The following is a 230,686-nucleotide window of genomic DNA, read 5'->3' as shown; positions in this document are numbered from 1 at the left end:
GAATATGGAAGCTCCTGTTCAAGCCGTCGGGAATGACGCCGTCGCAGAGGCCCATCGTGGCAATATTGCGCTCGACGGCACTAAGCACATCGACCGTCGTCGCGATCGTCACCGACAGTGTCACTTTCGGATGCATTCGGAAGAACGTGTCGAGCTTGTCATCCCAGGCGGGATTGTGGGCGTGGCTGACCGAATGGATGTTGAGATGGCCGGTCACCTCCTCGCCCGCGGTCTCCAGCACATTGGGCAGACGGACCACCGCCGCGAAGATGTCCCGGCACTGGCCGTGCAACTTCTCGCCCGCTTCGGTGAGATTGAACCGACCCGGCCTCCGGTCGATCAATTTCTGACCGACGGTCTGCTCCAGCCGCTTCAATGCCATGCTGACGGCCGGCTGCTGCAGAAGCAGCCGGTTGGCCGCCGCCGTAATGCTGCCCTCCTCGACAACGACGACGAAGGTGCGCAGCAGATTCCAGTCCAGATTGTGGGCAAAACGTTCGAGGCGATTGTTGGTCATGGCGGCGGTTGTGTCGATCTCTGTATCGCGTTTGCGAATAATCAGCAGAACGGCCTCGGGCGCAAGGTCCATTCCCCGGACGCATGAGGCAGTGCCTCAATTTCGTTTGAAACCGTTGAGCCCGCTTGCCATAACCACAGGCGGAAAAATACGACGGGAGAGAGACATGGCCGAAAAGATCCAGTTCCAATGGGACGATCCATTTCTGCTCGAGGATCAACTGAGCGAAGACGAGCGGATGATCCGCGATACGGCGCGCGCCTACGCCCAGGAGAGGCTGCGGCCGCGCGTGATCGAGGCCTATCGCGAGGAAAAGACCGATCCGTCGATCTTCCGCGAGATGGGCGATCTCGGCTTGCTCGGCGTCACCGTGCCGGACACCTACGGCGGTGTCGGTGCGTCCTATGTCGCCTACGGCCTTGTCGCCCGTGAAGTCGAACGCGTCGATTCCGGGTATCGCTCGATGATGAGCGTGCAGTCGTCGCTCGTCATCTATCCAATCTTCGCCTACGGCTCGGAGGATCAGAAGCGGAAGTATCTTCCGAAGCTCATCAGCGGCGAATGGATCGGCTGCTTCGGCCTGACCGAGCCGGACGCCGGTTCCGATCCCGCAGGCATGAAGACGCGGGCGATCAAGACCGACGGCGGCTACCGGCTGATCGGTTCGAAGATGTGGATTTCCAACGCGCCGCTTGCGGACGTCTTCGTCGTCTGGGCGAAGTCGGAGGCCCATGGAAACGCGATCCGTGGCTTCGTGCTGGAAAAGGGCATGGCAGGGCTTTCGGCGCCGAAGATCGCCGGCAAGCTGTCGCTGCGCGCATCGATCACCGGCGAGATCGTTCTCGACAATGTCGAGGTTGGCGAGGACGCGTTGCTGCCGAATGTCGAAGGGCTCAAGGGTCCTTTCGGCTGCCTTAACCGCGCCCGCTACGGCATTTCCTGGGGCGCGCTCGGTGCGGCCGAGTTCTGCTGGCACGCGGCGCGCCAATACGGCCTCGACCGCAAGCAGTTCAACCGTCCGCTCGCCCAGACACAGCTTTTCCAGAAGAAGCTCGCGGACATGCAGACGGAGATCACGCTCGGACTGCAGGGTTCGCTCCGCGTCGGCCGGCTGATGGACGAGGGTCGGATGGCCCCGGAAATGATCTCGATCGTCAAGCGCAACAATTGCGGCAAGGCGCTCGACATCGCCCGCATGGCCCGCGACATGCACGGCGGCAATGGCATTTCTGAGGAGTATCAGGTGATGCGCCACATGCTCAATCTGGAAACGGTCAATACCTATGAGGGTACGCACGACATACATGCCCTGATCCTCGGCCGCGCCCAGACCGGGCTCCAGGCCTTCTTCTGAGTATTGCCGTCATGGAAGCGCCGCTAAAGGGTATTCGCGTTCTCGAACTCGCCCGCATTCTGGCCGGCCCCTGGATCGGCCAGACACTCGCCGATCTCGGCGCCGACGTCATCAAGGTGGAAAGCCCAGCCGGCGACGATACCCGAACCTGGGGACCACCCTTTGTCGCAGGCGAGGGCGGCGAGAAGCTCGACGCCGCCTATTTCCATGCCTGCAACCGCGGCAAGCGTTCGGTCGTGCTCGATTTCACGACGGAGGAGGGGCAGGAGGCGGTACGGCGGCTGGCGGCACAATCCGACGTGCTCCTCGAAAACTTCAAGGTCGGTGGCCTCGCCAAATACGGGCTCGACTATCAGAGCCTGAGGAAGATCAACCCGCGACTCATCTATTGTTCGGTGACCGGCTTCGGCCAGGACGGCCCCTATGCCCACCGCGCCGGCTACGACTACATCGTCCAGGGCATGAGCGGGATCATGGATCTGACCGGCGAGCCGGATCGCGAGCCGCAGAAGATCGGCGTCGCCTTCGCCGACATCTTTACCGGGCTCTACGGCGTGATCGCCGTGCAGGCGGCGCTTGCGCAGCGCGAACGCACGGGCGAGGGGCAGCAGATCGACATGGCGCTGCTCGATTGCATGACCGGCGTGCTCGCCAACCAGGCGCTGAATTTTCTCGTCTCGGGCAAGGCGCCGCGGCGTCTCGGCAATGCGCATCCCAACATCGCGCCTTACCAGGTCTTTCCGACCGCTGACGGCCATCTGATCGTCGCTGTCGGCAACGACCGGCAGTTCGTCAAGTTCTGCGACGTGCTCGGCCGCGCGGACCTGGCGTCAGACGGGCGCTATCTGACCAATGCCGGCCGTGTTCAGCATCGCGATAGCCTGACACCGGAGCTCGCCTCGGAAACCGTAAAATTCGCGCGGGATGGGCTTTTGGCGAAGCTCGAAGCCGCGGGTGTACCGGGCGGCCCGATCAACACGGTCGCCGATGTCTTCGCGGATCCCCAGATCCTCCATCGGCAGATGCGCGTGGAGACGCCACACACCGGCGCCGCGACGGGAACGTCACCCGGTATCCGGACGCCGATCCGCTTCTCCAGTGCCTCGCTCGCGCTTGAGCGCGGAGTGCCCCGGTTGGGCGAGCATACGGAAGAGGTGCTGGCGGAGATTGGGATGGCTATCCCGAAAGAATAAAGGTGAGATCCGACCAGCTCACGGTCGCGAGCTGTTGTGCCCCTCACCCTAGCCCTCTCCCCGCAAGCGGGGCGAGGGGACAAGCGGCAGGTGGATGAGGGGCCGCTATCGTAGGAGCTACCCCTTCAAAGCCCGGCTGAAGACGCGTGACAGCCGCTCCGCGAAGGCGCGCGGATCTTCCGGCTTGTCGCCATCGAGGACGCGCGCCTGGTCGAGCAAGAGCCTCACCGCGTCCTCGCGGAATGCCTCGTCCTCGGCGGGGCAGGCAGCGATGGCGGTGATCAGGCTGTGGCCGGGATTGATCTCCAGGATCGGCTTTGCTGCGCCATCGATACGACCAGCGCCCTGCAACATCTTTTCGAGCTGGCGATCCGGTCCATGCTCGGGTGCCACGAGGCAGACTGCGCTTTCCGTCAACCGCTCCGAGGTCCTGACATCGGCAACCGCGTCACCGAGCGTCGCCTTGGCGAAGGTAACGAACTCGGCCACGGCCTGGCTCGTCTCCGTGGAGGTCGCATCGTCGGGCGCCTGCTTCGCAATGCCGGCGAGATCCGCCGCCCCTTGCGTGATCGACTTGAACGGCTTGCCTTCGAATTCCGGCGCCGAGGTCACCCAGAAGCTGTCGACCGGATCGGTGAGCAGCAACACTTCGATGCCACGGGCGCGAAACCCTTCAAGCTGTGGCGAAGCCTTCAACTGAGCAAGGTTGTCGCCGGTCAGATAGTAGATCGCCGTCTGGCCATCCTTCATGTCCTTGACGTAGTCGCTCAACGCACGCGGATTGTCGTCAGTCGCCGTGGTGCGGAAGCGCGAAAGCGCAATGAGCTGTGCCCGTCGCTCGAAATCTTCGTAGATGCCTTCCTTGATGACGCTCCCGAAGTTTTCCCAGACCTTGGCGAAGGTCTCGGGCTCGCTTTCCGCCAACTTCTCGATGCTGGTCAGGACTCGGCTCGTGAGCCCCTTGCGGATGCTGGCGAGCAGCGGGCTTTCCTGAATCATTTCGCGCGAGACATTGAGCGGCAGATCGGCCGTGTCGATAAGCCCGCGTACGAAACGCAGGTAACGCGGCAGCAATTCGGCCTCATCGGTGATGAAGACACGCTTGACATAGAGTTTCATCCGCCCCTTGCGATCCGGATCGAAAAGATCGAAGGGCTTGGAGCCCGGTACGAAGGCGAGCGCCGTATATTCGTGGCGACCTTCAGCCCGGAAGTGAACGGTGGCGGCCGGTTCGTCATACTGCCCGGCGACGCTGCGGTAGAAATCCGCGTAGTCTTCCTTGGAAATCTCGCTCTTCTGTTTGGTCCAGAGAGCCGTGCCATCCGCGACCTGGGCGGGCTCTTCGCCGGGCTTTTCGACGATCGAGATCGGGACGGGCACGTGGCCGGATTGGTCTTTGACGATCCGCTCGACCGTCCAGCGCGACGTGTAGCTTTTGGCGTCGTCCATAAGATGGAGCGTGATCCGCGTGCCGCGCGCCGGAGCATCGGCGAGTTCAACCGCGGAAACGGTGTAGCTGCCCTTGCCGTCCGACGCCCAGTGCCAGGCCTTGTCGGAGCCTGCACGGCGGGAAACGACGTCGACATTGTCGGCAACCATGAAGGCCGAATAGAAGCCGACGCCGAACTGGCCGATGAGCTGTGCGCCCTCCTTGCCCTGGGCCGCCTCGATCCGCTCCATGAAGGCCCGTGTGCCAGAACGGGCAATCGTGCCGAGGGATTCGACCAGTTCGTCGCGGCTCATGCCGATGCCGTTGTCCTCGACGACGAGACGCGCCCCTTCCTCGTCCAACGTCAGCGTGATGCGCGGCTGAGGATCGCTGCCGAGCAGTTCCGGCGCGACGATCGCCTCGTAGCGCAGCTTCTCGCAGGCATCCGCCGCATTCGAAATCAGTTCGCGAAGGAAGATGTTCTTGTCCGAATAGACCGAGTGCACCATCAAATGGAGCAGCCGCGCCACATCGGCTTCGAAGACATGTTTCTCGACGGACATTTCGACTTCACTCATCGCGTTGCAAACCTCCTTGGCTTTTGCCCCAATTGGCAGCCCGCGCGTCGAATTTCAAGGGTAGTCTTGCGACCGGTGCCGTTCAGTGCCATCCTGCCTGCGCGGCCGCCGAGGGCCGAAGGTGATCGGCGCATCTTTTTTGTGCGAATTGTCAAATCGCCGTAACACGGCGTTGCTACGGTCGTCCGACCCCGCAAAATAAAAGAGCGTAAAATCAAAGACATCAACGGGTTTTCAACGATGGATAGTGTTGCGGCCTCGTCGCGTGCCTTCTTTGACGCAGATCAACGCTCGACAAAGACGGTTGCTCGTATTTGACAATAGGAAATGGGACCGACCTTCGGTCGCAGCGTGGAGTGGACGTCATGCCTGAGCAATCCACCATCCCGACAATACCAACCTTTGCCGATGCCTACGCTTATGCGCTTGATGCCTGGCAGCGCTCCATCCTGTTTCTGGACGTGATGCGGCAGCGCGGCATCCAGTACGAAGAGCATACGGCACGCGCGGCGCCCCACGTGCTCGACTACGAAGCGGAACTCGTCTGCGATGGCCGCAAGCTCGATCGCCCCGTCAACTATGCACTCGTCCGGATAGTGCCGCCCGCCGACGCGGTGATCGATCCGTTGAAAAGGCCGTTCATCGTCGTCGATCCGCGCGCGGGCCACGGGCCCGGCATTGGGGGCTTCAAGGCGGACAGCGAGATCGGCGTCGCGATGAAGGCAGGGCACGCCTGTTATTTTATCGGTTTCCTTCCCGAGCCCGTCCCGGGCCAGACGATCGAGGACATCGCCCGCGCCGAAGCGATCTTCCTCGAAACCGTGATTGCAAGGCATCCCGAAGCGGACGGCAAGCCCTGTGTCATCGGCAATTGCCAGGCCGGCTGGGCGGTGATGATCGTTGCCTCTTTGCGCCCGGAACTGTTCGGTCCGATCATCATCGCGGGCGCGCCACTTTCCTATTGGGCGGGTGTCAGAGGCCAATATCCCATGCGCTATTCGGGAGGCCTGCTCGGCGGCAGCTGGCTGACTGCGCTCACAGGCGATCTTGGCGCCGGGATATTCGATGGCGCCTGGCTCGTGCAGAATTTCGAGAACCAGAACCCCGCCAACACGCTCTGGACCAAGCAATATAACCTCTACTCGAAGATCGATACCGAGGCTGGCCGCTATCTGGGCTTCGAGCGCTGGTGGGGCGGCCATGTGAAGCTGAACGCAGAGGAGATGCAGTTCATCGTCGATGAGCTCTTCGTCGGCAACAAGCTTGCCGCGGGCGAGATCCAGACCTCCGACGGCACGACCATCGATATGCGCAACATCCACTCGCCGATCGTCGTTTTCTGCTCGAAGGGCGATAACATCACCCCGCCGGCGCAGGCGCTCGACTGGATCCTGGATCTTTACGACAGCGTCGACGAGATCCGTGCACACGGGCAGACCATTGTCTATACGGTGCACGAAAAGATCGGGCATCTCGGCATCTTCGTTTCCGCCGGCGTCGCCCGCAAGGAGCACGACGAGTTCGCGTCCAATATCGACCTCATCGACGTGCTGCCGCCCGGCCTTTACGAGGCCGTGCTGGAGCCGGTAGGACCGGCTGTAGAAAACAGTGATCTGGTCACCGGGGAATGGGTCATGCGCTGCGAGGCGCGCACGCTCGACGATATCCGCGCCTTCGGTGGCAACGACGTCGAGGATGACCGTCGCTTCGCCACGGCCGCCAGGGTTTCCGAGATCAATCTGGCGCTTTACCGAACCTATCTGCAGCCCTGGATCAAGGCGATGGTGACGCCACCGATGGCGGAGGCGATGCGGAACATGCACCCGCTGCGCCTCCAATATGAAGTGTTCGGTCCACGCAATCCCGTCATGGCCTGGATCGAGGCGACCGCCAGGAATGTGCGCGACAAGCGCCAATCGGCGGCGCCTGACAACCCGCTGTTGGCGCTGCAGGAGAACATGTCCCGGCAGGTGGTCGACGGGTTGGAAGCCTGGCGCCAGATGGTCGAGCACCTTTCGGAGCAGACTTTTCACGCGATCTATGGCACGCCAGCCTTGCAAGCCGCGCTTGGCATCGACACGAGGTCCGACCGCGCTCCGCGCAAGGCGGCAAAGAACCTGCTGCACCATGCGCTCCTGGAGAACAGGATCGCGGCGCTGAAAGCTGACATGGCCAAGGGCGGCCTTCAGGAGGCTCTCGCCCGGGCGCTGCTTTTTGTCGGCATGGCGCGCGGCAAGGTCGACGAGCGCGGATTCGAAGCGGTCCGCCGGCTTCGGCGCGCTCATCCCTCCGCCAAGCAATTGACGCTTGCCGAGTTCAAGGCGCTGATGCGCACACAGTATTTCATGTTGCTGGTAGACGAGAAGGCGGCGCTCGCGGCCATTCCAAAATTGCTGCCGGAGAAAATCGAGCAACGCCGTGCTGCCTTTGCCGCCCTTCGAGAGGTCTTGGAGGCTCCGGGACCGCTGACTGGCATTGCCGTCGAGCGGCTGCAAGCCGTCACAGCGCTCTTTGGCCTGAGCGGTGAAGCACCAGAAGCACCAGTGCCTCTCGTGGTGCGCAAGGCCGCACGTGATCGCAACGCATCCTGACTGGGGAGGAGTTTCGAGTGTCCGAGGTGACCACGCTGGCGACCCAGCCATCCAAATATGACCGATTGATCGCGGCCGCACGAGCCGAGGCGCCCGCCGTCACCATCGTGGCGCATCCTTGCGATGAAACTTCGCTGAGCGGCGCCCTTGAAGCCGCCGGGATGGGGCTCATCACACCCGTGCTGGTCGGGCCGGAAGCCAGGATTCGCAATGTCGCGGCGGAACATGGGCTCGATCTCGGGCGGTGGGAAATCGTCGATGTGCCGCACAGTCATGCCGCGGCCGCCAAGGCAGTCGCATTGATCCGCGAAGGCAAGGGCGAGCTCCTGATGAAGGGCAGCCTGCATACCGACGAGCTGATGCACGAGGTCGCCGCCTCCGCCACCGGTCTTCGCACTGACCGGCGGATCAGCCACGTCTTCGTGATGGATGTGCCCGGCCACGCCGAGACGCTGTTCATCACGGACGCGGCGATCAATATCTTCCCGGACCTCGAAGCCAAGCGCGATATCGTGCAGAACGCGATCGATCTGTGGGTCACGATCGGTCTCGGCGAGCCGCGCGTGGCCATCCTTTCGGCGGTGGAGACGGTGACGACGAAGATTCCGTCGACGATCGAGGCGGCCGCACTTTGCAAGATGGCCGAGCGCGGCCAGATCACGGGCGGCTTGCTCGAAGGGCCACTCGCCTTCGACAACGCGATCGATCCGGAAGCCGCGCGCATCAAGGGCATCAATTCACCGGTCGCCGGCCACGCCGAGATCCTCGTCGTGCCGGACCTCGAGGCCGGGAACATGCTCGCCAAGAACCTGACATTCCTTTCCCATGCGGACGCGGCGGGAATCGTTCTTGGTGCCCGGGTGCCGATCGTGCTGACCTCGCGCGCGGATTCGGTGCGCACCCGCCTTGCATCATGCGCCGTCGCTGCGCTCTATGCCGCGCGGCGACGAGCCGCGCAATTAGCAGCGGTGTAATGCCATGGACGCTCTTCTTGTCGTCAACGCTGGTTCATCGAGCCTGAAGTTCCAAGTCTTCGGCATCGCCGGAACGGACCTGACACGTCAGATTCGCGGGAAAATCGACGGCATCGGCACCCGGCCGCGCCTGCAGGCGGCGGCGGCCGACGGCGTCCCGCTCATCGACCAGACCTATGACGCGAAAGCGGTTCGAGATCTTCCGACCGCCATTGCCGAAGCCAGACGTTGGCTCCTGACGCTGGAGGGCTTCAAGTTGCGAGCGGTCGGTCACCGGGTCGTGCACGGCGGTCCGGACTACGTGCGGCCCGCCCTTATCGATGCGGGGGTGCTCGACCGCCTTGCAAGCTACCAGGATCTCGCGCCTTTGCATCAGCCGAACAACCTGGCGCCGATTCGTCTCGCCATGGAGATCAATCCGGATGTGCCGCAGGTTGCCTGCTTCGACACCGCCTTTCATCGTGGCCACGCGGAGCACACCGATTGCTATGCTCTGCCGCGAGCCTTCTATGATGAGGGTGTCCGGCGCTACGGCTTTCACGGACTTTCGTACGAATATATCGCCGAGCGGCTCCGAAAGGTGGCGCCGCAGGCAGCCCAAGGGCGCGTCATCGTCGCTCACCTCGGCAGCGGTGCCTCGATGTGCGCGCTGCGGGACGGGCGCAGCATCGAGAGCACGATGGGTTTCACGGCGCTCGACGGGCTGCCGATGGGGACGCGGCCGGGTCAGCTCGATCCGGGTGTCGTCCTCTACCTCATCCTCCAGAAGGGCATGAAGGCGCAGGCGGTCTCGGATCTTCTCTATCATGATGCCGGGCTCAAAGGGCTCTCCGGCCTCTCGAACGACATGCGTGATCTTCTCGCGAGCGACGATCCCCATGCCGCGCTTGCCATCGCTCATTTTGTTTACCGGTGCGTGCTCAATGCGGGGATGCTCGCGGCGGCATTGGGAGGGATCGACGCCTTCGTTTTCACCGCAGGCGTCGGCGAAAACTCGGCCGCGATCCGCGCCCGCATCGTTGAAGGCCTCGCCTGGCTCGGGGCAGAGCTCGACCCGGCAGCGAACGAGGCTGGCGCGGCGTTGATCTCTCCGGCCGGGAGCCGGGTTGCTGTTCATGTCATCCCAACCGATGAGGAGCTGATGATCGCGCGCCATACCTTGGCGCTCATCAGCGCGCCCAACGCCTGACCCGGAGACCCCGCATGTCCATCCCCACCGTGAAGGCCAAGCTTTTAGAAGGCCGCAAGGGCCTGATTGTCGGCATTGCCAACGACCGCTCTATTGCTTGGGGTTGTGCCCGCGCGTTTCGCGCCTTGGGCGCAGACCTCGCAGTGACCTATCTCAACGACAAGGCAAAACCGCATGTCGAGCCGCTGGCGCACGAGCTCGATACCCCGATCTTCCTGCCGCTGGACATGGCGGTGCCCGGCCAGATCGAGACGGTCTTCGAGCGCATCGGCGAGACCTGGGGAGAACTCGACTTCCTCGTCCACTCGATCGCCTTCTCCCCGAGGGATACGCTCGGCGGGCGCGTGACCGACGCGCCGCGCGAGGGGTTCCTGACGACAATGGAGATATCCTGCTGGTCCTTCATCCGCATGGCCCAGCTCGCGGAGCCGCTGATGAAGAACGGCGGCACGCTTTTCACCATGACCTATTACGGGTCACAGGTGGTGGTGGAGAACTACAACATCATGGGCGTCGCCAAGGCGGCACTTGAAAGCGCCGTGCGCTACATGGCCGCCGAGCTTGGCCCCAAGGGCATTCGCGTCCACGCGATTTCGCCCGGCGCCCTTGCCACCCGCGCCGCATCCGGCATCCCTGAATTCGACGCGCTCCTCGAAAAGACGAAGCTGAAGGCACCAGCCCACGAACTCGTCGACATCGATGACGTCGGCATGGCGACGGCGTTTCTCGCCCACGACGCAGCGCGGCTCATAACCGGCCAGGTGCTGTACGTCGACGGTGGCTACCACATCGTCGACTGACGACGCCGTTGTCTCTCAGATGTTGCCCATGCAGAGATACTTCATCTCCAGATAGTCCTCGAGCCCGTGGCGGGAGCCTTCCCGGCCGATGCCCGATTGCTTGATGCCGCCGAAGGGAGCGGCCTCGGATGACATCCGCCCGGTATTGATGCCGACCATGCCGTATTCCAGCGCCTCGGCGACGTGCCAGACCCGCTTCAGGTTCTCGGCATAGAAATAGGCGGCGAGGCCATAGATCGTATCGTTCGCCTCGGCCACCACCTGCTCGGCGGTTTCGAAACGGATGATCGGGGCGATCGGGCCGAAGGTCTCTTCCTGCGCAACGCGCATCTGGTGTGAAATGCCGGTCAGAACCGTTGGCTCGAAGAAAGTGCCCTTGGTGCCGATCCGCCTGCCGCCGCATCGTACTTTTCCGCCCTTGGCCAAGGCATCGGCGACATGCGCCTCGATCTTCTCGAGCGCATGGCTGTCGATCATCGGACCTATCGCGACCCCGGCAGAAAACCCGTCGCCGACTGTGAGCTCGCGCACGCGGGCGACGAATTTTTCCGCGAACACGTCGTGCACGGCGGCTTGCACATAGATGCGGTTAGCCGAAACGCAGGTCTGGCCGGCATTGCGGAACTTGGCCTGAACGGCGCCGTCCACCGCCTCGTCGATATCGGCGTCATCGAAAACGATGAAGGGAGCATTGCCGCCCAGCTCCAGACTGACCTTCTTGATCTGGTCGGAACATTGCCGCATCAGGAGCCGGCCGACCTCGGTGGAGCCGGTGAAGCTGATCTTGCGGACTTTGGGGTTGCTGCAGAGTTCGCGGCCGATCGGGGCGCCTTCAGCGGCGTAAAGCAGATTGACAACGCCCTTCGGAAAGCCTGCCTTTTCCGCGAGCACGAACATCGCGCCGGCGACGAGCGGCGTCTGTTCTGCCGGTTTCAGCACGACCGCGCAGCCGGCGGCGAGTGCCGGCGAGATCTTGCGCGCCACCATGGAAGCCGGGAAATTCCACGGCGTGATGGTGCCGACAACGCCGACGGGCTGCTTGATGACGATCATGCGGCGGTCGTTGGCCGGCGCCGGGAAGGTCTCGCCATAGACGCGCTTGGCTTCCTCCGCATACCACTCGACATAGGATGCCGCGTGAAGAACCTCGCCCTTCGCTTCCACCAGCGGCTTGCCCATTTCGGCGGTGAGAATGGCGGCAAGATCGTCGGCATGCTCTACGATCAGGTCATGCCAGCGGCGCAGGATCGTGCTTCGGTCTTTCGCCGGCTTTGCAGCCCAGAGGCCTTGCGCCGCGGCCGCCGCGTCGATCGCGGCATGCGCCTCATCGATGCCCATGTCCGGAAGTGTTGCAAGCAATTCACCGGTCGAGGGATTGACGACGTCGAATGTCGCGCCGGTCCACTTGGCGGCAGGGCGGGTTACATTTTCGAGCGCCGCAAACAGGTCGGCTGCTCGAAGGTGCTTGGTCAATGCGGATGTCAATCCCATGGCACGTCCTCGGGCGGGGCCAGTTGTGGTAGGGCCAAGCCTCGCTACATTTTCTTGCGGAGCGGCGGTTGCGCGCCGAGCTGGCGTCGTTGGCCGGACGCCCGCGATAGCGGGCGCCCGAGTTGCCGTCAACCACGCGCCTCGAGGATCGATGCTTCGAGAATATCGAGCGCTTCCGCGAAGACTTCGTCCTGGATCGTGATCGGCGCCAGGAAGCGGATGACGTTGCCGTGGACGCCGCAGGTCAGCAGGATCAGGCCTTTTTCCAGCGCAGTAAGGCGGACCTTGTTGGCGAACTCGGCGCTCGGCAGATTCGTCTTCACGTCGTTGAATTCAACCGCATTCATGAAGCCCGGACCGCGGATATCGACGATCTCCGGCACCTTTTCGCGGATTGCGGCGAGGCGCTGCTTCAGGCGGTTGCCAAGCTGGTCCGCGCGCTCGCACAGCTTCTCCTCTTCGATGACATCGAGGACAGCGTGGGCCGCCGCGATGCCAAGCGGATTGCCGCCATAGGTGCCGCCGAGGCCGCCCGGTCCGGGCGCGTCCATGATTTCGGCGCGACCTGTGACCGCGGCGAGCGGAAAGCCGCCGGCGAGGCTCTTCGCCATCGTCACTAGGTCCGGCGCTACGTCATGGTGCTCCATCGCGAACAGCTTGCCGGTGCGGGCAAAGCCGGTCTGGACCTCATCCGCGATCAGCAGGATGCCGTGCTGGTCGCAGATTTCGCGCAGCGCCTTCATGAAAGCGGTCGGCGCGGGATAGAAGCCGCCTTCGCCCTGAACGGGCTCGAGGATGATCGCGGCAACACGGGCCGGATCGACGTCGGCCGCGAAGAGTTTCTTCAGCGCCGCCAGCGACTGCTCGACGCTGACGCCGTGAAGCTCGACCGGGAAGGGGGCGTGGAAGACGTCTCCCGGCATCGCGCCGAAGCCGACCTTGTAGGGCACGACCTTGCCGGTCAGCGCCATGCCCATGAAGGTGCGGCCGTGGAAGCCGCCGCCAAAGGCGATGATTGCCTGGCGCCCAGTCGCGGCGCGGGCGATCTTGACCGCGTTCTCGACGGCCTCGGCGCCGGTCGTGACGAAGATCGTCTTCTTAGCGAACTTGCCGGGGGTTAGCGCGTTCAGGCGCTCGGCGAGATGGACGTAATTCTCATAGGGCACGACCTGGTGGCAGGTGTGGGTGAAGCGGTCGAGCTGGGCCTTGACCGCCGCAATCACCTTGGGGTGGCGATGACCCGTGTTGACGACCGCAATGCCCGAGGCGAAGTCGATGTAGCGGTTGCCGTCCTTGTCCCAGATCTCGGCATTTTCGGCGCGGTCGGCATAGATTTGCGTGGTCATCCCGACACCGCGGGAGATGGCTGCGTTCTTGCGATCGGTGAGGCTGGTCATCGTCGTCGTCCTGTTTACGAGCAGAGGAATATATTGCATTTTTTCTGCAATTTTTCTTCGGAAGTGGTACATCTTTTCAGATGGATTGCAAATCAAATTTGGTGATCGAGACAACACCGCCCCTGATGGGCGCTTCTTGTAAATCGACGGGTGCGCCGGCTAGATTGCGGCAATACCGATAGCCTGGAGTCGCCTGGAGCCGCGATGCCAGCAAGAGGAAGCGGATCGATGAACGGAGCCGGCAATGTACGCTACAAGGTCGCCGAGGCAGCAAGGCTGGCCGGCGTGTCGGCGTCTACGCTCAGGCTGTGGGAAACGCAGGGGCTCGTGGTGCCGGAGCGTTCGGCGACGGGTCATCGGCAATATACCGAGGCGGATCTTGCGCGGCTGAAGCGCATATCCTGGTTTCGTGCCGAGCGCGGTCTGAACCCGGCCGCCATTCGCGAGGCTTTGGAGGCAGAGGGCGCAAACGAAGACAACGGTCCGGCGGCGTACGCGGAGAGCAATACCGACCTCCAGGTCGGCCGAAAGCTGCGGAGCCTGAGGCATGGCGCGGGCAAGACGCTCGAGCAGGTGGCAAGCGATGTCGGCATTGCCGCATCCGTGCTTTCGACGCTGGAGCGTACCTCCCAGGGCGTCTCCGTCGCAGTCCTCCATAATCTCGCGGAATATTTCGGCACGACGGTTTCCAGTCTTTCCGGCGAGGAGGAGCCTGAAGTGCGGGCGCTCGTCAGGGCCGGCGAGTGGCGCAATTGGCCGCGCACGACGCCAGGGGTGACAGTGCAATTGCTCGCCGAGGGTAGAAACCAGATGGACTGCCATCGTTTCGTGCTGGCGCCGGGCGCCTCGAGCGAGGGTGCATATCGGCATGATGGCGAGGAGTTCGTCTATGTGCTGTCCGGTCGTGTCGAATTCATATTGGACTCCGATCAGTTCTACGATCTTCATCCGGGCGACTCGCTCTATTTCGAGAGCCGCCGCCGACATGCCTGGTCCAATCGCCACGACGGCGAGACCGTTCTGCTGTGGATCAACACGCCGCCGACATTCTAGTCGCCTCAGGAAACGCTCGCGCGGGATGGTTGAATTAGTATATTCTTATCATCGCGCGGACCGTCGGCTGTATCGTCAGGACTTCTACAACTAATGTCGCCGAAACTGCGATAGACCTGGCGTCTAATCAGACTTTAGTCTGGTATTGCCGTAAAGACACACTTCAGACTTCTCGGCTGGTGATGCATTATTCTTGGCCGTTCCGTGCCAAAGTTTAGCCCTATTCGCTCCTACAGTCGCCTATACCGCCCCTTAGCCATTCATTTACCTTCATAAATTCAGGATCCTCGCCACAGGCGACCACCGAAACCGGCGGCAAAAATCACAACTGCTTAGGGAACGGGTGCGCCAGGAGAGTATCCCGCGAAGGTTTGAACTCGGAGAGGGATGTTCGATGCGGATTGCGCGCGACCGGCAACTGGACGGGCTCAGAGCCATCGCCGTCACGATGGTGCTCTACGGACATTTTTTCGCGGCCGATGGGTCCTATTGGGGCCATATCGGCGTGCGGCTGTTCTTCGTCCTGAGCGGCTTCCTGATTACCCGTCTGCTGCTCGAAGCGCGCGAGGATGCGCGTTTCGAGCCCGCGGCGGCGTTGAAATCGTTTTATGCGCGTCGGGCACTGCGCATCTTTCCCCCTTACTTCGCGGTCCTGGGCATCGTCTGGCTTTTCGACCTGGAGAGTTCCAAGACGGTGCTGGCGTGGCACGCGCTTTACCTTTCGAATTTCTGGTATGCTCTCCAAGACGCGTGGACGCCGTGGATGCTCTGTCATACTTGGAGCCTCAGCATTGAGGAGCAATTCTACGTCGTCTGGCCGCTGATCGTCCTCATCGCACCGAGACGCTCGATCGCGGCAATTTGCGTCGGCGTCATCGCCTGCTCCATCGCCTACCGCTTTTACTGGCCGTTCACGGGTCAGCCGTCGCTGGCTCGCGACCTGCTTCCCCCCGCCTCGATGGACGCGCTCGCCTCCGGCGCCCTGCTCGCCGCGTACCGGACGAAGAATGCGGCCTGGCCGCAATGGGCCAGGATGAGCTGGATGCCGCTCCTTAGCGCATCCGTCGTCCTGTTTTGGCTGAGGCCCGCGACGTTGACGCCGATGTTGGAGTGGCTGGGCTGGATCGGGCTGGAAATTTTCCCCCTCTTGCCGCTGACGATGCTGGTTGGCAATTGCTCAAGGGGGATTGGCGGCTACCTCGGTCGCGTGACCGAACTTCCGCCCCTGACTGCGCTCGGGCGCATCAGTTATGGCGTCTATCTCTATCATGCGATCGTGCTCGCGCTGGCGGTCAACGCTCAGCCCTGGCTTCCCGTCAACGTCTCCGAGCAGGGAGTTGGACGGTTTCTGGTTGCGGGCGCCGCCACATTGCTGATCGCGGCAATTTCCTGGCTGGTCTTCGAGAAGCCGCTCAATGCACTGAAACGGCATTTTCCATATGTCCGGCCCAGAGCGCCGGGAATTGAGCCGACATTCACGAATGCGGGCGATCGGATTGGACGCAGGGAGGCCGAGTCCCCCGCCTATTTCCCCGAACCGATCGGCTCCCGCAAATCCCTTCAAGCTTCAGATTTTCAATAACCACACGAGCTGAACAATGCCCACGCCATTGGTCTCCGTCCTGCTGCCCGTCTACAACGCGGAACCCTATCTTCCCGCAGCGCTCGAAAGCATCCTGCGCCAGGACTACGCGCGTGTCGAAGTCATTGCCATCGACGACGGGTCGACGGATCGCTCGCTGGACATCCTCGAGCGATATCGGAAAGATGACGGCCGCGTCCACATCGTCTCGCGCGAAAACCGCGGCCTTATCGCCACCTTGAACGAGGGCCTGGCCCTTGCCAGGGGCGAACTCGTTGCCAGAATGGACGCCGACGACATTTCCTATTCGTCCCGCTTTTCGCGTCAGGTCGCGGTGTTCAGCCAACGGCCAGGGCTGGCGCTTTGTGGCACGGGGATCGACACGTTGATCGGCAATCGCATCATTCGCGGTACACCCAACCCGATCTTTCGGTCCGGCAGCCTGCGTACATTGTCGATGTTCTTCACGATCTTCATGCACTCGACCGTGGTCTACAATCGGAAGGTAATACCGGCGCCGATGCTCGCCTACGATCCGGGCTACGTGCATGCGGAGGATTTCGACCTTTTCAGGCGCATTGCCGATCGCTTTCCGGTAACGATTATCGATGAAGCCCTGGTCGCCTACCGTATCCATCGCGACAGCGTCACAAACAAGCACAAGCGCCGGATGCGCCAGACGCATCTGAAGATCGTGGCCGAAAACCTTGCGCGGGAATGTCTTGTCGACGACTCGAGCGCGCTCGGCGAGATCGGCGTCGCGGTCACGATGGAGACGATCCGAAATCTCGCCGAGTTCGTCCTGGCGCTCGAGCGGAAAATTTCGTCTCTCCCGGTGGAAGTGCGGCAGGCCCATACGGACGGAGCCCTCTGTTTCTTCTATTTTCTTTATCAGCTCATCGCTGATGAAGAGCGGCCGGAACTGACCCATGCTTTCCTGACCCGGACGGGAAAATGGAGCCTAATCCGGCGCCGCGAGCGATACGGTTTGCTCGCCGGCGCGCGGGCGCCGTGGTGCAGCCGCATTTCGCTTGCCGCCACCAAGCGGGTGGACGGGCTGGCGCGGTACCTGCAATCGGTGCCTGCTGCGACGGTTCTTCCCCAGAATGGCATGGCCTAAGATGGCGTCGGAACGTTCTGCCGCCGCACAAGAGCATCCCAACGCAGTCGTCACGCGGCCGACCTGCGGCGCTTCGCTTTCCGGCGGGTCGCGGCCCTTCGCGAGCTTCATCGTCTGCACGCGGAACCGCGTTCAGGCACTTGCCGCCTGCATCCGGTCGATCGAGACCGCATGTCTTGCCTATGCCGCCATCACCAGCGAGCTCGTGATCGTCGATAACGGCTCGACGGACAGGACGCCGGACGAGCTGATCCGAATAGCGGCGGCGTCACCTGTCGCGATGGCGCTCGTCGCCGAGCCGCGCCCGGGCCTGGCGGCGGCGCGCAACGCAGGAATGGCGCGCGCACGCGGCCGGATTCTCGTTTTCGTCGACGACGACTGCGAAGTGCACCGCCGCTATCTCGCCGATCTCGCGCGGCATTACGCCGATGGCGAACGGCGCATCATCCGCGGCGGCCGCGTCGAGCTCCGTGATCCGTCCGATCTGCCATTCACGATCAAACGATCGCGCGTTCCTGCGCGATTGACCCGCGACGTCCATCCGGGCGGGTTCGTGCTCGGCTGCAACATGACGATGCACCGCGACGTCGCGGCGCTCGTCGGGCCTTTCGACGAGCGCTTCGGGGCCGGCGCGCTGCTGCAATCGGCGGAGGATACCGACTATCTCGTACGCGCCTTTCAGCTTGATATCCCGGTCGAATACGTACCCGATATGACTGTCTATCATCACCACGGGCGGAAGGCTCGCGAGGCGATCGAGAAGCTCCACCGCAACTATAGCCTCGGCAACGGCGCTCTTTGCTTGAAGCATTTCTTCAGGGCGCCGTGGCTGCTCAAGCACTTCTGCTGGACTGTCAGATCCGCTTGCGGCGAGGCCTTCGGCGGTGAGAGGTTCGACCCTGAGCTCCAGCTATCCCATTGGCCGATCGTGTCGATGAACCTGCTCGGCGCCGCAAGGTTCGCGCGCCTTGCCGTGACCGGCCCGGCGCCGCGGGCAGAGCTGCATCAGATCGACCAGACCGCGGCAAAGTTAAGGTGAGGGCCATCATGTTGCGTTTCCTATTGCCGGGTTTTCACGTTCTCTATAACGCGCTGGGGCGGCAGTTGCGTCTGCTGCCCATCGTCGTGGTTCTAGGCCTCGCCAGCGCCGCGCTCGAAGGCGCCGGCATCGGCCTTATCATCCCGATGCTCGGCATTATTGCCGGAAATCAGGATGCCGGCGGATTGCACGGAATCTCTGCCTTCTTCCAGCAGGTGGGCGCGGGGCTCGATGACGGCCAAAGACTGCTGGCGATCGCCGCGGCCGTTCTTGCGCTGATCGCCCTGAAGAATGTTCTCGCCTTCGCGAACACTCTGCTGACGACCTTTATCTATGGAAAGGCAAGTCACGCGATCCGCAGTGCTCTCTCGGACCAGCTCTTGAGGATCGGCTATCCGTTCTTCCTGCAGCAAAATCCCGGTCGCCTGCTCAACATAATCTCCAACGAGTCGTGGCGGGCATCCGACGCAATACAGACCGTGCTTGCGGCCCTGGTGAACGGTTCCGCTGCCGTCATCCTTCTGGCGTTTCTGCTCTTGCTTTCCTGGCAGATGACGCTGTTCGTCGCGCTCGGACTCGTACTCGTCCAACTCGCGCATGCCGTCTTGTCGGCCACTCTTAGAGGCCCGAGCCGCGACGTGACGTCCTTCAACAGCGAGCTCGCCGCGAGGATGCTTCATCTTGTCCATGCCGGGCGGCTGATCCGCGTGTTCGGCCAGGAGGAGCGCGAGAAGGCGGTATTTGACTCCGCTTCGGACGCCGTCCGCCGGGCCGGATTCGTCCTGCAGAGCCGCCAGGGCGCGTTGCCGCCGCTTACCGAAGTGCTGCATTCCGGCCTGTTCCTGGCGGCGGTTGTCAGTGCGTGGTCTGTCGGCGTGAGCTTTCCCGTCATCGTCGCTTTCGTCGTGCTGCTCTATCGTTTGCAGCCGCACGTGCGCGCCCTTCAAATGTCCTGGGGGCAGATCCAGGGTTGGAGCGGATCGCTCGAAGAGGTGCGCTGGCTCCTCGATCCGTCGGACAAGCCGAAGCCTCCGGCCGGTCACGAGCCCGTCGCCGGTTTGCGCGAGGGCATGAAATTCGATCACGTGACGTTCCGATATCCGGGCTCCGAGGCGCGTCCAATCGTGCTCAGTTCGGCGACCTTCGCAATTCGCAGCGGCCGGTCGACGGCGATCATCGGACGGTCGGGCGCCGGCAAGACCACGATCGTCAATCTCCTGTGCCGCTTTGTGGAGCCTGACGAAGGACACATCCTCATCGATGGCATGCCGCTTGATCAAATCGATGCCGCTCAGTGGCGGCGCCAGATTGCCGTCGCCAGCCAGGATCTCGAACTGGTGGACGGCAGCATCTTCGAAAACATCACCTACGGCCAAAACGCTACGATCGCCGAAGTGGAGCGAGCAGCCAAGCTGGCCGAGGCCCACAGCTTCGTGGAAAAACTGCCTCAAGGATACGCGACCATCGTAGGCTATCGCGGCGCGAGCCTGTCGGCGGGGCAGCGGCAGCGCATTGCGCTTGCCAGGGCGCTGGTGCGCGACCCCGAAATCCTGATCCTCGACGAAGCCACGAATGCCGTTGACGGCCTGTCGGAGGCTGCGATCGTCGAAACGCTGAGATTAAGGGCAGGTCGCCGCACGACCATCGTCATCAGCCATCACCGCAGCACGATTTCGTTCTGCGACGACGTGGTGGTTCTCGGCAGGGGCCGGGTGAAAAGCCAGACGCCGCTGGCCGACGTCGCCTCGTTGAGCATGGATCAGCTCTACGAGCACGAGACACGCGCGGAGCGCCATGGTTGAGTTCAGCCGAAAGCAACGCGGCGAGCCCTTTCAGGCTCACAGCGTCGTAATTGTTGCTTGCCTATCAGCGTTGGCTCTGACGGAAACCGCGCCTGCCCACCGGTCAGGCAGCCTTGGCGTACTGCCTCGCCATTTCCGGCAGGCGAAGCACCCTGATCTTCGAGGCTTGGCCGGCAGCGCGGAAGGCCTCGAAGCGTTCCTTGCAGACCTCGGTCATGCGCGCGATCGCTGGCTTCAGGTAGTTGCGCGGGTCGAAATTGTCTGGATGCTCCAGGTGATGCTTGCGGATCTCACCGGTGAAGGCGAGCCGGAGATCCGTGTCGATGTTGACCTTGCGGACCCCGAGCGGAATAGCCTTCTGGATCTCCGCGACCGGCACGCCCCAGGTCTTCTTCATCTTGCCGCCATAGCTATTGAAAAGCTCCTGCAGATCGGCGGGAACGGACGATGAGCCATGCATGACGAGGTGGGTGTTCGGCAGCCGCCTGTTGATCTTGGCGATCGTGTCGATCGAAAGGATCTCGCCGTCCGGCTCTCGGGTGAACTTGTAGGCGCCGTGGCTGGTGCCGATCGCGACCGCCAGTGCATCGACACCGGTCTTGGAAACGAAATCGAAGGCCTGATCCGGATCCGTCAGCAGTTCCTCGCGGGAAAGCCTTCCTTCGAAACCGTGGCCGTCCTCCTTGTCGCCGGCACCGGTCTCAAGATTGCCGAGGCAACCGAGTTCACCTTCGACGGAAACGCCCGCCGCATGGGCGATCTTCACGACCTCGGCGGTCACCGCGACATTATATTCATAGCTCGCAACGGTCTTGCCGTCCTTTTCGAGCGAGCCGTCCATCATCACGGAGGTGAAGCCGTTGGTGATGGCGGAAATGCAGGTCGACGGCTGGTCGCCGTGGTCGAGATGGAGACAGACCGGGATGTGCGGGTACTCCTCGGCTGCGCCGAGGATCAGATGGCGGAGGAAGGCGTCCCCGGCATAGGCGCGCGCGCCGCGGCTCGCCTGCAGGATCACCGGAGAATCCGTCGCATCGGCGGCCCGCATGACGGCCTGAATATATTCGAGATTGTTCACATTGAAGGCTGGCAGCGCATAATTGTTCTCCGCCGCATGGTCGAGCAGTTGCCGCAATGTGATCAATGCCATTCGAAATCTCCCTGATACTGGACGCCCCACTCCAGGCGCCGTGGATAGGCGGACACGGGTTCAACAGTACCCGATGGGTCTCGTTCGCGAGGGCGCTGAAGACGGTTTTGACCGCGCTTCGGCGGACCTGGAACCGACCCCTGCCGGACCAAGTCAAAGGCACAATAATTCATGCGGGTCTTTTGGCAACGGGGGCAGCGGCACGGCCGAACACTTGATTGACGTGCGTCAGCGGATTTTGCTGTGGATGAGAAATCGTACCGCCAGAATTCGCGGCTTTCGCTTTCTGGTGGTGCTGGCAGGGTGGCGCATGGAGGAGGGCAAAGGCGTGCATGCCGGCAGTCCACCAGACGCGAAATCACACCTTGCCGATGCATCGGTCGGGTCGATGCGAACTCACGAATTGCAAAAAAATTGCGACAGGAGCCGCAAAATTTTTTGCATATTACGTAAAGTGCCATCTCAATTCACAAACTTTGCATATCGGCCCTTCTGGGTCGGTTTTCGGGGCCGAATGGGCGATCTTTGAATCCGATCTAAAACGTTACAGTTTGCCGTCCGGCTTGCTGCGGTCCGGCCTGACCAAAGTCGCAAAGGAGACGAAAACCACCGCAAACGCCATACAACCTATGCGTCTATGAAAATGACGGCCTATAGAGAAGGATGCAATTTTCCGCACAAAGCGCCTTGCCTTTGTTGAGAATTTGCCCTTCTCTCCTGCGATCACAAACCCAAAACGAGGGGAAGGAGAAAAAAACAATGACCTCACTGAAACTTAAACTCGGCGCCGCAGCGTTGCTTGGCTCGCTGCTGATCGGCGCAAGCCCGGCGCTTGCGGAAGCGGTGCTTCACCGCGGCAACGCCGGCGAGCCGCAGACGCTCGACCAGGCCCACACCTCGATCAACATCGAAGAGTTCATCCTGAAGGATCTCTATGAAGGTCTGACGATCTACGACGCCGCGGGCAAGATCATCCCGGGTGCAGCCGAAACCTGGGAGCTTTCGGATGACGGCACCGTCTATACCTTCAAGCTGCGCGCCGATGCCAAGTGGTCGGACGGCTCGCCGGTAACGGCCGAAGATTTCGCCTTCTCTTTCCGTCGTGTGGAAGACCCGAAGACGGCGGCCGAATACGCCAACATTCTCTTCCCGATCAAGAATGCCGAGAAGGTCAACAAGGGTGAAGCGCCGGTCGACCAGCTCGGCGTGAAGGCTGTCGACGAGAAGACGCTCGAAATCACGCTTGAACGCCCAACCCCGTTCTTCCTGGAATTGCTCGCGCACCAGACCGCGCTTCCGGTCAGCAAGGCAAGCGTCGAGAAGAACGCTGCCGATTTCGTGAAGCCGGGCGTGATGGTCTCGAACGGCGCGTTCAAGCTGACCGCCCACGTGCCGAACGACAGCCTGACGGTCGAGAAAAACCCGAACTACTGGGACGCCGCCAACGTCAAGCTCGACAAGGTGATCTTCTATCCGATCGACGACCAGGCGGCCTCGGTCCGTCGCTTCGAAGCGAAGGAAATGGACCTCGCCTACAACTTCTCGGCCGACCAGATCGAGCGGCTGCGCACGTCCTATGGCGATCAGGTGCACGTCTCGCCGACGCTGGCGACCTATTACTACGCCTTCGACACGCGGCAGGAGCCCTATAACGACGTCCGCGTTCGTCGCGCACTGTCGATGGCGGTCGACCGCGACTTCCTCGCCAAGGAAATCTACAGCGGTTCGCAGCTTCCGTCCTATTCGATGGTGCCGCCCGGCCTCGAGAGCTACGGCGACCCGGCGAAGGCCGACTTTGCAAACCTGTCTCAGCTCGACCGCGAAGATCAGGCGGTCGCGCTGATGAAGGAAGCCGGCTACGGTGAGGGCGGCAAGCCGCTCAACATTGAAATCCGTTACAACACCAACCCGAACCACGAGCGTGTTGCAACGGCTGTCGCCGACATGTGGAAGAACACCTTCGGCGCCAAGGTCTCGCTGGTGAACCTCGACGTGTCGTCGCACTACGCCTACCTGCAGGAAGGCGGCAAGTTCAACGTCGCGCGTGCCGGCTGGGTTGCCGACTACGCCGACGCCGAAAACTTCCTGGCGCTGAGCCTCAGCAGCAACAAGACCTTCAACTATGGCCACTTCGAAAACGCCGAATTCGACGGCTTGATGAAGAAGTCCTATGAAGAACAGGATCCGGCAGCGCGCTCGAAGCTCCTCCATGAAGCCGAGACCCTGCTGATGAAGGAGCAGCCGATCGCGCCGTTCCTCACCCAGGCGGACCTGTGGCTCGTCTCGAGCCGCGTCAAAGGCTGGCAGGACAACGGACCGAACGCGCATCTGAGCAAGTTCCTGAGCGTCGCCGAATAACGAAATGAGGCGACGCGCGGCCTGTTGCCGCGCGTCGCCTCCGGAGTACCTCCATGATCCCCTTCATCCTCCGCCGACTGGCGAGTGCGGTGCCGACCCTCTTCATCGTCGTCACCATATCCTTCTTTCTGATGCGGTTTGCCCCAGGCGGCCCCTTCAATCTCGAGCGTCCTCTCCCTCCCTCCACGATGGAGAACCTGATGAGGACCTATCACCTCGATCAGCCGCTCTGGCGCCAATACGCTACCTATCTCAGCAACGCGGTAACTGGCGACTTCGGCCCGAGTTATATCTACCATGACAACAACGTCGCGCAGCTGATCGGCAAGGGCCTGCCCTATTCGATGGAGCTCGGTTTCTACGCTTTGCTGCTCGCCGTGGTCGGTGGCGTGATCGCCGGCACGATTGCGGCGCTGCGGCAGAACAGCATCCTCGATTTCGGGATCATGGCGGTCTCGACGATCGGCGTCACCGTTCCGAACTTCGTCGTCGGTCCGGTGCTGACGCTCGTCTTCGCAATCGTTCTGTCGTGGCTGCCGGCGGGCGGCTGGGGGGACGGATCGTTTCGCTTCCTGGTCCTGCCGATGATCGCTCTCGCATTGCCGCAGCTCGCCGTCTTCGCCCGGCTTACCCGTGGCTCGATGATCGAGGCGCTCCACACCGACCACATCCGTACCGCCAAGGCCTATGGCCTGCCGCCCCGCGCGGTCGTGGTCACCCACGCTATGCGCGGCGCGATGCTTCCGGTCGTTTCCTATCTGGCACCCTGTGCGGCCGCACTTCTTACCGGCTCGGCGGTCGTCGAGACGATCTTCACCATTCCCGGCGTCGGTCGCTACTTCGTTCTTGGCGCGATCAACCGCGACTATACGCTGGTCATGGGCACCGTGATCCTCGTCGCCATTTTCGTCATCGTCTTCAATCTGCTGGTCGATATTCTCTACGGCCTACTCGATCCGAGGGTCCGCCATGACTGATATCGTCCAAGCACCGGCGTCCACGCCGGAGACCAAGGGGCGCAGCCTCTTCCAGCTTGCTGCGCTCCGTTTCCGCCGCAATCGCGCCGCGATGGCCGGCTGCATCATGCTGGCGCTCATTGCGCTGTTTTCGTTCGTCGGGCCGCTGTTCTCGCCGCACACCTACGACCAGGTCTTCCCGTCCTATGTCTCGATCGGTCCGAGCCTGGAGCCAAGGCCGGATGCGTCGACGCTTCAGGACGTCATGGAAGGTGTTGCCACCCGCGCCCGCGTGACGCTCAAGGAATTCGCCGTTGAAGGCGAGGGGTTCACCGCCACCATTACCTCGGATCAGCCGATCGACCCGCGCGCAACGCGCTACTTCGACAGGGCCAACGAGTTCGAGGGCACGAAGGTCGTCGCGACCGAGGACGATGGCCGCACCTTGAAGGTCGAGGGCCAGGTGGACCGCGAATATTTCCCCTTCGGTACCGACTCGAACGGCCGCGACCTGCTCGTTCGCGTGATGCTCGGCGGACAGATTTCGATCGCCGTCGGGCTGCTCGCGAGCCTCGTATCGCTCGGCATTGGCGTCGTCTACGGTGCGACCTCGGGTTATATCGGTGGGCGCGTCGACAATGTCATGATGCGCCTGGTCGAGATCCTCTATTCGCTGCCATTCGTCTTCCTCGTCGTCGTGCTCGTCGTCTTCTTCGGTCGGAGCTTCATCCTGATCTTCCTGGTGATCGGCGCGGTCGAATGGCTCGACATGGCGCGTATCGTGCGGGGGCAGACGCTTGCGCTCAAACGGCGAGAGTTCGTCAGCGCGGCGCAGGCGCTCGGCCTTACTGATTGGCAGATCATCCGCCGTCACATCATTCCGAACACGATCGGCCCGGTAATCGTCTTCGTCACCGTGGTCGTGCCAAAGGTCATCCTGCTCGAGAGCTTCCTCTCCTTCCTCGGCCTCGGCGTGCAGGCGCCGCTGACGAGCTGGGGAGCGCTGATCTCCGAAGGAGCAAACAACATCCAGTCGGCGCCGTGGCTGCTCATCTTCCCGGCCATCTTCTTCGTCGTCACGCTGTTCTCGCTGAATTTCGTCGGCGACGGCCTGCGCGATGCGCTCGACCCGAAGGACCGCTGACATGGCAGAAATGAAAGAATCCATTCTCACCGTCCGCGGTCTCAAGGTGGACTTTTCGACCCCGGACGGCACCGTCGAGGCCGTCAAAGGCATAGACCTCGACATCCGCGCCGGCGAAACGCTGGCCGTCGTTGGCGAGTCCGGCTCGGGCAAGAGCCAGACCATGATGGGCATCATGGGACTGCTGGCGAAGAACGGCACCGTGACCGGCTCGGCCCGCTATCGCGGCCGGGAGCTTATCGGCCTTGCGCCTAAGGCACTGAACGACGTCAGGGGCTCGAAGATCACGATGATCTTTCAGGAGCCGATGACGTCGCTCGACCCGCTCTACACGATCGGGCGACAGATCGCCGAGCCGATCGTCCACCACCGCGGCGGCACGTTCAAGCAGGCGCGCAAGCGGGTGCTTGAACTGTTGGAGCTCGTGGGCATTCCGGAACCGGCCCGTCGTGTCGACAGCTATCCGCACGAACTCTCGGGCGGTCAGCGGCAGCGCGTGATGATCGCCATGGCGCTTGCCAACGAGCCGGACATCCTGATCGCGGACGAACCGACGACCGCGTTGGACGTCACCATCCAGGCGCAGATTCTCGATCTCTTGAAGTCGCTGCAGAAGCGTTTCGGCATGGCAATCGTGCTGATCACCCACGACCTCGGCATTGTGAAACATTTTGCCGAGCGCGTCGCGGTGATGCGCCGGGGCGAGGTCGTCGAGCATGGCACGACGGCTAACATCTTCGAACGGCCGAAGGCCGACTACACGAAGATGCTGCTTGCGGCCGAACCGAGCGGACGCAAGGCATCGCCGCCGGAAAGCGCGCCGATCGTTCTGGAGGGCCGTGACGTTTCGGTCGATTATTCGATCGGCGGCGGGCTGTTCCGTGGCGGCTCTTCGGTGTTCCGGGCCGTCGATGGCGTCAACCTGCGCCTGAGGCAGGGCCAGACGATCGGCATCGTCGGGGAATCCGGGTCGGGCAAATCGACATTGGGCCGCGCGCTGCTGAGGCTCTTGCCGAGCAAGGGACATTATCGCTTCGGCATGACCGATATTTCCGGCTTCGACCGCGGCGCGATGCGGCCCCTGCGTCGCGAGCTTCAGCTCGTCTTCCAGGATCCCTATGGCTCGCTGTCGCCGCGCCGGACGGTCGGCGAGATCATCACCGAAGGCCTTTACGTGCACGAGCCCGAGCTTAACCGGGCAGAGCGGGACCGTCGCGCGATCGCCGCACTGAAGGAAGTCGGTCTCGACCCCGCGTCGCGCAATCGCTATCCGCACGAGTTCTCGGGCGGGCAGCGCCAGCGCATCGCGATCGCCCGCGCCGTGATCCTGAAGCCGAAGGTCGTGATCCTCGACGAACCGACCTCGGCGCTCGACCGTTCGGTGCAGGGGCAGGTCATCGAGCTTCTGCGCGACCTGCAGCGTTCGCATGGGCTCTCCTACATCTTCATCAGCCACGATCTTTCCGTCGTGAAGGCGATGTCGGACTATGTGATCGTAATGAAGAACGGCCGCATCGTCGAGGAGGGCGAAACCGATGCGATCTTCGAGGCGCCGAAGGAGCCCTATACCAAGACGCTGATCGGCGCCGCCTTCAACGTCTGAGATCCGCAGCGTAAATTGTAGAGACGCGACACTCGCGTCTCTACTTCTATCGCGCCACTTCGACGGGTGGTCGCGAAGCCATTATCATCAAGTGCGACGGCCAAACAGACCGCCGTGAAGGCAGCCAAGAGCCGATCCGGATATTTCCGCCCGACGGTCGACGGTCCTCCGGTTCCCATCGCTTGCCCAGGTCAGGAACCATCCTTGCCTCGTCCGAGTTTTCCATAATATCCGAGCATTCGGTTTCAAGAGAACTCGATGCCGCGGGGTTGCCCCAGCGGATTCGACGAGAAAGGCGATGGATTTCCTAGAAGCGGTCAACGCTGCCGGATCGTGGCTGCAGACTGCCCTTCTGAACGAGTGGACGGTCTATCAGTCTGTCGTGATCGTAACCGGGTACCTGTTTTGCGGTTTCCTGGCAAAACGGATAGAGCCGGTATTGGAGACCCGCGCGCGCACCATCAAAGGAAATCCCGACCTTCTCCGCGTCATCATCGCCTTCATGCGGCGCTTGCGGTGGCTGTTCTTAATCGTTTGGCTCTGGATCGCTGATGTGGTCCTGTCGAGATTTGGATGGCCGTCCTACCGGTGGCTGGTGGCCACGGCCCTTACGCTTGTGGCGGCGTGGTTTGTGATCGCGGTGCTCACACGCATAATCAGAAACCAAATGCTCGCACGGGTCGTTGCGGTCGCCGGTTGGCTCTATTTTGCACTTTACGCGCTTGGACTGGATGGCACGATCCTGACAGCCCTTGATAACATTGCCGTCAACCTCGGCGCTGCCCGTCTTTCGATGTTGCTGGTCTTGAAGGCTATTGTTCTCTCCGCCGCGCTGATCTGGCTGGCCGTCCTGATCGGCAACATGTCGTCCCATTGGCTACAGAAGTCCTCAGATCTCACGCCATCGCTCAAGGTCCTCATCAGCAAACTCATCAAGATCAGCTTGATCGCGTTAGCCGGCGCGATCGCCTTGTCTGCAACAGGCATCGACCTGACGGCCCTCACGGTCTTTTCGGGTGCCGTCGGCGTCGGCATTGGTTTCGGCCTGCAGAAGGTGGTCTCCAATTTCATATCCGGAGTCATCATCCTTCTCGACAAGTCGATCAAACCGGGCGACACGATCACGCTTGGAGAAACCTTCGGCGCGATCCGCGACCTGCGCTCCCGCTTCGTCTCCGTCATCACGAGAGATGGAAAGGAATATCTCATCCCAAACGAGGATTTTATTTCCCAGCAGGTCGTGAACTGGTCGTTCTCCAGTGAATATGTCCGCATCGAGGTCAGCTTTGGAACCTCATATGACAGCGATCCGCACGAGGTTGTTCGCATAGCGATCGAAGCCGCGAAAACCATTCCGCGGGTTTCCAGTGTCTACGCCCAGCCGGTCTGCTGGATGACCGCATTCGGGTCATCGTCGCTCGATTTCAAACTGAGGTTCTGGATTTCCGATCCGAGCAACGGGCTGACCAACGTCCGTGGCGAAGTCCTCATGGCATTGTGGGATGCCTTCAAGGAGGCCGGTATTTCAATCCCGTTCCCGCATCGCGAAATCATCATGAAGACACCGGTCGAAGTCGTGGATTCACTTGAACGCGGCGAAGAAATGCGAAGCGGTCCCGCGCCCACATCCCGTTCGAACGTGTGAGCCCGATCACGTGCCGTCGCCGTGTGGTGCGTCTGCCGCCAAAAGCCTCTTGTCGAGACCGAATTTCTGCATCTTTTCATAGAGCGTCTTGCGCGAGATCCCGAGAGATTCGTAGACGGGCTTCAGCGCACCGCCATGGGCCGCAAGTGCGCTTGCGATAAGGCTCTTTTCGAACGCGGCGACCTTGTCGGCGAGACGCGCGCCGTTCGGCCGCGTGGACGTGACGTCGTCCTGTTCGGCTTCCAGCCCGAGCACGAACCGTTCGGCCGCGTTGCGCAATTCGCGAACGTTTCCGGGCCAGTCGCGCTCGGCGATTTCCGAGGCCAGAGCAGGGGAGATCTCGACGTCGTCGCGGCCGTAGCGCGCGGCGGATTCGCGCACAAGCTGCATGAAAAGCAGCGGAATGTCGGAACGGCGCTGGGCAAGCGGCGGCACACGCAGCGTCGCGACGTTCAAGCGATAGAGCAGATCGGCGCGGAAACGGCCGGCGGCGACCTCCGACTCCAGATCGACCTTGCTGGTGGCGACGAAGCGTACGTCAAGCGACACGATTTCATTCGAGCCGAGCCGGGTTATGACCCGTTCCTGCAGCACGCGCAGGAACTTCGCCTGGAGATCGAAAGGCATTGAGCCGATCTCGTCGAGCAGGATCGTGCCGCCGCGCCCATGCTCGAATTTGCCGTAGCGCGGTCGCAACGCGCCCGGAAAGGCGCCCGCCTCATGGCCAAAAAGTTCGCTCTCGATCAGCGTTTCCGGAAGGGCGGCACAATTGATGGCAATGAAGGGGCTGTTGGCGCGGCTGCTCAAGTCATGGAGTGCGCGTGCCACGACTTCCTTGCCGACACCGGTTTCTCCGATGATCAGCGTATCGGCATCGGATGCGCCGATGGCGCGGATCTTGTACCGCAGGTCGACCATCGCCTGGCTTCGCCCTGGCAGCCGTTGCTCGATGTCGTCGCGCTTTCCCGCAACCGCTCTCAGGCGGCGGTTTTCAAGCACGAGGCCGCGCCACTCGAGCGCGCGACGAATGGTGCCGGCAAGCGCTTGGGCCGTGAAGGGTTTTTCGACGAAATCGTAAGCGCCTTCGCGCATCGCTCGAACGGCGAGCTGGACGTCGCCGTGACCGGTCACGAGGATCACCGGGACCTCGGCGTCGATTTCACGTATACGCTGAAGGAAGGTCATGCCATCCATACCCGGCATGCGAATGTCGCTGATCACCACGCCTGAAAAGCTGAAGCCGATGAACTCGAGCGCGTGTTCGGCACTGGCGAATGTGTCGACGCGAAAACCTGCAAGCTCGAGCGCCTGGGCGCTCGAATGGCGAAGTTCCTCTTCATCATCAACGAGCAGGACACGGCTCTCGGTCATTCGGCGGCCTCACGCTCGGTCCGGTTGACGGCCGCAAGTTCGATGCGAAACACGGCACCTCCTTCAGGGTGGTTCGAAACGGTCAGGTTGCCGCCAAAATCCTTGATGATGTTGTAGGAGATGGAAAGCCCAAGGCCCAGTCCCTTGCCGACACCCTTTGTGCTGAAGAACGGATCGAAGATGCGTTCCGCGATCGCGGATGCCACACCGGGTCCGCGGTCGCGGATCGCGAGCACCACCTCGTCGCCTTCGCGCCATGCGTTGACGGTGATCGCGCGATCATCAAGGCCCTCGACCGCGTCGACGGCGTTGGAGATGACGTTGACGAGAACCTGCTGAAGCCGGACCGAACCCGCCCGGACAACAAGGGGCGCCTCGCCGAGATCGATGTTCACAGTGGCGTTGGCTGCCTTGATGCGGGCGGCAACGATTTCCATCGTGTCGCGCATGACCTCGTCGAGAGGCACCGGACCAAGTTTCTCATTGGGCTTGCGTGCAAAATTGCGCAGATGCCGGCTGATGGACGCCATACGGTCGATCAGGCCAGAAATGCGCCTGACATTGTCGCTCGCCTCGGCCGTTCGCCCCCGCTCGATCAAGAGGGCAGCACTGTCGGCATAGGTCTTGGCGGCGGCAAGCGGCTGGTTGAATTCATGCGAGAGTGCTGCCGACATCTGGCCGAGGCCGGCGAGCTTGCCGGCTTGGATGAGATCCGCCTGGGTCTGGCGCAATTGCTGCTCCGTGAGCCGGCGTTCGGCAATCTCCTCCTCGATCTGGGCATTGACGCGGGCGAGATCGGCGGTGCGCTCTTCGACCCGGTGCTCAAGCTCGCTTTGCGCCTGCGCCTGCATCAGAAGGCGCTCCCTGAGGCGCGCCCGGCGCTGCCAGAGAACGGCGACCGCGAGGCCGGCAAGGCCGCAGAGCAGCATTGCGGCGGCAACCGCAGTCAGGGCCTGTGTCTTGACCGATGCCGTGTCGATCAGGACGTTCACTGTCCAATCGGCTTCCGGCATATATTGCGAAAGAACGAGATATTCACGGCTCGCATCGCCGGTCGCAATCCGCATCAGTTGGTGATCGAAAAGCGTGCTGCGCGACACCGGCAGGGGACGGAGAACGGCATTTGCATAGCGGCGCGAGGCCTCGGTGCGCGAGAGACGGTCAGGCGTGAGCGGCAAGATGCTCGCATAGAGCCACTCTGGACTGCCGCTCATGAAAATGATGCCTTCGGGATCGGAGACGAACAGCTTGTACTCGCCACCTTGCCAGGAGGCCTCGATCGTCTCGATATCGACCTTGAAGACAATGACGCCGCGGATTTCATCGCCGACGCGGATAGGCGAGCCGAAATAGTAGCCGCGTTTGAGCGACGTCGTGCCCAGCGCATAGAAGCGGGACTGCATGCCCTTCAAGGCATCCTGAAAATAGGGACGATAGCTGAAGTTCTCACCGACGAAGCTTGCCGGGCCGTCGTAGTTGCTTGCCGCGATCGTGTCGCCGTCCGGCGTGATGACATAGATGTCCGAGGAGCTGAGGAGGGTGTTGATCTCCTTCAGGTAGGTGTTGACGGTCTCGCGGAGCCGACGGTCCTGCGGCCGTGTGGCGATTTCCTTGACGTCATCGTGATCGGCAATCAGGGCCGGAAGCGCCTGGTAGCGATTGAGGTGCCCGCTCAAGGCGGAGACGGCAAGCCTCAGTGTCGTGGTCGCCTGGGCGGAAGCCTCCTGCATATAACGGCGCGTGGCGACAGCATTGCCCTGCCAGGCAACGGGCACGGCGATGAGCGGGAGCAGGCAGAGCACAAGCACAAGACGATATTTCACGGAATGCCCGGCTCCTCCTCCCATGCCTTCCTCTCGGCTGACCGACTTAATCGATGGTAGGGATCCGTTCAACCGGTGGCAAGTCGCTCATATCAGTCGATTTTTCTCAACGAGAAGTGCATCGCGTCAACGCTGTGTTGACAATGCGTTTGTCCGCGTCAGCCTTTCGCAAGGGAAGGGAAGAGCGCATCTATGCGTCAGCAACGAGCCCGGCTGGAGACGGGCAGAAAGGAACCGGACAATGCTCGACCAGATCAAAGGCCTGCATCACGTCACCTCGATGGCGGACGACGCCCGCACCAACAACCAGTTTTTCACCAACACCCTCGGCTTGCGCCGCGTCAAGAAGACCGTGAACTTCGATTCACCGGACGTCTATCACCTCTATTATGGTGACGAGACCGGCACGCCCGGCACCGTGATGACCTATTTCCCGTTTCCGCATACGCCGCGCGGCCGCGCCGGCACGGGAGAGGTTGGAACGACTGTCTTCGCCGTCCCCGTCGGTTCGCTCGGCTTCTGGCAGGATCGCCTGAGCAACCTTGGCGTCACGGGCATCAAGGACGAGGAAACCTTCGGAGAGAAGCGCTTGAACTTTGCCGGCCCGGATGGTGATGGTTTCGCGCTGGTCGAAGTGAAGGACGATCCGCGTGCCCCGTGGACCGAAGGCGGCATTTCCGCAGACCACGCGATCCGTGGCTTTCATTCGGTCGCCATGCGGCTGCGCGATGAAGGCGCCACCGCCGAACTGCTCAAGTTCATGGGCTATCAGGAGCTGGACCGCAAGGATGGCGTTGCCCGGCTCATCGTGCCGGGTGGCAACGGCGCAGGCCTCGTCGATCTCGAAACGCTGCCGAACGTCAATCGCGCGGCCCAGGGCGCGGGCTCAGTGCACCATGTCGCCTTCGCCGTCGACAATCGCGAAAAGCAGCTGGAAGTGCGCAAGGCCCTGATGGACACGGGCTATCACGTCACTCCGGTCATCGATCGTGACTACTTCTGGGCGATCTATTTCCGGACACCGGGTGGGGTGCTGTTCGAGATCGCCACGAACGAGCCGGGCTTTGCCCGCGACGAGGAGGTTGCCCATCTCGGCGAGGCGCTGAAACTGCCGCAGCAGCACAAGCACCTGCGCCCGATCCTTGAAAGCCACCTGCAGCAGCTGGAAGCGTAGATTTCCGATACCTCTGCAGTCGAGATTTCCTCCTCCGCTTCACGCGGAGGAGGGGCTGCGCTTTGATGTGACGAATAGTGATGGCACCGCCTGCACGCGCAGGCTGCCTGCCAAGGAGAGTTCCAATGGTCGACCACGGCTATGTGCATAAACTGAAAGCCGGCAAACCCGGCAGTCCGATCCTTTTCGTTCTTCACGGCACCGGAGGCGACGAGAACCAGTTTTTCACCTTTGGTTCGCAACTGTTGCCGGACGCGACGATCGTGTCGCCGCGCGGCGACGTTTCGGAGTATGGCGCGGCCCGCTTCTTCAGGCGTACCGGCGAGGGCGTCTACGATATGGCGGACCTTGCGCGCGCCACGGCGAAGTTGGCAAACTTCGCCAAGACGCTTGCAGCCGAGCATGAGGCGACGGAAATCATCGCGCTCGGCTATTCCAACGGTGCGAATATCATTGCGAACGTGCTGATCGAAGACGGCGTATTTGACAAGGCTGTCCTCATGCACCCGCTGATCCCGTTCAAGCCGAAAGGCAATCCGAAGCTTGAGGGCAGAGGCATACTGATCACTGCCGGAGAGCGCGATCCGATCTGCCCGGCACCGCTGACGCAGTCGCTCGCAGATTATTTCAAGGCTCAGAAGGCAGCGGTGATGGTGGAATGGCATCCCGGCGGCCATGACATCCGGCAGAACGAGATTGCCGCGGTTGAGCGGTTCGTAAAAGCTTGAATATCACGCTGGATTGAACTAAGTCTAGTAAACTAAGTTCAGTCCAGCGGAGGCAGCCGTGGAAACCGTCAATATTCACGAGGCCAAGACCCATCTGTCGCGGCTGGTCGAAAAGGCGGCGAGGGGAGAGCCGTTCATCATCGCCAAAGCGGGAAAGCCCCTTGTGAAGGTGGTAGCCCTCGATCAGCCTTCCGAGACCGAAAAGCGGCGGATCGGCTTCATGACCGGCGAGATCACCGTGCCGGACGATTTCGACCGTATGGGTAGCGATGAGATTGAAAGTCTCTTCGGCACGAACGCATGAATATACTGCTCGATACGCACATCCTTCTCTGGGTAGCCGGAACTCCCGACCGGCTGCCGCAGGAAGCTCGGGCGCTCATCGAAAATCGAGAGAACGCCCTCTTTTTCAGCGCGGCGAGCCTTTGGGAAATCGCCATCAAGCGTGGCCTCGGACACGCCGATTTCGAGGCCGATCCTCGGTTGCTGCGCCGCGGCCTGTTGGACAACGGCTATGAGGAACTGCCCGTCAGCAGTGCCCATGCGGTAGAAATCGATCAACTTCCACCAATCCACAAGGACCCTTTCGATCGTATTCTGGTCGCCCAGTCGATCGTTGAGGGTGTGACGCTGCTGACAGCGGATGAGATCGTCGGCAAGTATCCGGGGCCGATTCGGCTGGTGTGAACGCCTCACTCCAGTCTGCTGCGGAAGAGCCAGGCAGCGGCCGAAAGTGTCACGACGGCAATCAGGCAGAGCGGCAGCGTCTGGTGTACCACCTCTGCGAGCGGAATGTCCTTGAGGAACACCCCTTTCACGATCACCAGAAAATAACGCAGCGGATTGATGAGCGTGATCGGCTGCAGCCAGGACGGCATGTTTTCGATCGGCGTCGCGAAACCCGACAACAGCATCGCGGGGACCATGAACAGGAAGGCACCGAGAATCGCCTGTTGCTGCGTCATCGACAATGCCGAGATGAAAAGGCCGAGCCCGACGACGGAAGCGAGATAGAAGATCGCGCTTCCGTAAAGCAGGATGAGCGAGCCGCGCAACGGCACGCCGAAGATGAAGACGGCCGCAAAAATATAGACCGTGATATGGAAGAGCCCGATCAGCATCGGCGGTATCAGTTTGCCGATGAGGATTTCGTGGGTGCGCAGCGGCGAGACGATGAGTTGGTCGAAGGTACCGAGCTCACGCTCGCGGGCAACCGACAGCGCGGTGACGATCAGCCCGATCAGGAGCGCAATGCTTGCCACCAGGTTCGGCACCATGAACCATTGGTAGGTGAGGTTTGGATTGAACCAGTTGCGCGCCTCGACCCGAATCACATCGGATGCCGCCCGTTTTCCGGCGGGCGTCTCGGCGGCGAGCATGCCGACGATCTGGCTCAGATAACCGGAAACGATCTGCGAGGCGTTCGAGCGTCGCCCGTCGAGAATCACCTGCACTTCGGCCGGCCGCCCGGCCTCGATGTCGCGCGAAAAAGTCGGGCCGATTTCGAGTGCCGCGAGGACGCGCTGCGTGTCGATGGCGAGCCGGACTTCCGCCGGGCTGCTCGCCCGCGTGATCGTTCGGAAGGTCGGCGATCCGCCGATCTGCTGAACCAGTTCCTGGCTCCAATGGCCCGTATCGCGATCGAGCACCATCAGGTCGACGTTCTTCACCTCCAGGGTCGCCGCATAGGAAAAGACGAGCAGCTGGATGATCGGCGGACCGATCAGGATGGCGCGACCCTTCGGGTCACGCAGCACCGCCAGAAGCTCCTTGATGATCAGCGCCTTCAGCCGTGTCCACCACATCTCAGCCGATCCTCTTTCTGGTGCTGCGTGCGGCAAGTGCGAAAAAGACGCTGCCGATCAGAAGCATGACCGCGATCGCGCGCGCGAACATCGGCCAGATATCGCCGGCCAGAAATACCGTCTGCAGGCTGGGGATCAGATAGCGCGCCGGTACGATGAAAGTGATCCACTGGATGACGGTCGGCATGGAATTGATCTCGAAGAGGAAACCGGAAAGCAGGAAAGCCGGCAGGAACGCCGTTATCAGTGCGAGCTGCGAGGCGAGGAACTGGTTCTTGGTGGCAGCCGAGATCAGCAACCCCTGACCGAGCGCAGGCATCAGGAACGTGGCGGAAAGTGCGTACAGCGCCGCCACGGAGCCGCGGAAAGGCACGCCGAAAAGGAAGACGGCGAGCAGGACGCAGAGCGTCATCGAGGTGAGCCCGAGAATGAAATAGGGCAGGAGCTTGCCGGCAAGGAGCTCGGCGGCGGAGACGGGCGTCGCCATCATCGCCTCCATCGTCCCGCGCTCCCATTCCCGCGCCACGACCAGCGAAGTCAGCAGCGTGCCGACGAGCGTCATGACGATGGCGATCGATCCGGGAACAAGGAAATTGCGGCTTGTCAGTTCCGGATTGAACCAGAAGCGTTGTTCGGCAGCAATCGCAGGTGCGCGCCCGACACCCTCGCTGAAACGCTGGCGCTCCCAGTTGGCGACGGTGCCCTGCGCGTAGTTCTGAACGAAATTCGCCGTGTTCGGATCCGAGCCGTCGACGATGACCTGGATTGCCGGATGGCGTCCCGCGGCGTGGTCGGCCGCAAAGCCGGCCGGAATCACCAGGATGCCGCGCACGCGGCCGAGCACGAGATCGTCCTCGAATTCGCGGCGGTCGTGGCCGTTGACGACGGCGAAATAGCGCGACCCCTGAAAGCTTGCGGCGAGGTCGCGCGTCAATGGCGTTGCTTCCTCGACCACCAGTCCAACGCGCGTCCGCGTTGTATCGAGCGAAACGCCGTAGCCGAAGAGGAAGAGCAGGATCAGCGGCAGCACGAAGGCGATCAGGATGCTGCTCGGGTCGCGCACGATCTGATAGCTTTCCTTGCGCACGAGGGCGGTAAAGCGTCTGGCCCTGCCGCCACGCTCCTGAATGGAGCTCCTCCTCCGGATCACGTTCATGCCGCTTCCTTCGCCTCCGAATCCTGGATGAGCGCGATAAAGGCGTCTTCCATCGTCGGGTCCGGGAGGTCCTTGCTGGCGACGCGTGCCTTCATTTCGTCCGGCGAGCCAAGCGCGATCGAACGGCCGCGATAAATGAGCGAGATGCGATCGCAATATTCCGCTTCATCCATGAAATGGGTGGTGACGAGAACGGTCACGCCTTTTTCCACGAGGCCGTTGATGTGTGTCCAGAACTCGCGCCGGGTGATCGGATCGACACCGGAAGTTGGTTCGTCGAGAAAGAGAACCTCCGGTTCATGCAGCACGGCGCAGGCAAGCGCCAGGCGCTGTTTGAGGCCGAGCGGTAGGTCCTTGGCCGACATGTCCCGGGTCGGGCGAAAATCGAAGATCTGCGTCATAAGCCCGATGCGCTCACGGCGCTTCGCACCGGAGAGCCCGTAGACGCCCGCAAAGAAATTGAGATTCTGAATGACGCTGAGGTCGCCATAGAGAGAGAATTTCTGCGCCATGTAGCCGAGCCGGTTGCGTGCTTCGGCCGCGTCGCGCCTGAGATCGAAGCCTGCGACCCGGCCTTCGCCGGCCGTCGGCTTCAGCAGACCGCAGAGCATCTTGAATGTGGTCGACTTGCCGGCGCCGTTCGGACCCAGGAGGCCGAATATCTGGCCGCGCGGGATGTCGAAGGTGATGTTGTCGGCGGCGGTGAAGTCGCCGAAGCGCTTCGTCAGCCCGCGCGCCTCGATCACCGCCTTGCCCTCTTCCGCGGCAAAGATCCTCTGCGTCTCCGCAAGCCGCGAGCGGCCGCCGGGGCCGCCGCCGAGCATGTCGACAAAGGCGTCCTCGAAGCGCGGCGGCGTCATATCGGCACGCCAGGCCGTCGCCGCGCTGTTGCCGGCGAGCGACGGAGGCTCGAGACCCGCTTTCATCACGAGGCGGATCGCCTCGCCCTGAATGACGCCGTCGACCACGCCTTCGTCGTCGAGAAGGCGCGCAAGCTTCTCGCGGCGGCGACCTTCGATGCCGCTTACCCGAAAGACGCGCTCCGCCACCCGGTTCGTCATTTCCTGCGGCGCGCCGGAGAAAAGCAGTCTGCCCTGATTGAGCAGGTAGACGTGGTCGCAGGCCTCCGCCTCTTCGAGATAAGCCGTCGACCAGACAACGCCGATGCCTTCTGCTGTCAGATTTTCGACCATCTTCCAGAGATCGCGCCGCGAAATCGGATCGACGCCGACGCCTGGCTCGTCGAGCAGCAGAAGGCGCGGCTTGCGCAGGAGCGCGCAAGCAAGACCAAGCTTCTGCTTCATGCCGCCGGAAAGCTTTCCGGCAAGGCGCGTCGTGAAGCGTTTGAGATCGGTGAATTCGAGCAGTTCGCCGAACGTCGCGGCGCGCTCGGCTTTCGGCAGGCCGCGCAGGTCGGCATAGAGGTCGAGATTTTCCTGAACCGAGAGGTCTTCGTAAAGCCCGAAGCGTTGCGGCATGTAGCCGATTGCCGCCTGGATGCTCGCCGGATCCGTGCGCGTGTCGTAGCCAAGCACCTGAACGGTACCCGCATCTGGCAGCATGAGCCCGGTCATCAGGCGGATCAGTGTCGTCTTGCCGGCGCCATCGGGACCGACGAGGCCGGTGATCCGCCCGCCGGCGATCGTACCGCCGATGGAGTCGAGGGCGGGCGCCGGGGCACCGAACCGCTTGGTGACACCTGTCAACCGGACGAAGGGGTCGGAGGCGGCAGCAACGTCAGGAGCAGCGGCCGTCATGACATGGTCTCCCCGACCGCCGGCAGATGAATGGTGACCGGCATGCCTTGGCGCAGGTCCGCACCGGGATCGGTGACCACGATCCTGAGCCGGTAGACGAGATCCGTCCTGAGTTCCGGTGTCTCCACGGATTTCGGCGTAAATTCCGCAACAGGCGAGATGAAGCCGACGGTCGCATCATAGGCCCTGTTGGGGGCGGTGTCCGAGGTCACCTTGACCTTCATGCCCGGGTGAACCCGGCCAAGATCGGGTTCTGCGACATAGGCGCGAACCCAGACCGGTTCGGTCAGCGAGAGCACATAGACATTGTCGGCCGGGGAAACGATGGCACCGGTCTCGCGGACGCGCGAGAGGACGACGCCGGCGCTTGGCGCGACGAGTTCGGTATCCTTGAGCGAGGTCCGGGCACTGGCGAGCTTGGCCGTTGCCGCATTCACCTGTGCTTGCGCCGTGGCGATGTCCTCCACGCGGCTACCCTCTTCGAGCAGCGCCAGAGCCTCGCGCGCCGAGGTTGCGCGGGCGATTGCGGCGGCTCGCGCGGCGCTCGCCTGATCGAGGTCGGCTTGGGAAATCGTGCCGTTCGGCCGTAGTTGTCGCGCGCGCTCATAGGCGAGGTTGGCGTTTTCGAGCTCGGCGAGGCGCTCTTCATGGACGGCACGGGCCTGTGCGATTTCCGTAGCCCGCGCGCCCGCCTTGAGCTTGGCGAGCGTGGCGCTCAAGGCCTCCACCTCCGCCTTGGCTGCATCGACCTCCTGCTCGAACGGCTCGGCGTCGAGTCTGGCGATCACATCGCCAGCCTTCACGGCATCGCCCTCGTCGACACGTAGCTCCGCGATGCGGCCGCTGACGCGGAAGCCGAGCGACACCTGTCGGATATCGACATTGCCGTAAAGAATCGCCTGGCGATTGTCCTCAGCCCAGCCGATCCGCGCCGGTAGGTCGAACCACCAGCCCCCGGCCGCAAGGGCGGCGAGAAGGAGAGCGGGAAGGGCTATTTTCTTCATAACGTGTTGTCCTTTTCAACGCCGAGTGCGGCAACGAGCTCGGTCGCGTGATGGCGCAGGATTTCGAGCTCGTTCGGCCCGGCGGTTTCCCACTCGAGCTGGGCATAAACAGCGGCATGGGCCATCCGAAAGACGAGGACGCTTCCGACGAAGGACAGCGTCCTCAGGCGAATGCGTTCGGATGCGGGGTCGTCGCGGAGAATGATGCCGATAAGCCGCCGCGCCATCTCGATCATCGGCCGCATGATGCTGCCGTAGATGCGGGTGAAAGCCTCGGTCGGCTCCATCTGCTCGCGAATGATGAAGCGCGCCCAGCTTTCCGATTGCTTGCTGACGAAGAGGACAATCATCCTCTGAACCATCTGGGTCAGAAAGGCGCGTGCCTCGCTAGGGGGCATTTCCCTTCCGTCGGCATCGAGTTCTGCGAAGCGGGTGAGAATGGCGCCGCGCAAGTCGGCGACATGTCCGCCGATGAGCGAGGCGAGGTGTTCCGCGGCGGCGATGTAGAGGCCTTCTTTGCCGCCAAAATAATAGGGAATGGCCTGCAGGTTGACTCCCGCCGTGTCGGCGAGCGTGCGGGTCGTCGCGCCATCGAACCCATAGCGCCCGAAGACGTCGATGGAGGCGGCAAGGAGCTTCTCCCGCGTGGCGTCGCCGCGGTCGGCTCGAGGTTGTGAAGTGGGGTTGTTGTCTTTCATCATATGCTTAAATTACTCCATTCAAGCGATTAAGTCAATCGAATGAATTTTCGAACGTTGAATGGACGCGTACGCAAAGGCTGACAGGCTGGATGTGGCCCGCCCGGATCAAGGCGAAATGGGAAGGAAAAGACCCGCACCACTGGCAGCGTCAAGCGGGCCGAACGCTCAGGCGACGTTTCGCGTCTCCTCGGCGCTGTCGAGGCGCCGCTGGAACAACGCTGCAATAAGGTCGGACTGCGTCACGATGCCGACCACGCGATTGTCCGCGTCGACCACCGGCATATGGTGCAGACCCATGTCGGCCATCGGCGGCACGAGCTTGGCGATCATCGTCTCCGGCAGAGCCGACTGGACGCGTCGTGTCATGATGTCCGACACGAAGCGCGGCGCTGTGGTCGGTAGACCGATGATATTGCCGATCCGCTGGCGCAAGCCGATCTGCAGCCGCCCATCGGATGTCAGCGTCGAATGCTTCATGAAATCGGTCTGGGTGATGATGCCGACGAGCCCGTCCGTTTCGGTAACGACCGGCAAGGCCTTGATGCGGTGTGCAAGCAGCATTTTCCAGGCATGGCGGAGCGAGGCTTGCGGCGCAACGGTCGCAACATCGCGCGACATGATCTCGCCGCAGGTGATCTCGCCGGAGCGACGTTCGAAGGCGCGGATCTGCGCCTGGTGAACGAAGGCGTCGAGGTCCTCGGGACTGACATCGACAACCTCGCCATATTGCGCCAGCACCGCTTGCAGGTCTTCCGGCACGACGCCGAGGCGATGACCGGGCAAGGGATCCTGGGTGTTGTGCGGGTTTGCCGCAGGTGCAAGATGCGGATAGCGGCGGCCCGTGAGGTTGTTGAAGACGAGCGCAACGGCGAGGATGAGCAGCGAGTTGATCGCGACCGGAGAGAATACGAAGCCGTAGCCGGCCTGGTGGATGGCCGGCCCGCCGAGGACGGCAGTGAGCGCGACTGCGCCGCTCGGAGGGTGAAGGCAACCGAGCATCAGCATGGCGCCGATGGCGACAGCCACCGCGACGGCAGCGGCGACAACCGGATCGGGGATGAACAGAGCGCAGGTCACGCCGACTGTCGCGGCAACCGTATTGCCGCCAACGATCGACCAGGGCTGGGCGAGGGGACTCGATGGCGCGGCAAAGAGCAGAACCGCCGAAGCACCCATCGGTGCGATAAGCAGCGGCAGGCTCGCATCAGCACCGACGGCGAGCGTACTGATAAAACCGGTCAGCAATATTCCGATCAAGGCGCCGCAGGACGAGCGCAAACGCTCCCATCGGCCGACGGGTACGAGGGATGGAATGAAACGCCGGAAAAAGACCGTGGCCCTGGACATGCCTGCTCGCTGGCGAAGAGAAATTTGCACAGCCGGATAGCACGTGATCATGCTTTGAGCACGAAATTCGCATCCACAAAAAAGCAGCGGATTAAAAAATATGCATCGTGCCTACGAAATATCCGAAGGCTGTGCCCAATTCGCGCGAGCGGAGCTTCAAGCTGCCGCGGCAAAATCTATGGTGACTTTTGTTCCCTGATCGGGCGCGGTGTCGATCGCGATCTTTGCCTGGTGCAACTCGCTGATCCGGTGAACGATCTTCAAGCCGAGACCGAGCTGGCCCGATCGCTTGACGTAGCCGAGATCCTCGTGATGCTCCGGCAGATCGACCAGTCCCTTGCCATTGTCCTCGACCGAGACGAGAGGGCCGGGGCCACAGGTCACCACGATGCGGGTGCCCGGCGGATTATGTTTTACGGCATTCTCGATCAGGTTGCGCAGCATGTTTTCGACGAGTGCGGGGATGACAGTGACCGGCGTCGTGCCATGGTCGACGAACTCGATCGATCTCCCCTGATCGAACACGAATGGCGCCGTCATCTCCGTGACCTCGGCCCCGATCAGGGAGAGACTCGCACGCTGATAGGCGGAAGGGTCGACGGCATCGGCACGTGCGAGCGACGTCAGTTGCTCGAGGATATGCGTGAGCGCGTCGAGATCGCGCTCGGCATTGCGGGCACGCGGGTCGGCGATACGGCTCAGTTCCATCTTGGCGATCGAAACGGGCGTGCGTATCTCGTGGGCGATCGAGGACGAAAACACCTTCTGCGACTGGATCAGATCGGCAACGCGGGCGAGTAGCCGGTTGACGGCGCTGACAAGGCGTTCGATTTCCTGCGGCATGCGGGTCGCCGGCAGGCGCGCGCCGCTGTCGCGCGGGTCGATCGCGTCAGCCGCCCTGACGGCCACCGCCACCGGTCGCAGGGCGCTGCGTATCGACCAGATGGTCGCGCCGATGACGAGGCAGAACATCAGCGTCATCGGCACGATCATCGAATCGAACATTTCATGAAGCAGGGCGCTGTACATGAAGCCGTTCGGATCCTTGAGAATTGCAAGTTCGACAAGAACAGGCACGCCGTCGTGTTCGAAGGACTGGCCTCCAGCGATGCTGAAGGGCTTGCCCGGTTCGATCAGCCGCTTCCAGAAATTTGGGGCGTTGACGCTCAATGGCAGAAAGTGCGCGGCGCACTCCGTCGTGCAATTGGAAAAGAGCACCGAGCCGGAGGCTGTGCGCACCCGGACATAGATCGCGCCGTCCCGGCCGTGGCGTTCCAGATAACGCTCGCGCAATTCGTGATCCGGCTTGTAGGTCAGGACGCCGTCCCGGTTCACGATCGCCCTCGATAGGGTCCCCGTTTCCTGCTGCAGCATAAGCACGCTGAGCTTGTCATCGTCGAACCAATAGTCGGCGAAGACTACGCCGATCTGCAGCGCCATCGCGAGAAGCGAGAAGGCGATGATGCGACGCGCGACGATGCCGATCAGCGACGGATTTCTTCGTTTCATGAACCCGTCCTGAGCAGGTAGCCGATTCCGCGCACGGTCTCGATCTGCACGCCCGTTTCGAGTGGCTGTAGTCGTTTGCGCACCCTGGAAACGGCAAGTTCCAGTGCGTTGGAACTGATCTCCTGTCCGTATTCCGAAAGCGCCGTCTCGAGCCGGCGCTTCGGAACGACGCGGCCGACCTCGCGCATCAGGATCTCTATCAGCGAGCGCTCGCGCGGAGGCAGCGGCACGACGGCGCCGTCACAGGTAAGGTCGGCCGTCGCCGGATCGTAGCGCAAGGCGCCGGCTTCCAAGACCGGCTGTATCGCATGTGGATTGCGCCTCAGCATGGCCCGGCAGCGTGAGAGCAATTCGCGGTGGTGGAAGGGTTTGACGAGATAGTCGTCGGCGCCAGCATCGAGCCCCATGATGCGTTCATCGACCGATCCCCGGGCGGTTATGATCAACACCGGAAGTCCGGGATGCTCATGCCGGATCCACTTCAGCAGATCGAGACCGTCACCGTCCGGCAGGCCGAGGTCGAGAAGCACGAGATCATGTTCCCGTGCCGCGATCGCCGCCTCGGCATCGTGAAGTGTCGAGACCGCGTCAAGTCGCCAGCCGGCGTCGCGCATCGTCTCTCCCACGAGTTCGATGAGGCGCGGACTGTCTTCTATGAGAAGGAGGCGCATGGGGTCCCTGAAATCAAGCCTTCCTACAGCCGGCCGCGATCGACCATAAGTGCTTTTCCTCGAAGTGCCAACTTTCGACAAGGGAGGGTGAAGCGCACCAGCAAAGGGCAGGTGGGCTCGCAGAACAAAAACCGCCATAGCTGTCAAACAGCTGTCCGGTTCTTCAAAAACGCCGCCGTCGACCCGCTGCAAAATCCTCCGCCATCTCCGACAGGACTTCGACAGCTTGCGCGCAGTACTGCCGAAGGACTTGAGGCGTGGCGGCGATTCGGCCGCACGCCGCCAGGGACAATTGACGCGCGCTTCCGTAGCGCCTCCGCCTGTCCGCCCTTCTGGAGATGAGTATTTTGACGCTTTCAAAAGTTCGCCGACCCGAGATCGGCAGCGTGGCCTTGAGCGCCATCGCCGCCGCCTATTTGCTTCTGGCCACCAACAATTCATTCTGGATCCATGCGGGGAACTATTTCGGCGCTTCGAAATTGAGCTTGCTCGTCTTCGGCGCAGCGCTCTATCTCGCGCTGTTCTCCATATTGATCCCGATGTCGATTAAATACCTGATGAAGCCGGCGCTGATTTTCTTCATCCTGGTATCGGCATCCGCTTCCTACTTCGCCGACGTATTCGGCGTCATCATCGACAGGGACATGATCGGCAGCGCCGTGGTTACGACACCGGCCGAGGCCAGTCATCTCCTGACGGGCAGTCTTGCGCAGCACCTGGTGGTCTATGCCCTCTTTCCTTCGCTGATTGTGGCGTGGGTCAAGGTTCGCCACCGTCGCTTTCTGCCAAAGTTTACCGTCAATTTTCTCTTTGTGACCGTCGCGCTCTTCGCCGCCGGTGGCCTGATCTATTCCAACTTCGCAACATTTGCCTATGTGCTGCGCGAGCACACGGATCTGATGAAAAGGTTCAATCCCACCGGGCCGCTTGTCGCGGCGGCACGCTACGGCCTGTCGACCTATCGGGAGCGCAATCTTGTCGTCCAACCACTCGGCACCGACGCACACCAAGGCGACCGTATTGCGCAAGTCGGAAAGCCCGTGGTCGTTGTCGTCGTTGCGGGTGAGACGGCTCGGGCAATGAACTTTTCGCTCGACGGCTATGGCCGCGAGACCAATCCGGAACTGAAGGCGCTCGGGGTTGTCAACTACGCCAAGACGACGAGTTGCGGCACGGCGACGTCAGTCTCGCTACCTTGCATGTTTTCCGTCTACCCGCGCAACGAATACAGCGACTGGAAGGCGCGCTCGACCGAGAACCTCGTCAATGTCCTCACCCACGCTGGTGTTTCCGTAAGCTGGTGGGACAACAACACCGGCAGCAAAGGCATTGCCGACCTCATCAGCTTCGCCAGCATGACGAACCAGAAGAACAGCCCGCTCTGCAGCAAGGGCGAATGCCTCGATGAAATCTTCCTCGGGGAACTGGATCGCAAGCTCGGTGCCACGACCGGAAACAGCGTGATCGTCCTGCACCAGCTCGGCAGCCATGGGCCGTCTTACTATCGGCGTTATCCCGAGGCGTTCCGCCGCTTTACGCCGGACTGCCGCACGCCGGAACTGATGCGCTGCACGACTGCCGAGATCGTCAACGCCTACGACAACACCATCCTTTACACCGATCACATCCTCGCAAGCGTCGCGAAGCTCTTGGAAAAGCACCAGGATCACGTCGCCGGTGCAATGATCTACATGTCGGATCACGGCGAGTCGCTTGGTGAGAACGGCATCTATCTGCATGGCGCGCCCTATGCCATCGCACCCAAGGAACAAACCCAGGTTCCCTTCATCGCCTGGTTCTCCAAACCGTACCGGGCGGCGATGGGCATCGATACCGACTGCCTCGCCAAGGAGAGCGACCAGCCGAGATCGCACGACAACCTGTTCCACACGGTACTCGGGATGATGGACGTCGAGACCAGGGTCTATAACCGCTCCCTCGACGCCTTCTCCGCCTGCAGGCGGCCCGAGACACGAAAAGGAGCGCCCGGGTTCCACGCCGTGGACAGTCAGACGATCGCCGATCCGGCTTCAGGGGTACTCTGACGCATCGACGGCGAACATCACTCCCCGCGCGAAGCTGTCGGCAGGGCTGCAAATCTGTTAGACTCAGCCAACAACGACGCCAACTGAGAGTTTTTTGCAGCTGGCCGCCGGGCGCCTGATCCAGTTTCATCGCGACCTTCGCGGCATAAGCGCGCAAGGAGGATCGATCGATGCAGTTCGTCGGGATTCAGGTCTATGCGGAGCGCGGCGGCAAGACGGGTTTCACGGTCGAATTCGTAGGCGCGACCGGTGAGATCGTATCGGTATCCTGCCCGCAGAACGCCGAGGGCACGCTCAACCGACTTAACGTCGTCGCGCGGGCAAAACAGATTCTCGCCGCGGCGATCGACGCGGACGAGGCTCTTCTTGGCATCACCGGGACGAGACGATCTCCATTGGTCCCGGAAGGTGCTCTTGCCAATGCGCGCCAGGCGCACGATCAGCACGCGATGGAAGAGCAACTGGAGGAGGGGCTCGAAGATACGTTTCCTGCAAGCGACCCCGTATCTATCGTCAGTTCCGCGATCCCGAAGGGCTCGTCGCACAGGTGAAGGGTTCACGCGACTTGAGAAGGCTGCCGTAACATTTTGAGTTTCCGTGCATTTTTTCAGAATTTGGATTCTCTTCGGGAAAAATATGCGCTACTGCATGTACCCTTAAATCGTTTCGATTTAAGGATAAAAACATGCAGCAATTCAAAGTGCTACAGCGTCCTTTGCGCGTCTTTGATGAGACGCGCGGCGCTGTAGAGCTTATGCCCCGCTACCGGCGCTACCACGTTTGGCAGCCCCCATTACCGGCGACGGTCGACTCTCATCCAGCGGAGAACACCGCCCTGGACGCGTGCAGGAGATCCAATCCATGAATGCCCGACGTCTTACCTTCGCAGTCGGTGACATTCACGGATGCCTGGCGCAGCTCGAAGCGTTGCTTGCAAGCATCGAATCCGCAGTGCCGAGCGGCCGGATCATATTCCTTGGCGATCTGATCGACCGAGGGCCGGAGAGCCGCGGTGTGGTCGAGCGGATCATGGCGGGGCCGACCAAGCCCGGCTGGGAATGGCTGACCCTCAAGGGTAATCATGAGGACATGCTTCTGGCTGCGCGAAGAGGCTACGCCGAGATGAGCGCGTGGCTCATGAACGGCGGCGACGAGACCATGGCATCCTATGGCGGGGCAATACCGTTGAGCCATCTCGTCTGGATGGCGGAGAGGCCGTCGATCATCGTTGATCACTATCGCATCTTCGTGCACGCCGGGGTCGACGAGAATATTCCGCTGGACCAGCAGGGTGACGACATCCTGCTTTGGATCAGGACGCCGTCGAACCATTCAGGCGACTACTGGGGCAAGCATCTGTGTCATGGCCATACGCCGAGCCGAAGCAATCCCAGGACCGTCGGCAACCGGACCAATGTCGATTCCGGAGCCGTCTTCGGCGGTGTGCTTTCCTGTGCCGTCTTCGACGACGAGAAGCCGGGCGGCCCGATCGGCTTTCTCGTCGCCGAGAGCGTGGACGGCTAGATGGTCGCCCTGGTCATATCTGCGTGAACGAGGATTGTGCTGCCGTGCGCAAGGCGATACTTGTGCGCCTGCTGCAGGGGGCAGCTACTGCATGTCTCCTTAAATCGACCTCGATTTAAGGGCAAAGACATGCAGCAATTCAAAGGGCTACAGCGACCTTTGCGCGTCCGATAAGACGCGCGGCGCTGTAGGGGCACCCATCACTGAAAGGGACTGGGTTGGATCATTTGAATTCATCGCTTTTCACGAAAAGATTTTCCGCCCTTTTGTTCGATATGGATGGAACGTTGCTCAACTCGATGGCCGTCGTCGAACGAGTCTGGGGGGCGTGGGCAGATCGCAACGGGGTCGATCGCGAAATTCTGATGAAGTCGGTGCATGGCGTACGGGCCGTCGACACCATACGCAAGCTGGGCCTCGCGGTCGACGCGGAATTCGAAGCGCGCGAACTGGCCGCGGCAGAAATCGCGGATGTCGAGGGTATCGTCGAGATTCCCGGCGCCGTCGCCTTTCTGAACTCCCTGCCACCGGAGAAATGGGCGATTGTCACCTCGGCGCCGCTCGAACTCGCTGTTCGTCGCCTAGCGGCTGCCGGGATACCGACGCCGCGGCTGATGATAACCGGTGAAGACGTGTCGGCCGGCAAACCCGACCCGCAAGGCTACCTTCTTGCGGCCGGAAGACTCGGCGTACGCGCAGAAGAGTGCCTTGTCTTCGAGGACGCGCCGGCCGGCATTCTTGCAGGAAGGGCCGCCGGGGCGGAGGTTGCGGTCATCACCGGCGCCCATGTGGCGGCCGCCGACACGCCGCACCTCACGCTCGCGCACTACACCGACGTCGAAGCCCGCCTCGGCGATGACGGGTGGCTCTCGCTGCATCGGCTTAATCGCTGACGCGCCACGTCGGTTTTTTGAAATCACACAACGTCTTGGACGTGCGGCCGTGCCGCATTCTGTGCCATTGTCTCGCTGCGATGGCGCTAACGTATGCGGTATTCCGCTCGAGCGTGCAGGAGATCAACGCTATGGCTTTTCCACTTTTTGACCTCGCAGGCAGGCGCGCCCTTGTCACAGGCTCTTCGCAAGGCATCGGTTTTGCGTTGGCGCGCGGACTGGCCGAGCACGGTGCCTCGATCGTGCTCAATGGCCGGGACCGCTCGAAGCTGGAGACCGCTGCCGGGTCTCTCAAAGATGCCGGTCATCACGTCGCCATCTCGGATTTCGACGTAACCGACTACGATGCAGTGAAGAACGGGGTCGAAGCGATCGAGCGGGACATCGGGCGCATCGACATCCTGGTCAACAACGCCGGCATGCAGTTCCGCACACCGCTCGAGGACTTTCCTGCTGACCGCTGGGAGCAACTGCTGAAGACGAACATCTCCAGCGCCTTCTATGTCGGCCAGGCGGTTGCCCGAAATATGATCAAGCGCGGAGCGGGCAAGATCATCAACATCGCCTCGGTGCAAAGCGAACTGGCGCGTCCCGGGATCGCCCCCTATGCGGCCACCAAGGGTGCCGTGAAAAACCTGACGCGCGGCATGTGCGCCGACTGGGCGAAGCATGGCTTGCAGGTGAACGCCATTGCGCCGGGCTACTTCAAGACGCCGTTGAACCAAGCGCTTGTCGACAGCGAAGAATTTTCTTCGTGGCTGGAAAAGCGGACACCGGCGGCGCGCTGGGGCGAGGTCGATGAACTCGTCGGCGCGGCCGTCTTCCTCGCCAGCGATGCATCATCTTTTGTCAATGGACACACGCTTTACGTCGACGGCGGAATCACGACCTGCCTTTGACCATCGAGATCGCCCGGCCACGCGAGCAGCTCCTGAGAGTTCGTTCATTTCGAGAAGAGTTGGCCGATCAGTTCTGATGCTGGGCCTTGCCATAGATCTCCCTGACCTGTGCCGGCCCACAACGACAGGAAATCCGCCGAGCCCCTTGCCGTCGATGCGCTCCTGATGTCGCGGGTGAACTTGTTCTGCGCAGGGAAGGGCATGACGGCCTCCGCGGTCATCGCGCCCATGAAGCGGTTCTCGATCCCGCGCGCCAGCCGACCCGAAAAGGCGCGCGTCGTCCGTGTCTTTCGTGCGGGCTCCAGAAGCTTCGATCGATAAGGCGCGGAGGTGCCGGCCTCGGAGGTCGCGAGGAACGCCGTGCCCATCTGCACCGCCTGGGCTCCCGCGGCGAGCCCCGCACGGATGTCCTCGGCCGTCATAATGCCACCCGCGGCGATGAGCGGCACTCCCACCCTTTTTATGCCCTGTGCCAGCAGTTCCCGAATGCCGACTTCCCTGTCCGCGGCTTCCGGATCGAAGATGCCGCGGTGACCGCCGGCCTCGAAGCCTTGAAGCGTGATCGCGTCGACGCCGCTCTCTTCGAGAAGCTGCGCTTCCTCTGGCGTGGTGGCGGTACCGATGAGCAGCACGCCAGCTTTTCGAGCGGCGCGGATATGCTCGGCGGAGAGCAGTCCGAAGACGAAACTGAAGACGGCGGGCCTGATCCTGACGACCGCCTCGAACTGCGCATCGAAATCCTCTTCGTATGGCCCCGAGAATCGCGGCGCCGGCAGATCGAGCTCGGCGCGGTACTTTGCGGTAGCCGCAATCGCCCGCTCGATCGTGCCGGGCTCAATCGGCGGGATCGGGTGGGGAATGAAGAGGTTGATCGCAAAGGGCCGGTTGGTGCGCTGACGAACTTGCGCGGCGAAATTCTCGATCTCCGCCGGGCTGGAATAGGCCGCACCGGCTGAACCCAGCGCGCCTGCAGCCGACGCGGCCGCCACGAGCTCGGGCGATGAGGGACCGCCTGCCATCGGCGCGACAATGAGGGGATGCTTGAGCCCCAGTTTTCGAAAAGCATTGTTCTCGATAATCGTCGGCATGTTCGATCTCCAAGCTAAGCGTCAGTCGCTTTCTCTGTGCGGCACGGCTTGCCGCCTGCGCGTCGCACCGGCAGGCGGCGAAGACGCAGGTGACGACGGCTTCAGGACTTTGTCTCTGCGGCCCGTTGTTGCCGGTATTGAGCGGTCGGAAGGCCGCCCCAGCCCCAATTGTCGAGGTCGACTTCCTCGATCACGACATAGGTCGATTCAAGCGGCTTGTTCAGGACGTTGAGGAGCACCTCGCTGACCCCCTTGATGATCGCGGCCTTTTCCTCGGCGGTGACCGAATTGCGGCCCGGGGCGCTTCCCTCGCGGGTAACCTGTACGGTGACGATAGGCATTGCAGCCTCCTTTGTGAAAATTGTTGCGTCTTTGACCGCGGCCGCGCCGCCGCAGCGCGGCCGCTCTCCAGTGTGCCGGTTACCAGCGGCCGGCGTTCTGGCCGCCGTCGACATGGAGGATCTCGCCGGTGATGAAGCCGGCGTTCTCGAGGTAGAGAACGGCGTCGACGATGTCGCGGATGTCGCCCATGCGGCCGACCGGATGCAGTGCGGCGAGGGCCGAGTGCGTTTCGATCGGATGCATCGGCGTCTTGATAATCCCCGGAGATACCGCGTTCACACGCACGCCACTCTTCGCGAACTCCATCGCCAGCGATCGGGTCACCGCATTCAAGCCACCCTTGGTCAGGGAGGCGAGAGCGGAGGGCACGCCGGCGATCGGTTGATCGACCAGGCTGGTGGTGATGCTGACGATATGGCCCGAACCCTGCTTCAGCATCTCCGCGGCGGCGCGCTGGGTGATGTGGAAGAAGCCGGCCACGTTGACGCCGAGGTTATTGTCGTAGTCTTCCTCAGTCATTTCGACGAAGGGCTTGGCGAGGAAGACGCCGGCATTGTTGACCAGCGAGTCGATGCGGCCGAAACGCTCGATCCCTTCGCGGACGATGCGCTCCGCGGTTTCCGACTTGCTGATATCGCCGGCAACGGCATGGATACTCGGGTCGGCGCTCGGCTTGATCGATCGGGAAGTGGCGATAACGCGGTAATTCCGGTCGCGATAGGCGCGAACCAATCCGGCGCCGATGCCTTGCGATGCGCCGGTGATAATGACGACCTTCTGTTCGGTACTCATGGATGTGATCCTTTCTCGATTGCAGCGGCCGCCTTCTGCGTCCGCCCTCCGCCCTCGGCGTTGGTGCAATTGAAGTTAGATCCATCCGTTGTTTGGGAGAATTACCGACATTCGGCAGACACTCAACCGAGATTCGGTATAATCAGTTAAGTGTGCCTGCCTCCGCCGCCAAGCGTGCGAACTCAGAGCGCAGCCGCGGCGCGGCGAAGTCGACGAAGGTGCGGACCTTCGGAACCGACATGCGACCTTGCGGCGCGATGAGGTGCGCCGGCAGGGGCGGGTGCTCGGCCTCGGCCAGCACGATCTTCAGCCGCCCGTCTCTCACATATTCCGCGACATGATAGGAATAGAGCCTGGTCAAGCCGTGGCCTGCGACAGCTGAGGCGGCCGCAGCCCGCACGCTGTTGACGATGCATCTCGGCGAGAACTGGACCGTCCGAGGGATGGATGAGCCTTTCGCCGGCGTGAAGTTCCACGAATCGAGACCGAAATTGGTGAAGGCCACGATCTGGTGTTTGGCGAGGTCCGCCGGCTCTTCGATGCGCGGATGAGTGGCCAAATAGCGAGGCGAGGCGACCACGACGCGCCGGACATCGCCGCCGACTCGCGTGGAAATCTGCGACGAATCCGCGAGGTGGCCAATACGCAGAGCGATGTCGACGCCTTCGTCTATCAGATTGACGAAACGGTCCAGGAGGAGAAGCTGGGCGGAGACGGCTGGGTGAAGATCAAGGAAATCATCGAGAATGGGGCACAGCACCTCCTCGCCGAGGATCGGCGGGGCCGAAATTGTCAACATGCCACGCGGAGCCGAACGTTCGCCGCCGGCCAGCATGTCGGCTTCCTCGAGGTCGATGAGCACCCGCCGGCAGGCGGCCGCATAACGTTGGCCGGCCTCGCTCAGCTTGAGCGTGCGGGTCGTCCGGTGCAGCAACTCGACGCCGACATGCGCTTCCAGGAAGCTCAGCGCTCGGCTGACCGCCGTCGGCGATCGCTTCATTCGGCGGGCGGCGCCAGCGAGACTGCCTTCGTCGATCGCCGTGACGAACACCCTCATAGCATCGATGCGGTCCATTTTATTCTGCCGATCTGTGGGATAGTAACTGCCGGACAGCAAGTATTCACCCGAATGCGGCAATAAGCAACTATCGCGTCATAGCCAACCGGCGTGGGCCATCAGATCCGGGCCAGCACGCTCAACGACGGAGACATGACGATGAAAGCCTTCAAATTCGGAAAGCTCGCAGTTCTGCTTGCCACTTCTGCAATGCTGTGTTCCTCTACACCGGTTTTCGCACAAACCGCGAAGGCATCGGATAGCGTCAACACGCAATCCCTGGCAGCCGAGGAAACGGCGAAGATTCGCCTGACGCGCAAGAGTGCCGCCTATTGGCAGGTCACATTCAATAATCCGCCGCTTAACATCATCGGCCCCGCCGAGGTCCGCGAGTTGGTCAAGATTCTTGAGCGGATCGAAGCAGACCCGAAGGTTAAGGTGGTCGTGTTCGACAGCACCGTGCCGGGCTTTTTCATCGCCCACTATGACCTGTTGAAGCCGCTCGAAGATTCCACCGGCATGGAGCCCGGGCCGACGGGCATGCATCCCGTGCCCGACCTCATGGTGCGCCTCAGCCGTCTCAAGGCCGTGACGATCGTTTCCATTCGAGGGCGGGCGAGCGGCATCGGCAGCGAACTGGCGCTCGCCGCAGACATGCGTTTCGCCAGCAGTGAGAATGCGGTACTGTCGCAATTCGAAGTCGGCGCCGGCTTCGTCCCGGGCGGCGGCCCGATGGCCTACCTGCCTCGCCTTGTCGGCCGTGGCCGCGCCCTCGAGATCCTGATCGGCGCCGACGACTTCAACGGCGAACTGGCCGAACGCTACGGTTACGTGAACCGCGCACTGCCGGATGCGGAACTGGACCGTTTTGTCGACGCGCTGGCAACTCGCATTGCTTCGTTCGATCAGCATGCAATTGTGGAGACCAAGAAACTCGTCGATCGCGCCAGCATGCCTCCGCAAGAGGAAATGCAGCCGGGATGGGATGCATTCATCACTTCTGTTCAGCGTCCCGCTGCCCAGGCGCGGGTCAAGGCTCTCGTTGAAAAGGGGCTGCAGCGACCCGGCGATGTTGAGAAGAACCTCGGCCAGTACACGGCCAAGTACCAGGAATAGATTGCGAGTTCTGCCCACCATCTCGAAGTAGTCCGGCGATCCGCTCCTTGCGGGACGCCTCAATAAAGGGAGACCGACCATGAAAATCTTGATGGTTTTGACTTCGCATGACCGGCTCGGGAACACGGGCAAGCCGACCGGTTTCTGGCTCGAGGAGTTCGCGGCACCCTATTACGTGTTCACGGACGCCGGAGCAGAGGTGACGCTCGCATCGCCCAAGGGCGGCCAGCCACCGATCGATCCCAAGAGCGACGAGGCGGGCAACCAGACCGAAGCGATGGAGCGCTTCAGGAAGGATCCAGCAGCCCAGAAGGCACTGGCAACCACCCAAAAGCTCGGCGACGTCAAAGCGGACGGCTTCGATGCGATCTTCTATCCGGGCGGCCACGGCCCGCTGTGGGACCTCGCCAACGACAGGAACTCGATCGCCCTGATTGAAGGCTTCTACAACGCCGGCAAGCCGGTCGCGGCCGTCTGCCATGGCCCGGCTGTTCTTAAGGAGGTTACTTATCAGGGGCAGCCTATTGTCAAGGGAAAGCGCGTCACGGGCTTCACCAATTCCGAGGAGGAGGCGGTGCAACTGACCGACGTCGTGCCGTTCCTCGTCGAGGACGAGTTGAAGCGTCTGGGGGGTCACTTTGAAAAGGCCGCCGATTGGGCCGATTTCACGGTCGTGGACGGGCGGCTGATCACCGGGCAGAACCCGGCGTCATCCACCTCGGCGGCGAAGCAACTGCTCAAGCTTTTGCAATAGTTCTCTTCAGCACGGCCCGATCGCCGCGCCCTTCCGCGACAACCAGGAGGCTCCCGCGGGCCTCCTGCACTTTGATACAGATCCGCTTGGGAGAGGACACAAGCCGGATACTTCGCTCTGGTCCCATGCTGCGCGTGTCAGCGCGACCGACCCCCGATAAGGCGTTGGTTCATTGCAGAGGGACGATGATGATCCTTTTCACGATAGCTTATCTCGCAGGCGTGCTGACCATTGTCAGCCCCTGCATCCTTCCTGTCCTGCCCTTCGTGTTTTCTCGGGCCGGTCAACCATTTGCGAGGAGCATTCTTCCGATGCTCTTCGGAAAGGTTGTGACATTCGCGGGCGTGGCGACGCTCGCCGCGATCGGCGGGGACTGGGCGGTGCAAGCGAATGAGGCCGGCCGATATGCGGCAATCGCAGTGCTCGCGGTCTTCGGCGTAATGCTGCTCTCGCCGCAAGTCGCGGCCGTGGTCACCCGGCCGGTGGTCGCGCTTGGCAACCGCCTCTCACAAAGGGCGGCCGGGCAGAGGGCGAGTGTCGGAGCATCTCTGCTCCTTGGTGTCGCAACCGGGCTTCTATGGGCGCCCTGCGCCGGCCCAATCCTCGGGCTGGTCCTGACCGGTGCCGCCCTCCACGGCGCCAATGTCGAGACGACTCTTCTGCTGACAGCCTACGCAGCCGGCGCGGCCACCTCGCTGGCGCTCGCGGTGCTTGCCGGCGGCCGGATGTTCGCGGCGATGAAGCGATCACTCGGCGTGGGCGAGCGCCTTCGGCAGGGCCTCGGAGTCGCCGTGCTCGCGGGAGTCGCAGCAATCGCGCTCGGCCTCGATACGGGGCTCCTGGCACGCCTGTCCTATGCCGGCACGACGAACCTCGAACAATCGCTCCTGAACCGTCTGCGAACCGACACCTACGCAGCGACGACCGTCGATCGTGCTGCATCGGCCGCGGACGGTCAGCCGCAGGCCTATCGAAGCAGCTTGCCGGTGGAGGGCATTCTTCCGCCGCTCGACGGAGCCGTTGAGTGGCTCAATTCCGAGCCACTGACGGTGGAGCAGCTTCGCGGCAAGGTCGTGCTCGTCGATTTCTGGACCTACTCCTGCATCAACTGCATCCGGACGGTCCCCTATGTTCGCGCCTGGGCAGAGAAGTACCGCGATCAGGGGTTGGTCGTTATCGGCGTGCATGCACCCGAATTCGCCTTCGAGAAGCGCATCGACAACGTCAAGCGCGCGGTCCGGGATTTCAAGATCGGCTATCCCGTTGCTATCGACAACGACTTCGCGATCTGGCGCGCTTTCGGGAACAGCTACTGGCCGGCGCACTATTTCATCGATGCCGAGGGACGCATCCGGCACCATCACTTCGGGGAGGGTGATTACGAGGAGTCGGAGCGCGTCATACAGGAACTCCTGGCGGAAGCGGCAGGTAGCCGCGGGAACGACGGCGGCATTGTGAAGCCGGAGGCAAAAGGCGCCGAATCCGCCCCCGATTTCGCCAATCTCCAGTCGGGTGAGGACTATGTCGGCTACATGCGTGCCGGGAACTTCGTATCGCCCGAAGGTGTCTCGGCCGACGAGGCGCGCGACTACTCGGTCGGGGAACTCCGCCTCAATCAGTGGGGCCTCGCTGGCAACTGGACCGTGGGACCCGAGCAAGCGACGCTCAATCGCGCCGGTGGAACCATCACCTACCGGTTCAGCGCGCGGGATCTGCATCTTGTCCTTGGACCAGGGGCCGACGGCAGGAAGGTGCGCTTTCAGGTGAAGGTCGACGGCGTTGCACCAGGTCCGGATCACGGTTCGGACATCGACGCCGACGGCGACGGCACGGTCTCGGAAACACGGCTCTATCAATTGGTTCGCCAGTCGGGAGAGGTGCGGGAGCGGACGTTCGAGATCCGCTTCCTTGATCCGGACGTCGAAGCTTTTGTCTTCACATTTGGATGAGCGGACAAGAACCTGGAATAGCGAGGACGTGGGCTGGTCGGTTGCCAACGAATCGGCGGGCTCGTCCTCATCCGCCTCGCAAACATCACAATCACTCTGATCGGAAGCAAAAAGGAGAGTTCAAATGCGCCTTCTTGTGATGGGCATTGCCATCGTCGCGCTCGCTGCCGCGCCCTGTGCCTGGGACAGCGATCCGCGGGAACCGTCGGCAATCGCCGCGCTCTTCGGTGGGTCGATCGTTCCGGCTGACGCCCGACGCTGATGCCGGCGGACCGTCGCCGTTTGGGTGCGTTGAATCCCGGTGAGAGACATGCCACTTCGCGTTATGTCCCAAATTGCTGGATATATGACATTTGAGACATGGCCGGTTCAGCCTAATATCAGGCTCCAAGTCCAACGCAATGGAGCCTGTTATGAACCAGCACTCGAAAGGTACCGCGCTGATTACCGGCGCATCCTCCGGCATTGGTGCGATCTATGCCGATCGCCTGGCGCGCAGGGGGTATGATCTGATCCTAGTGGCCCGCAACCAGGCCCGGCTCAACGAACTCGCCAAGCGCCTTACCGACGAGACCGGCCGCTCGATCGAGATCGTTCAGGCGGATCTCGGCAACAAGGCCGATCTCGGCCGCGTCGAACGCATACTTCAGGCCGATGCCAGCATAACCTTGCTGGTCAACAACGCCGGTGTCGGCGCGACCGCGCCGCTACTCGCATCCGATGTCGACAAGATGGAGGAGATGATCACGCTGAACGTCAGCGCGCTGACGCGGTTGACCTATGCGGTGGTCCCCGGCTTCGTTGCCCGCGGGACCGGTGAGATCATCAATATCGCTTCGGTCGTCGGCATCGCGCCTGAAAGGCTGAACGGCGTCTACGGCGGAACAAAGGCCTTCGTGCTCGCCTTCACGCTGTCGCTCCAGAGCGAACTGGCCAACAAGAACATCCGCATTCAAGCCGTCCTCCCGGGCGCAACCGCCACCGACTTCTGGGCTATCGCGGGGACACCGATAGAGCATGTCCCGAGTGAACTCGTCATGCCCGCCGAGGACATGGTGGACGCCGCACTCGCCGGCTTCGATATGGGCGAACTGATCACCATTCCATCCCTGCCGGACGCCGCCGATTGGGAGGCCTACGAGGCGGCGCGTCAGAAGCTCATGCCGAACCTCTCCCGCAGTGTGCCCGCCGCCCGCTACCGGGCCGCAGCCGGCTAGTGCCCGTAACCTGAGCGACACGGTACGCACTCGGAGCCGGGCGCGTATCGTCGCTATCGATCAATGCATCACCGGTCGTCCAAGGCAACAGTGAGGGCGACTATCCGAGAGGCCTACTGCATGTTTCCTTAAATTGTAGTCAATTTAAGGATGAAAACATGCAGAAATTCAAAGCGTTACAGCGTCCTTGGCGCGTCTGATAGGACGCGCGGCGCTGTAGGAGAAGCGAGATGACCGCGCCGGCTCTGACACCACAAAAGGTTCTTTTTCTCGCCACCGGTCTTGCGGGTTCATTCCTGGTGAATCTGTCGGCGCAATTTCCCTCGGCCAATATCGCCGACATCCAGGGAGGGCTCTTCTCCACCGCGGACGAGGGCTCCTGGATACTCACCGTCTATACCATGGGCAACTGCGCCGGGATCGTCACCTCGGGCCTGTTGATCGGGGCATTGAGCATCGGTCGGTATCTCGTCGTGAGTTCGATTCTGTTCGCCGCCATGGCGATCGCCTGCGCCATGACGACCGACCTGAACGTCGTTGTAGGCCTTCGTGCCGTCCAGGGCTTCGCAGCCGGCGGGTTCGGACCGGCGGCGTTCGCGGCCACGTTCATGGTCGCGGGCGGCCCGCGGCTGCCCTATGCCGTGGTGATACTGGCATTTACCCTTCTTTTTCCCGCGGCGGCGGGGCCAATCATTTCCGGTTTCGTCGAGGACAGCCTCGGCTGGAGAGCTTTGTTCCTGATCCAGGCCGCGATCGGCGCACTGCTGGCCACTGCTGCCCGCCTGTGGGTACCGCACACGGCACCCAACTGGTCTGCGCTCAAGGCTGATTGGGTGGCCATCACGCTGTTGTCGCTTGCTCTGGCGAGCCTGATGCTCGTCCTCAATCAGGGAACGCGCCGCTTCTGGTTCGAGAGCGAAATAATCGTCTGGGGCACGGTCGTGTCCGTTGCCGCGTGGGCGGGCTTCATATTCGCTGCTCGTTTCTCGCCGCTGCCGTTTATGGCGCCGCGGCTGCTGCTTACGCAGAAGTTCGGTATTCCCATAGCGCTTAATGTCCTGTTGCGCGCTGGCCTCGCGGTGAGCTCTTACCTCGTGCCGCAATTCCTCGCGATCGTGCAGGGATATCGTCCCCTCGAAATCTCCGAACTCATGCTTTGGGCGGCGGCGGCGCAATTGCTCGCCCTGCCGCTGGTCTCGTGGCTGCTGCATTTGTGCGATCTGCGCGTGGTCATGGGAATCGGCGTCGCACTTCTGGCCTTCGGTACGGTGTTGATGATCGGCCAGACCGCGCTCTCAGCGGGGGAACAATTCCGTGATGCGCTCGTCGTCTACTCGGCCGGTCAACTCCTGCTGTTGGCCCCGTCATGATTGTCGGCACGGGAAGCTTGAAGCCCGCGGATCTTCCGACGGCTTCGCTTGCTTTTAATACCAGCAACCTGGCGGGCACGACGCTCGGCGTCGGCATCGTCTCGAACTTCGTTACCGAGCGTCAGAAGTTCCATTCCAACGTCGTTACCGAAGGCGTGTCGCTCTATCACACTCTTGATGCAGATCGAATATCGGGCCTCGCCGGCGCTCTTGCCAGCCGCGTGACCGACGATGCCACCGCAACCGCCCGGGCGGTTGCACAGATTTCCGCCGCGGCGCGCCGGCAGGCGTGGACGCTTGCGTTCGACGACGGGTTTGTCGTCGTTGCCCTCATGTTGATGCTCGGCATCGTTGGGGTCATCGCAATCGGCCGTTCTCCGGCATTGCCCCGTCCGGTCAAGATCTCACAAGGAAAAGAGCCATGAAACTGTTGAGCGCAGGATTGGGAAGCGTGCTTGTCGCGGGTTTCGTGTTTGCAGCCGCCTCTACTGCAATCTCGCCAGGGAGCTTGTTGGCACGGTTGAACTCGGCATCGACCGATAATGCCTATGTGCGCGGCGATGTTACCCCGATCAGCCCGAAGATCAGCGGCTACATCACCGAGGTCGCCATTCGGGACAACCAGGCAGTCGAGACCGGCGACGTGTTGTTCCGGATCGATGACAGCGACTACCGGGCACGCTTCGACCAGGCTTCGGCGAACGTCGCGACACGTCGGGCCTTGCTCGAAACTCTGGGCCGTCAGATCGAATTCCAAAAGGCCGTCGTCGAAGAGGCCGGCGCGGCGCTGAAGGCAGCGGAGGCCGACGCCAAACGGGCCACACGCGAATTCGAGCGCATTCATGCATTGAACGGCCACGGCTGGGTGTCGGGCGCAAGCCGCGACGAGTCGGAAGCGGACCATCTGCGCACCGTTGCGAAGATCGCCGAGGCGCAGGCGAGCGTCAGGGCGGCGCTTCGGCAGACGGACGTACTGGAAAGCCAGCGTCCCCAGCTGGAGGCCGATATCGCCGCGGCGAACGCTGCGCTCAGATTGGCCGAGATTGAACTCGCAAGCACCGTGATCCGATCGCCTTCCGACGGCTGGGTCGGCGAACGACAGGCGAGAGTCGGGCAATACGTGCGTCCCGGCACTCTCCTGGTGCCCGTTGTCTGGCGAGATTTCTGGATCGTCGCCAATGCCGTCACCGTCGTCGTGGACGGGGTTCCGGGCGCGGAATTCCGCGGTCGTATCGAGAGCCTGTCGCCCGCCACGGGAGCGCAGTTCGCGCTGCTGCCTCCTGACAACGCGACCGGCAACTTCACCCGCATCGCGCAACGCGTCCCGGTGAAGATCGCGCTCGATGAGGGCCAGACGGGCCTCGACGGCCTGCGGCCTGGCATGTCAGCGGTGGTGGTCACCTCATCCGACAGTGACTCACCGGCAGCGAGCGAAAATGCTGGAACCGACCTGTCAGCCGCCGGGACGTCGAGCTTCCGCTAATTCACGTGCCGGTCGAGGCGGCCATTCCGCACTTCGCAGCGTGGGGGTTTATGCCATGTCGCAAATGCCGTATATACAGCAATTCCGGCCAGGGATTTGCGTCATGCATCGTATCGGCTTTGTCGTCTTTCCAAGATTTCAGCTCATGGGCTTCGCGGCGGTGACCGCCTTCGAGATGGCGAACATCGCGCTCGGAGAACCGGCCTACGAGATAGAACTGCTTTCGGAGAAGGGCGGCGAGGTGAAGTCGTCCGCTGGCTTCGGCGTCCTTACCAAGGCCTTGGACGATACTCCATATGACACCGTGATGTTCGGCGCTAGCTCGGCAATCGAGCCGATGACACCAGGGCTGATCGAATTCGCGCGCCACGCGCTGGAGACCGCGCGGCGAGTGGCAGCGCCATGCACCGGGGCCTTCGTGCTTGCGGAATCCGGTCTCCTGGACGGACGCCGGGCGACCACCCATTGGGCCTTCGCCCGACAGCTCCAGGAGCGCTTCCCCGCTGTGAAGGTGGAGGAGGACCGCATCTTCATCGTCGACGGCAGCGTGTGGACGTCTGCCGGAATGACGGCGAGCATCGACCTTGCGCTTGCGATGATCGAGAAGGACCACGGCCAGGAGGTCGCACGCGCGGCCGCCCGCAAGCTGGTCGTCTATCATCGACGCGCCGGCGGCCAGTCGCAATTCTCCGCATTGCTCGAGCTCGATCCGAAGTCTGACCGGATCCAGCGATCGATCGACTACGCCAAGGCGAACCTGCGCGGGGTCCTGTCCGTGGAAGAGCTGGCGGATGCGGCGGGCTTGAGTGCGCGTCAGTTCAGCCGGGCCTTCCGGTCCGAGACGGGACAGTCGCCAGCCAAAGCGGTGGAGAATATCAGGGTTGAGGCGGCCCGGCTGATGATGGAGCAGGGCCGCCATTCCATGGACGTGATCGCGGAAGAAACCGGTTTCGCCGATCGCGATCGCATGCGCCGGGCCTTCCTTCGCACGCTTGGCCAGCCGCCCCAAACGATCCGGCGGAATGCGCGCGAGACCGCATAGGCAGGAAGCGGCCAACGGGGGAGACGCTGGATCGGGTGCTTCGCTCACCCTCGGCGAGTGCCGACGCAGCAGCACCAAATTGTATCTCAATGTGTCTGCCCGCCTGATTTCCACATAGACTTTCAATTTCACCGGCGAAGGACACAGTGGAGATAACTGCGTGCCTGCATCTGCAGCTGTCTTCATACAGTCGGGGAAGAAATCAATGACAGAGGAAATCAACCAGCCGCGGCGGCGTTTCATGGGAATGGCGGCTTTGGCCGTCGCTGCCGGGCAGCTTGGCTTGACACGTCTCGCCCAGGCACAATCAGCCAGCCGCGGCCGCATCCCGGCGACCGCGCTTGGGACAAACACATCCTTCGCTTCGCTCAAAAAGATCGATGCGGGCGTCCTCAATGTCGGCTATGCCGAGCTCGGCGCGAGCGACGCGCCCCCGGTGATCCTTCTGCATGGCTGGCCCTACGACATCCACACCTATGTCGATGTGGCGCCGCTTTTGGCGGATGCCGGCTACCGGGTGATCGTTCCCTATCTGCGCGGCAATGGCACGACGCGCTTCCTTTCGGCCGATACGCCACGCAACGGCCAGCAGTCGGCGGTCGCCGCCGACATCATCGCCCTGATGGATGCCCTGGGGATGGAGAGGGCCGTCATCGCCGGCTGCGATTGGGGAGCGCGAACCGCGAACATCATTGCCGCTCTGTGGCCGGAGCGGTGCAAGGCCCTGGTTTCGGTGAGCGGCTACCTGATCGGCAGCCGTGACGTCAACAAGAAGCCCCTGCCGCCGAAGGCAGAGCTTGCCTGGTGGTACCAGTTCTACTTCGCCACCGAACGCGGGCGCGCGGGTTACGAACAATACCGCAAGGAGTTCGCGAGGCTCATCTGGCAGCTCGCATCGCCGAAATGGAATTTCGACGACGCCACCTTCAACCGCAGCGCGGCCGCGTTGGAGAACCCGGATCATGTCGACATCACGATCCACAACTACCGCTGGCGGATCAGTCTGGCCGATGGCGAGCGGAAATACGACGACCTGGAAGACAAGCTCGCCAAATTCCCATTGATAGACGTGCCGACGATCACGCTGGAGGGCGACGCCAACGGCGCGCCGCATCCAGAGCCCGCGGCCTACGCCAAGAAATTCTCCGGGAAGTACGAGCATCGGTTGATCACCGGCGGCATCGGCCACAACCTGCCGCAGGAAGCGCCGCAGGCCTTTGCCCAGGCCGTCGTCGACGTCGATCGTTTCTGATCCGCAATGACCATCTCCGATCGTGACCGAAATTGCTGCATATATGACATTTGAGCCATGAACGTTTCGGCTTAGCATCGACGCTGGAAATTCAACGAAATGGGACTCGTGCCCAAGAGCTCGAAGGATACCGCCTTCCGCGCCTGCACAAAGCGCGGCGATGGCGGCGGTGTTTCGCCGACCTCACAGAATAGGAGAATGACCATGCCCAGACTCCATTCACTGATTTGCGGCCGCCAGCATGTCGCGGCGACCGCCTTGGCCGGGGCGATCGGGATCCTTCTTCCCGCGGCCGCCGCTTTTGCCGGAACCACGTCCCCCGCCCCAGGCGCCCAGATCGTTGCGCAGGCTTCCACAGTCCGCGCAACCGAAGCGAAACCGGCCGCCGACGAATCAATCCGCCCGTTCCAGTTCCATGCATCCGACGAGGCCCTTGCCGACCTCCGACGGCGCATCGCGGCGACCAAGTGGCCGGGGCGGGAGCTGGTGTGGGATGCGACCCAGGGCGTGCAACTCGACACCATGGAGAAGCTCGCACGCTATTGGTCGACGGATTACGACTGGCGCAAGTTCGAAATAAAGCTCAATGCCTTGCCGCAGTTCGTCACCAACATCGACGGGCTCGACATCCATTTCATTCACGTCCGTTCCAAGCACAAGAACGCGTTGCCGTTGATCGTCACGCACGGTTGGCCCGGCTCGATCGTCGAGCAGATGAAGATCATCGATCCTCTGACGAACCCCACGGCCCATGGCGGCAGCGAGGCGGATGCGTTCGACATCGTCATACCGTCCTTGCCAGGCTACGGGTTCTCGGGAAAGCCCGACGAGCTTGGCTGGGATCCGGCCCGGATCGCTCGGGCCTGGACGGTGCTGATGAAGCGATTGGGCTACACCAAGTTTGTCGCGCAAGGCGGCGACTGGGGTGATGCCGTCACCGAGCAGATGGCCGTTCAGGCACCGCCGGAACTCATCGGCATTCACACCAACATGCCGGCGACCGTGCCGACCGAAATCCAGAAGGCGCTCGACGCTGGCGGCGCGCCGCCGTCGGGACTCTCGCCCGATGAGCGTCAAGCCTATGAGCAGCTGGACTTCTTCTACAACAACGGGCTCGCTTACGCTCAGGAGATGAGCAAGCGCCCGCAGACACTCTACGGCATTGAAGACTCGCCAATCGGCCTCGCCGGCTGGATACTCGACCACGATGCGCGCAGTTATGCTCTTATCGCGCGCGTATTCGATGGCGAGCGCGAAGGCCTGACACGCGACGACGTGCTCGACAACATCACCCTCTACTGGCTGACGAACACCGCCGTGTCCTCGGCGCGCCTCTATTGGGAAAACAAGTTCGCTTTCTTCGCTCCGAAGGGTGTTTCGATACCGGTTGCCGTCAGCGCGTTTCCGGACGAACTTTATCAGGCACCGCGTTCCTGGGCAGAGAAAGCGTTTCCCAAGCTCATTCACTACAACCGGCTCGACAAAGGCGGACACTTTGCCGCCTGGGAGCAGCCGGAGGTCTTCACGCAGGAACTGCGCGCTGCATTCAGGTCGTTGCGTCAGTCGATCTGAGAAAACAAGGGCGGCGCGCTGCCCGTGCCGCCCTTTCCCAACGCAAGGAGGAAAAACATGGCAACTGAAACCAGCATCGAAAGAGCGCCATCGGTCGACCTGAAGCTCGAGGTCATCGTCATCCCCGTCTCGGACGTCGATCGTGCCAAGCGTTTCTACGGCGGCCTCGGCTGGAGGCTCGACGCCGACTTCGCCGTCGGTGACGCGTTCCGCGTCGTGCAGTTCACACCGCCAGGATCGCCGAGCTCGGTTCACTTCGGTAAGGGGATCACCTCGGCCGCGCCCGGCACGGCAAGCGGAGCCTTTCTCGTCGTGACGGACATCGAGGCGGCGCGGGCCGAACTCATCGCCCGCGGCGCCGAGGTGAGCGAAATCTTCCATCGTGAAGGTCCGGGACAGCCGGCAGTGAGCGGTCGCCACCCCGAGCGTGGCAGCTACCGCTCCTACGCAACGTTCACTGATCCGGACGGCAACGGCTGGTTGGTGCAGGAGGTCACCGAACGTCTGCCCGGACGCGTCGAGCCGGGCGCCACGACATTCGCTTCTGCAGCGGACCTTGCGAGCGCCTTCCGCCGCGCGGAGGCTGCCCACGGCGAATACGAGAAGCAGCTTGGCCACCGCGACGAGGATTGGCCCAGCTGGTACGCCGAATACATCGTTCGCGAGCAGGCGGGCGCGCCGCAGCCGGCATGAGGGCCTGCCGCACAAATGGATGCGAGAAACGGGGCGGCCGAAGCCGCCCCGTTGTCTTGGAGAGTTCTATCAGCGAAGGACGATTTCCGCCGCAAGGCCACCACCTTCGCGGTTGCGCAAGGTCAGTGAGGCACCGATAGCGATCGCGAGCTGTTGGGCGATGGCAAGGCCGAGGCCCGTCCCGCCGGTATCGCGGTTGCGCGACTGCTCCAGGCGGAAGAAGGGTTTCATCACGCTTTCCAGCTGGCCTTCCGGAATGCCGGGACCGCCATCGAGCACCCCTATTAGCACGGTTCCGTCGGCGCGACGTTGTACCTCGATTTCCGCGCTGCCGCCGAATTTGAGCGCGTTATCGATCAGGTTGGTAAGAATCCGTCTCAAGGCGTGCGGGCGGGTCATGATTGCGCCGCCTCCCAACTCGCCGACCGTGACCGCCTTGCCGGTATCCTGGTAGTCATAGGCCAGACTCTCGATGAACGAGGCGAGATCGATGCGTGAGGCGATCTCGTCCTTGCCGTGGGCGCTGCGCGCATAGGCGACCCCTTCCTTGACGAGACGTTCGACCTCGTCGAGGTCCTGAATGAGCTTGGTCCTGTCGACGGATTCTTCGGCCATTTCGGCGCGGAGCTTCATGCGCGTAATCGGCGTCTGGAGATCATGTGAGATCGCCGCGAGGATCTGCACGCGTTCCTCCAGATACTGCGCGATGCGATCGCGCATCGCATTGAAAGCGGTGGCCGCGTAGGCCACTTCGCGTGGTCCGGTCTCGCTGAGACGCGGCGTGTTGCTGTTCGGGTCGAGCGTGTCTACGGCTCTCGCGAGATTGGCGAGGGGACGGATGGCCTGGCGCATGGCGAGCCAGCTGCACAGCACCAAGAGGCAAAGCTGCGCAATGAGTACGTAGGGCAGCCAGTCAGCCACTGGCATGACGCCCCGTGGCGTGACATCTATCGTCAGCGGTTCGCCGTCGCTCAAGCGAAGATGGGCCTGAAACCGGCGGCCTCCGCCGGCAATCGATTGAACCTCGATCGGGTACTTCGCGCCCAGCGCCGTCTGGATCCTGGAGGCGACCTCGGCGTCATCTGCCTTGAGCACGGGATTGCCGGAAGTGCCTTCCCCCAGAACGAACCGGTAAGACCCGCGACCAAGTTGATCGAGCCAGGCGGCACGTTCGGCTGCGGGGAGCCGGTCAAGGATGGCGATCGACGTCGCGACGTCATTTTCGAGCGTATTGAACATCACCGACCTCGCGGCGATGTAGCGTTCCGAAAACAGCACCGCAAACGACATGGCGTGGGCAATCGCCAGGCCGGCAAGCAGAACAACGAACAGCCGCGCTCTGAGCGTGCGCGGCCAGAGGCGAATTCCGTTGAGAACGGCGGGCGCCATCAGCGCGGCTCCACGATTTCGACCGGCATCGAAAAAACATAGCCTTCACTTCGGACGGTCTTGATGTAGGCCGGTTCCCGGGCATCGTCGCCAAGGCGCTGGCGAACCCGGCTGACCAGAAGATCGATGGAGCGGTCAAAGAGTTCGGCTTCGCGTCCCTGTGTGAGATTGAGCAGCTGATCGCGGTTGAGGACACGCTGCGGGTGATCGACGAAGACGCGCAGCAGCCGGTATTCGGCGCCGCTAAGTGCAACCGCCGTGCCGTCGGCATCCACGAGATGCCGTGCGGTCGTGTCGAGCTTCCATTGGCCGAAGCGCAACAGTTGACCGGCCTCGGAAACCTGCAGATTCGGAGGCAGCATGCGCGCGCGCCGCAAGACCGCCTTGATGCGGGCGAGCAACTCGCGCGCCGAGAACGGCTTGGCGACGTAGTCGTCCGCCCCCATTTCAAGCCCGATGATGCGATCCATCTCGTCGGAGCGGGCGGTCAGCATGACGATGGGCGTTGCCTTGTGTCTGCCCACGCGCAGCTCGCGGCTCAAGACGAGGCCGTCGTCGCCCGGCATCATGAGATCGAGAATGATCAGATCGACCGTATTGGCCTCGAGGAATGTGCGCATCTGGCGTCCGTCGGCGACGACGGTAACGCGTAGACCGTTCTTCTTCAGGTAAGCCGAGACCAGCTCCCGGATTTCCCGATCGTCATCGACGATCAGGATGTGATCTATGTGCTCCATGGCGCGATCTCCACCGTTGAACTGCCCTTTATTATCAAAATGAGCATGCCGCGGTAGGGGTACTTAACCGTCTCATGCGCCTCTGCCGAAGGGAAGCGTTAGAGCGGACGCAATGGACGGAAAGCGGCGCGCAGTTCTGCGCTGAACAGATCCGGCTCTTCCCACGCAGCGAAGTGTCCGCCCTTGTCCACGCGTTTGTAGTAAATGAGATTGTGGTACGCTCGTGCGGCCCAGCTCTTCGGCGGCTTGTAGATCTCGCCCGGGAAAATCGTCACTGCCGCCGGGATCGAGATACCGGCCAGCTTGTTGTTGCCGGCAGCGTTCTCCCAGTAAATTCGTGCGCTCGAGGGGCCTGTATTCGTCAGCCAGTAAAGCGTGATGTTGTCGAGGATCTCGTCACGGCTGAGCGACCGCTCCGGTTCGCCGCGGGTGAACACCCAGTCCGCGATCTTGTCGTAGAACCATGCCGCCAGTCCGACCGGCGAGTCGGCGAGGCCGTATCCGATGGTTTGCGGACGCGTGCCCATGATCGCGGCATAGCCGAATCCCTTGCTGAGAAACTCTCTGGCCTCATCAAACACCGCCCGTTCCTCGGCGGTCAGCTCAGCCGGCGCAGGACTCCCGCTCTTAAGCGCCTTCGCAACGTCCGGCGGGAGAGTGGAGGAACGCTCGATCCTGTTGACATGAATGCCGAGCAGACCCGTGGGCGCCTGGCGTCCCATGGCATCGGAAATGATGGCTCCCCAGTCGCCGCCTTGTGAAACATAGTGCGTGTATCCAAGACGCTTCATGAGGACATCCCAGGCGCCGGCGATGCGGGCCGGGTTCCAGCCGCTGCCCTTGGGTTTTTCCGAAAAGCCGAAGCCGGGAATGGACGGGAGCACGAGATGGAAAGCGTCTTCCGCCGTCCCTCCGTGCGCTGTCGGATCTGTCAGCGGACCGATGGTTTTCAGCAACTCGAAAATCGAGCCAGGCCAGCCGTGGGTCATGATAAGCGGCAATGCGTTCGCGTGACGGGAACGAACGTGGATGAAATGAATGTCCAGGCCGTCGATATTCGTCTGGAACTGCTGAAGCGCATTGAGTTTCGCCTCTGCCTTGCGCCAGTCGTAGCCGGTCTCCCAGTAGCGCACGAGAGCCTGAAGCTTCTTGACTTGCACACCCTGGGAACGGTCACCCACCGTTTCCGGGTCGGGCCAGCGCGTCGCGGCAAGTCGACGGCCAAGGTCGATGAGTTCGACTTCTGGCACCTCGACGCGAAAAGGACGGATGGCGTCTGCTGCAAAAGGCGGGTGGCCGGTAGCCATCGCGGGGCGAGACACTGCTGCAAGGGTTGCCGCAACCGCTCCGTTTAGGAGCAAGGCCCGCCGGGAGAGAGTGAAAGCGCTGGTGGAGTTCTGTGTTGTCAAGTTCGCACCCCTTTGCCGAAGGTTCCCGGGTATCCATTTCATTACGAGAGAGCTCAGTTGACCGGCACGAGGAGCGGCTTGCCCTTCGTGACGATATAGGTTGCGAGCTCCGAGGCCTTGCTGCTGCCGACATTCTTCGCCACGTGGGCCACGCCGTCGGGAATGAACAAGGCTTCCCCGGCGTGAAGCGTCACAGACGCCCTACCTTCGAGGTGATACTCGAGCGAGCCTTCGAGGACATAGGCGATCTCTTCGCCCGGATGCGAATGCTTGATCGAGGCCGCGCCCGGCTCGATGTCGACACGCACCTGCACGACCTCGCGTCCGGGAGTGCCAAGATCGTTCTCAAGGAGATCGGTGCGATGGATTCCCGGCTGTTGAGCCTGCGCTGCGTGCAGGGTCCATCCGCTGCCAGCGATCAGCAACGCAACCGCCACGATCCGAGTGGGTTTCATAAGATCATCCTTTCGTGCATTGGTCGGGCCTTCGTCTTCGAAGCCGCCGTCATTTCAGCGAAGGCGTGTATTGGTGATGTGTCGGCCGCGCGGGATTTTTGTAAGCGCGTGTATTGGCGGGCGCGGCGTGCGGCTGGCCCGCCGTCGCTTCGGCGGGCCGGGTGAGCACCCGCGGGTCTTACCCTCAGGCCGAAGCCTCACGCTGCGTGAATTCGGCGGCATGGAGCTTGACGAAGTCGTGCACGCCCGTCGGCACTTTGCCAGTGAGCTTGAACAGGTCGTCGGTCATGCGGTCGTACCGCCCCTCCGAATGAAGCTTCGACATCACGGAAAGGTGGCTGGCAAGGTGATCAGGGACTCCAAAGCCGCGCAGCGCCTCGATCCAGCCGGCAAGCGGCACGTTGCGATAGGTTATCTTGCGGCCCAATGCCTCGGAGAACACCCGCGCATAATGTTCCAGGTCCGCCGACTCGTAACCGGTCAGATTGTAGACTTTGCCGATATGCGGCGCCGGGTCGTTTAGGATCACCGAGACGGCGTGCGCCACGTCGACGGCCGAGATCGGCGAGGTCTTGCTGTCGCCGAGCGGTAGCGCCAACTCGTCCCGCTGCTTAACGCCCGCGGCGGCCAGCCGCAGGAAGAAGCCTTCGAGGAACACCGTCGGCCGCACGGTCACGACCGGAAGCCCCGACCACGCCAGTGCCTGTTCCGAAAGCCAGTGCAGCTTATGCTGCGGGCTGTCAGTGGTTTCGGTGATGCTCATCTGTGTCACCGTCATCTGCGACATGTTCACGAATGCTTCGACACCGTGGTGCCGCGCCACGGCGGCCGTGTTGACGGTCGCTTCGAGATAGGCAGGCGAAACCGACATGCCGAAATAGATGCGGGACACACCCTCGATGGCGCGGTGCATCGATTGAAGATCGGTCAGGTCTCCCTGCACGACTTCTGCGCCGAGCCGCCTCAGACCCTCCGCACGCTCGTCCTCCTTCCGCACCAGCGCGCGCACCTTTTTGCCCTTGGCCAGTAGCATTTCGGTGACGTTGCGGCCGATGGCGCCGAGATCGCCGGCGGCTCCGGTGACCAGGATCGGCTTTTCGTTCGCGGATGTGATGGTCATGATGAATTCCTTTCGATTACAATCTGTTGAAGCCGTTTGTTCAGACGATTTCGATAGTCTTGCGCTCGTGAACGCGAGGTGCGGCTGTCCGGAGGTTGACGCTACAAGTTTTACGCAATATGGTGTATATGCAACATTGCTTGGCGCAATTCGAGGAAGCATGCAGCGGTCCGTAATTGGTTGAATTTCAGAGGCTTGCGAGGTCGCCGGGAGGGAGGCTGTCGGCCACGCCGACGATGGCGGAGACACCTTCCTCACCGAGCAGATCCCTTGCCTTCGCCTGCGCTGATCGCCACGCCGGCGCTGCGGAAACCAATAGTTCCTTACCCGTTTCCGATATGAAGACCGGCCGGCTCCGGCCGCCTGCTTCGGAAGCCATCTCCTCGACCCACCCCTCCGACAGGAGCGGTGCCAGATTGCGCGTGAGCGTCGAGCGATCCTGGTAGTTGGCCCGCCCGATCTCGGCGCGGCTTGCTCCGCCCAGTTTCGCGATCAGTACCAGCAGCGAGAACTGCGAGGCATTGACGCCGTGCGGCCGAAGTGCTTGGTCGTAAATGCCGGTAATGACGCGCGACATCCGACGTGTGCGCGTCATTACGCAATTGCTGGTGACCTCGCCTACCACGCTTGCATCGGCCGTCTTGATCTCGCTGCTTGCCATCATGCCCTCTCGATGTTGCATATGCAATATAGCTAACATGATGCATATGCAACACGCTGTCAATACCTTGGTGCCGCGCAGGACGTGACGCGCCAGCGACTCGTCCTTCCGCCACAAGGGCGGGAACTGGGGGCATCCTGGGTCGGGATATCAAACCCGACGTGGGAGTGGCCTCGGGCTCATTGCAGATCTCTTTCGCCTGCCTGCAACAATACGGTGAGAGGGTGACTGGTGCGCAATTCTGCGATACTGTTTGTGCGGCGCACAATTTCAAAACAGGCAAGGCTGATGCCGGCAACCGCGAAGGCAATGCAACGGGCCTCACTCCGCGTCGACCTTGCCCTTCAGGGCGGTGGCGCCCATGGTGCCTTTTCCTGGGGTGTGCTCGATCGGCTTCTGGAAGAGCCATGGCTGGCAATCGAGGGAATTTCCGGCACCTCGGCTGGAGCCATGAACGCGGCAGTTATGGCGCACGGCTATACCGTCAACGGCGCTGCAGGCGCTCGCGAGGCCTTGGGGGCATTCTGGCACAAGGTATCGGAGGCGGCGCGGTTCAGTCCCTTCCAGCGCGGGCCCCTCGATGTCCTGCTCGGCCGCTGGACGCTCGACCACTCGCCGGTTTTCGTGGCGATGGACATGATGGCGCGGGTGTTCTCGCCCTACAATCTCAATCCTACCGGCGCCAACCCACTCCGCGCCATACTGGCGGAGACAGTCGATTTCGGGCGGCTCTCGGCCAGTCCGATCAAGCTGTTCGTGACGGCAACGAATGTCCGCACAGGCCGCGGGCGCGTGTTCCGTAACGGCGAGCTGAGCCCGGACGTGCTGTTAGCTTCGGCATGCCTGCCGACGCTGTTTCAAGCAGTCGAGATCGATGGTGAAGCCTATTGGGACGGCGGCTACGCCGGCAACCCGACGATCACACCGCTGGTTCGCGAATGCACATCGCAGGACACCATCCTCGTGCAGATCAACCCGGTTGAAAGGCCGGGCACACCTCGGTCCGCGCGCGAGATCCTCAATCGCATCAACGAGGTCTCCTTCAACGCAGTCCTTCTGAAGGAACTCAAGATGATCGCCCTGCTTCGGAAGGTAGCGCAGTTGGAAGATGACGAGGGCGCGCGCTGGGCGTCGATGCGGATCCACCGGGTGGCAAGCGACACCATGACCGACCTCGGCTACTCCTCGAAGCTCAATGCCGAATGGGAGTTCCTTACCATGCTGCACAACGAGGGGCGCAGGTCCGCCGACGCCTTCCTAGACGCCCATGGCGACGATCTCGGCCACCGCTCGTCGCTCGATCTCGATCTCTTGCTGGAAGGGGTCTGACGGGTGGGTCTTCTCGGCATTCTGATTGGGCTCGGGCTCTTGATCTGGCTCGCCTTCCGAGGCTGGAGCGTGCTGCTGCTGGCCCCGCTTGGCGCCCTCGTTGCCGCGGTCTTTGCCCGCGAACCAGTGCTGGCGCACTGGACGCAGACCTTCATGAACGGCGGCGCAGGTTTCTTCGCCCGGTTCTTTCCGCTGTTCCTGCTCGGCGCACTCTTCGGCAAGCTGATGGAGGACAGCGGCTCAGTAACCGCCATCGCCGATTTCATGATGCGGCGACTGGGAAAGGACCACGCCATCCTCGCCGTCGTCATTGCCGGTGCGCTGATCACCTATGGCGGTGTCAGCCTCTTCGTTGCCTTCTTCGTCCTCGTGCCGATGGCGCAGGAGCTATTCCGGTCGACCGGCATTCCGCGGCGGCTGATACCCGCGGCGATCGTACTTGGAACATCTACTTTCACCATGTCAGCATTGCCGGGAACGCCATCGATACAGAATGCCATCCCGATGCCGTTCTTCGGCACTACGCCGTTTGCGGCGCCTGGTCTCGGTATCGTCGCTTCAGCCATCATGCTTTGCTTCGGCGTATGGTGGCTTCGTCGCGTCGCGGCGGCTGCGCGCAGGTCCGGCGAAGGGTTCGGGGAGGGCACGCCCGCGACACCTGAAAGTCTCGCTTCCGACGACCGGCTCCGCGAACGCGCCACGGTCGGCAGGGAGTTCGACCCGGCCGAAATCGTGCGTGGCCGGCATGCCGAGGCTGGGCCGCCAATCATGGTCGCGGTGCTGCCGCTCGCTGTGGTTGTCCTCGTCAATCTCAGCATGACGCTGTTGATCCTGCCGGCGCTTGACCTCGGTTTTCTTTCGGATGATCGCTGGGGCGGGATCTCCAGCTCCGCAGTCAGCGGTGTGTGGGCAGTCGTCACGGCGCTGGCAGCCGCGGTCGCGACCGTCGTCGTGTTGAATTTCCGGCGATTGCCGACGTTGCGCGCGACGATGGACGCAGGCGCCAACGCGTCCGTCCTTCCGGCGGTCGCCGTCGCCAGCCTGGTAGGCTTTGGGGCGGTTGTCGCGGCGATGCCCGCTTTCGAGGTCGTACGCGACTGGGTACTCGGCATCGGTGGCGGACCACTCGTATCGATCGCCGTGGCCACGAATATCCTGGCGGCGCTCACCGGCTCCGCGTCCGGCGGTCTCACGATCGCCCTCGACGCGCTTGGCAGCACCTACCTGATGCGCGCGCAGGAAACAGGTCTCGACCCGGCCCTGTTGCACCGTGTCGCGGTCATCGGCGCAGGCACACTTGATAGCCTGCCCCACAATGGGGCGGTTGTGACCCTGCTGGCCGTCTGCGGCTCAACTCACGGAGAAAGCTACCGCGACATCGTTATTGTCGGAATCATCGGAGCGCTCCTCGCGCTGAGCGTGGTCATTGTTTTGGGGACCATTCTCGGCTCGTTCTGATACTTCCGCGAAAAACGGAATTGCGCCTGAGCGGCCGTCGGGTTCAACGCCTGACTGCGGATCGTGGGCACGCCCCTGCGTCTCGAGCAACCGCGCCGCGCGCACTTCCGCATACCGGGCGATGCCGATCTTGATGGCTACCAGCACGGGTGCGGCGAATACAAACAGCAAGGCGACCGCGTTGAAGGCCGTGTCAAAGGCGATCACGGTGGACTGGCCTGTGACGGCCCTACCCAGGAGACTCGTCGCAGCCCGGCTGGCGGCCGCGGCGTCCATTCCTTTCGCCGCGAGCATCGCTGTCGTCGCGGTCAGCCGGTCGATGACCGCGTGCCCCCCTGCGGTGACATTGGCACCGAGGACAGCGACATTGCCGGCGACGTTATGGTCGATCAGCGTCTGGAGGGCGGCGACCCCCGCAAGGCCACCAAGCTGGCGACCCGTATTGAAGAGGCCGATCCCGGAGGCGAGATTTCGGCTGTCGAGATTGCTGAAAGCGATCAGGGTGATCGACAGAAACAGGAACCCAAGGCCGAATCCGCGTAACAGGATCGCTGCCATCATGTCGTCTGCGCCGCTTTCGCTGGTCGATCCGGAGAGCATCCACATCGCAACCATGATCATCAGGATGCCAAAGGGCACGGTTGCGAACGGGGGAACGCGGCGAACCTGCATGAGAAAGGCGGCAATGAGGAGTGCTCCGACAAAAAGCACGCCGCTCGGCAGCAGCAACTGCCCGGCATCGGTGGGCGTGAAGGCGAGGACGGCGACCGCAAAGGACGGGATCAGGAACGCGCTCCCGAACAATGCCGCGCCGGCGACAAAACTGACGATGAAGGCGAAGAGAAAATCGTCCGATTTGAACAGGGTAAAGTCGAGCAGGCCCTGGCCCTTTGCCAACACCTGTTGACCGAGAAATGTAAGCAGAGCGGCCACACCGATCACCGCCAGCCACAGGATGCGTGGTTCCTCGAACCAATCCCACCGGCTGCCCTGGCTGAAGACGTAGGTGAAGCAGGAGAGCGCGACGGATACGAGCGAGAAGCCGACCCAGTCAAATGGACGCCGCGCGGTTCTGGCGGGCATCGGTCCGTCTGCGATAAGCAGGAGCCCAACAGCTGCCAGTGCGACCGGAACGATGCTGAAAAAGATCCATGTCCAGGATTGGCTGTCGAGCAGCCACCCCTGAAGGGCCGGGGCGATCGTCCCGGGAGCGACAACGGACCCCATCGCAAACAGGGCTTGAAGGACGGGCTGGCGGGATCGTGGATAGGCGAGAAAAATGACTGTCTGGCCACTGACGAGCAGGGTGGCGCCGGAGAAGCCTTGAACCATGCGCAGCGCGACCAGCAGATCCAGCCGGAACGTAACGGCAGCAATGCCGCACGCCGTGCCCATGGCGAGCGTCGCGGCGATGATGAGACTCAGCGGATTGATACGACTGATCAGCCAAGGGACAGCCATGAAGCCGATAAGTTTCAGGGTGGTGTATCCGACGTCCAGCCAAGCGAACTCATCGGGAGTGGCATACGTGTCGCCGATGATATCACCGCGCCCGAGCGACAGCACGGTGCTCGCGATCGCCTCCGTCAGCGTGGCGAGCACGATGCCTGCGACGAGAAGGCCCGCTCTCTCAGAAGTGCCGCGGCTTGGTGCGATGGCGACGACGGTGGTCACGAGCCGCTTCCCGTATCGACCGTGACACGCGCCGACAGGCCGGGCACGAGGCGCCCAGCCAGCGGATTGCTGGCAAACCGGATCTTGACCGGAACCCGCTGCACGACGCGAACGAAGTTCCCCGTTGCATTGTCGACCGGCAGCAAGCTGAAGGCGGACCCGCTGCCGGGCGCAAAGCTGTCGACCACGCCTTCAAGCGCCCCGTTCGGGTAGCCGTCGATGGTCACGCGGGCGCGCTGGCCGGGCTGTATGTTTTCGAGCTGGGTTTCCTTGAAATTCGCCACGAGCCATACATTGTCGACTGGAACGATATCGAGCAGGGAGACGCCCGGCGCCACAAGCCGGCCGACGCGGACCTGGCGGTTCCCTACAACGCCGCCAACAGGCGCACGCACCACTGTGCTCTCGAGATCGATCTGGGCGAGATCGCGCGCCGCCTCTGCCTGCGCCACGGCGGCAACGGCAGCTTCCCGCTGGGCGGCAAGGACGGCGATGCGCTGCTGCTGGGCCTCCAGCGTCGCGGAGGCGGCCGACACGCTCGCCTCGGCTCTCGTTCTCGCCGCGTCGCTTTCGTCGACATGGGCCTGGCTGATGGTGTTGCTGCGGATCAGTTCGCGGCGGCGATCATAGGCCTTTATCGCCAGGTTTAATTCGGCCACGGCCGAACGTTTCTGGGCTTCGGCCTGCCGGATGAGGGCGTGCTGAAGCTCCGTCTCCGCATCGGCATTGACGAGCCGAGCCTGGGCGGCATCGACATTAGCCACCGCTTGCGCAAGCCGCGCGCGGTAGTCGCGGTCGTCGATCCGGAACAGGACGTCACCCGTCCGGACCGTCTGGTTGTCCTTGACTTCTACCGCGGTGACGTAGCCCGCGACCTTTGGCGCGAGCGAGGTCACGTCGCCGCGGACATAAGCATTATCGGTCGACGTCGAGCCGGTCGAACGGGCCCACGCCCAGCCCGCCGCCACGACGACCATGGCGCCGAGGCACAGCGCCAAGCCGACGATCTTTTTCTTGTTAAGTTGCGCCACGACGATCTCCGGTAATGTTCGTTACCATGGACATCTACGGTAATAGCCGTTACCCGTCAAGTGGGCGATGCGCCCACTTGATTTACCTTGCGTTCGCTTTTCCTGTTCTGAGGAGCGTAATGGCTGAAGGAGGGGGCAGTCGACTATACAAAGGTTGGCTAGTATTGAGTCCGAGCTTCAAGGGGTTGAAGGCTGTGGTTGCAGTAAAGTCGGTGCGGTTGAAAAGTCGCCGGCAGACCCTTCATCAAATGGCGGCCGAGGTCTTCCTGGACGAGGCTTCGCGGCGACGGGCATCGACGCGATCATCGAAGGTGCCGGTGGATCGAAGCGAACTCGCGATGGGGCGAGGAGAAATCAGGGTTGGTGATTGCCTGCGCAGGCACGACTGTCGAGCAGATCAAAGGGCAAGACCCTGATTGCCTGCGGCGTGGGAGGCAGTCGCTTCCGCCGTCGCGTCAACCGGCAGAGTGAAGATAAACGTCGCTCCATGCGGTTCGTTGTTCTTCGCCCATAATTGCCCGCCGTGCGACTCGACGATCGAACGGCAGATCGCGAGCCCCATGCCCATCCCGTGCTCTTTGGTCGTAAAGAACGGCTCGAATATCCTGTCGGGAAACTCGACGCCAGGGCCGCGGTCACTGATTTCGGTCTGGATCACATCCCCGATCCGGCGCACACGTATTCCGAAGACCCTCTCGCCCGCGGTGGAATCCATCGCATCCATGCCGTTGCGGATGAGATTGATCAGAACCTGCTGGATCTGGACGCGATCCAGGGTCACAAATGGAAGGTTGCTTTCGACATCAACATCCATACGTACGCGCCGCCGCGCCGCCTCCGCGGCCATGAGGCTACGCGCGTCGGCAATGACGCCAGCGAGCGTTGTGCTGGTCCTCGTTTCTGCGGAGTGTTTGAACAAGGCGCGGATGTGGCTGACGACATCCGCGGCCGAACTCGCATCCTGAATGATGCGCTCCAGCCTCTTCTGCGCCCGTTCGATATTTGGAGGTTCGGCCATGAGCCAGCGTTGGCACGCATGCGAGTTCGCCATGACAGCCGCCAAGGGTTGGTTCACCTCGTGCGCGATGGACGCGGAGAGTTCGGCAAGGCTCGCTGCCTGGCTCGAACGGGCGAGGTTCTCCTGGGCGAGGCGCAATTCATCCCGGCCACGGACCTGATCTTCAATATCGAGGCAGACGCCGTTCCATTGCACGATCGCGCCGTCGCTATTGCGCATGGCGGCTGCGCGCATTTCAACCCACCGGTATTCGCCGTCGAAGCGACGTAGGCGATGGTTCTGTGCATAGGGTTCGCCAGTGGCCAAGGAGTGCGCGAGCAACTTGTTTACCGCGGCCAGATCGTCCGGATGAATGATCGCGTTCAGCACGCTCGCGAGGCGTGAAGTGCCGGCGACATCCTTGTCCCCGACGTTGAAGCCGATGAAGCTGCGCAGTTGTTGACTGAAGTATATGGGCTTACCGTCCGGTGCTGCACACCAGATGAGGGCAGGCAGCGTCTCGACGAGTTCTCGCAGCGAGCGTTCGCTCTGGCGCAATGTGAGCGTCGCCAGCTGGTGCTGCCGGGATATGGCGGCCACAATGAGCGCCGAGAATGCCGAGATGGCCAGAAAAAGCTGCAGCATGATCTGCTTTTCTTTCTGGGACTCAGGATCGCCGGCAAATTGGCTGGCACCGATTACTGTGAATCCTGCGGTGATCAAAGCGAGGAGGGTCAAGGCGACGGCGGCGCCTTTGAACTCAAACCGCATCGCGGCCCAAAGGAGAGGCGGCATGATGATGTAGGCGAAGGGCAGGTAACCGCTCAAGGAAAGGGCGGCGACACCGAGAAAGATCAGCCCCAGGATGCTAGCCTCCAGCCATCGCGCGGCCGAGAGATGGGCGTCACTACCCCAGTTCTGGAACACGACCAGCGCCAATGGCGCTACGATCAGGACCCCGGTGGCGTCTCCGATCCACCATAGAGGCCAGGCCGTAGCGAAGGATTGTATGCCAAACCATGCGAGCGTCGCACTTCCCACCGTCGCGCTTATGACTGGCGCAATTCCAGCCCCCAGCGCGACCAGGGCGAGAACTTCCTCCAAGGTTTCCAGCCGAACTGTCCGTCCGCAGGCCCGGTTCACGAGCCATGCGCCGGCCGCCGCCTCAAGAGCGTTGCCGCTAAAGATCAGGGAGGCGACAGGCAGCGGATTATGGAACCACAAGACGTTGCCAGAGAGTTCAGCGAGAAAGCCTCCCAGCACCCACCACGGCCAGCTCTGCCTGGAGGCGAGGATAAGCGTAGCCATGAAAAGCCCGCTCGGGGGCCAAATGGAAATACCAGTTCCCGGCACAAGCGCGAGCAACTGAGCAAATCCGCTGGCCAGCACATAGGCGACAATAAAAAGCCCGAGATGCAAGAATCGAGGGCGATGCAACCAGACGCTCATCATCGGCTGCTCCTCCCGCACGGAGAAAGTCTGGGACTGTCAGCGCTTCGTGCGGCAGTTATGCTCGATATCCGGGCTGGCGAAATCGCACCCACACCCTAACCCCCGGGCTCGAACCACATCCCATGCCATGTGATGGCTCGAAACCATGCTGATGACCCGTGAGAACCCGCGCTCCCGCTCGCGCAAGGCGGAACCTCGGTTCTCTTGAAAACGTCGATGCTAATCGACGCAGCGAACCGTCCAGTGATACAATTATTGCTGTCGCGAGACGATCATACCCATGTCGCACCCCCAAGCCATTTGTACACCGCATGCGGGGCTCAATGCAAAAGAGATCGCTGGCCTGCAGGCGGTGACGAAGGCGCATGGAGCAAAGCTCTCAGTCAGCCGGTATTGGAGATCCGGGCCGCGCCGCTTGGGCGTTCTACTCTGACTGCTCGCGCTCATGGTGGGGTCGCCCCTCCAGTCAGGGCGTCGCCGATCGCTGCGAGCAGCGCCTGCCCGTCGAAAGGTTTGCGGAAGAACCGGTTGTGCTTTGCCTCCTGCGGCGCAGGGATCTCGTGGCGGCCGGTGATCAGGATCACTGGCAAGTCGGGGCGTCTCTCGCCCATCAATCGCTTCAACTCGAAGCCGTCGATACCGGGCATGCCGATGTCGGTGATCAGACAATCGATTTCCGGCAAAGCATTGCTACTCAGGAGGGCGTGGGCCGAAGAGAATGCCCGCACGCCGTACGCCGCCGACTCGAGAAGATCCTCGAGCGAATCGAGAACGCGCTGGTCATCATCGACGATCGCCACCACGGACTTTGAGAGGGACATACGCACAAGCTTCCTCAACGTCTGGAACGAATGACTTGAATCTGCAATTTTTCGGCAATTCGCGCCAAATCGGCAAGTGAGGTCGCCTGCATCTTCTGCATGATCTCGGTGCGGTGCATTTCAAAGGTGATCTCACTGATGCCGAGTTCGGCTGCCGCCTGCTTGTCCGGGACGCCGCTGACCACAAGCGGCAGCAACGCGCGCTCCTGCTGTGTAAGTGCCGCCAAGCGGCGTTCGAGCTCAGTCAGCTCCGTCCGTGCCGATCGTTGAACGCGGTCCCGGTCGATCGCCGCCCGAACCGCCGCGACCAGATCGTGCTCCCCGACCGGTTTCCTCAGAAAGCCGATGGTGCCGCCCTGATTGGTGCGCACCGACGATGGAATGTCGTCACGCCCCGTAAGGAAAACGATCGGGGGATGAACATCCCGGGACAGCTGTTTCTGAAGCTCCAGGCCGTTGATGCCGGGCAGCTCGATGTCGAGGATCAGGCACGCAGGGATATCGGGCCTCGCATAGGTGACATAGTCGGCCGCGGCGGCGAATGTCTCGGCGCGCCATCCCAGGGACTCCAGCAGCTCGCCGAGCGCTTCGCGCACTCTGGCGTCCTCGTCCACCACGAAGACCATTTCCTCGCGCGGGCTCATGACGTCTCGGTCACTGCCAACGGGCCTCGGTGCATTATTGGGACACAGATATACGGTAGGCAGCTTGGGGATGCCAAACGCAGAAGTGGAGCGCGCAGGAGACGTGACACGAGGTCCGGCGCCCCCAAGCGATTCAGCGAACGGGAAGGTCGCAGTAGGGTGGGGAGCGGAATTAGGCGCCCAAAGCGCTGAGTGGCGGCGTTTGCAGACAAGAGCCGTCATTGCGCAATGCTGCAATGCAGCATAAGCTATATTAAATCATGCGAAGTGATTTATTGTCGTTGTTGTCGAATGCAGCAACTCCTCCCGCTGCGTAGGCACCGATCGGTTCACCTCCTCCCGGAGCCGATCAAATTCCCAAGGCCCCGTGCCATCCTCCCGGCTCGGGGCCTTTTTAATCCTCGGCTGTCGCCCAAGCAGCGTTGGTAAGGTGAGCAGCCGCTTCGCCTCGCTGGAGTGCCGCGGTCGAACGGAATGCCGATTCCCCTAAACTCGGTACGCGCGGCAGCTAACAGTATAATCAAGTCTCGCCTGGCTGACGCACCGAGGTCCGCTTTCGAGACATGCTAATGCTTCAGATCGGGTTCGAGGCGCGGTCGTGATTCTCTAACCGATGGATGGCTCAGTTCTCAGAACGTCCCGCAAAGCGGAGACGAAAACACGGACCTTGGGAAGGACGTTTCGGGTCGTCGGATAGACGGCCCAAATCCCGATTTCCTCAGGAGTGGCGTCATCGAGGACAACGCGCTGTAGCCGCCCCGAAACTAGATCATCAGCGATCGCCCATTCGGAAAGCAGGGAAATTCCGGCGCCTGCTAAACAGGCGGATTGACAACCCGCGATGCTACTGGAGGAAAACCGCGAACCGACGCGAACGTGGTTTTCAGAGCCTCCAGAAATGAAGGTCCAGTGTGTGACCCCGGTCATCGGGAGACAATCATGATGAGCAAGATCGGCGATGCTGCGCGGCACGCCGCGCTGATCCAAATAGCGTGGGGAAGCCACAAGCGTTCGGGGGTTATCGGTCAGCTTCTGTGCGATCAAGCTGCTATCTTTGAGACGCGCGATGCGAATGGCCAGATCAGTTCCGGTGGCGGTCAGATCAGGAAGGCGATCGTTCATGTCCAGCGCAATCTGCAATTCAGGATTTTCCGCCAGGATGGTCGGAATCAATGGCGCGACGATCTTCATCCCAAAGGCTATCGGCACGGAAACGCGAAGCAGGCCCGCAGCACCCAAGGTGTCGGCACGAACCTGAGCGCGGCCCTGATGCTCATTCTCGATAATGGCTTCCGCGAAGGGAAGGAAAGCTTCACCTTCTGGTGTGAGCGACAGCGACCGTGTGGTTCGGTGAAGCAATCGCACGCCAAGGCTATTCTCCAGCGATGCAAGACGACGCGTTGCCGCCATCGGCATTAAGCCAAGGCGCCTTCCCGCCTCGGATATGCTGCCAGAGGACACGGCGCCTACGAAAACCTCAATGTCGTCGGTATTCATTACAACAGAATTCGATAAACAGGCTTAACATCAATCAATACTAAAACGAATGGCGATGCAAAGCTACATCTATTGCGATCTCATAGTTTGAAGGGCCAAGGAAATGACAATCGCAACCGTGAATGCAAAAACGCATGCGGGACTGAGTAGGGTGGGTTTGCTCGCAATGGCTGCCGCCAGCGGCATAGCTGTGGCAAACATCTATTACAGTCAGCCGATGCTTGGTATCATCGAGGCTGACTTTCAGGGACAGTCTGCAACCGGTCTGGTGCCTACCGCCACCCAGCTTGGTTACGCATTGGGTCTCTTTCTTCTGCTGCCCCTCGGTGATCTCGTCCATCGCCGCAAGCTGATCATTGGACAGTTTGTGATATTGGCGATCGCTCTGTCGTTGGCGGCGATATCTTCATCTGCTTGGATGCTGGTCGTTAGCTCCCTTCTCGTCGGAGCAAGTTCAACTGTCGCGCAACAAATCGTTCCGTTCGCCGCGTCGCTTGCTCCAACTGAAAAGCGCGGAGCGACGATTGGGACGGTGATGGCGGGCATTCTGTCGGGCATTTTGTTCAGCCGGACCCTGTCGGGCTTCGTCGGTGAGCACGCAGGTTGGCGGGAGATGTTTTGGATTGGCATGCCAATGGCTTTAGCTGCTGCCGCGATGATGTTCGCGATCCTTCCGGATCATGCCCCTACATCCCGTATGCAATACCACAACGCCATTAAATCGCTGCGATACCTTTGGAAGCATGAGCCATCGTTGCGTACGGCAACCTTGGTACAGGCCGCCCTGTTCGCGTCGTTCACCGCATTTTGGACCATTCTCGCTTTGTATCTGCAGGGCCCAAATTTCGGACTTGGTGCGGATGTCGCCGGTCTCTTCGGTATCGTTGGAGCAGTTGGTGTGTTTGCCGCACCCGTAGCTGGACGCATTGCCGACAAACGCGGACCACATTTTGTTGTCTGGCTTGGTGCTGCCTTGACCGTGGGGTCCTGGATCATTTTCGGAGCGTGGGATTCGATCGTGGCTCTTGTCATCGGCGTCATCGTGCTCGACTCTGGTATCCAGAGCGCGTTGGTTTCCAACCAGCACATCATCTATGCGCTCAATCCTGAAGCACGTAGCCGTTTGAACACGATGTTCATGACCGGCATGTTCCTTGGCGGGGCAGGCGGGTCGGCAATCGCCTCCATCGCATGGCAGAACGGCGCGTGGCTTGGTGTCAGCCTTGTAGGTGGTGTTCTGCCGCTTTTGGCCCTTGGGGTGAAGGCCTTTGGAAAGTCAGCGAGCCCAACCGCCAACAAAGCCAGATAGGATCGATTGGATAAGACCGTGAAAGTTGGAATCGTCGGAGGATCGCTTGCTCAGTTGTTCTCCGCCATACTTCTCCAAATGGACGGCCACGATGTCAGTGTTTACGAGCGCTCCGCCCCGGCCTTACCGGGCGGGGCGCTGGCCTCGTTGGCCAGAGTGACCTCTTCAAGGTATTCCGATCGATTGGATGCGAGCACGTCGCGAGGACCGGGGGCCGTGGCGAAAAAACACACCTACTTTAAGGCAAGCGGTTCGCGGACCATTGGCCGCGTGCTGGTGGACACGGATCGACAAGCTGTCGATCATCTGGGTATTACTTGTCATAAGCCTCTGATCCTGCCTCGAGAATACGTGCCCAGGTGCCCACGCCAGTTCGTATCAGGATTATGAGTGCACGAGTGATTTCACCCGTTGGTCATTTATTGCAGAACGCGCAATAACATCGGAACTATTAACACAATTGTTGTTGCCAGGCTCTCGCGACATTGTGCCCGCATCAGACGAACACTTGTGTCGCATGAGACCTGAAATGACTGCATCGCAGGACCGCGAGATGACCACGAATTTTCTTTCCATGACGCGCCGCCGCGCACTGCTCTCGGCAGCTGCTACCGTAACCACTATGGCTCTTCCAACCTCTTTCAGCTTCGCAGCCGCGGCTGCTTCCACCACCGAAACAAACGAAGGAAACAAGACAATGGGCACTATCACCACAAAGGACGGCGTGGATATCTTCTACAAGGACTGGGGCCCGAAGGATGCCCAGCCTATCATGTTCCATCACGGCTGGCCGCTGTCCTCGGACGACTGGGACGCCCAGATGCTGTTCTTCCTGTCGAAGGGCTACCGCGTTATTGCCCATGACCGCCGTGGTCATGGCCGCTCGGCCCAGGTTGCTGACGGTCACGACATGGACCACTACGCAGCCGACGCCTTTGCCGTCGTCGAGGCGCTTGACCTGAAGAATGCCGTTCATATCGGCCACTCCACCGGCGGCGGCGAGGTTGCCCGCTATGTGGCGAAACATGGCCAGCCTGCCGGACGGGTTGCCAAGGCCGTGCTTGTTTCGGCAGTCCCGCCGCTGATGCTGAAGACCGAGGCCAATCCGGAAGGCCTGCCGATCGAGGTGTTCGACGGCTTCCGGTCGGCACTTGCCGCCAATCGCGCCCAGTTCTTCCGCGATGTTCCGGCTGGCCCGTTTTACGGCTTCAACCGCGAGGGTGCGACGGTTCAGGAAGGCGTGATCCAGAACTGGTGGCGTCAGGGCATGATGGGCGGCGCGAAGGCGCATTATGACGGCATCAAGGCTTTTTCCGAGACGGACCAGACCGAAGATCTGAAGGCGATCACGGTTCCGACGCTTGTGCTGCATGGCGAGGACGACCAGATCGTGCCGATCGCGGACTCGGCGCTGAAGTCGGCGAAGCTTTTGAAGAACGGCTCGCTCAAGACCTATCGTGGCTTTTCGCACGGCATGCTGACCGTCAATGCCGATGTCCTGAATGCCGACCTGCTTGCCTTCGTCCAGGCCTGACGCGAGATGCCAGGGCCCCGGTGCAAATCGGGGGCCCTGGCACTCCAACGCCTGTTCACCCGCGGAATGAGACCATGATGCTGCTGACGCCCAAGCTGGTTGCTCTGACCTTGAGAACTGTCCGCGATGACGGCCTCGAGCCGGGCTGGACGCCGCTATCGGAAACGGAGCTGGATGGCCTCGTCGAGCAGATCGAACGTGAAACGGGTGACGATACGATCGGGGTGTTCGCCTATGGCTCGCTGATCTGGAACCCCGTATTCGAACCGGCAGGCCGCGAGCTCGCGACCGCCTATGGATGGCATCGGTCATTTTCCCTGAAGATCGAACGCTGGCGAGCGACAAAGCGCGCAACCCGGACTGATGATGGCACTTGAACGTGGTGGGCGTTGTGATGGCGTCGTGCTGCAGATATCGCCCGATCGGCGGCGTGAGGATCTTAGGGCGCTTGTTGCGCGCGGGATCAAGTATCGGGAAGTAAAGGACATAGTCCGGTGGGTGTCCATCAGAACTCCGCTTGGTGTCGGTCGAGCCCTGACGTTCTGGACAAGCACAAGACGATTTGGGCTGACGAAGCCACTGCCGGCGAGCAGACTGCATTACTTATTGCGCATGCCTGCGGTGAAGGTGGATCCTGCGCCGAGTATTTACGCAACACGATCATCGATCTTCAGACCGAAGAAATCCAAGACCGCAACCTTTGGCGGCTGCAGGCACTCGTCGCTTCAGAAATAAGCCGGGTTCACAGCGCTTGACGCATTTGCCTTGGCGACGGCGTTGCCTCAGTCGAGCATCACCATCTGCGCCGCCACCTGCTCTTCGAAGAATTTCGAGAATGAGCCTATGCGGGGTGGCAATGCCTGATAGGGTGGATAATAGAGCGTCAGCCACAGATCCGGCGGCGCCCAACCTTTGAAGACATGCACGAGGCGTCCGGTCTCCAGATGTTCGGAGATGTGGAAGTTGGGCAGCATCGCGACGCCTGCGCCATCGGCCGCCATGTCCGCCAAGACCTCCCCGTTGTTGGCGCTGAAGGCGCGGCCCGCCGAGATCGTCATGCTAGAACCGCCGTCTGAAAGAACCCAGTTTTCCCGCCGGCTCTCGCCGCTATAGGCAAGGCAGTCATCGGGCGTCAGTTCGTTCGGATGCTGCATGTCGACGAACCGGCTGCCCGGTGCGGCCACCAGGATGCGCGGTACCACGCGGATCTTGCGCCAGATGGTGAACTTGTCCGATGGCTGGGACGAGATGCGGATCGCCAGATCGTAGTCGTCATCGACGATGTTCACGAGGCCGTCGGATAGCGAGATCTCGAAGCTCATCTTCGGATAGAGCTCCCGGAAGCCGGAAAGAATCGGCGGCAGTACCGCCTTGCCGAACCAGGTCGGCGCGCTGATCCTGAGCCGCCCCTGATCCGCCTTGTGGGCGTTCATCACGTCACGCCGGGCATCTTCGAGTGTCTTGACCGCCGGCTGGATCTGCGCGGCGAAAATCGCTCCGTCGGTTGTCAGCGAAACCTGCCTTGTGGTGCGCACGAAGAGTTGTACGCCGAGTTCGGCCTCCAGCGCGGCGATGGCGCGGGTCACTGCGGCCGGCGTCATGTCGAGTTCGCGGGCGACCTGGGCGAAGTTTCGTTTCTCGGCAGCCAACAGGAAGGTTCGGAGGGCTTTGTAGTCGTTCATCTCGATTGTTTCGAAAAGAGCAATTCAATCGAAACAAATATTGCAATTCCTCTGAATTATCAATCAGCCTAAACCTCTCTCCATACAGAAACGTCAACGCCGAGACAGAGAGGCACCGACATGATCAAGGATATCAAGGGACTGCACCACGTTACCTCCATGGCGTCGGATGCAAGGCAGAACAACCGCTTCTTCACCGAGACGCTGGGCCTTCGTCGCGTCAAGCAGACCGTCAACTTCGACGATCCGAGCGTCTATCATCTGTATTATGGTGACGAGAATGGCTCGGCCGGCACGGTCATGACCTATTTCCCATTCCCGCATATGATGCTTGGCCGTCCTGGCGTCGGCGAAGTCGGCGAAACGCAGTTCTCCGTGCCGGAGGGCTCTCTCAAGTTCTGGAGCGATCGCTTTTCAGCACAGGGCGTCGATGGGCTCGAAACAGACAAGGTCTTCGGCGCCAATCGGCTTCGCTTCATGGGACCCGACGGTGACAGTCTTGCCCTGATAGAAACTGCCGACGACAAACGTGCGCCGTGGCTCGCGGACGGTATTCCCAATGACGCGGCGATCCGAGGCTTCGCCGGCGCGCGCTTTAGCCTGCATGATACCGGTGCCACAAAAGAACTGTTGGGTTTCATGGGCTATCAGCGCGCCGAAGTCGAAGGTGATGTCACCCGGTTCATCATCCCCGGTGGCAACGGCGCAGACACGATCGACCTCGCGTCGCTCCCGAATACGTCGTTTGCGCGGCAGGGTGCTGGCTCCGTGCATCATATCGCCTTCGCCGTTGACAACCGCGAAAAGCAACTGGAAGTCCGCAAGGCATTGATGGACACCGGGTATCAGGTGACGCCGGTTATCGACCGAGATTATTTCTGGGCGATCTATTTCCGCACGCCGGGTGGTGTGCTGTTCGAGGTTGCCACGAACGAACCCGGCTTCAACCGTGACGAGGACACGGCGCACCTCGGAGAAGCGCTCAAGCTGCCAATCCGATATGAGGCCTTCCGCGATCAGATACAGGCCAATCTCGAGCCCCTTGCCGCGTAACGTTTCAGGAAAGGCTAAATGAAACCGAGATGAAACGCCGCGCTTTCGAACCAGCGCGGTGTTGCTACCTGTGAACTGCATTAAACACATTTGCGGGATTATGTAGCAAATGCCACCAACCGGACGCGCTGCAACGCTGGCAGCTTTGGACCTGAGTGCAGCCAGCGGTCGTCGTCCGCAAATGCGCCAGGAGCAGTCGTCGTAAACTAGCTGATTAGCTTGCCTGCTTATGGTATCCGACAGTCCGAGTAGCAAACTCGGTTCGGTGGAGATAAACCGATGAGTGTCAAATCGTCGATCTCGCTGACCAACCAGCAGGACGCGTTTGCCCGTTCGCTGGTGAAGAGCGGCAGGTACTCCAGCCTAAGTTCCGTTCTTCAGCAGGGCTTGGAACTCCTCCGCCAAAAGACGGAAGCTGAGACCGTCGAAACGGAAGCGCTTCGCGAATTACTCCAGCGTCGCTTGAAAGACCCGATGATTTCCACGACAGAAATGGAAAGCCGCATCGACGCAATGATTGAGCGGAAGCGGTGGTCTGTCTAACCGATGACCACTAAGGGCTGCCAGCGGACATTGGTGGCATTTGCTACATAATTCCGCACATTTGCTCAGCGCAAACAAAAACGCCCGAAGAAGTGCCTTCGGGCGTTTACGGTGCTGCGGGACTCGCACACCTATATCCACTTCGTAGATGGCCACATCAGGCGGTCAGCATTGTTTCGTCAGGTGAGATGCAAGTGCGCGCAAACCCTCTTCGTAGATTCCTCGGAACGACTCCGAGGCCTGCTCATCACTGACCCCATCTGGCGTAAACTGGCCCGACCATTCCACTCGCGCACCTTTTCCGGAAGGACCTTCGACAACACGCAGCGTCGACACGTAGGTGGTAACGGGAAACCCGGCTGTCAAAATCGAATAGCTGTAGCTCCGAGCGGCATGGTCGAACGAAAGGAGACGTTCAACGATTGTCGCTCCCTCGGGGTTGGTAAGGCTTCTGATCCGACCGCCGTCACTCAACTCAGACTTCGGGATATACGGCAGCCAGTCGGGAAGAGACCCGAATCCGCCTATCAACTGCCAGACTTCGTCTGCAGTAGCGATGAGATCGATACTTGCATGAGCGCTCGCCAATTTTGGCCTCCTTCACCGGTCAATCGGAAGTGGTGCATTTGCGGCAACCGATCCCGACTTGCGGAGATCGCGCCAGAAATCATCTGGAACTTCTGTATTGATGGCATCGAGGTCTTCTCTGATGCGTTGCTGCTTGCTCGCACCTGGAATAGCGGCAACCGCTGCCGGATGCGCCAAGGCGAACTGAAGAGCCGCGGCCTTGATAGGCATAGAATATTGATCGGCAAGGGCCTTAATCCTATCGACCTTTGCAATGATCGCTGGCGAGTATTCGGCATATTCGAAGTGAATGCCGCCGGCCAGGATCCCCGAGCTATAGGGGCCGCCAACGACGATGCCGACGCCCTTCTCCTCCGCCAACGGCATCAGCCGCTGCAAGGCCGACTCGTGGTCGAGGAGTGAATACCTTCCGGCCAGGAGCATACCATCAGGTCGAACATTGGAAAGACCGAGCGTAAGTTCGACCGGTTCAACCCGATTTACGCCTAGACCCCAGCCTTTGATAACGCCTTCGTCACGAAGTTGGTCGAGTGTTCGCATGGCTCCTTTACGCGCAATCTCGAATTGTGAAAGCCACTCGTCACCGTGGAAATCCTGCGCAATGTCGTGGATCCAGACAAAGTCGAACCGGTCGACGCCCATGCGTTTCAAGCTATCGTCTATCGAACGTTTTGTTCCATCGGCCGAGTAGTCGTAAATGATCTTGTTTGGCAGGCCGAATTCGAAAAGACCGCCCTTTTCTCCGAATTCGCGTTGTCCCGTTTCAATCTCGTCAAGGATGATACGGCCGACTTTCGTGCTCAACACGTAGTCATCGCGCTTGTGCTTGACCAATTCCTTTCCTGGACGTGGGCCTGATCTGCTAGGCACTGCCAGAGAATGCCGATGACCTCGCCGCGGAAAAGATTCTCGATGACCCGATGGTGCTTGCCGTTCCCAAAAATCACTATTTAGCAAAGGCACGACAGCTGGCGCCGGCCGATCTTGCGACGCAAGGATGGGTCGGCAACATCCATAGGGACGATGCGTTCAATCACCTTGAGTTTTCTAAAGCCTGCGGTCGGGCAGGCTTCGCTCCCGACGTGATCGCGGAGGCGCCAGAACCGCTAGCTGCCTTGGGGCTAGTAGCCGCCGGAGTGGGTGTTACGGTTGTCCAGCACAGTTTGCGTCATCAGGTACCCGAAGGAGTAGTGCTGCTCGATTTGCCGTGGTTCACCTATCGGACATCCCTATGGGTAGCATGGCACAAGGTCGCTCTCCGTCCGCTTGTCACTCATTTCAGGAATTTAGTGCGGCAGTCAAGACTCCTGGAAACGTCAGAGAATTGCGAGACGCAGGCAGTCGTCTGAGGAGTGGCGGATGAGGTGCCAGATGCTGGAAAGTCGGCTATCGGTCGCCTTGGCTGGCACCGCGCCGCGCATTCCTCGACCACGGCCACTGACCATCGATCTCGGCCTCGAGCGAGAAGCTCAGGAACGTCCGGATGAGGACGATCAACCCGAGCAGCCCAACACTTTCCCAGGTCAGGGGAGCGATGATCGTAGCAATGATGTCGGCACCAATCAGGATCTCCAGGCCGAGCAATATCCCCCGGCCGAGGTTGGCACGATACCGGTCATAGGCGTCCCGCCTTGCGCCGGTGCAGTCACTGACGTAGCCGATCGTTGCGATCACCACGCCGACCAGGATGACGCCGACGCCGAAGAATTCGAGGCCGGTCGAAATCGGCTTCAAGACCGGGGCGATTAGGCTTGCCAGTCCACTGGCTTCACTACCGATGTCCATCGAATAATTTCCTTTTGTTCAAGTGGGATGTAATCAATCTGAGTCCTCTGACGTTAGTTCGCTTAGGCGCCGGCCGTGCTGGCAAACAGGGCGACGGCTGCTGCCATCTTCGTAACCCGCGTTTTGGCCGCAGCCACTTCGTCGGCTTTCGGATCGGCCCGCACATCCGCGAGATCGAGCATGATTTGAGTAGTCGTGCCGGTCATCAGCGTCGAAGGAGGCGCCTTCGACAGATGCGCCCGGTGAAGGCCGTTCTGAATGGCCATCGCCGAAACCCAGAGCCATGCCGACGGCCAGCGTTATGGCGCCTTCTACAGCGCGAAACGGGCCATGATAGAGAGCGTAGGCTGCAACTCCGGTAAACAGGATCAGCTTCACGACCAGCATCGGCCGGATCGGTGAGCGGTTCAGGCTTTGAAGCTTCAGACAGACGAGACGCAACACGAAGACCACCATGCAAAAAACCGGAAGAGCCAGAAGCTTGGAATGTCGGCTGAGCTGCGGTCAGCGCTGCAGGCTGGAGCGCTTTACCCGTGATCCAGGCTGACGACGGCGATAGCGCCGAACATCAGTCAGGCTTGCGTCGCTCGGCCGCCTGCACCGGCGTAAGCGGAGGCTGCTTGCGCCACCGCGCAAGACGGCCCTCCTCGTGACCGGCGGCAAAAAGCTTTTGCATGTAGCTACGATCGAACTCGGATTTCGGGCGCAGTGTGAACTGATCCGGGATCGATGCGTAGTAAAGCTGACCGCGGGCGGCCGTCGTCTGAAGCTGCAATCGCATGAGATCGGAAATCGCCTGATACTTGATCAACGTTTCGATCGAACGGCGGGCGATCCCGAGCGCCGTTTCTTCGGTCTCGGCGTATTCGGGCGTCAATCGCCCGTTGCGGAGCAGATAAAGCGTTCGCGAGCGGGCATGACCAAGGTAGTGCTTCTCATATCCCGAGAGCTCGATATTGGGAGGGGCGAAGAAGACCTGCGCCACTGTCCCGCCATCGACATGCAATTCTTGCCTGGCTTGACCGTCGAGCCTCACATCGATCCGAACCGGTGGGAATACCGCAGGTATGGCCGCGGACGCCAACAGGATGTCGATCATGTGTTCTCGACGATCGGTGCGTGCGCTTGCGGCGATCGCGGACAGGTCCCAAACGACGGGGCGCTGGGCGTCAATGTTGGTGGTTTGGATCAGCAGACGGCGGCCAACGCGGTATTGCGCCGCGATTTCTTCAACCATTTTCTCGGTGAGATATCGGCCGATCAATTGCCGCAACGGCCCAATGTCATAGAGACCACGGCCCATCACACCAATCAGGCCGAGATTTCGATAGATATCGCGGTCACCATACTGCGTGAAAACTTCGCGTAATTCGTTGTCATGATCCGGACCAAGAAAAGCAAAGGGGGCGGCCAGAGCGCCGGTGCTTACCCCAGTCACGACCTCGAATTGCGGTCGATTGCCTCTCTCGGTCCAGCCCGTCAGGTATCCTGCGGCAAACGCACCGTCGGCGCCCCCGCCCGATATGGCGAGAAAGTCGACATGATTGACGGCGGTGGATGGGCGACGCCCTGATCGAACTGCGGTCCGCGTCTGTGTGTACTGTTGTGCAATGAGCGAGCGCAAACTGGGCGTGACCTCGTCTCCCCAAAAACGCGCAAGGTCCACCTGCTCGATTTGCACGGCAGAGGCCTGTTCTGCCGGAACGGAGACACGCTCGGGACCGGCGACACATGCCGTCAGCAGACCGGATGCCAAAAGGAGCGGCATGATTGCGGATCGAAATCCCGGATTGCGCTCAAAAATGGTCGCTGACAACGACATCGCCCTCTGATCCCCCATCATTATCTCCAACCTAACTTGCTGATCCCCGATTTTCAGACGCGTTCGCCGCCCTCACGCGGGCTTGCCGGATATAGTCGGCGGCGTATCGTTACGGCGACCGCCAGCAAAGCTGCGTTCAATTCCAAAGCGTGGGAGGCAAACATGCTGCTTGCGAGCACGAGCGCCGCCACCACCAGGAGAAGCCAGTGCATCGAGCCGTGTTTGGACGCCCGGTCGCGAACGAGCCAAAGGGCAATAAGGTACATCGCGATCGGTATGCAGAAGGCGAGAGCGGCAAGCTGTTGCGAAACGGTCGCGTTGCGGGCAACGCTGAGAAACACCAGAAAACCGGCGGCCGTCGCCGCTCCAGCCGCAAATAGCAGACAGTGTCCGTAGGCCCAGCTCAGAACGGTGCGAGCATTGCGGCTGAGCAGCTGTTCGTGGCGGTCGAAATATAGCCCCCACATCGAAAACGCGATGATCGAACACAGGGTCGCCCACCAGAAATGCCTGAGTTCCGGCGTCGTCGGATCCACGATGATCAAGGCGATGGCGGTAAAACACTCGCCAAGGACGATGATGTTGAAAGAGTTGTGGCGATCGATGATGTGACCATGATGCCAGTTGGCGGTCCCGCGCTCGGCCAGTAGCGGTACGGCCAGCTCGCCGGCGGCGCCGAGCGCAAAGAGCGGAAAGTAGAGCGGCTCTTCAGGGGAAACGGTGATGATCAGGGTGTTCCAGTAGACCTGCATGGCGCCGATTCCGGCCGCGTATCGCAGGGCCGTCGGGCGGGCCTGCCGATCCCCATTCGCCGCGCCGAGCCAAAGGGCGATCAGGCCCAGGCGCATGATGCTGAAACCGATGAGGACGAGCCAATGGGGTTGATCGCCAAGGCCGCTTCGGATCCCGCCGGCAAGCGTAAGCGATCCGAACATGATGACCATCGTCAACACACGGAAGACGGCCGACTTGTTGTCGTAGCCCGAGGCGAACCATGTGTAGTTCGCCCAGGCCAGCCAGGCCATAAAGAAGCTGCAGGCAAACCGGATGACGCCGGGTCCGAATTCGCCGGCCTCAATGTCCTGCGCCAGTCCATGGGCGGCGGCGCCCACTGCCACGACGGTGGCAAGATCGAACATCAGTTCGAGCGAAGTCGAGCTGCGGTTGACCTCGTCGCGATCGCGCGGGGCCAGGCTGATGGCAGCTATCGCGGACAAGGCAGGCCTCCTCTCAAAGATCGCGCTTGCCGGCGTAAAACGACGGTGGCCATCATTCAGCCCGGCTTCTTCGTGTTTTGCGGTGAATAGAAAAGGCCGACGAGGAGCAACAAGAGAGCGGGCAAGAGCATTCCCGCAACGCCCACGGTGACTTGCGCAACCGCGCCTGCGGCACATCCCAGCACAAAGCCGAGCACCAGGATGATCGACGTCAGCGACTGCCCCCACTCCTCCGGCTTCTCGGTATAGCGAATGACGCGACGGACAGCGGCGACTGCGAGGCCGGCAATGTTGCCAGTCATGAGCGAAAACGGTGGGCCGAGTCTCGGGTCGAGACGCTCGATCGCCGTCAGCATTCCCATCGCGGTGACGGCGAGAAGCGCACAGGCGGACACCGGCCCGGCATCGAATATTGCCAGAAGGGCGGATGTCGCGAACGCGACTGCGGCGATGATGAGCGTCCAGAATGTCGCGCGCTCAAGAGGCTTGATCCAGGCGACCATGATCGCCGCCAATCCTGCGCCAACCATGAAGAGGGGGAACGACATGATCTGGAGACCGCGCAAGCCACCTTTCTCATGCCCAACCAGACCCAGTCCGAGGAGCACGACATTGCCAGTGACCAGCCCGACGAAAAGTCCGCCTAAGTGAATGAAGAAGAGTGCGTCGGCGAACCCGGAAATGAAGGCCAGTGCCAGCGAGTTGCTTTTCCCACGAAGTATAGTCAGCATTGTATGCCGCTCCCCTTAGTTGATTGCGCGCCTTGGCAACACGAATATCGATTGCAGCGACAACGTAACGGTCGATGCTGGTGTCGCCTGGCCTAGCCTGGCGTGAAGCGAGCGCTGATCCGCTGTGCGCCCTTGAGAACGAGTCTTGACGCGACAATGAGGATCCCTTGGTCTGTCTGGGCGACAGGCCCAGGGATCCGGTGATCCCTTACTTCGCCGGGTTCGGGCCGATGCGCTTGCCGTGATGGACACGCTCCTCGCCGCCATGGACCATCGTCACGGCATAGTCGATGCCCATGCCATAGGCGCCGGAATGCTCCTTCACCAGAGACGTGACGGCATTGTAGGTTTCCTTGCGGGCCCAGTCGCGCTGCCATTCGAGCAGAACCTGCTGCCAGGTGACCGGGATGACGCCGGCCTGGACCATGCGGTCCATAGCGTATTTGTGCGCATCGACCGAGGTGCCGCCCGAGGCGTCGGCGACCATGTAGATTTCGTATTCCGGCACATCATGGAGGGCGGAGAGCGCGAAGGTGGTGTTGCAGACTTCGGTCCACAGCCCGGAGACGACGATTTTCTTGCGGCCGTTGGCGGCATTCTTGGCCAGCGCATCGCGGACGTTCTGGTCGTCCCAGGAGTTCATCGAGGTGCGCTCGAGAATGTCGTTTTCCGGGAAGACGGCGAGCAGTTCAGGATAGGTATGGCCGGAGAAGGACATGGTCTCGACGGTGGTGATGGTCGTTGGAATGTTGAAGACCTTTGCGGCCTTGGCGAGACCGACGACGTTGTTCTTCAGCACCTGGCGATCGATCGACTGGACGCCGAAGGCCATCTGCGGCTGCTGGTCGATGAAGATAAGCTGGCTGTTCTGCGGGGTCAGGACTTCGAGTTTGCTGGACATGGGGTCTCCGTTCTTTGAGTTGGTTGGGAAGCAGGGGGGTGGTCCCTAGTCTTCGCCGGCCTGTAGTGAACTTGTAGCGGGGCGGATTGCGCCGATGAAGTGCAATAACTATTTCGACTGAATTGCGATTTTTACAACAATCGAAATGAGTGACCCCGCAGCAAGGTCTTTCGTGAGTAAAGCGTCCGACAACGCACAGGGAACGGGTCGGACGCCGTGCGGGACCTGAAAAGTGCCTGGCGTTCAGATGAACGCCAGGCACTCTAGCGCTTTGATTTCAGAGCGTCTTTCCGCTTCCACAGCACCCGCTGAAAGCGGACGCCCTGGTTCATCATCGGATCCCCCGCCACTTGAAGTTGTTGAACGCAGTCCGGGCTACGCCCTTGTAATAGGCGCCGCGCTTCGGCGCCGGATGATTCACAACCAGCTTTGCCCAGGAGGGGCGGGGCTTGCCCTTTGATGAGACGCGATCATCGCCGAGTGCGGCCGACGAAGCGATCAGGATGGAGACTGCCGCGATCGCGGCAGTTCTGGTCATGTTTTTCATTCCTGGTTCCTTTGGGAAAGTTGTGACTGACGACCTTGCCTTCACACGGCCCAGCATGAGCAGCCGAGTGCGCCGAAGAAGCCCTTGAGATCGGCGATCGGCAACTTCGACGTCCAGGCGCCGGCATGGTCGTGGCCGTGCACGCCGCAATTGTTGGCGCAGCCGCACGAGGTGATTGCCGTGTGCCGGAGTGAGTTCTTGCCGGCACCTTCCGGTTCGCCCCAGGCGGCATAACCGCCGAAGGTCCGGACCGGCGACCAGTCCGGCATGGCTGGAGGAACGTCGTTTTCATCCAGTGCCCTGAAGTCGCCGGCACTATAGACGATCTTGCCGCCGACCATGGTTAGGTCCGACGTTAGGAAGGAGATCTCGTCCTCGGCGCAGGCGAAGAAATCCTTGTTTGGCACGATCAAATCGGCAAACTGGCCCTTCTCGATGCGGCCCTTTTTACCCTCCTCGTTGGAGAACCATGTGACCTTTTCCGTCCACATTCTGAGCGCCGTCTCGCGGTCGAGGCAATTGGCGCGGGGATAAAGCTGCATGCCGCCGACCGTCTTGCCGGTAATCATCCACGAGAGCGAGACCCAGGGATTGTAGGAGGCGACACGGGTTGCATCCGTGCCGGCGGAAACGTTGACACCCTTTTCAAGCATTCGGGCGATCGGCGGCGTTGCCTCGGCAACGCCGTGACCGTAGCGCTCGACGAAATATTCGCCCTGATAGGCCATACGGTGCTGGGTGGCGATGCCACCGCCCAGCGCCGCGATCCGGTCGATCGAGCGGTCGGAGATCGTCTCGGCATGGTCGAAGAACCAATTCAGCCCTTCGAGCGGGATATCCTTGTCGACCTTCTCGAACACGTCGAGAGCCCGGGAGATCGTCTCGTCGTAGGTGGCGTGCAGGCGCCAGGGCCAGCGGTTTTCGGCAAGAACGCGGACGACCTCTTCCAGTTCGCCTTCCATCTCCGGCGCCATCTCCGGACGCGGCTGGCGGAAATCCTCGAAATCGGCAGCGGAGAACACCAACATCTCGCCCGCACCGTTATGCCGGAAATAATCGTTGCCCTGTTTGTATTTGACTGAGGACGTCCACTTCAGGAAGTCATCCTTCTCCTGCTGCGGCTTCTGGGTGAAGAGATTGTAGGCGAGCCGCACCGTCATCTTGCCGTCGTCGGCGAGCTTCTGGATGACCTCGTAATCGTCGGGATAGTTCTGGAAGCCACCGCCGGCATCGATGACGCCGGTGACACCCAGCCGATTAAGCTCGCGCATGAAATGCCGGGTCGAGTTGACCTGATAGTCGAGCGGCAACTTCGGGCCCTTGGCGAGCGTCGAGTAGAGAATGCCGGCGTTCGGCTTGGCCAGCAGCAGGCCGGTCGGGTTGCCACTGGCGTCGCGGGTGATCTCGCCGCCCGGCGGGTTCGGTGTATCCTTGGTGTAGCCGACGGCCCGCAGTGCGGCGGCATTGAGCAGCGCCCGGTCGTAGAGATGCAGCAGGAAGACCGGCGTATCGGGGGCGACGGCATTGATCTCTTCGATCGTCGGTAGGCGCTTTTCGGCGAACTGGTGCTCGGTAAAGCCGCCCACGACACGCACCCATTGCGGCGCCGGCGTGATTGCCACCTGGCGCTTCAGCATGCCCATGGCATCGGCGAGCGAGCGTACGCCATCCCAGCGCAGTTCCATGTTGTAGTTCAATCCGCCGCGCACGACGTGGGTGTGGTTGTCGATCAGGCCCGGCAGGACGCGCTTGCCCTTCAGGTCGACGATCTTCGTGTCGGGACCGGCCAGCGCCATGATCTCGCCATCGGTGCCAACATCCAGAAACATACCATCCTTGATGGCGATCGCCGTAGCGTTGGGATTGACGCGGTCAAGCGTTGTAACGCGGCCACTATGGAGGATCAAGTCGGGGTGCATGGTGTCTGCTCCAGTCTGGTGGGGATCGGCGGCATTGGCCGGAGAGAAGAGGTGCGAAAATGCCAGGCTAGATGCCCCGCCGAGAAAGGTTCGACGCGTGGTCATCAGCCCCGCTCCTCTTGCGTTTGTGCCCGATGAGCAATCTCGACGGAATCTCCCCCCTTCGGCATATGACCAAACACGTGGGGCTTGACCTGGTTGAGCCAGGAAATCGCCGCCGGCTCCTTACTCCAAAGCGATTTCGCAAGCGGAATGATTTGTTCGCCGACCAGAATGCCAAGCAGACCGACCAGTGCAACGACCGGTGGTGCGGGTGAGCGGACGTTCAGAAGACTGTAGACAATGCCTACGAGAAGACCCGCGCCAAGAGACAGAAGATAGACTTTCATGGAAACCATCCTTGATGGGCATAAGGCCGCTCCGATAACGGGCTATCGGAGCGGCATGATTAAATCTTACTTTGCCGGGTTCGGGCCGATGCGCTTGCCGTGAGTGACGCGCTCCGGGGCCTTGTGGACGTGGGTATAGGCATAGTCGATACCCATGCCGTAAGCGCCCGAATGCTCCTTCACCAGGGTCGTGACGGCATCATAGGTCTCGCGGCGAGCCCAATCGCGCTGCCATTCCAGCAGTACCTGCTGCCAGGTTACCGGGATCACGCCGGCTTGAACCATGCGGTCCATCGCATATTTGTGAGCATCGGAAGACGTGCCACCGGATGCATCTGCGACCATATAAATCTCGTAATCCGGCACATCGCGAAGAGCCGAAAGGGCGAAGGTCGTGTTGCAGACTTCGGTCCAAAGGCCAGCTACAACGATCTTCTTGCGGCCGGTCGCGGCGTTTTTCGCCAGCGCATCGCGGACGTTCTGATCGTCCCAGGAATTCATCGAGCTGCGCTCGAGAATGTCTTTCTCCGGATAAACCGCCAGAAGCTCCGGGAAAGTGTTGCCGGAGAAGCTTTCCGTCTCAACAGTCGTGATCGTGGTCGGAATCCCAAAGATCTTGGCGGCCTTGGCGAGACCCACGACGTTGTTCTTTAACGTCTGGCGGTCAATCGACTGGACGCCGAAAGCCATCTGCGGCTGCTGGTCGATGAAGATGAGCTGGCTGTTTGCCGGGGTCAGAACTTCGAGCTTGGACATGGTAGCTTCCTCTTTGGTGGTTTCGACCGCGGATGCGGCCGAATTCGAACTGATATTCTCTTGCTGGCAGGGTGTCGGCTGGAGCCTAAAGGGTCGAGAGTGTGCGGAGGCCCCTGCCGATCGCGCCACTTTCGCTCCTCTTGGCTACTGAAAGGAAATCTAAGCCTCTCAATTCGGGGCGTATATTGCAATTTTAATTCTGATTATATTGCAGAAATCGCAACAATCATGACCTTATGAACCTCTGTGGTGTTAGCATCAGGTGTCGTACCGAAGCTTCGAACTTCGCCAAGGATTGTTCAAAGGGATGTTCACGTCTTGCTTAAAAGTCCGCTGTTTTGGCGCATAAGCTATTTTTTTGAAGTCGCCGGAATTTCAGGCGGTAAAGGACTGCGAAGTGGCGCCAGTCAGATTTTAGAAAACGTGATGCCGCAAGTGCGATGAATGTTGGTGGCTGGATCCATGTGATAGTCTCGCGGCCAAGTCGATCAAGCACATGCGCCGATGCACTTGGCTGTCCGGCGTCATCACAAGTTGCGTCGTACCGCCCCTGGTGTGATCCCAACAGCGCTAGTAAACACACGAGTGAAGTGGCTTTGGTCAGCGAAGCCGCAGGAAATCGCAACATGGGAGAGTGGTTCATCGGAGGTAAGCAGCAGCATTCGCGCGCGTGCCACGCGCTCTTTGAGCAACCATTGATACGGCGTCATACCCGTATTTTCTCGAAAGGATTGAATGAAATATCCGCGCGATAGATTGCACGCGCGCGCGACGTCCATAATTGCGATATTTCCATCCAAATTTTCTAGGAGAAGTTCTTTAGCGAGCCTCTCGTGAGATCGTGATAGTCCCTTCGGACGCATAGACAGCGTTGATCTCGTCCCTCCATAGCGCTGTGCGATGTGAGCGCCGATGGCTGTTGTCAGCTGATCCATAAACAGGTTTGTAGCTTGAGCCGGCTTCTTGATTGCTGGCGCAAGTGCCCGCACTAGATTTGCCAATATTCGATCGGACGAACCGACCCGCGTTGCGAGCGACGTTACGCGACCAAGATCGGCATCTTCGGCGATGCGAGCTAAAGCCTCCACCGTGAACTCCAGAAGTATGAAATCGAAAGGTCCAATCAGGTCGGCCTTGTAGGGGTCTGCAAGGTTGCGGATGTATATTGAATCTCGTTTGAAGAAATGCGTCGTGGAGCTGTGCTCATGGAAAATCCGCCGCGAGTGACCGGGTAGCATAGCCACTCCAACAACAAAGCCGCGATCGCGTCCTGGGGTTGCAATCTGTTTTATAGCGGTTTCGCATGTTGCCTTCCTGAAAACGGAGACATTCGCGGCGAAATAAGCCAGATCCTTGTCGAGCCAATCGGACCTACAGCCGAACTTGTCTACTTTCGAGGGCGAAACTTCAGATACGTCAACACTCTGTCCCAACACGTTCTTCTTCCTTGATCTCCAGTTTCATCTTGGCGCTGAGCAGACGGTTCACCGGTAACCGGCCATCGCGGTAAAGGGCGATGAAGCGCCGAATATCCCGGACGGGCACGCAAGTGCCGATGTAACTGCCCTTGAGCGTCCGTTCCTCGCCGACGAGCTGGACGACGTTCACTGGCAGGGCGGCGGCCGGCGGCAAACCCGCGGTGACGGTGGTGCCCCCGCGTCTGGTCATGCTGAAGGCGTTTTCAAGAGCGCGAACGGATCCGCGGCCATCTCGACGGAATAGTCGGCACCGCCGGAGGTGGCCTCACGAACCTGTTCGACGGCATCTTCATCGCGTCCGTATACGACCGCGGTCGCGCCAAGCTCGCTCGCAAGGGCGAGGTTTTCTGCGGAAAGGCCTACGGCGATGATCTTGCTGGCGCCTGCCGCCCGTGCGCCGAGGACCGCGGCAAGGCCGACGCCGCCAAGCCCAATGACAACGGCGGTCGAGCCTGCCTTGACTTGCGCCGTGTTCCCGACAGCGCCAACGCCCGTCAGAACCGCGCAACCGAAAAGCGCCGCCTCCACGAATGGTAGATCTCGGTCGATCTTGACCAGGGAATTGCGCGACACGACGGCGTTTGCGGTAAATGCGGATACACCGAGGTGATGGTGCACAGTCTGGCCGCGATAGTTCAGCCGGGTGGCGGCGCCAAGAAGCGAGCCTTTGGCATTGGCAACGGCGCCAGGTTCGCACAGGGCGGGTCTGCCTTCCGCGCAGGGCCGGCAATGTCCGCAGCTCGGCATGAAGACCATCACCACATGGTCGCCGGGCTGGAGATCGCCCACACCGTCTCCCAGCGCCTCGACAACGCCTGCCGCTTCATGCCCTAGTGCCATCGGCATCGAACGGGGCCTGTCGCCGTTGATGACGGAGAAATCGGAATGGCAGAGGCCGGCGCAAGGATGCGGACGACGACTTCGCCGGGACCGGCGGAGAAAGCTCTATTTCCTCTATCGCAAAGCGGCTCGTTGGTGGCGTACGGGCGAGACACATTCATTTGTCGCAACACTGCTGCTTTGACCTGCATTGGTCCCTCCATGCATGGAACTGGTTCATGAATACATCCCATCGGTAGCAGGGATAATATGCGTAACCGCATCAACTGTTATGAATTCAATTCACCAATCTCAGGCGCGCCGAGCCTCGACCACACGATCCTTAGGACACGCAACGAATCCACCTAATCAGTAGCTTTCGATAGGAAGCGCGCCGAACTTACTGGCGAGCCGCGCAGCGGGTCGCCACAGTTTTGGCAACGCGGTTGGCTATCCGAAGGACGTGGTCAACGGCGATGCGAGACTGCTCCGGGGTGAGGAGGCCGCTGGCGTATTCCGGGATCATGAAGAGGAGGAGCGCAGTTTCACGAAAGGCTTCACGTGGATTGGTGCGATCAGCCGTACATCATGGCCGCGACTTTGAGCGAGCTAACCCCAGAAGTGAGAGGTGGTACAGGCTTCTATCGCCATGATGCAAGGTGGCTGCTCACTCAGAAACTGCTGTAATCGCTCCCGCGGAAGGAGCCGTTGAATAGAACCGCACGGGCGCCATCTGTTGCGCAGACCTAAGGTCCGCTTTGCGAGGTCGATCGCAACGATATGCGCTGCAGTCGTCTGCCTTTCCCTCGTGAGCGCCACACGGCGCCGAGCAGGCATCATACGTCGATGCCGGCCGAAGGGGCATCCCCGCCATCAGTTCATTGCGTTGGACATGTGCTCACGAATGAAATCTTTTTTGTGAAATGAAGACTACAAAAGGGAGTCAGCATTTTGCGGGTAGGCTGATCGAGAAAATTCAGCGATCTTGAAAGGTTCTGGGTTTCGTGTAACTGCGGCATCACAGACCGAACGTATTCACGTCGCATCCTTCTGGGTCACACTCGATCACTCCGAGAAACAGGCCCAATTCACGCACGGCCATGCGAAGCCGTCGATTGATCTCCTCTCCACGCAGGTGGCCATTTTCGAAGTCGGCCGCCGTTGCGTAGACTGCTGTTGGAAGAATTTGCGCCCTAAAGAAGCTGAATAGCGGCCTGAGCAGGTGCTCAAGCATCAGGGTGTGCCGTCTTCCGCCCCAGTTGCACAGAGCATAAGCGGCTTGGCATGAAGAGCGTCCGGCTCAAGCAAGTCGTAATGCTTGAACAAGCCACGATAACTCCCTTTGTAGGTCGGGGTGCCAACAATGAAGATATCGGCGTCGAGGATCTCGGAAACGACGTGACTGACGATTGAGTCCAGTGCTTGCAAATTGAACGCCTGGCCAAGAGACGGTCCAACATCGACGAGATCGTAGACGCGCGCGCCCAGCCGATACGTCGCCGCTGCGAGTTGCGTGGCGTCTTCGACCAGCCACCGGGTGTGCGACGGACGATTGTGCGATCCTGCGATTCCGACTATTTTCGGCCTGCTGATTCTTTCCCATCCATCGCCCCGAACGAAATCTGGGCCGGCAGGCCGCGCCCGGATGGTCGTGGCATGAGCGGCGTCATCGGTATCCGTGCAGACAAGGACGATATCATTGGATGCTCGATATGGGCGATGCCGCGAACCAGCCGAAGCTGGTCGCGAGCACCGAGGCCGGCGACGCGATCGCGCAGGCGACCGCTGCCGCGTTTCGTCTGTGAAAAGAAAAGCCGGATCCGCGGCTCGTATGAGCCGAACATGCGTGCCGGCATTCTCGTCGGCACCCCCCCAACCCGCAGGACCAAGATTCGCAAAACTGTCAGCGTGACCTTAGGGATATCTTCAGGAACGACAGGAACACATCACGGGATTGGCTCCCATGTTTGGTCCTTACCGACATATTCTACCAGGAAGTCTATGAACGCGCGGATGCGGGCCGCGAGATGCTCGTGCCCAGCGAAAACGGCATGAATCAATTCGATGTCTTCAGGATTATAGTCCTCCAAGACTGGAACCAATAAACCTGCGTCGATGTCCGGCTGAACATGGAATTGGCCCACGCGACCCAAGCCGCTACCGGCAAGACAGAGTCGGCGCATGATCATGCCACTGTTGACCGAGCTGTTGCCGGAAACAGGGAGGCGATAGATCTCTGTTGATCCTGGATTCCGGAACGGCCACTCGTTGAGGCTGCGCCGGAAGTTGAAACTGAAGCAATTGTGGCTTGCAAGATCCCCAGGCGCTTCTGGTATGCCGTGCGTTTCGAGGTAGGACGGAGAAGCGACGATGACCCGTCGACTCTCCAAAAGTTTCCGTGCTTTCAGCGATGAGTCGTCCATTGCGCCGGAGCGGATGGCGATATCTGTACGCTCTTCAATCAGTCCTATGATGCCATCAGTCAGCGAAATATCGAGTTGAACTTCGGGATAGAGGTCCAGGAACGCTGGTACCAAGGGGAGGAGATAACGTTCACCAAAGCCAACGGAAGCGTTAACCCGAAGCAACCCCCTCGGCATCAATTTTTCACCGCCTGCAACAATCTGCTCGGTTTCTGCGATCTCTGCCAGAATTCGCCGGGCTCTCAACAAATAGACTTCGCCTTCCGGCGTCAGCGTCATTGTCCGTGTTGAACGCACGAGCAGACGTGTTCCGAGCCGGTCCTCGATCCGGGTGATGAGCTTGCTGACCGCCGATGGGGAGAGCCTCAACCGCCGTCCTGCAGCCGAAAAACTCTGCAATTCCGCAGCACTTACAAATACTTCCATTTCACCAGCGCGATTGTCCATCTGCCCCATCCTGTGAATTCAATTCAAAGGAATTTATCCAGCACTCCTAATTATCACGCAAGCTCTCTTTGACCATTTTGCGTTCACCAATCACTCCACCGGACAGCGCGGCTGTCTCCAACGCCCTCGACCGGATGTCGAGGGAGAGGAATCTGTCATGCCTTTAGCAATTTTTGCCTTGACGATTGCGGCCTACGCGACCGGCACTACCGAGTTCGTGATCGTCGGGCTTTTGCCGACGGTTGCGAACGACCTCAACATCACCCTGCCGCTCGCCGGCCTCATCGTCAGCGTCTATGCGCTCGGCGTCACCTTCGGCGCGCCGATCCTGACGGCGCTGACCGGCAAGATCGAAAGAAAGCCGCTGCTGCTCGGCTTGATGGGCCCTGTTCATCGTCGGCAATACGGTCGCAGCCCTGTCGCCGAGTTATGAGCTTCTGCTTATCGCCCGCGTCCTTGCCGCCTTCGCCCACGGCGTCTTCTTCTCCGTCGGCTCGACCACCGCCGACCTCGTGCCGGAGAACCGCCGTGCCTCGGCCATCGCCATGATGTTCATGGGCCTGACCGTCGCCATCGTCACCGGCGTGCCGATCGGGACCTATATCGGTCAGCTCTTCGGCTGGCGTGCGACCTTCTGGGCCGTTGCCGCGCTTGGCGTCATCGCCTTTATCGCCATTGCCGCCCTTTTGCCGCACAATTTGAAGAAAGCGCCGCCGGCAAGCCTGCTCGACCAGGTCCGCGTCCTCGGCTCCGGCCGTCTGCTGATCGTCTTCGCCATGACCGCGCTCGGTTACGGTGGCACTTTCGTCGCCTTCACTTTCCTGGCGCCGATCCTGCAGGAAATTACTGGTTTTTCCGAGCAAAGCGTCAGCCTGATCCTTGTGCTTTACGGCATCGCCATCGCCATCGGCAACATCGCCGGCGGTAAGATCGCCAATCATAACCCGGTCAAGGCGCTCGTCGGTCTGTTCATCCTGCAGGCCATCGTGCTCGTCATCCTGTCATTTACCGCGGCTTCCCCGGTCCTGGCGATCATCACCCTCGCGGCACTCGGCTTCCTTCAGTTCGGCAACGTGCCGGGCCTGCAGCTCTACGTAGTGAAGCTTGCCAAGGAACACCGTCCGGGCGCCGTCGACGTCGCCTCGGCTCTCAACATCGCCGCCTTCAACCTCGGTATCGCAATCGGCGCTTGGCTCGGTGGTCTGGTCGTCGAATCGCCGCTGGGTCTCGGGGCGACCCCCTGGGTCGGCGCCATCCTTGTTGTCGTCGCGCTGTTCCTGACCATGTGGAGCGGCGCCCTCGATCGCCGTGCGGCTCCGGTCCTGAAGGCCGCCTAATGTCTGGCAGGCCCGGCGCGATCAGCGTCGGGCCTGCCCAATCAAGCCTCATCCCGGAGAATTCTCATGTCTACGTTCAACGCAGGCCAGTTCTTTGCGCTCGACCGCATCCGCAAGCCGGAAGGCGGCCTGACGCTCGGCGTCGAGCTTCCGCTCGACAACGACTGGTCCCCGGAGCGGGAAGGGCTGCGCGTAAAGGAAGGCCGTCCCTTCGGTGTTCCCGATCTCACTCACTATCCCGATCTCGTGCGCCAGGTCGACCGTTCCGGTTTCGCCGCCGTCTGGATGCGCGACGTGCCGGTGTTCGATCCGAACAATTTCGGCGATGCCGGCTCCGTCTACGATCCGTTCGTCAATCTTGGGTTCCTCGCCGGAATTACCGAGAATATAGCCCTGGGCACGGCAGCCGTCGTTCTGCCGCTGCGTCATCCGATGATGGTCGCCAAGGCGGCCGCTTCCGTCGACAAGCTGTCGGGCGGGCGCCTGATCCTCGGCGTCGCATCCGGCGACCGGCCGGTGGAATATCCGCTGCTCGGTCTTGACTTTGAGGGCCGCGGCGAAGCCTTCCGCGGCGCCGTCTCCTATCTGCGCGATGCCTGGAAGACCGGTGGTCTGCCGCTTGGCGACGGCCGGATCGAACCAAGCCTCGACCTGCTGCCGAAGCCGCAGCAGCCCCAGATCCCAATGATCATCGCCGGGCAGGGCCGCCAGTCGCCGGACTGGATCGCCGCCAACATGCAGGGGCGGTTCGTCTATCCTAACGGGGTGGAGCGGCTCGCCGCCCAGGCGCGCGACTGGACCACTGCCCGCAAAGCCCTCGGCCTGCCGCGCGGCGCTTTCGTCAGCGCCTTCCACCTCGATCTGGCCGACGATCCAGACGATCAGCCAACGCCGCGCCGCTTCGGTGCCCGTACTGGGCGCAACGCCTTCATCGACCACCTGCATGCGCTGGAGGACGCCGGCGTCGACCATCTTGCACTTCTGCTGCGGCCTTCGCGGCGGCCGCTCAACGAGGTGATCGACGAATTGTCGCGCGATGTCCTGCCTGCCCTCAACCGCCAATCCTCCCCAGCGAAGACCGCTGCGGAATAACCAAGGAGCAACCAATGCATAATGTAACCGCCAATGGCGCCACCATTCCGGCCCTCGGCTTCGGCACCTTCCGCGTACCTGGCGCCGACGTGCTCAGGATCGTTCCCCATGCCGTGAAGGTTGGTTTCCGCCATGTCGATACCGCGCAGATCTATGGCAATGAAGCGGAAGTCGGCGAAGCCATCGTCAACTCCGGCGTGGCTCGTGGCGATATCTTCCTGACCACCAAGGTCTGGGTCGAGAACTACGGGCACGACGCCTTCATCAAGTCCGTCGATGAGAGCCTGAAGAAGCTGAAGACCGATTATGTCGACCTGCTGCTGCTGCACTGGCCGAACGAAGCGGTTTCGCTTGCCGAGCAGATCGGCGCGCTGAACGAGGTGAAGCAAGCCGGCAAGGTCCGCCATATCGGCGTTTCCAACTTCAACACCGACTTGATGGCCGAGTCGGTCAAGCTCTCGCAGGCCCCGATCGTCACCAACCAGATCGAGTACCATCCCTATCTGAATCAGGATGTTGTGATTGCAGCTGCGAAGAAGGCTGGCATGTCGATCACTGGCTACTACGGCATGGCCGACGGCAAGGTCTTTAACGACTCCGTCCTCAAGGACATTGGCGCCAAGCACGGCAAGTCGGTCGCGCAAGTGGTTCTGCGCTGGCTTGTTCAGCAGGAGGGCGTCATCGCGCTGTCCAAGACGGTCGGCGAGGCCCGCGCCGCCGAAAACTTCGCGATTTTCGACTTCGCACTCTCGGCCGATGAAATGGCCGCCATCCATGCACTGGCTGTTCCCGGCGGCCGCATCGTGTCGCCGGACGGCCTAGCGCCGGTATGGGACAAGGCTGCCTGATATCCGGAGGGGAGGGGCGTCCGCCTCTCCCTTCATTTTCTCAACCCCTGATCGTCAATGGAAATATCCCCAATGTTCGCATTTCCCTTTGCAGGCCGAACCTTTGAAGTCGACTATGGCGATCTCGTCGCCACCAACGCCTATTCCGGCGAAAAGAACAGCCTCACCTATGAGATCACCGACGGCCCGCTCAAGGGCGCCACTGCGGGAGTCGCCTTTGAATGGAAGGAACTCGACGGTGGCACCTACGTCATTTCCTGGCAGGAAGCCGACGGCTCGACCGTCGTGCATGTCGACAATTTCGAGAGGGGCTCTTCGCTGACCTTCTTCACCACCCCGCAATCGGATTTCTACCGGCTTTCCGGAACGCTACGTCCGCTCGCGGACCAGAAGTGATTACCTGGCGGGTGTACCGACGCAGGCGACCTCTCTCCGTTGGAAGAATCCTTTGGCCCAACGAACCGCGGATCAGTCATCGACTTTGTTGGCAACTTAAAAGCGCGAAGTGGGAGGTGAATCAATCGGTGCATAGCGACTCCACTTCGGAGCCGCAAAAAGATGAGGAACACGAAATGTCGGGAAAGACGTTGATGTCACGGCGGCAATTGCTGCTGAACTCAGGCATATCCGTTATCGGGCTGAGCCTATTGCCGGCGTTTCCTGGATCGGCCCTGGCGGTTGCTTCCATGAGTGATACCCTCTCTGGTTTTATGTCTTTTTGCCGGTGTCGCTCGGTATTTAATTAAGAGAATGCTGTACCAATAATTTCAATCGGGGGAGCGGGAAAAAGATGGGGGTAAGAATTTGGGTGTAACCAGAACCCTTTTCAGAAGGGGTACTGGTGGATGGCGCAATTGAAGATGAATGTCTTGGTCGAGTTGGTTGGGTTGAATGGCGTTCGACAACGTCGGGAACTGGCAGTTGTCGAGCGCATGGTCGAGGGAGCGCGGTTCGACGATTTCGGCCTATCCCTGGAGGAGGGCAAGGCAATACAACGCCGTCTGCAAGAGGAGCTTACGCAGTTTCAGGTGGATCAAGCCAGCCAGCACGATCGGAAATGTCACGACTGCGATCGCCTTCACGGAATTCATGATTATCGATCTCGTACGGTCTACTCGCTCTTCGGCATTTGCCGCTTGCGCGTCCCTCGGTTCCGCAGTTGTGCCTGCGGAAAGACAACAACATCGGGCTCGAGCATCGAGACCTTGTTGAAGGGCAGAGCAACACCGGAATTGGAGCGAGTCCAGGCGGAACTCGGCTCCCGGCTGTCATTTCGAGAGGCTGCCCGGGTGCTCGATCTCTTTGTGCCGACCGCGCGACCACACAATCATCGGACCGTCAGCAACCGGCTCGCCAAGGTTGCCGATCAGATTGAAAAGTGGGACGCCGCTAGCCCCTATCGCATCAGCCGAGCCGGCAAATCCACCATTTCCGTTTTCATTGACGGCGCCTACATCCGAGCAGTACCCGGATATCAAAGTCGGCACTTCGAAATCGCGATGGGGCGCGTTGTTTCATCGGGACGGCCACCCCGTCAGTTCGCGGCCGCGCCGAATGTCGCCACCGGCAAGCGCGACGCGGTTCGTGCGGCGCTGCGAGCGCAGGGATGGATGCCTGGCCGAGACGTTACTGTCTTCAGCGACGGAGATGTTGGACTGCAAGGTATTGTGCTCACCGCAACACGGCAGCCTGTAACCCACATCCTTGACTGGTTCCATCTGTCGATGCGGCTTCGGCACATCGAACAGGCTTGGGAAGGCCTCAGGCATATCGGCGATTTGAACATCTACCTTCGGGACATTGCCCTTCATGTGCCGAGGCTTCGGCATCTTCTCTGGAGCGGCTATCTGGAGGAGACGACGCGAGCCGTGAAGAACATGCTCTACCAGCTGGAGCAGCACGCTCGGCTTCAGGACACCAGCCATAAGCTCAAGCGTCTGTCCGTATTGATTAGCAATCTCCAGACCTATTTGGTCCAGAACGCAAGGTCCATTGTCGATTACTGCCGCCGATATTGGTCAGGGCAGCCGATATCGACGCCAACAGCCTCGTCAATGCCCGCATGAACAAGAAGCGTCAGATGCGCTGGTCTCCGGTGGGTGCTCATCGTGTCCTTCAAGTCCGTGCCGCCGTGGCCGACGGCCGGCTCAAACAAGCTAGGCTTGCTCTTGCCGCTTGACCCCCGTCTTTTCCCGCTCCCGTGGCGCACCTGCGGGCACAAGGCGAAATTGTCCCAGACGATCTCTTGACCCATACCTCACCGGTCGGATGGGAGCACATCGCCTTCTCCGGCGATTTCCTTTGGGATCGTGCCGCGAGGGCAACCGACCGGAAACCGCTCAACCTGGCTGGAAAACAGCGAGCAGCGTGACAGCGTTCAGGCTTGGTTCTACCGTAGCGTTGTTTAGCGGGAAATCAACGCTATGCCCTCTTGTAGGGGAGAGGGGGCCGAACCACCCTTTCCCTCCCAAAGCAACAATGAGCGTACCAGGCGGAGGCTTAGCGCATCGGCCGAAGCCCGTTCGCGCACCGCTTGACCGGTTAAAAGGACCGCCGCAGGAGGTTCAGCATAGCGCCGGCGATCAGCCGGGAACCGGGACCGACTGGCCCCGGCAAGCGGTTCATTTTGATTTTCCATCTCTGGTGCCGGCGTTTCCCACGGAAAACCCTACAGCGCTCTCATGACGATCACGGATGAATGTGCACGTGTTTATTCTCGCATCAAAGCCAGCGCTGACGCAATATGACGACCTGGCTGGTGTGCTGCGCGACTGTCGCCTGACGACGATTGATCATGCACTCATCCGCGGATTGGTTACCGCACGACCCTGTTCCGTCGTGGACCTGCCTCCTTCAACCTGGCGGGCATCGGATTTCCTGCCCCAGCGCCGTATCGAGGATTGTCCTACGTCGATCAGACCGCGCAGCACGCCACCCAGGTCCTATGTCCTTCCCCTTAAATCCCAGCTTCCTTTCCCTGCAAACCGCGCGCTCCGGGCTGCGCAACCCCGACCAGCTTCGCCCTGTGCGCGCTACCCTCGAACCTCAGAGGTAACGACAGGCGTTTGCCGCGCGATATCCCAGATGAAGCCGGCAAGCTCTCGCGCGACCGCCGTGACGACTTTGACCGTCGGTTTTCCTGCCGCAGCCAGGCGCCGGAACTTGGCGCAAAGGCGTACCTGCGCTTTCCACGCAATCGCGTTGATCTCATGCGCGATTGCGGTGTTGCGCCGTCGCAATGCCAGTCCCTCCCTGGCGGGAAACCTGTAGTGCCATGCGGACTCGATTAGCATCGTGCGGGCAGCGGCATTGCCGGTCCGGGTGATCTCCCCACGCCTGATACTCTTTCCGGTCGAATGCTCGGCGGGAACAAGACCGAGCCATGCCATCAGCTGTTTGGGACTTGTGAAGCGATGGAGATCGCCGATCTCCGCCACAAGCGTCACGGCCGCAATCAATTTTACACCTCGCAAGGCCTGAAGCGCTTCGACGATCGGCGCTAGCGTCCAGCCCGAAACCGCCTCGGCCAAGACGTCTTCCAGCCGCTCGCAACATGCCTCGAGGTCGTGGATGCGTCGCTTGTATTCCTCGAAGACAAACTGCTGATGTGGGAACGCGAATGTCAGCTCGGCCAACCAGTTCCAGTAGGACTTGCCCCAGATCGATTTACCGGTGAACCGCCGGTCATGGCGCAACAGGAAACTCTTCAATGCCGCTTTTGCGGCGGAAAGGTCTGTCTTGGCCTGTCGGCGCGCACGCACGACGTCCCGGATCGCCTCATGGGCCTCATCCGGAACCCAGACGGCAACAAGTTCGCCGGCGCGCAACAGACGGGCCAGCATCTGGGCATCCCTGCGGTCGGTCTTGATCCGGTCGCTCGCGTGGCGCGGCATCGTAGATGGCGATATGACGGTACAGTCAATCCCGACTTTCCGGAGATAGCGATAGATGACAAACCCACAAGGGCCGGATTCGTAGCAGACGCAAAGCTCGAAACCGCCCTGGGCGATTTTCTTCAGCGCCGCGTGCAACGCTTCCGGTCGGTTCGCCACCGTGCCGAAATAGCGAACCTCCCGGTCGTTGCCTTCATCTGCCACCGCAATGGCGACCGTCTCCTAATGAACGTCGAGGCCGATGTACTTCCTTCCCGCCGACATGTGAGCTTCCTTTCTGTTGCTCGTCCACGAAGAGCACATTCAAAAAGCTCCGAACTCGGCGCAAGTGATCGTCATCGGGTCAACCTGGCGGGCGCGGGTTGCCTTCGGCTGCTCCGCTCCCGAGGCTCGCTGCGGCCGCTTATGCCGGCCATGCCGGCGCGGCTGGAAAACGCCTCCCACAATTCAGGTCGCGGCCTGGTGAACTTCTCAATAGGGTGGCAAGCGGTCGTCGCCAAGCTGATCGCCGAGTGACGTGTTCGGGCCGCATTCCGGACCGGCAGATCTTGCTTGGCGATGAGGATCTCAGACGTTCAACTGCGATCGGGGCGGTGAACTGACCGAAGCTGGAACTGATTACCCCGCTACATTGTATATCTCGGCAAGGTCGCGTAGATCCCAGTTCCCGCCAGACAACACCGCACAGACTTTTTCATCGGGCTTGACGTCTATGGTGCCCGCCAACAGTGCTCCGACGCCAATCGAGGCGGCTGGTTCAGCGATCAATTTCGCATCCTTGGCAAGAGCACGCATCCCGGCGATGATGTGCTCGTCTTCAACAAGAACAATCTCGTCCACATACTTTTCGATAATCGGATACGGGTTTTGACCCGGAACGCTTATCCTCAAACCATCCGCAATAGTGTTCTTTAAGGGAAGCGATGTGCGCTCCTTGTTTATCCGGCTGTGAAAATACTTCGGTGTCAAGGCAGGCTCTGCCCCGATAACGCGAACCGATGGTTTCGTTTCTTTTATGGCGGTAGCGATTCCCGAGATTAGGCCTCCGCCGCCCACGGGAACGATGACCGTATCTACATCGTCCAGGTCCTGCAGGATTTCACAGCCGATCGTTCCCTGACCGGCCATCACGATGGGGTCTTCAAAAGCGTGAACAGCCGCGTATTTGTTTTCTTCAGCGATTTCATACACCTTTTTCCATCTGGCGGCGGTGTCGCCATCGAAAAGAATGACTTCTGCCCCGAGGGCTTTGGTGTTCTCGATCTTGATTTTGGGTGTGGTGACCGGAAGGACCAATATCGCTTTTACGCCCAGCATCCTGGCGGCATAAGCAAGCCCTTGGGCATGGTTGCCCGACGAGGTCGCAATAATGCCGTTTGCGATCTCTTCTCTCGAGAGCGAAAGTGCCTTGTTTAGAGCGCCGCGAATTTTGAATGCGCCAGTAATCTGCAGGGTTTCGGGTTTGAGATAAAGCTGACAACCAGCCGCTTTCTCGATTTTGTCCGCACGCAATAGCGGCGTGTGCCTGACGTGCGGTTTCAGCCGTTGCTGAGCTTCACGGATGTCCTGAATGGTGGGGTAGTTGCGCATAGCCATCACTCAAAAAACTGAAAGAACGTGCCCACGTTATTGGCTATTGCGTTCTGATAGATTTTGCTGGCTGTCGTATTGTCTTGTATGGCCATCCCCGTGGAATCGAAAATCGTGATTTCGCCATCACTTTCTCGTCCCGGCTTCCTTCGCAACAATATCTCTCCGATTTCGCCATGGATGTCGCCTTTGGCGATGATGTTTCTATTCAGCGGGTGCCAGGTCTCGCCCTTTTCTGTGCATTGCGAAATCGAGTCGACGATGATTTTCGCGTTCCTGAAGAGCTCCGGATCCAGCTCCTGTTTGCCGCGTTGATCCGTACCGATTGCAACGATGTGTGTACCGGGCTTCACCCAATCCGCTTCCACAAGCGACCCTTTCCCGCGGGTCGTCGTAATCAAGATATCGGCCCGCTCAACGGCTTCTTTTTTGGAGTTTGCCATGATTACAGGAATGCCAAATTCGCTTTCGATATCCGTCTTGTATTTGGAAAGCGTATCCGGATTACTGTCCCATGCATGGATCTCTTCAATTTTCATGATCTCGTTGATCGCCCGAATTTGCATCCTTGCCTGATTTCCTGTCCCGATCGATGCGATCGTCCTGGCGTTTTTCCTCGCTAGGGCTTTGACGGAGACTGCTCCAGACGCCCCCGTTCTGAGGCCAGTGATCAAGCTTCCATCCATGATGCAAATCAACGCACAGCTCCTGGCATCAAACAGGAGAATGGTCCCCATGCCACTAGGCACACTGTGTGCTGTCGGGTTATCAATGAACCCACCAGAAGATGCTTTCATGGAGATCACTTCATTGGCTTTGTAGTAACCAAGCTTGAAGTCAATTTCCCCACGAGGCGATGGGAGATGCATCCCTATATAATCAGGTTGTTCCACCTGATCACTGTTAAAGGCTTTGTATGCCTCTTCCACCGCGCCGATGACTTCTTTCATACCGATTAGCCGCCTTACTTCATCCTTCTTAAGCAGCAGCGTTTTCATACATGACCTCTCGATTTTTGGCTTCATGGGATGCATCGGCACGGCACACCCTGTACCGCAATCACCATAGTGGGAGAGCGGGGAGGCTAGTGGCCGCATTCGCCGCGAGCTGAAGCATATTATTTTGTATCGCATAGGGGCTTTGGCAGAGAGTTGCGGCGGCGTCTTTCCGAGCTTAGGCGAAAGTGTTGGAAGAGGCGCTTGCCCAGATTGGTCCCCACGCGGGGACCTCATCTAAAAATCAGCGACTTTTCCCCAGGCAGCTTTTCGGAAGCGGTCCGGATGATAGGGGCGGGCGTCGACGAGTGGATCGTCACCGGTGACGATGTCTGCGATCAGGTGACCCGCGCCCGGACCGATACCAAAGCCGTGCCCGCTGAAGCCGGCGGCGAGGATGAATCCCGGTACGGCGGCGATTTCGCCGATGCCCGGCACACCGTCCGGCGTGCTGTCGATATAGCCCGCCCATGCGGCGGTGATACTGGTGTTCTTCAGGTCGGGCAGGAGCTCGAGTGCGCGGGAATGGGTAAGCCGAACGGTCGCCTTATCGACTGCAGGATCAAGGATGCGCATGCGCTCCATTGGCGTCGGGGCATCGAGGCGCCAGTGAGTCAGGCTCTCGTGACCGGAACGGAAGCCTTCGAGGCCGCCGGGTGCAAGGCTGCGCCAGCGCCGGGCGAACATCGGCAGAAACTGCGGCGCGAAACGCAATTGCTGCGGCGTCGGATCGACACGGCCGCGGCCGCTGATGGCTAGCGTGTAGCCGCCGTCCCCGCGGCGCGTCACCGAAACGGCGGCAGTATGCAGCGCATCCGGAAGGCCGATGGCGCCTGGCGAGACGGCAAGAATCGACGAGCGGACCGACGCCTGGGGAAAACGGATGCCGAGCTGCCGGCAGAAGCAGGAGGCCCAGGCGCCGCCGGCAAGGATCGCCGTCTTCGCACGGATAGTGCCATGCTCGGTGACGACACCGGAAAGGCGACCGCCTTCTGTCTCTATGCCGCGGGCGGCACAGGACTGATGCACGGTGCCGCCAAGCTTGAGGATCGCACGCGCGACCGCGGGTGCTGCACTTGCCGGATCGGCGGTGCCGTCGGTCGGCGAAAAGACGCCCCCCTTCCATGGCTTTCCGGTGGCGCGGCCGCGTTCGGTCGCCTCGGCACTGTCAAGCATATGCGTTGTGACGCCGAGCGTACGGGCAAAGTCGCGCCACCGGGCCCATCCGGCCAGTTCCTCTTCGCTATTGCTGAGGTAGAACAGCCCGCAACGTCGGAAGCCGGTGTCCTCGCCGCTCTCGGCGGCGAAACGCTCCCAAAGATCGAGGCTCTTCGTCGCCATCGGCAATTCGCGGGCGTCCCGGTTCTGCTGGCGGCACCAGCCCCAGTTGCGGCTCGACTGCTCCGCGCCGATCCGGCCCTTCTCGACGAGGGCTATCTTCAATCCGCGGCGGGCAAGATAGTAGGCCGCAAACACGCCGACAATGCCGCCGCCGATCACGACGGCATCGGCGTCTTCGGGCAACTGCGGCGTTGTGTTGATGAGTTTCAGCGGTGCGGGCATGGCGTGACCTCCGTTACGACCACAGTCTAGCGGCTTTGGCGCAACGGCGTTGCCGGACTGCGACTGCGCGCAGCAGAAGATTCCGTCTTGCAGGAGCAATGCCGTCCTTTCTGCTTTGGCCCATTGTGCCAAACGAAATCGACACGTCTCTCCAGTGTGTTAAGGTCATCGCTGGGAAAGTCGCAGCACAATCTGCTGCCCCCCGTTGGCCACATCAGCAAGGGGAAAGGCGCGCCATGAAACTCGACCGGATCGACATCAAGATTCTGTACGAACTGCAGAAGAATGGCCGCATCACCAATGTGGAACTCGCCGAGTTGGTCAACCTCTCGCCGAGCCCCTGTCTGATGCGGGTGAAGAAGCTGCAGTCGGAGGGTTACATTGAGGGCTATTCGGCGCAGATCAACGTCAGCAAGCTCGGGCAGACCCTAACGGTCTTCACCGAGATCACGCTGAAGAACCACCGGCAGATCGACTTTGCCCGGTTCCTGGCGGCGATAGACAAGGTCGACCAGGTGATCGAATGCCATCTGGTGTCCGGCGGCTACGACTATCTTCTGAAGTTTGTCACGGCCGGGATCGGCGAGTACCAGACGATCATGGAGCGCCTCACCGACATGGACGTCGGCATCGACAAATATTTCAGTTTCGTCGTCTTGAAGTCGCCGATCGTCAAGGCGCACATGCCGCTGACCAGCCTGTTTCGGTTATAGGATGCTCCGCGCCGCTCGCACGGGCTGGCGTGCGTCTTGGGAACGGGAATCTCGGGATCGCTGCGAGCGTCCTTCGCGCCGCTTGCGGCGAAAGCTGGCTGGCAGGCCGAGGAGAGGTGCCGCGGGGAGCGTGCCGGCGCCTTAGCGCCGGCAATAGGCCCGGACCAGCTCCGGATCCTGCTCAAGCGCGTCGAGCCAGGCGGGATCGAGTTTCGGCACCGACGAGAAGAGCAGTTGCGAATAGGGATGCGCAGGCGTCTTGACCTTCGCCGGCGTAATTTCCTCTACCTTTCTGCCGCCATACATCACAACAATCTCGTCGCAGATCGCCTCCACGACCGAGAGGTCATGGCTGATGAAGATGTAGGAAAGACCGAGCTCGCGCTGCAATTCCTTGAGGAGATCGATGACGGCGGCGGCGACAACCGTATCGAGCGCCGAGGTGATTTCGTCGCAAAGGATCAGCTTCGGGTCGGCGGCGAGCGCGCGGGCGAAGTTGACGCGCTGCTTCTGGCCGCCGGAAAGCTCGCCCGGGCGGCGATGACGCAGGTTGCGCGGCAGACGCACCATGTCCAGCAACTCGTCGATGCGTGCGCTGCGCGCCTTGGCATTCATTCGGTGATAGAAGGTAAGTGGCCGGGCTAAGATGTCCTCGACGGATTTCGCCGGATTAAGCGCGGTGTCGGCGTATTGGAAGACGATCTGCATTTCGCGCAGTTCATCGCGCGAGCGCTCGCGGGCGCTGCGACCAAGTTCCTTGCCGTCGAAGACGATCTTGCCGACAGCGGCCGGCAATATGCCGGCGATGGTGCGAGCGAGCGTCGACTTGCCGCAACCGGACTCGCCAATGATACCAAGATTGCGCCCCTTCTCTACCTTGAGACTGACATGCTCGACGGCGCGCACGAGGGGCAGGCCGTCGGCTTGGTTCTGGCCGTAGCCTGCGACGAGATTTTCGATTTCGAGCAGCGGGGCCGGACCGCCGTCGGTCGAGCCTGCAGCACCCCGCGGTTTCGGCTCGAAGGCGGCCAGCAGCTCGCGCGTATAGGGATGCTTTGCACCCTCGAGGATCTCTTCGGTCGTACCGATCTCCTTGGTCTCGCCGCCTTTCAAGACGACGATCCGATCGGCGATCTGGGCGACCACGGCGAGGTCATGCGAGACGTAAACGCCGGCGATGCCGCCCTTCTTCATGACCGACTTGAAGGCGCGCAGCACCTCGATTTGCGTCGTCACGTCGAGCGCCGTCGTCGGCTCGTCGAAGATGACGAGCTTCGGGTCGCCGATCAACGCCATCGCCGCTGAAAGCCGCTGCAACTGGCCGCCGGAAACCTGGTGCGGATAGCGGCTGCCAATCGTCTCGGGCTCTGGCAGCGACAGCGCCCGGAAGAGATCCACCGCGCGGGCGCGCGCCTCGTCGGACGACATGATCCCATGGATGCGGGTGACCTCGATCACCTGGTCCATGATCGTGGCGGCCGGGTTGAAGGCGGCGGCGGCGGATTGCGGCACATAGGCGACCTCGACGCCGCGCACCCTGGCGCGCTGCTTTTCGCTGAGCGTCACCATGTCCTTTCCGGCGACGGAGACGCTGCCGCCGGAGATGCGACAGCCGGGGCGGGCATGGCCCATCAGCGTGAGCGCGATCGTGGTCTTGCCGGAGCCGCTTTCGCCGATCAGCGCCACGATCTCGCCTTCGGCGATGTCGAAGCTGACGCCGTTAATGATCTCGACGCGGCGACCGGAATCGGTGGTGGCTTCGACCTTCAGGTCGCGGATTTCTACGAGATTGACCATCATTCGCTCCGATCGCGGATCTTCTTGGGCAGGTTGTCGATCAGCAGGTTGACGCTGATGGTGAGGCTGGCGATCGCAAAGGAGGGTGCCATCACCGCCGGTGCGCCAAAGGGCAGGCCGCCGATGTTCTCGCGCACGAGAGCCCCCCAGTCGGCATAGGGCGGCTGGACGCCAAGGCCGAGGAAGGAGAGGCCGGAGAGCAGGAGAACGATGAAGACGAAGCGGATGCCTAAGTCGGCAAGTACCGGCCCGACGATGTTCGGCAGGATTTCCGAGCGGATGAGATAGAGGGTGCTTTCGCCGCGGATGCGGGCGACGGTGATGAAATCCATCGCGTTGATATTGACGGCAAGTGCGCGGGCGAAACGGTAGGCGCCGGGGATGTAGATCACCGACAGCGTCAGGATCAGCACGGGAATGGAGGAGCCGACGGCAGCGACGACCACGAGGCCGAACAGCTTGCTTGGGATCGAATTGAGGGCGTCGAGGAAGCGGCTCAGCACCGTGTCGAGCCAGCCGCCGTCGACCGCTGCGATCATGCCGAGCACCACGCCGCTGAAGCAGGCGATCGTAACCGCCGCAAGCGAGATGCCTACCGTATAGCGGGCGCCCATCAGGATTCGCGAGAGCATGTCGCGGCCGAGATAATCGGAGCCGAGCCAGAAGTCGCGGCTCATCGGGCCGAAATAGTCGAGGTCGACGATTTCGCCCACCGGGTAGGGGATGATCAGCGGCGCGAAGATCGCGATCAACGCCCACAAAAGGATAACCGCGAGACCGATCATGCCGATGATGTTGAAGCGATAGCCGAGCCGGGTTCTGGACATCCGGTCAGACTTGGTCTCAGAACTGGTCATTGTCATCGGAGCCTCGGATTGGAAAGGATGGCGATGATGTCGGCCGTCGTGATTAGGAGCAGGTAGCCGAGGCAGAAGATCATCGCGCAGCTCTGGATCAGCGGCAGGTCGCGGGTGGCGACGGCGTCCACCATCAGCTTGGCAATACCTGGATAGTTGAAGATCGTCTCGACGATGATGACACCGCCGAGCAGGTATGAGAGCGAAAGCGCGACCGCGTTGACGATCGGTCCCAGCGCGTTCGGCAGCGCGTGCCGAAATACGACGCGCGGCCGCGAGGCGCCCTTAAGCAAGGCCATCTCCACATAGGGTGTGTTGAGCGTCTCGATCACCGCTGCCCGGGTCATACGGATCATTTGCGCCGAGATGACGAAGGTAAGGGTGATCACCGGCATGGCATAGATACGCAGGAGGTCCGTCAGCGACGTGACTTCATTGGCGAAGGAGAGGGCCGGAAGCCATTTCAGATAGACGGCGAAGATCAAGACCGCGGAGGTCGCTATCATGAATTCCGGCACGGAGATGACGCCGATCGTCAGCACGGTGACGGCGCGGTCGTACAGCGAGCCACGTAGCATCGCCGCGGTGATGCCGAGCGTCAGCGCGATCGGCACGGAGAAGAGCGCGGTGACGCCCGCGAGCTGCAGCGTGTTAACGAAGCGCCCGCCGATTAGATCCGCGACCGGCATCTCATTGGCATAGGAAGTGCCGAGGTCACCCTGCAGCAAGCCGACGATCCAGCGCAGGAAACGGAAGATCGCCGGCTCGTCGAGATGCATGGCCTTGCGCAGACCTTCGACGGCCTCCGGGGTGGCGGCCTGGCCGAGCAGGATCGTCGCCGTGTCTCCCGGCAGTAGAGTCGTCGCAAAGAAGACGGCGAAGGAAACGATCACCAGCGTGATCAGGGCGATGAGCAGCCTGCTCAGGACAAGCGATAGGACACGGTTGTTCACGCGCGTTCCCTTTCGGGATTCGAGATTTCAAAACCAAAGGGTCGGAGCTGCGGCGGCGCGGCTGCAACCCCGACCGTTCGCTTCATCAGGCTTCGAGCCAGACATACTCCGCGAAGGCATAACCCATCTGGCCGCCAAGCGGGTTGGCTTCCAAGCCCTTGAGCTTGGCGGTGATCGCGTCGACATTGGAGATATAGGCCGGAATGATAGTGCCGGCCTCGTTGGCGACCATCACCTGCATCTCGTTGTAGATCGCCTTGCGCTTCTCCTGGTCGAGCGAGCCGCGCGCCTCGATCAGCATCTTGTCGAACTTCTCCGACTTGTACTGGCTCTCGTTCCACGGCGCTTCCGAAGTATAGAGCAACGAGAACAGGATGTCCGGTGTCGGACGCGGGTTGATGTTGCCGAAATGAACCGGCGCCTTGAGCCAATAATTGTCCCAATAGCCGTCGGCCGGAACGCGTTGAACGTCAAGCTTCAGGCCGATCTCGGCGGCGGAGGCCTGGATGATCATTGCCATGTCGATCGAGGAGTTTGCCGCCTCGGAAGCGATCACAGGGATTGACTGGCTGAGGAGACCGGCCTTCTCGAAATGGAATTTCGCCTTCTCCGGATCGAACGCCCGCGGCTTCAGGTCGCCATTATGGTAGAAGTTGGCCGGCGAAACCGGCTGGTCGTTGCCGACTTCTCCGAGGCCGCGGAGCGCTGACTTGACGATCTGCTCGCGATTGACCAGGTACTTCATGCCCTCAACGAAGTCCCGTTTGCTGCCGGGCTCCATGTCCATGCGTATGTTGAGATTGGTGTAGTTGCCCGAAGTGGTCTTCGACAGGACGAAGCCGTCGCCTTGACTCTCGACCAGGCGCATCGAGCGCGGATTGATCGTAGCGGCCAAGTGGATATCGCCGGAGAGCAGCGCATTGACGCGGGAGCTATCGTCGCTGATCGCGAAATATTCGAAGGAATCGACGTGCGGGCCGGACTTCCAGTAGTTCTTGTTCTTGATGCCGACCGAGCGCACGCCGGGCTCAAAGACTTCTCTCACGAAAGCGCCGGTGCCGTTCCCCTTGGAGAAGTCGGTGGTGCCGTCGGCGACGATCATGAAGTGATGCATCGAGAGGATGGTCGGCAGATCGGCGTTCGGATTGGCGAGCATGATCTCGACCGTCTGCTTGTCGACGGCCTTGAAGCCCGTCATCTGCGCGGCGATCTTGGCGACCTTCGAACCGACGGACGGATCGAGATGGCGTTTCAGCGAGAAGATCACATCGTCGGCGGTCAGCGGCTTGCCATCATGGAAAGTGACGCCGCTCCTCAGCTTGACCGTCCAGGTCTTCGCATCCTTGGACTCGATCGCCTCGGCCAACTCCATCTGCGGGGTGCCGCTTTTATCGAGGAAGGTGAGACGGTTGTAGAAGGAGCAGCAGCGGACATAGTCGGTGGAGAGCGATGCTTTGGCCGGGTCGAGCGTGTCGGCGGTCGAGGACGACCAGCCGGCCGCCTTGAGCGCGCCGCCGGAGACCGGCGCCGCAGCAACAGCATGGGAGGCGCGGCCGAGCACGAGACTGCCGGCGGAGAGGGCAACGCCACCGGCGAGCATCATCTGCAGCAGTTCACGGCGTGTCGCTCCGCGGCGGATGGCGTTTTCGACCATGGCGTCGTCGGATCCGGTCCAATTGGTGATTTTGTCGTTCATGTCATTCCCCTTTTCGTCTGTTGGCGGGCTGCCCGTCTTCCGTGGGCTTGGACCCGATCCGGTGAACTGGTCAGCTACGTGCGACGGCCACAGCATCGGCAAGGCCGGCCATGGAGGTGAAATGGTAATCGGGCTCGGTGAATTCGGAGGGCTCGATCGTCCCGCCATAGCCCTTCTGAGTGTGGCGACGCTCGATCCAGCAATTGGTCAGCCCAAGCTTCCGTGAAATGCCGATGTCGTGGTACTGGCTCTGGGCGACGTGCAGGATGTCGTCCTTTGAATTTCCTTCCGAGTCGACGAACTCGAAGACCTTCTCGAAGAAGACTGGGTCCGGCTTTTCGGTGCCGGTATCGTCCGCGGTGAAGGCGGCGTAGAAGGGATTGCCCAGCTCCTTGGCGAAGAAATCGAAAGCCCAGCGGCGGGCATTGGTCATCGCGACGAGCCGGTAGTTCTTCGCAAGGCCCGCCAGCGCGTCGGCGCTGTCGGCGAAAGCCTTCCAGTTCGTCGCCGAGTCCCTGAGACGCTCGCCACATTTCCGTTCGGCCGGGAGGCCGAGCTTAGGTGCGATCTCGAGATAGACGCGTACAAGGTCGTCCGGGAAGAGATCGGCGTCTTTTGAGTAGCGCGCCGCTCGGTAGAGGCTCAGCGCCTCCTCGCCGTCGATCGCCACATCGGCCTCGGCGGCGATACCGGCGAGACAATCCTTGAGGCCGCCTTCAAAGTCGATCAGGGTGCCGACGACGTCGAAGGTCATGTATTTGAATTCCGGAAGGTTCTTGCGCACGTCGAAATCCCCAGTTTTCGCGTTCCGGGCCGGAACGCTGACTTCTTGAAGAAGAATATTCTGTTCCCGTCGGCGGGATATTTTCCCCGCTCTTGTTGGAAAGGGCCGCATTTGCTGGGATCCGGCCGCTTTTCTTCGTTGAGTTTGGCAGCTATGCCGCGCCGGAGTCTCCGAAAAGGCGCCACGGCGCGGCACAAAATTTCGAATATGACGGTTCCGCGATATATCGCGTCCCGTGTCCATCAGGCCTTCAACGCCTGGCGGACATCTGGATCTTCCAATGTCTCGTCGAGCGTCGCACGAGTGCGCTCGACGATCGCGTCGATCTCCGCTTCGGTGCAGCAGAGCGGCGGCGCGTAGCCCAGCACGCCGTTGGCGAAGGCGCGAATGACGAGACCGTTTTCCCAGGCACGGTCGAAAATGCGGCGCGCCGGCTCCGCGGCTGCCGGCAACGGGGTCTTCCTCGCCTTGTCGACGACGAGCTCAATGGCAGCCAGCATCCCGCGGCCGCGTACATCGCCGACGAGCGGGTGGTCCCTCAAGCTTTCGAGACCTTCCATCAGCCGAGCACCGGCCTTGACACCGTTTTCCAAGAGGCCGTTCTCGTAGAGCTTCAGCACCTCGAGGCCGACAGCGGCGCTGACCGGATGCGCCGAGTAGGTGTAGCCGTGGCCGACGGTGGAAGCGCCGGCGCCGTCGGCGATCGTCTGATAGACGTGGTCGGCCATGAAGACGGCCCCCATCGGCACATAGCCGGACGTAAGGCCTTTGGCCGTGGTGATGAAATCCGGCACGATCTCGTCCTCGGTTGAGGCAAAGAGCGGCCCGGTGCGGCCGAAGCCGGTGATCACCTCGTCGGCAACGAAGAGAATGCCGAGTTCGCGGCAGAGCTCGCGCATCGCCTTCATCCAGCCCTTAGGCGGGACCAGCACGCCGCCTGAGCCCTGAATCGGTTCGGCATAGAAGGCGGCGACGCGCTCGGGACCGATTTCCTCGACCTTGCGCCGGAGTGCGGCCAGCGAGGCCTCGATGATCGCCTGCGGGTCTTCACCGACCCGATTGCGGTAGGCATAGTGGGACGGAATTTTGTGCTGCCAGTCGAAGGGAATGCCGAAGCCGGCATGGAAGGCCGGTAACGCCGTCAGGCCGGCGCCGACGGTCGATGAGCCGTGATAGCCCTGTTCGACCGAGATGAACTGATCGCGTTGCGGCTCGCCACGGGCAATCCAATAGTAGCGGATGAAGCGGATGGTGCTGTCGACGGCGTCGGAACCACCGAGCGTGAAATAGACGTGGTTGAGATCGCCCGGCGCGCGCTCCGCAAGCTCCGAAGCGAGCCGGATCGCGGGCTCGGAGCCGAGTCCGAAATAGGCTGTGGCGTAGGGAAGCTCGCGCATCTGGCGGGCCGCCGCTTCGACGATCGCTTCATGGCCATAGCCGGCATTGACGCACCAGAGACCGGCAAAGCCGTCGATCAGTTGCTTGCCCGATGCGTCGGTGACCGTCGCGCCCTTGGCCGAAGCGAGCACGCGTACGCCGAGTTTTTCATGGCCGCGATAGGAGGCAACCGGGTGGACGAGGTGGGCGCGATCGAGTTCTATGAGGGAATTGCTGTACATGACGATCTCCGGATCAGCCGAGCGCCTGGTTGGCGAGGGCGAAGGTAGTAGCGGCCGCGTCGGCGGCGCGTTGAATCGGCGGCTTCATCATGGCGACGCCCCCACCGACATGGGCGAGCCCATTTTCGGCAAGCCAGGGCGAAATGGCCGCGTCGGCAGTGGTGTCGACCCGGAGAAAACGGCCGGGTCTGAGGGCGATGAAATGCCGAACGAGCGCCTTGGCGTCATTGCGGCTGCCGGCCACGACGGGGCCTATGACTTCACCGCGGCCAAAGGGGCGGATGGCGCCGAAGCCGGAGACGTGGCCGTTCCGGCGGGTCACCGCGAATGCGCCGACCTTGGCGAGATAGGCCACCAGCTCTTCACGGTCGGCGCCGAACGCGAGGCGGTCGAGCGCGACGATCGCTTCGATGTCGGCCGCGGCCGCAGGCTCCGTTTCCCCGGGCGCGGGGATTTCTCCGACGATGCCCTGATGCTGCAGCACGCGACCAGTCTCGCGGAAGCCGAGCTTTTCATAGAGCGGCAAGCCCTCGGTCGTCGCCACGAGTCTGAGCGGGCGATCGCCCGCGAGCCCCAACGCGGCATCCATCAGCTTGCGACCGAGGCCGCGGCCGCGCATCGTCTCGTCGACTATGACCATGTTGATGGTCGCGCAATCCGCCTTGTACAGTGTAACAAGCACGGTGCCGACGACCCGGCCGTGTTCGACCGCGACCACGCCTTCGCTCAAGGCGAGCGCCATCTGCCAGTCTTCTCGCCGATGCGGCCAGCCCGCCTGCCGGGAGAGCTCGACGGCGGCTTCCAGATGCTCAGGCTCGAAAGCGGCAATATCGATCTGACTTGTCTGCATGGCATTTCCTTCATTTCCTGCCCGCAAGTCTGAAGGAGTGCCGCCCGGCAGATCGTCTGAAGGCTGTGGTGCGCGCGGTATCTTATAGCTTTGCTCTTGGCGGCCGCCGCATCTTATGCTGGCAACAACGGCGTCGGGGGATGTCGGAGCCGGAAAAGCCTATGCGGGCCGGACGTGTCGCGCAACCTTCTGCCAAAGCCGCCTTTCGATACGATAGAATCTGCTTCGAACGCCGCCAAATCAGGCGAGGCGCGGACGGGGCCGGGCCTATGATCCTTACACATACCCGGTCCCGCTCTCTCAAGGATATGCACATGACGACCTTCCGTCCGAAATACATCACCTTCGACTGCTACGGCACGCTGACGAACTTCCAGATGGCGGAAGCGGCGCGCGACCTCTATGGGGAGCAACTCGACGAGGCGCGCATGGCTGAATTCATCAAGAATTTCGCGGCTTATCGCCTGGACGAGATCCTGGGCGACTGGAAGCCCTATGTGGAGGTGGTACACAACTCGCTTGAACGGACCTGCAAACGCAACGGCATTAAATTCCGCGATGAAGCCGCGAAGGTGGTCTATGCGCGCGTTCCGACCTGGGGTCCTCATGCGGACGTGCCGGCGGGGCTCGCCAAGGTCGCCAAGGAAATACCCCTGGTGATCCTCTCGAATGCGATGAATTCGCAGATCATGTCGAATGTCGAAAAGCTCGGCGCCCCGTTTCATGCGGTCTACACTGCCGAACAGGCGCAGGCCTACAAGCCCCGCTTCAAGGCCTTCGAATACATGTTCGACATGCTGGGCTGCGGCCCGGAGGACATTCTGCACTGCTCGTCCTCCTTCCGCTACGACCTGATGTCGGCGCATGACCTCGGCATCAAGAACAAGGTGTGGGTCAATCGTGGCCACGAGCCGGCCAACCCCTATTACGGCTACGTGGAGATTGCCGACATCTCCGGCCTGCCGGGCGTCGTCGGGCTCTGAGAGAAGGCGCATCGCCATGAAATTCCTGTCCTACTGGCACGACACCGCCCCGGCCTTCGCCGGGGCTGCTCAGAGTGCGGTCGATGGCCATTTCGACGTCGCCGTTATCGGCGGCGGCTTCACCGGCCTCGCTGCTGCTCGGCAGCTCGCCAAGGCTGGCGCCAAAGTCGTCGTGCTGGAGGCGGAGAGGGTCGGCTGGGGCGCCTCCGGCCGCAATGGTGGGCACCTCAACAACGGACTTGCGCATAGCTATCTGGCGGCCAAGGCGGAGCTCGGCAAGGAGCGGGCGATCGCTCTTTACAAGGCGCTCGACGACTCGATCGACACGATTGAGGCGTTAATCGCGGACGAGGGAATCGAGTGCAGTTTCCGCCGCGCCGGCAAGCTGAAGCTCGCCTCCAAGCCCCAGCATTTTGACGCCATCGCCCGCAACTTCGAAGCCGTGCACGCGGAGGTCGATTCCGATACCGCGCTTCTCAGCGCAGACGACCTGAAGCAGGAAGTCGGCGCGCCCTTCTTCGGCGCCATGCTCTCGAAGAAGAGCGCAATGATGCATATGGGCCGCTACGTCGTCGGCCTCGCCGAGGCGGCCCAACGCCACGGCGCCACGATCTTCGAGCAGGCGGCCGTAACAGAACATCGACAGGCGGGCAGCCGTCATCACCTGAAAACACCGCGGGGCAGCGTCAATGCGGATGCAGTGCTTGTCGCCACCGGCGCCTACACGCCTTCGACCTTTGGCTATTTCCGCCGCCGCATCATCGCCGTAGGCAGCTTCATAATCGCCACCCGACCGCTGACAGCGGCGGAGATCGTGGCGACCATGCCGGGTAACCGCACCTGCGTCACGTCGATGAACATCGGCAATTACTTCAGGCTTTCACCCGACAACCGCTTGATCTTCGGCGGCCGCGCCCGCTTCTCGGCGACATCCGACCAACAGTCGGACGCGAAAAGCGGCGCCATCCTCAAGGCAAGCCTCGCCGAGATCTTCCCGCAACTGGCCCATGTCGAGATCGACTATTGCTGGGGCGGCCTCGTCGACATGACCAAGGACCGCTTCCCCCGCGCCGGCTATCACGATGGCGTCTGGTACGCCATGGGCTATTCCGGCCATGGCGCGCAGCTTTCAACACATCTCGGCATGATCATTGCGGACGCGATCCTCGATCGGCCGGACCGAAATCCGCTGGAGGGTCTCGAATGGCCTGCGGTGCCAGGACACTTCGGCAAGCCCTGGTTCCTGCCGCTGGTCGGCATCTATTATAAGATGCTGGACAGAATCCAGTAATGAAGAAGGGTGCGGACCGAGTAGGTGCCGCGTTCTTTTGCTTTCAGATTTAGAGCCGCATCCGAACGGACTGTGGCGGCACAAAAATCCGGAAAGCTTGCAAGTGCCAAAGTCGCCCGAACTCAACGATGCGCGAGCGGGTGCTGGTTGGGCGGAAAATCGCCCTTGCTCCGTTGTGGGGGAGATGTCCGGCAGGGGCAGAGGGGGAGCGGGCATGTTAGCCCCGCGGCGATTCTATCAGGTCGGATTCTGCTCTAGCTAAACCTGCATGTGATGGTTGCATTGCAGAATAGAAAAAACCTGAAGCGCTTCACACGCTTCAGGTAAGGAAAGTAGGGCCGGCCTCGGAATCGAACGCACTACGATTTTGCATCGACCAATCCCAAATCGCTGGGATCTATCCCAGCCCACCAATGTGAAAGCTCTTCATCTCGAGATACTCCTCGATGCCGATTTGGGCGCCCTCTCGGCCAAGGCCGGATTGCTTGACCCCGCCGAAGGGGGCGACTTCGGTGGAGATGGCGCCGGTGTTGAGACCGACCATGCCGAATTCGAGCGCTTCCGCCACGCGCCAGGAGCGCTTGAGGCTTTCCGTGTAGAAATAGGCAGCTAGGCCGAACGGCGTGCCGTTGGCGATCGCGATCGCCTCTTCTTCCGTCTCGAAACGGAAGAGCGGGGCAACGGGGCCGAAAGTCTCTTCGCTGGCGAGCAGCATGTCGGTCGTGGCACCGGTCAGCACGATCGGGGCGGTGTATTGCCTGCCCTCCGGCAGCGATTTGCCTCGCGCCGCGACCTTCGCCCCTTTGGCAAGCGCGTCCTCGACATGGCGGTTGATCTTCTCGATCGCCGCCTCGTTGATCATCGGGCCAATCGCAATGCCGGGCTCTATGCCTGGACCGACCTTCATCGCGTTGACGCGAGCAGCGAGCTTCTCCGCGAAGGCGTCGTAGACGCCGGCCTGCACCAGGATGCGGTTGGCGCAGACGCAGGTCTGCCCGCCATTGCGGAATTTTGATGCGATCGCGCCTTCAACCGCGAGATCGAGATCGGCGTCGTCGAAGACGATGAAGGGGGCATTGCCGCCGAGTTCGAGGGAGAGACGCTTGATGCTGTCTGCGGCACCACGCATCAGAAGCGACCCGACACGCGTCGAGCCGGTGAAGGAGATCTTGCGAACCGTCTCGTTCGCCATGAACTCATTGCCGATTGCCGTCGGCATGCCGGTCTCGATGTTGATGACGCCGGCCGGAATACCGGCGCGCTCGGCAAGCACGCCGAGGGCGAGCGCCGAAAAGGGCGTGAATTCCGAAGGCTTGATGACCACCGTGCAGCCGGCCGCCAACGCAGGTGCCACTTTGCGGGTGATCATCGCGTTCGGGAAGTTCCATGGCGTCACGATGGCGCAGACGCCGACCGCTTCCTTCAGCACGACGATGCGGCGGTCCGGCGTCGGCGAGGGGATGGTGTGGCCGCCGATGCGCCGCGCTTCCTCCGCGAACCATTTGACGAAGGAAGCGCCGTAGCGGATCTCGACGCGCGCTTCGTCGAGCGGCTTGCCCTGTTCCATCGTCAGCAGCAGCGCGAGATCCTCGAGATTTTCGATCATCAGCGCATACCAGCGCTCGAGCAGCGCGGCGCGTTCAGCATGCGTCTTCTTCTTCCAGGGCCCGAAGGCGGCATTCGCCGCCTCGATCGCGGCGCGGGTTTCGTCCGTTCCCATGTCCGGGACGGTGCCGAGGACCGCCTGGCTGGCCGGCTCGATCACCTCGACGACCAAACCAGAACCGGCATCGATCCACTCCCCGCCGATCAGCCCGGATTGCCGGAAAAGTTCGTTGTCCTTCAATTTCATGTGCTGTCCCTCCTGGAATCAGTCGAGTGCGGCGACAACCGCCGCGGTAATGGTTTCGGTTCTGTCTTTTCCCGGCACCGTGCCGATGCCGCGGGCGGTCGTTGTTTCGAGCGCGTCCATGACCCTCCGCCCTGCCTCTCTTTCCCCGAGATGCTCGAGCATCATGGCGCCGGACCAGATGGAGGCGATGGGATTGGCGATGCCGAGATGGGCGATGTCCGGAGCGGATCCATGCACCGGCTCGAACATCGAAGGCGCGTTTCGATCGGGGTTGATGTTGGCGGAGGCGGCAAAGCCGAGGCCGCCTTGAATCGCCGCACCGAGATCGGTCAGGATGTCGCCGAAGAGGTTCGAGGCGACCACGACATCGAGGCTCTCGGGCGCCATAACGATGCGCGCGGCCATGGCGTCGATGTGATAGCTTGTCACCTCCACATCCGCGTATTCGGCGGCGAGCTCTCGCGTGATCTCGTCCCAGAATACCATCGAGTATTTCTGGGCGTTCGACTTGGTGACCGAAGCGAGCTTGCCGCGACGCTGACGTGCCTGTTCGAAGCCGAAGCGCAGGATCCGTTCGACGCCTGTGCGGGTGAAGATCGAGGTCTCGACCGCGACTTCATCGACTGTTCCCTGATGCACGCGGCCGCCGGCACCGGAATATTCGCCCTCGGTATTCTCGCGGATGCAGAGGATGTCGAAATTTTCCGCCTTCAACGGACCTTGGACTCCCGGCAGCAGCCGGTGGGGCCGGATATTGGCATATTGCACGAAGGCCTTGCGGATCGGCAGGAGCAGGCCATGCAGTGAGACGGAATCCGGCACCTCCGCCGGCCAGCCGACGGCGCCGAGCAGGATCGCATCGAAGCGGCGCAGGATTTCTATGCCCTCCGCCGGCATCATCGCGCCCGTTTCCTTGTAAAAGGCGCAGGACCACGGAAAGGGCGTGCCGGTGAGCGAGAAGCCTGAATGTCTGGCAACGGTCGAAAGAACCTGCCAGGTCGCATCCGTTACGTCCTGGCCAATCCCATCGCCGGGGATGAGTGCGATCGAATAGGATTTCATTGAGGCTCCTCAAGGCTGATGAGAACGCTCTTGCTCTTGCGGTTGGCTTGGTATGCCTCGCGTCCGAGATCCTTGCCGACGCCGGAGCGCTTGTAGCCGCCGGTCGGCAGTATGTGATCGCGCGAGCGGCTATAGCGGTTGATCCAGACGGTGCCGGCCTGGAGCCGTCGCGTCAGCCTTAAGGCGCGCGACAGGTCGCGGGTGAAGAGGCCGGCGGCAAGGCCGTAGGTCGGATGGTCGGCAAGCGCCAGCGCCTCCTCCTCGTCCGTGAAGGTCTGCAAGGTGAGGACGGGTCCGAAAATCTCCTCGGTTATTGCTGGTGAGGAGCCGTCGCGCACGGCAATCAGCGTCGGTTGGTAGAAGTAACCTGGCGCATCCATTTGGCGCCCGCCGAACAGACATTCGCCGCCAGCCGCCACGGCCGCCTCGACGATGCCGTCGATGCGGTTCAACTGGCGCTTGGAGATGATGGGCGAGTATTCGGTTGCCTCGTCCCATGTCGGCCCCGCCTTCGCAGCCTTCATGCGGGCGACGATCGCCTCTGCGAGCCGGGCGGCGACGCTTTCCTCGACGATCATGCGGGAGCCGGCGACGCAGGCCTGGCCCGCATTGGAGAGGATGCTCTGGGCGATCGCCGCGGCGGCCTTATCGAGATCGGCATCGGCGAAGACCAGTTGTGGGCTCTTTCCGCCGAGTTCCAGCGTCATCGGCTTCACACCGGTGCGGGCGATGTTGGCCATGATGGTGGAGCCCGCGCCGGTCGAGCCGGTGAAGCTCACCTTGGCGATGTCCGGATGGCCGGTGATCGCAGTGCCGGTTACCGGCCCATCCCCGAGAACGATGTTGATGAGGCCAGCGGGCAGGCCGGCGCGGATCGCGAGCTCGGAGATGTAGATCGTCGAGAACGGCGTCATTTCCGAGGGTTTCAGCACCACCGCATTGCCGGCCGCGAGCGCGGGTCCGAGCTTCCAGGCGGCCATGGAGACGGGAAAGTTCCAGGGCGTTATCGCGCCGACCACGCCATAGGGCTCTGTCATGATCATGCCGAGACTCGCGTCGTCGGTTGGTACGACATCGCTTCCTTCCTTGTCGGCGAATTCCGCGAAGAAGCGGATCTGCTCGGCGCTGACGGCGATATCGCCGGCGACGAGATGGCCAACGGGGCGAGTGGAGGAAAGCGCCTCGAGCTTGGCTAGGGTTCCTGCTTCCTTTTCGATCAGGTCGGCCCAGCGCTGCAGCACGACTGTGCGCTCGCGTGGCCGCGCGCCGCCCCAGTTGCTCGCCTTGAGCGCCTTCTTGGCAGTTTCGACGGCGCGGTCGACGAGCACCTCATCCGCAAGCGGGCACCCTGCATAAAGCTCGCCGTCGGAGGGGCGATGCATGTCGATGACGCCTTCGGCCGGCACCAGCCGACCGCCGATAAAGTGCCCGATGGGCAGGGAGAGACTGTCCGGATCAAAGCTGAGTGTCATCGTGCGTCCTCGGCATGGGTTCAAACCCAAAGCTAGTGGAGGAACGCGAGCAGCATGCATCGACTGGCGATGCCAAGGCGGCGGAAAATTACGTTTTCGGCGGCACGACAGTCAAATCTTCGGCGGTCACTCGGACGTAGCCGTGCGACGCGTCGGCAAGGTGTTGCAGGCGCTCCGAGGGGGGCGCGGCAAGCCGAGAGAAAGCTCCGCCGCGATGGCCGGCAGCGGAGAGACGTCACATGGTCAAGAGGAGACGGTGTGGTCGGTAATGACACGCCCAAAGACCAGCGAGCGTGCCACCTTCAGTAGATGTGCTGAGAATAGCTCTTGCGAGACCTCGAAGACGATCGGGTCGCGCGTCATCTGCGTCACATCACAGTCACGTAGATCTTGCGCACTGTCTCGATGGTCTTCCAGATGCCGACGAAACCCGGCTTCATGACGAAGCTGTTGCCGCTCTTATAGACGACCGGCTCCCCGTTTTCCGGCGTGAGTTCGACGACGCCGGAAAGAATATGGCAGAACTCGAAGGTCTCGCCCTTGATCGAGCGTGTCTCGCCGGGGGTCGCTTCCCAGACGCCGGTATGGATCATCTCCCCGCGGGCGACGTCCTGGGCCCAGGTCTTGAAAGAAGGATTGCCGGAGATCAGACGTTCAGGGACGGGGCTAGACTCGCGCGGCGCGAAAGAGGGGTTGTTCTCGATGGTTTTCAAGAGCGACATGGTTTTCCTTTCCTCGGTTTAGAACTTAATGCATGTCGCCCGAAGCTGTGCAGGAGTTCGGGACGACGACGTGCATGAAAACAAAGACGTAAAGCGCTTCGCATGGCCGCGATTCGGTGCGACGCGCCCTAGTAGCCGCGGCGGCGGTCGACCAGTCCGACCGGCTGGAGACCTGACCGGTGCCGTTTGATGTTCTCGATCACGGCTTTGGCGGCGGTTTCCGGCTGGGTGACGCTCGCGATGTGCGGCGTCAGCAGGATCTTCGGGTGAGTCCAGAAGGGATGACCAGGAGGGAGCGGTTCCGGGTCGGTTACATCGATCATGGCGCCGGAGAGATGCCCGTTGTCGAGCGCCTCCAGAAGTGCCTCATGATCGAGTTGAGGGCCGCGACCGACTTGGACGAGCGCCGCACCGGCCGGGAGCCTGGCGAAGAGTTGGGCATTTAGGAGGCCGCGTGTCTCGTCGGTCAGCGGCAGGAGGCAGATGAGAATGTCGGTCGAGCCCAGCAAGGCATCGAGACCGTTCCGGCCGCTCAGGCATCTCACACCCTCGATTTCGTGCGGACTGCGGCTCCAGCCGGAGAGCGGAAAACCGAAAGGCTTCAGCCGATCGAGTGCTGCAGTTCCGAGCATGCCGAGGCCAAGCACGCCGACGCGGCGTTCGGCCGCCTGCACCGGTGCAATGGCCTGCGAACTCTCGCCCCGCTGCTGCTCGAGATAGGCCGGCAGGTTGCGGTGAAGCGCGAGCACGGCAAGCGTCACATATTCCTGCATCATCCGGACGATGCCGTCCTCGACCATGCGCACCACCTGCACACGCGGCGGCACGGCATCGATGCGAAACTGGTCGACGCCGGCACCGATCGAGAAGAGGATTTCGAGGTTTCGATAGCGCGCGAGATCGTCCTGCACCGTCCAGGTGATCAGGTAGCGCACAGCATCGGGATTAACCGTCGCCGGATCCATGGCAAAAGGAATGTCGGGCAGTTCACGCGCGAATACTTCGGCGAAAATCGCACCACGTTTCGCATCGGAGTTAAAGAGGAAGGTCATCGCGCGTCTCTCCCTGAGGTCTCAGGCGCTGCAGCGGGCGCCGAGCGCTTCGACCATCGTCTGACAGGCCAAGAGTTCGTCGACCAGGATGTACTCATCCGGCTTGTGAGCGCGGCCGATCTCGCCGGGACCACAGATGATCGCGTCGATGCCGGCGCGTTGAAAAAGGCCCGCCTCCGTGCCGTAGCTGACCGCGGGGAGAGGCGCGAGGCCGGTCAATTCCTCGAGCAGTGCCGCCAGCAGGGCGTGAGGTTCAAGCGAAAGCGCGGGATAGGCACTGAGTTCCTGCCACTCCACCTCGAAGCCCTGTGCCGCCAGGGCCTCGGCGGTCTTTCGCACCGGCGCGAGCAGTTCCGCCGGGTCGATACCGGAAATCGCTCGCGCCTCGAACTCGACCTCGCAGCTATCCGGAATGATGTTGACCGCCTGGCCGCCCTTTACCGTTCCAATCTGCAGGGAAGAGTAGGGCGGTTCGAAGACATGCGCGAAGGGGCCCTGGGTCAGCCGGTCGGCTTCTGCGACCGCTTGGGTCAGGACGCCCGCTACGCCATGAATCGCATTCAGCCCCAGATCCGGGCGTGAAGAATGCCCGGAACGCCCCCTGACCATCAGCCGGGCCGCCGCCTTGCCCTTGTGGGCACGGATGGCGCGCATACCGCTCGGCTCGCCGATGATCGCGCCTAGCGGTTCGCGGCAAAGTTCCGGCAGGCGTGGGATCATGTGTGGCACGCCGCGGCAGCCGGCCTCCTCATCATAAGAGAAGGCGAGGTGCAGCGGCCGGCGAAGCGGCATTGCCGCAAGGCTCGGAACGGCGGCGAGAACGGCAGCAAGGAACCCCTTCATGTCAGTGGTACCGCGGCCATAGAGTCTGTCTGCCTCGGCGCGAAGGCGGAAGGGATCGCTCGTCCAGCCGCTTTCTGCGGCTGGGACCACGTCCATATGGCCTGAGAGAATATAGCCAGACACGTCCATTGGACCGATCGTGGCGAAAAGATTGGACCGATCACCCTCTGGGCCGGGAAGCACCGCCACGGCAATGCCGTGGCTTTCCAGATAGCCGCGGATCCAAGCCACTATGTCTTCATTAGGTAGGCCCACAACGGAGCGAAAGCCAACGAGCTTCTCCAGGATTTCCGCTGCCTGCATTGGTGCCCTCGCAACATGCCCGGCTTGTCGAGATCGATGCCGTGGATCATGCGTTCACAACGAAAGGGTTTGGTATCCACGCGTCACCGTGCATGAGATGATAGGCAAGCGACCGCCGGCTCGCTTCTCGCTAAGTACCTTAGAAGCCTGCGCATGATTTACATGCCGAAAGCGCGTCGAATTCGGACGATTGTTGTGCGCGCAATGCACTCTCAAGCGAATCGTGTCGAGCGTGAGGTCCTATTGTGAGCAAGAAAAGCTCTCGCCGCGGCTTGCGCGGAACTGTATGGGCGAACACGAGGCGAAAGCAAAAACAATGGCGGGGAGGCAAGGAGTGGACGCACCGGCAGCCGAATCTAAATTGATCGACAGCTTCAAAATGCATGTGGCGGGAATCGAGGGCGCCAATCTCGAGCAGTTGCATGCCTTGTCCGTTTCCGTCGGGTGGCCTCTCCGTTCCGAGGACTTGCAGTTTCTACGGGAGTGCGGCCACGGCTACGTTGCACGCGATGAAATTGGCAGGCTAACAGGTTCGGCCATGTGGTTCCCGCACGGTGACGATTTCGCCACCATAGGCATGGTGATCACTTCCCCTAGGCTGCAGACAAACGGCACCGCACGGTGGCTCATGGACCACGTGCTCTCGGATTGCCGGGGACGCAATCTCAGGCTCAATGCGACGAGGGCTGCCCATCGTCTTTATCATTCGCTCGGTTTCCAGCCCGTGCGAACCATATACCAATGCCAGGGCATTGTCCGCCGGCTGACCGATTTGACTCCGCCAACGGAACAGTCCGTGGTCCGGCGACTGGAAGGGGAGGACCTTGCCGCTGTCGTCGAGCTGGATACAGGGGCATTCGGCGTTTCGAGGGCGGTGCTGATGGGCAAGCTCTTCGCACAATCCATAGGTTACGGCTTGTTTCGCGGCGGTCAGCTGTACGCTTTGGCGCTTTGCCGTCCTTTTGGCAGGGGCTATGTCATTGGCCCGGTCGTGGCAGAATCTGATGCGGACGCCATCGCAGTTATCCGGCAGCATGTCGCCGCCCACGAAAACAAATTTCTGAGGCTCGACACACCGGTCGAGACCGGCACTTTCGCCACATTTCTCTCCCAATCGGGCCTGACCGTCTTCGACACTGTGCTCTCAATGTCCCGTCGGGGCAAAGGCCGCGCGGACGTGGTACCAGGGCCAAGCCTCTACGGTCTGGCAAGCCACGCCCTTGGTTAAGCCTCTACGGCTTCTGCAACGGCAAGATAATACCCGCGCGAGCCTCACAGCAACTTGGTCCTCGATCGGATATCCCCGTTATTTCAGTCGAGGGCCGGCGCGGGCTCGAGCACCCGGGTATGTCTAACACCACGTGACTGCCTTGGGCAAAATGCCGTTTCCTCGATTGGGAACGCAGACGCGCGAAGGTCCGATTTTGGGGCCAGTACCGGACATCTCAAGCGCTTTCGGCGATTGACGGCTTAGGTCGATCTTTCCGGTTCCGATCCGTCACGGAAGGGTGGGTTGCTGAAGTTCGTTGGGATGGTGCTGAGCGACCGCTGTGCGACAAAGCAGTGAACGGCAGCCGTCATAACAGGCCTCAGATCATTTTTCTCCTTCGGCTCCTCGCCCGTCAGGTTGGAAGACGACATGGCCAGAACCTGACCGAGTGGAAAGCGGACCCGCAACCGGTCGAGACAGCCGGCCATCGGGATGCGGGCGCAGACCGGTCATGTGCTGGAACGAGGCTTGCTCTGCTCACCCAGCCACTCGACCGGGGCTTTTTGAACCATCCTCAATCACTCCCCCATACGCCCATCAGCATCTTGAGAAATCGCTCTGCCGCCGGCGACAAGGTGCCGCCGCGACGGCGAACCACGCCGATTGTGCGTGATACCTCCGGATCGCCAATCGGGCGTGTGATCAAGAACGGATGGTCATCCTGCGGAGTCGCCATGCGCGGCAGGACCGAAATTCCGAGGCCGGCCTCCACCAGACCGAGGGAGGTGGACAGATGGGTCACCTCGTAGAACCAGCGAAGCTTGATATTCGATTTTGCCAGGGCCGCATCCAGCAAGGTTCGGTTGCCGCTCGATCGATGAACGGTAATCAGATGGTAGGGCTCAAGCTCTGCCCAGCCGACCGCGGGCTTGGCGGCGAGGGGGTGATCGCTGCGCGCTGCCAGCACGAAGGGGTCTTCCGCGAGCCGCTCGAAGGTCAGGTCCGGATCCGATGTGCCCATGATATTTATGCCGAACTCTACCTCGCCGCGTGCCACTGCTTGAAGACCGTCGGTCGCTGGCAAGTCGAGGATACGAAAGCGGATGTTCGGATACTCCTCATTGAACTGGCGGATGACGGTCGGCAGAAAATAGAATGCGGCGGTGGGGAGGCACGCGATCGTCACCAATCCGCCTCGATTGGATCCAACGTCACGGACGGCGAACAGCGAACCATCGAACTCCTCCAGCATCCGTCGGACGAGCGGCACGAGCTCTGTGCCGAGAGCCGTCGCCGATACATGCCTGGTTGTCCGTTCCAAGAGGGGCGCTCCGATAACCTGCTCCAGTTTTTGAATGCGGCGGCTCAACGCGGGCTGTGACAGATGCAGGGCATCGGCCGCGCGATGAAAGCTCTCCAACTCTACGACGCTCAGGAAGGCTCGAAGGTCAAGGATCTCGCAATTAATGCTCATTTTGCATCAATCCCCTGATTCTTAGCATTTCACAAATAAATGCCTCTTCCGATAATTAGATCAAAGAGCGCTGATTGATACGGCGATGACATAATTGCGATGGAAGCACAAGCGATGAATGACCTGTTGGCGATCCCTTGCGTTCTGATGAGAGGCGGCACCTCAAAGGGTCCGTTCTTCTTGGCAAGCGATCTTCCCGCGGCTGCTGACCCGCGTGACAAGATCCTGCTGTCCGTCATGGGGTCAGGTCATCCGTTGCAGATCGACGGCATCGGTGGCGGCAACCCGGTCACCAGCAAGGTGGCCATCGTCGGACCTGCCAGCATTCCTGGCGCCGACGTGGATTATCTCTTTGCCCAGGTGCGGGTCGACCAACAGATTGTCGACACCTCCCCGAACTGCGGCAACATGCTGGCTGCGGTCGGCCCGTTTGCCATCGAAGCTGGACTTGTCCCGGTTCGTGGAGAAACGACGCTCGTCCGGATCCATAACGTCAACACCAGCAAGCTGATCGAGGCCGAAGTTCCCACTCCAAACGGCAGCGTCTCCTATCTCGGGGAAGCTGCAATCGATGGCGTGCCCGGCCGTGCAGCGCCGATCGCACTGACCTTCATGGACGCAGCGGGGGCTCGTACCGGACAGCTCTTTCCCACTGGCAAGCCAGTCGACTTGATCGATGGTGTGGCTGTCACCTGCATCGATTGTGCAATGCCGATGATGTTGATCGAGGCAGACTCTATCGGCGCAAGCGGCTTCGAGTCAGCGACTGAACTCAATGCTGATAAGGAATTGCTAGGACGGCTGGAAAAGCTGCGGATCGCTGCCGGCGAACGGATGGGCCTTGGAGACGTCCGCAATCAGGTAACGCCGAAGCCGGTGCTCATTTCCCGGCCAAGGTCGGGAGGCGACATCAGCGTACGGTATTTCATGCCGCGTCAATGTCATCCGTCGCTCGCAACCACGGGCGCCGTAGGGATCGCCACAGCCTGTATCAGCCGGGATACAGTCGCTTCGCTTCTGATCGGCGTGCGTGCCCCTCCAGTCGTGCTTTCCATAGAGCACCCAAGCGGCCACCTGGACGTCAAACTGTATGAAAGGGACGGCAAAGTCGTCGCTGGAATTCTTCGCACCGCCCGCCGGCTGTTCGAAGGACATGTATTCGCAAAACCTGTCACGCAACTGGGTTGCGCGGCATAATGACCGTGGCCGCCGGGAGGGCGCCACCAACAGGAGGAGAATATCATGCGCAAGCTCATGCTCGCCCTCGCGGCAACCGTCGCGTTTGCCGGTTCCGCGTTCGCGGATCCGGTCCGCATCAGCGTCGGCTCTTACAACCTCAACAATCTTCCCTTTCCGGTCGCCCAAGGGCTCGGCCTTTATGAAAAGGAAGGCCTGGAGGTGACCGTCGAAAACTTCGCATCGGGCGGGTCGAAGACGCTGCAGGCGCTTGTTGCCGGCTCGACGGATATCGCCGTTGGCTTTTACGACCATACGATCCAGATGCAGTCGCAGAAGAAGTCTGTCGTGGCCTTCGTGCAGCTCGCCCGCAATTCCGGGCTCGTGCTGGCTGGCGGCAAGGACAGCACGTTCGACCCGGCAAAACCAGAAACGATCAAAGGTGCAAAAGTCGGGATCACTTCGCCGGGTTCGTCTTCCGACTTTTTCGTCCGCTATTACCTGCAGCGCAACGGCTTGTCCGCGGACGACGTCTCGCTAATCGGCGTTGGCTCCGGGTCTGCCGCCGTCGCGGCCCTTGAACAGGGCAAGGTCGACCTCCTCGTCAACTACGACCCGGCAGCGACCTTCATCGAGGCCAAGGGCGTCGGCAAGATCCTGATCGACGGGCGCAGCGACGACGGTGCCAAGGCGATCTATGGCGGGATTTACCCAACCTCCGTCCTCTATGCCACACAGAGCTATATCGAGGAAAATCCGGAGACCATCCAGAAGGTCACGAATGCGACGGTCAAAGCGCTCGAGTGGATGAATAGCCACTCCGCTGAAGAGATCGTCGACAAGCTCCCGAAGGAGTTTATCTCCGGCGATCGTGACACCTACGTCAAGGCGGTAGAGAACGCGAAGGCGATCTTCTCGAAGGACGGCCGTATCAACGAGGAAGATATCAAGACTCCGCTCGCCGTCCTGAAGAGCTTCAACGAAAAAGTCGCGGCGGCTGAAATCGACCTTACGAAAACCTACACGAACGAGTTCGTCGGCAAAGTCCCGAACGTCGCCGCCAACTGACAGGAGGAGGTCATGGCATTGGCCGTAGTGAAAACCGCATCCCCGACGGACAGTCCGCATCAAGCAAAGTCGATGGTTTCCCTCGACTCGGTCACCATGGCCTTCGGCGCCTACGTGGCCGTGCAGGATGTGAACCTGAAAGTCGCCGATGGCGAGTTCCTCGCCATCGTTGGCCCCACCGGCTGCGGCAAGAGCACAATACTCAATGCGATTGCCGGCCTGCTGAAACCAGCGAGTGGCACTGTATCAATCGATGGGCAGCCGGTGCGCGGGATCCAGAACGACATCGGTTATCTCTTCCAGCAGGATGCATTGCTTCCGTGGAAGACCGCGATCGAAAACGTGGAACTCGGTCCCATGTTCAAGGGTGTCGGCGCTGCCGAACGCCGCGGGCAGTCGATGCGATGGCTGGCGAAAGTCGGCCTCAAGGGCTTCGAACATCGCTATCCCCATCAGCTTTCCGGCGGTCAGCGCAAGCGCGTCCAGATGGCCCAGGCGCTGATCACCGGCCCCAAGGTCATCCTGATGGACGAGCCCTTCTCCGCGCTCGATATCCATACCCGCCACCTGATGCAGAACGAGCTGTTGCGGCTTTGGCAGGAGGAACGGCGCGCCGTGGTGATGATCACACACGACCTCGAGGAGGCAATTGCTCTCGGTGATCGAGTCGTGGTGCTTGCCGCCGGACCACGCTCGCGTGTGATCGACAGCTTCCCCGTCGATCTTGAACGCCCGCGCGACGTCGCTGAAATCAAGCTCGATCCACGCTTCATGGATCTTTATCGCAACATCTGGTCATCGCTGCGCGGCGAAGTGGAGAAAAGCTATGAACGCCATGACTGAACGTATGATCCAGCTGGGACTGCTGGTCGTCATTGTCGGCGGCTGGCAGCTCGGCGTGGAAGCCGGAGTGATCGATGTCTTCTTCTTCCCTGCCCCCTTCGGCATCATGAAGCAGATCGTGGCCTGGATCATCGACCCAGGCTTCTACAGGCACGTGTCGATCACGCTCACCGAGACGGTGCTCGGATACGTGATTGGTACCGCCCTCGGCGTGGCGGCCGGCGTCTGGCTAGGGCTTAGCCGTGGCGCCTATCGCATCCTCGACCCGTTCATAAAGGCACTGAACGCCATCCCCCGCGTGGTGCTCGCTCCGATCTTCGTGCTCTGGCTCGGCCTCGGGCTCTGGTCGAAGGTGGCGCTATCGGTGACGCTGGTGTTCTTCATCACCTTCTTCAACGCCATGCAGGGCGTGCGGGAAGTCAACCCGGTAGTGCTGGCGAACGCGCGAATTCTCGGGGCCAAGCGCTCGAGCCTGCTGACCCACGTCTACTTCCCCGCAGCGGCAAGCTGGATTCTGTCTTCCTTGCGCACTTCGGTCGGCTTTGCCGTCGTCGGGGCGATTATCGGCGAGTATCTCGGCTCCTCCGCCGGGCTTGGCTATCTGATCGCTCAGGCGGAAGGCAACTTCGACGCGGTCGGCGTCTTCGCCGGCATCATCATCCTCGCTGTATTCGTACTGATAATCGACCGCATCCTCGACATCGCCGAGGCCCGGCTGATCAAGTGGAGCCCGCACTCGACCGAGAGCCGGGCTACCTGACGGGCGCCGACGGCCGGGCGGCAATGATGCCGGCCGGCCGACCGAGGCGACGACGGAACTGAGGCTAGCTGGACGCTGTTGCCGCGAGCGTCTGAGCCTAACCTTGTCCTTCCATCGACTCGGCCGTACCTTGAGTGCCCACAGGTCAAACGACCGAACCGCGCCTCGGTCATTGGGGAGAACGGCTATGCAACTCAACGGAATGCTCTACGGATCGAGGCTGCTCGGCCACGTCGACTTCCCCGTGTCCGAGGTGCTCGGGCCTGACGCCGGCGAAGACGCGATCCAGGACCTGATCGCCCGCCACGGCCTGATCTTCGTCAAGCCGGTCTTCCGCGGCGGTGTCGGCAAGAAGGGCAAGGCGGGACTAATCGGCAAGGCTCGGGACCTCAAGACCGCGCTCGCCGAAAAGGAGCGGCTTTACTTCGCCAAGCACCGCCATGGCAACGCCTTCGCCAAGGCGAACGGCGTGACCTTCGAGGCCGGCATTCCCGCCGAGCACGAGGTCTATTTCGCCATCACCGACGACACGCATTTCCGCGCGCCGACCATGACGCTGACCCACCGCGGCGGCGTGGACATCGAGGATCTCGATAAGTCCGACATCGCCACCGTGCCCTTCGAGGCGCTCACGGGGCTCAAGGCCTTTGTGGTGGCGAACGCGCTGACGGACATTGGCGCGCCGCGGGAGATCATCTCGCCGCTGGTGCAGCACCTGCCGAAGCTCTGGGAGCTGATGCACCACTACGGCATGACGACGCTGGAGTTGAATCCGATCCGGATGCGTCCCGGGCGCGACGGGCGGTTGACGCCGGTGGCCTGCGACTTCAAGTGCGGCTTCGACCGCGACGATCCGCGCGTGGGTCGGCTCGGGCTGCCGGACCAGCTTTTCGCGGCAGACATCTCTGCCTTCGAGCAGGAGGTGAACCAACTCCGCACCCACCAGGGCCAGTCGGACGTCTTCGTGATCAACGAGAGCGGCACCATCCTTGCCCCGACCTTCGGCGGCGGCGCCAACAGCCTCGTCACCGAGGTGCTGGGCGAGGCGGCGATCATCTCGTCGGACTTCGGCGGCAACCCGCCCTACGAGAAGATGAAGGCGGTGGCCTCGATCTGCTACCGGCACTTCCTCGCCCAGGCCAACGTACTCTTCATCATCGGCGGCAAGTCGAACAACACCGACATCCTCGAGACCTTCCGCGGCATGGGCGACGCGCTGCGCGAATATTTCGCCGCGCACGGGCCGACGCCGCTCTACGTCGTCGTAGGACGCGGCGGTCCGAACCTGGTGCGCGGTATGGGCAACCTCGCCGAGACGCTGGAGTCCCTCGGCCTACCCTACCGCTTCTTCGGCTTCGACAGCGCGATCTCCGAGGTCGTGAACTACGCCAAGCGCATCGACACGTGGATGCGCGCTGGCGGCCGCGACGAGATCGCCGCGACGCTGGGGCTCAAGGCCGCGGCGGCCTGAGGGGGACGGACATGTATCACAAAGGCATCGAAGGCTTTCCCTATTTCCTCGGCCTCCGGTCACTGGCCGATATCGCGACCCGCGACGACCGGGTCTGCGTACTCAACATCCTCGGCGGCGAGTCGCGTCAGGTCACGCCGACGAGCCACGCCTTCTCCGGCGGCAACGTGGTCTTCGGCACCTCGCCCGGCCGCGGCGGGCAGGTGCTGAAGACGCCCGTGGGCGACATCCCGGTCTTCAACAACGTGCGCGAGGGGCTCGACGCCGGCCACGCCTTCGACACCGGCGTCGTCTACCTGCCGCCGTCGGGCGTGCGCGACGGCGTGGCCGAGCTCGTGCGGGTGAACCCGGGCTTGCGCAAGATCGTCATCATCACCGAGAAGATCTCCGTGCACGACGCCCGCGAGATTCGGGCGATGGCTCAGGCGAACGGCATCGACATCATCGGCGGCAACTGCCTCGGCGTCGCCGATTCGTGGAACCGCGTGCGCATCGGCGGCGCGCTCGGCGGCGACAAGCCAGAGGAGTCGCTGCTCAAAGGCTCGGTCGCGATCTTCTCGAACTCCGGCGGCTTCACCACGACGATCGCCCAGTATCTCGGCACTGCGGGCTGGGGCACGACGACGCTCGTCTCCTCCGGCAAAGACGTCTACATCCACTACGCCGCGCCCGACTTCGCCCACGCCTTCGGCAACGACGACCGTTCCAAGGCGGCGGTGCTCTATGCCGAACCCGGCGGCTACTACGAGCAGGGCATCGACTGGACGAAGCCCGTCGTCGCCTGCGTCGTCGGCCGCTGGAAGTCGAAGCTGACCCGTGCCGTCGGGCATGCCGGCGCGATGGCCGGCACGGGCGACAGCGCCGAGGACAAGGAGCGCTGGTTCATGGAGGCCTTCGGCGTGCCTGGCCTCTTCACGCCCGAGAACCCGGTCGTGTCCGCGAAGGGCGCCGTCGTCACCAACATCGCCGACATCCCCGCCGCCCTCACCGCGGTGATGGCGCTCAACGGCGCCGCGCCCGACTTCGCACCGCGTGGGGACCTCGCGCTAAAGCCCTGGGTCGCCAACGACCAGGGCCTGCGGCTGCCGCCCGAACTCGCCATGCCGGCCGTCACCGCGCCCGAGCCCTACGCCGGCCAGATCGCCGCGCTCGGCGCCCAGGTCGGGGCGGTGGTCGCGCGGCAGAACATGAAGGACAAGTCCGGCGCGTCGGTCATGGACCCGAAAACCCAGGTGACGAGCGTGCACGGCCATTCAGTGCTCGATCTCGCGCTTGAGCCGCTGGAGGCGACCTTCGCCCTGCCGCTCGTGCACGAGATCGCCACCGAGAACGACCGGGCGATACTCGACGTCGCGGTCGCAGCCGAGGTCAACCTAGTCGGCGACCCGATCCTTGTCGCCGCCGACGCAGCGCGGGAGGCCGGCAATGCTCCGAATGCGGTGATGGCAACCGCGGCCGCCATCGTCGGGCCAAAGCGCGTGGAGCGGGCGCTCGGCTGTACCCGGGCACTGATCGGGCTCTTCGCCCATTCGGGCCTTAGGGACGGGCGCGACGAGGAATTCGACGCCTCGGGGATTGTCTGCGACGACGCCACCCGGGCGCTTTTCCTGGCCACCGAGGCCGAGGCAGCCGACCCGCGTCCAGAGGCCATGCTGGCGGCGATCGCGGCCCGCGGAGGCAGGTCGGCGTTCCTGAAGTTCCTTGGGGGCCTCGGCGGCCGGTTGTCGCGGGACGCAATTCTCGCGGCCATCGCCACGACGATCGCCTGGGGGCCGCTGATGCGCAAGCGCATCTCGCGCCTTACCGCCGAGACACTGCCCTGGTACCTGCGGCTCTATGGCGTCATGGTCGGCGCGACGATCCCCGGCGAGCACCACCGGCCGGGCTCGCTATGGGGCATCCCCCGCGACGAGCGCTTTGGGCAATGGACGATGGCCGACCTCTGCTTCCTCGCCATGACTGGAAAGAAGCCCACGCCCGAGGAGGCGCTGCCGCTACAGATGCTCGTCGGGCTCCTGATTTCGAACGGCCCTGGGTCGATCTCGGCGCAGGGTGCCAAGGGCGCGGTCTCGGCGGACGGGCCACAGACGCCCGCGCGCATGCAGATCAATAAGGCGATGGTCGGCTTCCTGACCCATACCGGCTACAGCCACGGAGGCAACGGCTACGAAGGCATCGCCTTCCTGCTCGAGCAGTTCAAGGAGACGGGGCTCACGGACCCGGCCGATCCCGCCCACGGCCTCGACCTCAAGGCGATGGCGACCGCCTTCGCGAAGCGCTACCGGCACGAGAAGAAGGCGGCCAAGGAGCTCGGCGCCGAGCTGCGCGCGCTGCCCGGCGTGCACCACCCGGTGTTCAAGGGCAAGCCGATCAACTACGACCCGCGGGAGCGCTTCATCGCCGAGTACATGGCGCGGCACGGACGCTACAACGTGTTCCACGCCTTTTACCGCGAGCTGGTGCAGGCGCTCTATGAGCACGAGGCGTCGCCTTACGTCTTCTGCGTCAACGTCGACGCGGTGATCGCGGCGCTGCTTCTCGCCTTGCTCTGGTCCGACTACCAAACCGGGCGGCTCAGCGAGCGCGACCTCGAGACCGCGGCCTTCACCGTCTTTCTCTACGGCCGGATGATCGGCGCCGCCGCCGAGATCGACGACCACCTGAACCGGGGGCGCAACATGGACACCCGCACGCCCGCGTCAGCGTGCGGCTTCGTGGTTTGATGGCGACCCGTCCGTCATCAGCCCCGCCGTCCACACCGGATGCAGGCACCCACCAGCCCAGTCGGTGCACCTTCGGTGAGCCGAGCCTCACAAAATGCAACAGGTCGATCGGTGGGCGCGGAGTGCCGACGTTCGTCTAGCTGATCCTGGTGCTGATCATGTTCTCGTCGAACAATTGGCCGTGCGGCACTGATTGGCGCCGCCGATGCGCTGCGCCAGCCGGCACCGCGTCGGGTTCGTCGATTAACCGCTTTTCGCCGCAAGGCCGACCCTCGACTTGCCTCACTTAAGGTCCGGAGCGGGTCGGACCTGGACCCAAATGTCTCCGACGTATGGAAAGCTGCAGTTCGTGCACCGGGCTCGGCGCGCCGAAGGATTGCAGGCGGGATGGGGACAGCGCCTCCCGAGACTGGTCCCGTTCAGGTTTGCCCTTTCCCATCCTCCCTCGGCCTTCATCAAAATTGGGACAATCGAGACATAGAGGACGTGAATTCGCTTGATTATCCGGCGAAATCGGCCTTCCTTGTCCCGAATTCGGGGTAAATGGGGGGTGGTCCATGCTGCGTGACTTCAGCGACACGGCGGCGTTCGTGAAAGTCGTGCAGGAGGGCAGCTTCACCGGTGCCGCGCGGGCGCTGCGAACGCCGAAGACGCGGATCAGCCGCAAGGTTCAGGAACTGGAGGCGCGGTTAGGGGCCCAGCTTCTCCACAGGACAACGCGCAGCCTGAAGCTCACCGAAGCTGGCACGATCTATTTCCAACGGTGCGAGGGCTTGCTCAAAGATATCGAAGATGCCGAAAGCGCCGTGGCCGAGCTGCAGCAACATCCCAAGGGCTGGCTCAGGATCACATCGCCACACTGGTTGTCGACGCGCATTCTAGCGCCGGTGCTCAGCGAATTCAGAAGGTTCTACCCGGATGTCTATCCGCAGTTGCTTTTGGCCCATGAGGTGCTGGATGTCGTTGCCAAGGATATTGATATCGCGCTGCGTCTGTGGGAGGGCTCCTTGCCCGATTCCTCGCTCATTGCCCGCCGGCTTGGCGATCTGCCAATGGGCATATATGCGGCTCCCGCTTATCTTGAAAGGCACGGAAGCCCTTCGACCCCGGCAGAGCTCGTAAATCATGGTTGCCTGTTGACACAGTTCTATTTCGACAAGCCGGTCCACGCCTGGCCTCTGACGCGCGAGGGGCGGCGCAACGAGTTCCCGGTACGCCCCGTTGCGGTGGCCAGCGATCCTGAAGAATTGCATGGCTTTCTACTGGCCGGCGAGGGTCTGCAAATGACCAGTCATCTCCGTGTCAGGGCGGACGTCGCGGCAGGACGTCTCGTCCACGTGCTGCCCGAATGGTCCGGGCCGGCCCCCACGCTTTACGCGATGAGAGCCGGCGGACGTATCCAGCCGCCAAAGGTCAGGGCGTTCCTCGACTTTCTGGTGCCGAGGTTGAACCTCACTGAGATCCGCGACGAGAATGCGGCTGCTTCGCACTGATCGGCTCTGCGGCAGGGGCATGGTGAGGAGGCTTCTTGTTCCGGGTGGTCGCAATCAGTTGGTCGCACAGGGCCTATTGAAGGGATAGATGGCGATCGCTGCCGCCCAGACATGAACCCGGCGCAACGGGCTCCGCTCCGTTGCGCCGCGATGGATCGTTTTCAAGAGGCATAGTTGACGGGAACCCATTCGTAATTGGTCGCATCGCGGCGAACATGGCCGATGCCCGGAAAGGCAATGTGAGCGCCGGCCACCAGGTATTTGCCGTCGGTCGCATGCGCGAAGGCCGCCTCCCTAGCACGAATGGCCTCGGCCTGATCCGTATCGAACTGGATCGCCACGTCCGGCTCGTCGAACTGAAGCACGTTTCCATGGGTAATGTCGCCCCAGAAAACGATCTTTGCGCCTGCGCTTTCCACGACGATCGAGCTGTGCCCCGGCGTGTGCCCGGCCCGCAGGATCGAGCCGATGCCCGGCAAGATTCCGGCATTATCGGCGAAAGTCCGAACCCTGCCGGCTTCCGCATAGGGGCCTAGACTCTCATGAGCCTCGACGAAATAGCTCAGCGGCACATTCGCCGGTCGGCTCCCCACAGGCGTTTCCATCCAGAAATCATGTTCACGCTTGTTGACGTGAACGGTCGCGTTGGCGAACACCGGCTTGCCTTTGATCGTCAGCCCGCCGGAATGGTCGGTATGGATATGCGTCAGGATGACATCGTCAATCTGGTCCGCTTTGTAGCCGGCCGCCTCGAGATTGGCGACGAGCTCGCCGAGCGCACCATCGAGATAGGCGCCCGTGCCGGCGTCGATCAGCACCAGCCTATCCCCCGTGTTGACGAGGAAGGCGTTGACCGACGTATCTGTGGGCGTGCCCATGAACGCCGCGGCCAGCGCTCTGCGCGCATCTTCGGCATCGGTGTTTGTGTAAAGCTCCGGAAGAGGCAACGGAATAGTACCGTCCGAAAGCGCCGTCAGTTCGAAGTTCCCAAGCTTCATTCTGTAAAAGCCGGGAGCCTGGAAAGGTTGAAAGGGCGCCTTCGCGAGGGCCGGGGTGAACCCGCCCGAAACGGTTCCCGCCGCGACGAGCGCCGCTGCGCTCTTGATGAGGCCTCTACGGGTGAGCATGGCAGTTCTCCGATGTTTGACGTTTCGTCCACCGTTTCCATGTTGATGGTCAACTGGTGTGAGCAGAAACCTAATCCGGATCGGATGATCGCAGTAGGCGATGAAAATGAGCCGCATTGTCTCGAAATTAGATACAATGCGCACGAGTCTATGGCGTGAGGGGAGACGGGTTTGCAGGTCCCCCGGTTGCGATTAGCACACCACTGCAGCGACAGTTGTTCCAAGGACGAAGCTTGCCAAGAAAGGTGAACGTCCGCTTCGCGAGCCATGCACGACATACCGGCCGTATCCACGAGCGGCAGCAATGGGTCGAACTTTCGCCTCCGCCGGCCTTGAGTGCTACAGCTCCACTTGCTCGGAAATGGCAAGGGCGTCGTCCACCTCTGGTCGTCCACCAGCCCTCCGGGGTCTATCGGACGCGGACGTCACAAAGCTCGGCCGCCAGTTGTGCGCCTGATTTCCGAGGTTTCCCGTACCAAAAGACCAACAGGTGTGATACGCGAGGCCTGAGCGATAGGAGACCGTTTTGAAAACTCATAAGCCCCGCGTAGCCGTCGACATGGACGAGGTTATCGCTGACGCCAATGCACACCATACCACATGGTATGTGGAGAAGTACGGCTACCAGTGGTCGCCGGACGAGATCGCAAGCAACTCGCTGAAGAAGCTTGTTGCACCTGAACACGACGAAGCACTGGAAGCGTTGCTTCACCGGGGTGACGTCTTCGGGGTCTTCGACGTGATGCCAGGAAGCCAAGCAGCGTTGTCGAAGCTGACGGAAAAGTTCGAGATTTTCATCACGACGGCAGCTATGGAGTACCCGGCTTCTTGTGCGTCGAAGTTCGCATGGCTGCAGAAGCATTTCCCGTTCATCCCGGCGCTCAACATTGTGTTCTGCGGGGATAAGAGCATCCTCGCTGCCGACTTCCTAATCGACGACAACGTTCGCCACTTCACTCGCTTCCAGGGCAAGGGCATCCTGTTTTCAGCACCACACAATCTGACGGTTGACTATCCCCGGCGGGTAGCCAATTGGGAAGAAGCGGTCGCTCTGCTTGTAGATTGATCGAAAGCTTTCAGGTGGGAAGGCCGCCTGGGCTGATCTCCGATCATCGCCGCCTTCACCAGCGCGTTGTCTGCTTTGCGCCGAACCGTGTCGTTCCTGGTGCGGGTGCCGCCGGCCGCTTAGGGTCGATTCTGCTTGTTCATGTAGGTCTCACCAGGGTGGACTGCGGTGGCTCCCTCGCGTGTCCCGCCAACTGCTTCAATTGCTCGGCTTACCCGCACTGCAATGCTGCTGGATGAAGTCCGACAGGAAGGTTGAAGCGTGAACGCACCTCCGATGCACAGCGATCGCCTGAGGCACTTTCGAGAATGTCCCCTCAACAAGGCGGAAACCTGGATTCTCTTCGCAGAAACGTGACAGGGACTCGGTCAAGCCCGCTGCCGCATCGCACTGGGAGGATACAAGCATGTCCAGGGCGGAGGCGGGATTTTCGGTATGGAGGAGGATTGCATTTCTAATCTGTCGCTCAAGCTGCTTTGTATACGCAGCGGTTCTGGCGGCGGCAATGCGTACCCCTTTGACGTCGACATGCTCGACGCTGCCCAGCGGGCTACTGTCTGACACCAGAAAGCTGGCGGTCACCGTGGTATAGGGGGGCGAGAAGGAGAACCTGTCGGCACGTGACGGATCGGAAGCAATGAATGCAACGTCCCACTCGTTGCCTTCGGCAGCCGCGAGAATGTCAGCGGCCGATCCGTATCGGACCAGCGACAAACTGCAGTCGAGTTCTGCCGCAAGTGCGATCGCGATCTGCGCGCTCGGCCCTGTTAGAACGCCTGTCACTGGATCGAGTTGGACAAGTGCGGCATTCGACATGTTGACCGCCGCTCTGATGACTCCCGTCGGTGCGATTTCAGTGAGGAGTTCATCACGTTCCGGCATCGCGGTACGCTCCTTGCGATGCAAATCGTGCCGCGAGTGCTTCCGATCCCCTTGCCAGAACAGCGACATCGACACCAACGGCAGTAAATAGTGTTCCCAGTGAGATGCACCGTGCCGCGAACTTCTCATCCGGGGTAAGAATGCCCGCAGGTTTGCCCAACGCTTTCAGGCGTTCAATCGCGTCGACAATTGCATCGACCACTTCCGGGTGGCTCGGTTGGCCCCTGTGTCCGAAACTCGCTGCTAGATCTGCCGGTCCTACGAATACCCCATCCACTCCCTCTACCGAGGCAATCGACTCGAGGTTGCCAAGCGCTTCCCGCGTCTCAACTTGCAGCAACAGGCAAATTTCCCGTTCCGCATTTTGCGCATAGTTCGCAACTCGGCCGAAACGAGTGGCGCGCGTCAGGGCAGAAACACCACGAATTCCATCCGGAGGATATCGCACCGCCGCGACTGCGGCTTTCGCCTCTTCCGCGTTCTGAATGTAGGGAATGAGCAGTGTCTGAACGCCAATATCCAGGAAACGTTTGATGAGAACGGGGTCGTTGATGGCCGGGCGGACGACTGGGGAAACGTCGTATGGTGCGACCGCTTGCAATTGTGGCAGGACGGTCAGAACGTCACCCGGAGAATGTTCCGTGTCGAACAGGAGCCAATCGAAACCTGAAGGCGCGACGATTTCCGCGGCGTAGTTTCCCGGCAGGCCACACCACAGGCCGATCTGACTTTGACCAGCAAGGAGCTTCCGCTTGAACCGATTGACAGGATGTTCCATCTGGCACCTCACACGAACGACACGCCGATGGAGCCAACAGGGCCATAGTCGGCCTGAATGACATCACCTTTCGCGATATCGACAGGACGCGTGAAGGAGCCGGCCAGGACTATTTGTCCCTTCTTCAGGCCACCGCCCACAGCATGAAGTTTGTTGACCAGCCACGCGATGCCGGCTGCCGGATGTCCCATGATCGCCGCCGACACGCCCGACTCCTCGATGATGCCGTTCTTGGAAAGAGTCGCTCCGACCCAACGGATATCAATGTCCATCGGGCGAATTATACGGCCGCCAACGACGAGGGCGCCGAAAGCCGCGTTGTCCGCAATGGTATCGGTGATCGCTCGAGGGACCTCGGTCCGGTAGTCGATGATCTCGAGCGCCGGGACAACGAACTCGGTCGCACGCATGACGTCATAGATCCTGGTGCCGGGCCCGACGAGATCCTCACCCATAACAAAGGCCAGCTCGACCTCGAGGCGCGGCTTGATAAACAAGTCAGCCCTGATCTGCGCTCCGTCGTTGTAAAGCGCATCGTCAAGAATGCAGCCGTAGTCTGGCTCCGTCATCTTCGAAGCCATCTGCATTGCGCGTGACGTCAGGCCAATCTTATGCCCGACGATCCGTGCGCCCTTGGCCACCCTCGCCTCCGCCCACAAAGCCTGAATCCGGTAGGCGTCCTCGAGTTCGAGGTTCTTGTAGGTCTCGCTAGGCTGTACGATCGGCTTCCGCTCGATTTCAGCTTTGAGCAGCGCGTCTGCCGCGGCCCGACGTTCTTCTTCGGTGATCATATCGTTTGCTCTGCTGATCGTGATTTATTTGATCGGGGGACGCGGCAAAACGGCTTCGCCGGGCTCCATGACATAGGTGTAGTCGAGCGAGAACCACGGACCAGGAATATCCGCTTCGGTCGGATGGGGCTCCTCATGACGAATGAAGTCGCCGGTCAGCGCTGCCGTGACACCGAACTGAACATCGGAGTCGATGTTCGGGTCGCTGGGGTCGAAGACCTGGGAAATCAGCGTCTTGTATCCGTGCTTGAAGATCAGTGCGTGCAGGTGCGCTGGTCGGTACGGATGGCGTCCCTGAGCTTTGAGCAGGCGTCCGACAACGCCATCGACCGGTATCGGATACCCGACCATCTTGACGGTCCTGAACCAGAACCGGCCTTGCTCGTCGGTCATGAATTTGCCGCGCAAGTTCATCTCGGCCTGGTCCGGGTCCTGGTTTTCATAAAGACCGACGGGAGATGCATGCCACACATCCACTTCGGCGCCGGCAATTGGCTTACCGTCGCGGTCAACGACCTTGGCATGCACGAACAAGGGAGTGCCCGGCGTCTCGGATCGGATGATCGACCCGCCATTTTCGACTCGCGGAGAGTTGAGGCGCCAGAATGGGCCCAACAGCGACTGGGAGGTCTCAGTCTGTCCTCTGTCGCCATTGTTCAGCAGGCAGACAAGTGAAGACACGCCAAGAGAACCGGCCATCAGCACAAACTCGTTGTGGTGATCAGTATGCAGCTTCCCGATTTCATTCAGCATGGCTGTCGCCTCCCGAAACTCGACCTCCGTCAGTCGAACCTCGCGCACGAAGGCATGAAGATGCTTGACCATCGCGACGAGGATTTCTCGCAGGCGGGGGTCTTCAGTGCGATTCATCACCGCGAGGACGGCTGGCGTCAGATCGCTTTCAGTTTTGATCACCATGTGGGCTACCTCCCGATTTACCCGACTATCAAAATAATCGATTATCTGTCAAGGCCGACGTACATTCTCGCGGCGCCAATAAACCAAAAGAAACAGGATGGCGGCATGCAATGAGTTGATTAAACTACATATTGTTTGCGAATAGGAAGCTGAGGCTTAACTTTGTACAGATTGCAGCGTTCTCAAGTTGACACGAATAATCGTTTATTGTATCGATCATCGACAATTAGTTCGGGGGAGCCTTGGGAGGAACAATGGTACCGGATGACGACGGCGCATTTGCTCCGACGACAGAAGATGCCCCATCGTCTTCTGGCTTTCTCGACGACGGCAAAAACACAATTGGGAGCCAGCTTGCATCCCGTCTTCGTGAGGCGATCATCTCCGGCGAGCTTCAGGCCGGCAGCAAGATCAATCTCGACAAGGCGCGCAAGACGTTCAACGTGAGCCTCAGTCCGCTGCGTGAAGGGTTGGCGCGGCTGATATCGGACGGTCTGGTGGAGTTCGAGGACAATCGCGGCTACCGCGTTTCATCAATTTCCTTGGCCAATCTGGAAGAGATCACCACCCTGCGCGAAGAGTTTGAAGTCTTTGCGCTTCGCGAGTCCATGCGGCTCGGCGATGTGGAGTGGGAGGGCAACGTCATGCGCGCGCTGCATCGCCTTAACCGCACCGAGCGCGACGCGGCTCGGCCAGAGACACTGGAGCGCTGGGAAGAACTCCACCGCGAATTTCATCTGACACTCATCTCTGGCTGCGGGAAGCCGATCCTGCTCCATTTTTGCAGATTGCTTCTTAATCTCAACGACCGTTATCGCCGGGTGTTTCTGACCCGCACGTCAGGTGACCGCAACGTCAGCCAGGAGCACAGTGAGATTGCGCAAGGAGCCGTCGCGCGGGATCTGGACTATGCGTGCGATATGTTGCGTCAGCATGTCCACCGCACGGGAACCAATCTGCGCGATCACCTCGCGACAAAGGGGATCTCGTGATGACCGTCGCGACGCCAGGACCGAGCCTTGAACTGGGCGTGGCACATTTTTCATCCATCGCGCTGCCGCCCAAGGAATTCGCCGTGATGGCTGCTCGGGCGGGTTTTGCGTCGATAGGTCTGCGTCTGCACCCTGCCTTTCCCGGAGCCCCTTTCTACGAGTTGCCGGTGGGCAGCCAGAGGGTCCAGGAGTTCAAGACAGTTGCCGATAGCGAAGGCATCAAGGTGTTCGATATCGAGTTCTTCGTGATCGACGACAACTTCGTTGCGGCCTCCCATGAGGCGACCGTGGCAGCCGCTGCGAACATAGGGGCGCGCCGGCTGAGTGTTTGCGGCGATGATCGAGACGGCGGCCGTCTTGCCACAAACCTTTCTGAGTTTTGCGCCCTCGCGGCGCGATATGGCATGTCAGTCGACATCGAAAACATGGGCTGGCGGACGGTAAGAACCTTTGGCGACAGTGTTGCGGTCGTGAATTCCTGTGGAGCAGAGAACGCTGGTGCCCTCGTTGACGGGATTCACTTCTTCCGAAACGGCGCCTCGATCGACGAGCTCCGCGCAAATGCCGGGAAGGTAAAACACGTCCAGCTTTGCGACGTCCGCGGGCCTGCTCCCAACTCATCGGACGCAATGATCGCCGAGGCGAGAAGTGGCAGGCTCGCTCCCGGCGAAGGCGAACTGCCGTTGATGGAGCTTTGGACCGCAGCCAAGCATAGCGCCGCTATCTCGGTTGAAGTGCCGCTCGTCGGGTCGGTAGACCCGCAGGCACATCTGAAGCATCTGCATGACAGCGCAGTGGGACTACTGAGACCGGATCATTGATCCGGCGCCGACGCGGCGCGAGCCGGTCGGGAGGAGGAAGTCATACATGACTTATACGTTTGATTTCGGTGCGGTCCTCGACCGCGCCCCGGAATTGCTATGGGCTTCGTTTGGGACGCTCGGCCTTTCGCTGGCCGGGATGCTTCTCGCACTCGTCATCGGAATCCTGGGCGTCGTTGCCAGGACTTCAAAGAGCGACATCACGCGCACTCTCGTTATCGTGTTCGTCGAGGTCGTGCGTAATACGCCATTCCTGGTGCAGATCTTCTTCATATATTTTGCCCTTCCTCTCATGGGCATCCGCCTCAATCCGACTGTCACGGCCATAATTGCTCTCGGCATCAACGGTGGCGCGTACGCGATCGAAATCATCCGAGGTGGGGTCGAGAGCGTGTCGCGTGGCCAGATCGAGGCTGGCTTCGCCCTCGGACTGCACAAGGCGGACGTCTTCCGGCTCATCGTGCTCAAGCCGGCACTTCGGGCGATTTATCCCTCGCTTACCAGCCAATTCATCATGCTCACTCTGACAACCTCTGTCTGCACGTCAATCGCCGCCTACGAGCTGACCTCGGCAGCTCAGCGAATCGAGTCAGACACCTTCCGCAGCTTCGAAGTGTATTTCACGGTGACCGCTGTCTACCTGGTTATTTCGACGCTGATGATGGGCCTCTTTGCCCTCATTTCTCGCCACTACTTCAACTACCCGACGCGATAGGAGGCAGCCATGGGTCCCATCGGCGAAAATGAATTCTTCTTTTTGATGCAGGGTTTGAAGTGGACCGTGCTGCTCGCGATCGTGGGGTTCATCGGTGGGGGGATATTCGGGATCCTGATCGCGCTGTTGCGCACCTCAAAGACGAAAGTCGCCCGGACGATCACCGCAAGCTATATCGGCGTTTTCCAGGGCACGCCCCTTCTGATGCAGCTCTTCGTTGTCTATTACGGCGTTGCGCTGTTGGGCATCGAGGTCAACGCGTGGATCGCGGTCGCAATCGCCTTCACGCTCCATGCCAGTGCTTTCCTGGGCGAGATCTGGCGCGGCTCCATCGAGGCTGTGCCGAAGGGCCAGACGGAAGCCGCCAACGCCCTCGGTCTGCATTATGTCTCGCGGATGAAAGACGTCATCCTGCCGCAGGCCCTGAAAATATCGATGCCGGCCACGATCGGCTTCCTTGTCCAGCTCATCAAGGGCACGTCGCTGGCAGCAATCGTCGGCTTCATTGAACTGACTCGTGCTGGCCAGATCATTTCAAACCAGACCTATCGTCCGCTGCTCGTCTTCGGGATCGTCGGCGCAATCTACTTCATCATTTGCTGGCCGCTCTCCCATGCCGGAAGTGGTCTCGAAAAACGGATGGCGAAAGCTGCCCGCTAACCGCTTCGCTGGAAGCAAAAACTCTGGAGGAGGAGAATAAGCATGCATAGCAATCGTAGGAATTTTCTCGGACTTGCACTGGCCGCCGTTGCCTTCGCCATAGTTGGCGCTGCCACCGCCTCTGCGGCAAGTGTGGAGGAAATCAAGGCCAAGGGCACGCTTGTGGTCGGCATCCAGGGCGACAATGCGCCTTGGGGGTTCGTCAACACAAGCGGCCTGCAGGACGGCTTCGACGCTGACGTCGCCAACCTTTTTGCCAAGGAATTGGGCGTGAAGGTTCAATTCCAGCCGCTCGCCGTTGCCAACCGAATTCCGGCGCTTACGACCGGCAAAGTCGAGATCCTGTTTGCAACGATGGCGATGACGGAAGAACGCGCGAAATCAATTCAATACAGCAAGCCCTACGCCGCCAACACGATTTCGCTTTATGCCGCGAAGTCCGACACGGTTACGAAGCCTGAAGACGTTGCGGGATGGGAGATCGGCGTTCCGAAGTCCAGCTCGCAGGATAAGGCAGTAACGGACGCCGTCGGATCCACCGCAACGGTTCGCCGCTTTGATGACGACGCCGCAACCATCCAGGCTCTGATCTCCGGACAGGTAAAGGCAGTTGGCGGCAACCAGTTCTATGGTCAGCGTCTGGATGCGGCGAGTGCCGGCACCTATGAGCGCAAGATCGACTTTCTGACGACCTACAACGGCGTCGGGACCCGTCTCGGCGAGAAGGACTGGAACGAAGCCGTCAACGCCTTCATCGACAAAATCAAGTCCAATGGTGAGCTTGCCGCCATCACGAAGAAGTGGATGGCGATCGATCTGCCGCAGTTCCCGGAATCCATTCCGAACATCCCGTTCAGCGTCAACTAAAGCCCAAATGGAGGGTTCCGTGCTCAATTCCGCAAACGATCAACCGACGCTGATTTCCCTTGAGGACGTGCAGAAGTGGTACGGCGCTTTCCATGCCTTGAAATCCATCAGTCTGTCGGTCCGCAAAGGCGAAAAAATCGTCCTCTGCGGGCCGTCAGGCTCCGGAAAATCAACGTTAATCCGCTGCATCAATGCCCTCGAAACGATCGAGGAAGGCAAGATCGTCGTCGAGGGTCAGGTACTGGACGGAAGCACCAAATCCGTCGATGCGATACGTCGCGAAGTGGGAATGGTCTTCCAGAGCTTCAATCTCTTCCCCCACATGACCGTACTTCAGAACTGTACACTCGCCCCGATGCGTGTTCGAGGCACAAGCCGCACTGGCGCAGAGCAACTGGCTCGAAAATATCTCGAGCGGGTTCGAATCCTTGACCAGGCGGAAAAGTATCCTGCGCAGCTATCTGGCGGACAACAGCAACGCGTTGCCATCGCTCGCGCGCTCTGCATGGAGCCGAAGGTCATGCTCTTCGACGAACCGACCTCTGCCCTCGATCCTGAAATGGTGAAGGAGGTGCTCGACACCATGATCGGGCTCGCCCGTGACGGCATGACGATGATCTGTGTCACGCACGAAATGGGGTTTGCCCGCCAGGTCGCTGATCGCGTCATCTTCATGGCCTCCGGAGAAATCGTCGAAGAGGCCGAGCCGGAAGTCTTCTTCAAGTCGCCCAAGCACCAACGCACGAAAACCTTCCTTGGCGAAATCCTGGCCCACCACTGACGTTCGAAGGCGATGCCAATGCACGACAAGAAATTCCTTGTGGGACTGATCGGTGCCGACATCCAAATGTCAAAGTCCCCGGCCCTCCACGAAACGGAGGCTCGACACCAGGGCCTCGATTACCGTTACGAGCTTCTTGACTTTTCCGAACGAGGCCTTCCCGCCTCGGCGCTGCCGGACCTCCTCGACGAGGAAGAGCGGCGCGGTTTTGCCGGGAGCAACATTACACATCCGTGCAAGCAGACGGTGATCGCCCACCTCAATCGCCTTTCCGAGGATGCGGAGATGCTCGGTGCGGTCAACACCGTGGTCTTTCGCAACGGCGAGAGGATCGGCCACAACACTGATTGGTACGGTTTCTACGAGAATTTCCAGTGCGGCCTTCCGGACGTCGCGAAGTCGCATGCCGTCCTGCTTGGCGCCGGCGGCGCCGGTGTCGCCGTGGCGCATGCCGCAATCAAGCTCGGTATTGAGAGATTATCGGTCTTTGACCAGGATTCGAAACGGGCAGAAACCTTGGCTGGGCAGTTGAACGATCGGTTCTCAAGGGATTGTGCTCGTGCCACGACAGATGTCGGCAGCGCCCTGCGCTCCGCGGACGGCCTCATCCACGCGACGCCGACGGGTATGAAGAGCCATCCTGGTTTGCCGATCGACGCGGAATGGCTTCTGCCACGGCATTGGGCAGCCGACATCGTCTATATGCCGCTCGTCACAGAGCTCCTTGCTCTCGCCGAAAGAAAAGGCTGCCGGACCCTTCGTGGCGGCGGCATGACGGTCTATCAGGCAGCAGCGGCGTTCGAATTGTTCACCGGGATAACACCCGACGCAGAGCGCATGTCCCGTCATTTTACGGACTTGTGCCGCCTGTCGGCCTGATGGGGAGATCCCAAATGCCGCATATCATCATCGATTATAGCCGGGGCGCAGGCGAGCATGTAGCCATGGACCGGCTGACGCTCACCGTGCATCGCTGCGTTCGCGATGGCGGCCTTGTGAAACCTTCCGCCGTGCGCACGCTTGCGCGGGAGGCGACATACTCCTGCGTGGGCGATGAGCATGTCGATAATCATTTCATCCAAATCATCGTGCGGATGGCACCGGGTCGTACTGCAGAGACCAAGCAGAAGCTTCTCACCGCCGTTCTCGACGCCGCGCGGGCGATCGCCGCGCCTGCTCTCAAAGCGGGAAGGCTCGGCTTGCGCGCAGATCTCTACGAGTCGGACCCTGATTTTGCTGTGCAAGCAATCGCGTTCGTCTGACCAGGACGACGTGCTCAAGAAGGACACTATGCTATGAGCCTGATCTACGTTCTCAATGGACCAAACCTCAACCTGCTTGGCAAACGCCAGCCGCACATCTACGGGCATGAAACGCTCACCGACGTAGAGGCGGACTGCCGCAAACTGGCAGCCGAACTCGGCCATGAAATCCGCTTTCATCAGAGCAACCGGGAATACGAGATCATCGATTGGATTCATGAGGCGCGCGAGGACGGTGCGGGCATCGTCATCAATCCGGCGGCCTTCACCCATACCTCACTCGCCATCCTTGACGCTCTGAACACATTTGAAGGGCCTGTGATCGAGATCCACATCTCCAATGTGCACAAGCGCGAAAGCTTCCGACACCATTCGTTCGTTTCGCACCGCGCGGACGGCGTGATTTGCGGCCTTGGAACAGAAGGATACCAGCTTGGCATTCGGCGCGCGGCGACAATGATCAAGGCGGCGGGCAAGGGCTGAGGTGACCATGACCCAACGGGTTAAGCTGGCCGTAGTTGGGGCAGGCCTTATCGGTAAGCGCCATATTCAGCACGTCCTGGCCGAGCCCTCGGCGCAACTCAGTGCCGTGGTCGATCCCGCGCCGGTTGGCGAGACCATTGCCAAGGAAGCGGGCGTGAAGTGGTTTACAAGCTTCGCAGACATGATTGCCGCAGACCGACCTGATGGGATCATCGTGGCTACGCCCAACCCGGCTCACGTCCAGAACGGGTTGGAAGCCATTGAAGTCGGCGTTCCCGCGCTCATCGAGAAGCCTATCGCCGACGACATTATATCCGGGGAAAAGCTGATCGCAGCGGCTGAGGCAAAAGGTGTTCCTCTTTTGACCGGCCATCACCGCCGACACAATCCGGTGATGCATAAGGCAAAGGAAATCATCGAAAGCGGGAAGCTCGGCCGCGTTCTTGTTGTCAATGCGATGTTCTGGCTATTCAAGCCCGACGACTACTTCGACATCTCGTGGCGTCGTGAGCGCGGTGCGGGGCCGGTTTTCCTCAATCTCATCCACGATGTCGATAATCTGCGCTACCTCTTCGGCGATGTGGCTGCGGTTCAAGCACGCGAGTCCAACGCGGTGCGCGGCAACGCAGTTGAGGAAACGGCCGTGATCCTGATCGAGTTCAAGAATGGAGTTTTGGGAACTGCGACAGTCTCGGACGCGGTGGTCGCACCGTGGAGCTGGGAGATGACAACCGGAGAGAATCCGGCTTACCCCAAAACCGAGCAATCCTGTTACATGATTGGAGGAACGCACGGGTCGCTGGCTGTTCCGTCGCTCGAGGTCTGGCGCAATCCTGGTAAACGGAGTTGGTGGGAACCATTTGACCAAACGCGTATCGAGGTCGACGACGAGGACCCGCTCGTTCTGCAGATCAGGCAGTTCTGCAAGGTGATCCGCCGAGACGAACCGCCGCTTGTCAGCGGGCGTGAGGGGCTCGAAACCTTGAGGGTAGTCGATGCGGTAAAACGCTCGGCGGCAACGGGAGAACGTATCGAGTTGAACTGACGCCTGAGTAATGTGACCGCCTGCTCGCCCTTCGCGTCTCCTTGCATCCGATGCGATGAGAACGCCGGCTCAACACCGACGTTAGGCATCGCGCTTCTGGCGGAGGAAATCGTCGCCGCCGCTCTGTCTTCGCCGCCATCGAAACGCGCCTGCTTTGGCAACGACGCAACGCTTCATCGAATTTCTGAGCGACTGCTTGAAGCCGACTTAAGGCAGAAATCAACGTCCGCCTTGACGTGCCTTTTTTGTCATTCGGTACTTGGAGCCGGATGACCGCAACGGGTCGACTCCAGCCGTTGGTGATGTCGTTGCGACCGTCATGCGGCCACGCCATTCCACGTCCCTAATTTCACAGGGATCATAGGGCTCCCAGCCTGAGCGGCAGAAAGCCCTCGTCGTCGACCGCCAAATCGTCGGACCAGACATAATCCCCGGTGATGTTGATATGGTCCCAGCCCAATGGAGAAAGCTGGGGGATCATCTGTTCATCGAATGGTTTACCGCGTTGGCGCAACACCTGGATGATGCGGCCGAGATAGCGACAGTTGAAGAGGATGATGGCGGCGGTGACAAGATTGAGGGCTGCCGCGCGGCTTGCCTGGTTTTCGTGGCTGCGGTCACGAAAGCGACCCAGGCGATGGATTGCGACCGCCCGGGCGAGCGTGTTTCTGGCCTCGCCCTTGTTGACTTCTGCGGTGACGAGCTGGCGGAGGTTGGGATCCTCGAACCAGCGCAAGGTGAACAGAGTGCGTTCGATTCGCCCGATTTCGCGCAGTGCCGCCGCCAGACTGTTCTGGTGCCGGTAAGCGGCGAGCTTCTTCAGGATGAGCGACGGCGTCACGGCCCGGTCCGTGAGCGCCCGGATCACCTTGTGAATATCGTCGGAGTGAGCACGTATCAGCCCGGCATCGAGGCGCTGTCCGAACAGGGGCGCCAGTCGGCCGTATCGCGTTTTCGGTTCGAAAGCGTAGAGCTTGCGATCCGACAGGCGCGGAATACGGGGTTCGAAGGATAGCCCCAGCAGATGCAGGACGGCAAAGACGATGTCTGACACCCCGCCGCCATCGACATGAAGCGCGGCGACATTGACGTTGCTCTCATGCCCGAGAATTCCGTCCAGTGCGTGGATCGCCTCTCCGGCGGTTCCGGCGATGACCTTTTGGTGGAGCGGCGCGTAGCGGTCGGTGATCGTGGTGTAGATTTTGACGATCGGATCGCGGCCGTAATGCGCATTAACGGAGCCTCCGGCCTCGCCCGGGCCTCCGAGATAGAACGCCTGACCGTCGGCCGATGCTCGCCAACCTTCGCCAAACCAGGCGGACAGCGGCTCGGCATGGATCGCATCGGTAAGGCTGGCGAGCGCCGCGCGGAAGGTGTCCTCGCGCATGTGCCACATCTGCATTCGCAGCAAGGCCCTTCGGGTTACCGTTCCGCAAATCTCGGCCATGCGTGACAGGCCAAGATTTGTCGCCTCGGCAATCAACGCGGCCATGAAGGCGCGCATGTCAGCGGGTGGCAATCCGGTTGAGACATGCGTGAAATGGCTTGCGAACTCAGTCCAGCGGTCGACCTGATCGAGCAGATCGGTGATCCGCACGCGCGGCATCATAGTGTAGAGGGCGGTCGTGAAGCTGCGGGTCTGGTCGACTTCGCTGCTTTCCTTCGGCTCTTTCGGGAAGCGAAGCTTGCCGCCGGTGAACATCGCGGCGTCCTTGCCTGGCAATCCGCGGGCTGTTGCCAGAAGTGCAGCGTCGAGTTCGGCCATCCGTAGTTCAAGATAGCTTTCGGCGTTGAAGGCCGCAGCGGGCGGAAGCCGCCCGGGGAGGAGATTTGTCGCAGGTGAAGCCGGCGTCAGAAGCGTTTCAAGCGAACGATGAATCCTCGATGTCGGAACCCACACACCACCGCTGGCAAGCGCGTTGGCCAAGGTGAAGTAAGTGGCCAGTTCGTAATAGGTGCGGTCAATCGAGGCGTCTTTGAAGACATGTCGCAACCAGCGTCGCTCGATATGGCCGAGCGGCACATTGGTGGGCAATGGTCTCCGCCAGTCACCGCCGAGGCCGCTCAAGACTGTGATCGCCGCGAGCAACGGCTGCGAGGCACGACCACCTTCAAATGTGAAACTCGCCAGAAATCGCGCGCCGATCCGCTTGAAAACACGATATTCATGAGAGAGCTCACCGAGCACTTCCGGTTTTCCGGGGCGGACGGTGCGCCGAATGACGGCGGCGTCGGCTTCAACGGTCTCGAGCGGTGCGATCGCGGTGACGGCGGCGGTGATGTTGCCTTCGGTCTTCGCGGCCGTCACCAAGGCATCGAGGACGTCGGCAATGCGAAGAAGCCGGATGCGGCCCTGTTCGGCGGAGGCGGCAATTGTCTCTTCAAGCCGCTTTCGAGCGCGCAGATTGGCACGGCCGACGAGCGACTGGAACATAGCCAGCGCGGCATCGGTCAGTGTGATCGCAAGCTCGTTCAACGTCGCGATCATGACGGCATGCCGCCGGGCCGAACCCATCTGTTGGAAGGCTTGCGCCGTATAGAGGGCGCCTTCCTTGGCCATTTGGGCCATACGGGGATTGAGATGCGAAGGCAGACGCGTCGGTGCATCACCGATGATTCCCCGGATAAGATCGAGCTTGTCGAGGAGCTCGGCCAGCGACCTGCCGCCAACCCGGGAGGCCGGCGCGCGCAGCCATGCCAAGCGGCTTTGGCGGATATGCGTCTTGTCTGCCAAAAGCGCATCAAGCTGCCGGCGCTGCTTGTCCGACAGAAGAGTGCCGATCTTGGCGATTGTTGCGCTCTCCGCTGCATGCATCGCCGAGGCGGCCAAGCGTTCGACCACGCTGATGCCAGGGATGATGATCTTTTCCGCCCGCATCCGTTCGATCAGCCGATCGAGCAGGACGCGGCCGTCGGTCAGACCGACGGCTTCACGCTCCGCCCAAGCGGCAAGTTCGACTCGCTCGGGCTTGGTGAAGTCGCCGAAGCCATGACGCTGCTTGATCGTTGCCAGTTGCTCGTACCGGGTGGCGCCGCGGCGGGCAAACAGCGCGATCGCATCAGTGTCGGCCTCGAGCTGCTCGGCAATATGATCAAGCATGATACCCGGCAGTAGTTCGCCGCGGCGGAAATTTCGGCCTGGAAAACGCAGACAGCAAAGTTGCAGCGCGTAGCTCAGCCTGGTCTCGGGCGTTCTGCATTGAGCAATTGCGGCGAGATCATCGGAAGCAAGGGTATAGTGACGCAGCACCTCATCTTCCGTCTCTGGCAACGCCAACAGCGCGTCCCGCTGCTTCTTGGTCATCGATATCCGGGCTGGCATTCCTGTTCCTTTCAAAAACCCCTTGCCTTACAGCGCCATTTTGAAAGAGGATTATGAAAGGCGCTTCACCATGAATCGTCGGTGATGCCGGCGAACTTGCATAAACGGCCGTTTGCGAAAGGAACCTCCATGCTGATCGGCTATGCCCGGGTGAGCAAAGGCGACGAGCAATCGAACAAGGCCCAGTCCCGCGCACTCGCCGATGCGGGATGCAAGAAGGTATTCGAGGAGAAAGCCTCCGGCGGTCGCTGGGACCGTCCGGAGCTGCATCGCATGCTTGATCAATTGCGCGACGGCGACACCGTCGTTGTCTGGAAGCTTGATCGTCTATCTCGGTCGCTCAAGGACGTGCTTCACCTCATGGACAGGATGACGTCGGCCGGCGCCGGCTTTCGTTCTCTCACCGAGGCGATCGATACGACGACGGCGGCAGGCCGCATGATGATGCAAATGGTCGGATCCTTTGCCGAATTCGAACGCGCTATGATCCACGAACGCACGACCGCTGGCCTTGCCCAGGCCCGTGCCGAAGGCCGGATCGGCGGACGCCGCAGAAAGTTGAACGAGAAGAAACGGCTGGAAATCGTTGAAAGCGTCTTGTCCGGACGCAAATCAGCAGCCGAAATGGCACGACTGTACGAAGTGAGCCAACCAACGGTATCGAGAATCATCGCCGAGTACCGGCAACGAACGGGAAAAGACCATGCCCACCAGCCATGACCTCAAAGGTCTGATGAAGTTCCTCGCTCGTGATGAATGGCGCGATTGCTTTGAAGAGGTTTTCGACGATCATTTCGGGCCGGTGCTCGATATCGGCGACATGGAGTTCGACGATCTGGCCGAGATGCTTGGTGATCACTGGGCGATGACTCTCTGGGGCTGCGCTTTCGAGGACTTCCTCACTCAGGATTTTGAGGCCGAGGGTGGCAATATCGTCGATGAATATCTCAAGCGACGGGGCTGGAAGGAAGGCGCGCAGGCCAAGGCCTATATGAAAGCGTTACGCTCCTCCGTCATGAGCCTCTACGAAGTCAGTGACGTCGTGCCGGGGAAGTCGCTGATGGCCCGCGATCTCATTCGTGGCGGAGATCCCGTCCTCATCAGCGAAGGAACCGCCACCAAAACACTGCAGCAATGGGATCGCATTGCTGCAAGAGTTGTCTCGGTTGCAGGTAAGACCGTGATAGGCGGTGGATTGTTACCGTTCACGCCGGAGGCGTCCGAAGCGCTGTTCGATGGGTTACGAGCAATCATTGGAAAGAAAAAAATAAAAAAGCTCCCAGCACTAACAGACGAAGAGCTGCAGCCGGCAGCTCCCGTGTTCACTCTGTCGTGGCTATTCGACATGCTAGATCGAACGATGCGCATGGAGGATGCCATTTTCGAAAATGGCGACGGCGACGAGATCATATTCCATGACGTCCGCTTTCCCTTGATATCCGGCGTCACGCAGAAGGATATCGCGGCGCGCCTGAATACCATCAAGGGGCTGTGGCAAGAGAACCCAAAATTCTGGAACTGGCTCGCAGACAAACCGAACGGCGTTCTCACGGCTGGCAAAGCTGGCAATCTTGCCTGGGATACGACTATGGAAGATGGCGCACGTATCCTTGGCAATATCGAGTTGAAGGGTCGCACCTTGCACCTGTCGACAAACTCTGTCGTCAGAGCACAGAAAGGTACGGTGCTTGTGCAGGCCGCATTGGGTGATCTCACGAAAGCACCGCTCACCGAAATTCGAACTGTCGACCAAATGATGGCCGAACGCCCCGCACGCGATGAGAGCGCTCGTGGCCAGACCTGCCGCCGGAGATAGCCAAACAGATCGTTCACGACTTGCTCGACAAGCAATATCGGGCCACGCTCGATCAGCCAGTTGGAATGCTGGGAAACGTCTCTCCCCGCGAAGCCGTCAAGACCGCAAAAGGTCGTGAAAAGACGGTCGAGTGGCTTAAGTACCTCGAGAATCGCTCGGCAAAACAGCCAGATCCTGCCGATCCAATGGCAACGTACGATTTCCGATGGATGTGGAGCGAACTCGGAATCCAAAGCCTGCGCAGATAATCGCTACCGTATAGCTGTGTCCCTATAATGTACTGAGGCCCAACGGAAGCGTGAAGGCGACGGTCGCCCCGTGCGTCTGGTTATCGGCCGACCAGAGGCGGCCCCCATGTGAGTCAATGATCGAACGGCAGATCGAAAGCCCCATACCCATCCCGTGCGGCTTGGTCGTGAAGAACGGCTCGAAGGCGCGCTCGGCGTCCTTGAAACCCGTCCCGGCATCGCGAACCTCGACGCGAATCGCGTTCAAGCCGTCACGGCATGAGCGTATCTGGAGCGCGCGAGAGGCGTCAACCACGGCGTCCATCGCCTCGATTCCGTTCCGGATCAGGTTCACCAACACCTGCTGCACCTGGACGCGATCGAGCGCGACCGGCGGTAGATCCGGCTCGAGATTCGTCCTGATGCGAACGTCCTTTGCGGCGATCTCGCCAGCCATCAGCCGGCACACTTCGCCGATCAGATGGTTGACGTCCTCCGGCGACCTGTCTTGCGCCGCCGGACGGAAGAGAGCGCGAATGCGGCTGATGACATCCGCCGCCGAGCCGGCACTCCGGATGATGCGCTCGGCCGTGATCTTCGCACGTTCGACGTTCGGAGGTTCGGCGGACAGCCAATGGTGGCATGCGTGGGAACTGGCGACGATCGCGGCCAGCGGCTGGTTCACTTCGTGAGCGAGCGAGGCGGAAAGCTCGGCCAGGCTTGCCACCCGGGTCGCCTGCGCGAGCCTGTCGGAGGTGCGCCGCAGCGCCTCTTCGGCGCGGAACTGATCGTCGATGTCGTGACAGAGGCCGAACCACTGGACAATGTGTCCGCTGTCATCTCGCAGTGGCTCGGCGCGGCCCGACATCCAGCGATACACCCCATCCGCACGACGCAGACGATACCGCATTGCGAAGCCCTTGCCGGTCACGAGGCAACGGCTGAGGACATTGCTGAGCTCCGCTTTCTCATCTGGATGGATGACGGTCTCTATGACCGTCTCCAGTCGGCTCATCCCCGGTTTGTCCGCATCCGATACGTCCATGCCGAGGAAATCGACCATACGCTCGTTGAAGAAGGTTGGCTCGCCGTTCGCCGTCAGCCGCCAGAGCAGACTCGGAACCATGTCGACGAGCTGCGAAAGCTCGCGCTCCCGGTCGCGCAACGCCTCCTGCGCCCCTATCAGGTCGTCGATGTCGACGGACACGCCATACCACTGGATGATCGCGCCGGACTCGTCACGCAAGGGCTCCGCGCGACTCTCGACCCAACGACAGGCGCCGTCGGATCGGCGCTGACGATATCTCCCCACGAAGGACTCGCCCGTCTCGAATGAGCGTGCGAGCCCGCGGTCCACCGCGTCCCGGTCATCCGGGTGGACGACCGTCAGGTATCGCGAGCCGTCAGGCGCGATCAAATCCTTCAGACGGATGCCGGTCACATCCGTGACTCGCTTGTTGAGGTAGCAAGGTATTCCTTCTGGCGTCGTGCACCAGATGAGTGCTGGCACGGCGTCTATGAGCTGCTGCAACTGGCGCTCGCTACGCCGCAGCGCCTCCTCAGCGTGCACCTGGTCGTCTATGTCGTGGCAGAGGCCGTACCACTGGACGATGCGTCCGTCTTGATCTCGCAATGGCTCGGCGCGGCTCGACATCCAGCGGTAGGCGCCGTCGGCGCGCCGCAGGCGATACCGCATGGCAAAGCCCTCGCCCGTGACCAGGCAACGGCTAAGGGCGTCCCTGAGCTCTGTTGCATCGTCCGGATGGACGCTTCCTATGACCACCTCCAGCCGGCTCGTGCCCGGCTTGTCCGTGTCGGTTACGTCCATGCCGAGAAAGTCCACCATCCGCCTGTTGAAGAAGGTCGGCTCGCCGTCGGGCGTCAGCCGCCAGAGATGGCTCGGAACCATGTCGATGAGCTGCGAAAGCTCCCGTTCTCGCGCGCGCAACGCCTCTTCGGTCTTCTCGATGCTCGGGGATGGCGGCCCGTCGTGCGCAGTCCCTTCCTCGTAACCGGCGCCAGTTATGCTTTCGCGCCATTTGTTGATACGAGCGGAAGTTCCTTCGCCCGGCGTGCTCCGCATCACCGCTCCCGGTGCGTCGGCGTCGAAAGACGCCGACATGCTGGCGGCGATGACTGCTCCGATGCACAGCGCCACAGCAAAGAACGCCGCCGACGACGATGCGACATCGCGCATGCCGTCCGAAAGGAAGAACGCGGCCAGCATCGAGCCGGCGAATGCGATCGCCAACAGCGCCAGCAGCAGCGGAGCCGTCCGGCGATGCGCATAGAAGAACAGCGCGGCAACCGGAGCCAGCAGGCCAGACGGTGTCGTCGTCAACCAGGACGCGGCGATCCCGACGAAGGATACCGTGAGCATGAGGGCTGCGCGCTGTTGCGGAAGCATTGCTATCATGATCGGCTGCTCCTGCCGGACAAGAAAACCCTTTGCACGTTTCCCTGGACCGGAACCGATTCAAGGATAAATGCATGCAGCGACTGTTGTGCGCTCGAAAGGCGCCGGCGCTGCGGGGCCTATCAGCGCTTCTTATAGCACCTGTTCTCAATATCTGGGTTGGCGAACTCACGCGACCTATATTAGTCCCGACATTGTCCAGCCGCACCTCGCGGGATCCGTGCAGGGCACGGCGACGTGACGAAGCGATTATCCGTCACTTGTGGACTCGCCGGGCAAGATGCGCGTGCGGGTCGACATGGAGGTCGCTTCGAGCAAATGTGCGATCACTCGTTTCAACGGAAAGCAGCATCCCACCTACTGCCCATACGCGTCAGACTGGTGAACGGGCGGCCTGAGTGTGGGCCAAGATTTTGACAACCTAATCTTTCGTTTAGTCGGAATGCGGGTCTCGATGTGATAGTTTTGCGACGGGACTGAAGGAGGACGCCCGGCAATTCACATGATTGGAGTATGGTATGCGTTGGCCGCGTCTCCTGGATGTCGGGAGAAAGACGCACCATACCCCTGAACAAATGCGGGCAACCAATGTTAGCGTTTCGGCCCGTCTGCCAGCATGCGGAGTGTGAAATGTCAGCTTCTTCCGGCGTATCCATTGGTAGGGATGTCCCGAGCCCAGAGATGAATGTAGCATCGCATTTCGAAACGCGGGCGACTTGTTGTATCTTCCGGCTTGGGTGGAATTCAGTTTTCGCCTGAGCAAGTCACGGTATGAAGGATTGGCCTTCTGCCTAAGTAGTTTCCGAATTAGAGTCAGGTTCTTGAGTCAGTCATGCACCATCGCTGTTATTGATGACGATGACGCCATCCGCGAATCGATGAAGGATATGTTGGAGTCATTGGGCTACGAAGCCATCGCTTTTCCGTCGGCGTCGGAATTCCTCGAACTTTATAGTCATTACCCAATTCACTGCATTGTTTCCGACGTCAAAATGCCCGGCATCGACGGGCTGCAGTTGTTGGAAATATTGAACGGCAAGGGCGTCCGAACGCCGCTTATATTCATGACGGCCTTTCGTGATCAGCGGCTAACGACGGCTGCCAGGCAAGGTGGCGCTCGAGGTGTTCTGTCCAAGCCCATTGACTCCGATCAGTTGGTTGCGATGCTTGAGTCCGCAGTCAGCGATCACAACGGCGGTGATCATACGGATTAGCCGCTCACCCTGACTGCATTCCCCCGAATGCCGCCGCGGCCTTGGGCGATTGCCGGATATTCGGCCCAAACCAAAGACGCGTGTGCGGAACGGGCTCGCACCCATTCCCCGGCAACATGCAGCTATCCGCGGATCGCTATCCAAGCTCGGCGAGGCCAATGCCGGTTTCAAGATCAGAGGTCGATTACTCTGAACAGACTATGGCACAGTGTCACCTGCGTTCGGTCGTAGCGACAGGTGTGCCGACAAGCCGGATAAACCATGCGTCACGCGCTTCGCCTGCCAGGGTAGACATGACAGTCTTCGGGAACGGTTTGCAGATCGCCATATGAGGAGAGAGGGTCTCGTGGGTTGAAAAATGGCCGCCCCTTCGAAGGTGAGGGGCGGCCAAGTTGGCTGCACCGCGGCGGGGGGGAAGGGGGAGGACTTGCCGCCTTAGGACGGGGAGGGAAGCCATCCTTGTGATCAACTGGTGCACGCCACGTTGCTAGAGTACGCAGAAATGCATGCGTGCGTAACTAAACGTTGGTTTGGGGTCCCGGGATCCCTGGACCCGCATCATTGAAACAGTGAGGCGTCCGAGGAGGGTAATGATTGGTCCCGAGCGTCATACCGACGACTTGGCCGCTCGGACCGATGCGCTCAGCGGCGGGGAAGAGCACGGCGCCTCTCCCGGTAGCCACATCCAGCACCCGATCAGCCGGTGCTACCCCGGCAATCTCCACCAGCCTTCCGCCGGCATGCGCGAAAAGCGGCGGCCCGAGCTCGGCATAGTCCGCGGCCACTTGAGTGTATAGCGCCGCGACTCGCCGCTTCCTATTTTGCCGATCCAGATGCATCTGTCGCCTTCTGCATTGGCTTGAACGCTGTCCTACAAGAGTAATGACAGGCGTACGGTAACACTGGGGCATTCCGCAAACAGACTTGCCGACGTCTCAATGGTGAAGACCCGCGGGGAAGGACGCCGGGGCTTGTGAGGCCCCGGCGGAGGCATCAGGCGGCGATTTGTTCGTCTGCAGGCCCGAAGAGTTCGAAGTGAACGCGTTCACTCGGAACGCCCGCGCGGGCCAGATCACCGACCAAGGAACGCAAGAAGGGCTTGGGACCGCAGAGGTAAAAGTCCGCCGACGCGAAGGGCGTATTCTCCCGCAGCCAGTTTGCCGTGATGAAACCATCATGGTCGTGCGAATAGCCCGCCGCATCGCCCGAGCCAGGCTCGCTGTAGAATGTCCGGACCGTGACACCGCCGTGTGTTTTGGCGAGTGATTGAACATGGCGGTCCATCGCGTGCGTCGAACTGTTGAGCGCACCGTGGACGTAGTGTGCCTCCAATTCGGGATAGTCGGAGGCAATCGCCTCGAGCATGCTCACCATCGGTGTGAGCCCAACTCCGCCCGACAGAAGAACAACCGGCCGGCTTGGTTCATCCGGGAGGAAGAAGTCCCCTGCAGGAGGGGTAACCTCGAGCACGGTGCCGACCTCTGCGTGGTCGTGCAGAAATTTCGAGCCGCCCTGACCCTGCGCTTCACGTTTGACGGAAATCCGGTAGTACTCGTCATTGGGACCGCTGGAAATCGAGTAATTGCGCTTGACGTCGGAACCGTCGGCGAGGCGGAAACGGAACGTCAGGTACTGACCCGGCCTGTGCCTGACGACTGGTTGGCCGTCCGTCGGCCGAAGTATGAAGGAAGTAACAACGTCGCTCTCCTTCCGCCTCTCGGCTATCGCGAATGTTCTCCATCCATTCCAGCCACCTGACCTTCTGTCGAAGTCGGCGCGGATCTCGGCTTCGCGCTCCTTCAACACGTCGGCGAGAAACCAATAGGCCTCGCCCCAGGCATCAAGCAAGGCCGGAGAGGCCGCGTCCCCGAGAACATCTGCAATCGCCGATAGCAGCGCCTTGGCCACAAACGGATAGTGCTCGGGCAGGATGTGATAGCCGATGTGCTTGTGTGCGATGCGTTCGATTGCCGGACCGAGAACCGCGAGGTTTTCGATATTTTCGGCATAGGCGAGGATCGCAGCCGCAAGGGCGTGCACTTGCGATCCCTTCTCGCCTTGATTGGCGTGGTTGAAGAGCCCTCGGATATGTTCATCCTGAAAGAGCAGCGTATACATGCGCTTGGTAATTTCTGCGCCATGCGCGGCGAGCGCCGGCGCGCTCTGTTTCACGAGCTCGATTGTCTGCGGTGACAGCGGACGTGGCATAAGAGGTCCTTTCCTTCTCTTAGCGGATTTCAAGGCTTGGGTTGCGATCGTAGAACTCGATCCGCAAATTGACGGGCCCCGCAAGCTCAAGGCGATGGGGAACTTCCGGAGGAACGACCCCCGGTCTGTTGCGATCAAGAAGGATCGTGTGCGTCGCGCCATCGGCACGATACTTCACTGCGCCGTCGTGGACACGAATTACACCCCAGGTTCCGGGTTTGAGCGTATGCGACTGAAGCAAGGCTCGAGGTAAAGAAACCTCGTCGAACACGGAGGTGACCCTATACGGACTGCAGGGCTCTCCTGCATTGGTCGGTTGCTCCGAGCGTGCTTGTGGTGACTGTGGGTGAATTGCGCGGGACAACCGCGATGCTATGCGCGCGGCTTTGGCTTGCATCGCGATCGCGAGGGACTGCGGCAACATCTCGGAGGTCGTCAGACGCCACAGAGCCAGCCAGCGATCGAACATTTCCGGACGGATCCGTTCGGCGTGGATCATGTGCATGGAGACAGGGTTTCCTTTGTATAGGCCTGTCGTCAGCATCACCGACGACCAGAATTCCGACAGCCGGCCAAGGTGCTCGTCCCAATCCGCGACAACCGCGAAGACCGGGCCAAGCTCGGCGTCGGCTCGCACGCGCTCGTAAAACCGCTCCAGAATTTTCGGAATTTCGCGTTCGTCGAGTTCTGCTCTTTCCACCGCAAGCCTCCATAACATGCTTCTGGGATACATCTATTGCGCAGCGCAAAAAGATGCTATTCAAATGCATCTTTTTCGGGCAGGCGTTTTGACGCAGGTGAGGACATGAGGCTGACGCGATATACGGACTACGCGATCCGGACGCTGACATACCTGGGCGCACGTGAAGCCGACGTCTGCTCCATACGCGAGATTGCGGAAGCGTTCGACATCTCTCAGAACCACCTGATGAAGATTGTGCAGGACCTTGCGAGCGCCGGATTCATTAAATCCACGCGCGGAAGAAATGGTGGGATCCAGCTTGCCAGGTCCGCAGACGAAATGAACCTGGGAGCCCTCCTCAGACATACGGAGGGCCTGACTGACCTTGTCGAGTGTTCCGGCTGCCTGATAGCTCCGGCCTGCAGTCTTCCGCCAATTCTGTCGGAGGCGACGAGAGCCTTTGTCTCAGTGTTTGAGAAGTACACCATCGCCGATCTCCTCCGGCGAAAGCGCGACCTCCAGGTATTGCTGCGGGCGGCTTAGCGGGTATTGGGAGCCCCCAGCATCACTGGGGGCTGTAATTACGTCGTTGGCGCGTTACGCGCTGATAAATTCGAGGATGTCCCGATTGATTACTTCGGCATGGGTCGTTGCCATGCCGTGGGGAAGCCCTTTGTACACCTTGAGAACGTTGTTCTTGAGAAGCTTGGCGGACAAGAGGGCGGAGTCGGCGATCGGAACGACCTGGTCGTCATCGCCGTGCATGATGAGGGTCGGCACATCGATGTCCTTGAGGTCTTCGGTGAAGTCAGTCTCCGAGAATGCCTTGATGCCGTCATATTGGGCCTTTGTGCTGCCCATCATTGCTTGCCGCCACCAGTTCTCGATCACCGAATTCGAAGGGGCCGCACCGGGGCGATTGTATCCGTAGAACGGTCCGCTTGCGAAATCCCGGTAAAGCTGGCTGCGGCTCGCCAACAGCGCTTTCCTGAAACCGTCGAAGACTTCAACGGGCAGCCCACCGGGGTTTGCGGGCGTTTTGACCATGAGAGGGGGCACTGCGCCAATGAGAACCAGCTTAGCCGCGCGCCCCTTGCCGTGGCGGGCCACGTAGCGGGTCGCTTCACCACCTCCCGTCGAGTGGCCCACGTGGATCGTATTGCGAAGATCCAGATGCTCGACCACGGCCGCGGCGTCGCTTGCGTAATGGTCCATGTCGTGGCCGTCGTTTACATCGCTCGATCGGCCATGCCCCCGTCGATCGTGGGCGACGACCCGATAGCCCTTCTCCATAAAGAAAAGCAGTTGCGCGTCCCAATCGTCGGAGCTGAGCGGCCAACCGTGATGAAACATGATGGGCTGCCCATCTCTGGACCCCCAATCCTTGTAAAAGATCTCCACCCCGTCAGTGGTGGCGACCCTGTTAGCGCGCAATGTGCCGCTCCCGCCGGAAGACGCGGGCGCAGCTGCGGCTGGTGCCGCCGACGCCACGGGAAGCGCTGCTGCGGTGGCGAGGCCGAGCCCGGCGGTCATTACGCCGCGGCGCGTGGTCTGGTTGTTATTTGGATCCATTGCTTTCTCCTACACCGGCAAGGCGGCGATGCGTGTCAGTTGGTTTTCATGCTCGTGCTCATCACGACGTCGTTGAGCGCTCGCCAACATGAGCGTCTCGGTCTGCCGACTGTAGATGTACCTAAGTGTGGGTTGGATAGTTCGTCACACAGGGACACCCGCTGGTTCGGTCTCCGTGGGCGTTCGCGAGGTCATTCAAGACAAAGCGGCAAAGGCGACGTGCCTTGTAGATGGCTAATAGAAAATTCCGCTTATGATAGATCAGTCTTGTTCCTGTTTGCAGGAATGAAGAGCAAATCGTTCATGTGGTAAAGTTCAGTTGTTGCCAATGACGACCACGATCCAGCGAAAAGGTTTATTAATGCGCGATCTTGTAACAATCGCAACGGGTGGCAGTTCCGGCATCGGACGCGAAGTGGCTATTACATTAGCAACACTTGGCGCGCGCGTTCTGATAACCGCGCGGCGTCAGCCAGGACTTGATGAAGTCTGCGCCCAATCGGCAAATATCAGGGGAATTATTGCCGATGTAGCGAAGGCGGCTGACGCCTAGCGGACGGTTGAGGAAGCAATCGGTCTTTGGGGGAGGCTGGATGTTCTGATCAACAACGCCGGTGCCGGTGGCATTATGCCGCTCGCGGACGCAACGGAGGAGCGTATAAAGGACATTTTCGCTGTCAACGTGGTGGGTCCCAGTCTTTTGGCCGCCGCAGCGCTTCCGCATTTGAGCGACAGGGGCGGAGCGATCATCAACATCTCCAGCACCTACGGGCACAAGGCTGCTGCGGGCCTTTCGCACTATGCTGCGAGCAAGGCGGCGGTCGAGCATCTCACGCGCTGCTGGGCGCTTGAACTTGCACCCCATGGAATTCGCGTCAATGCAATTGCCGCGGGGCCGACAGAAACCGGTGCGCTGACGGGGATGATGGGACTAACTGCCGAAGAAGCGGAGAACGTCAAGGAATATGAGCGCAGTCTGATCCCATTGAAGCGCCGTGGCACACCGCACGACGTCGCGCAATGGATCGCAATGTTTGCGAACCCCGAGGCGGCGTGGACGACTGGCCAAATTCTGTCGGCAGATGGGGGGCTTTCGGTCGTCTGAGAGATCGGCTCACTCCCTATCGACAGTCTGCCCTACAGCGCCGCGCGTCCTATAAGACGCGCGGCGCTGTAGAACGTAGACCGCTACGCGGTTTTCTTCGGCTGAGCCGCGGCGGCGAACCATTGTTCGAACGTGATGCGGCCAAGGCGCGGGCTCTTGTCCGAAACGAGAGAACTGTCGTCGAGACGCGCGCCGAAATAACGCGCATCCGGGTCTGCTACGACCTTTCTCGGGTCGTTCATCTTCCTAAGATAACGCGCGATCAAGTCACTGAGCTTCACACGCTCGGGGCCGGCGATCTCGACGATCCCATTCTGCGGTTGGCCCAGCGCCACGTCGGTCATTGCGTCCGCCACGTCGTCCGAGGCAATCGGCTGTATGGCAGCGGGCGACAGGTGAACCGTGTCGCCAACGGTGCCCGATTGAGCGATACCGTTAACGAACTCCATGAACTGCGTGGAGTGCACAATCGTATAAGGAATGCCGGAGGCCCGGATCAGGTTTTCCTGCGCCAGCTTGGCGCGGAAATAGCCGCTTTCTTGCAGGCGTTCGGTGCCGACTACGGACAGAGCGATGTGGTGCTTCACACCTGCGACTTTCTCCGCAGCCAACAGGTTCCTGCCCGATGTCTCGAAGAACTCGAGTACGGCCTTGTCTTCGAAGGATGGGGAGTTTGCGAGGTCAAGGACCACTTCGGCATTCGTAAGAGCGTCGGCGAGCCCTTCGCCGGTAATCGTGTTGACGCCCGTATTCGGTGCCGCGGCGACGACTTCGTGGCCGCGCTTGCGCAAGCGATCGGCAGTCTTCGAACCGATCAAGCCGGTTCCACCAATAATAACGATTTTCATAATATAGCCTCCGATTGCATCTCAAGTCGCGTTTGGAGTCGAGCAAGTGAGAGAGACGAGCTAGTTCAAGCCGGCCTTATCGAGGCCAAAGGCCTTGTCCGCCGATCCTGGCACAGCTTTGAACCCGATGCTGGCTCGGTTCCAGGCATTGATAGTCATGACCGCGAATGTGAGGTCCGAAATCTCTTTCTCGGAGAGCTGGCCGCGGACACGCTCGTAGATGTCATCCGGAACGCCGCCAGCTGGCAGGTTCGTCAGCACTTCCGTCCAGGCCAGCGCTGCCCGCTCGCGAGGAGCAAAGAGGTGGGACTCGCGCCAGATCGCAACATGGTGGACGCGCAATTCGGTTTCGCCGTGGATCTTTGCTTCCTTGACGTGCATGTCCAGGCAAAAGGCGCACCCGTTCATCTGCGAGGCCCGGATCTGCACCAGGTCTCGCGTCTTCTGGTCGATGACGCTGTTGTTCACCGCGGCGCTGAGTTCCATCAGCTTCTTGAAGAGCTCGGGGGACTGCTGTGCGTAGTTCAGTCGTTGTGTCATTTAAAACCTTGCCTTGCTTGTTCCCTAATGGATCCAGCTGAATACCGGCCGGCACATGGGAGGTGTTGGAACGTCACGAATAGTAGTTGGAACGCTCTCCCCGTGGATCCTAAACCTTGGTTTAGGATCCACTTCGAGGCCCATCGCGGACACGAGATTGCAGCGGCGAGAGGGGATTATCGCGCGAGGAAAGCTGTTGCTTCGGTTCGGTATCCCGAACAATTACTAGAGCGCCGTGCGTTCAAGTGAACGCACAAAGGACGCTCTAGTACTTTGATTCTAGAGCATCTTATCCGCTTTCAGTGATCCACTTGAAAGCGGGATGCTCTAGCGGCGAGGCGTCGATGTTAAGTGTAGATGAGAATAGGGGGCAATGCTCCGCAACGTATCATTGCGACAAGCGCGATTGGCCGACGTTTCCGACAGGCCACGTTGTGGCTCATGTAAATTCGGTGTCTTGAGATACTGCGATGCCGAGCAATTGTCCTCGGGCGGCCTTTTCACGGTGGCGAGGATTAGATGAGCTCTGATTTTTTCACGAGGTCGGCCAGAGAACGGGCTTCCATCTTTCGCATCACGCTGGCTCTATGAATCTTGACCATGATCTCACTGATCCCGAGCTCATAGGCTATCTGCTTGTTCATAAGGCCGTCGGTGACGTGCTGCATCACTTCCTTTTCCCGAGGCGTCAGTGTCGACGCTTTCTGCTTGATAGCATTCCTGACGACGGCATCCTGTCGTCTGCACCGATCGGTCTCGAAGGCCCTGCTTACTGCGTCGAGCAGTTCTTCATTGGTGAAGGGTTTTAGCAGAAAGTCTACCGCGCCCGCCTTCATTGCCGTTACGCTCATGGGCACATCGCCATGGCCTGTCACGAAGACAACTGGAGTTTGGCATCCCAGATCCTCCAGCCGCGATTGAAACTCGATGCCGCTCATTCCCGGCATGCGAACATCCAGAACAATGCAACCTGAAGCATTCAGGCAACCATTCTCGATGAAATCCAGAGCGTCACAGAAAGAGGCTGACTTAATGCCGACAGATTCAAATAGATCGTTCATAGAGAGACGTATGTCGGCATCGTCGTCAATCACAACCACAACTTGCTCTTCGACTGGGGCGACTTCGATTTTGCGTGCGGTGGACATCTTGCTGTCTCCTCGAATGCCGGAACGATTGCCGCATTCTGCCTCGAATCGTCTCAGGAGGCACCCTGTTTCAAAGTATACAAAGGTTTAGCCCGCCCGCGTTTTAGGCCGTGGGGGCTATCAGGCCTCCGTCGGTGCGGTTACAGGCAGCAGCACCCGAAATACTGCGCCATGAGGCTCGCAGTTGGCAGCCCTGATCATACCACCATGGTCGGATATGATTGAGCGGCAAATTGCCAAGCCCATTCCCATGCCATCGGGCTTGGTGGAAAAGAAGCCCTCGAATACCCGCTCGAGATCTGCCTCGGGTATGCCGCCCCCCGTGTCACGTATCGTCAGCGAAACGGTCCCGCATTCGGTATGCGAGGTGTCGATGACGATTTCTCGGTCTTCCGCGGCCCTTTGGGTGATCGCCTGAATGCTGTTGATCAACAGGTTGACGGCAACCTGCTGCAGTTGCACCCGATCGCCCGTTATGTTTGGCAGTTCCTCGGCCAATTGAAGGCGCAGCGAGATAGAGCGCGCCTCCGTCTCTGCCTGTACAAACAGAACGGCCTCCTTGACGATCTCATTTATGTCGATGGCTTGTCTGACGGGATCTCTGCGTGCCGCCATATCGTTGATCCGCTGTATGATGCGGTTCGCGCGGAGCGCATTTTCCTTTATCCGTGTAACAAGTTGCTCAACCTTCGCCACGTTGGCGTCAGCTCTCGCGAGCCATCTTGACGCTGTGTCAGCGTCTGCAACGACCACCGAGAGAGGCTGGCGCACTTCGTGCGCGATCGACGTCACGAGTTCGCCGAGTGCCGACACGCGTGCTGCATGAGCGAAATCCGCCTCTATCTGTCTCAACTGCCGTTCAATGCGGCGCTGCTCTGCAATGTCGACCAGCGTAGTGTCCAATCGCTCGGGAAACTGGGGAAACGTAACGAGAAAAAGCACGTCGCGTATTTCCCCGTCGAAGGGCTCGACTTGCATGTCAGTAGAATCATTCATCCGGTTTGTTCCAGTTCAAGAGCGTTTCCCCTGCTGTCACGGCATCCTTTGCCGAATCGATTGGGCGTCGCGCGGGATGCGTTTTTGGTTTCCACGCGCAGAGGACCGCCGGCCGAGCTGAAGCTCACGAATGCGCAACTGGGCGCCCGAGATTTTGGACGATCGGCGTTTCGTTGCTTTAACGGCGGGTTAGGCAGTGCAGTACTCGGCAAGCTCGAAGCCAGAGATCATTACACCCTCGACAATCCAGCTCATAAGTGCCTAGGTGGGCACAGCATTTGTGCTGGGATGTCCGCAATGGCGATAATTGGTGATAAGGCTGCCGGATTATCGGCCTTCGTTTTGACCGTCGAGACCGGCTCCTTCAGTGCGGCTTCCAAGCTCCTGGGAACCACCCCGTCTGCGGTTTCAAAGAGCGTTGCCAGATTGGAGCAGCGCCTTGGAGCCAAACTCTTCAGGCGTTCCACACGATCGCTCACGCTAACTGTCGAAGGAACTGCCTACTACGAGCGAACAGTTCCGTTGCTCCGCGGCCTTGAGGATGCGGAGGAAGTGGTTCGGTCGGCTTCCACCGCTCGCGGCACGCTGCGCGTGACGATGCCAAGCGAGCTAGGAAGAATTCTGATGGATGCTCTTACGACCGATTTCCTGCGCGCCCACCCGGAGATCAGGCTGGAAGTGGGGTGGGCGGATCGTCATGTGGACTTGATCCGCGAGGGCTACGATTTGGCATTGCGTGCTGGCGCTCCCGCTGACAGCGAACTCAATCTCCGCACGCTCGGCGAACTGCCGATGGTCCTGGTGGCGTCGCCGGAATACCTGAGCGAGATCGGGCGTCCGGCCTCAATCAAGGAGCTCGGTAGCGCAAATCACTTGCGTTATGTCCTCGGCGGGCGGCCTTTTCTGATCCGGTTCCTGGATGGCGAGATCATTGAGCCCGAGGGCCGTCTCGATCTGGACAGCGGATTCGCGCTTCGAGCCGCGGCGCTAAACGGATTTGGAGTGGCCTATCTCTTGCGCTGCATCGTCGAAGCCGACATCAAAGCGGGCCAGTTGGAAGTTGTGTTGCCTTCACGCCCCCTCAAACGTGTGCCATTGCACTTTCTTCACGCGTTTGGCAGGACGCCGCCATTGCGGGCGCGATTGTTCATGGACTTCGTGGCGGAGCAGATCAAACCGTTCCTTCATGATCCACGCCGGGAAGACGTCTGATTACGCCAGAGAAGACGGTAGGTTCGGCGATTACCCGCAGGGCCCAGGTCCTCGGGATGATTCATAGCGCTGATGCCTTCCCTGCCATGCGCGACGACTGTCGACTGGCGCACGGTCAATCCGCGGCATAACCACCGACAAGCTCCTCCTGGCTATTTCTGCGCCTGGTCCGCCGGTATCGGCTTGACCGGCGCGCCGGGGAAGATTTTCTGCAGGTTGCCGGCGATCACCTTGTCGCCTTCGGAAACACCGGACGACAGACCCACCAGGCCGCCATTGCTGGGGCCGAGGGAGACCAGCCGCTGTTCGACAACGTCGCCCTTGCCGACAACATAGACATATTTGCCGAGTTGACTCGACCCGAGTGCGGTCTCTGGCACCATGAGCACGTCCGGTTCGTCCCTCACGCGCAAGCGGACGCGGACGTATTGGCCGGGCAGCAAGGTCAGATCGACGTTGTCGATCGTCGCGCGCGCCACGACCGTGCCGGTACTGCGCTCGACCGCATTGTTGATGAAGGTCAGATCGCCACGCTGGCGTGGCTCGGTGTCACCCGGCAGAAACACTTCGGCCTGAACTGGCCCGGCCGCCCGTGCCCTCTGGATATCCGCGAGCTCGGCTTCGCTCGGATTGAAGGAGACATAGATCGGCGAAAGTTGCACGAGGTTGTTGAGTGGCGTTCCGGCCGTGTCGCTGACGAGCGTTCCCTCGGGAGCCAGGTTTCGCCCGAGCCTTCCTGCAAAGGGTGCGCGGATTTCAGTGTAGTCGCGGTTGATCTCGGCGGTGCGGACCGCCGCCCGCGACATGGCGAGGGCCGCCTCCGCCTGGCGCACGGCGCTTGCGCGCTGGTCGAAGGTGTCCTTGTCCAGATAGCCTGTCGTGGCAAGTTCATTGCCGCGTGTGAGATTGCTGCGAAGATAGGCGAGCGATGCCTCGTCGCGTTGGACCTGGGCCTTCGCCTGATCGAGCTCGGCTTCGTAGTCGCGGGGGTCGATGCGGTAAAGGAGCTCGCCCTGCGTGACGTCGGCGCCGTCCGGAGCTTCCTGCGACTGTATATAGCCGGAAATCTTGGCCCGGAGCGTCACGTTGCGGATCGATTCCGTCCGTGCGGAATATTCGAGGTAAATGGGGATCGTCTTCTTGACGACCGCGGCGACGGGAACGGGCATGGCAGGAGGTGCAGTCGCAACCGCCGCCCCGGCGCCACCGCCTTTGAGGTCAAGCCTGCCGCCAGTGTATGAATAGGCCGCAGCCAGAGCCGCGATCGCGACTGCTGCGGCAAAGCCAAGTTTCAAACCGCGCATATCAAGCTCCAGTCCCTATTCCGCGGCTTCGGGCTCGCGCTGCCCATCGGCAGGGGTCGCCGAAAGCCCCTCCCGCCATTGTTCAATGACAGCATAGAAGACCGGGACGAAAATAAGTGTCAGAACGGTTGCCATGAGCATACCGCCAAACACCGTCGTGCCGATCGACTGCCGGCTGGCGGCACCTGCACCCTTCGCGTACATCAGCGGGACGACGCCGAGAATGAAGGCGAATGCCGTCATCAAAATCGGCCGTAGCCGCAGGCGGGCCGCCTCGGCGGCGGCGGTGATGATGTCCAAGCCTTCCTGTCGGCGCCGCTTGGCGAACTCGACGATCAGAATAGCGTTTTTCGCGGCAAGGCCAACCAGCATCACGAAGCCGATCTGCGAATAGACGTCGATCTGCATGGCGCGCAGCCACAGGGCGAGCAGGGCGCCAAGGAGGGCGAGCGGCACGGAAAGCAGCACCATGAAGGGCATTGACCAGCTTTCATATTGCGCCGCCAGGATCAGGAAACAAAAGACGATTGCCAGCGCGAAGACGAGCGCGGCGATCGATCCCGCCCTGATCTCCTGATAGGTGATGCCCGTCCATTCGAAACCGAAGTCCCGCGGCAGAGTGGCCGCGGCGGCGCGCTCCATCGCCGCCACCGCCTGGCTCGAACTGAAGCCCGGCGCGGCCGCGCCGTTTATGAGTGCCGCCGGGTAGTTGTTGTAGTGGCTGACGGTCTCGGGGCCGACGGTCGGCTTCAGCGCCCCGAGCGTGCTGAGTGGCACCATGTCGCCAACCGTATTGCGCACGTAAAGCCGGGAAATGTCGCTGGCGTTGGAGCGGGCGCTTTGATCGGCCTGCAGCGTTACACGAAAAGTGCGACCGAACAGGTTGAAGTCGTTGACATAAAGCGAGCCGAAATAGATCTGCAAGGTGTTGAATATATCCGGCAGGTTGAGACCCAACTGCTTTGCCTTGTCCCGGTCGAGGTCATAGTTGAATTGCGGGCTCGACGTGCTGAACGCGGTGAAGAGTTGGTGCGGATTGATTTCCGGCTGCTTTCGCGCTTCGGCGATCAGGGCCTGCGTGGCGTCGTTCAACGCCACGCTGCTATGGCCGCCGAGGTCCTCGACCTGGAATTCAAAGCCGCCGGTCGCGCCGAGCCCCTGGATCGACGGCGGGTCGAAGGCGAGCACGAGGGCGTCGGGGATCTGCAAGAGGAGCGGCTGCACCGCTTCGCGCAGCGCCGACGCGCCTTGCTCGGGCGGCCGCTCGTCCCACGGCTTCAGGACCGCAAACTGCACGGCCGAATTCGACTGACTTGCGAAACTCAGGAAATTGAAGCCGACCACTGAGCCGACGAAATCCACGCCGGCCGTGCCGCGAAGGATTTCCTCCGACTGCCTTGCGACGGCTTCGGTTCGTTCTATCGATGCGCCGTCAGGGAGCTGGATGACCACGAAGAAATATCCCTGGTCTTCGACCGGCAGGAAGGTCGACGGAATGCGCTGCCACAGTGCGTAGGTGGAACCGATGGCGATCAGGAATAGTCCGAAGAGGGCCCAACGCCACCGGACGAGTCTCGCAATGCTGTGCGCATACGCATGCGAGAGCCGATGAAATCCGGTGTTGAACCAGCGGAAGAGCACGAATCGCGGTGCGCCGCGATGGCGCAGGAACGCGGCGCTGAGCGCGGGACTGAGCGTCAGCGAATTGAAGGCGGAGAACGCGACCGAGATCGCGACCGTCAGGGCGAACTGATTGTAAAGGCTGCCGGCAACGCCCGGAATGAAGGCAACCGGCACGAAGACGGCCAGAAGCACGGCGGTGGTCGCGATGATCGGTCCCGTCACCTCCTGCATCGCCTTGCGCGTCGCGGCGAGCGGTGGCAGGCCGGACTCGAGCTGTCGCTCGACGTTTTCGACGACGACGATCGCATCGTCGACCACTAGGCCGATGGCGAGCACCATTCCGAGCAGGCTCAGCATGTTCAGCGAGAAGCCGAGCAGGTACATGACGATGAGCGTCGCGATCAGCGACACGGGAATGGCGATCGTCGGGATAATCGTCGTGCGCACGTTCTGGAGGAAGATGAAGACGACGGCGACGACGAGAGCCAACGCCTCGAGCAGCGTGATCACCACGTCATTCATTGCCGCAGATACGAAGCGCGTGGTGTCGTAGAACATGTGATAGGCGATGCCGCTCGGGAAGCGCTGCGACAGCTCGTCCATCTTGGACTTGACCCGGCTCTGCAGATCGAGCGCATTCGAACCAGGTGCCTGGAATACCGCCAGGACGACGCTCTGCTTGCCGTTGAAGCTGACGGACGACGAGTAGAGCAGCGCGCCCAGTTCGACGCGCGCCACGTCGCGCAGCCTGATCGTCGCGCCGGTCGCCGGATCGGCACGCAAGACGATATCGGCAAATTGCTTCGGGTCGCTCAAACGACCGACCGCATTGATCTGCATCTCGAAGGGTGTGCCGGCCGGCGCCGGGGATTGCCCGATCTTTCCGCCGGCAACCTGGACGTTCTGCTCCTCGATGACGTTCTGCACGTCGACCGCTGTGATGCCCAGATTGGCCATCCGGTCCGGATCGAGCCAGACTCGCATCGAATAACGCCGTTCGCCGAAGAGCTGAACGTCGCCGACGCCCGGCAGGCGCTTGAGCGGATCGAGGATCTGCAGGTAGGCATAGTTGCTGACGGAGGCGAAATCGACGGAGTCATCGGGCGAATCGAGGCTGACCAGCACGGTGAAATTGGGTATCTGCTTGGCGATCGTCACTCCGCTTTGGTTGACGAGGGCCGGCAGCGAGGACGCCGCTTGCGAAACGCGGTTCTGCACGTCAAGCGCCGCGACGTCGATCGGATAGCCGACGTCGAAGGAGATGATGATCCTCGAAGAGCCGTCATTGGAGCTCGTCGAAGACATGTAGAGCATGCCCGGCACGCCGTTGATCTGCTGCTCGAGCGGTGTGGTGACGGTATCGGCGACGACCTGGGCGCTGGCGCCCGGATAATTGGCGGAGACGACGATCTGCGGCGGCGTAATGTCCGGGAACTGCGACACCGGAAGCAGGAAATAGCAAATGGCGCCCGCCAGCGTCATGACGATGGCGATGGCTGAGGCGAAAATCGGTCGGCGGATAAAGAACTCGATCATGGCCGGATCGATCCATGTGCGACGCGGGCGCCAGCGTTGGCCGCGCCGGCCGATAACGGCCGATGGGCATCGTTGAATATGTCGCGATACGACCTGTCATCGACCCCGACAAACGCAGCGGAGACATCCGAAGGGACAGGGGCGGGCGAAGGGGCAGAGCCGGGCGGCCTCCAAGCGCCGAAATCGACCTTCACCGCGGTGGCCGACACGCGGTCTATCCGGTCAGTAAGAAGCTTTCCCGCCCTCGGCCTATCCAGCTTGCGCATCGCAAGGCTCCACACCAGCAAATCGCGATTTGCACCGTCGTTAATTAGACGTTTGACGATCGTGCGAACCGACATTGTGACATTGTGCCAGAAATTTTTTCGTGCGGTTACCATCACGCTCGGAAGCGTTCGCGAAATCGCTTGCTCCCTGGTCTCGCGCTACCGATCAGTAAACAGTGTCAAGGGTCAACCTCCATCCACACCGAAATAGGCCGGCCGAAGCTGATGACAACTGATGTCTGCAGCCAGTCACGTCGATCTCCGCGTGATCGCATTGTCGACGCTGGCCGCGATTTGTTCCCGAAGCATGCATCCGCGGAATTTCGCTACACGCCTCACTCGCGCGTGTGCTCGGCGATCCCCGGCTCCAGCAGCTGAAGGATTTCAGGTAGGTGCTCGTTCATTTCTGCAGGGATTTTCTCGTTCATCAGAAGCATCACGAGCCCATGCACCAAAGACCAAGCCGCAATCGGGCCGGGATCGTCGACTGCATTCGACCCTTTCCGACCCGCCTTCATGGCAAGAAGCTCGAAGGCTTGGCGACTGGCGTTAGACAGGTGCAGGTCCCCGCTGTCGACGTGCTCGCGGGATCCGAACATCAGCGTGTAGAGGCCAGGGTTCGCTTTTGCGAATTCGATGTAGATAACGCCAAGATCACCGATGCTGCGTGCGGGATCGGACGCGAGCGGCGCAATCAGATCTCGCAGCCTCGAAAAACCCACTGTGGCAATCGCTGACATCAGTTCTCGCTTGCCGCCAAAGTGCGCGTAAGGGGCAGCCTGGCTGACACCAGCTTGACGCGCCACGCCGCGCAAACTCACTCCTCCTGGCCCCTCACGCTCGAGCAGCGCCAATCCTGCTTCGATCAGCGCAGTTCTTAGATCACCGTGATGATATCCTCTTGCTTTTGTTTTCGAGTTCATTGTTTTCACCGCAATCTTGACACTGTTAAGAACTTCGCTATGTTAACAGCGTAAACATTAACGTGCCATACGAAAGTCAAGGTCGGAGCCACCATGTCCGACCGGGGCCCTTTTTTCAGACGGGCGGGAGTCCCAGATGTTCACGGATCTTGTTCTCGCTAGTGCCCACCACCTCCTGGTCTTCCTACTGGCGGCGATGATCGCGATGGAAGCAGTGATCGTGCGGCCGGACATGTCCGGGGGAAGCGCGAGACTGCTCTCCCGTATCGATGCATATTACGGCGCGACCGCCGCACTTGTGCTCCTCGTCGGAGTGGCTCGTGTCGTCTTCGGTCTCAAGGGATGGGAAGCCTATGTTTACAACTGGGCATTCTGGTTGAAGATGGTGGCCTTTGCCGTGGTTGGGCTCCTCTCGATCGGCCCCACAATGCAAATCCGCAAGTGGCGAAAGAATGCGGACGAAGTGGCGTTTACCGTGCTACCCGGGGACGTTGCCAAGGTGCGCGGTAGCATTCGGGCGCAAATCGGCGTTTTCGCGCTCATTCCAGTCTTCGCCGCCACGATGGCTCGCTACGGCTATTGAGGGGTTCGTTTCGCTGCGCATCAGAAATTTGCGGAAGGCCTAACTGCCCGACGGCGGAGTGCTTCTGCCCGCGAAGTTTCGGTTGAGCGTGGCGTGACGGTTGGAACGGGCGCCGGGCGCCTGGTCCCTCGCTCGCAGGGCCGGCTCGATAAGTTTCGGGTGGAGTGTCACACACCCGTTACATTTTGCGCCGAAACTTAGGCTGTACTCCATGGCACAGGCCATCCTCCACAGGATTGGCAGGGGTCGCTTCAAAAAGCGTTGGGCGCCGCAGCCGATCCGGCAGAGGCGCCCAAACCCGTAGTGCCGGACATCCTTCGCGCGGCGGAATTTCCGTTTGACGGGCAAGTGTCCGAGGTAGTTCCGCGACTTTGCAGCAGCTGGGCGCGACCGCAGACTGGCCCAATTCTTAGGACGACGAGCGGATGATCCCGGCTTCCGCCCCGATTTGAATTCGATTCATGGGGCAACCTTCAAACGAGGAAGTAGAGATGAGTAAGTTTGTTATTCTCGCACTGACCGCGGTGGCAATCAGCGTCGGCAGCGTAGCCTGCGTATCAGAGAACCCTGACACTGCATCGATAACGCCCAATGCGGGGGACAGGATCGGGGCGTTCAACCCCAGGGCAAGCGGTGCCCCTCCAAGGAACGGTTCCTACTACAAGGGCATCTTTCGTGAATGATCTACAGCGCGTGCGTCTTTCAGGCGCACAAAGGACGCTGTAGCACTTTGAATTGCTGCATGTTTTGTCCTTCGATTGGCTACGATCTAAGGCGACACGCAGTAGTCTCTGCGCCCGCTTTCAAGATTTGTCTTCCTCCCCGGGGATCCATGTTGTTTGTGCCGGATCAAAGAGATGGATCTGACAGCGGTGTAGGTGCATCGGGCCGAAAATGAATTGCGGCGCGTCGGCATGAGGTCGAATTTCCCCTGGAGCATTGCCTCATGCGTTTGTCGGACGTCTCTCTGACCAAGCGGATCCTCTGGTGTGTTGCCCTGCCGGCGCTCGTCGCCGCTTGGCTCGCCTACGGGCGGGTCGAGGGGAGCTTTGCCACCTATCGGGAAGCCGAACGCCTGGTGGAGATCAGCGATTACATATCGATTCTTGGCGACACAGTGCATGCCCTGCAGATCGAGCGCGCCGCGACGGCTCTCTTCCTTGCGAATAGAACCGATGGCGATGATGCATCTCTGGACGCTGCGCGGCGTGGCTTCGACGGACGTGTCGCAGCAGCTTTGGCCGCCGCGTCCAACCTCGCGATCGATCAAGACGCTCCCTTGGGGGAGGGGATGCAGGAGCTTGCAGCGCTGCGCGGGCGTGTCGACCGCCGCGAGTTGGCGCCAGCGGAGAGCAATGGGCTCTACAGCCAATTCGTTTCCCGTCTGCTCACTGTGCCGCGCGCGCTCACCAATGGAAGTCGCATCGAAGGTGCACTTGCCGGGAAGGTCGAAGCCTACAATCTCTTCTCGCTGGCGAAGGAATATGCGGGTCAGGAACGGGCGGCAGGCAACGCGTTGATCGCCACGGGTCTGGCTGATCGCGAGGGCCTGCTCCGCTTGGCCAGACTCTATGGCGCACAGACGACGCTGCTCAATGAGTTCGTCACCAAACTGCCGGCCTTTGCCGATCGGGCGAAGCCGGTCACGCCGGACGCTTCGGCACCGCTGGCGGGAATGCGGCAGGTCCTGTTGGCAACCGGCGGAGCCGGAGATCTCTCCGCCCTTGATGCCACCGAATGGTATCGCCTGGCGACTGCACGGATCGACACCATGCGCGAGGTCGAGAAGGCGCTGCTCGAGGATACGCGAGCGGACGCGGCTGACCTCGCCCGTCGGCAGATGGCGGCTCTGGCGGCGATTGGTGGCGGCCTGACCGCGGCGCTCTCCGCCGCCGCCTTTGTGTCGATGCTGATCGCGCTCGGAGTGGTCCGGCCGATCCGGGCACTGACCGAGGCAATCGAGCGGCTCGCTGACGGCGACGCCCGGACGACGGTGGGCCAGACGGATGCCAAGGACGAAGTGGGAGCCATGGGGCGCGCGGTAGCCAGGGCCGTTGAGGCTGCCAGGCATCAGGCGGAAGCAAAGCGCGAGGAAGATCAGCGTCGTGCGGCGGAGCGACAGGCGGAGGCTCGGTCGCGCGATGAAGAACGAGCAGCGCGGGCAAGGGATGTCGAACAGGCGTTGGACAATGTAAACCGCGGTTTGGACGAACTTTCCCGGGGGAACCTGTGCTTCCGGATCGCCCAGAAGCTCGCCCCGGATTTCGACGCGCTTCGAACCGCCTTCAACGGGTCCGTCGAGACGCTCGAGCGGCTCGTTTCGCTCGCCGGCGAGAACGCGAACGTCATCGACGGCGGTTGTGCGGAGTTGCGGACGGCCGCAGACGACCTCGCGCGGCGCACGGGCAGCCAGGCGACAGCATTGGAGGAAGCGGCCGCCGCTCTGGAGGAGGTCGCGGCCGCGGTCAAGATGTCGTCGGTCGGCGCCGACGAGGCGCAGCGGTCGGTCGGCATCGCAAGCAGCGATGCGGCCGAGGCGACCCGTGTCGTCGCCAAAACCGTCGGCGCGATGCGCGACATTGCCAATTCCTCGCAACGGATTGGACAGATCATCGGTGTGATCGACGAGATCGCCTTCCAGACCAATCTTCTGGCGCTCAATGCCGGGGTCGAGGCGGCGCGCGCCGGTGAAGCCGGCAAGGGATTTGCCGTCGTAGCGCAGGAGGTCAGGGAGCTGGCACAGCGCTCAGCTGCCGCCGCGCGGGAGATCAAGGCGTTGATAGACCAGGCGACGAACGACGTTTCGGCCGGCGTCGCCCTGGTGGGCAAGACCGGTGAGGCGCTTTCCGGTATCGAGCGGCACGTGCAACTGATCAGCCGACAGGTTCTTACCATCGCACAGTCTGCCAAGGAACAGGCCTCGGCGCTGGGCGAGATTACTGTTACGGTCAGCCAGCTCGACCAGATCACGCAGCAGAATGCCGGTATGGTCGAGGAGACGACAGCCGCCTCGGAAACCCTTGCGGTCGACGCTAGCAAGCTGCGCAATCAGCTGGCGACCTTCCGGACGGGGCAGGGCTGGGCTGAGAGGCACCGGCAAGCCGACGCCGCCTGACCCCCGCGCCCAACCCTGCGACTCACGGCGACATTTTTGCTCCGCCGTGAGTCGCAATCCTTGAGGCTCAAAGCTTGCCGAGCGCGGCGTCGATTCGTTCACGCGCCTTGTTCGGGAACTTTGCCGCCTTGACTTGCTCGACATTTGCTGGTGCGTCACCGACCACAACGACGGCAACCATGCCCATGCTGAAGTGCGGCGTGCACTTGACCAGATAGATGCCTTGCTGGGACAGGGTCACTTTAAGCTTTTCGTTTATCTTCCCTTTAAACGGTTCGGCACCTTGCGGGATCATGTCCTTGACCGTTTCAGCATTGTGGCCCTTGTCCACAGGCACAAAAGTCACGGTATCTCCGGGGCTGGCCTTGAGTATCGACGGTTCGAAGACCATCACGCCGTCCGTCCCTTTGTTGAGCATCTTGATCTCGTGGTCGGCGGCAAAAGCGGGCACGTTCAGGATACTCAGGAACGCCGCACCGACGAGAAACTTGGTCATGGAACGCATTGCAAATTCTCCTTGCTGGAAGACACCCCGCATGGGCGCCTTTCAAGGACGATGACTAAGCCGTGTAGTCCGTTCGTTCTTTGACATAACGCAAATTTGGCTCGCGTCAGAACGCCGCAATCTTTCGCTGCCATCTACTGCATGTATCCTCAGATCGTACCGATCTAAGGATACATGCAGCAATTCAAAGTGCTACAGCCTTTGCGCGTCTAATAAGACGCGCGGCGCTGAAGTCGAGGGAAGGCCACCTGGATGCGTTATGGGGTCGGAACAGCGCGTACATCCTGCAGGCAGCGGACCATCTCGCCCGCAAACGTCTGCGCACGTTTCCGTCCTGCCTCCGTGCGCTCCCGCTCCGCCAAGTCCAGGTAGCAATCAAGGAGGAATTCACAAAGCGGGACCAATCGCTCCGAGACATTGTCCGGCACGTGCCGAAGGAGAGGCGTCTCGGCAGATGGTTCTCGCGAAAGAACCTCAGATCGCGCTGCCGCTTCAGCCGAATGGGCGCGCAACCGCTCCGCAACGAGCACCCCTACTGAAGTGGCCCGTTTCATCAGGAGGCTGGAAAGTCGTCGCTCTAGAACCGGCAAGTTCCCTCTGACGGCCTGCGTGTCGGCATGGCGCATCTCATGGAATGCTCGCCGTCGTTCGCGGCGGAGCGTCGCGATATGGCCCAGCTCGTCTCTGGCCAGCCGCTCCGCGGCGCGCCTTAGCTCGTCGTTTGGCGCATGTGCGGCCGCATAGGTCCAGAAGACGAATGCTCTCTCCTCGTTGCGAACCGCCATGGAAAAGGCACGGTACGAGGTCAGAAGCTCGGGAGCGACAATCCCGGCACCCTCATCGTCGAAGAGCGGTTCGGAGAGCGCGACCGGCAGCTGTGCCCGGTCGCCAAGCCACCGATCGACATTCTCGAGGTGCCCCTCTTCTTCAGCGATCAGGCGGTCGAACACTGCCGCCAAATCGGGACGGTTTTCCGCCCTCATGCGTGCCGCTAGTGAAACGTAGCCGTCGATCGCCTCTTGTTCCATCGCCCGCGCAAAGGCGAGCAACTCGTCCATCGACGCCATTGTCCATGGTTCCGTCTTCTTCACCGGCATGTCCTGTTCTCCCCGCTGGTGCGCGAAACGATTGCTCTGACAGGAGCAGACTGGCCCCAATCGAATTTGATCGAATTGATTTGGCGCAAAGAAGCTCCGTCTCGGTCGTGTCAGATGGCTGCGATGCAGTGGCCGCGTAAGGCCAGCAAATTCGATGTGCCAGACAGCGATCAATCAGATGCCTTTGCAAAGCCTTGTCCGCGCTCTCACCGTTCTCTGCATCGCCCTGTTCGTGGCCTTTCAAAGCATGGCCGCCGGCCAACTGTCCGAGAAGCTGCAGAAGGTGCAGCCCGGGGAGATTTTCCCGGGCGCCACCCGTTTCGGCGAACCGACGGGCGACCCGCCGATTGCGCCGATTTTCCGCGGCGGGGAGTTGCTGGGATACGCCTTTCTCAACTCCGACGTTACCAGTTCGGTCGGCTATTCCGGCAAGCCCATCCGTATCGTCGTCGGTATTGATTCCAAGGGCATCGTACGCGGGCTGAAGCTGGTCGATCACAAGGAGCCGATCGTCCTCATCGGTATTCCGGAGGCCAAGGTTGTCGCATCGGTCAATTCATTGATCGGCAAAGATCTGGGGCGCGTCTCGGCGGGTGCCGAACGGCCGCCGCAGGTCGACATTGTCAGCGGCGCGACCGTAACCGTCCTTGTCATGGGCGACAGCATCGTCCGCTCCGCTCTCAAGCTCATCCGCAGCAACCGGCTCGGCGCGGATGTCGCCGCCGCCAGGCCTTCCTCCGAGATCCGCCGGGTGGACGTTGCCAAAGCCGACGTGAGTAATTGGCAGGCCCTCCTGGGCGACGGCTCGGTGCGGAGCCTCCGGCTGACGGTCGGAGAGGTCTCCGACGCATTCCGGCAGGCGGGGCAGTCAAGCGCAGCCGAGCACCCGGAGACGCGCAGGCCTGGCGACAGGTTCATCGATCTTTACATCGCGCCGGTCAGCGTCCCGAGCATTGGACGGTCGCTGCTGGGCGAAGCACGCTATGAACAGATGCGCGCCAAACTAAAGCCCGGTGAAGAAGCGATCGTCGTGGCGGGTGATGGCGCCTATTCGTTCAAGGGTTCAGGTTACGTTCGAGGGGGGATCTTCGACCGGATCGAGCTTCTGCAGGATGGCCAGGGGTTGCGGTTCCGCGACCGCTATCACACGCGCCTGCCGGCACTTGCAGCCGCCGGCGCTCCGCATCTTCGCGAAATCGCGCTTTTCGTGGTTCCGGCCGAGTTCGGCTTCGACGTGACGGCCCCCTGGGAACTGCAGTTGCTGGTTCAGCGCAGTTCGGTGGGGCGCGACAAGGCGGTTCTTTCCTATAATCTCAGCTACACGCTGCCCGACCCCTATGTGGAGATCGAAGTTGCACCGGCACCGCCCCCGCCTGTCGAACCGGGTGCCGCCGAGCAGGCCGCGCCTGGCGAACCGCTTGCCGTCAGCGAACCTCTTTGGATGAAGATGTGGGCCATGAACCGCACATCGGTGGCGATTGCCATCGCAGCTGTGCTTGTCCTCACCCTCATCTTCTTCTTCCAGGACTGGCTCGTGAAACGACCGGTGCTGTTCGGGTGGGTGAGGCGTGGCTATCTCACCTTCACGCTCGTCTGGCTTGGCTGGTACGCCAATGCCCAGCTCTCCGTCGTCAACGTCCTGACATTCTTCAACTCTCTCGTCACCGGCTTCCATTGGGAGTTCTTTCTCTCCGCCCCCTTGGTCTTTCTCCTGTGGGCAAGCGTTGCCGCAGCGTTACTGTTCTGGGGGCGTGGTCCCTTCTGCGGATGGTTGTGCCCGTTCGGCGCCTTGCAGGAATTGACCAACAATATTGCACAGTGGCTGAAAGTGCCGCAGGTCCGCTTGCCCTGGGGACTGCATGAACGTCTTTGGCCGATCAAGTACATCATCTTCCTCGGCCTGTTCGGGCTGTCACTCTATTCGCTGGCGCTTGCCGAAGTCTTCTCGGAAGTGGAACCGTTCAAGACGGCCATCATTCTGAAATTCGCGCGCGAATGGCCCTTCGTCATCTTTGCATTCACGGTGCTCGCCGCCGGCCTGTTCGTCGAACGGTTCTATTGCCGCTACCTTTGCCCGCTCGGCGCCGCTCTCGCCATACCTGGGCGAATCCGGATGTTCGAATGGCTGAAGCGGTGGCCGGAGTGCGGCTCGCCCTGCCAGCGATGCGCGAAGGAATGCCCCGTCCAGTCGATCCACCCGGAGGGGGGCATCAATGTCAACGAGTGCATCTACTGCATGCACTGCCAGGAGCTTTACCACGACGATCAGCGCTGTCCGCACATGATCCAGGTGCGGCTGAAACGCGAAAAGTTCATGGCGCTTTCCACCCCGGCTTCACGGGGGGAGGCTCCACCGAAAACCGCCGTGACCCACAAGGGTGTCCCGATCACGAGACCTCAGAAGACACCGGAAATCCCGTCTGACGCCAACATCCAAGGAGAGGCATAATGTCAAACGAAGAAACCAAAATGCGTCTGAACAGACGACAAATGCTGGGCACGTCCGCGTTCGTGGCGGCGGCCGGCGCAATGGGTGCCGGCAGCGCGCTGACGCTCTCGGGCGGCACGGCAACACCGGCAAAGGCGCAGGAAACATCCGGCTCCAGCTACGAGGTGAAGCCCGGCGAACTCGACGAATACTACGTCTTCTTCTCATCGGGCCAGACCGGCGAAGTCCGCGTCGTCGGCGCACCTTCCATGCGCGAGATGATGCGGATCCCCGTCTTCAACCGGTGCAGCGCCACGGGCTGGGGCCAGACGAATGAAAGCCGGAAGATCCTGACCGAAGGTCTGCTTCCCGAGTCCGTCGAATTCCTGAAGGAGCGGGGCGGTCTCTATCTCAACGGCGATCTCCACCACCCGCATCCTTCGTTTACCGACGGCACCTATGACGGGCGCTATCTCTTCGCCAACGACAAGGCGAATACGCGCATCTGCCGCATCCGGCTCGACGTGATGAAGTGCGACAAGATCATCCAGCTTCCCAACCAGCACACGGTTCACGGCATGCGGGTTCAGAAGTACCCGAAAACCGGATACGTCTTCTGCAACGGCGAGGATCGCGTGCCGATCCCGAACGATGGCAAGATTCTGGACGACCATAAGCAGTACAGCGCCATCTTCACCGCGGTCGACGGCGAAACCATGAAAGTGGCTTGGCAGCTCATGGTCGACGGCAACCTCGACAACGTCGATGCCGACTACCAGGGCAAGTATTGCTTTGCGACCTGCTACAACTCCGAAGAGGGCGTGAACCTTGCGGAGATGATGGCCAGCGAGCAGGACTGGGTCGTCGTGTTCAACCTGAAGCGCATCGAGGAAGCGGTTGCCAAGGGCGATTACAAGGAAATCGGCGGTGTGCCGGTGCTCGACGGCCGCAAGGGCTCGCCCTACACGCGCTATATCCCGGTTTCGAACAGTCCGCACGGCATCAACACGGCACCCGACGGGATCCATGTCGTTGCGAACGGCAAGCTGTCTCCGACCGTGACCGTCTTCGACGTCCGCAAGTTCGACGATCTCTTCGAGGACAAGATCAAGCCGCGCGACACGGTCGTTGCCGAACCTGAACTCGGCCTTGGCCCATTGCACACCGCTTATGACGGCAAGGGCAACGCCTACACGACGCTGTTCATCGACAGCCAAGTCTGCAAATGGAACATCGAGGATGCCAAGCGCGCCTACAAGGGCGAAAAGGTCGATCCGATCCGCCACAAGCTCGATGTCCACTATCAGCCCGGCCACAACCATACGTCCATGGGGCAGACCAAGGAAGCCGACGGCAAATGGCTTATTTCGCTCAATAAGTTCTCCAAGGACCGCTATCTGAACGTCGGCCCGCTGAAGCCGGAAAACGATCAGTTGATCGACATTTCCGGTGACGAAATGGTCATCGTCCACGACAACCCGACCTTTGCCGAACCGCATGATGCGACCATCGTCCATGCCTCGAAGATCAACCCCGTGCACGTCTGGAACCGCGAGGATCCCTTCTTCGCGGACGCGGTTGCCCAGGCAAAGGCCGACAACATCGATCTGATGGTCGATTCGGAAGTCGTCCGCGACGGCGATAAGGTGCGCGTCTACATGACGTCCTCCGCTCCGGCCTTCGGCCTGGAAAGCTTCACCGTGAAACAGGGCGACGAGGTCACCGTTTATGTGACCAATATCGACGAGGTCGAAGACCTGACCCACGGCTTCTCGATCGTCAACTACGGCGTCAACATGGAAGTGGCTCCACAGGCGACCGCTTCCGTCACCTTCAAGGCCAGCAAGCCAGGCGTTTACTGGTATTATTGCTCGTGGTTCTGCCACGCCATGCATATGGAAATGAAGGGACGCATGTTCGTCGAACCTACGGCAGCATGATGAACTTGCGAGCCCTGACAGCGCAAATCGGGACGGCGGCCATTGTGGCCGCCTTACCGGCGCTCGCGCGAGCGGAAAGCCGCCTCGTCGCACCGGACGAAGGAAGGCTGCTGCAGGCGGTGATCGACGCGGCGACGCCCGGCGACGTCATCACGTTGCAGGCGGGGGAGTATAAGGGGCCGATCACGATCGACAAGGCCTTGTCGCTGGTGGGGCAGGGGCAGGTATCTGTCGTCGGAAATGGCAAGGGCAGCGTTATCACGATCACCGCGGAGGGAGTGACGGTTCGCCGCCTCCAGGTGAGCGGTTCCGGCACTGATCTCGCGAAACTCGATTCGGGAGTCTTTGCGGCAAAAACCGCCAAGCGCGCCGTGATCGAGGACAACACGATCACAGGCAATCTCTTTGGCGTCTATCTTCACGGAGCGCCAGAAAGCATCGTCAGAGGAAACCGGATAGCCGGCCTGATGCAAGGCCGCCTGAGCGAATCCGGGAATGGCGTCACCGTATGGAATGCGCCCGGCTCGATGGTTCTCGACAACGATATCAGCTTCGGACGCGACGGAATTGCGACCAACGCGAGCAAGCGGAATGTCTTCAGCGGCAATCGCTTCCGCGACCTGCGTTTCGGAATTCACTACATGTACACAAACGATAGCGAGATCAGCAACAACGTGTCGACGGGCAATGCCGTCGGCTATGCGATCATGTTTTCCAATCGCCTGAAAATAAAAGGCAATCGCTCAGACGGCGACCGTGACCACGGTCTTCTGCTGAACTACGCGAACGGTTCCGAGATCACCGGCAACGTCGTCGTCGGCCGCCTGCAACCCACCGAGCGCTGGTTGACGGCAGGAACCCGCCCCAACGAGCACGGCATGCCCAAGACAGAGGAGGGGAGCGCGGTTGCCGACGGGGATCGCCGTCTCGGACCGGAAAAATGCGTCTTCATCTACAACGCCAACAAAAATAGCTTCCGGGACAACGTGTTCGAGGGGTGCGCGATCGGCATTCACTTCACCGCAGGATCGGAAGGCAACAGCATCAGCTGCAACGCGTTCATAAACAACCGCAACCAGGTCAAATACGTGGGAACGCGCCACCTCGATTGGTCTTCGGACGGCAGGGGCAACTACTGGAGCGACAATCCGGCGTTCGATCTCAACGGCGACGGGGTCGGGGACAGTTCCTATAGGCCCAACGATCTCATCGACCGGGTGCTTTGGACTTCGCCCCAGGCCAAACTTCTGACGAGCAGCCCCGCCGTTCAGGTCATCCGCTGGGCCCAGGCGCAGTTTCCGGCGCTTCTGCCCGGAGGTGTCGTCGACAGCCATCCGCTGATGCTGCCGCCCGAACGCAAGGAAGCACAACAATGAATGAAACCGTCCAGGTTGCGGGCATAGCCAAGCGCTATGGGAAGTCGACCGTGGTCAAAGACGTATCCTTCACGCTCCGCGCGGGAGAGACGGTCGCGCTGGTCGGGCACAACGGCGCCGGCAAGACGACGCTCATCAAGCTGATGCTCGGCTTGATCCGCCCCACGACAGGCGCAGTGCGCGTCCTCGGCGAGGATCCTGCCACTGGCGACGTCGCGGTGCGTCAGCGTCTCGGCTACCTGCCGGAAAGCGTGTCGTTCAATATGGCCCTGTCGGGACGGGAGACCTTGCGCTTCTACGCGCGACTGAAGCGTGTCGACGCCACCGCTGCAGAGCAACTCTTCCAGCGCGTGGGGCTCGCAGCCGAAGCCGTCGATCGGCCCGTTCGAACCTATTCGAAGGGCATGCGTCAACGCCTCGGGCTCGCTCAAGCTTTGCTCGGGGCGCCACGGATTCTGCTGCTCGACGAACCGACCAGCGGCCTCGACCCTGCGTTGCGGCGAAATTTCTACGATCTGATTACGGAGCTGCGAGGGAAGGGCACCACGGTCTTGCTTTCGTCGCATGCGCTGACGGAACTCGAGGGGCGCACGGACCGCGTCATCATCATCAACAACGGCGTGGCGATTGCGGACGGCACGCTTGAAGACTTGCGTCGCATCGCTCAACTGCCGACACGCATCACCGTCAAACTTTCTGAGATCGACGCAGCACCTCAATGGGCGAACGGCGGCATGAATTGGCGGCGCGGCGCGGACGGTGTCCTTGACGCGGACATCTTGCCGGATCGGAAAGTCCGCTTGCTGCACCAGATCACCGCGGATGCGGCGCTGATCTCCGGTTTGACGATCACGGAGCCGACGCTCGATGACCTCTACGCCCATTTTCTCAAAGCCCAGGTGACGAAATGAGAAACGTTCTGACGATCGCCGGGAAGGAGATCCAGGAAGGCACCCGCAACCGTTGGGTTCTCGCGACGACGCTGCTGATGGCGGCACTTGCCTTGACGTTGACGTTTCTCGGAAGCGCGCCGACCGGCACGGTTGGAGTCAACAAGCTCGATGTCGTCATCGTCAGCCTTTCAAGCCTCACGATCTTTCTCGTACCCCTGATTGCGCTCCTCCTTTCCCATGACGCCATTGTCGGCGAGATGGAGCGAGGGACGATGCTGCTTCTTCTGAGCTATCCGATCGGACGCCGCGAGATCGTCTTCGGCAAGTTCCTCGGGCACCTGGCGATACTCGCCTTCGCGACGCTGTTCGGCTACGGCGTGGCCGCCATTGCGCTGATGGCGACAGGAAGCCAGATAGGCGCGGAAAGCTGGCGCGCCTTCGCATCGATGATCGCATCGTCGATCCTTTTGGGCGCGGTGTTCGCCGCAATCGGCTACCTGACGAGTGCTTTGGCGAGCGAGCGGAGCACGGCCGGTGGCATCGCCATCGGGATCTGGCTGTTCTTCGTGCTGATCTATGACATGGCGCTGCTTGGCGGCCTGGTTGCCGCTCAGGGGCAGACAATCCCGGCGGGCGTTCTCAACGCGTTCCTGCTCGCCAATCCCACCGATGTCTATCGCCTGCTCAATCTTGGTTCCGGCGGTGCGAGCACGCTTTCGGCCATGGGCGGCGTCGCGGAGTATACGGGCCTTTCCTCGCCGGTTCTCCTTACCGCCCTCGGGCTCTGGTCGCTTGCTCCGCTCGGTTTCGCCACAGTGATCTTCTCAAGGAGGGAATTATGAGGCTGGCGCTCACTGCAGCAATGCTGACCGCAATGCTTCTCCTTGGCGGTTGCGAAAAGGAGGAAGCGAAAACGCCCGCTCCCTACGCACTTACGTCCGATGCCATGGGGCGCTATTGCGGCATGAATGTCCTCGAACATCCGGGGCCGAAGGGACAGGTCATCCTCCGGGACATTCCTGAGCCGATCTGGTTCTCCTCGGCGCGCGACACCGTGGCGTTCACCATGCTGCCGGAGGAGCCGAAGGACATCGCCGCCATCTATGTCTCTGACATGGGGGCTGCCAAGCGCTGGGAGGATCCTGGCTCGGAGAACTGGATCGACGCGAGGAAGGCATTCTACGTTATCGGCAGCCGCGTGAAGAGCGGCATGGGCGCGGAGGAAGCGGTACCGTTCCTCACCGAAGGCGCCGCGCGCGATTTCGCCGCGAAGAATGGCGGGCAGGTGACAGGATTTTCCGAAATTCCCAAGGACTACGTGCTGGGGACCGATGCCTCCGATCAGGACGTGGGCCTAGAACTCGATGGGCACGGCAAGGGGCAAACTCATGGGTAATCGGATTACGCGCCGCCGGGCCATCTGCATCATGGCCGCTGCTGCCGGACTTCCACTGCTGGGGCCAAGCATACGTGCCAAGGCCGCTGCGCCCGCGGTCACCTGGAAAGGACAGGCCCTGGGAGCGCCGGCGACACTGGTCCTGCACCTCGACGACGAGGCACAAGCGGCACGCCTGATTGACCGCGTTGTCGCGGAAATTTCGCGGCTCGAGAACGTGTTCAGCCTCTACCGGAGCGACTCAGTCCTTTCGGAACTGAACCGGGCGGGAGCAATTGCCACCCCGCCTTCGGATCTGGTGCGCCTGCTTGAGGCGTGCCGCGAATACTGGGAGGCGACGAACGGCGCCTTCGACCCCACCGTCCAGCCGCTGTGGGCGCTTTACGCACGGCATTTCTCCGTCGAGGGCGCCGATCCCGCGGGCCCGTCCGTCGACGCGAAGGGGCAGGCGTTGGCGCGGGTCGGTTTCGACAAGGTCAGGCTCGGGCGCGACCGCGTGGTGTTTACTCGGCCGGGAATGGCGCTGACGCTTAACGGCATCGCTCAAGGCTACATAACCGACCGCGTCGTCGGATTGCTCAGGGACGCAGGTGTCGCAAACAGTCTCGTCAGCATGGGGGAAATACGGGCAATTGGGGCGCAGAGCGACGGCAGCCCATGGCGCGTCGGTCTTGCGTCGACAGAAGACGCACCGGCACCGGACAGCATTCTGGGCATCGTCAACAAGGCCGTTGCCACATCGAGCCAGGACGGCTTTGTTTTCGGCGGTTCGGGCCGCTTCGGCCACATCGTCGATCCGCATAGCGGGGAGGTGCCAAGACTCTTCAAAAGGGTCAGTGTCATAGCCCCGACGGCGACGGAGGCGGATGCCTTCTCAACCGCATTCAGCCTGATGGACGCGTCCGACATCCAACGGGTCCGCGAGGGACACCCTGATCTTGCCGTCGACCTCGTCTCCACCTCGGGTGAACGCGGCCGCCTCGGATAGGCTTGCCCGATTCGGCGACACGGGGAGAGTGCGGTCCTGTATTAAATCGGCGTGGTCATCACACCGAGGAGCGCGGCCGCACGCGTCCGCGAAGAATTGTCATTTCTTCGCTCGCGACACAACCCTGGCCGTCCAGGATGGCGCGCCACACCCGGTTTCCGAGCTTCACGCTGAGGCGGCATGTGCCGGCATCCTCGGCCTCGCCACGCTCGACCATGCTCATCACCGAACCTCTTCTCACGTGTTGGCGGAACTCCTCGCCCGACAATCCGAACCGACCTGCGAGTTCGTCGGATTCCAGTATGAAGTCCCCGGTTTGATTGCGTTCGATGTACATTGGCGTTCCACTGCGGTTCAGTCGTTCCTATTGATTGTTGCCGTCGTTTCTGATCGGCGTGACAAAATCGTGCGCGCATCGGCCCGATCAACGCCTGCGATCGATGCCTCGAGGCGGTTGCTGATTGCTGCGCTGAACACTGGTCTCGGAACAGGACCGATCAAAGCCGGTATGTAGGCGACCAGGAAGAGCGTCCAAGCCGCCATCCAGCAGATCGTAGCCGCAACCACCTTATCGAAGTGCGCTTCGCCCGGTAATCCGCCAAGGACGCGCAGCAGCGCTGAAAGCGACACGAGGCCGAAAGCACATGCCATAATACCATTGGCGACGAGAGCCTCGCCATCTCGTCTCATGGCCGAGCGCATCATAATCGCGGCCATCATCGTTCCCATTGCGCCCATCGTCAGCGCATGCAGAGCGGCGGCAGGCGGGATCCGGTCGGGAAAGACAACCGCAAGACCGTTCAGAACGAGACCCGCGGGTGTCCAGGCAAACGCAAGGTGCAACATGAACAAGGCCGGATAGCGGTAGGTCCTCACGCTTTGCCACCCCCTCATTTGCGCGAGCAACAGAGCGCCCGAAAATATCAGCACACAACCTGCTGCCGGATGCTGACGGAAAGCGTCGATCGAGACCGTGGCAAGTACGCCGACTATCGCCAGGTACGAAAGCGCGGGCTGATCGCGAAGGCGTCCGACACCCGTCCCGTCGAGCCATCGACGGGTAAAGGCAGGTACGGCGCGCCCGCCGATCAGAATGATCAAGACCATGTACAAGAGCGGCGTGATCGTGATGTCCACGCCTCCAGCGAGAAGGGACAGGGCGTTGGCACCGAGCACGGCCATGCCGATCGGAGCCCAGAGCCGATGCCAGGCCCCGGAGGACACCACGCCATGCGCCAGGATCACCGCCAGGCATGCGAAATAGGCGGATACCCCGATAGCCGCGAGGACGAACGGCAGCTGGTCTGAAAATGCAGCGGTCAGGCGGGCGGCACACCAGAGGCAGGTGACGATGATTGTGACGGGTGGCGGGACGGGGCCGCCTTTCGTCCAGGCAGGCAAGGCTGTCAGAAGATAGCCTCCCGCCGCGGCGCTGGTCATACCGAAGAGAAGTTCATGGCGGTGCCAGGCGACCGGCTCCGGACCTATTCCCTCCGGGAGCAGCCAGACTGCGGGCGCGACCAACGCCCAGAGGCCCGCCAGAAGAAACAAGGGCCGGTGAGGCGCCCGCCAGATGGACATCCAAATCTTCGGTGCGGGATCCGTCATCCGGTGCCGGTCATGCCGGCTCGAAACGCGGGAACAGCACGGCGTTTTCGAGATGCATATGAGCCACGAGGTCGTCGGTGAACTTGCGCAGTCCCGTATAGAGCGCGGTCCACGAGCCGCAGGCTCCTGCTGGTAGCGAAAGCCCATGGGTCACATGCTCGATCGTCCGGAGGTGCTCAGCTTCCTCTTCATGCTCATGCCGCATCTGCCCGATCGGGTGGACGATAGTCTCGCTGCCGCCGGAGCGCATCATCGGGAAAAGAACCAGTTCCTCCTTCACCATATGGCTCTGAAGTTCGTCGCGCAGGCGCTCCAATGCCCGTGAAAGTCCGATCGGCGCCGACGGATGGTCGGCATGAACCCGCTCCACCTTCGCAGCGAGCGGAATGAGCCAGGCGAGTTCCGAGCGGTGCGTTTCGTGATATCTGGCAAGGATATGCGCGATGAGATCAGAGGTTTCTTCAGGTGCGTCCCGACTTGCCGCCTCCACCAGTGCCTCCAGTTCGCAAAGCAATGCCGACGGTGCAAGACCTGCCTTAACGGCAGCTTCGGAGAGCCGCACGTTGCCGCCGCAACAGAAGCTGATGTCATGGCGGCGGAAGAGTTCCGCGGCCCCCGGCAACTCCGCAGCAATGGTTGCGACTGTCTTGTCGAGGCTTACTCCGGTCATGATGTGTTCCTTGATCCTATTGGCGTTGGGATCTTTCGAGCCGGCGACGCCGGGGCTGAAGCCGGCCCGATGATCCAGCAATTAAATACGCCCGTCATTTTGTCGAAGAAGATGGCATCTCGTCTTTGTGCCCGCGCAAACAGGCGAAGGCAGTCGAAGCTTGGATAGCCAAAAACTGAGCCCATCAAGCTGGATCAAGCGAGCCAATGAAGTCAGAATGAAGCTCGCCTCGCTCGCCTGCCGGAAGGGATCCTGAATGCCGTCGACCGAGTTTCACCTTGTCACGAAATGGACCATCGACGCCTCGGTCGAGGATGTCTGGCAGGTACTGAACGCGCCCGAAACCTGGCCGGACTGGTGGCCCTCGGTAAAGCAGGTCACGCTTCTGCGCGAAGGCGACGAGGACGGCATCGGCGCCGTCCATCGGATGAAATGGTCGACTGCATTGCCTTATGATTTGGCCTTCGAAATCGAAACGATCAGGATCGTGCCGTTGTCCATTATCGAGGGGAGAGCTTACGGCGAGCTTGAGGGTATTGGCCGATGGACGCTGCAACCCGAGGGTTTGAAATGCAATGTCCGCTATGACTGGATCGTCACGATCACGAAACCTTGGATGATCAGACTTTCATTTGTGCTGAAGCCTGTCTTCAGTTGGAACCATGCAGTCGTGATGGAACGCGGGCGGCGAGGTCTCGTGCGTCGCTTGGCCCGCAATATCTGAAGAAATCCCTCGTTGGCGGTTGGTTTGATGCTTTAAGCTCGCTCGCATCGGCCCTCGCCAATGCATCGGCCGAAGTTCGAATGGCCTGACCCGCTGCTAGACGGACAGGGTCGCCACCACGGCAATGATCGTCGCGGCTATCAGGACCCATCGACTTATCCTCAGCATCCTCGTTCGGCGTGTCCGCTCGCCGCTCCAATCGTAGCTCATCATGTGCTCCGAGATTCGTTGGTTCCAGCCGCGGACAATGAGCAAATTTGGTTAACGAATTGGAAAGTTGGGTCAGCCGTCCACTGCAGGCGCAGTCTACGCCCTCTCGTCGCCAAACAGGCGATCCTTCTCGGCGACGAGAAAGCAGGCGAGCACGCAGGCGCCGAAGATGCAGAGGCTGGCTATCACTGGGGTCAATGTTCCGTCGAAGGATTGCACCCCAGCCCAGCCGAGGATCGCTCCGCCAACTGGCAGAAGGCGAGGGGTTGTGGGTATGATCGGTGAGCCAGCAGCCCGGCTCGGCGAGCCGTCGTGAGCGTCAGTATCCATGCGGGGGTACAAATAGGCAGACGGTGCGTCCATCGTTCGCCCCTGCCGCCGAACACCAATGAAACAGGCCGTCGGGGCTGTTCCTGATACGGCTGTCTGTGTAGGTAATCACTTCCCCCGTACGCTTGATAACATAGCCCTCGCGCCGCTCTGCGACGGCATTGTATGCGACTTCACGGCAATCGTAGCCGGAGCAACAGGACAGGGGATAGGACCACCCATGCGGTTGCGCGGCGGTTGGCAGCGCAGGATGCGCCTTGGCATTAGGTGCTATGAACAACACCCATGCACCGACGAAAAACACAGCGACCAGGGACAGAAACGCGACGAGTTCGCGAAACTTCGACGGAACCCGCGTGGTAAGAAACAAATGTTTCATGACACGACTTCCTTTCCACTGAGCGCATCTGGATAGTTGGATGCTATGGCAAGGATCAATCAAACCTGGAGAGAAATCTATTGTACGAAGGTGTTATCTATACTTTCGCATAGGTTCGCGCGACGGTATAAAATGCAGGCAACCTGCACGTCGCGTCAGGTCCCGATCAAAGCGTGCTACTGCGTGATCCTTAAATCCGGAGCGAATGACTGTCGTGGCCGGTCTGTGTGAGCCACATGGAGGCTCAGCGCTGCGGCGTTTGCGGCAGGTAATCTCGCGCGATATCGATAGACGCCGGACGGCCGCTCAGGAACAGCTCGCCGATGCGCGGCGCAGTTCTTGCGATCACCTTGCCTGACTTGATGACGAACAGCCGGTTCGGTTTCAGCCTCAGCGCTTCGGTGACGTCGGCCGCCTGCAGCACGACGAGATCTGCGTTGCAGCCGATTTCGAGCCCGTAACCTTCGAGCCCCATCGTCTTCGCCGAATTGACGGTAATCGCGTCGAAGATCTTATGCTTGTCCTCGATGCCGGCCATCTGCGCCACGTGAATTGCCATGTGCGCGACCTCCAGCATGTCACCCGAGCCCATCGAGTACCAAGGGTCCATGACGCAGTCATGCCCGAAAGAGACGTTGAGTCCGGCGGCCATCAACTCCCGCACCCGCGTCATGCCGCGCCGCTTAGGATAGGTGTCGTGACGACCCTGCAGCATGATGTTGATCAGCGGATTCGGGATCACGTTGATCTCAGCCTCCGCCATAAGCGGGATGAGTTTCGAAACGTAATAGTTGTCCATCGAGTGCATCGAGGTGAGATGCGACCCGGTAACGCGTCCCTTAAGGCCGAAGCGCACCGTCTGGGCCGCCAGCGTTTCGATGTGGCGTGACATCGGATCGTCGGTTTCGTCGCAATGCATGTCGACCGGCAGGCGGCGGTCGGCGGCGACCCGACACAGCGCCTCGACCGAGCGGGCGCCGTCTTCCATCGTCCGTTCGAAATGCGGAATGCCGCCCACGATGCCGACGCCCATATCGAGCGCGCGCTCGAGCGAGGCGACGCCGGCGGCGGCGCGGTAATAACCGTCCTGCGGGAAGGCGACGAGTTGCAGATCAATATAGGGCGCGACCTTTTCCTTGACCTCCAGCAGTGCTTCCACCGTCACAAGACGCGGATCGGACGTATCCACATGGCTACGGATGTAAAGAAGGCCCTGGCTGACGGCGAGATCGCAGTAGCGCAAGGCCCGCTCGACCAACGCTTCCTTGGTCAGCTGTGGGCGCAATTCCCCCCAAAGCGCGATACCCTCCAGCAACGTGCCGGAGACATTCATTCGCGGCATGCCGAGCGACAGCGTCGCGTCCATATGAAAATGCGGGTCGCAGAACGGTGGGCTGACCAGTCGACCGGTCGCGTCGATCACGTCACCGCCAGTTGCAGCGATGGACTTCTCGATCGTGGTGATCTTGCCGCCCTCAAGGCCCAGATCGACACCCTGGCGGCCGTCCGGAAGGTTCGCGTTGCGGATGATCAGGTCGAACATGGGTGGCATCTCCGGGTGTACGCTCGGCGCTTGCCGCGCGGCGGCACTGCATTTGCGACGATGCAACTCCTTCTGCGACAAGACAACTCCGAGCGCTCATGGTCTCCGAGATTCTGCATCTGCCGACTATTCGGGAGATGCTCGATATCGGTTTCGGCGACCGAAATAACCCCCAGATGACCCAGGAACGAGACGGGATCTGCTGCGCAACCAGCCCCACTGCAGAGCGCGCGACGACCGGTCCACGGCCGAACCCTGTGCGGCCGGAGAGTACGTGATCGTTTTTGATCATTTTACTTCGAATGATCCACTTCGCGATATCCTATGAACCCATCGGCCGTTGATGCACCGCAGAAACTGCGCAAAACGTAATTGAAAAGGAGATCGAATGATCAGAGAGCAGCGACATGCAAGAATCCTCTCAATACTCCGAAAGCAGGGCGTCGTGAGTATGGACGAACTGCGTCGTTGCATGCCCGATGTCGCGGCGGTGACGCTTAGACGCGACCTTGCGCAGCTGGACGAACTCGGCGCGATCCGCAGGCGCCACGGCGGGGCCGTCCTGCCAGACGAGTCGCTGGTGCGCTCCAGGGGGCCACTGCCGGGGGCAGAGGCCAGCCCGCTGGCTTCCGATCTCGCTTCCTTGAATGCGGTCATCTTGCCGCCCATCTTGGGCAGGGGGAGCGAGGCGCTGCGGCGGGATATCATCCGTCGCGGGATACCCTTCATCGCGGAAAGTGCTCCCCAGCCGGGCGGCGCCTACCTCGGCCCGGACAACTTTGCTGCGGGCGTCGAACTCGGCCGATTGGCGGCGCGGCAGGTCGAGGGCAAGCCGTTCTCGATGCTGGTGATCAGCGTGGCCGAACTTCCCAATACGCGTGAGCGCGTGGCGGGCTTCGAGACCGGTCTCGCCCAGGCCGGCGGCAAGCCTGCGGCGATCCATCGGGTCAACGGCCAAGGCAGCTACAGGATCGGCCTGCGCGTCGCCCATGACGCCTTCGTCGCCGATGAGGCGATCAACCTTGTCTTCGCCGTCAACGACCATGCGGCCATCGCAGGCATCGAGGCGGCCCAGCGTCTCGAAAGGCAGGTTGCCGTGTATTCGATGGGAGGCGAGAGCGCGGGCTTCATGGCGCAGCTTGCCGATTCCGGTCCGCTCAAGGCGGTCGGCGCGCTGTTTCCCGAGGTCGTCGGCCGGCTCGGTATCGACATGGCCGTACTCGGAATCCTCGGACAGCCCTTGTCCGACACTGTCACGCCGCATGCGATCATCACCCCCCGGACCCTCGGCGACTATTTCGAAGACGGTCCGGACGGGTGGCGCCTCAAGGAAGAGGTCCTCGATCGACTGAGCAGCATTCGGCTTGGGTTCAATGCGAAGCTTCTGCGCTCACGGCGGATCGGGTTCCTGCCGCATTACCCGGCCCATGACTGGTACCGCAGCATGGCGAGCGCCATGCAGGCCCGTTGTGGGGATTATGGAGCGACGCTCGTGGTCTCGCCGCCCCATCACGGCATCTCGGCCGAGATCGCCCGCCTGCGCCGCGAGATCGCCCAGAGCGCGACGCAGCTCGTCCGGCCCGGCATGGTGGTCGCGCTCAACGAAGGACAGGCGAGCCTCTTCCTTGCCGAAGAGCTCAGAAGCCTTGCCGCAAACAAGCCGGAGCGCCTGCAGGGCGTTACCGTCGTGACCAATTCCTTCGACGTCCTCAACGCGCTCGAGGATACGCCCACCATCAAGGTGATCCTGACGGGCGGTGAATACCAGAAAGCCGACCGCTGCCTTGTCGGGCCGAGTCTCGGCGCGATCTTCGAGCGGGTGCGCCCGCATGTCGCCTTCATCGCGGTCGACGGCGCGACGCCGGGCTTCGGCCTCTCTTCGCTCGACGAAAGGCGGGCGCTTGCCGCCCAGCGGCTCATCGACGCGGCGGAGGTCAGCATCGTTCTGGCGGACAGCGTGGCGCTCGGCTCGAATGCGAACCACCGCATCGCCGGTGCCGCGCAGGTCCGGTCGGTGCTGACTGACGACGGCGCCTTGCCCGAGGACCGCCAGCGTTTCCGGTCGGTCGGCGTCGACGTGCTGATCGCGGGCGAAGTGCTTCCCGAACCGGCCTTCGACACGGGCGGGAATTATCGAAACCAACCCTGAAACAATTCAATCGCGAGGGAGGAGAACCATGAAGCGATCATTATTAACGGCCGTCACGATGGGAGCGATGCTGCTTGGCACCAGCTCGGTTCTGGCACAGCAGGTCACCCTGCAATTCTGGGACAACCAGCAGACTGAAAGCGGCCTTTCCGACGTGCAGAAAGCCGCCGTCGAGCGGTTCATGAAGGAAAATCCCGACATCAAGATCGAGGTGACCACCGTTCCCTATCCCGAATACCAGCAGCGATTGCTGACGGCGGTCCAGGGCGGTAATGCGCCCGACATCGCCACGCTTGACCAGATCTGGGTCGGCGCCTTCGCCAAGGCGGGGGCCGTCGCAGACCTCACCGAGCAGGCTGGTGCCGCGGGTCTAGCACGCGACAACTTCTTCGGAGGAGCCTGGGATTCGGCGGTGCTTGGCGGAAAGCTCTATGGCATCCCCTTCAACGTCGATGTCTGGCAGTTCAGCTACTACAACAAGGCGCTGCTCGACGCGGCGAAGATCGATCCGGCCAGCCTTAGCACCTTTGACGGTCTGAAGGCTGCCGCCGAGAAGCTGACCACAAGCGGCAAGTTCGGTGTCGGCCTGTTCGGGCACAAGGGCGAGGATACAGTCGTCGTCGGCGATTCCTTCATCTTCTCGAACGGAGGCAAGATCCTGAACGACGACGGCAGTTGCGGCCTGACCGAAGCGCCCGCCGTCGAGGCGCTGACCTATCTGCAGCAACTATCGAAGTTCGCGCCGGGCGGCATTCTCAACGCCTCCTCCGGTGACATGCGCGAACTGTTCCTGAACGGCTCGCTCGCGATCGAATTCTGGCCGGCGCTGGAACAGCCGACCCTTCAGAAAAGCAAGCTCGACTGGGGTTTCGTGAACGGAACCGCGCCGGAGGGCAAGACGCCCGTCGGAACCTTCGGCGGCTGGAACCTCGCGATCTTCGAGTCCTCGCCGAACAAAGACGCGGCGTGGAAATTCATCCAGTTCATGGTGCGTGAGGACGTGAACGGCGACGTGGTCGACCTGATCCCCGCAAACAAGAAAGCCGCCACGGCCTTCCTCGAGAAGAACCGCAAGGATCCCAAGGTGATCATGGCGCATCTCGAGAACGCCAAGGCACGCCCGCTGTCTCCGCGCTACCTCGAGCTCGCCGATGCGCAGATCGCCATGTTCCAGGAGATCTACGCCGGTGGCGATCCCGCCGCGACTGCCGCGAAGGCCTGCGACGCCATCAACGCCCTCGACTGATGCCAACCGCCTGCCGCACCTCGGATTCGGGGTGCGGCATCAGGACAAGGTTTTCCCGATGCGCAAAGATCGCCGGCTCCACTGGCTTCTTCTCGCCCCCGCCCTCATCCTGATGGCGGTCATGCTCTACTATCCGATGTTCGGAACGGTCTATGAGAGCTTTCACGAAACCAGCTTTCTGAGCCCGGACCCGAAGTTCGCCGGACTCGCGCTCTATCGCCGTATCCTCGCAGACCGCACGTTCACGGAAGTCGTGACGAATTCGATCGTCTGGACCTTCGGCGTCGTCCTGCTGCAGAACATCCTCGGCTTCTTGACTGCACTTCTGTTGAACCAGAATCTGCCCATGCAGGGCGCGCTGCGCGCCATCGTGCTCCTGCCTTTCATCCTTCCGGGCGTGGTAGCCGCGATCCTCTGGCGCTTCATGTACGATCCGCAGCTTGGTCTCGTGAACTCGCTGCTGTTGCAGACGGGGCTCATCGAGAACAGCGTCGCCTGGCTCGCGGACAGCCGCATGGCGATGGCCTCGGTCATCATCGCCGCAGTCTGGAAGGGGTTTCCCTTCTCCATGCTGATCTATCTCGCGGCCTTGCAGAACGTCGATCAGAGCCAGATCGAGGCGGCGACGCTTGACGGTGCCGGTCCGGCCCGGCGGCTCCTCGATGTCACGCTGCCCGCGATCCGCGACGTCATCGTCGTCAACGTCGTGCTGACCCTGATCCTGACCTTCAACTATTTCGACATCATCTGGGTCCTGACCCGGGGCGGCCCGCAATCGGCGACCCACATCTTCCCGACCAAGATCTACGAGAGCGGCTTCGGCCAGTTCCGCTTCGGCGAGGCCGCGACCTACGGCGTCTTCTCGATTCTCGTGCTGACCGTGCTCGTGGCGCTCTATGCGATTGTTCAGGGTCAGGCCAATCGCAGGAGGGCCGCGGCATGAAGCAGAAAAGATCGACCCGTGTGGTGTTGACGCTGATGCAAGTGCTGCTGGCGATCATCGTCTTGCTGCCCTTCTTCTGGATGGTCTCGGTCAGCCTGAAGCCGCCGACGGAGCCCTTCGCCATCCCGGCGCGGCTCTGGCCGGACCATCCCACCGTCGAAAACTACGTCTCCGCCTTCCGGCCGGAATTCCGCACCTATTTCCTGAATTCACTGGTGGTTTCCCTCGCCACTGTGGCTATCACGGTGACGCTTGGCCTGCTTGCCGCCTACAGCTTCACCCGGGCACAGATCGTCGCGATCTCGGCACTGGTCGGGCTGGTGGTGCTGGCGCAGATGTTTCCCCATTCGGCGATCATCATCCCGATCTACAAGATGATGCGAAGCGCGGATCTCCTGAACACCTACTGGTCCCTGATCCTCGCCTATGTCTCGGTCACGCTGCCGGTGGCGATCTGGATGCTGCGGGGCTTCCTGCTCAAGCTTCCGGCAGCACTGGAGGAATCCGCCGCGATCGACGGGGCGACGCCGCTCCGGGTGTTCTGGGACATCGTCGTGCCGCTCTCGCGTCCCGGACTGATCGCCACATCGGTCTATGTGCTGATCGTCACCTGGCAGGAGTTCCTCTTCGCGCTGTCCTTCACGTCGACGAAGGAGATGCGCACCCTGCCGGTCGGCCTCAACGACTTCATCGGCCAATACGGCATCCGTTACGGCGAGCTCATGGCCTCCTCGGTCATGGTTTCGCTGCCGGTCATGGCCGTCTTCTTCTTCCTCCAACGCTATTTCGTCGCCGGGATTACCGCCGGCGCGGTGAAAGGATAGGTCATGGCGCTGATCGAACCCTCGAACCTTATTCCCGGCGTCCGGCAGATACTCTTCAACCGGCCCGACAAGCTGAATGCGCTGTCCACGCCGCTCATGCGCGAATTCGAGTCCGCGCTGGAGGAGGCCGCTGCCGACCCCGAAGTGCGGGTCATCGTGCTTCGCGGTGCAGGCGGCAAGGCCTTCGTCGCCGGGGCGGACATCGCCGAATATCAGGGACACAAGCGGGCGGAATTCATCGCCTACCAGCTCAACTCCCGCCGCGTCTTCGACCGGCTCGAGCGCATTCCGAAGCCGGTGATCTGCGCGGTCGACGGTTTCGCGCTGGGCGGCGGCTTCGAGATCGCGCTCTGCTGCGACATCCTGGTCCTTTCCGAAACCGCGCAGCTTGGCCTGCCCGAAGGGCGGCTGGGACTCTGCCCCGGCGGCGGCGGCACGCAAAGGTTGCTGCGCGCCGTCGGCAAGTATGCTGCTTCCGATCTGCTGCTGGCGGGCTGGCGGATGGCGGCCGAGCGCGCGCTGGCACTTGGAATTGCTGCCGAGGTGGTGCCCGCGGAGGGGATGGACGAGGCGATCCTGCGCCGGGCGCGCGCCTGCCTGAAGATCGCGCCGCTTGCTGCGGCGGAGATGAAGCGGCTGCTGCGCGAGGGTGCAGACGCCGGCATCGAGACGGCCAAGAGCCTGGAGCAGGAAACGCTGTTCCGGCTCTATTCGACGGCTGACGGTCAGGAAGGCATCGATGCCTTCCTCGAAAAACGTGATCCCCAATTCAGGATGGAATAGGCGATGGAATTCAAGGGTAAAGTCGTGGCCGTGACGGGCGGCGCCAAGGGTATCGGCCGGTCCTGCGTCGAGTTGTTCGCGGCTCGGGGCGGCCAGGTGGTGTTCTCAGACATCGACGAGGCGAGCGGCGAGGCGCTTGCCGCCTCGCTCGGCGAGTCCGTGGCCTTCATCCGCGGCGACGTGCGCAAACTCGAGGACATGCAGGCCATGGCGGCGCTTGCCGAGGCGCGGTTCGGCGGCCTGGACATCGTCGTGAACAATGCGGCGGTGGCACTCAACGGCGTGATCGATGAGATCGACGAGGAGCGCTGGACGACCGTGATCGACACGAACCTGACCGGCTGCTGGCGGACGCTAAAGGCCTGCGTGCCGCTCTTGCGCAAGCGAGGCGGCGGGGCGGTGGTCAACCTCTCATCGGTCCAGGGCCTGATCGGCTTTCAGGGCTGGCCGGCTTACGCCGCGACCAAGGGCGCGATCATCGCACTCACCCGGCAATGCGCGATCGACCTCGCCAAGGTGGGCATCCGCGTAAACGCAGTGGCGCCAGGCACGATCATGACGCCGATGAACGAGAAGATCTTCGACGAGGTCGAGGACGCACAGGCGCTGATCGACACCTGGAATCGGGCGCATCCGATCGGCCGCTTCGGCCAGCCGGAAGAAGTCGCCGAACTTGTGGCCTTCCTCGCCTCGGACAAAGCGAGCTTCATCACCGGCGAGATCGTGCGTTGCGACGGCGGCCTCGCCATCCGGGGAGAATGATGCAGGATCTGATCGCCATAACGAGCGCTTGCGGCACGCTGCAGTTCGATCCCGCCGTCGGCAATATTCCCGGGCTGCGCTTTCACTGGGCGGAGCGCTGGATCGAGCCGCTGCATGCCGCTCCCTGGAGGAAAGAGCCGGAGATCCAGGCCGATGCGGCGCTTTCCCCCGCCGAACGACGGCTGGCGGGCGACTTCTTCTGCGCTCCCTTCGCGGCCGCGGCCGATCCATCCGTGCCTGCGCACGGCTGGACAGCCAACAGTCCCTGGCACCTCGAAGAGCACGCGGCAGGGCGGATGCGTCTCGTCCTTGCCCGCAATGTCTCCGGGGCAAAGGTCACGAAATGCCTTGAGATCGCAGAGGACGCACCGCTCCTCTATCAGGAGCATGTGATCGAAGGCGGGCGGGGCATCCTGCCGGTCGCCCACCACCCGATGTTGCATCTCGCCGGGCGAGGGCGGTTCTTCACCTCCAGGAAGCGCGCCATCCTCACGCCCGAACAGCCGCTGGAGCCGGGGCGGTCCTGTCTTGCTTATCCGATGCGCGCGGTCGACCTGACAAAAGTAGCCGGTGCGGAGGGCGGCACGGTGGACCTGACGCGGTGGCCGATCGGTCGCCGCAATGAGGATTTCGTGACGCTCGTCGAGGCGCCGGGTGCCGAGATGGGCTGGACGGCGGTGCTCCGCGAGGACGAGGACGACATCGTCTTCTTCCTCAAGGATCCCGCAATCCTCCCGGTGACGATGCTGTGGTTCTCGAACGGCGGGCGCGACTACGCACCGTGGAATGGGCGGCATCTGGGTGTAACCGGCATCGAGGACGGCTGCTGCCCCGGACTTGCCGGAGAAGCGGCCGCTGCGCAGGCGAACCCGATCTCCGCCGAGGGTGTGGTGACCGGCCTCGCGCTCGCGGAGGGGCGCCGCCACGTCGTCCGGCACGTCACGGGCGCCGTGCCGCGCCCCTCGGGCTGGACCCAAATTGCCGCGATCTCTGTCGAGCGAGATCGGCTCATGATCGCGGACGGAGCCGGGCGGCAGCTGGCGCTGCCCTGGCATAGCGACTTCCTGAAAGGACAGAATTGACATGGCCGCAATCGAGTTGCGTAAACTCTCGAAGCATTTCGGCGCCTATACCGCACTCAGCGAGTTGGACCTTGCCATCCGCGACGGCGAGTTCCTGGTTCTGCTGGGCCCCTCCGGGTGCGGCAAGTCGACGACGATGCGGATCGTCGCGGGCCTGGAGGAACCGAGCTCGGGCGAGATCCTGATCGACGGGCGCCGCGTCAACGATGTGCCTGCCCGTGACCGCGACCTCGCCATGGTGTTTCAGAACTATGCGCTCTATCCGCATATGACCGTCGGCGAGAATATCGCCTATCCGCTGAAGCTCCGGAAGGTGGCGCGGCCCGAACGGGAAGAGCTGGTCCGGGCCGCCGCGAAGCGGGTGGACATGCTGCATCTCTTGACCCGGCGTCCGGCCGAGCTTTCCGGCGGACAGCGGCAGCGCGTGGCACTGGCCAGGGCCATCGTGCGCAAGCCGCAGGTCTTCCTGATGGACGAGCCGCTCTCCAACCTGGATGCCAAGCTGCGCACGGTGATGCGCGGTGAGCTGAAGAACCTGCAGCGCGACCTCGGGGTCACGACCATCTATGTGACCCACGACCAGGTCGAAGCGATGACGCTTGCCGACCGCATCGTCGTCTTGAACAAGGCGGTGATCCAGCAGATCGGCGCTCCGGCCGAAATCTACGCCCGCCCCGCCAATACCTTCGTCGCGGGGTTCATCGGCTCACCTCCGATGAATCTCCTGCCTGGCCGTGTTGAGGGCGGATCGTTCGAGAACGAGGGTGGAAAATTTCCGCTGGACCAGGCCGCGGGTGAGCTGACGCTCGGCATTCGGCCCGAACACGTCAGCCTCGCGCGAGACGGGTGCGGCCATTTCACGGGCACGGTGTTTGCCTCGGAACTGCTCGGCGACTGCACCATCCTCACCGCCAAGGCCGGCGACGCGCTGATCGCAGCGAAGCTTCCGCCGGAGGCAGGCCTTGAGATGGGCAGGCCGGTCAGCTTGAAATTCGAAACCGGGCGCATGCACCTCTTCGACGCGAAGACCGGCGAACGGAGGGGGGAGGCATGATGGAAGCGCCCGTCCTTTCACCGGACCGTATGCGGGTCTTCTTCGACGGTATCTGGAGCGAGCCGCGGCTCAGCCACCCGGAAGGCGTGGCGATCGGGCCGGACGGCTGGATCTGGTGCGGCAACCAGGACGGCGACATCTGCCGTATCACGCCGGACGGCAGCCGCATCGAGCGCGTTGCTTCAACCGGCGGCTTCATTCTCGGCCTCGCCTTCGACGGCGACAAGGCGCTTTACGCCTGCGATCTGAAACATGCGGCGGTGTTCCGGCTGGACCTTGCAAGCACCATGCTTCTGCGGCTTGAAGCACCGGGCCTGCGCATTCCGAATTATCCCGTCGTCGATGGCCGCCGGGGGCGGCTTCTCGTCTCCGACAGCCACGACCCGGCAAGCCCTGGACCCGGCATTTGGTCCTTCGACCTCAAGGGTGGGGCGGGCAGCCTGTGGTGCAGCGCCGACTTCACCTTCGCCAACGGGCTTTCGATGCGGTCCGGGGAGGACGCCTTGTACGTCTGCGAGACCTTCGCCCGGAGGGTGTCGCGAATCCGGATCGCGCCGGATGGCAGCGCAGGACCGGTCGACCCGTTCGTCACCGGCCTGCCTGGTTATCCCGACGGACTTGCCTTCGACGAGGCGGGCAACCTCCTCATCTCGCTCTATGAGCCCTCGCGCATCCTGCGTATCGAAGCCGGCGGCGCCATCCGCGTGCTGGCCGAGGACCCGACTGCGCATATCCTCTGCCATCCGACCAACATCGCCTTCGATGGCACGAGGCTTTTCGCGGCCAATCTCGGCCGGTGGCATATCGCGGCCATCGATTGCGATGTCGGCGCGCGCCCTCTGTGGAAAGCGACAGCATGACGTTCATCGGACTGACCTGGGACCACCCACGCGGCTATAATGCCCTTGCGGAGACGGCACGGCGCATCAATCAGGGGCGCGCCGAGCCGCTGATCCACTGGAACAAGCAACCCCTCGAAGGTTTCGAAAGCGCTCCCATCGCCGAACTGGCGGAGTGCAACGACCTTCTCGTGATGGACCACCCGCATATCGGCGAGGCCGTCGCCGAGGGCTGCTTCCTGCCGCTCGAGGACCTTTATCCGCCCGAACTGCTGCAGGCCTTGCGACGCGACAGCATCGGCCCTTCGGCCGCGAGCTACCGCTGGGACGGCAGGACATGGGCGCTGCCGTTGGACGTGGCAACGCAGGTCATGGCCCGCCGGGCGGACCGGATCGTGGAGCCCCCGGCCGACTGGGACGCGGTGATTGAGCTCGCGGCACGCCTGCCCGTGGCCCAGTCGCTGGCCGGGCCGCACGCGGTACTCAGCCTGATGTCCATGGTCGCGGGCACCGGGGCTCCGGTCGGCGGCGAGGACTTCCTGCCACAGACCGAGGCGGCCGCGGCGCTCGAGACCATGCAGCAGCTTTACGCCTTGCGGCCTGCCGGCAGCGAAAAACTCAATCCAATTGCCCTTCTCGAGACCGTGGCCCGCAGCGACGATATCGCGCTGATCCCGCTCGTCTTCGGCTACGTCACCTACGCAGCTCCTGGTCATGCGCCCCGGATCGTGACCTTCTCGGACACGATCCGCTCGCCTGGAGGCCAGGGCGGCGTGATCGGCGGCACCGGCATCGCCTTCTCGCGCCGATTGAGGCCGACGCCGGAACTGCTCTCGCATATCGCCTCGCTGCTCTCGGCATCGACGCAGATCGAGACCTTCCCTGCCTTCGGCGGCCAGCCGTCGGCGCGCTCCGCCTGGCAGGATGCGGAGGTCAACCGCAAATGGGGCGATTTCTATCGCAACACGCTTGCCACCGCCGAGACCGCGCTCCTGCGTCCCCGTTTCGACGGCTACATCGCCTTTCAGACGGCCGCGGCTGCCCGGATCCACGTGGCGCTCGATGAGCGCGAGGATCCCGAAACCACCCTTGTCGCCCTTCGCACCCTCTGGCGCCGCGCGCGCCAGGAGGCAAGGGGACAACTCGACGACTTCAGAGGATGAACATGACCGACACCCAGACCTCCGCACCCGCTGCCCTTGCCGGCATCCGGATTCTCGATTTTTCGCATCTGCTGCAGGGGCCCTTTGCCACCCAGCTTCTGGCCGACATGGGCGCGGATGTCATCAAGATCGAACGTCCCGGCAAGGGCGACCTCTTCCGCTCGCTGACCTTCCGCAACAAATGGGTCGGCGGCAGCGAAAGCCCGAACTTCCTCGCCTGGAACCGCAACAAGCGCTCCATCGCGTTGAACCTCAAATCGCCCGAAGCGAAATCCGTCATCATGGAGATGGCGAAGACCGCCGACATCGTGGTCCAAAACTTCCGTCCCGGCGTGATGAAGGCCCTTGGTTACGGATACGAGGACTTCCGCGCCGTCAATCCGCGTGTCATCTACTGCTCCGGTTCTGGCTACGGCGAGGATGGCCCCTATGTCGACCGACCCGGCCAGGACATGCTGGTACAGGGTCTGACGGGTATCATGGCGGCGACCGGGCAGGCTGATGCGCCGCCGACGCCGGTCGGCGCCGGCTTCTCGGACCAGATCGGCGCGATGAACATGGTGTATGGCATCCTGTCAGCGCTTTACTGGCGCGAGAAGTCCGGCCTCGGGCAGGAGGTCAAGGTGAACCTGCTGGCCGGCATGCTCGCCCACCAGAACCAGGAAATGGTAATGGCGCTGAACTTCAACGAGGATTTCAAGCGCCCACGGTCGGGCATCGGCCACCCCGGCATGGACGCGCCCTTCGGTACCTATCCGACGCAGGACGGCTGGGTCACCATCGCCATGAGCCCCTATCGCACGCTGGTGGGCGTGCTTGGCAATGACGACCTGCTCGTCTACGACGACCCCGAAAAGCTCTTCGCACAACGCGACGAGATCTGGCGCAAGCTGGCGGCGGAGACCGGGAAATGGACGACGGCGGCGCTGATGGAGGCTCTGCTGGAGGCAGACATCTGGTGCGGAGAGGTGAAGTCCCATCTCCAGGCGGCCGAGGATCCGCAGGTGCGCCACATGGAGCTGGTGACGAGCTACGAGCATCCGCGTGCGGGCACGGTTAAGGTCGTTGCGCCCCCGGTTCGTCTTTCAGAGACACCGGCGACGATCCGCAAGCCGGCGCCGCTGGTCGGACAGCACACGCGCGAGATCCTGCGTGAGTTCGGATATGCAGAAGAGCAGGTCAGCTCCTGGCTCGCTTCTGGCGTTGCCTACGCGGATGAGGCTCCCGAATAGGCCGAGCGCGTTCCGGTGCTATGCCCGATGTTGCTTGGCTCAGGGAGCATTTTCCCAACGCCCGCATCACATCCAGGAGCAATAACCGCGACGTCCGGACCCAGGATGTGCGCAGGCCGAGTTGCGATGGCAGTTATTCCGAGGTTCTTCGGTGACCTCAACTCGGATCTGCGCTGAGTTGAGGTCGCCGTCCCACCGCCGGGTCACGGCAAATGGTTGGGACGCCACCGTGCAACGACACCTTCTCGCTTGTCTGGTCTCAGCCGGCCTCGGTATCGGCTTTGCGCTGTTTTTATCCTTGAAGTTCGTACCGTTATCGGCAGCGCGTTGGCCGTCGCCTGGCGTCAGAGTGCCGCTCAAGGCGGATCCCGCCGGGCGACAGCGTCGGCGGGATACTTTGACATTCGTCCCTGCCACGTCAGCGGCGCATGTCGCAACAACGCCGCGCTCGATGGCGTCAGCTCTGTGCCGGCCGCCAGTCAGGCGATGGAATCACATTGATCATCCACGGGACGCCGAACCTGTCGATCAGGGAACCGAAGCCAGGCGACCAGAAGGTCTCGCCAAACGGCATGACCGGATTGCCCCCTTCGGACAGCTGATCGAACCAGCGTTGGGCCTTGGCCTTGTCCTCGGTGTGCAGAGTGACATCGAAGCCGTTCTTGGGCTTGTCGATGTTACGCGCCCACCCGACGTCCATGTCGGCGCCCATCAGCGCTTGATCGCCAACCTCCAGCCAGCAGTGCATTAGCCAATCTTTGTATTTGGGATCGTTGATCGGCATGTCCGGTGGCGCTTCACCGTAGGAGTGGGCGGCGGTGATCTTGCCGCCGAGGACCTTGGCGTAGAACTCAAACGCCTCGCGGCACTGCCCTTGGAAGCTCAGGCTGGTCACGATCTTCATGATCGCCTCCTTTTTGTCGTTGTCGGATTTCGGGCGGAAACGGCCTGCCGGTGAAAGTCCCCGCATTGGCCGCTGGCTCTTCAGATATGGCATTGCGTGTGGGCGGCGATTAGGCTGAGCAACCTCCGACCCTAACGTTGATATCAACGTAAATGGTTTCGGGTGTCAACCTGGAGACCAACATTCAGCAGACCGGTCAGAAGCGTGGGGCTACCGATTCGGCGACCTGATTGGGGTGCCGCAAACGTGGTGGCGAAGCGCCCACGTCTGCCTCAGGTTGATCGTGCCGGCGACACCTGAAGCCGCTTTTATAGACCGTCGGCACCAGCAGACAGCCAGCCTAAGCTGTGGACACGTGGGGCGGGATCGCGCCTTCGACCGGGCTTCGTTTTCAATAGTAGTGGCGTTCAATCTGCTCATACACGTTGGGCCGCCCACCGGGAGTGAAATCCAGGAGGGTCCATATTGGCTCGACTGTGCCGACATGCCTTGGATCCTGTCCCGGCTCCGGCGGGAAGAACAGCAGCTCGGAGGCCCAGCTTAGCCTGACCACCCCGTCGGAGCCTTTGTGGAAGACCGTCAGGATCGGTACCTGCTGTCCGTCCTCATCCTCGCCGTGGTAGTCGCGTTTGAAGTTGTTGTTGGCGGCTGAAAGCAGCTTCAAATTGCGCCAGCCGCGATGTGCAGCGAAGGCTGCAACTTGCTCGATCGGAGCCTTGGCCACAGCCGCTATGTTCGCTCCAAGTCCTTCGACATGGGGTACCGCCCCCTCCCAATTATCGAGCAGGGCGGTGCAGGACGGGCACGGTCCCTCCTCAAGCGGACGCTCGGCCATCGGCCCGCTGCTCGGGCCCGGCCGGTCGTCACTGCGGTACCGTGGGAACATATAGTGGTAAAGAATCAAAGCGTCCGTACCTGGGCGGAACAGCTGGGAGAGCCTCACCTTCGCCGGAACGCCATCGGCGTCAATGTGGTCGAACTCGTAGTCCTCGGGCACCGGTCCACCCGGCGGGAGTGCCCGGATCTCCGCGGCGACGGCCTCCATTTCCCGTCTGAGTGCGCTCTCACGCTGCAACAGCCTTTCGCGAGCTCGGCGGTATTCCGGACTTTCGTTGGGGAAGTTCACGCCCATGGATCCCTCCATTGAATGTGAATGAGGCGGATTATTTCACGGCTCTAAATGACCTGAACGCATCCGTGCCGCAGAACGCAATGCGGTTGCGACACGTTGCGCGCATCTGCGCATACCCGTCCGGCAAAACGAGGGCGACGCGCTGACTGCCGCGACACTGTCGGCCACGATATGATTGTGGTGACGCGGTACATCAGGGACTTCGAGGGCACTGGCGTCGAGCTAACACCGGAGTCGCCAATTCGGCGACTTGGCTGCTTCGCGAGTGGCTCTCAGAAACTCCGATATCTTCGGCAGATCGCCTAGTTTCATTCGACGAGTTTCCGGCATGCTGCCGTCAGACCAGGCCCGGCACGACGAATACCGACCATGCAACGACCGGACCAATGACGGCGATTGATGCGCTGTAGACCAAGAGTTGCCGCAGCACTTTCTCCCGCTGCTGGTCCGGCGCGTTGGCGACGACGAGGGCACCGTTGGTCGAAAACGGGCTGGTGTCGACGATCGTCGTCGAGATGGCGATCGCCGCCACCACACCGACGGCGCTGATGTGTCCTTGCAGGAGGAATGGAACAGCGAGGGGAATGATAGCGCCGAGCAGCGCGGTAGACGACGCGAACGCCGAGACGATCGCGCCGGTGAAGCAAAGCAGCAGCGCCACCAGGAGCGGCATGCCAAGACTGGATATGCCGTTAGCGACATAGTCGACCGTACCGGCTTTCTCCATGACGCCGACATAGGTGATGATGCCGGCGATCAGCAGCACCGTCGACCAACTCACCTTGTCGATCGCCGCTTTCTGGGTCTTCGGCGACAGCAGGGCCAGCGCGACGGCGACGGTCATGGCGACCAGGCCGACATTGAACTTGAAGACCAGGGCGCCAACGCCGAGCGCCGTCAAGCCGATCAGGGTGGTAATTTTCTCGGGCGTCAGCCGTAGGGTCGCCGTATCGGCCGCGGTACCGTAAGCATGCTCCCTGATCGGCTTGGCAGGCGTGCCGCCATGACCTCTGATCGACGCCGACACGCCCTCGGGATGCAGTTCGGGCAAGGGGCCGAGCGCAGCCGGCTTCTGCATCATCGAGCGCGCGCCGCCGAAGATGAAGAACACCAACACGGCAATTACCAGGTTAAAGAAGAAACTGGACAGAAACAGCGATGTCGGGGCGAAAGGCAGGCCCGCCTTCGCGACGATCTGATTCGTGATTCCGCCATAGACACTGATCGGTGAAAATCCGCCAGCCTGCGCGCCATGGATGACCATCAGCCCCATCATTACGGGGTGGATGCGGTACTGCACGGCAAAGCTCAGCGCGACGGGCGCGAGGATGGCCACCGCCGCCGGCCCAAGAGCACCGAAACCGGTGACGACCGCGGCGACGAGGAACATCACCCAGGGAATCCAGGCGACATGCCCGCGCACCAGGCGGACGGCGCATTCGACCAACCAGTCGATCGTGCCGTTGATCTGCGCTATGGCGAATAGGTAGGTGACGGCGACCAGCGTCAGAAAGAGATCGCTCGGAAAGCCCGCGAAGATGTCGCTCGCCTTCATGCCGATGATCAGCGAGCCGAGCAGGAAGGTGCAGCCGAATGCCAGCGCTCCCATGTTGATTGGCTGCATCGTCGCTATGACGAACATGCCGATAAGCAGCATTATGGATAGTAGTTCGATGCTCATGATTCCCCTCCCTCCGGTGCCTGAGGCGCCGTAGCTGTCGTTTTCAAGATTGAAGTTGATTTGGACGCGCCTTCCTCCCAGAGGGCGCGACCGCGTCACATCGTGGCGTATAGGTCGGCGTATTGCTGCCGCAGGACGTTCTTCTGCACCTTGCCCATGGTGTTGCGCGGCAGATCCTCGGCGAAGATGATGCGCTTCGGCTGCTTGTAGCGCGCGAGCCGGTCCTTGAGCGCGCCGAGTATGGCGTTTTCGTCGAGCACCGCTTCGGCCTTGCGAACGACGATCGCCGTGACGCCCTCTCCAAAGTCGGGATGCGGTACACCGATCACGGCGCTCTCGGCGACACCCTCAAGCCGGTCGATCTCGCCCTCGACCTCTTTCGGATAGATGTTGTATCCGCCCGAAATCACCAGATCCTTGCTGCGGCCGACAATGTGGACATAGCCATTTCTATCGATCTTGCCGAGATCGCCGCTGATGAAGAAACCATCGGAGGTGAATTCCGCAGCGGTCTTTTCCGGCATCCGCCAGTAGCCTTTGAAGACGTTCGGCCCTTTGATTTCGATCATGCCGGTTTCTTCGGGCGGCAGCACCGCGCCGGTCGCGGGATCGGTGACGCGCACGCTTACGCCGGGGAGGGCCAGGCCGACCGTTCCCGCGATTCGTTCTCCGTTGTAGGGATTCGAGGTGTTCATGTTGGTTTCGGTCATGCCGTAGCGCTCGAGGATCGCGTGGCCGGTGCGGTTGCGAAACGCGATATGGGTCTCGGCCAGCAGCGGCGCCGAACCGGAAACGAAGAGGCGCATGTTCGCGACCGCGTGGACGTCGAGGCGCGGGCTCTGCAGCAGGCGCACGTAGAAGGTCGGAACGCCCATCAGGAGCGTCGCCTGCTGCATCAACGACAGCACCTCGTCGGGATCGAATTTCGGCAGCAGGAACATCGAGGCGCCGGAGAGCAGCGTAACATTGCTGGCGACGAACAGCCCGTGTGTATGGAAGATCGGCAGGGCATGGATCAATCGGTCATCAGAGGTTACGCGCCAATAGTCGCGCAATGCCATGGCATTAGAGAGCAGGTTGCCATGGCTCAGCATCGCGCCCTTGGAGCGTCCCGTCGTGCCGGAAGTATAAAGGATCGCTGCCAGGTCGTCGGCGGAGCGTGAGGCATTAACGAAATCGGCCGGCTCGTCGCTGGCAAGGTCGAGAAGTGAGCCCGTGCCGTCGGCGTCGAGCGTTTCGACGATCGCGCCGTGCGCTTTGGCGATTTTCTCGACGCCCTCCCTGGTCGTTGAGGAGACGACAACCAGCCGCGGCTCCGCGTCACCGATGAAATAGTCGAGTTCGGCAAGAGTGTAGGCGCTGTTCAGCGGCAGATAGATTGCGCCAGAGCGAAGGCAAGCGAGATAGAGGATCAAGGCTTCGGCGCTCTTGTCGACCTGCACGGCGACCCGATCGCCCGGGCGGATACCGAGCGTATCGATGGCGCTCGCGATACGGCTCGAAAGGTCCAGCGCATCATCGTAGGTCCAGGTACGACCACCATTGATGCGGATGAAAGGCGCATCACCGCGAGCGGCAGTCCGTATGGCGTCAAAAAGGTGGTTGCTCAATTTTCGGCTCCTCCATCAATGTTCAGGGCCTGCGCGAATGGTTGCCGAATCGGACGACTTTTGCTGGCGCGGCGACTTCCGTGTTTCGGCCGATAAGGTTCTTGATAGTTCGTGACGCAGCGACTTCGCCGCGCTGAGCCAAGGCCTCGTGGTTAGCGACGATGTCCTCGAGCTTGTAGAGGTAGTTGACCATCAGCCCATGCGCCTGCTGCATGGCCTTGGCGGAGCGGTCGCCGAGGAAATTCAGCCTCTCGAGCTTGGCGCCGTTGCCGAGATGAAAGCGGGCGACGGGGTCGACCGGGCGACCCTCGGGCGTGCGTTCGATCAGGAAATAGCGCGCTGCGAGCGGCAGCAGCACGCGCTCTATCTCGCTCGCCTTGCCCTTGTCGTCGGCCCATGCCGGATCGTCGAGCAGCGTCAGCGCCTGGCGCTCCCCATCCGACAGGATCGCGTCGGTTGTCGAGGTGCGCGCCTTGGCGAGCCAGCGTGCAAAGCCCGGCACGGGCGACAGCGTGACGAAATTCTTCAGGCCCGGCAGGTCCCGGCGCATATCCTCGACGACCTGCTTGATCAGGAAGTTGCCGAACGAGATCCCGCGCAGGCCATCCTGGCAGTTGGAGATCGAATAGAAGACGGCCGTCGTCGCTTCGTCTGCATTGATCTGCTCCCTGCCTTCATCGAGCACGTCCTTGATGGTGCTCGGTACGGATCGTGTGAGCGCCACTTCAACAAACACAAGCGGTTCATCCGCCAATCGCGGATGAAAGAAGGCAAAGCAGCGACGGTCGGCGGGCGCCAAGCGGCGGCGCAACTCGTCCCAGCCGTCGATCTCGTGCACGGCCTCGTATTTGATGATCTTTTCCAGGATGTGCGCCGGTGTCGACCAGTCGATCGGCCGAAGTGTCAGGAAACCGCGGTTGAACCAGGAACCGAACAGATGGGTGAAATCGGCGTCGAGCGCGCGATGTTCGTCCGATCGCTCGTTTGAAGTGAGTAGCTGCTGGCGCATCCGGACCAGCTTGGCGGTACCATTTGGCGCGTGATTCAATCGGCGCAGGAGTTCTTGGCGTCGCGGCTCGGATGCACGATGGAGATCCGTGATCGCGGCGGCGTTCCCTTCTTCGCGGTACTTGTCGATTGCCTGATCGAGCTTCGTTATGTCAGGCCCGAACTTGTCGGAGAGCATTTGCAGAAACTGCCGCACTCCCTCGGCGTCGAGCTTGCCCCAGCGGTCGAGTATTTCTGCCGCGATCGCCATTCCCGACGCTTCGCCTCGATTTGACAAGAGCATTTCGCAGAGAGTTTCGAAATCAACTTCGCCCGCATCGGCTGACGCACGCGTGCTGGCAAACAGGAGCTTGCGTCCGCGATCGGTGATACTCTGCAGCATGTCGGTGAAAAACGAGGTCTCAGGCATTCCCATTCGTCCTCCCCGCATCGAAAAATTCCGTCATTGGCATCACCCGGAACTGCCGCCGTTCCATTCTCGGGTCGCGCAACATAGTATATAACGTGTCACACAATGTGCACGCCGTCAATGTTCGTGTATACAAGAATCGTGTTTGCGTACTCAAGAAGGGTGAGCTGATGTCGGAGAATGTCGGCCGATGGCTGCGGGACGAAATCGAAAATGCAATACTCTCCAACGAGTTCACCCCAGGAGAGCGCCTGGACGAAACGGTGCTTGCCAACCGCTTCGGTGTATCGCGGACCCCGGTCCGGGAGGCACTGATGCAGCTCAACGCCATCGGCCTCGTGGACATCCGCCCGCGGCGCGGAGCGGTCGTCATCGACCCGGGGCCGCATCGTGTCTATGAAATGTTCGAGGTCATGGCGGAACTGGAGGGACTTGCCGGATACTTGGCCGCCCGGCGGCTGGACGAGGAGGCCCGCGAAGCGGTCGCCGCGGCCCATAAACGCTGCGAAGTTTCGGCCGAGGCCGGCAACAGCGACGCCTATTACTACGACAACGAAGAATTCCATAAGGCCATCTACGCGGCGAGCCGAAGCGACTTTCTGCGGGAACAATGCACTCAGTTGCATCGGCGCCTGCGCCCCTATCGGCGACTCCAGCTACGCGTGCGCAACCGCCTGGCGACGTCCTTCTCGGAACACTGCGCCATAGTCGACGCGATCTTCGCCGGCGACGGCGAAGAGGCCCGCCGCCTCTTGCGTGCGCATGTCGGCATACAGGGCGAGAGGTTCAGCGATCTGGTCGCAAGCATGGCGGCCCGATAACTTCGACGCTGACAGGCTCGCTCGTGGTCTGTAAGTGTGCAATTTTCGACCCCGCGAAGGCCGGACCATTCCACATCATAGGCGGCTCAGGCCTTGAGGCTCCCCGTCGTCGCGTCGCCCCCGCCAAGCCGCAAGGTACTTTGGCTGTCAAAAAAGTGGACATCGGCGGAAGCGAAGGCAAGGTCGATCCGGTCGCCGGGTGCGAGGCTGACGCGCTCGCGAAGCAACATCGCCAGTTGCGTTCCGCCAAGCTCCACCAGAAGGTGCGTCTCGTCGCCGGTCGGCTCCACGATCAGCACTTTGGCAGAAGGGCCGGTGGCGCCGATTTGCAGCCTGTTGGGCCTTATTCCCCCGACGGCCGGTCCTTTATGAGCCAAAGTGCCGGCAGGAATGATGATGCCGCCGGGAGCTCGGAACGTGCCGTCGACGATCTCGCCCTTGATGAAGTTCATCGAGGGGCTGCCGATGAAGCTCGCGACGAAGAGATTGCGCGGATTATCGAAAAGCTCGAGCGGCGTCCCGATCTGCTCGACATTGCCGTCGCGCATCACGACGATGCGGTCGGCCATCGTCATCGCTTCGATCTGGTCGTGCGTCACATAGATGCTGGTGGTGCGCAGGCGTTGGTGAAGACCTTTGATCTCGGCACGCATCTGCACCCTGAGCTTCGCGTCGAGATTTGAGAGGGGTTCGTCGAACAGGAAGACTTCCGGGCGGCGGACGATCGCGCGCCCCATGGCGACGCGCTGGCGCTGGCCGCCCGACAACTGACCGGGATAGCGATCGAGCAGGCCCTCCAGGCCTAGCATGGTAGCCGCTTCGCCGACTTTCTTCTTCTGCTCGTCCCTGGGAAGCCGGGCGAGGCGAAGCGCGAAGGCCATGTTCTCGGCAACGGTCATGTGTGGGTAGAGCGCATAGTTCTGAAAGACCATCGATATGTTGCGGTCCTTCGGAGCGACCTCGTTGACGATATCTCCTCCGATCGCGACCGCTCCGTCGGAGATTTCCTCAAGGCCCGCGATCATGCGCAGAAGCGTGGATTTGCCGCAGCCCGAGGGGCCCACCAGCGCAACGAATTCACCGTCGGCGATCTCGGCCGAGACACCATGGACGACTTCCAGCGCGCCATAGCGCTTGACCACATCCCTAATTTCCACGCTGGCCATCTTAGCCTCCTGCTTTCTTCATTGCCGCTTCCATATTATGGAACGGGCGGCGATAGGTCGGCGCCCGGTCCGCGACGTCGGGGAACTTGCCGAAGGGCTTGTGCGGCTCTGCCTGGTACCAGAAGGCGACGGAGGAGATGTCGTCGGCGCGGCGATTGGCGTGACCATGTTCGATCGTCACCCGAATGCTCTTCTGGAAGATCGCCGGGTCTTCGATGTGCCAGCGGTAGAGCGTCACCGGCTCGGTCCAGTTGGGGCCGCCGGCCGCGATGATACCGTGGTAGGGCGCGCTATAGTCCTGCGTCGGGCACCAGGCGGTGTTGAAATAGTCTTCCGTGCCCGTGCCATGCAGGGTCGGCGGCCAGGCGTCATTGGCGCCTGGTTCAGACTCCAGGCGCGATTCGATCAGAGCCGCCTTTGGACCGATGCGCGGATCGGGCTTGCGAACCGTGTCCGGCACCGACAACCCCTGTTCGCCGTCGATGAAGATCATGTCGTCGCCTTCGCCGTACCAATCCCAGATTTCGGAGCGACGGCGCGAATAGACGCTGTAGAGGACGCCGACGTAATGACCGCGTCCTTCCGCTTCGAGGATCGTGTAGTTCTGCCGGCCGTCGACGTTCTCGCCGCCGAAAAGGAACTGTTCGTTGGTCAGCCCGACTTCGCTCATGCCCTGCGGCCGGGCTTGGCGGTACTGGGCGTGGAAACGGCCCATGTCCTCCTCGAGGACGTCGTGAAGCTCGAGGTCGATGTAGTAGTAGAAGAGAAGATCGTGTTCCGCCTCGTTGCTGACCGTGAACTTCATGTGCGAGCCGAAGGGCATCGGGAGGTAGCAGTTGAAGGCCTTGCCGTCCTCGGGGCTCGCCTGCATCGGCAGGCTGGCATAGTTGGCGGTGCGGGCGTGGCCCATGCCGAAGAAGTCGCCAATGGGCGCCTCGACGCTCGGTTCCTTCTCTCCGTCCCAATAGGCTCTGAGAACGACCTTGCGCAGGAAATCCTCGCTCTCGCATGCGAGCGTCGCCCAGATATGGGTGATGATGCCGGCGCCGTCGTATTCGCCAATCACAACCGTCTTTCCGGGTTCGATATGCAGCCTGTCGTCATTGCCGCCGGTGCGGTCGTAGCTGGAGAAGCGGCGCGTTTTTGCATTGCGCAGCTTCGCGAGACCGCGAAGGGGCGAGAGGCCGGCGTTGATCATTCGAATTGCTCCTGTGTAGTGCGCTCGCGGCTCACTTAAGTCCGCTGGTCTTGAGAGAATCCATGATCTGCCTCTGGAAGATCACGAAGAGGATGAGTGTCGGGATGGCGACGATCGTTGAGGCGGCCATCATGTAGTTCCAAGATGCGGAATACTGGCTCTTGAAGTTCGCAATCCCGAGCTGGACGACCCAGAGATTGGGGTCCGAGGTGATGGTGAGCGGCCAGAGGAAGGGATTCCAGTTGGCCAGGAAGAACAGGATCGCCAGTGCCGACATGATGGGGCGGCTGAGCGGAAGGATGACGCTCCAGTAGATGCGCCAGTAGCCCGCACCGTCGATGCGCGCGGCCTCTTCGATCTCCTTCGGCAGCGACAGATAGTACTGTCTGAGAAGGAAGATGCCAAAGGCATTGAAAATCGCCGGGATGATCAGCCCCGCGTAGGAGTTGAGCATGCCCATCGCTTTGACGATGACGAACAGTGGCACGATGATGACAGGCAGCGAGACGAGGAATGTCGAGAAGATCGAGAGAAACATCACCTCGCGGCCGGGAAATCTCAGTCGCGCCAGTGCATAGCCGGCCATGGTGTGGAAGAAGAGCGCCACGATCGTCACCGTCGCCGACACGAGGAAGCTGTTGGCCATGTAGCGGAGGAATGGAACGCCGGTCAGCACATAGACGAAATTGTCGAGGGTCGGCGATTGCGGGATGAGGTTCGATGAGAACGACTCCGCCGCCGGCTTGAAGCCAATCGACACCATCCAGAGGAGCGGGAAGAGTGTCATGAAGGCGAGGACGGCCGTCACCAACATCCAGAGGCCACGCACCAGAGTGACCTGAGACCGGGAGAAATAGGGCTGGGGGCGCTTACTGCTCATGATGGAAACGTCCTCCCCGTGTCAGGGCAAAGAACACCGCCGTCACGATCATGAGCGCCACGACCAGGATGGAGGCCATGGCCGCCGCGTAGCCGAACGCGCCGAAGCCGAAGGCCTGCTGGTAGATGTAGACGATCAGCACCGACGTGGCGTTGGCGGGCCCGCCCTTGGTCATGACGTAGATGATGTCGAAGGCCTGCGCCCCCGCAACGGCCGCAACCATCGACACCATGATCACGAAGAAGCTCGTGGGCTTGAGAAGCGGCAGGGTGATGAACCGGAAGCGGGCGATGGGACCTGCGCCGTCGATCATCGCTGCTTCGTAATATTGGCGGGGAATGTCCTGCAGACCGCCCAGGAAGATGAGCATGTAGAATCCCATCAGGAACCAGACGCTCACCAAAACGATAGTGATGAGCGCGAAGTTGGGATCGCCCAGAAAAGAGAAACCGCCGATATCGAGTGCGGCGGTCAGCTTGCTGATCACGCCGATCTTGTCGACCACCATGAATTGCCAGACGAGCGCAACGACGACGAGGCTGACCATATGCGGTGCGAAGAACATCGAACGCATGACGGCGTTGAAGCGGTCGGTGCGCTGGACGAGAAGGGCAAGGCCCAGCCCGCATACGTAGAGCAGCGGGACCAGCATGACGGCGTAGAGGGCGGTTACCCTCGCGCCCTTCCAGAACAGCGGGTCGTTCCACATGCGCAGGTAATTCTTCGCCCCGACGAAGGAGTAGCCGCCGAAACCGTTCACCTCGAAGACGCTGAGCACGAGGGACAAGGCCATCGGCACGCCGAGAAAAACGAATAGCCCCAGCGCGTCGGGCAACACGAACAGATAGCCCGCGATCCACTCGCGGTGTTTGGCAGAAAGGCGGGTCCGGCCGGCGTGTCTGCGCCGCGCGGCCGTTTCGGCAATCGTTGTCATGACGTCATGTCCAGCTTGCTGAGGCGGCCACATCGGATGCGGCCGCCGGTTCGGCCGTCAAAGGATCGGCGCGCCTTGATAGCTCGAAAGGAATGCGTCGAGTTGCTGAGACGCGGCCGTCGCCGTGGCTTGCGGATCGGCGCCGCCCAGTTGCGTCTGCTGGATCGCGTCGGAAATGATCTTGTAGACCTCCGGCGGCACGCGCGGCTCCGCCCGGGTTCCGGGATGGATCTCCTCGGCGAACTTGCCGATCATACCCGTCGAGAAGGCCCCGCCGCCAGCCTTCAGCGCGCTGTTGCGCGGCGGCATGTCGGATTTCCCCTTGGTGCACCAGGTGGCGACCCTGTCGATCGAGCCCTGATCCATGGAGGCGAGGGCCCAGGCGCAGAACTCGCCTGCCGCATCGGAATTGCGGCCATTGGCATTGGCGACGAATGCCCATCCGCCACCGACGGTCACATATTTGCCGTTCGGCGGCGTGGGCAGCGGAAAGGTGCCATACTGGAAATCCTTTGCATTGCTCTGAAGCTGCGAAATGCCCCAGATGCCGACGTTCTGCATGGCGACATAGCCGGATGCGAGGTTGGCGATGGTGTCATGTCCGCCCGCTCCCATGATCTGGCGAGGCGCCACGCCGCTGTTGATCGCATCCTGCCAGAATTTGAGCGCCTGCACCGTTGCCGGCGAATCGAAGCTGCTCTTGCCCTCCGGCGTCTGGAAGTCACCGCCGCCCTGCCAGAGGAAGGGATACCATGTGAAGTTCTGGTAGTATCCCGGCTGGGTCTCGAACATCACCCCGAAGCGCTCGGGTGTCGTGAGCTTCTTCGCGACCTCTAGCAACTCCTCCCACGTCTTGGGAACGTCGTTCTCGTTGAGGCCGGCCTCCTCGAAGGCCTTGACCGAATAGTACATGGCCATCGGCTCGACTTCCATCGGGATGCCGAAGATCTTGCCGTCCACCATGCGGTTGGCAATGACGCTTTCGGGAAAGTCCGCCTTGGCGGCGGCGTCGATGAAGGGGGTCAGATCCTTGAGGACGCCGCCATTGTAGTAGCGCAGGAAGTCGCCTGGCGAGATGATGAATATGTCGGGACCTTCGCCGGAGGCAAAGGCTGTGGCCAGTTTGGGACCGCTGATATACTCGGAGTTCGGAATGAACTCGAGTTCAATCTTCTGCGGATGGCTGTCGTTCCAATCCGCGACTGTCTTCTCGAACCACGCTACCTGGCTCGGCACCGGTCCGCCGGGCGCGTAGAACTGCCAGAATTTCAGCGGCGTTTCCTGTGCCCGCACCGCCAGGCGGTTGATGTAGGGAAACCCGCCGAGACCGACGATGCCGCCGGCAACCGCCGCACCGCCCTTCAGCAGGCCGCGACGCGTCAGTGTTGGAAAAGCCTTCTTATTGTCACTCATTACTTCCTCCCGGTTTTTGCTGGTAACGCCCCCGGCTCCTCTTCCGGGGGGCGGCTCCCCCTCACGCCGTATCGAAAGCGTGAAGGATGCAGGGGACCACCTCCGAGCGAGGCGGCCCTGAATACTCGCCCGACAGCCGCTCGAGCAGCATGGCGGTTGCTCGATGGGCAAGCAGCGAAGGGGTGTTGCCGACACGCGCGATCCGCGGCCGCACATACTCGAGCTGTGGCTGATCGCCGAAAACGGCAATCGCAATGTCTTTGGGAATGCGAATGCCACGGTCATGGAGTTCGGCGATCGCGCCCGCCGCCATGAGATAATTGCCGAAGAAAATGACTGAAGGCAGGCGGTCGCCATGGGTCTCCAGCAGCCAGCCCACCGCTTCCCGTCCCGACGGGCTGAGATAGGTGCCTTCACGCCGGAGTTCGGCGATCGGTTCCACCCCGTGATCGCGCAGTCCCTGTTCGAAGCCAGTCGCCCTTGCCATGGCCTCGGCAAAGAAGGAGGGGCCCGTAACATGCGCGACGCGCTTGTGGCCTGTCTTGGCGAGGTAAGCGCCCATTTGGTAGCCGCCGCCGAAATCATCGATCTTAACGCTGTCGACCGCCGCATTTGGCAGGTCGCCGATGAAGACGGTTGGAATGTCGATGTCGATCAACGCGTCGTGCATGCCATGCAGGGCAAAGTCGCCGGCGATCAATCCGTCGATCCGGCGGTTGCGTATGTGTCTCAGGTATTGGCGGCTATGCTCCTGCGAGTGACCGCCGGGAACGTCGGTGTTGAAGATCAGAAGATCCAGCCCCGTCGCCTCGAGATCGGATTGCGCCGCTTTCACGAGTTCCGGATAGAAAGGATTGCAGATATCCGGGATCAGCATTGCCACCAGGTTGGTCCGCCCCGTGCGCAGGCTCTGGGCCTGAGGGTTCGGCACGTAACCCAGCTCGGCTATGGCCGCTTCTACCCTTCGACGCATTTCGGCCGACACACGGTCCGCGTGGTTCAACACGTGCGAGACCGTGGTCAGAGATACGCCAGCTCGTTTTGCAACCTTGGCAATCGTTGTCATGCACATTGAATAAGCGATTACAAATCGTTTTGCAAATCGTTTTGCAAAACGATTTGCAAAATCAAGAGAGGCGGGGAGGGGTGATCTGCAATCGGAGCGCCGCTACAGCTACATTGAGGCTTACGCCCAGTCCAAGCTGGCGATGTTGATGTTCACCTTTGAGCTGCAGCGACGCCGGCGGCCGGGGAGCTGTTAGGCACGCCCATCCCGGCTTTGCACGCACGGATCTCCAGAGCTCGGGGCCACAGTTGGGGCGGTAAAGCCCATCGATGCTGGAGCGTCTGAAGAAACTCATCGAGCCGCTCATTCTGTCGGGCGCCTTGACCCATCCGCGGCCCGAAGGAAGCTTCTATCG

At 61.4% G+C, this 230,686-nt stretch carries 198 protein-coding genes and 12 pseudogenes (2 of these 210 only partly in view); 106 read left to right on the top strand and 104 right to left on the bottom strand.

Features of this window, described 5'->3' with window-relative positions; all coding sequences use genetic code 11:
* On the bottom strand, nucleotides 1–517 hold the 5' portion of the coding sequence (locus RB548_RS28935; RefSeq protein ID WP_331377128.1) for a LysR family transcriptional regulator. Its footprint begins 440 nt before the window's first position; 517 of the gene's 957 nt are visible here — the first part of the coding sequence; the start codon lies at nucleotides 515–517; its stop codon lies off the left edge, out of view.
* Between the two features lie 166 nt (nucleotides 518–683).
* Here RB548_RS28935 and RB548_RS28930 point away from each other — a divergent pair, with 166 nt between their 5' ends.
* Both RB548_RS28930 and RB548_RS28925 read left to right on the top strand, forming a co-directional pair.
* Nucleotides 684–1,871, top strand: coding sequence for an acyl-CoA dehydrogenase (locus RB548_RS28930; RefSeq protein WP_331375841.1), 1,188 nt, complete (start codon nucleotides 684–686; stop codon nucleotides 1,869–1,871).
* Between the two features lie 11 nt (nucleotides 1,872–1,882).
* On the top strand, nucleotides 1,883–3,064 hold the full coding sequence (locus tag RB548_RS28925; protein WP_331375840.1) for a CaiB/BaiF CoA transferase family protein: 1,182 nt from the start codon (nucleotides 1,883–1,885) through the stop codon (nucleotides 3,062–3,064).
* Nucleotides 3,065–3,181: 117 nt separating this feature from the next.
* Here the strand turns inward: RB548_RS28925 and htpG are convergent, their stop codons facing one another.
* Nucleotides 3,182–5,071, bottom strand: a complete 1,890-nt coding sequence (gene htpG, locus RB548_RS28920) for a molecular chaperone HtpG (protein ID WP_331375839.1) — start codon at nucleotides 5,069–5,071, stop codon at nucleotides 3,182–3,184.
* Between the two features lie 365 nt (nucleotides 5,072–5,436).
* On the opposite strand from htpG, the gene RB548_RS28915 reads away from it, so the two are divergent.
* From RB548_RS28915 to fabI, 4 genes are read left to right on the top strand one after another with little or no spacing between them, the layout of a single operon-like run.
* Entirely contained in the window at nucleotides 5,437–7,662 is a 2,226-nt protein-coding gene (locus tag RB548_RS28915) for a DUF3141 domain-containing protein (protein WP_331375838.1), read from the top strand.
* A 17-nt stretch (nucleotides 7,663–7,679) separates the two neighbouring features.
* Nucleotides 7,680–8,636 (top strand): phosphate acetyltransferase, encoded by a 957-nt coding sequence (locus RB548_RS28910; RefSeq protein WP_331375837.1) that lies wholly within the window; start codon nucleotides 7,680–7,682, stop codon nucleotides 8,634–8,636.
* 4 nt (nucleotides 8,637–8,640) lie between these two features.
* The gene (locus RB548_RS28905; protein WP_331375836.1) at nucleotides 8,641–9,825 is read left to right on the top strand and encodes an acetate/propionate family kinase; all 1,185 of its coding nucleotides are present in this window, start codon (nucleotides 8,641–8,643) and stop codon (nucleotides 9,823–9,825) included.
* A 14-nt stretch (nucleotides 9,826–9,839) separates the two neighbouring features.
* On the top strand, nucleotides 9,840–10,625 hold the full coding sequence (fabI, locus tag RB548_RS28900) for an enoyl-ACP reductase FabI (RefSeq protein ID WP_331375835.1): 786 nt from the start codon (nucleotides 9,840–9,842) through the stop codon (nucleotides 10,623–10,625).
* 15 nt (nucleotides 10,626–10,640) lie between these two features.
* On the opposite strand, the gene RB548_RS28895 is transcribed toward fabI, so the two are convergent.
* On the bottom strand, nucleotides 10,641–12,116 hold the full coding sequence (locus RB548_RS28895; protein WP_331375834.1) for an NAD-dependent succinate-semialdehyde dehydrogenase: 1,476 nt from the start codon (nucleotides 12,114–12,116) through the stop codon (nucleotides 10,641–10,643).
* 128 nt (nucleotides 12,117–12,244) lie between these two features.
* A complete protein-coding gene (locus tag RB548_RS28890) occupies nucleotides 12,245–13,513 on the bottom strand; it encodes a 4-aminobutyrate--2-oxoglutarate transaminase (protein ID WP_331375833.1) in 1,269 nt (422 codons plus the stop codon).
* 228 nt (nucleotides 13,514–13,741) lie between these two features.
* Between RB548_RS28890 and RB548_RS28885 the strand changes: the two genes are divergently transcribed.
* The 5 genes from RB548_RS28885 (at nucleotide 13,742) to RB548_RS28865 (ending at nucleotide 20,109) form a co-directional block, all read left to right on the top strand.
* Nucleotides 13,742–14,566, top strand: a complete 825-nt coding sequence (locus RB548_RS28885) for a MerR family transcriptional regulator (RefSeq protein WP_331375832.1) — start codon at nucleotides 13,742–13,744, stop codon at nucleotides 14,564–14,566.
* 394 nt (nucleotides 14,567–14,960) lie between these two features.
* Nucleotides 14,961–16,148: an acyltransferase family protein gene (locus RB548_RS28880; protein ID WP_331375831.1), complete on the top strand. Its 1,188-nt coding sequence runs from the start codon at nucleotides 14,961–14,963 to the stop codon at nucleotides 16,146–16,148.
* A gap of 16 nt (nucleotides 16,149–16,164) precedes the next feature.
* The gene (locus tag RB548_RS28875; RefSeq protein ID WP_331375830.1) at nucleotides 16,165–17,268 is read left to right on the top strand and encodes a glycosyltransferase family 2 protein; all 1,104 of its coding nucleotides are present in this window, start codon (nucleotides 16,165–16,167) and stop codon (nucleotides 17,266–17,268) included.
* A gap of 1 nt (nucleotide 17,269) precedes the next feature.
* A complete protein-coding gene (locus RB548_RS28870; RefSeq protein WP_331375829.1) occupies nucleotides 17,270–18,307 on the top strand; it encodes a glycosyltransferase family 2 protein in 1,038 nt (345 codons plus the stop codon).
* Nucleotides 18,308–18,315: 8 nt separating this feature from the next.
* The gene (locus RB548_RS28865; protein ID WP_331375828.1) at nucleotides 18,316–20,109 is read left to right on the top strand and encodes an ABC transporter ATP-binding protein; all 1,794 of its coding nucleotides are present in this window, start codon (nucleotides 18,316–18,318) and stop codon (nucleotides 20,107–20,109) included.
* Between the two features lie 103 nt (nucleotides 20,110–20,212).
* Here RB548_RS28865 and fba read toward each other — a convergent pair whose 3' ends face one another.
* Entirely contained in the window at nucleotides 20,213–21,259 is a 1,047-nt protein-coding gene (fba, locus tag RB548_RS28860) for a class II fructose-bisphosphate aldolase (RefSeq protein ID WP_331375827.1), read from the bottom strand.
* Between the two features lie 73 nt (nucleotides 21,260–21,332).
* Between fba and RB548_RS28855 the strand changes: the two genes are divergently transcribed.
* From RB548_RS28855 to RB548_RS28830, 6 genes are all read left to right on the top strand, one after another.
* Complete coding sequence (locus RB548_RS28855) at nucleotides 21,333–21,788, top strand: hypothetical protein (protein ID WP_331375826.1); 456 nt, start codon at nucleotides 21,333–21,335, stop codon at nucleotides 21,786–21,788.
* Between the two features lie 230 nt (nucleotides 21,789–22,018).
* Nucleotides 22,019–23,617 carry a peptide ABC transporter substrate-binding protein gene (locus RB548_RS28850; protein ID WP_331375825.1) on the top strand — a complete coding sequence of 533 codons (1,599 nt, stop codon included), beginning with the start codon at nucleotides 22,019–22,021 and terminating at the stop codon, nucleotides 23,615–23,617.
* Nucleotides 23,618–23,670: 53 nt separating this feature from the next.
* The gene (gene oppB / locus RB548_RS28845) at nucleotides 23,671–24,594 is read left to right on the top strand and encodes an oligopeptide ABC transporter permease OppB (protein ID WP_331375824.1); all 924 of its coding nucleotides are present in this window, start codon (nucleotides 23,671–23,673) and stop codon (nucleotides 24,592–24,594) included.
* Nucleotides 24,587–25,717 carry an ABC transporter permease gene (locus tag RB548_RS28840; protein WP_331375823.1) on the top strand — a complete coding sequence of 377 codons (1,131 nt, stop codon included), beginning with the start codon at nucleotides 24,587–24,589 and terminating at the stop codon, nucleotides 25,715–25,717. Before oppB ends, RB548_RS28840 begins: the two co-directional genes overlap by 8 nt.
* A 1-nt stretch (nucleotide 25,718) precedes the next feature.
* Nucleotides 25,719–27,320, top strand: a complete 1,602-nt coding sequence (locus RB548_RS28835) for an ABC transporter ATP-binding protein (protein ID WP_331375822.1) — start codon at nucleotides 25,719–25,721, stop codon at nucleotides 27,318–27,320.
* Nucleotides 27,321–27,618: 298 nt separating this feature from the next.
* Complete coding sequence (locus RB548_RS28830; RefSeq protein WP_331375821.1) at nucleotides 27,619–28,965, top strand: mechanosensitive ion channel family protein; 1,347 nt, start codon at nucleotides 27,619–27,621, stop codon at nucleotides 28,963–28,965.
* Nucleotides 28,966–28,971: 6 nt separating this feature from the next.
* Here RB548_RS28830 and RB548_RS28825 read toward each other — a convergent pair whose 3' ends face one another.
* Nucleotides 28,972–30,336 (bottom strand): sigma-54-dependent transcriptional regulator, encoded by a 1,365-nt coding sequence (locus RB548_RS28825; protein ID WP_331375820.1) that lies wholly within the window; start codon nucleotides 30,334–30,336, stop codon nucleotides 28,972–28,974.
* The gene (locus RB548_RS28820; RefSeq protein WP_331375819.1) at nucleotides 30,333–32,159 is read right to left on the bottom strand and encodes a sensor histidine kinase; all 1,827 of its coding nucleotides are present in this window, start codon (nucleotides 32,157–32,159) and stop codon (nucleotides 30,333–30,335) included. Before RB548_RS28820 ends, RB548_RS28825 begins: the two co-directional genes overlap by 4 nt.
* Before the next feature lie 241 nt (nucleotides 32,160–32,400).
* Between RB548_RS28820 and RB548_RS28815 the strand changes: the two genes are divergently transcribed.
* The 4 genes from RB548_RS28815 (at nucleotide 32,401) to RB548_RS28800 (ending at nucleotide 34,748) form a co-directional block, all read left to right on the top strand.
* Complete coding sequence (locus RB548_RS28815) at nucleotides 32,401–33,333, top strand: VOC family protein (RefSeq protein WP_331375818.1); 933 nt, start codon at nucleotides 32,401–32,403, stop codon at nucleotides 33,331–33,333.
* 125 nt (nucleotides 33,334–33,458) lie between these two features.
* Nucleotides 33,459–34,061, top strand: a complete 603-nt coding sequence (locus RB548_RS28810; RefSeq protein WP_331375817.1) for an alpha/beta hydrolase — start codon at nucleotides 33,459–33,461, stop codon at nucleotides 34,059–34,061.
* 58 nt (nucleotides 34,062–34,119) lie between these two features.
* Nucleotides 34,120–34,365, top strand: coding sequence for a type II toxin-antitoxin system Phd/YefM family antitoxin (locus tag RB548_RS28805; protein ID WP_331375816.1), 246 nt, complete (start codon nucleotides 34,120–34,122; stop codon nucleotides 34,363–34,365).
* Nucleotides 34,362–34,748: a type II toxin-antitoxin system VapC family toxin gene (locus tag RB548_RS28800; protein WP_331375815.1), complete on the top strand. Its 387-nt coding sequence runs from the start codon at nucleotides 34,362–34,364 to the stop codon at nucleotides 34,746–34,748. The genes RB548_RS28805 and RB548_RS28800 overlap by 4 nt, the downstream gene beginning before the upstream one ends.
* Nucleotides 34,749–34,753: 5 nt before the next feature.
* Here the strand turns inward: RB548_RS28800 and RB548_RS28795 are convergent, their stop codons facing one another.
* The 8 genes from RB548_RS28795 to RB548_RS28760 all read right to left on the bottom strand — a co-directional run bounded on the left by RB548_RS28795 (nucleotide 34,754) and on the right by RB548_RS28760 (nucleotide 44,011).
* Complete coding sequence (locus RB548_RS28795) at nucleotides 34,754–35,866, bottom strand: ABC transporter permease (RefSeq protein WP_331375814.1); 1,113 nt, start codon at nucleotides 35,864–35,866, stop codon at nucleotides 34,754–34,756.
* Nucleotide 35,867: 1 nt separating this feature from the next.
* Complete coding sequence (locus RB548_RS28790; protein ID WP_331375813.1) at nucleotides 35,868–37,022, bottom strand: ABC transporter permease; 1,155 nt, start codon at nucleotides 37,020–37,022, stop codon at nucleotides 35,868–35,870.
* Entirely contained in the window at nucleotides 37,019–38,779 is a 1,761-nt protein-coding gene (locus tag RB548_RS28785) for an ATP-binding cassette domain-containing protein (protein ID WP_331375812.1), read from the bottom strand. Before RB548_RS28785 ends, RB548_RS28790 begins: the two co-directional genes overlap by 4 nt.
* The gene (gene hlyD / locus RB548_RS28780; protein WP_331375811.1) at nucleotides 38,776–39,783 is read right to left on the bottom strand and encodes a secretion protein HlyD; all 1,008 of its coding nucleotides are present in this window, start codon (nucleotides 39,781–39,783) and stop codon (nucleotides 38,776–38,778) included. The genes RB548_RS28785 and hlyD overlap by 4 nt, the downstream gene beginning before the upstream one ends.
* Nucleotides 39,780–40,484 carry a CerR family C-terminal domain-containing protein gene (locus RB548_RS28775; RefSeq protein WP_331375810.1) on the bottom strand — a complete coding sequence of 235 codons (705 nt, stop codon included), beginning with the start codon at nucleotides 40,482–40,484 and terminating at the stop codon, nucleotides 39,780–39,782. Before RB548_RS28775 ends, hlyD begins: the two co-directional genes overlap by 4 nt.
* 165 nt (nucleotides 40,485–40,649) lie before the next feature.
* A complete protein-coding gene (locus RB548_RS28770) occupies nucleotides 40,650–41,831 on the bottom strand; it encodes an HPP family protein (RefSeq protein WP_331375809.1) in 1,182 nt (393 codons plus the stop codon).
* Between the two features lie 156 nt (nucleotides 41,832–41,987).
* Complete coding sequence (locus tag RB548_RS28765) at nucleotides 41,988–43,340, bottom strand: sensor histidine kinase (protein WP_331375808.1); 1,353 nt, start codon at nucleotides 43,338–43,340, stop codon at nucleotides 41,988–41,990.
* Complete coding sequence (locus tag RB548_RS28760) at nucleotides 43,337–44,011, bottom strand: response regulator transcription factor (RefSeq protein WP_331375807.1); 675 nt, start codon at nucleotides 44,009–44,011, stop codon at nucleotides 43,337–43,339. The genes RB548_RS28765 and RB548_RS28760 overlap by 4 nt, the downstream gene beginning before the upstream one ends.
* A gap of 347 nt (nucleotides 44,012–44,358) precedes the next feature.
* Between RB548_RS28760 and RB548_RS28755 the strand changes: the two genes are divergently transcribed.
* The 5 genes from RB548_RS28755 (at nucleotide 44,359) to RB548_RS28735 (ending at nucleotide 49,372) form a co-directional block, all read left to right on the top strand.
* Nucleotides 44,359–46,056 (top strand): phosphoethanolamine transferase, encoded by a 1,698-nt coding sequence (locus RB548_RS28755; protein WP_331375806.1) that lies wholly within the window; start codon nucleotides 44,359–44,361, stop codon nucleotides 46,054–46,056.
* A gap of 170 nt (nucleotides 46,057–46,226) precedes the next feature.
* Entirely contained in the window at nucleotides 46,227–46,607 is a 381-nt protein-coding gene (locus RB548_RS28750) for a hypothetical protein (protein ID WP_331375805.1), read from the top strand.
* Between the two features lie 310 nt (nucleotides 46,608–46,917).
* Nucleotides 46,918–47,580 (top strand): metallophosphoesterase family protein, encoded by a 663-nt coding sequence (locus RB548_RS28745; RefSeq protein WP_331375804.1) that lies wholly within the window; start codon nucleotides 46,918–46,920, stop codon nucleotides 47,578–47,580.
* Nucleotides 47,581–47,855: 275 nt separating this feature from the next.
* Nucleotides 47,856–48,473 (top strand): HAD family hydrolase, encoded by a 618-nt coding sequence (locus RB548_RS28740; RefSeq protein WP_408642502.1) that lies wholly within the window; start codon nucleotides 47,856–47,858, stop codon nucleotides 48,471–48,473.
* A 131-nt stretch (nucleotides 48,474–48,604) separates the two neighbouring features.
* Complete coding sequence (locus RB548_RS28735; RefSeq protein WP_331375802.1) at nucleotides 48,605–49,372, top strand: SDR family oxidoreductase; 768 nt, start codon at nucleotides 48,605–48,607, stop codon at nucleotides 49,370–49,372.
* A gap of 44 nt (nucleotides 49,373–49,416) precedes the next feature.
* Here the strand turns inward: RB548_RS28735 and RB548_RS28730 are convergent, their stop codons facing one another.
* The 4 genes from RB548_RS28730 to RB548_RS28715 all read right to left on the bottom strand — a co-directional run bounded on the left by RB548_RS28730 (nucleotide 49,417) and on the right by RB548_RS28715 (nucleotide 52,669).
* On the bottom strand, nucleotides 49,417–50,460 hold the full coding sequence (locus RB548_RS28730; RefSeq protein WP_331375801.1) for an NAD(P)H-dependent flavin oxidoreductase: 1,044 nt from the start codon (nucleotides 50,458–50,460) through the stop codon (nucleotides 49,417–49,419).
* 101 nt (nucleotides 50,461–50,561) lie between these two features.
* A complete protein-coding gene (locus RB548_RS28725; RefSeq protein WP_331375800.1) occupies nucleotides 50,562–50,801 on the bottom strand; it encodes a tautomerase family protein in 240 nt (79 codons plus the stop codon).
* A 79-nt stretch (nucleotides 50,802–50,880) separates the two neighbouring features.
* The gene (locus RB548_RS28720; RefSeq protein ID WP_331375799.1) at nucleotides 50,881–51,594 is read right to left on the bottom strand and encodes an SDR family NAD(P)-dependent oxidoreductase; all 714 of its coding nucleotides are present in this window, start codon (nucleotides 51,592–51,594) and stop codon (nucleotides 50,881–50,883) included.
* A 142-nt stretch (nucleotides 51,595–51,736) separates the two neighbouring features.
* On the bottom strand, nucleotides 51,737–52,669 hold the full coding sequence (locus RB548_RS28715) for a LysR family transcriptional regulator (RefSeq protein ID WP_331375798.1): 933 nt from the start codon (nucleotides 52,667–52,669) through the stop codon (nucleotides 51,737–51,739).
* A 141-nt stretch (nucleotides 52,670–52,810) separates the two neighbouring features.
* On the opposite strand from RB548_RS28715, the gene RB548_RS28710 reads away from it, so the two are divergent.
* From RB548_RS28710 to RB548_RS28655, 12 genes are all read left to right on the top strand, one after another.
* A complete protein-coding gene (locus tag RB548_RS28710) occupies nucleotides 52,811–53,767 on the top strand; it encodes an enoyl-CoA hydratase/isomerase family protein (RefSeq protein WP_331375797.1) in 957 nt (318 codons plus the stop codon).
* A gap of 79 nt (nucleotides 53,768–53,846) precedes the next feature.
* Complete coding sequence (locus RB548_RS28705; RefSeq protein WP_331375796.1) at nucleotides 53,847–54,521, top strand: type 1 glutamine amidotransferase domain-containing protein; 675 nt, start codon at nucleotides 53,847–53,849, stop codon at nucleotides 54,519–54,521.
* A 188-nt stretch (nucleotides 54,522–54,709) separates the two neighbouring features.
* Nucleotides 54,710–56,470, top strand: coding sequence for a cytochrome c biogenesis protein DipZ (locus RB548_RS28700; RefSeq protein WP_331377126.1), 1,761 nt, complete (start codon nucleotides 54,710–54,712; stop codon nucleotides 56,468–56,470).
* A gap of 124 nt (nucleotides 56,471–56,594) precedes the next feature.
* Nucleotides 56,595–56,732 (top strand): hypothetical protein, encoded by a 138-nt coding sequence (locus RB548_RS28695; protein WP_331375795.1) that lies wholly within the window; start codon nucleotides 56,595–56,597, stop codon nucleotides 56,730–56,732.
* Nucleotides 56,733–56,883: 151 nt separating this feature from the next.
* A complete protein-coding gene (locus RB548_RS28690; protein ID WP_331375794.1) occupies nucleotides 56,884–57,687 on the top strand; it encodes an SDR family NAD(P)-dependent oxidoreductase in 804 nt (267 codons plus the stop codon).
* Nucleotides 57,688–57,917: 230 nt separating this feature from the next.
* Complete coding sequence (locus RB548_RS28685; RefSeq protein WP_331375792.1) at nucleotides 57,918–59,057, top strand: MFS transporter; 1,140 nt, start codon at nucleotides 57,918–57,920, stop codon at nucleotides 59,055–59,057.
* Between the two features lie 17 nt (nucleotides 59,058–59,074).
* Complete coding sequence (locus RB548_RS28680; RefSeq protein ID WP_331375791.1) at nucleotides 59,075–59,482, top strand: hypothetical protein; 408 nt, start codon at nucleotides 59,075–59,077, stop codon at nucleotides 59,480–59,482.
* Nucleotides 59,479–60,540, top strand: coding sequence for an HlyD family secretion protein (locus tag RB548_RS28675; RefSeq protein WP_331375790.1), 1,062 nt, complete (start codon nucleotides 59,479–59,481; stop codon nucleotides 60,538–60,540). The genes RB548_RS28680 and RB548_RS28675 overlap by 4 nt, the downstream gene beginning before the upstream one ends.
* A gap of 103 nt (nucleotides 60,541–60,643) precedes the next feature.
* Nucleotides 60,644–61,582 carry a GlxA family transcriptional regulator gene (locus RB548_RS28670; RefSeq protein WP_331375789.1) on the top strand — a complete coding sequence of 313 codons (939 nt, stop codon included), beginning with the start codon at nucleotides 60,644–60,646 and terminating at the stop codon, nucleotides 61,580–61,582.
* Nucleotides 61,583–61,787: 205 nt separating this feature from the next.
* The gene (locus tag RB548_RS28665) at nucleotides 61,788–62,834 is read left to right on the top strand and encodes an alpha/beta fold hydrolase (RefSeq protein ID WP_331375788.1); all 1,047 of its coding nucleotides are present in this window, start codon (nucleotides 61,788–61,790) and stop codon (nucleotides 62,832–62,834) included.
* A 204-nt stretch (nucleotides 62,835–63,038) separates the two neighbouring features.
* Entirely contained in the window at nucleotides 63,039–64,406 is a 1,368-nt protein-coding gene (locus RB548_RS28660) for an epoxide hydrolase family protein (RefSeq protein ID WP_331375787.1), read from the top strand.
* A gap of 57 nt (nucleotides 64,407–64,463) precedes the next feature.
* The gene (locus tag RB548_RS28655; RefSeq protein WP_331375786.1) at nucleotides 64,464–65,099 is read left to right on the top strand and encodes a VOC family protein; all 636 of its coding nucleotides are present in this window, start codon (nucleotides 64,464–64,466) and stop codon (nucleotides 65,097–65,099) included.
* A gap of 69 nt (nucleotides 65,100–65,168) precedes the next feature.
* Here the strand turns inward: RB548_RS28655 and RB548_RS28650 are convergent, their stop codons facing one another.
* The 6 genes from RB548_RS28650 to RB548_RS28625 all read right to left on the bottom strand — a co-directional run bounded on the left by RB548_RS28650 (nucleotide 65,169) and on the right by RB548_RS28625 (nucleotide 70,870).
* Complete coding sequence (locus tag RB548_RS28650; protein ID WP_408642465.1) at nucleotides 65,169–66,488, bottom strand: ATP-binding protein; 1,320 nt, start codon at nucleotides 66,486–66,488, stop codon at nucleotides 65,169–65,171.
* The gene (locus tag RB548_RS28645; protein ID WP_331375785.1) at nucleotides 66,488–67,225 is read right to left on the bottom strand and encodes a response regulator; all 738 of its coding nucleotides are present in this window, start codon (nucleotides 67,223–67,225) and stop codon (nucleotides 66,488–66,490) included. The genes RB548_RS28650 and RB548_RS28645 overlap by 1 nt, the downstream gene beginning before the upstream one ends.
* Before the next feature lie 98 nt (nucleotides 67,226–67,323).
* A complete protein-coding gene (locus RB548_RS28640; protein ID WP_408642464.1) occupies nucleotides 67,324–68,676 on the bottom strand; it encodes an epoxide hydrolase family protein in 1,353 nt (450 codons plus the stop codon).
* Nucleotides 68,677–68,687: 11 nt separating this feature from the next.
* Nucleotides 68,688–69,089: a cupin domain-containing protein gene (locus RB548_RS28635; RefSeq protein ID WP_331375783.1), complete on the bottom strand. Its 402-nt coding sequence runs from the start codon at nucleotides 69,087–69,089 to the stop codon at nucleotides 68,688–68,690.
* 184 nt (nucleotides 69,090–69,273) lie between these two features.
* Nucleotides 69,274–70,209 (bottom strand): NmrA family NAD(P)-binding protein, encoded by a 936-nt coding sequence (locus tag RB548_RS28630; RefSeq protein ID WP_331375782.1) that lies wholly within the window; start codon nucleotides 70,207–70,209, stop codon nucleotides 69,274–69,276.
* A gap of 187 nt (nucleotides 70,210–70,396) precedes the next feature.
* Nucleotides 70,397–70,870, bottom strand: a complete 474-nt coding sequence (locus tag RB548_RS28625; protein WP_331375781.1) for a MarR family winged helix-turn-helix transcriptional regulator — start codon at nucleotides 70,868–70,870, stop codon at nucleotides 70,397–70,399.
* Nucleotides 70,871–71,158: 288 nt separating this feature from the next.
* On the opposite strand from RB548_RS28625, the gene RB548_RS28620 reads away from it, so the two are divergent.
* Both RB548_RS28620 and RB548_RS28615 read left to right on the top strand, forming a co-directional pair.
* Nucleotides 71,159–72,199, top strand: coding sequence for a patatin-like phospholipase family protein (locus RB548_RS28620; protein ID WP_331375780.1), 1,041 nt, complete (start codon nucleotides 71,159–71,161; stop codon nucleotides 72,197–72,199).
* Between the two features lie 3 nt (nucleotides 72,200–72,202).
* Complete coding sequence (locus tag RB548_RS28615; protein WP_331375779.1) at nucleotides 72,203–73,657, top strand: GntP family permease; 1,455 nt, start codon at nucleotides 72,203–72,205, stop codon at nucleotides 73,655–73,657.
* On the opposite strand, the gene RB548_RS28610 is transcribed toward RB548_RS28615, so the two are convergent.
* The 7 genes and pseudogenes from RB548_RS28610 to RB548_RS28585 form a co-directional block, all read right to left on the bottom strand.
* Nucleotides 73,550–75,331: a DHA2 family efflux MFS transporter permease subunit gene (locus tag RB548_RS28610; protein ID WP_331375778.1), complete on the bottom strand. Its 1,782-nt coding sequence runs from the start codon at nucleotides 75,329–75,331 to the stop codon at nucleotides 73,550–73,552. The two genes, RB548_RS28615 and RB548_RS28610, sit on opposite strands and share 108 nt — an antisense overlap.
* The gene (locus RB548_RS28605) at nucleotides 75,328–76,308 is read right to left on the bottom strand and encodes an HlyD family secretion protein (RefSeq protein ID WP_331377123.1); all 981 of its coding nucleotides are present in this window, start codon (nucleotides 76,306–76,308) and stop codon (nucleotides 75,328–75,330) included. Before RB548_RS28605 ends, RB548_RS28610 begins: the two co-directional genes overlap by 4 nt.
* A 451-nt stretch (nucleotides 76,309–76,759) precedes the next feature.
* Nucleotides 76,760–77,281, bottom strand: coding sequence for a sensor histidine kinase (locus tag RB548_RS32360; protein WP_456300001.1), 522 nt, complete (start codon nucleotides 77,279–77,281; stop codon nucleotides 76,760–76,762).
* A pseudogene (locus RB548_RS28600) lies at nucleotides 77,258–78,811 on the bottom strand (MASE1 domain-containing protein); the annotation flags it as partial. The pseudogene RB548_RS28600 and the gene RB548_RS32360, both read right to left, overlap by 24 nt.
* A 443-nt stretch (nucleotides 78,812–79,254) precedes the next feature.
* The gene (locus RB548_RS28595) at nucleotides 79,255–79,632 is read right to left on the bottom strand and encodes a response regulator transcription factor (protein ID WP_331375776.1); all 378 of its coding nucleotides are present in this window, start codon (nucleotides 79,630–79,632) and stop codon (nucleotides 79,255–79,257) included.
* A 14-nt stretch (nucleotides 79,633–79,646) separates the two neighbouring features.
* The gene (locus RB548_RS28590; RefSeq protein ID WP_331375775.1) at nucleotides 79,647–80,276 is read right to left on the bottom strand and encodes a response regulator transcription factor; all 630 of its coding nucleotides are present in this window, start codon (nucleotides 80,274–80,276) and stop codon (nucleotides 79,647–79,649) included.
* A gap of 606 nt (nucleotides 80,277–80,882) precedes the next feature.
* Entirely contained in the window at nucleotides 80,883–81,773 is an 891-nt protein-coding gene (locus RB548_RS28585) for a LysR family transcriptional regulator (RefSeq protein ID WP_331375774.1), read from the bottom strand.
* A gap of 103 nt (nucleotides 81,774–81,876) precedes the next feature.
* Here RB548_RS28585 and RB548_RS28580 point away from each other — a divergent pair, with 103 nt between their 5' ends.
* The 4 genes and pseudogenes from RB548_RS28580 to RB548_RS28565 all read left to right on the top strand — a co-directional run bounded on the left by RB548_RS28580 (nucleotide 81,877) and on the right by RB548_RS28565 (nucleotide 85,371).
* Complete coding sequence (locus tag RB548_RS28580; RefSeq protein WP_331375773.1) at nucleotides 81,877–83,082, top strand: MFS transporter; 1,206 nt, start codon at nucleotides 81,877–81,879, stop codon at nucleotides 83,080–83,082.
* 6 nt (nucleotides 83,083–83,088) lie between these two features.
* Nucleotides 83,089–83,334 (top strand): annotated as a pseudogene (locus RB548_RS28575) (2-polyprenyl-6-methoxyphenol hydroxylase); the annotation flags it as partial.
* Between the two features lie 301 nt (nucleotides 83,335–83,635).
* Nucleotides 83,636–84,616 carry an alpha/beta fold hydrolase gene (locus RB548_RS28570; protein ID WP_331375209.1) on the top strand — a complete coding sequence of 327 codons (981 nt, stop codon included), beginning with the start codon at nucleotides 83,636–83,638 and terminating at the stop codon, nucleotides 84,614–84,616.
* 77 nt (nucleotides 84,617–84,693) lie between these two features.
* A pseudogene (locus RB548_RS28565) lies at nucleotides 84,694–85,371 on the top strand (gamma-glutamylcyclotransferase).
* Between the two features lie 27 nt (nucleotides 85,372–85,398).
* Here the strand turns inward: RB548_RS28565 and RB548_RS28560 are convergent.
* Nucleotides 85,399–86,298, bottom strand: coding sequence for a LysR family transcriptional regulator (locus RB548_RS28560; protein ID WP_331375113.1), 900 nt, complete (start codon nucleotides 86,296–86,298; stop codon nucleotides 85,399–85,401).
* Between the two features lie 120 nt (nucleotides 86,299–86,418).
* Here RB548_RS28560 and RB548_RS28555 point away from each other — a divergent pair, with 120 nt between their 5' ends.
* Complete coding sequence (locus RB548_RS28555; protein ID WP_331375112.1) at nucleotides 86,419–87,351, top strand: VOC family protein; 933 nt, start codon at nucleotides 86,419–86,421, stop codon at nucleotides 87,349–87,351.
* Nucleotides 87,352–87,630: 279 nt separating this feature from the next.
* Nucleotides 87,631–87,894 carry a type II toxin-antitoxin system ParD family antitoxin gene (locus RB548_RS28550; protein WP_331375111.1) on the top strand — a complete coding sequence of 88 codons (264 nt, stop codon included), beginning with the start codon at nucleotides 87,631–87,633 and terminating at the stop codon, nucleotides 87,892–87,894.
* Between the two features lie 165 nt (nucleotides 87,895–88,059).
* On the opposite strand, the gene RB548_RS28545 is transcribed toward RB548_RS28550, so the two are convergent.
* A complete protein-coding gene (locus RB548_RS28545; RefSeq protein WP_331375110.1) occupies nucleotides 88,060–88,482 on the bottom strand; it encodes an SRPBCC family protein in 423 nt (140 codons plus the stop codon).
* Nucleotides 88,483–88,494: 12 nt separating this feature from the next.
* Nucleotides 88,495–89,331, bottom strand: a pseudogene (locus RB548_RS28540) (aldo/keto reductase); the annotation flags it as partial.
* Nucleotides 89,332–89,402: 71 nt separating this feature from the next.
* Between RB548_RS28540 and RB548_RS28535 the strand changes: the two are divergent.
* Nucleotides 89,403–89,831 (top strand): LysR substrate-binding domain-containing protein, encoded by a 429-nt coding sequence (locus RB548_RS28535; RefSeq protein WP_331375107.1) that lies wholly within the window; start codon nucleotides 89,403–89,405, stop codon nucleotides 89,829–89,831.
* Between the two features lie 37 nt (nucleotides 89,832–89,868).
* On the opposite strand, the gene RB548_RS28530 is transcribed toward RB548_RS28535, so the two are convergent.
* Entirely contained in the window at nucleotides 89,869–90,267 is a 399-nt protein-coding gene (locus RB548_RS28530; RefSeq protein ID WP_331375106.1) for a DUF1622 domain-containing protein, read from the bottom strand.
* 62 nt (nucleotides 90,268–90,329) lie between these two features.
* A complete protein-coding gene (locus RB548_RS28525) occupies nucleotides 90,330–90,533 on the bottom strand; it encodes a YoaK family protein (protein ID WP_331375105.1) in 204 nt (67 codons plus the stop codon).
* On the opposite strand from RB548_RS28525, the gene RB548_RS28520 reads away from it, so the two are divergent.
* Entirely contained in the window at nucleotides 90,526–90,669 is a 144-nt protein-coding gene (locus RB548_RS28520; protein ID WP_331375104.1) for a hypothetical protein, read from the top strand. The two genes, RB548_RS28525 and RB548_RS28520, sit on opposite strands and share 8 nt — an antisense overlap.
* A 166-nt stretch (nucleotides 90,670–90,835) precedes the next feature.
* Here RB548_RS28520 and RB548_RS28515 read toward each other — a convergent pair whose 3' ends face one another.
* From RB548_RS28515 to RB548_RS28450, 13 genes and pseudogenes are all read right to left on the bottom strand, one after another.
* Nucleotides 90,836–92,035 (bottom strand): patatin-like phospholipase family protein, encoded by a 1,200-nt coding sequence (locus RB548_RS28515; protein ID WP_331375103.1) that lies wholly within the window; start codon nucleotides 92,033–92,035, stop codon nucleotides 90,836–90,838.
* Nucleotides 92,036–92,142: 107 nt separating this feature from the next.
* Entirely contained in the window at nucleotides 92,143–93,306 is a 1,164-nt protein-coding gene (locus RB548_RS28510) for a low temperature requirement protein A (RefSeq protein WP_331375102.1), read from the bottom strand.
* A gap of 56 nt (nucleotides 93,307–93,362) precedes the next feature.
* Nucleotides 93,363–94,037 carry a YoaK family protein gene (locus RB548_RS28505; protein ID WP_331375101.1) on the bottom strand — a complete coding sequence of 225 codons (675 nt, stop codon included), beginning with the start codon at nucleotides 94,035–94,037 and terminating at the stop codon, nucleotides 93,363–93,365.
* Between the two features lie 208 nt (nucleotides 94,038–94,245).
* Entirely contained in the window at nucleotides 94,246–94,938 is a 693-nt protein-coding gene (locus RB548_RS28500) for a hydrolase (protein ID WP_331375100.1), read from the bottom strand.
* A gap of 331 nt (nucleotides 94,939–95,269) precedes the next feature.
* Nucleotides 95,270–95,476, bottom strand: a complete 207-nt coding sequence (locus RB548_RS28495; RefSeq protein ID WP_331375099.1) for a hypothetical protein — start codon at nucleotides 95,474–95,476, stop codon at nucleotides 95,270–95,272.
* A 50-nt stretch (nucleotides 95,477–95,526) separates the two neighbouring features.
* Nucleotides 95,527–97,509, bottom strand: a complete 1,983-nt coding sequence (locus RB548_RS28490) for an amidohydrolase (RefSeq protein ID WP_331375098.1) — start codon at nucleotides 97,507–97,509, stop codon at nucleotides 95,527–95,529.
* Nucleotides 97,509–97,793, bottom strand: a complete 285-nt coding sequence (locus RB548_RS28485; RefSeq protein WP_331375097.1) for a XapX domain-containing protein — start codon at nucleotides 97,791–97,793, stop codon at nucleotides 97,509–97,511. Before RB548_RS28485 ends, RB548_RS28490 begins: the two co-directional genes overlap by 1 nt.
* Before the next feature lie 66 nt (nucleotides 97,794–97,859).
* Nucleotides 97,860–98,549 (bottom strand): hydrolase, encoded by a 690-nt coding sequence (locus tag RB548_RS28480; RefSeq protein WP_331375772.1) that lies wholly within the window; start codon nucleotides 98,547–98,549, stop codon nucleotides 97,860–97,862.
* 527 nt (nucleotides 98,550–99,076) lie between these two features.
* Nucleotides 99,077–99,982 carry an AraC family transcriptional regulator gene (locus tag RB548_RS28475; RefSeq protein ID WP_331375771.1) on the bottom strand — a complete coding sequence of 302 codons (906 nt, stop codon included), beginning with the start codon at nucleotides 99,980–99,982 and terminating at the stop codon, nucleotides 99,077–99,079.
* A complete protein-coding gene (locus RB548_RS32315; protein ID WP_408642463.1) occupies nucleotides 99,966–100,217 on the bottom strand; it encodes an MDR/zinc-dependent alcohol dehydrogenase-like family protein in 252 nt (83 codons plus the stop codon). Before RB548_RS32315 ends, RB548_RS28475 begins: the two co-directional genes overlap by 17 nt.
* Nucleotides 100,214–100,873 carry a zinc-binding dehydrogenase gene (locus RB548_RS32310; RefSeq protein ID WP_408642462.1) on the bottom strand — a complete coding sequence of 220 codons (660 nt, stop codon included), beginning with the start codon at nucleotides 100,871–100,873 and terminating at the stop codon, nucleotides 100,214–100,216. Before RB548_RS32310 ends, RB548_RS32315 begins: the two co-directional genes overlap by 4 nt.
* A 991-nt stretch (nucleotides 100,874–101,864) precedes the next feature.
* Nucleotides 101,865–102,439 (bottom strand): annotated as a pseudogene (locus tag RB548_RS32305) (NADPH-dependent FMN reductase).
* Nucleotides 102,440–102,792: 353 nt separating this feature from the next.
* On the bottom strand, nucleotides 102,793–103,716 hold the full coding sequence (locus tag RB548_RS28450; RefSeq protein ID WP_331377095.1) for a LysR substrate-binding domain-containing protein: 924 nt from the start codon (nucleotides 103,714–103,716) through the stop codon (nucleotides 102,793–102,795).
* A 157-nt stretch (nucleotides 103,717–103,873) separates the two neighbouring features.
* Here RB548_RS28450 and RB548_RS28445 point away from each other — a divergent pair.
* The 6 genes and pseudogenes from RB548_RS28445 to RB548_RS28420 all read left to right on the top strand — a co-directional run.
* A pseudogene (locus RB548_RS28445) lies at nucleotides 103,874–105,053 on the top strand (MFS transporter).
* Between the two features lie 66 nt (nucleotides 105,054–105,119).
* A complete protein-coding gene (locus RB548_RS28440) occupies nucleotides 105,120–106,145 on the top strand; it encodes an LLM class oxidoreductase (RefSeq protein WP_331377094.1) in 1,026 nt (341 codons plus the stop codon).
* A gap of 14 nt (nucleotides 106,146–106,159) precedes the next feature.
* Nucleotides 106,160–106,993 carry an aldo/keto reductase gene (locus tag RB548_RS28435; protein ID WP_331377093.1) on the top strand — a complete coding sequence of 278 codons (834 nt, stop codon included), beginning with the start codon at nucleotides 106,160–106,162 and terminating at the stop codon, nucleotides 106,991–106,993.
* A gap of 72 nt (nucleotides 106,994–107,065) precedes the next feature.
* Entirely contained in the window at nucleotides 107,066–107,389 is a 324-nt protein-coding gene (locus RB548_RS28430) for a MoaF-related domain-containing protein (protein ID WP_331377092.1), read from the top strand.
* A gap of 449 nt (nucleotides 107,390–107,838) precedes the next feature.
* Nucleotides 107,839–109,172 (top strand): annotated as a pseudogene (locus RB548_RS28425) (ISKra4 family transposase).
* 21 nt (nucleotides 109,173–109,193) lie between these two features.
* A pseudogene (locus tag RB548_RS28420) lies at nucleotides 109,194–109,364 on the top strand (Tn3 family transposase); the annotation flags it as partial.
* A 661-nt stretch (nucleotides 109,365–110,025) separates the two neighbouring features.
* Here RB548_RS28420 and RB548_RS28415 read toward each other — a convergent pair.
* The 4 genes from RB548_RS28415 to RB548_RS28400 all read right to left on the bottom strand — a co-directional run bounded on the left by RB548_RS28415 (nucleotide 110,026) and on the right by RB548_RS28400 (nucleotide 115,034).
* Nucleotides 110,026–111,096 carry an IS110 family RNA-guided transposase gene (locus RB548_RS28415; RefSeq protein ID WP_331377120.1) on the bottom strand — a complete coding sequence of 357 codons (1,071 nt, stop codon included), beginning with the start codon at nucleotides 111,094–111,096 and terminating at the stop codon, nucleotides 110,026–110,028.
* A 408-nt stretch (nucleotides 111,097–111,504) separates the two neighbouring features.
* On the bottom strand, nucleotides 111,505–112,482 hold the full coding sequence (locus tag RB548_RS28410) for a threonine/serine dehydratase (protein WP_331377091.1): 978 nt from the start codon (nucleotides 112,480–112,482) through the stop codon (nucleotides 111,505–111,507).
* On the bottom strand, nucleotides 112,482–113,474 hold the full coding sequence (locus RB548_RS28405; protein WP_331377090.1) for an ornithine cyclodeaminase family protein: 993 nt from the start codon (nucleotides 113,472–113,474) through the stop codon (nucleotides 112,482–112,484). Before RB548_RS28405 ends, RB548_RS28410 begins: the two co-directional genes overlap by 1 nt.
* A 234-nt stretch (nucleotides 113,475–113,708) precedes the next feature.
* Nucleotides 113,709–115,034, bottom strand: a complete 1,326-nt coding sequence (locus tag RB548_RS28400; protein ID WP_331377089.1) for an NAD(P)/FAD-dependent oxidoreductase — start codon at nucleotides 115,032–115,034, stop codon at nucleotides 113,709–113,711.
* A 236-nt stretch (nucleotides 115,035–115,270) separates the two neighbouring features.
* Between RB548_RS28400 and RB548_RS28395 the strand changes: the two genes are divergently transcribed.
* Complete coding sequence (locus RB548_RS28395; protein ID WP_331377088.1) at nucleotides 115,271–115,747, top strand: Lrp/AsnC family transcriptional regulator; 477 nt, start codon at nucleotides 115,271–115,273, stop codon at nucleotides 115,745–115,747.
* A 141-nt stretch (nucleotides 115,748–115,888) separates the two neighbouring features.
* On the opposite strand, the gene RB548_RS28390 is transcribed toward RB548_RS28395, so the two are convergent.
* The 7 genes from RB548_RS28390 to RB548_RS28360 form a co-directional block, all read right to left on the bottom strand.
* Nucleotides 115,889–117,544: an ABC transporter ATP-binding protein gene (locus tag RB548_RS28390; protein WP_331377087.1), complete on the bottom strand. Its 1,656-nt coding sequence runs from the start codon at nucleotides 117,542–117,544 to the stop codon at nucleotides 115,889–115,891.
* Nucleotides 117,544–118,407, bottom strand: coding sequence for an ABC transporter permease (locus tag RB548_RS28385; RefSeq protein WP_331377086.1), 864 nt, complete (start codon nucleotides 118,405–118,407; stop codon nucleotides 117,544–117,546). Before RB548_RS28385 ends, RB548_RS28390 begins: the two co-directional genes overlap by 1 nt.
* Nucleotides 118,404–119,354, bottom strand: coding sequence for an ABC transporter permease (locus RB548_RS28380; RefSeq protein ID WP_331377085.1), 951 nt, complete (start codon nucleotides 119,352–119,354; stop codon nucleotides 118,404–118,406). The genes RB548_RS28385 and RB548_RS28380 overlap by 4 nt, the downstream gene beginning before the upstream one ends.
* 85 nt (nucleotides 119,355–119,439) lie before the next feature.
* The gene (locus tag RB548_RS28375) at nucleotides 119,440–121,050 is read right to left on the bottom strand and encodes an ABC transporter substrate-binding protein (RefSeq protein ID WP_331377084.1); all 1,611 of its coding nucleotides are present in this window, start codon (nucleotides 121,048–121,050) and stop codon (nucleotides 119,440–119,442) included.
* 70 nt (nucleotides 121,051–121,120) lie between these two features.
* A complete protein-coding gene (locus RB548_RS28370; RefSeq protein ID WP_331377083.1) occupies nucleotides 121,121–121,834 on the bottom strand; it encodes an HAD-IA family hydrolase in 714 nt (237 codons plus the stop codon).
* Nucleotides 121,835–122,076: 242 nt separating this feature from the next.
* A complete protein-coding gene (locus RB548_RS28365; protein ID WP_331377082.1) occupies nucleotides 122,077–123,453 on the bottom strand; it encodes an aspartate aminotransferase family protein in 1,377 nt (458 codons plus the stop codon).
* Between the two features lie 13 nt (nucleotides 123,454–123,466).
* A complete protein-coding gene (locus RB548_RS28360; protein ID WP_331377081.1) occupies nucleotides 123,467–124,303 on the bottom strand; it encodes a GNAT family N-acetyltransferase in 837 nt (278 codons plus the stop codon).
* Between the two features lie 314 nt (nucleotides 124,304–124,617).
* Here RB548_RS28360 and RB548_RS28355 point away from each other — a divergent pair, with 314 nt between their 5' ends.
* Nucleotides 124,618–125,286, top strand: a complete 669-nt coding sequence (locus RB548_RS28355) for a haloacid dehalogenase type II (protein WP_331377080.1) — start codon at nucleotides 124,618–124,620, stop codon at nucleotides 125,284–125,286.
* Between the two features lie 16 nt (nucleotides 125,287–125,302).
* On the top strand, nucleotides 125,303–126,577 hold the full coding sequence (locus RB548_RS28350) for an NAD(P)/FAD-dependent oxidoreductase (RefSeq protein ID WP_331377079.1): 1,275 nt from the start codon (nucleotides 125,303–125,305) through the stop codon (nucleotides 126,575–126,577).
* 397 nt (nucleotides 126,578–126,974) lie between these two features.
* On the opposite strand, the gene RB548_RS28345 is transcribed toward RB548_RS28350, so the two are convergent.
* The 6 genes from RB548_RS28345 to argE form a co-directional block, all read right to left on the bottom strand.
* The gene (locus tag RB548_RS28345; protein ID WP_331377078.1) at nucleotides 126,975–128,429 is read right to left on the bottom strand and encodes an NAD-dependent succinate-semialdehyde dehydrogenase; all 1,455 of its coding nucleotides are present in this window, start codon (nucleotides 128,427–128,429) and stop codon (nucleotides 126,975–126,977) included.
* Between the two features lie 18 nt (nucleotides 128,430–128,447).
* Nucleotides 128,448–129,491: a tartrate dehydrogenase gene (locus RB548_RS28340; RefSeq protein ID WP_331377077.1), complete on the bottom strand. Its 1,044-nt coding sequence runs from the start codon at nucleotides 129,489–129,491 to the stop codon at nucleotides 128,448–128,450.
* Nucleotides 129,488–130,963, bottom strand: coding sequence for an aldehyde dehydrogenase family protein (locus tag RB548_RS28335; protein ID WP_331377076.1), 1,476 nt, complete (start codon nucleotides 130,961–130,963; stop codon nucleotides 129,488–129,490). Before RB548_RS28335 ends, RB548_RS28340 begins: the two co-directional genes overlap by 4 nt.
* 368 nt (nucleotides 130,964–131,331) lie before the next feature.
* The gene (locus RB548_RS28330) at nucleotides 131,332–131,685 is read right to left on the bottom strand and encodes a cupin domain-containing protein (RefSeq protein WP_331377075.1); all 354 of its coding nucleotides are present in this window, start codon (nucleotides 131,683–131,685) and stop codon (nucleotides 131,332–131,334) included.
* A 128-nt stretch (nucleotides 131,686–131,813) separates the two neighbouring features.
* Nucleotides 131,814–132,737, bottom strand: coding sequence for a 2-hydroxyacid dehydrogenase (locus RB548_RS28325; protein WP_331377074.1), 924 nt, complete (start codon nucleotides 132,735–132,737; stop codon nucleotides 131,814–131,816).
* Between the two features lie 21 nt (nucleotides 132,738–132,758).
* On the bottom strand, nucleotides 132,759–133,883 hold the full coding sequence (gene argE / locus RB548_RS28320) for an acetylornithine deacetylase (protein WP_331377073.1): 1,125 nt from the start codon (nucleotides 133,881–133,883) through the stop codon (nucleotides 132,759–132,761).
* Between the two features lie 334 nt (nucleotides 133,884–134,217).
* Between argE and RB548_RS28315 the strand changes: the two genes are divergently transcribed.
* Nucleotides 134,218–135,111, top strand: coding sequence for a GNAT family N-acetyltransferase (locus RB548_RS28315; protein ID WP_331377071.1), 894 nt, complete (start codon nucleotides 134,218–134,220; stop codon nucleotides 135,109–135,111).
* Between the two features lie 556 nt (nucleotides 135,112–135,667).
* Here the strand turns inward: RB548_RS28315 and RB548_RS28310 are convergent.
* On the bottom strand, nucleotides 135,668–136,567 hold the full coding sequence (locus tag RB548_RS28310) for a LysR family transcriptional regulator (RefSeq protein WP_331377070.1): 900 nt from the start codon (nucleotides 136,565–136,567) through the stop codon (nucleotides 135,668–135,670).
* 114 nt (nucleotides 136,568–136,681) lie between these two features.
* Here RB548_RS28310 and RB548_RS28305 point away from each other — a divergent pair, with 114 nt between their 5' ends.
* The 7 genes from RB548_RS28305 (at nucleotide 136,682) to RB548_RS28275 (ending at nucleotide 146,101) form a co-directional block, all read left to right on the top strand.
* Nucleotides 136,682–137,764 (top strand): 4-oxalomesaconate tautomerase, encoded by a 1,083-nt coding sequence (locus tag RB548_RS28305; RefSeq protein WP_331377069.1) that lies wholly within the window; start codon nucleotides 136,682–136,684, stop codon nucleotides 137,762–137,764.
* A 45-nt stretch (nucleotides 137,765–137,809) separates the two neighbouring features.
* Entirely contained in the window at nucleotides 137,810–138,811 is a 1,002-nt protein-coding gene (locus RB548_RS28300; protein ID WP_331377068.1) for an ABC transporter substrate-binding protein, read from the top strand.
* 12 nt (nucleotides 138,812–138,823) lie between these two features.
* Nucleotides 138,824–139,654, top strand: a complete 831-nt coding sequence (locus tag RB548_RS28295) for an ABC transporter ATP-binding protein (RefSeq protein ID WP_331377067.1) — start codon at nucleotides 138,824–138,826, stop codon at nucleotides 139,652–139,654.
* Complete coding sequence (locus tag RB548_RS28290; protein ID WP_331377066.1) at nucleotides 139,638–140,414, top strand: ABC transporter permease; 777 nt, start codon at nucleotides 139,638–139,640, stop codon at nucleotides 140,412–140,414. Before RB548_RS28295 ends, RB548_RS28290 begins: the two co-directional genes overlap by 17 nt.
* A 187-nt stretch (nucleotides 140,415–140,601) precedes the next feature.
* Nucleotides 140,602–141,885, top strand: coding sequence for an ATP citrate lyase citrate-binding domain-containing protein (locus RB548_RS28285; RefSeq protein ID WP_331377065.1), 1,284 nt, complete (start codon nucleotides 140,602–140,604; stop codon nucleotides 141,883–141,885).
* Between the two features lie 11 nt (nucleotides 141,886–141,896).
* Nucleotides 141,897–144,608, top strand: coding sequence for a CoA-binding protein (locus RB548_RS28280; protein ID WP_331377064.1), 2,712 nt, complete (start codon nucleotides 141,897–141,899; stop codon nucleotides 144,606–144,608).
* Nucleotides 144,609–145,165: 557 nt separating this feature from the next.
* Complete coding sequence (locus RB548_RS28275) at nucleotides 145,166–146,101, top strand: LysR family transcriptional regulator (RefSeq protein WP_331377063.1); 936 nt, start codon at nucleotides 145,166–145,168, stop codon at nucleotides 146,099–146,101.
* Nucleotides 146,102–146,262: 161 nt separating this feature from the next.
* Here RB548_RS28275 and RB548_RS28270 read toward each other — a convergent pair whose 3' ends face one another.
* Nucleotides 146,263–147,228, bottom strand: coding sequence for an MBL fold metallo-hydrolase (locus RB548_RS28270; protein WP_331377062.1), 966 nt, complete (start codon nucleotides 147,226–147,228; stop codon nucleotides 146,263–146,265).
* Nucleotides 147,229–147,754: 526 nt separating this feature from the next.
* On the opposite strand from RB548_RS28270, the gene RB548_RS28265 reads away from it, so the two are divergent.
* Nucleotides 147,755–148,294 carry a 5' nucleotidase, NT5C type gene (locus RB548_RS28265; protein WP_331377061.1) on the top strand — a complete coding sequence of 180 codons (540 nt, stop codon included), beginning with the start codon at nucleotides 147,755–147,757 and terminating at the stop codon, nucleotides 148,292–148,294.
* Between the two features lie 198 nt (nucleotides 148,295–148,492).
* On the opposite strand, the gene RB548_RS28260 is transcribed toward RB548_RS28265, so the two are convergent.
* From RB548_RS28260 to RB548_RS28245, 4 genes are read right to left on the bottom strand one after another with little or no spacing between them, the layout of a single operon-like run.
* Nucleotides 148,493–149,176, bottom strand: coding sequence for a transporter substrate-binding domain-containing protein (locus RB548_RS28260; protein ID WP_331377060.1), 684 nt, complete (start codon nucleotides 149,174–149,176; stop codon nucleotides 148,493–148,495).
* Complete coding sequence (hpaI, locus tag RB548_RS28255; protein ID WP_331377059.1) at nucleotides 149,163–149,954, bottom strand: 4-hydroxy-2-oxoheptanedioate aldolase; 792 nt, start codon at nucleotides 149,952–149,954, stop codon at nucleotides 149,163–149,165. Before hpaI ends, RB548_RS28260 begins: the two co-directional genes overlap by 14 nt.
* Before the next feature lie 8 nt (nucleotides 149,955–149,962).
* Complete coding sequence (locus tag RB548_RS28250) at nucleotides 149,963–150,745, bottom strand: fumarylacetoacetate hydrolase family protein (protein WP_331377058.1); 783 nt, start codon at nucleotides 150,743–150,745, stop codon at nucleotides 149,963–149,965.
* A gap of 24 nt (nucleotides 150,746–150,769) precedes the next feature.
* Nucleotides 150,770–151,663, bottom strand: a complete 894-nt coding sequence (locus RB548_RS28245; protein WP_331377057.1) for an intradiol ring-cleavage dioxygenase — start codon at nucleotides 151,661–151,663, stop codon at nucleotides 150,770–150,772.
* A 254-nt stretch (nucleotides 151,664–151,917) separates the two neighbouring features.
* On the opposite strand from RB548_RS28245, the gene RB548_RS28240 reads away from it, so the two are divergent.
* From RB548_RS28240 to RB548_RS28195, 10 genes are read left to right on the top strand one after another with little or no spacing between them, the layout of a single operon-like run.
* A complete protein-coding gene (locus RB548_RS28240) occupies nucleotides 151,918–152,655 on the top strand; it encodes a GntR family transcriptional regulator (protein WP_331377056.1) in 738 nt (245 codons plus the stop codon).
* Entirely contained in the window at nucleotides 152,655–153,476 is an 822-nt protein-coding gene (locus RB548_RS28235; RefSeq protein WP_331377055.1) for a sugar phosphate isomerase/epimerase family protein, read from the top strand. The genes RB548_RS28240 and RB548_RS28235 overlap by 1 nt, the downstream gene beginning before the upstream one ends.
* 46 nt (nucleotides 153,477–153,522) lie before the next feature.
* Nucleotides 153,523–154,191, top strand: coding sequence for an amino acid ABC transporter permease (locus RB548_RS28230; protein ID WP_331377054.1), 669 nt, complete (start codon nucleotides 153,523–153,525; stop codon nucleotides 154,189–154,191).
* A 9-nt stretch (nucleotides 154,192–154,200) separates the two neighbouring features.
* Complete coding sequence (locus RB548_RS28225; protein ID WP_331377053.1) at nucleotides 154,201–154,851, top strand: amino acid ABC transporter permease; 651 nt, start codon at nucleotides 154,201–154,203, stop codon at nucleotides 154,849–154,851.
* Nucleotides 154,852–154,893: 42 nt separating this feature from the next.
* A complete protein-coding gene (locus RB548_RS28220; RefSeq protein ID WP_331377052.1) occupies nucleotides 154,894–155,718 on the top strand; it encodes a transporter substrate-binding domain-containing protein in 825 nt (274 codons plus the stop codon).
* A 19-nt stretch (nucleotides 155,719–155,737) separates the two neighbouring features.
* On the top strand, nucleotides 155,738–156,499 hold the full coding sequence (locus tag RB548_RS28215) for an amino acid ABC transporter ATP-binding protein (protein WP_331377051.1): 762 nt from the start codon (nucleotides 155,738–155,740) through the stop codon (nucleotides 156,497–156,499).
* Nucleotides 156,500–156,517: 18 nt separating this feature from the next.
* A complete protein-coding gene (locus RB548_RS28210) occupies nucleotides 156,518–157,378 on the top strand; it encodes a shikimate dehydrogenase (RefSeq protein ID WP_331377050.1) in 861 nt (286 codons plus the stop codon).
* Nucleotides 157,379–157,392: 14 nt separating this feature from the next.
* Nucleotides 157,393–157,761 carry a 5-carboxymethyl-2-hydroxymuconate Delta-isomerase gene (locus RB548_RS28205; protein ID WP_331377049.1) on the top strand — a complete coding sequence of 123 codons (369 nt, stop codon included), beginning with the start codon at nucleotides 157,393–157,395 and terminating at the stop codon, nucleotides 157,759–157,761.
* Nucleotides 157,762–157,794: 33 nt separating this feature from the next.
* Nucleotides 157,795–158,244 carry a type II 3-dehydroquinate dehydratase gene (aroQ, locus tag RB548_RS28200; RefSeq protein WP_331377048.1) on the top strand — a complete coding sequence of 150 codons (450 nt, stop codon included), beginning with the start codon at nucleotides 157,795–157,797 and terminating at the stop codon, nucleotides 158,242–158,244.
* Between the two features lie 7 nt (nucleotides 158,245–158,251).
* Nucleotides 158,252–159,289 (top strand): Gfo/Idh/MocA family protein, encoded by a 1,038-nt coding sequence (locus tag RB548_RS28195; RefSeq protein ID WP_331377047.1) that lies wholly within the window; start codon nucleotides 158,252–158,254, stop codon nucleotides 159,287–159,289.
* Nucleotides 159,290–159,647: 358 nt separating this feature from the next.
* Here RB548_RS28195 and RB548_RS28190 read toward each other — a convergent pair whose 3' ends face one another.
* Nucleotides 159,648–162,611: a Tn3 family transposase gene (locus RB548_RS28190; protein ID WP_331377046.1), complete on the bottom strand. Its 2,964-nt coding sequence runs from the start codon at nucleotides 162,609–162,611 to the stop codon at nucleotides 159,648–159,650.
* Between the two features lie 129 nt (nucleotides 162,612–162,740).
* Between RB548_RS28190 and RB548_RS28185 the strand changes: the two genes are divergently transcribed.
* Together RB548_RS28185 and RB548_RS28180 are read left to right on the top strand one after the other, a co-directional pair.
* Nucleotides 162,741–163,331, top strand: a complete 591-nt coding sequence (locus RB548_RS28185) for a recombinase family protein (protein ID WP_331377045.1) — start codon at nucleotides 162,741–162,743, stop codon at nucleotides 163,329–163,331.
* Nucleotides 163,315–164,675, top strand: a pseudogene (locus tag RB548_RS28180) (hypothetical protein). The gene RB548_RS28185 and the pseudogene RB548_RS28180 overlap by 17 nt, the downstream one beginning before the upstream one ends.
* Nucleotides 164,676–164,697: 22 nt before the next feature.
* Here RB548_RS28180 and RB548_RS28175 read toward each other — a convergent pair.
* Nucleotides 164,698–166,626: pseudogene (locus RB548_RS28175) on the bottom strand (PAS domain-containing protein); the annotation flags it as partial.
* Nucleotides 166,627–167,891: 1,265 nt separating this feature from the next.
* On the opposite strand from RB548_RS28175, the gene RB548_RS28170 reads away from it, so the two are divergent.
* Entirely contained in the window at nucleotides 167,892–168,284 is a 393-nt protein-coding gene (locus RB548_RS28170; RefSeq protein WP_331377043.1) for a response regulator transcription factor, read from the top strand.
* 993 nt (nucleotides 168,285–169,277) lie between these two features.
* Here the strand turns inward: RB548_RS28170 and hmpA are convergent.
* Nucleotides 169,278–170,492, bottom strand: a complete 1,215-nt coding sequence (gene hmpA / locus RB548_RS28165) for an NO-inducible flavohemoprotein (RefSeq protein ID WP_331377042.1) — start codon at nucleotides 170,490–170,492, stop codon at nucleotides 169,278–169,280.
* Nucleotides 170,493–170,511: 19 nt separating this feature from the next.
* Nucleotides 170,512–171,192 (bottom strand): DUF1971 domain-containing protein, encoded by a 681-nt coding sequence (locus RB548_RS28160; protein WP_331377041.1) that lies wholly within the window; start codon nucleotides 171,190–171,192, stop codon nucleotides 170,512–170,514.
* A 105-nt stretch (nucleotides 171,193–171,297) separates the two neighbouring features.
* Here RB548_RS28160 and RB548_RS28155 point away from each other — a divergent pair, with 105 nt between their 5' ends.
* Complete coding sequence (locus tag RB548_RS28155; RefSeq protein WP_331377040.1) at nucleotides 171,298–171,717, top strand: RrF2 family transcriptional regulator; 420 nt, start codon at nucleotides 171,298–171,300, stop codon at nucleotides 171,715–171,717.
* A gap of 54 nt (nucleotides 171,718–171,771) precedes the next feature.
* Here RB548_RS28155 and RB548_RS28150 read toward each other — a convergent pair whose 3' ends face one another.
* Nucleotides 171,772–172,746 carry an alpha/beta fold hydrolase gene (locus RB548_RS28150; RefSeq protein ID WP_331377039.1) on the bottom strand — a complete coding sequence of 325 codons (975 nt, stop codon included), beginning with the start codon at nucleotides 172,744–172,746 and terminating at the stop codon, nucleotides 171,772–171,774.
* Nucleotides 172,747–173,107: 361 nt separating this feature from the next.
* On the opposite strand from RB548_RS28150, the pseudogene RB548_RS28145 reads away from it, so the two are divergent.
* Nucleotides 173,108–173,851: pseudogene (locus RB548_RS28145) on the top strand (SDR family NAD(P)-dependent oxidoreductase).
* A gap of 83 nt (nucleotides 173,852–173,934) precedes the next feature.
* Here RB548_RS28145 and RB548_RS28140 read toward each other — a convergent pair.
* From RB548_RS28140 to RB548_RS28125, 4 genes are all read right to left on the bottom strand, one after another.
* On the bottom strand, nucleotides 173,935–174,699 hold the full coding sequence (locus RB548_RS28140) for an SDR family oxidoreductase (protein WP_331377038.1): 765 nt from the start codon (nucleotides 174,697–174,699) through the stop codon (nucleotides 173,935–173,937).
* 60 nt (nucleotides 174,700–174,759) lie between these two features.
* Nucleotides 174,760–175,239, bottom strand: coding sequence for a carboxymuconolactone decarboxylase family protein (locus RB548_RS28135; RefSeq protein WP_331377037.1), 480 nt, complete (start codon nucleotides 175,237–175,239; stop codon nucleotides 174,760–174,762).
* 515 nt (nucleotides 175,240–175,754) lie between these two features.
* Nucleotides 175,755–176,387 carry a response regulator transcription factor gene (locus RB548_RS28130; protein WP_331377036.1) on the bottom strand — a complete coding sequence of 211 codons (633 nt, stop codon included), beginning with the start codon at nucleotides 176,385–176,387 and terminating at the stop codon, nucleotides 175,755–175,757.
* Between the two features lie 120 nt (nucleotides 176,388–176,507).
* Entirely contained in the window at nucleotides 176,508–177,140 is a 633-nt protein-coding gene (locus RB548_RS28125) for a sensor histidine kinase (protein WP_408642500.1), read from the bottom strand.
* A 69-nt stretch (nucleotides 177,141–177,209) separates the two neighbouring features.
* Here RB548_RS28125 and RB548_RS28120 point away from each other — a divergent pair, with 69 nt between their 5' ends.
* Complete coding sequence (locus tag RB548_RS28120) at nucleotides 177,210–178,595, top strand: LysR family transcriptional regulator (protein ID WP_331377035.1); 1,386 nt, start codon at nucleotides 177,210–177,212, stop codon at nucleotides 178,593–178,595.
* Between the two features lie 152 nt (nucleotides 178,596–178,747).
* Here the strand turns inward: RB548_RS28120 and RB548_RS28115 are convergent, their stop codons facing one another.
* From RB548_RS28115 to RB548_RS28105, 3 genes are all read right to left on the bottom strand, one after another.
* Entirely contained in the window at nucleotides 178,748–179,899 is a 1,152-nt protein-coding gene (locus RB548_RS28115) for an efflux RND transporter periplasmic adaptor subunit (protein WP_331377034.1), read from the bottom strand.
* 15 nt (nucleotides 179,900–179,914) lie between these two features.
* Nucleotides 179,915–183,058 (bottom strand): efflux RND transporter permease subunit, encoded by a 3,144-nt coding sequence (locus tag RB548_RS28110; RefSeq protein ID WP_331377033.1) that lies wholly within the window; start codon nucleotides 183,056–183,058, stop codon nucleotides 179,915–179,917.
* A 601-nt stretch (nucleotides 183,059–183,659) separates the two neighbouring features.
* Nucleotides 183,660–184,247, bottom strand: a complete 588-nt coding sequence (locus RB548_RS28105; protein WP_331377032.1) for a TetR/AcrR family transcriptional regulator — start codon at nucleotides 184,245–184,247, stop codon at nucleotides 183,660–183,662.
* 136 nt (nucleotides 184,248–184,383) lie between these two features.
* Here RB548_RS28105 and RB548_RS28100 point away from each other — a divergent pair, with 136 nt between their 5' ends.
* The 3 genes from RB548_RS28100 to RB548_RS28090 all read left to right on the top strand — a co-directional run bounded on the left by RB548_RS28100 (nucleotide 184,384) and on the right by RB548_RS28090 (nucleotide 187,945).
* Nucleotides 184,384–184,830, top strand: a complete 447-nt coding sequence (locus RB548_RS28100) for a DUF2214 family protein (RefSeq protein ID WP_331377031.1) — start codon at nucleotides 184,384–184,386, stop codon at nucleotides 184,828–184,830.
* Nucleotides 184,831–185,321: 491 nt separating this feature from the next.
* Nucleotides 185,322–185,513 (top strand): hypothetical protein, encoded by a 192-nt coding sequence (locus tag RB548_RS28095; RefSeq protein WP_331377030.1) that lies wholly within the window; start codon nucleotides 185,322–185,324, stop codon nucleotides 185,511–185,513.
* Between the two features lie 263 nt (nucleotides 185,514–185,776).
* On the top strand, nucleotides 185,777–187,945 hold the full coding sequence (locus RB548_RS28090; protein ID WP_331377029.1) for a methyl-accepting chemotaxis protein: 2,169 nt from the start codon (nucleotides 185,777–185,779) through the stop codon (nucleotides 187,943–187,945).
* A gap of 67 nt (nucleotides 187,946–188,012) precedes the next feature.
* Here the strand turns inward: RB548_RS28090 and RB548_RS28085 are convergent, their stop codons facing one another.
* Together RB548_RS28085 and RB548_RS28080 are read right to left on the bottom strand one after the other, a co-directional pair.
* A complete protein-coding gene (locus RB548_RS28085) occupies nucleotides 188,013–188,450 on the bottom strand; it encodes a pseudoazurin (RefSeq protein ID WP_331377028.1) in 438 nt (145 codons plus the stop codon).
* Nucleotides 188,451–188,707: 257 nt separating this feature from the next.
* The gene (locus tag RB548_RS28080) at nucleotides 188,708–189,547 is read right to left on the bottom strand and encodes a ferritin-like domain-containing protein (protein ID WP_331377027.1); all 840 of its coding nucleotides are present in this window, start codon (nucleotides 189,545–189,547) and stop codon (nucleotides 188,708–188,710) included.
* Nucleotides 189,548–189,701: 154 nt separating this feature from the next.
* Here RB548_RS28080 and RB548_RS28075 point away from each other — a divergent pair, with 154 nt between their 5' ends.
* Genes RB548_RS28075 through RB548_RS28045 form a run of 7 tightly spaced genes read left to right on the top strand, consistent with a single transcriptional unit; the run spans nucleotide 189,702 to nucleotide 198,568 of the window.
* Nucleotides 189,702–191,996 carry a regulatory protein NosR gene (locus tag RB548_RS28075; RefSeq protein WP_331377026.1) on the top strand — a complete coding sequence of 765 codons (2,295 nt, stop codon included), beginning with the start codon at nucleotides 189,702–189,704 and terminating at the stop codon, nucleotides 191,994–191,996.
* Nucleotides 191,996–193,915: a TAT-dependent nitrous-oxide reductase gene (gene nosZ, locus RB548_RS28070; protein ID WP_331377025.1), complete on the top strand. Its 1,920-nt coding sequence runs from the start codon at nucleotides 191,996–191,998 to the stop codon at nucleotides 193,913–193,915. Before RB548_RS28075 ends, nosZ begins: the two co-directional genes overlap by 1 nt.
* On the top strand, nucleotides 193,915–195,291 hold the full coding sequence (locus RB548_RS28065; RefSeq protein WP_408642487.1) for a nitrous oxide reductase family maturation protein NosD: 1,377 nt from the start codon (nucleotides 193,915–193,917) through the stop codon (nucleotides 195,289–195,291). Before nosZ ends, RB548_RS28065 begins: the two co-directional genes overlap by 1 nt.
* On the top strand, nucleotides 195,288–196,202 hold the full coding sequence (locus tag RB548_RS28060) for an ABC transporter ATP-binding protein (RefSeq protein WP_331377023.1): 915 nt from the start codon (nucleotides 195,288–195,290) through the stop codon (nucleotides 196,200–196,202). Before RB548_RS28065 ends, RB548_RS28060 begins: the two co-directional genes overlap by 4 nt.
* Entirely contained in the window at nucleotides 196,199–197,026 is an 828-nt protein-coding gene (locus tag RB548_RS28055) for an ABC transporter permease (RefSeq protein WP_331377022.1), read from the top strand. Before RB548_RS28060 ends, RB548_RS28055 begins: the two co-directional genes overlap by 4 nt.
* Complete coding sequence (locus tag RB548_RS28050; RefSeq protein ID WP_331377021.1) at nucleotides 197,023–197,580, top strand: nitrous oxide reductase accessory protein NosL; 558 nt, start codon at nucleotides 197,023–197,025, stop codon at nucleotides 197,578–197,580. Before RB548_RS28055 ends, RB548_RS28050 begins: the two co-directional genes overlap by 4 nt.
* Complete coding sequence (locus RB548_RS28045; protein WP_331377020.1) at nucleotides 197,573–198,568, top strand: FAD:protein FMN transferase; 996 nt, start codon at nucleotides 197,573–197,575, stop codon at nucleotides 198,566–198,568. The genes RB548_RS28050 and RB548_RS28045 overlap by 8 nt, the downstream gene beginning before the upstream one ends.
* A 58-nt stretch (nucleotides 198,569–198,626) precedes the next feature.
* Here the strand turns inward: RB548_RS28045 and RB548_RS28040 are convergent, their stop codons facing one another.
* The 3 genes from RB548_RS28040 to ric are packed head-to-tail and all read right to left on the bottom strand — an operon-like array spanning nucleotide 198,627 to nucleotide 200,846.
* Entirely contained in the window at nucleotides 198,627–198,905 is a 279-nt protein-coding gene (locus RB548_RS28040) for a DUF6522 family protein (protein ID WP_331377019.1), read from the bottom strand.
* A 17-nt stretch (nucleotides 198,906–198,922) separates the two neighbouring features.
* The gene (locus tag RB548_RS28035) at nucleotides 198,923–200,149 is read right to left on the bottom strand and encodes an NnrS family protein (protein ID WP_331377018.1); all 1,227 of its coding nucleotides are present in this window, start codon (nucleotides 200,147–200,149) and stop codon (nucleotides 198,923–198,925) included.
* Between the two features lie 37 nt (nucleotides 200,150–200,186).
* Nucleotides 200,187–200,846, bottom strand: coding sequence for an iron-sulfur cluster repair di-iron protein (gene ric / locus RB548_RS28030; protein WP_331377017.1), 660 nt, complete (start codon nucleotides 200,844–200,846; stop codon nucleotides 200,187–200,189).
* A gap of 256 nt (nucleotides 200,847–201,102) precedes the next feature.
* Here ric and RB548_RS28025 point away from each other — a divergent pair, with 256 nt between their 5' ends.
* On the top strand, nucleotides 201,103–201,570 hold the full coding sequence (locus tag RB548_RS28025) for an SRPBCC family protein (RefSeq protein ID WP_331377016.1): 468 nt from the start codon (nucleotides 201,103–201,105) through the stop codon (nucleotides 201,568–201,570).
* A gap of 306 nt (nucleotides 201,571–201,876) precedes the next feature.
* Here the strand turns inward: RB548_RS28025 and RB548_RS28020 are convergent, their stop codons facing one another.
* The 3 genes from RB548_RS28020 to RB548_RS28010 all read right to left on the bottom strand — a co-directional run bounded on the left by RB548_RS28020 (nucleotide 201,877) and on the right by RB548_RS28010 (nucleotide 204,032).
* The gene (locus RB548_RS28020) at nucleotides 201,877–202,110 is read right to left on the bottom strand and encodes a hypothetical protein (protein WP_331377015.1); all 234 of its coding nucleotides are present in this window, start codon (nucleotides 202,108–202,110) and stop codon (nucleotides 201,877–201,879) included.
* Entirely contained in the window at nucleotides 202,100–202,489 is a 390-nt protein-coding gene (locus RB548_RS28015) for a hypothetical protein (RefSeq protein ID WP_331377014.1), read from the bottom strand. Before RB548_RS28015 ends, RB548_RS28020 begins: the two co-directional genes overlap by 11 nt.
* A gap of 244 nt (nucleotides 202,490–202,733) precedes the next feature.
* A complete protein-coding gene (locus RB548_RS28010) occupies nucleotides 202,734–204,032 on the bottom strand; it encodes an amidohydrolase family protein (protein ID WP_331377013.1) in 1,299 nt (432 codons plus the stop codon).
* 451 nt (nucleotides 204,033–204,483) lie between these two features.
* Between RB548_RS28010 and RB548_RS28005 the strand changes: the two genes are divergently transcribed.
* From RB548_RS28005 to RB548_RS27955, 11 genes are read left to right on the top strand one after another with little or no spacing between them, the layout of a single operon-like run.
* Nucleotides 204,484–206,181 (top strand): substrate-binding domain-containing protein, encoded by a 1,698-nt coding sequence (locus tag RB548_RS28005; protein ID WP_408642499.1) that lies wholly within the window; start codon nucleotides 204,484–204,486, stop codon nucleotides 206,179–206,181.
* Nucleotides 206,182–206,209: 28 nt separating this feature from the next.
* Nucleotides 206,210–207,427: an ABC transporter substrate-binding protein gene (locus RB548_RS28000; protein WP_331377011.1), complete on the top strand. Its 1,218-nt coding sequence runs from the start codon at nucleotides 206,210–206,212 to the stop codon at nucleotides 207,425–207,427.
* A 58-nt stretch (nucleotides 207,428–207,485) separates the two neighbouring features.
* Nucleotides 207,486–208,370 (top strand): carbohydrate ABC transporter permease, encoded by an 885-nt coding sequence (locus tag RB548_RS27995; RefSeq protein ID WP_331377010.1) that lies wholly within the window; start codon nucleotides 207,486–207,488, stop codon nucleotides 208,368–208,370.
* Nucleotides 208,367–209,194: a carbohydrate ABC transporter permease gene (locus tag RB548_RS27990; RefSeq protein WP_331377009.1), complete on the top strand. Its 828-nt coding sequence runs from the start codon at nucleotides 208,367–208,369 to the stop codon at nucleotides 209,192–209,194. The genes RB548_RS27995 and RB548_RS27990 overlap by 4 nt, the downstream gene beginning before the upstream one ends.
* A 3-nt stretch (nucleotides 209,195–209,197) precedes the next feature.
* The gene (locus RB548_RS27985; RefSeq protein ID WP_331377008.1) at nucleotides 209,198–209,977 is read left to right on the top strand and encodes an enoyl-CoA hydratase/isomerase family protein; all 780 of its coding nucleotides are present in this window, start codon (nucleotides 209,198–209,200) and stop codon (nucleotides 209,975–209,977) included.
* A 3-nt stretch (nucleotides 209,978–209,980) separates the two neighbouring features.
* The gene (locus RB548_RS27980; RefSeq protein WP_331377007.1) at nucleotides 209,981–210,739 is read left to right on the top strand and encodes an SDR family NAD(P)-dependent oxidoreductase; all 759 of its coding nucleotides are present in this window, start codon (nucleotides 209,981–209,983) and stop codon (nucleotides 210,737–210,739) included.
* Nucleotides 210,739–211,821: a hypothetical protein gene (locus RB548_RS27975; RefSeq protein WP_331377006.1), complete on the top strand. Its 1,083-nt coding sequence runs from the start codon at nucleotides 210,739–210,741 to the stop codon at nucleotides 211,819–211,821. The genes RB548_RS27980 and RB548_RS27975 overlap by 1 nt, the downstream gene beginning before the upstream one ends.
* Before the next feature lies 1 nt (nucleotide 211,822).
* Entirely contained in the window at nucleotides 211,823–212,875 is a 1,053-nt protein-coding gene (locus tag RB548_RS27970) for an ABC transporter ATP-binding protein (RefSeq protein ID WP_331377005.1), read from the top strand.
* The gene (locus RB548_RS27965) at nucleotides 212,875–213,735 is read left to right on the top strand and encodes an SMP-30/gluconolactonase/LRE family protein (protein ID WP_331377004.1); all 861 of its coding nucleotides are present in this window, start codon (nucleotides 212,875–212,877) and stop codon (nucleotides 213,733–213,735) included. Before RB548_RS27970 ends, RB548_RS27965 begins: the two co-directional genes overlap by 1 nt.
* Nucleotides 213,732–214,877 (top strand): extracellular solute-binding protein, encoded by a 1,146-nt coding sequence (locus tag RB548_RS27960; RefSeq protein WP_331377003.1) that lies wholly within the window; start codon nucleotides 213,732–213,734, stop codon nucleotides 214,875–214,877. Before RB548_RS27965 ends, RB548_RS27960 begins: the two co-directional genes overlap by 4 nt.
* 2 nt (nucleotides 214,878–214,879) lie before the next feature.
* Nucleotides 214,880–216,109, top strand: coding sequence for a CaiB/BaiF CoA transferase family protein (locus tag RB548_RS27955; protein ID WP_331377002.1), 1,230 nt, complete (start codon nucleotides 214,880–214,882; stop codon nucleotides 216,107–216,109).
* 457 nt (nucleotides 216,110–216,566) lie between these two features.
* Here RB548_RS27955 and RB548_RS27950 read toward each other — a convergent pair whose 3' ends face one another.
* The 5 genes and pseudogenes from RB548_RS27950 to RB548_RS27925 form a co-directional block, all read right to left on the bottom strand.
* Nucleotides 216,567–217,013, bottom strand: a complete 447-nt coding sequence (locus RB548_RS27950; protein WP_331377001.1) for a VOC family protein — start codon at nucleotides 217,011–217,013, stop codon at nucleotides 216,567–216,569.
* A gap of 391 nt (nucleotides 217,014–217,404) precedes the next feature.
* Nucleotides 217,405–218,145, bottom strand: coding sequence for a DUF899 family protein (locus RB548_RS27945; RefSeq protein WP_331377000.1), 741 nt, complete (start codon nucleotides 218,143–218,145; stop codon nucleotides 217,405–217,407).
* A 337-nt stretch (nucleotides 218,146–218,482) separates the two neighbouring features.
* Nucleotides 218,483–219,826, bottom strand: coding sequence for an SLC13 family permease (locus RB548_RS27935; RefSeq protein ID WP_331376999.1), 1,344 nt, complete (start codon nucleotides 219,824–219,826; stop codon nucleotides 218,483–218,485).
* Nucleotides 219,827–219,921: 95 nt separating this feature from the next.
* A complete protein-coding gene (locus tag RB548_RS27930; RefSeq protein ID WP_331376998.1) occupies nucleotides 219,922–221,436 on the bottom strand; it encodes a malonate--CoA ligase in 1,515 nt (504 codons plus the stop codon).
* Nucleotides 221,433–222,853: pseudogene (locus RB548_RS27925) on the bottom strand (malonyl-CoA decarboxylase). The gene RB548_RS27930 and the pseudogene RB548_RS27925 overlap by 4 nt, the downstream one beginning before the upstream one ends.
* 170 nt (nucleotides 222,854–223,023) lie before the next feature.
* On the opposite strand from RB548_RS27925, the gene RB548_RS27920 reads away from it, so the two are divergent.
* Nucleotides 223,024–223,674, top strand: coding sequence for a GntR family transcriptional regulator (locus RB548_RS27920; RefSeq protein ID WP_331376997.1), 651 nt, complete (start codon nucleotides 223,024–223,026; stop codon nucleotides 223,672–223,674).
* Between the two features lie 86 nt (nucleotides 223,675–223,760).
* On the opposite strand, the gene RB548_RS27915 is transcribed toward RB548_RS27920, so the two are convergent.
* The 6 genes from RB548_RS27915 to RB548_RS27890 all read right to left on the bottom strand — a co-directional run bounded on the left by RB548_RS27915 (nucleotide 223,761) and on the right by RB548_RS27890 (nucleotide 230,331).
* Nucleotides 223,761–224,840: an ABC transporter ATP-binding protein gene (locus RB548_RS27915; protein WP_331376996.1), complete on the bottom strand. Its 1,080-nt coding sequence runs from the start codon at nucleotides 224,838–224,840 to the stop codon at nucleotides 223,761–223,763.
* Nucleotide 224,841: 1 nt separating this feature from the next.
* Nucleotides 224,842–226,038: a glycoside hydrolase family 172 protein gene (locus RB548_RS27910; protein WP_331376995.1), complete on the bottom strand. Its 1,197-nt coding sequence runs from the start codon at nucleotides 226,036–226,038 to the stop codon at nucleotides 224,842–224,844.
* A gap of 31 nt (nucleotides 226,039–226,069) precedes the next feature.
* Nucleotides 226,070–226,918 (bottom strand): carbohydrate ABC transporter permease, encoded by an 849-nt coding sequence (locus RB548_RS27905; protein WP_331376994.1) that lies wholly within the window; start codon nucleotides 226,916–226,918, stop codon nucleotides 226,070–226,072.
* The gene (locus RB548_RS27900) at nucleotides 226,908–227,852 is read right to left on the bottom strand and encodes a carbohydrate ABC transporter permease (RefSeq protein WP_331376993.1); all 945 of its coding nucleotides are present in this window, start codon (nucleotides 227,850–227,852) and stop codon (nucleotides 226,908–226,910) included. The genes RB548_RS27905 and RB548_RS27900 overlap by 11 nt, the downstream gene beginning before the upstream one ends.
* A 57-nt stretch (nucleotides 227,853–227,909) precedes the next feature.
* Nucleotides 227,910–229,265 carry an ABC transporter substrate-binding protein gene (locus RB548_RS27895; RefSeq protein WP_331376992.1) on the bottom strand — a complete coding sequence of 452 codons (1,356 nt, stop codon included), beginning with the start codon at nucleotides 229,263–229,265 and terminating at the stop codon, nucleotides 227,910–227,912.
* A gap of 61 nt (nucleotides 229,266–229,326) precedes the next feature.
* Entirely contained in the window at nucleotides 229,327–230,331 is a 1,005-nt protein-coding gene (locus tag RB548_RS27890) for a LacI family DNA-binding transcriptional regulator (RefSeq protein ID WP_331376991.1), read from the bottom strand.
* Nucleotides 230,332–230,600: 269 nt separating this feature from the next.
* Here RB548_RS27890 and RB548_RS27880 point away from each other — a divergent pair, with 269 nt between their 5' ends.
* Nucleotides 230,601–230,686, top strand: the 5' portion of a protein-coding gene (locus RB548_RS27880) for a hypothetical protein (protein WP_331376990.1). 85 nt of this gene lie beyond the right edge of the window; 86 of the gene's 171 nt are visible here — the first part of the coding sequence; its start codon is at nucleotides 230,601–230,603; its stop codon lies beyond the right edge, outside the window.

The organism is Sinorhizobium chiapasense (assembly GCF_036488675.1).
In the GTDB taxonomy this organism is placed as follows: domain Bacteria; phylum Pseudomonadota; class Alphaproteobacteria; order Rhizobiales; family Rhizobiaceae; genus Sinorhizobium; species Sinorhizobium chiapasense.
Note: the sequence above shows the minus strand (reverse complement) of the source record. Positions and strands in the feature narration are given on the sequence as shown.

Coding starts and splice junctions, on each gene's coding strand:
- RB548_RS28930 (WP_331375841.1), top strand. CDS start 684: ATGGCCGAAAAGATCCAGTTCCAATGGGACGATCCATTTCTGCTCGAG.
- RB548_RS28925 (WP_331375840.1), top strand. CDS start 1,883: ATGGAAGCGCCGCTAAAGGGTATTCGCGTTCTCGAACTCGCCCGCATT.
- htpG (WP_331375839.1), bottom strand. CDS start 5,071: ATGAGTGAAGTCGAAATGTCCGTCGAGAAACATGTCTTCGAAGCCGAT.
- RB548_RS28915 (WP_331375838.1), top strand. CDS start 5,437: ATGCCTGAGCAATCCACCATCCCGACAATACCAACCTTTGCCGATGCC.
- RB548_RS28905 (WP_331375836.1), top strand. CDS start 8,641: ATGGACGCTCTTCTTGTCGTCAACGCTGGTTCATCGAGCCTGAAGTTC.
- fabI (WP_331375835.1), top strand. CDS start 9,840: ATGTCCATCCCCACCGTGAAGGCCAAGCTTTTAGAAGGCCGCAAGGGC.
- RB548_RS28895 (WP_331375834.1), bottom strand. CDS start 12,116: ATGGGATTGACATCCGCATTGACCAAGCACCTTCGAGCAGCCGACCTG.
- RB548_RS28890 (WP_331375833.1), bottom strand. CDS start 13,513: ATGACCAGCCTCACCGATCGCAAGAACGCAGCCATCTCCCGCGGTGTC.
- RB548_RS28885 (WP_331375832.1), top strand. CDS start 13,742: ATGAACGGAGCCGGCAATGTACGCTACAAGGTCGCCGAGGCAGCAAGG.
- RB548_RS28880 (WP_331375831.1), top strand. CDS start 14,961: ATGCGGATTGCGCGCGACCGGCAACTGGACGGGCTCAGAGCCATCGCC.
- RB548_RS28875 (WP_331375830.1), top strand. CDS start 16,165: ATGCCCACGCCATTGGTCTCCGTCCTGCTGCCCGTCTACAACGCGGAA.
- RB548_RS28870 (WP_331375829.1), top strand. CDS start 17,270: ATGGCGTCGGAACGTTCTGCCGCCGCACAAGAGCATCCCAACGCAGTC.
- RB548_RS28865 (WP_331375828.1), top strand. CDS start 18,316: ATGTTGCGTTTCCTATTGCCGGGTTTTCACGTTCTCTATAACGCGCTG.
- fba (WP_331375827.1), bottom strand. CDS start 21,259: ATGGCATTGATCACATTGCGGCAACTGCTCGACCATGCGGCGGAGAAC.
- RB548_RS28855 (WP_331375826.1), top strand. CDS start 21,333: ATGGGTCTCGTTCGCGAGGGCGCTGAAGACGGTTTTGACCGCGCTTCG.
- RB548_RS28850 (WP_331375825.1), top strand. CDS start 22,019: ATGACCTCACTGAAACTTAAACTCGGCGCCGCAGCGTTGCTTGGCTCG.
- oppB (WP_331375824.1), top strand. CDS start 23,671: ATGATCCCCTTCATCCTCCGCCGACTGGCGAGTGCGGTGCCGACCCTC.
- RB548_RS28840 (WP_331375823.1), top strand. CDS start 24,587: ATGACTGATATCGTCCAAGCACCGGCGTCCACGCCGGAGACCAAGGGG.
- RB548_RS28835 (WP_331375822.1), top strand. CDS start 25,719: ATGGCAGAAATGAAAGAATCCATTCTCACCGTCCGCGGTCTCAAGGTG.
- RB548_RS28830 (WP_331375821.1), top strand. CDS start 27,619: ATGGATTTCCTAGAAGCGGTCAACGCTGCCGGATCGTGGCTGCAGACT.
- RB548_RS28825 (WP_331375820.1), bottom strand. CDS start 30,336: ATGACCGAGAGCCGTGTCCTGCTCGTTGATGATGAAGAGGAACTTCGC.
- RB548_RS28815 (WP_331375818.1), top strand. CDS start 32,401: ATGCTCGACCAGATCAAAGGCCTGCATCACGTCACCTCGATGGCGGAC.
- RB548_RS28810 (WP_331375817.1), top strand. CDS start 33,459: ATGGTCGACCACGGCTATGTGCATAAACTGAAAGCCGGCAAACCCGGC.
- RB548_RS28800 (WP_331375815.1), top strand. CDS start 34,362: ATGAATATACTGCTCGATACGCACATCCTTCTCTGGGTAGCCGGAACT.
- RB548_RS28795 (WP_331375814.1), bottom strand. CDS start 35,866: ATGTGGTGGACACGGCTGAAGGCGCTGATCATCAAGGAGCTTCTGGCG.
- RB548_RS28790 (WP_331375813.1), bottom strand. CDS start 37,022: ATGAACGTGATCCGGAGGAGGAGCTCCATTCAGGAGCGTGGCGGCAGG.
- RB548_RS28785 (WP_331375812.1), bottom strand. CDS start 38,779: ATGACGGCCGCTGCTCCTGACGTTGCTGCCGCCTCCGACCCCTTCGTC.
- hlyD (WP_331375811.1), bottom strand. CDS start 39,783: ATGAAGAAAATAGCCCTTCCCGCTCTCCTTCTCGCCGCCCTTGCGGCC.
- RB548_RS28775 (WP_331375810.1), bottom strand. CDS start 40,484: ATGATGAAAGACAACAACCCCACTTCACAACCTCGAGCCGACCGCGGC.
- RB548_RS28770 (WP_331375809.1), bottom strand. CDS start 41,831: ATGTCCAGGGCCACGGTCTTTTTCCGGCGTTTCATTCCATCCCTCGTA.
- RB548_RS28765 (WP_331375808.1), bottom strand. CDS start 43,340: ATGAAACGAAGAAATCCGTCGCTGATCGGCATCGTCGCGCGTCGCATC.
- RB548_RS28760 (WP_331375807.1), bottom strand. CDS start 44,011: ATGCGCCTCCTTCTCATAGAAGACAGTCCGCGCCTCATCGAACTCGTG.
- RB548_RS28750 (WP_331375805.1), top strand. CDS start 46,227: ATGCAGTTCGTCGGGATTCAGGTCTATGCGGAGCGCGGCGGCAAGACG.
- RB548_RS28745 (WP_331375804.1), top strand. CDS start 46,918: ATGAATGCCCGACGTCTTACCTTCGCAGTCGGTGACATTCACGGATGC.
- RB548_RS28740 (WP_408642502.1), top strand. CDS start 47,856: ATGGATGGAACGTTGCTCAACTCGATGGCCGTCGTCGAACGAGTCTGG.
- RB548_RS28735 (WP_331375802.1), top strand. CDS start 48,605: ATGGCTTTTCCACTTTTTGACCTCGCAGGCAGGCGCGCCCTTGTCACA.
- RB548_RS28730 (WP_331375801.1), bottom strand. CDS start 50,460: ATGCCGACGATTATCGAGAACAATGCTTTTCGAAAACTGGGGCTCAAG.
- RB548_RS28725 (WP_331375800.1), bottom strand. CDS start 50,801: ATGCCTATCGTCACCGTACAGGTTACCCGCGAGGGAAGCGCCCCGGGC.
- RB548_RS28720 (WP_331375799.1), bottom strand. CDS start 51,594: ATGAGTACCGAACAGAAGGTCGTCATTATCACCGGCGCATCGCAAGGC.
- RB548_RS28715 (WP_331375798.1), bottom strand. CDS start 52,669: ATGGACCGCATCGATGCTATGAGGGTGTTCGTCACGGCGATCGACGAA.
- RB548_RS28710 (WP_331375797.1), top strand. CDS start 52,811: ATGAAAGCCTTCAAATTCGGAAAGCTCGCAGTTCTGCTTGCCACTTCT.
- RB548_RS28705 (WP_331375796.1), top strand. CDS start 53,847: ATGAAAATCTTGATGGTTTTGACTTCGCATGACCGGCTCGGGAACACG.
- RB548_RS28700 (WP_331377126.1), top strand. CDS start 54,710: ATGATCCTTTTCACGATAGCTTATCTCGCAGGCGTGCTGACCATTGTC.
- RB548_RS28695 (WP_331375795.1), top strand. CDS start 56,595: ATGCGCCTTCTTGTGATGGGCATTGCCATCGTCGCGCTCGCTGCCGCG.
- RB548_RS28690 (WP_331375794.1), top strand. CDS start 56,884: ATGAACCAGCACTCGAAAGGTACCGCGCTGATTACCGGCGCATCCTCC.
- RB548_RS28685 (WP_331375792.1), top strand. CDS start 57,918: ATGACCGCGCCGGCTCTGACACCACAAAAGGTTCTTTTTCTCGCCACC.
- RB548_RS28675 (WP_331375790.1), top strand. CDS start 59,479: ATGAAACTGTTGAGCGCAGGATTGGGAAGCGTGCTTGTCGCGGGTTTC.
- RB548_RS28670 (WP_331375789.1), top strand. CDS start 60,644: ATGCATCGTATCGGCTTTGTCGTCTTTCCAAGATTTCAGCTCATGGGC.
- RB548_RS28665 (WP_331375788.1), top strand. CDS start 61,788: ATGACAGAGGAAATCAACCAGCCGCGGCGGCGTTTCATGGGAATGGCG.
- RB548_RS28660 (WP_331375787.1), top strand. CDS start 63,039: ATGCCCAGACTCCATTCACTGATTTGCGGCCGCCAGCATGTCGCGGCG.
- RB548_RS28655 (WP_331375786.1), top strand. CDS start 64,464: ATGGCAACTGAAACCAGCATCGAAAGAGCGCCATCGGTCGACCTGAAG.
- RB548_RS28650 (WP_408642465.1), bottom strand. CDS start 66,488: ATGGCGCCCGCCGTTCTCAACGGAATTCGCCTCTGGCCGCGCACGCTC.
- RB548_RS28645 (WP_331375785.1), bottom strand. CDS start 67,225: ATGGAGCACATAGATCACATCCTGATCGTCGATGACGATCGGGAAATC.
- RB548_RS28640 (WP_408642464.1), bottom strand. CDS start 68,676: ATGAAATGGATACCCGGGAACCTTCGGCAAAGGGGTGCGAACTTGACA.
- RB548_RS28635 (WP_331375783.1), bottom strand. CDS start 69,089: ATGAAACCCACTCGGATCGTGGCGGTTGCGTTGCTGATCGCTGGCAGC.
- RB548_RS28630 (WP_331375782.1), bottom strand. CDS start 70,209: ATGACCATCACATCCGCGAACGAAAAGCCGATCCTGGTCACCGGAGCC.
- RB548_RS28625 (WP_331375781.1), bottom strand. CDS start 70,870: ATGGCAAGCAGCGAGATCAAGACGGCCGATGCAAGCGTGGTAGGCGAG.
- RB548_RS28620 (WP_331375780.1), top strand. CDS start 71,159: ATGCCGGCAACCGCGAAGGCAATGCAACGGGCCTCACTCCGCGTCGAC.
- RB548_RS28605 (WP_331377123.1), bottom strand. CDS start 76,308: ATGGTCGTCGTGGCGGCGGGCTGGGCGTGGGCCCGTTCGACCGGCTCG.
- RB548_RS28595 (WP_331375776.1), bottom strand. CDS start 79,632: ATGTCCCTCTCAAAGTCCGTGGTGGCGATCGTCGATGATGACCAGCGC.
- RB548_RS28590 (WP_331375775.1), bottom strand. CDS start 80,276: ATGAGCCCGCGCGAGGAAATGGTCTTCGTGGTGGACGAGGACGCCAGA.
- RB548_RS28585 (WP_331375774.1), bottom strand. CDS start 81,773: ATGAATACCGACGACATTGAGGTTTTCGTAGGCGCCGTGTCCTCTGGC.
- RB548_RS28580 (WP_331375773.1), top strand. CDS start 81,877: ATGACAATCGCAACCGTGAATGCAAAAACGCATGCGGGACTGAGTAGG.
- RB548_RS28570 (WP_331375209.1), top strand. CDS start 83,636: ATGACCACGAATTTTCTTTCCATGACGCGCCGCCGCGCACTGCTCTCG.
- RB548_RS28560 (WP_331375113.1), bottom strand. CDS start 86,298: ATGAACGACTACAAAGCCCTCCGAACCTTCCTGTTGGCTGCCGAGAAA.
- RB548_RS28555 (WP_331375112.1), top strand. CDS start 86,419: ATGATCAAGGATATCAAGGGACTGCACCACGTTACCTCCATGGCGTCG.
- RB548_RS28550 (WP_331375111.1), top strand. CDS start 87,631: ATGAGTGTCAAATCGTCGATCTCGCTGACCAACCAGCAGGACGCGTTT.
- RB548_RS28535 (WP_331375107.1), top strand. CDS start 89,403: ATGGTGCTTGCCGTTCCCAAAAATCACTATTTAGCAAAGGCACGACAG.
- RB548_RS28530 (WP_331375106.1), bottom strand. CDS start 90,267: ATGGACATCGGTAGTGAAGCCAGTGGACTGGCAAGCCTAATCGCCCCG.
- RB548_RS28520 (WP_331375104.1), top strand. CDS start 90,526: ATGGCCATCGCCGAAACCCAGAGCCATGCCGACGGCCAGCGTTATGGC.
- RB548_RS28525 (WP_331375105.1), bottom strand. CDS start 90,533: ATGGCCATTCAGAACGGCCTTCACCGGGCGCATCTGTCGAAGGCGCCT.
- RB548_RS28515 (WP_331375103.1), bottom strand. CDS start 92,035: ATGCCGCTCCTTTTGGCATCCGGTCTGCTGACGGCATGTGTCGCCGGT.
- RB548_RS28505 (WP_331375101.1), bottom strand. CDS start 94,037: ATGCTGACTATACTTCGTGGGAAAAGCAACTCGCTGGCACTGGCCTTC.
- RB548_RS28500 (WP_331375100.1), bottom strand. CDS start 94,938: ATGTCCAGCAAACTCGAAGTCCTGACCCCGCAGAACAGCCAGCTTATC.
- RB548_RS28495 (WP_331375099.1), bottom strand. CDS start 95,476: ATGACCAGAACTGCCGCGATCGCGGCAGTCTCCATCCTGATCGCTTCG.
- RB548_RS28490 (WP_331375098.1), bottom strand. CDS start 97,509: ATGACCACGCGTCGAACCTTTCTCGGCGGGGCATCTAGCCTGGCATTT.
- RB548_RS28485 (WP_331375097.1), bottom strand. CDS start 97,793: ATGAAAGTCTATCTTCTGTCTCTTGGCGCGGGTCTTCTCGTAGGCATT.
- RB548_RS28480 (WP_331375772.1), bottom strand. CDS start 98,549: ATGTCCAAGCTCGAAGTTCTGACCCCGGCAAACAGCCAGCTCATCTTC.
- RB548_RS32315 (WP_408642463.1), bottom strand. CDS start 100,217: ATGACCAGACGCGGGGGCACCACCGTCACCGCGGGTTTGCCGCCGGCC.
- RB548_RS32310 (WP_408642462.1), bottom strand. CDS start 100,873: ATGCCGATGGCACTAGGGCATGAAGCGGCAGGCGTTGTCGAGGCGCTG.
- RB548_RS28450 (WP_331377095.1), bottom strand. CDS start 103,716: ATGGACAATCGCGCTGGTGAAATGGAAGTATTTGTAAGTGCTGCGGAA.
- RB548_RS28440 (WP_331377094.1), top strand. CDS start 105,120: ATGTCTACGTTCAACGCAGGCCAGTTCTTTGCGCTCGACCGCATCCGC.
- RB548_RS28435 (WP_331377093.1), top strand. CDS start 106,160: ATGCATAATGTAACCGCCAATGGCGCCACCATTCCGGCCCTCGGCTTC.
- RB548_RS28430 (WP_331377092.1), top strand. CDS start 107,066: ATGTTCGCATTTCCCTTTGCAGGCCGAACCTTTGAAGTCGACTATGGC.
- RB548_RS28410 (WP_331377091.1), bottom strand. CDS start 112,482: ATGGCTATGCGCAACTACCCCACCATTCAGGACATCCGTGAAGCTCAG.
- RB548_RS28405 (WP_331377090.1), bottom strand. CDS start 113,474: ATGAAAACGCTGCTGCTTAAGAAGGATGAAGTAAGGCGGCTAATCGGT.
- RB548_RS28400 (WP_331377089.1), bottom strand. CDS start 115,034: ATGCCCGCACCGCTGAAACTCATCAACACAACGCCGCAGTTGCCCGAA.
- RB548_RS28395 (WP_331377088.1), top strand. CDS start 115,271: ATGAAACTCGACCGGATCGACATCAAGATTCTGTACGAACTGCAGAAG.
- RB548_RS28390 (WP_331377087.1), bottom strand. CDS start 117,544: ATGGTCAATCTCGTAGAAATCCGCGACCTGAAGGTCGAAGCCACCACC.
- RB548_RS28385 (WP_331377086.1), bottom strand. CDS start 118,407: ATGACAATGACCAGTTCTGAGACCAAGTCTGACCGGATGTCCAGAACC.
- RB548_RS28375 (WP_331377084.1), bottom strand. CDS start 121,050: ATGAACGACAAAATCACCAATTGGACCGGATCCGACGACGCCATGGTC.
- RB548_RS28365 (WP_331377082.1), bottom strand. CDS start 123,453: ATGTACAGCAATTCCCTCATAGAACTCGATCGCGCCCACCTCGTCCAC.
- RB548_RS28360 (WP_331377081.1), bottom strand. CDS start 124,303: ATGCAGACAAGTCAGATCGATATTGCCGCTTTCGAGCCTGAGCATCTG.
- RB548_RS28355 (WP_331377080.1), top strand. CDS start 124,618: ATGACGACCTTCCGTCCGAAATACATCACCTTCGACTGCTACGGCACG.
- RB548_RS28350 (WP_331377079.1), top strand. CDS start 125,303: ATGAAATTCCTGTCCTACTGGCACGACACCGCCCCGGCCTTCGCCGGG.
- RB548_RS28345 (WP_331377078.1), bottom strand. CDS start 128,429: ATGAAATTGAAGGACAACGAACTTTTCCGGCAATCCGGGCTGATCGGC.
- RB548_RS28340 (WP_331377077.1), bottom strand. CDS start 129,491: ATGAAATCCTATTCGATCGCACTCATCCCCGGCGATGGGATTGGCCAG.
- RB548_RS28335 (WP_331377076.1), bottom strand. CDS start 130,963: ATGACACTCAGCTTTGATCCGGACAGTCTCTCCCTGCCCATCGGGCAC.
- RB548_RS28330 (WP_331377075.1), bottom strand. CDS start 131,685: ATGTCGCTCTTGAAAACCATCGAGAACAACCCCTCTTTCGCGCCGCGC.
- RB548_RS28325 (WP_331377074.1), bottom strand. CDS start 132,737: ATGACCTTCCTCTTTAACTCCGATGCGAAACGTGGTGCGATTTTCGCC.
- argE (WP_331377073.1), bottom strand. CDS start 133,883: ATGCAGGCAGCGGAAATCCTGGAGAAGCTCGTTGGCTTTCGCTCCGTT.
- RB548_RS28310 (WP_331377070.1), bottom strand. CDS start 136,567: ATGAGCATTAATTGCGAGATCCTTGACCTTCGAGCCTTCCTGAGCGTC.
- RB548_RS28305 (WP_331377069.1), top strand. CDS start 136,682: ATGAATGACCTGTTGGCGATCCCTTGCGTTCTGATGAGAGGCGGCACC.
- RB548_RS28300 (WP_331377068.1), top strand. CDS start 137,810: ATGCGCAAGCTCATGCTCGCCCTCGCGGCAACCGTCGCGTTTGCCGGT.
- RB548_RS28295 (WP_331377067.1), top strand. CDS start 138,824: ATGGCATTGGCCGTAGTGAAAACCGCATCCCCGACGGACAGTCCGCAT.
- RB548_RS28290 (WP_331377066.1), top strand. CDS start 139,638: ATGAACGCCATGACTGAACGTATGATCCAGCTGGGACTGCTGGTCGTC.
- RB548_RS28285 (WP_331377065.1), top strand. CDS start 140,602: ATGCAACTCAACGGAATGCTCTACGGATCGAGGCTGCTCGGCCACGTC.
- RB548_RS28280 (WP_331377064.1), top strand. CDS start 141,897: ATGTATCACAAAGGCATCGAAGGCTTTCCCTATTTCCTCGGCCTCCGG.
- RB548_RS28275 (WP_331377063.1), top strand. CDS start 145,166: ATGCTGCGTGACTTCAGCGACACGGCGGCGTTCGTGAAAGTCGTGCAG.
- RB548_RS28270 (WP_331377062.1), bottom strand. CDS start 147,228: ATGCTCACCCGTAGAGGCCTCATCAAGAGCGCAGCGGCGCTCGTCGCG.
- RB548_RS28260 (WP_331377060.1), bottom strand. CDS start 149,176: ATGCCGGAACGTGATGAACTCCTCACTGAAATCGCACCGACGGGAGTC.
- hpaI (WP_331377059.1), bottom strand. CDS start 149,954: ATGGAACATCCTGTCAATCGGTTCAAGCGGAAGCTCCTTGCTGGTCAA.
- RB548_RS28250 (WP_331377058.1), bottom strand. CDS start 150,745: ATGATCACCGAAGAAGAACGTCGGGCCGCGGCAGACGCGCTGCTCAAA.
- RB548_RS28245 (WP_331377057.1), bottom strand. CDS start 151,663: ATGGTGATCAAAACTGAAAGCGATCTGACGCCAGCCGTCCTCGCGGTG.
- RB548_RS28240 (WP_331377056.1), top strand. CDS start 151,918: ATGGTACCGGATGACGACGGCGCATTTGCTCCGACGACAGAAGATGCC.
- RB548_RS28235 (WP_331377055.1), top strand. CDS start 152,655: ATGACCGTCGCGACGCCAGGACCGAGCCTTGAACTGGGCGTGGCACAT.
- RB548_RS28230 (WP_331377054.1), top strand. CDS start 153,523: ATGACTTATACGTTTGATTTCGGTGCGGTCCTCGACCGCGCCCCGGAA.
- RB548_RS28225 (WP_331377053.1), top strand. CDS start 154,201: ATGGGTCCCATCGGCGAAAATGAATTCTTCTTTTTGATGCAGGGTTTG.
- RB548_RS28220 (WP_331377052.1), top strand. CDS start 154,894: ATGCATAGCAATCGTAGGAATTTTCTCGGACTTGCACTGGCCGCCGTT.
- RB548_RS28210 (WP_331377050.1), top strand. CDS start 156,518: ATGCACGACAAGAAATTCCTTGTGGGACTGATCGGTGCCGACATCCAA.
- RB548_RS28205 (WP_331377049.1), top strand. CDS start 157,393: ATGCCGCATATCATCATCGATTATAGCCGGGGCGCAGGCGAGCATGTA.
- aroQ (WP_331377048.1), top strand. CDS start 157,795: ATGAGCCTGATCTACGTTCTCAATGGACCAAACCTCAACCTGCTTGGC.
- RB548_RS28195 (WP_331377047.1), top strand. CDS start 158,252: ATGACCCAACGGGTTAAGCTGGCCGTAGTTGGGGCAGGCCTTATCGGT.
- RB548_RS28190 (WP_331377046.1), bottom strand. CDS start 162,611: ATGCCAGCCCGGATATCGATGACCAAGAAGCAGCGGGACGCGCTGTTG.
- RB548_RS28185 (WP_331377045.1), top strand. CDS start 162,741: ATGCTGATCGGCTATGCCCGGGTGAGCAAAGGCGACGAGCAATCGAAC.
- hmpA (WP_331377042.1), bottom strand. CDS start 170,492: ATGCCACGTCCGCTGTCACCGCAGACAATCGAGCTCGTGAAACAGAGC.
- RB548_RS28155 (WP_331377040.1), top strand. CDS start 171,298: ATGAGGCTGACGCGATATACGGACTACGCGATCCGGACGCTGACATAC.
- RB548_RS28150 (WP_331377039.1), bottom strand. CDS start 172,746: ATGGATCCAAATAACAACCAGACCACGCGCCGCGGCGTAATGACCGCC.
- RB548_RS28140 (WP_331377038.1), bottom strand. CDS start 174,699: ATGAAAATCGTTATTATTGGTGGAACCGGCTTGATCGGTTCGAAGACT.
- RB548_RS28135 (WP_331377037.1), bottom strand. CDS start 175,239: ATGACACAACGACTGAACTACGCACAGCAGTCCCCCGAGCTCTTCAAG.
- RB548_RS28130 (WP_331377036.1), bottom strand. CDS start 176,387: ATGTCCACCGCACGCAAAATCGAAGTCGCCCCAGTCGAAGAGCAAGTT.
- RB548_RS28120 (WP_331377035.1), top strand. CDS start 177,210: ATGAGCGAAATCCGCCTCTATCTGTCTCAACTGCCGTTCAATGCGGCG.
- RB548_RS28115 (WP_331377034.1), bottom strand. CDS start 179,899: ATGCGCGGTTTGAAACTTGGCTTTGCCGCAGCAGTCGCGATCGCGGCT.
- RB548_RS28110 (WP_331377033.1), bottom strand. CDS start 183,058: ATGATCGAGTTCTTTATCCGCCGACCGATTTTCGCCTCAGCCATCGCC.
- RB548_RS28105 (WP_331377032.1), bottom strand. CDS start 184,247: ATGAACTCGAAAACAAAAGCAAGAGGATATCATCACGGTGATCTAAGA.
- RB548_RS28100 (WP_331377031.1), top strand. CDS start 184,384: ATGTTCACGGATCTTGTTCTCGCTAGTGCCCACCACCTCCTGGTCTTC.
- RB548_RS28095 (WP_331377030.1), top strand. CDS start 185,322: ATGAGTAAGTTTGTTATTCTCGCACTGACCGCGGTGGCAATCAGCGTC.
- RB548_RS28090 (WP_331377029.1), top strand. CDS start 185,777: ATGCGTTTGTCGGACGTCTCTCTGACCAAGCGGATCCTCTGGTGTGTT.
- RB548_RS28085 (WP_331377028.1), bottom strand. CDS start 188,450: ATGCGTTCCATGACCAAGTTTCTCGTCGGTGCGGCGTTCCTGAGTATC.
- RB548_RS28080 (WP_331377027.1), bottom strand. CDS start 189,547: ATGCCGGTGAAGAAGACGGAACCATGGACAATGGCGTCGATGGACGAG.
- RB548_RS28075 (WP_331377026.1), top strand. CDS start 189,702: ATGTGCCAGACAGCGATCAATCAGATGCCTTTGCAAAGCCTTGTCCGC.
- nosZ (WP_331377025.1), top strand. CDS start 191,996: ATGTCAAACGAAGAAACCAAAATGCGTCTGAACAGACGACAAATGCTG.
- RB548_RS28065 (WP_408642487.1), top strand. CDS start 193,915: ATGAACTTGCGAGCCCTGACAGCGCAAATCGGGACGGCGGCCATTGTG.
- RB548_RS28060 (WP_331377023.1), top strand. CDS start 195,288: ATGAATGAAACCGTCCAGGTTGCGGGCATAGCCAAGCGCTATGGGAAG.
- RB548_RS28055 (WP_331377022.1), top strand. CDS start 196,199: ATGAGAAACGTTCTGACGATCGCCGGGAAGGAGATCCAGGAAGGCACC.
- RB548_RS28050 (WP_331377021.1), top strand. CDS start 197,023: ATGAGGCTGGCGCTCACTGCAGCAATGCTGACCGCAATGCTTCTCCTT.
- RB548_RS28045 (WP_331377020.1), top strand. CDS start 197,573: ATGGGTAATCGGATTACGCGCCGCCGGGCCATCTGCATCATGGCCGCT.
- RB548_RS28040 (WP_331377019.1), bottom strand. CDS start 198,905: ATGTACATCGAACGCAATCAAACCGGGGACTTCATACTGGAATCCGAC.
- RB548_RS28035 (WP_331377018.1), bottom strand. CDS start 200,149: ATGTCCATCTGGCGGGCGCCTCACCGGCCCTTGTTTCTTCTGGCGGGC.
- ric (WP_331377017.1), bottom strand. CDS start 200,846: ATGACCGGAGTAAGCCTCGACAAGACAGTCGCAACCATTGCTGCGGAG.
- RB548_RS28025 (WP_331377016.1), top strand. CDS start 201,103: ATGCCGTCGACCGAGTTTCACCTTGTCACGAAATGGACCATCGACGCC.
- RB548_RS28020 (WP_331377015.1), bottom strand. CDS start 202,110: ATGGATACTGACGCTCACGACGGCTCGCCGAGCCGGGCTGCTGGCTCA.
- RB548_RS28015 (WP_331377014.1), bottom strand. CDS start 202,489: ATGAAACATTTGTTTCTTACCACGCGGGTTCCGTCGAAGTTTCGCGAA.
- RB548_RS28010 (WP_331377013.1), bottom strand. CDS start 204,032: ATGTTCGACCTGATCATCCGCAACGCGAACCTTCCGGACGGCCGCCAG.
- RB548_RS28005 (WP_408642499.1), top strand. CDS start 204,484: ATGGACGAACTGCGTCGTTGCATGCCCGATGTCGCGGCGGTGACGCTT.
- RB548_RS28000 (WP_331377011.1), top strand. CDS start 206,210: ATGAAGCGATCATTATTAACGGCCGTCACGATGGGAGCGATGCTGCTT.
- RB548_RS27995 (WP_331377010.1), top strand. CDS start 207,486: ATGCGCAAAGATCGCCGGCTCCACTGGCTTCTTCTCGCCCCCGCCCTC.
- RB548_RS27990 (WP_331377009.1), top strand. CDS start 208,367: ATGAAGCAGAAAAGATCGACCCGTGTGGTGTTGACGCTGATGCAAGTG.
- RB548_RS27985 (WP_331377008.1), top strand. CDS start 209,198: ATGGCGCTGATCGAACCCTCGAACCTTATTCCCGGCGTCCGGCAGATA.
- RB548_RS27980 (WP_331377007.1), top strand. CDS start 209,981: ATGGAATTCAAGGGTAAAGTCGTGGCCGTGACGGGCGGCGCCAAGGGT.
- RB548_RS27975 (WP_331377006.1), top strand. CDS start 210,739: ATGCAGGATCTGATCGCCATAACGAGCGCTTGCGGCACGCTGCAGTTC.
- RB548_RS27970 (WP_331377005.1), top strand. CDS start 211,823: ATGGCCGCAATCGAGTTGCGTAAACTCTCGAAGCATTTCGGCGCCTAT.
- RB548_RS27965 (WP_331377004.1), top strand. CDS start 212,875: ATGGAAGCGCCCGTCCTTTCACCGGACCGTATGCGGGTCTTCTTCGAC.
- RB548_RS27960 (WP_331377003.1), top strand. CDS start 213,732: ATGACGTTCATCGGACTGACCTGGGACCACCCACGCGGCTATAATGCC.
- RB548_RS27955 (WP_331377002.1), top strand. CDS start 214,880: ATGACCGACACCCAGACCTCCGCACCCGCTGCCCTTGCCGGCATCCGG.
- RB548_RS27950 (WP_331377001.1), bottom strand. CDS start 217,013: ATGAAGATCGTGACCAGCCTGAGCTTCCAAGGGCAGTGCCGCGAGGCG.
- RB548_RS27945 (WP_331377000.1), bottom strand. CDS start 218,145: ATGGGCGTGAACTTCCCCAACGAAAGTCCGGAATACCGCCGAGCTCGC.
- RB548_RS27935 (WP_331376999.1), bottom strand. CDS start 219,826: ATGAGCATCGAACTACTATCCATAATGCTGCTTATCGGCATGTTCGTC.
- RB548_RS27920 (WP_331376997.1), top strand. CDS start 223,024: ATGTCGGAGAATGTCGGCCGATGGCTGCGGGACGAAATCGAAAATGCA.
- RB548_RS27915 (WP_331376996.1), bottom strand. CDS start 224,840: ATGGCCAGCGTGGAAATTAGGGATGTGGTCAAGCGCTATGGCGCGCTG.
- RB548_RS27910 (WP_331376995.1), bottom strand. CDS start 226,038: ATGATCAACGCCGGCCTCTCGCCCCTTCGCGGTCTCGCGAAGCTGCGC.
- RB548_RS27905 (WP_331376994.1), bottom strand. CDS start 226,918: ATGAGCAGTAAGCGCCCCCAGCCCTATTTCTCCCGGTCTCAGGTCACT.
- RB548_RS27900 (WP_331376993.1), bottom strand. CDS start 227,852: ATGACAACGATTGCCGAAACGGCCGCGCGGCGCAGACACGCCGGCCGG.
- RB548_RS27895 (WP_331376992.1), bottom strand. CDS start 229,265: ATGAGTGACAATAAGAAGGCTTTTCCAACACTGACGCGTCGCGGCCTG.
- RB548_RS27890 (WP_331376991.1), bottom strand. CDS start 230,331: ATGACAACGATTGCCAAGGTTGCAAAACGAGCTGGCGTATCTCTGACC.